Here is a 230,686-nt window from a genome sequence, read left to right on the forward strand (position 1 = left end):
CTCATGAAGAATTAAGTGAACTAAAGTTGAATGCGGAGTATGATTTAATTGCCTTGTATAAAACACTAGTTTCTGCTAAATCAATCTTTAGCAGAATGCATGATTATCTTTTAAGTATAGCTTCAGAGCATGTAAATACTAGTTTAGATAATACATGAAAATGTTTTTTTATTGAAAGGTGGGATTTAGTCACTTGTGGTCACGATGACCACAAGTGACTTTTTTCGATTATCACTCTGTTTTCTTTAATAGCTGTGATATGTTATTCAATTCTTCGGAGATAACAAAAAATAGATTTTGTTGTTCCTCTTCAAATTGTTCTGAAGTTTGTAGGGCGGAGCAAATCGTTCGTAAACCATCAAGCTTCCAATTAGCTAAAGTTAAATTATCATTGTTATTATTGGCTGCATTCATTGTGAGTATCCTCCTTTCAAATTTAGAATATCACACGATTTAATAAGTGTTAGTGATAATACAATGGGGTCATAGGGATCTCCCTTACGCAGATGCCCTGGGCAGATGGTATGCCGATGCAAGTCACTTGTGGTCACGATGACCACAGGTGACTTTCTTTGTTTTCGAAGAAAATAAAGTGTGCATGAAGGCGAATCCTGCTAATACCAAAATCGTTGTAGTGTAAAAATATAAAAAATGGTACGAAGTGGTCATGTATATAGTGAAGAATGGCATAAACCCCAGTAAAATCAATGGTTTGGGGTGTGTACGATGCATTCGTACTTAATGTTTAAGTCAGGTGAAAGCCTGGCTTATTTTTTTGAATAAATTTCTGCAGATTTGAGACTAAGTTTTTCTATATGACTTTTGAAAGCAATCAATAAAGTTCTTGTGGTCACTGTGACCACAAGTCTAGAAAGGAGGAAAAATGGATAGCAAGTTACTAAAGCATATTGGTGATTATGAAGAAATCTATCGGTTTGTGGTGAAGGAAAGTCATACGCCAGAAGAGATAAGAAATCATCTAGCATCACTAGGCGTTAAAAAGCAAACGATTACATCACAGATTGGAGCTGTAACAAACACCAATCCGGGCATGTTTCGAATGAATGGAGAATTCTTAACTGTGGATTCTGCAAAGGCTAGAGAAATAGTATCAGAGATGAATGACCTTTTTTCACCGCTAACACATATCAAAGCTGAAGAATACACAGAGCTTGAAAAACTTAGAAGTGAAAACGAAGAGCTTAAAAAGGCGTTAGTGGATGCTAAGAAAAAGGCGGCAGCTAAAAACAAATCTAGTAAGAAAGTAAAGCCTCAGGTTTTATTAATAGACACTGTTCAGGCAGAAAAGGTAGAAGAAATCAGAGATGGTATTTTTATGAAATCTGTTCCTGCAAAGGTGGATCAGGATTCCTACCTGAATAAGTATGGTGTTTTAAGAGAAGCTTTTTATAAGGAACTCCCAGATGAAAAGGAGTTAAATCAAAGAAACTATCAGCGTAAGACTTTAAAAACAGTGTTTTCACCCAAATGGTTTGTTAGGCGGTTTCAGGAGCTGAAGAATCTGAAAAATGTAAATCCAAAGAAAGAGCTTTCCGTGAAAGACAAGATTAGTTCAAGTCTTCATGTTTCAGAGGAAGAAGCAAGTAAGCAGATAAGTTATTTAGAGGGCAGAGCAATTTCGGTACAGGAAATTCTGAATGATAATAGCTTAACTAATCAGGAAAAGCTTGCTTTATATGCATTCAATTCACCATATAGAAATACAGATTTGGAACGATTGCTTAATTATGTAGGCGATGAGTGTCCAGATGCTAATTGGCTGATTGCATTGTTAGAATCCCCAGACATTGGAAATAATTATGAGAATGTAAAGAACCTCATAAGACAGTGCGCAAAGGCAAGTGAATGGAAAATGAAACAGCGTTTAGCAGAGGAGTTGATATCTGGGGATTGGTATATCACAGCTGTATATAATGGGGAACCCACAAAGTTCCAGTTAGTTCCTATTGATGATATTCGTTTAATTCAGTCAGATCTCGGTATTGAGAGAAGTAATACGAGTTTCGTGATAACGGGTAAACAGAAAAAAGAGTGTGGCGCCAAAGCTGACAAGAAGGAATTGGAACCTCTTAAAAAAGGAAGTTTTGTACCTACATATGAAATGAACCCAGATGGTAATGAAGAAGAGGAGTCGTAATGGGAAATAGTAAAAGGTTAACGCTGTCATTATCCCCAGAAGACTACGAGGCTTTTGAATCTACAAGAGGAAAGTTAGGGCTGGAACGTGCGCAGTATATCAAGCATTTAATGGCAGTGAACAAAGAATTCAAACCACCGGCAATACGAGACAGAGAAATCATAAAGTGAATGGCTGATGTTGAAAGAGATATCAAAATCATTGCAATGAAGCCGAGTGTCACAGATGAAGAAAAGTTGATTTTGTTGGCAAAGCTGGATGATTTGAAAAAGAAAATAGTAAGTTAGGTCACTTGTGGTCATCGTGACCACAAGTTGAAAAGGAGAAGTAAATGAACGAATTAGTAGCAGTTTATAGTAACCAGATTACATGTAAGCAGTGTTTGAAGGAATTAATCGAATTTGCGATTGAAGACGAGGAAACAGCTTGTGATGAAAAAGGAAAGCTGGTTGCTTTTATAGAAAACAATAAGGTAAAGAGATTACCAATGGCTCAGTTAGTTAAGGAAATGATGCCGGCTGATGGAATGGTTAAGGATGCAGATTATCTATATACCATTACAGCATATGAATGGGAGGATACTTGTCCAATTGCTGAATTTAACTTTGGAGTGCTAGATGCAATGCATCTGTATAAAGGGCATAAAGTGGTTTTATCTGTGCATAAAACAGAAGAAGCGATTTATGTTCATACATTTGTTAAAAGAGAGCAGGGGGCAGAGTGGAACATACCAAATGGTATGCCACGATTTAGAGCAGTATATCAGGCGGTTCCAAATGCTGTAATCGAATACTGCGAGGCTATGGATTATCTCATGTATTAGGAGGTTAATAAATGGATAGAAGCGAGAAGATGAAGGATATACAGGAAAAGCTTGAGAATGGAGTTAGAGATATTTTCTCTTCTGACAAGTATAAGGAGTATATCCAGACGATGTCGAAGTTTAAGTCCTATAGCATTAACAATTGCATCTTAATTGCAAGTCAGAGACCAGATGCGACTTATGTTTGCGGGTTTAAAAAATGAAATGAATTTGGGCGTGCAGTAAAAAAGGGTAGTCATGGGATCATGATTATTGCGCCAATGAGATTTAAGACAAATGTGAAGGAGCAGGTGTTTGATGAGCAGAATCATCCAGTAAAGGGCGAAGATGGAAAGCCACTTACAGAGGAGGTTGTTCGTGAATACCAGACATTCAGACCGGCATATGTATTTGATTATTCAGACACAGATGGAAAGCCACTTCCAACACTGGCAACAATGCTAGATGAGAATGTGGATTCATTTGAGACATTAAAAGAGGTGCTGATTAAAGTAAGTCCTGTTCCGATTACATTTGAAGAAATTCAGTCTGCAGCAAATGGATACTTTAGCCCAAGTGAAATGAGAATTGTTGTGAAGGAAGGCTTGCCGGAGCTCCAGACAATTAAAACTATGATCCATGAGATTGGACATGCATCTCTTGGACATGGTGGCAAAGAAGACAAATGGGATAGAGAAACAAAAGAGGTACAGGCTGAGTCAGTTGCATATTGGGTATCTCAGATGATTGGGTTAGATACTTCGGATTATTCCTTTGGTTATATCAGTGGATGGAGTAAGGACAAGAAGGTGTCAGAGCTGAAGGATAACTTAGAAATTATTAAGAAGACAGCTGATGAGATTTCAAGTGCGATAGAGGCAGAGTTAACAAAACGCCAGGAGAAGAAGCAGGAGCCAACTTTTGAGATTTATCAGCTGAATGAGAAGGCAAACAGAGAGTTATCCTTCAGTTCATATTCTGTGTTGGAAAAGCTTGGTGTGAGAGTCGATCCATCTAATTATGACTTAATTTATTCAGCCCCACTCAAAGAATCAGATACATTGGATTCCATTTATGAAACATTCAATATCAATCACCCTGATGATTTTAAGGGTCACTCATTAAGTGTAAGTGACATTGTAGTGCTTCATAAGGATGAGAAGGATGAAGCGTGGTATGTGGATTCATTTGGATTCCATGAGGCACCAGACTTTTTAAGTGAGGAACCTATCGTGACGAAGCTTAATCCGGAAGCAAAGATTTCATATTACTACGCAGAGAATATGGAGTTTGAAACATTGGGTTACAGCAAAGATGGTTTGACCTTGGAGGAAGCTTTCAAATTATTTGATAGTTATCAGCATGGTGGTATTGGGTTTGAATTACAGGATGGTTCTGACTATGAGGGTAAATATGAATTAATGTCGGGTGGTCATATGCATGAAGACTTGATCAACATGATTGAGTATTATCGACAGAATCCGCTAGTGCAGAAAGCAATTAAAGACTGTAGAGCAGAATTGAATAAACGCGTAGAAATAGATCAGCAGATAGCTGACAGACCGCACAGAGGAAAAAGTAGATAAAAAGTGAAATATTTCTGCAGATTACTTTTGGGATATGTCTATAGGAAAGATGTAGCAAGTAGTCCAGCACAAAACAAGGAGGAAAAGAATTATGGATTACATTTTAGAAAATGCTCTTGTTGTTACAGAGAAGAGCAAAGACAGTACAAACATTCTTAAGGTGTATGCGGATCGCATCGTCTTAGCAAAGAATGAAAACGAGAAGGAGGAAAAGAAAAATGCTTAGTTTTACTGAATTTCAGGAACAGGTTACTGAGGAAATTAAGAATCATTTGCCAGAGCAGTACGCAAACGCAGACGTAGTAATTAACACAGTAACAAAGAACAATGGTATGAAGCTTCAGGCTTTATCAGTAAGACCGGAAGGTAAGGTGGTAACACCAAACATTTATCTTGAAGGCTTCTATGAGAAGTACCAGGGAGGCGCTGACCTTGATGAAGTGGTTGGCAACATCGCAAAGGTAACTAGCGATCATATGGAAGGACCGGAGTTTGCTGAGAATATTGCAGCTGGCTTTATGAACTTTGAGTTCATTAAAGATCGTGTAATTATGACTGTAGTTAATACAGAGAAGAACCGTGAGATGCTTGAGCATACTCCACATACTGAAAAGGAAGACCTTTCCTTTATTTATAAGGTACTTGTTGGAGATCCTGAGGAAGACGGAATGGCTACCATCACAATTAAAGACGAGCATATGAAGTATTGGGATGCTACGGTGGAAGATCTTCACCAGTATGCAGTAAAGAACAGTCAGGAAAAGCTTCCTGCCAAGCTTCAGACAATGAACGAAATCATGAGAGATATGCTTGGTAGAGACGGTGTTCCAGAGGAGGTAATTGATTCTATGATGGATAGTATGCCGCCGGAAAATCAGATGTACGTCATTTCAAATTCTAATAGTGTAAATGGCGCAACAGCTATTTTCTATAGTGATGTATTAGATGAATTATCAAAGAAGCTTGGTGGAAAGGACTTATATATCTTACCATCGTCAGTGCATGAGGTAATCGCTATAAGTCAGGATATGGGAACTCCTGAGATGCTTGCCAATATGGTACAGGAAGTAAACGGAAATGAAGTGTCACCTGAAGAGCAGCTTTCAGATCATGTGTATAAGTATGATGCGAAGTCTAAGGACATCACATTAGCTGATACAACAATCGAGGAGCTTAAGAAGAATCAGAAGGACACTGAAGTTCAGGAAGCAAGTAGACCTAGACGTCATCGCTAAGGAGGGATTTAGTTATGGAAGTAACAGACATTAGACTCAGCTTATCTAATCGAGAAGGGGGAACCAAGGCATTTGGTAGTTTCTCGTTAGATGGAGCGTTTGCAGTCAGAGGAATTCGAGTGATGGAGGATAAAAACGGAAAGAACTTCGTTGCATTCCCGTCTAGAATGAAGAGTGATGGTTCCTATGAGGACATTGCTTTTCCTCTTAGTAAGGAGCTTTACCACAAGATTGATGATGCCATTGTTGCGGAATATCAGAAGGTAAAGGAAGAAAAGCAGGAGCAGTCAGAAGACCAGGCAGTTGAGCAGGAACAGGCTGCAGCACAGGAAGCTTCTAAGAAGAGAGGCAGAAGCAAGTAGGAAGGAGGTTGAGTAGCTGGCTAGGCGAAAGCCTAGCCGGTGAATAAATATGGAGATTACAGATGTTAGGCTGACAAAGAAGGCTGGAGAAGATAGATTAGAAGCCTACGGAAGCATCACACTTGATGGAGATTTTGTTATTAATGGAATCAAAGTGATGAGATCAAAAGAGGGCAATCTATATGTTAGCTATCCTTCTAGAAGAAATCAGCAGGGAGATTATAAGGATATTTGTTATCCTATGACACAGACTCTTCGAGAAGATATTCACATGAAAGTGATTTCTAAATTTGAGGAGTTATAGAAACTAGTAAATAGAGTTACGGATTGTTACAAATTGTTACCCATGTAAAGGCTGCCTGAGGGCAGCTTTTCTTGGTATGGAGGGAATATGGGAAGTGGAATTATCGCAAAGATTAAACATATAAAAGATGGAAGTATGAATCGTAGTGGTGTGAAGAACATGTCTACATCCCTTGCATACATTATGAATAAAGAAAAATGTGATATGAAACTGAGTAATATTACTGAGGGACAGGTGGTTAGAGAGGTCAATTACGTTTTGAATGATATAAAAACTGTCGAAGGCTTATACATAGGTTGTCGGCAGATCTCTGATATCAAGTTTGCTGTTGAAGAAATGATGCAGGTGAAGGAATTTTATGGAAAGACCGGAGGGCGTGTGGCGCTTCATTTAATTATTTCTCTGAATGAAGAAGAATCTGGTATAGAGAATGCAGGCAATTTAATGAACTTAGCAGATGATCTTATGAATGAATTGCTTCCAGAGAATCAGGCTGTATATGCAGTTCACACGAATACAGATAATCTGCATATTCATGTGTTGGTTAATACAGTTGGATTAGATGGAAGAAAAATACATATGGATAATGACTACCTTACATTGAAATTACATCCCGCAGTTAACAAGTTGGCAAGGCGGTATGGATTTACTCCTAATATAGAGTGGGAAAGGGAGTTAGAAGCTGAAAAGCTATCAATCGTAGAGAGGAAAATTAAGCTCAGGAACTTAATTGATCATGCAATAGAAAATAGTACAGATTTGGATATGTGTGTTCATTATTTAAGGGAAAGCGGATGTGTTGTAAATATAGGTCAGTATATGTCGCTTAGAACAGCTGAAATGTCAAAGGCAATGAGGTCATATAATTTGGGAAATAATTATACCCTAGATGCAATAAAAGAACGTATCTCTAACAGACTTGAGCCATTTGAATTGGCTGAAGTTAAAAATCATGTATCAACAATTACTGGAAGAGATGTAGTGAGCTATACTCCGAATGTCATAAAAAAATATAAAGATATGACTGAAAAGGAGAAGAGAGAAGCTATACATATGTTGAAGCTAGGGAGAAATCCTTGGTTAACTAAGATTCATGGAAATTTTGCAATGAGGCAGGCTTCAGAGGAGATGGCAAGACTGTCTTTGGTGCATGAGATTGTAACTACCTATTCAACAACAAATAACCCAGAAGCTGCAAAAAGAGAAATCGTAGAACGAAAGAAGGAACTTGGAACAGAGATTAAATCCGTAAAGAAATTACTTTCGAAGTATAAGCCACAGATTGCAATTTATAAAGAAATGCAGTTGATTACGAAAAAAGCGTATCTATATGAATTTGCAGATTTGAAGGAATATCAGTTGGAATATGAGCGTTATCAGGAATTAGAAAAACGCTTAGAGGACGGATATGGTAAAACGATAGCGGAAGTTGCCGAGTATGCAGAAGACTTAAATAACCAGCTTATTTACGCTCAGGCTCAGGTAAAGGAATTATCAAATCAGTATAAAGCGATTCTCTCATTTCAGGGTAGAGGAAATGAAGTAGAGCGAAATGATGAAATAAATTTATTTACAGCAATCGGACATTCAGAAGCAAAGAATGAAGCTTTTTTGTATAACCTTCTTAAGACACGACAGGTATATCTTACATCAAAAGATAATAAGGAGTGTTATATCAGGGTTTTAACCTTGCCGGCAGTAATCAATGGACGAAATTCTGTATCAACAACAGTAACCGTGATGAGTAAAGAGGGAGTTGAGATTGAGGAATTTTCGTCAGAAGAGATGACTGCAAAGGAATTTAACCAGAGAATAAAAGACATTCGTAGAGACTACGGAGTGAGAAGCTGTATTGTGAATGATAATGAAAATGCAGCTAAAAATGAATTGAATAAAGAAAGTAAGAAGAAAGTTAGATAATTTCTGCAGATATGCCCATAGCGATTCCTATATGCATTGTAAAGGAGGTCGTTATGGGCAATTTATTTTATACAAAAGAATCCAAAGTCCCATTGAAACTTGAGTCAGATATTTATCATACAGAGTCTTTGTATCAGGATGAAGAGCTAAATAAAAGATTCTTGCAGTTAAAAGCGAATGTATGTGATCTGAATCAGGCACTCGTTAAAAAGTGTATCACTGGAACAGAACAGGATTTCATCATGCTTATGGATAGAGCGAAAGACTATGTTGTTTGTAACTTTGGAGATATCACTGATGAGGATGTTCAAAAGCTGTTAGAGATGTTCAGACAGTGTGTCTTTGGATATTACATTCTTACTCCGTTGATAGAGGCTAAGGATGTATCAGATATTAAGGTGCTGAATTATAACCACATAGTCGTAAAAGCAAATGGAGAACGATATCTTACGGATATCAGTTTCTTTGATGAGAATGACTATAAGAATTGGTTTGAAAGAATCCTTAGAATCCATCGATTAGGCAGGGCTGAAGAATTTGCACTTGGTCATTGTACTGATCGAAAAGGCGTAGAGAAGTTCTATTTGAGAATTGATGTGCAGCTTTCTTATGTGACATCAACAGAAAAGAACAATATCCATATTCGAAAGATGCCTAAGACAAAGCTGTCTTGGGATTACTTAAAGGAAAACAACATGCTTGATGACGAGATGATTGAGTACTTAAAGGACAGGATATCTGCTGGATATGGATTCTTAATTTCGGGTCGTGGTGGTTCGGGTAAATCTACATTGCTTAATAACATGATAGATTTAATCCCATTTAATCAGTCTGTTTTAGTCTCACAGGAGTCAGATGAGCTGTATTCCAATGTTCATCCTCAGATCCAGTTTGAGCACACAATGACAGTAAGAAAGCATGATGTGGTAACGGATTTTTCATTGGAAGATGAGCTTAGACTTGGTCTTTTGCAGGATATTGATAATTTCATCATCGGTGAAATCAAGGGTGGTGAGGCATTATATGTATTCACCACAGCGATGAGTACCGGAGCAAGGTTCTTTGGAACGATTCATTCAAACGATGCAGCTAGTTCGGTAACAAGACTAGCTCAGTGCGCAAGATATGTATCTGATTATTCAATGGAGACATTGGAAGAGATGCTTACATGTATGCCCTTTGTATTAATCCATATGAGCCACTTCTCAATCGATGAAATTTTAGAAGTAGATGGCTGGGATGAGAAGAGATCCAGACTGAACTTTCGGTCTGTATTTAAGAAGGAGGACGAAGCGTAATGAATTGGTTAATGCTTGTTATGGCAGTTGTTACAGCAATATTTTTGATAGTTTCCTTTGTCCAGGATATCAAGGAAAGAACAGTCTTTTCCTTTCCCTGTTTAGTCCTAATTGATGCTTGGGCAATAGTTTTGTGGAATGTTGTTAGTTACAGGAAAGCAGAGGTTATCTGCTTTCTTGTAGTACATTCCGTTTTATTCATTTTAATGAAGGTATTTAAGGTATGGGGAGATGGAGATAGTGATATGTTCCTTCTTTTTGCAAATATATGTCTAGTATGTGTTCCAGCCTCAAATATCATAGCACTTGCTATTACAGAGTGCTTATTACTGATAGCTTCAATAGCAATATCAATCGGTATCGGTGCTATTGAGTATCGATGTAGGAAAAGGAAGTTTGCATTGTCAGGAGATATGGCAGTGATACCAGGATTTTCAATAGTTTTGATAGTTGTCATGGCAATTTATGTCATTGGGAGGTTTATGTAATGAACGATGAATTAGTTTTGATTAGAAGAATGATGAACTCGATGGAGGACATCATAAATGCAACACCAGGAGAGAGATTCACTATCACAGATGGGGATACTCTAGTTATTTTACAGAGACGCATGGAGGCTTCGGATCTGAAGAATGCGCTTGGTGAATATAATCAGGTCTTTATGAAAAATGAAGGTGCTGAGATTGATGATATTGCAAAGAGTGCAGTTGCGATGGTTAAGGTAAGAACGCTCGTAGAAGCTGAGACAGAGAACTTTAATGCTAGATTAACTAGACAGTTAATAAAAGAGTATAAAGCTCAGATTTCTAGGGTTATTAATATCATTAAGCTTTCAAAAATCAACGCAATGAGTGCAGCCGATTATGAGAAAGAGGCAATCGAGATCACAGCAGCTAAGAATGAAGCATTTCTTGATCGCTTTGAAAAGGAAATTGTTGACTTGGAAAAGCAGATCGAGAGAATGCCACAGGTTGAGGAAGAAGAAAAGCCAGAGAAAAAAGAAGTAAAGAACGTAGCAAAACCGGAAGTGAAAAGAACATCTCTTGTAGATCACATGAAGTCGGTGGTGGAGAAGAAAAAGAATCAGAAGGATATTGGCGAAGAGCTTCGAATGGTTGAGGCAAAGAGTTCAAAGACAAAGTGTGTTGAGATTCCGTTCTATGACAAGACTTTATATTTTAATGAGTGTCACCCATGCAAGGATATGCCGGAATACTCTTTGATGAAGAGAAAGAATGATATCTTTTTTGGCTTAACGAGAAATATTTCAGCAAAATCATATAACAACAGTGATCACAGTCTTTTGGAGCTTACAAAAGCTACAGAAGATTTTTGCCAGTATATGACAGAAGACCTCCTGTCTGGGGAATATTGTCTCTTACCTTATAGAGAAATTGATAAGGCTTCATTGGCTATGTACTTTGATTTTGTGTCAGTTTGCTTTGGTGAATACATTGGGAAAACACTTAGCATTCAGGAGTATTTGAAGTTTAAGGAGTACTACAATCGAATTCTAATGGAGATGTTTCACCTTGAAGCTGGATTTAAAGCAAAGTACTATCAGGCATTAATGTTGGCGGATCGCTATATGGATTATATGTCTGGATATGATTTGGAAATTCCGGACGATCGAGAACAGATTGTAGAGAATCTTATTGATAAGAATGGTCATAGATATATTAGAGACTTGGATCTAATTCGTGAGAATCATGTAATATCAATGGATTCGATTGATGATATTCATAACCTTATTATTGAGATTAATGGATTCATTAAGGAAGAAGAACCTCAGGTGGGTACAGAAGATACTTGGAATGAGACGATTGATGTTCCTATTAAGATTCAGATTGTAGGTGAGGATGGAGCCATTGAAGACGAGGCAACTTTCACTGGTACGAATCTGTTATCAGCGGTGTCAGGATATATGAAACAGTCGGCATATATTAAGAAGTTAGGGGTAATCATTGATGGTAAAGAAGAATACTTATTCATAGCAAGGAATGGTTTGGTGCCTGTAGCATTGCTTAATCCTGAGGATGAAGGAGAAGTGTTACGAGGTTATGAGAAGAGTATTTTGAGAACGATGATTCATTTAACAGGGGAGGATAAGTAATGAGGAGAAAATGTTTAATTGTAGCATTGGCTGCAATCACGCTTCTTGGGACCATTTCTGGTTGCGGAAAGAAGGAGAGTAAAGAAGCAATCAAAGTCAGTGAAGACAATCCAATCACTACAGAGTGTGAAAACTACTTTGCAAAAGCTAATCATATCTCAGTGAGCGTTGTGAAAAGAACCGAGACAAATGATTTAGATGGTAATAGCAGTATGACCTACGAGAAGTATGTTACTTCGGATATTAACCTGAAAGATAAGACAGATTCTACCTTTGATTCAACAGAAGCTTTAGCAAGTGGTGAATTAATAGAAGATAAGATTAAGGAGTTAAGTTTTAAGGAAGTCTTTGGATTTGATTATAAGGGGAGGTCTGCAGATGGGATATTCAATGAACTAATGGAATCTAATGGGATGGATACAAACCTTAAGGATGTAACTTTTGATGATGAAACGTATGATGCAAATGGAAGAAAACTATATGTATTAAATGGTGAATCGAGTGTTCTTAAGTCGTTGCTTAAAGACACGAAGTACGATGAACTTAAGTCATCTAAAGTCTACTATCAGACTATGAAGACAGAAGCTGGCGTGGAGATCCCAGAGAATGTAACCGCAGTAGTAGAGTATCGAATAGGGGACGTTACTTACAAAAAGACGGTGTATATTGAGATAACAATTTATAGTGGAGAGGAGGAGTAGTATGAATATTAAGCAGAAGCTAGTTGGCGTCGTGATGTTAATGTTTTGTCTTTTTATTGCAAGTCCTATTACAGCATATGCAGATAATATCGGAGATACAGGAGGTACTGGACAGGGAAACATAGGTGGAAGCAATACTTATACATTTTATTATTATTACAGTGCCACAGATAATGCAATTGAATTGACTGTTGTAACAAAGAATCCGATTAAGAGTTTTGGAAATACAACTAGTCATACATATAGTAGCCCTGATGATGGAATAGTATTAAATACACAGAATCCAGTTTTAGGAAGATCTTTAGATGATGCATTAGCCGATTTAATTAGCCATGGAAATTATAATATGACGGTAGCTGAAGCAAAACAGCAGCTTGCAGCTATGGGTTATTATGATAAGGGAAATGGTGTTTGGAAATATAGTGGTGGCTATTTAACATATGTATCAGCTGTGAAGATAAGAAAAATTGAGCATACTGTAGAATATAATGCAAATGGAGGAACAGGTGCTCCGGCAAGTCAGACAAAGAAAGAGGGGCAGACATTAACACTAAGAAGTGGGAAGCCTACACGAAGGGGCTGGACCTTTAAGTATTGGGTGGCATCAATTGGTGGTCATTACTATCCTAGTGGTTCATATACGCATGACCAGGATGGTGGAAAGGTTACAATGAAGGCACATTGGGAAGATGAGACAAAGCCTACAGGTTGGATTGTTGCAAGACCTAATTCGTGGAGTGCAGGGAATGGAACTGTAACTGTAACTGCACAGGATGAGGGCTCTGGTCTTAGTAGTATTGTATTAGAGCGTTATTCAAGGGTGACGGGAACATGAACTACAGTTAAGACTTGGACATATAATGGAACAACTAATCTACAGACCAAGACATACACAGAAACAAATGAAGGTGTTTTTAAATACCGAATGACGGTAACAGACAAAAAGGGGAATTCTTGGTCGGCAACATCTGCATATATATACTTGGATCATAGTAATCCCGCGATTCATGGACTTGAAACAACGAATACGGATTGGACAAATAGAGCTCCGGTCATTAGTGTAAGCGGAACAGATTATCTTACAGGGACCAGTTATACTGGTTCTGGAATGTCGTCTATGGTTATTTATGATGATGTAGGACGAGAAGTCGCAAGAGGAAGTGGTAGCGTATCCTATACGCTCACATCTAGGTATGAAGGGATTCACACCTGGAAGATTGTTGCAACGGATAATGTTGATCATGCATCGACAGCTTATGTTACAACAAAGTATGATATTACGAAGCCTGGTATTGATGGAACTGAGATTACAAAAGTAATTCAGGGAATGACGGTGTCTGGATATTGTCAGGATAATGTTATAAATCAGCACACGGATGATGAAGCAAGAAGAAGCATAAATAATCCTAATGTGACATCTGGTCTTAGAAGTGTAATGCTTTATAAGGTTGTAGACGGTCATAGATATCCTATTTATTCAAGTACAACGAATGGAAGTTGGGCAAGTTCAGACACGCACTCATACTTTAATATCTATTATGATGATAATGTAGCTAGTGATTTACCAGAGTATTATGTGATTGCGGTTTCAGATCATGCTGGAAATATAACAGAAAAGAAGTTGACAACACAGCGATACTTGCTTACCACATTCCATACAAGTATTGATAGAAGCACTTATAATAAATAGAGCTTAAAGGGCGTTGCATTAGCAATGTCCTTTTTTCTGTATTGTGATAATATTTCTATATGGGGTAATGTAATAATGGAGGGTGAATATGGAGGAGAAGAAAAAGACAGTCCCAAGGTATCGTCAGATTATTGAAGACGAAGGACTAATGAAATATATGAGCAAAGTGGGCGTGACATCTCGTCAGAAGTATGTGCTGCGTTCATATATGAAAGGCATAAGTGAAGGACAACTAGCGAAGAAATATAATGTTGCAGTTAATACGATTCATGAAGATATCAGGAGCTATGTTGGTTCTGCAAGAAAGTATGTTGGAGATTCACCAGCACTAAGAAAAATCAAATGGTATGAGAGCGTAAAACCCGATGAGGACTTGATGAAGAATGTAATTTCGAACAAGAACACAAAACGGTATGCAACCTATGAAGCATTGATTGAGTCTACTCGTGTAGCAGCAAAGAAAGCAGATATGCTACTTGATGCAAAAAGGAAAAATCCAAAGAAAATCAAAGAGCTTGAGGGTTATATTAGAACAGCGCTTGAAACATCAGAAAAAATATTAGAAATGGTAGAAGAGGAAGATAAGGATCTCGAATGAGGTCCTTATTTTCATGCATGGGGTTGCACAAACACCGGCAAGGTGTTATTATATCAGTGCAGAGGGTTGAACAAACCTCTGCAAATAATGATATATAACAGGAGGATACACTATGAGAGTACAATTTTCAGTTAATGATGAAGAGTTAAAGAGACTAGAGAGTTATGCGAAAGAAGCTGGTTATCCTGATATCAGTTCATATTGTAAAGATGAGGTACTTAGACTTCGTACATATGCAGAACTTTGGGAAAAAGTAAAGAAACAAATTGCAACAAAAGAAAAGGATGCTGTGTTTACACTAGGGCAATTGGTAGATAATCCACCGGCAAATTTAGGTGTTAAACTTTATAATAATCAGGTGGAATTGGGCATAGAAGTTCTTGATAAGGACCGTAAAGGAGCGAATAGATATAAAAAGTTGTAGTCTAAAGCTTATTAGTCCCCTTAGGAGTCGGACAGGGAGCACGGGGATCGGAATGGTACACAAAACAAATATAAATAATGATGAAGGTCTGCGGATATTTTCCGTAGATCTTTTTTTGTTGTATTTTTGCAGATTGGCTGGAAGCGTTGCCTATATGAGATTTGTAACAAGCAAATAGATTAATGATGAAAAATAAATCTTCAGAAAAACTGCAGATGTAATTCGTCTGAGGTCTATATGCATTTTGTAAGGCGAGGTCCACTTACAAACTACAAATTTTTAATATCACAAGGAGGATAGGTTAATGAATAAGTTGGTAAGAAAGATGGATGGAGCAATTATCAGAGCAAAGAATTTTATGGCACAGAAGGTGGAAGGTTCTGACCAGATCATCATTATGTTCATCATTATTGCTGTTGCTGCTGGTATTGCAGGTCTTCTGTACATTTTCGGTACAAAGACATTACTTCCAAACTTCCAGAACAAGATTACAACACTCATTAATGGTTGGTTCGATCACAACTAATTAGGAGGTGTAGCCATGAGAAGAGGAGCTGGCAGTAAAGCCATTAGTCGTGAAGAGAAGCGACTAAAGAAAGAAAAAGAAAAGCGTATCCGTGAAGCAAATAGGATGCTCATTCCAGTTCCAAAGATAACAGTAGCATCGATGAAATTACTAAGCTTTGATCCGGCAGGAACCTTCAGATTTGAGAGGGACTGTTGGAAAAGAGTTTATAAGGTCAGAAATGCAAGTGGGATTGGAGCTGGATCTTTTGCCAAAGAGCTAAAGGCCAGTGTGAGGATAACTACCGTAATTGGTAGTGAAGGAGAAGAAAACACCTATATGACGCTCACTGAAAACGGAGAAACCTATGACGAGGTAAGGACCTACTTCTCAGAAGATGAAGAGAAGGTTGCCAAGCATATGGAAATCTCGCTGTGCAGTATTGATGAAACGATGAAGGCAGTAAATAGGAATAAGGAAAACTTCTCATATGCTTCTATGGTGCGTGGAAAGAAAGATTGGAAGAAGGAATGCATTGCAGAGGTGGTTGAGGATGTAAGCAGTTTCCGAATGGAAGCCGACTTTGGTGAAACACTATTTGTGATGCAGTATCCAGAAACGCTTAAGGGCGATGTCGTTGAGAAATTAAGAAAGATGGGATGTGAAATTGAGATCGCTTATGACTTAGATAGCATCTCTACAGCAGATCAGATTGATTTTGGCAGAACCCTTGAGCAGAAGTTTAATAGGCGAGGAAAGAGTGACTTGGAATTTCTGAATAGCTCATTTCAGATTATGTTTCTTTGTGATTCAGATGATGCGAGAGCCATTGTAGAAAAAACAATCATATCAATCCTATCAGCCGAAGGCTTCGTTATCGCTCAAAGTATTGGAGCCCAAAAGATTGCTGCTGAATCGATTAGTAGCTTAGGTCTATTGCAGTTAACTTACATGAGAAATGTAACAGTAGATGTTTTAGATCAGATAAATGTATTAGGAGGTCGGGAAGATGGAAGCAATTAAAACCAAATATGAGCAGACAAAGACATGCGATGTTCCGCTTGTAAAGGAGATGACCTCTGTACAGGATATCTTATCAGTGAAGAGTATCGATGAAGGTGGAATCTTTGAGTTGAACAACAAGATGTTTTCGAAACTGTATGTTTTAAGTGACATCAACTTTGCGGGTGTAACAGATGTAGAGCAGAAAGAAATCATTATCAATTTTGGCAAAGTCCTGAAGACAATTCCATGCAGATTTTCATACACGGTCGCAAACGAATATGTAGATGAGAAGCTGTTTCATGAAAAGATACTGTATGCGTTAAGGGGCGATAAATACGATTTTTTAAGAAGAAGTTATAACCAGGTTATTAGAGATAAGGTTTCTGATGCTAGGCAGGGATTGTATCAGACAATCTATCTGACACTTACTATCAAGGCAGAAGATATGCATGATGCGAAGCAGATGTTTATGTCTACGGATACAGCAATTAGAAGTGCATTTATTGGAATTGGTGCGAATGGAATGCAGGGATCGGTAATGAGACCAGTCGGCATCAATGAGAGAATGCAGAAGATTTATAACGTGACACATGTTGGAATCGAGAACAATTATAAGTTCGACTTTGAGAAGGAGTATGAATCTTGTCATGATTGGTTAAATACCTTGGCTCCGGCATCTGTAAGATTTGAAAATGAGATGTTCATGTTGAATAGCAGATTTGGAAAAGTGATGTATATCGAGGAATATCCGAAGTCATTGGAGTCAGACATCATCTCAAGTTTAAGCAAGTTGAACTGTACAAGCTATGTGACGGTTAATAGTGAACTTCTTGATATCGCTGGATTCAAGCAGGAAGTCGGTCGTAAGTATATGGCTGTCGGAATGAAGATTGAAAATGAGAAACAGCGTAACAGAAATAATAATGATTACTTGGCTGATGCAAGTCAGAAGCTTCTGAATGAGAAAGAGAAGTTAGATGAGTTTTCCAAGGAGATTGACACCTTGGATGAGCATTACTTTAACACCACAATGCTGGTTATGGTATTGGCAAGTAGCGAAGAGGAATTGACACAGATTGAAGAGAAGTTAAAGAACATTGCTTCTTTGAAATCTATTAAGCTGCACAGTTGTTTTGGCAAGCAGAGAGAAGGCTTTAATTCTTGCCTTCCACTTGGAATACAGGAGTTTAAGAGAGTATGTAATTTAAGTTCAACATGTCTTGCAATGTTCATGCCATATAAGACACAGGAGCTTAATGATGAGGGTGGAACCTATTATGGAGTAAACCAGCTGAGTCAGAATGCAATCTTTGCAAATAAGAAGTTGTTGAAGAACCATAATGGACTGATTCTTGGTCAGTCAGGTTCCGGTAAATCGGTGTTTGCGAAGTCTGAGATCATAAGCACATTTGTAAATAACCCTACAGATCAGATTCTTATAATCGATCCACAGTCAGAGTATGGAAATCTGTCAGGGATTACAGATGGTACGATTATCAGCTTTGATTCATCGAAGGAATTCTATCTTAATCCGATGGATGTAGATTATACGGATGTGGATTACGTGAAGCTTAGAGAGATTATCTCAGACAAGGCAGACTTTATTCTGTCATTGTTATCAAGCTGTATGAAACGAGATATCTTGCCAGAGGAGCAGGGAATCATAGATAGCGTCATTGAAAAGGTTTACTCAGAGAATTATTCACTGAGAAAGAAGTTAAATGGCGAAGCTGAGAAAGCAAGTGATTATGAGGTGCCAAGCTACATGCGAACGGAATCAGTGATGTTTGATGTAGAGCAGAATCTAAGTGTTGAAGAGCAGATAAGGGCTTATTCACCAACACTTCAGGATATTTATCAGGGGCTTTTAGATGAAGGAAGCAGCCTGGCAGCTCATTTGGCTGCAGCAATGGAGATCTTTGTTAACGGATCTTTGAACCTCTTTAATCACAGAACCAATGTCATGCTAGATAACAGATTCATTGTTTTTGATATCAGTGGTCTTAAGGATAATATCCGACTTACAGCAATGCTTGTAATGATGGAGACAGTCCGAAACAAGGTGAAGGATAACGCGAAAGAAGGCAGGTGGACACATCTTTACGTAGATGAATTCCACGAACTATTGGGAGTTCCCCAGGTAGCGGAATTTATCCTGAAGCTTTGGAAGGAAATCCGTAAGATGAGCGGTATCTTAAATGGCATCACTCAGAATATGACTGACCTTCTTAACAATGATAATGGAGGAAAGTTATCCGCTATTCTTTCTAATACGGAGTATTTTGCACTACTATCACAGTCAACTCTTGATAAAGAGAAACTTATGAAGTTCTTGCCACAGATCAGTCCAGCGATGTTTAACTTCGTTGATAATGCTGATTCAGGAACCGGACTTTTAAAGATGGGAAATGTTACTGTTCCGTTTGACATGAGAATGAGTAAGGAGTCGGAGATTTACAAGATTGTAAATACAGACGGAGGTGGATATGGCGTTTAAGAATGAAGGGGCTGACTTTAGAAGTCAGTCCCATTTTACAAATGAGATGTCTCGTTTTGTGGGAGACGAAGTAGCTAGCTTTTCTAATAATGAGACAGCTGCTGGTACTGTTGATGATATGGCAGAGAAGGCAGTAAGAGTTTCTTATGAGAAGACAAAGTCAAAGCATAAGGATATCAAAGCTCAGAGAAAAGACATAGCTAGTCAGATTAAAACTCAGGAAAAGTCTCTGAAGGAGGAAAAAGCTGAGTATGTGAAAGCGAAGCAGGAGCTTCAGGATAAGAAGGATATGCTTGAAGCCAAGATGAAGAGCCAGGGCGCCGCCAAGGAATTCAAGGAGGAGAAGGCGAAGATTAAGGAGCAGGAGCGATTCTTAAACGATAAAGCAAGCAGTATAGAGACCAAAGAACTGAAGCTAAATGAGAAAAGGGCTGAGAAGAAGGACATCAAGAAAAAAGAGAATAAGGAACGAAAAAAGCAGTCAGCTAAATTGAATGTAGCCAATATGCTTAAGGCAAAGAAGGGGATTTCCAATGAAGTTGGTGGTATCGGTGGAGTGACCGGGGATGCTTTTGAAGATGGTAAGAGTGGGCTTGTTGGAACATTCCTTCAGTACATCAATCCTTTTTATTACTTGAAGAAGTTGTTGGCTTATCTTGGAAGCTTGTTAGCACCATACGTGCTGATTTTTGCAACGATTGCGATTGTGCTTGTCATGATTATAGCTTTGCTGTTTGATGCATTATCACCGGCAATTGCAGTGCATGATGCTATCGAGAAGTTCATATCTAACTTTACGGATGATAATACCTTCGTAAATACATCGCTAAGTGTGGATAAGATCAATGAAATTATCGAGAAAGCAAATTGTGATGAAACGCAGGAAAAGGTGTTGCGGTTTGCACTGTCTAAGGTTGGCTATCCATATAGTCAGGATTACAGAACGAGTGGAAATTATTATGACTGTAGTTCCCTTGCATATTATGCATGAAAAGCAGCTGGGGTAGATATCAGTTACGGAGCGAATTATCCGCCAACTGCAGCAAGTGGAGCAAAGACACTAGAATCGGATGGAAAGTCTTTAAGTGGTACTGAATTGGAGAACCTTAAGCCGGGAGATCTTATCTATTATGGTGGATCAAATAATAATCGGTATTTAGGAATTCACCACGTAGCAATATATGTGGGGGATGGAAAGACTGCAGAAGCATATAGCACAAAGTATGGTGTTATTTATCAGTCAATGGACACAGATGACATAGTAATGGTTTGTAGACCAAATAAGAAGTAGGAGGAATAAACTATGGCAGATGAAGTAGCACAGGTAGTAGAGATGGAATACAAAGGTGTCTATTACCTATTAAAGGGTAGCCATGAGGCTATCACAACTATAATTCGAGCAATTCGAGCATTATCAAATTGGGCTCATGAAAAGAATTTGAAAAGCCCAGGAAGTAGCACTTGGCAGAAGATACAGGAAGTATCAGAGGGGACAGCACCAGTAATTGAACTCCCTAAGGAAATGTTTGAAAAGACGGTTAAGAATCCAAAGAGGTTTGGAGATGAATATATCTCTCCGTTTGAATATTACTGTCAGGAGAATAACTTGAGATATTGCATCATGCCAGATCTAAATCCTGATGATGATTACATTCCAATAGGAGTACCTTCACAGGATCTTGCAATTCATCAGAAGCAGATGAAGTCTTGGATGAGCATTCGTCAGGAAACTGAAGAAAATAAGGATAAGGATTATGATGCAAAAATTCAGGCTAAGCGAGAAGAAATTGCAAATGCAAAAACACCTGAAGAGAAAGAAAGACTAGAAGGGGAACTTGAGGAACTTGTTCAGGCGAAGGAAGAAAACAAGGATAAACTTGAAGAGACTAAGGATAAGATGAGTCGAGACAACACCCTTACTTTTGAAGAGTATCTCCGTCAGGGCAAGGGAACAAACTTTGAAAAGGACCCGGAAAAGGCGCTTGCAATAGAGCCTGATGTCGGAATTGTAAGGGAGTTTTTGCCTATCGAGTGTATGGTTCCAATTCGAGATGAAGGCTTGGTGCCAGATAGTAAAGAGTTGTTTTACAGCCAGAAAACACAGGATAATGAGCTTTTCACTATTAAGAGAACTTTTGAGCCTGATGAAAATGGTGTATTCTTCTCTGTTTATTCGGTAACGGATGCTAAAGACCCTTCTAATGTGAAGACGTTTTCTGATAGAGGAATGACAAGAGAAGCGTGGATGAAGAAGCTCCCGGAGATGCTTAAGTACGCAGGAATGCTCGCTGATCAGCCGACGACAGCCCTTGTTACGGAGGATAGGTTAAAAGCTTATATCAAAGGACTCGATTCAAATTTTTCTAAAACCCAGGATGAGGGGTCTGAAGAAAAACAGTATAGCTCAAAAGAAGCCAAGGAATTTGTTGAAGGTATTAGGCGAGATAAGGAACAGGCAGATCGATATGATGAATCGCTTTATACCACTATTACTGTGCCTGCAGCGGCAGTAATGTCAGATGGAGAAGGAAAAATGTCTCTTGAACTTGCAGGAGGTCTTGTAAGTGGTGCGCCAGTTACAAGCGCAAATAAAAAAATGGCAACACTAAAAATTAATTCAGATGACATCTTTGAAATGAAGAAGCCAGATGGAGAAGTATCTAGTATTAAGGGAAAAGACATTATTGCTGAGCTTACAAGTACAAAGAGTAAGAATGAGTCAAAGGCTATGCATCACACAGCCAGAAAGTAGGAGAGTATGGAATTTATTAAGGAGTTTTTTAAAAGCTTTCAGTATCAGGGCTCCTCAATAAAGAAACATACCAGGACAGTAGAACAGACTGTATTAATCTACGGCATAGGCACGATTCTATGTGTCTATGCCGGTTTTTTATGTGGAGCAGTTTGGATGCCTGGTAATGATTTCAATGAATTTATGAATAATTTTCAGAAGTTCATTATTGAGCAGCATCATTATATTGTAGGCGTAACACCAGCAACAATTAAGTTTGTTGGAACATTTTGGGCGGCGTTTTCAATGGCATTCATTATGATTATGACACGCTTTGAACATCCATTTGCCGGTCAGGAATATGGTGTTGCAAAGTGGGGTAATGCCAAGGAATTTACAAAGATGTTTGCAAACCATGATGAAAAGAATGAAGTCATTGTAAATACCGGAGATGAGCATATAGGTGAGTCGATTAAGGTAAATACAGCGAATTATTGGTTGGCAGAAGATGTATATCTTTCCATCAATAATGAGAAGACATCAAATTTAAATATGCTAGTAGTAGGACCTCCTGGATCGGGTAAGTCATTTAGATTAGCACGTCCAATGCTAAGTCAGTTATGTGGGAACTTTCTCGTTACAGATCCGAAGGGAGAGCTGTACAAACAGACAGGTCAGTACTTCGAGGACAATGGGTATGAAGTGATGGTTATGAATGTGGAGTCAGAAGAAGGAATGCCTATGAGTATTCACTTCAATCCCTTCGAATATATTAGAAACGAATCAGACATCATGAGCATTGCAGGAATTCTAATGAAGTCCACCACACCACAGGATGATGCAGGAGGAGGAAATGACCAGTTCTTCGAGCAGTCTGCAGAAGTACTTCTGACATCGCTGATTTACTTAATTCACTATTACTACAAGAAGGACATGCAGAATTGGAAGACTTTTGTAAAGCTTTTAGATGCTACAACAGTATTTACAAAAGCGGATGGATCTATTGATAACAGACCGGATGGAATTATGGACATCATGAAAAAAGCCCAGAAGGAATGGCATAAAGATCATGATACAGATTTCCCTGGCTATGTTGCAGTGGAGAAGTTTTATAACGGAGCAGCGGAAACAACAAGTTCTATTGTTGCTTCTTTGGATGCACATTGTAGATACATGAAGTTGAAATGTGTTGTGGATCTTTTATCGGAGGATGAGATTCATATTGGAAAGAGTTTTGGATATTCAAAACCTTCGCCAGAGAGTAAGTCAGGCAAGAGAATTCTATTTATTGTAACTAGTGAAGATAAGCGTTATTACGATTGGATTCCTAGTATGGTTTATTCATTGTTCTTTGACGAGCTCTATCATTTGACTGCAATTGATCCAAGCTTGCATGAAAGTCTTCCACAGCATCTAACATTTCTAATGGATGAATTTGCGAATGTTACACTTCCTGATTCATTTGTGGAGAAGCTTTCGACCATGAGATCAAGAAATATGTCAGCGGTCATTATCATTCAGAACCTTATTCAGCTTAAGAGAAAATTCCCTAAGTATGACATGGACAAGGATTTGATTGGTAACTGTGCCATTATAGATATTCTCGGTGCACCTGATATGGATTCCTGTGAGTACCTGAGTAAGCATTTTGGTACTCAGACCATCCATAAGGCATCCGATTCCGATGCGAAGGATTATAAGGGTTCTAGTTCAAGATCTGAGGATGTTATGGAGAAGAGCCTGCTATCTGCAGAGGATATATTCGCGATGAAGAAGGATGGGGAATGCGCCATTGTAATCAAGGGTGCAGATCCACTGTTTCAGAAGAAGTGTCAGATGGAGAATACACCATTTGTAAAGCTCTTGTGTCGAAAGCATAATCCGTATGATCCTGCAAAGCGCAATCGAGAGAGAAAGCTGGCAAGATTAGAGAATAAGGGATTTTTCTTGTCTGGCGATGATGCGAAGGAAGAGGCAAAGAAGATTCGAGAGAGTGGAGAGGTCATTGTTAGATTAACCATGGAGGATGCAGATGATTTAATAAAAGCATTTACCATTGGGGAGACAGTGTCATCACTGCCAATTATGGCAAAAGATAAAGCAATGCTAGAAGAAAACTATGAGAGGTATTTGAAGGCACATAGTCAGGATAATGGCTTTGACTACAGTGTCTTTGATGAGGATGAAGTTACAGATGAGTCTGTGAAACTCTATAAGGATAGGGTAATGTTGGCTCAGAAATTGAAGAATGCGGGTTATAGCGATGGGCAGATCATGAATCTGGTTCCTCTTATTAAGGATGGATATGGATTCGATGAGATAGAGGCATTCTTTAGTAATGACCACTCAGAAGATACGATTGAAAAATTTGTTGAAAAAATTTGCAAATAAAAATGCAGATTTAGGAACAGGCACTCCTATATGCCTTATGTAACAAGCAAGTAGAAGAGTTTATACAAGCTTGAATTTAAAGGATAAGGAGGAAGCGAATATGACTGGAACAGCAATTTTGGCAGCTGCTAGTTACACAAAGGCAATTACAAGCTTAAAGGGCGTACTGATCTCTATCGGTTCAGCAATTGGAGCAGTAATGCTTGTGTACGGTGGCATTAAGTTTGCGATGGCATTCCGCCAGATGGATCAGCAGGGAGAACATCAGGCTGTATATTCCGTTGTTGCTGGCGGCGTGCTTATCGGTCTCAGTGCATTGGTAAATGCATTGACATAAGTAACGTATTAACCGAAGTTCCGGCTGGCAACGGGAGCCGGTCGGAACTTATTTTTTGGAGGAGCAAAGAGAATGATTGATGTAGTAAAGGCACTTTATAATTGTTCTTTTACTATCTGGAATACGCTTATGAAAATAGCGATGACGCTTTTTACTACAAGTCCAAAGACTGCAGCTGGGGGCACTCCATATTCGACAGTGCATACTCTTTTTAATGCAATAAGTGATGCAACGGTTCCTATAGCGACTGTTTTCTTTTTAATAGCGCTATATAAGACAGTAGTAAGTGCACCACCAGAACAGCAGGCACAGAGATTTCTAATGGATGCACTTCGATACTGCATCATTCTATTTGTAGCTGCCAACATGTGGAAAATCATGGGCTATGTAATGGACTTTGCAGATGGAATCACAGCGAAGATGGGAACAACATCAGGATACAAGTTGACCATGAATAGTGACTTGGAATCAATTATAGATTCCACGCTAAAACTACCGGACTTTGAGCTTTCAGGAGAATGGTTCTCTGGGGTATGGACAACAATCGGATGTAGTTTGTTATTCCTGATTGCTGGAATCGTGATGGTGTTCATTATGGTGGCGTCTTGCATCTCAATTATTAGTGCAGGATTTCAGAGAATACTGAAGCCATTAGTTATCTTGCCTTTTGCAGGAATTGCTATTGCGATGGGTGCGGGGGGACACGAGATTTCAAGATCGCTTGTGCAGTATCTAAAGACGTTTTTTGGATTTTGCATATCGGGAGCGCTCATGGTTATTTGCGTAAAGACAGGTGTAACGCTGTGTACTTCGCTAGTTAACTTTGATCTCTCAGGAGCATCAAACATTTATAAGTGCGTGTTAATCACAGTGCAGTCAGCTATTACACCTATTGTAATCGCAGGACTTGTAAAGGGAACAGATAGTATGGTTCAGAGAATGATGTAGGAGGAAAAGGAACATGCCTCAGATGAATCGAAATGTAAATTTAGAGGAAATAGATTCAGATGCATTATTTGGAATCGATGCATTCAAGAATCAGACATTCATACAGAAGGTAGTATTCTTCGGATGTGTCCTTTTAGGAGTAGCAGCCAATGTGTGTATGCCTATCTTTCTAGAGACTCCAAGACTTGCTTGTATAGCAATATTTCTTGGACTTTTGATGGTAGGAATCGCATTTGGCTGTAACTATACCGAAGACATGACGTATGGAAAATATCTATATTACTTCTTCTTTAAGCCATCGAAACATCTATTGTATGAATCTACAGAGGATGTAGAGCGAATGAAGAAGAAGGCAGAAGAAATTAAGAAGGAAGAAGAGATGAAACTAGCAAGACAGAAAGCAGCAGATCCAAAGGCACAGAGAGCACTTCTGATTAAGGTTATTGCTTTTGTGCTTGTTATGGTAATCGTAGTAGCTTCAACCTTCATTTATTCCAATCATAAAAAAGGTATGATGGTACATCACACCATAGAGGAAACGGAGGAGTAGAGATTGAAAACAAAAGAATTAGAGCTTATTGAACTATCGAGGACACTCGTAGATGAGTTTTATAAGAAACAGAATGCAGGAGTCCTAAATAGCTTAAGTAAGCGTAATTATGATGAACTGTCAGTTTCAAGAGAGAAGATTTTAAGTCAGATTCGAGATGAAATGTCTCAGTATGAGGATGTCGATGGTAATGAAATGACAGAAGAGCAGAAAGATGAAGTTTTAGAGCTGGTAAGAAAAGAGCTTTGGGGTTATGGAATTATTGATGGATTAATCCATGATAAGGAGATTTCAGATATCAAAATCTATAACGACAAGCAGATTCGAGTAAAAAGATATGGCAAGCGTATGGATTCAGGAGTGAGGTTCGCTAATCGAGCAGACTATAAGAACTTTGTAACAAGATTGCTTGAAAGAAACAAAGTCAACCTTGGAACCGCAAATGCAATTCAGACTTTTACAGATGCGACCCAGGATGACTTCATTTTGCGTATAACAGCAATCAGTGGACTTCTCACAGATAGTGGGAACACTTGCATTGCAATTCGAAAGATTCCAAAGGAGAAATATACTCTTAGAGCTTTGGAACAGGCAGGAATGTTTAATCATCTTCAGCCGGATGAGGGAAGAACATGTATCGATGGAATTGTAGAGCTTAAGTTTTTGTCAGAAGTAAATGAGCAGTTTGATGCACTATTTCAGAAAATGATCGCTTCAAAGGGCATCTTGTTCACCGGTAAGGGAGCAAGTGGAAAGACAACGCTTATGAATGCAATGTTAAAAGAGATTCCTTGGGATGAATCAGTGATGATCTGTCAGGAGAATGCGGAGCTGTTTGATGAGGATCATCCGGATCTATTGGCTGCTCATGTAATGATTAGTGGTGGTGATTCAAAGGTGTCGTATAACCTTGGTGATTTAACTAGAGCAGCACTTCTTGTGGATCTAGACCGAGTGATTGTAGGTGAGGTTAAGGAAGGTAGTGAAGCAGCTGGATTATCAAAGGCTTCTATGACTGGACATAAGTGTTGGACATCCGTGCATGGTGAAAGCTGTGAGATGGCGGTAGACAAAATGGCTGACTACATTAGCCAGGCTACAGGATACAAGACGAAAGAATCTTTGAAGCAGTTATGTGGATTCGAATATGTAATTCATTTAAGAAATTTCCGTATTGACGAGATTAAGAAGATTGATGGATGGGATAAGAATACGGACTCTATTATTTTAAAGCCTGTATATCCATTCGAGGAGGTTGTGGATGAAAAGTAAGTGTGTAAAGAGAATAGCTGCAATTCTATTAGCGGGGTGTTCTGTAATCTCACTTACTGGATGCGGTATTTTTGAGACCTTAAGTGGTAACGCAAGTGGTAAGCCTACAAGCTTTTCAACAGTAGACGAATTGGAAAGCGGAAAAGCATATGTGTGGAAGAATGCAAATGAATCAGATGTGAATAAAGCATCTGGTTCTAATACCTTCCAAACTTGTATTACTGGAGATATCAACTTTACAGGGAAAGAGTTGGATGAGGTTACAGAGAATCCGAGAAGCATTTGGGTAAGTGATGAAGCAGATGAAAAAATTCCAACAGTAACAAGCAAAGATAAGTTGTTATATGTCTCGGATACAGAGGTGCCAGATTCCATTGTCTTTGAGCGCTTCGCAGATTATGGATATACCATTGGTGTATCAAATTTTATAGCAGATGGTGGTGATCATTATTACATTCCATTTGCGCAGAGTAGTGAAGATGATTACAAGTATTACATTGATTTGAAGTCAGATGCAGGTGCCTTATCAAAATTGCAGTCAATTACAAAACTGTATTTGGATAAGGTTGGTGATACAAAGCTTTCAAAGAAAACCGTATCGGATGGTGGTACTGTTTTGGGATTGCAGAAAGGTAAGTCATATGCTTGTGAATTCTATACAGGTACGTATTACCAGGATTTTAAACTTAAAGCTAATATCCACAGTTTTGGTTCATTAGAGAGGTTTGTAAGTTATGATTTCGATTTTTTACATAGCAATTGCATTGCTATTACCATTCCTGATTATTTTAAAACAGGTTATTACTTTGTAAACGGAGTCGGATTATTCAGATATGTAGCGGATGAAGATTTAGATACATACAACGGTGAAGCATACGATGAAAACGTGGATTGGAATGATCCAATTATTATCTATGATGAAAACGGTTCTGTTATATCTGATCCAAGTGATCCTGATTTTAAAGAAAAGCAGGAAGAGACAGAGATGGAACCTGAAGGCGATAGTGATGTAACAGAAGTAAAGGAGGGAGAAGCAAGTGAGTAGGTATGAGATTGTTGCTTGGGCTGTGTTAGGACTTTTGCTCGTGGCACTGTTTTACATGATTCATAAGAAGTTCAAAGAGCATAACGTCTGGGATAACTTAGTGAAACAGCATCAGGACAGCATAGGAAAGAAACTGAATTTGGAGGCAAGCTTTGTATCTAAATTTGGTTCTATCGAGAATAAGTCGCTCCTTTATAAGATGGATCGATTGATTCTAACAAGTGGATTAAAGAGATTTCTTCCATGACTCAATGGAGAGAAGTATCTAATGCTATTAATACTTTCATTTATGGGTGGAATCATAGAAGGGATTGCATTTACACATAATGTATTCATTGCCTTGTTTATCGGTGCTGTGCAGTTTGTTGCATTGTATGTAATTGTTATTGCATTAGCAGGAAAGACCTATAACGAGATTGAAGATACAACATCCTTGTTTGTGTCGATTCTTTCTAACCATTCAAAGGGAAGCTCAGATATTGTAACCATTATGCAGAATACATTGCCATCAATGAAAGGTCCAATTAAAGAGCTGATATCTAAGTTTTTATTAGATTGTGAGCAGACCGGTAATGTGGATTTAGCATTTGATTATATGAAGGAATCAACGGATAACAGACAGCTTCAGACGATTCTAGTAAACCTGAAGAACTGTATGCACTTTCAGGCAAATTATGAGGAAGTACTAGAGCAGATGATGGGGCAGATTGCAGCTAGTTTGTCAGCGAGAGAAGAGCGTAAGAACATTCTCTTTTCTATGAAACTGACACTGGTTGTTATATCAATCGCATCCGTTTTCATTGTTTTATTCATCGGAAATGGTATTGGCATTGATGTAAAGCACATATTAACAAGCAACATGGTGGGACAGGCGATACTTCTTATTACAGGAATCTTGTACCTGTTCGTAGTAGTGAAACTGTTTAGCACAGATAAGTAAGGAGGAAAAATGGTAGTAGGAATTTTAATGGTAGTATTCTTTGCTGCAGTGTTTATCTTCTTTCAGACAATTGCAATGCTTGCGCTTCATACTACTCCGCAGGAAGAAGCAAGAAAGCAGTTAAAGAAGGTAAAGGAAGCAAAAGGATTTCAGGAGTTTGTATACCAGAAGCAGATTGGGCTTAAGAAGATGGGAGCAGATGTCTTTTTGAGTGATGGAATCACAGTAGGACATTGGTATTTATATAAGACGGTATTTGCTGGCCTTGCTTCAATCATTACATTCCTTGTTTCAAAAGGAGTGATGCATAGCACAAATGCACCTATATTTACAGTACTTGCAGCTGTAATTGGTTGGAGCTTTTTGGATGTATATCTAAAGCTTATGAACAAGAGTAGCAATGAAGAAATGATGGCTGATATCTGTGAGATGAGTAGATCTGTTCTCTATGGCAAAAGAGGTGGTCAGTATATTGCGGATGCCTTAAGAGATGCAGTTATGGTAGTAGAGAATAAGAGACTAAAGATGTCGCTTATCCGTCTGAAGAATAACTTAGATGGTGGCATGTCACTAGATGAATGTCTGGATGAAATGGAGCTTAGTTTTGATAATGGTGAAATTTCAGCATTCTGTACAGTGATCAAGTCATTACAGTCAACAGGTCAGGTAGATGAGTCATTAAAAACGCTTGAGAATAACATCGAGCGTGAGCAGATTGGTGTAAATAAGAGACGATGTGTAATTCTAGAGAATAAAACAATGATGTATGTCATGATGATTGCCTTTGATATCTTAGGCGTAATTCTTTACTGCATCATTATGAAACTCTTGGAAATGCAGATCGCATTCTAGAAGGGAGGGTTTATGAAGAAGAAAAAAGAAGCAAGTGGCGTAGTTGAAAATATGTTGGTTGCACTTATCGGTATTGTAATGGGAACAGCGTTCTTAGTAATCATCTTTGGAGCCTTCTCTGGTATTAGCGATAAGTGGGCGATGAGACAGACTGCGAGAGAATACCTTTTGATTATGGAAACAGAAGGTTATCTGAAACCAGCGGATCAGAGTGCCTTGATTGCGGATTTAGAGAGCGAGGGCCTTTATAATATTTCGATTTCCGGTACGACTACAAGAGAAGTAAACTATGGAGATCGAATCTATTTAAAGATAACAGGAACCTATGATGATAATATTCTTGCCTTTGCGGGTGGAATATCAAAAGTAGCATCCCATCCGACAACCATCACTATCAATAGAACAAGTACTGCAAAGCAGTAGGAGGTGGCGATGGAAGGAATTGTATGTAAGAAAAAGGAAGCTACAGGAGCTGTTGGCTATTGCATCTTGTTTGGATTGGCACTCATCTTGGTAATTACAACGATGTACATTGCTATGGCGAGTAAGCTGATGTCAGAGCAGCATACCATAGATGATGCATTGTCAGACTCGGTTCTAGCATCGCTTGTTGCTGATGATGTTTATTATTTTGAAACAGCGGAAAGCTATGGCTATCCAGTTGTCAGATTTAGAAACAGAGATGAGTCATATAACAACTATATGGCTTGCATGAGAGATGCTATTTCTAACACGGAAGGGTTTTATTACAACTTTGAATACACGACATTCATTGAATATGAGGTGGAAGATTCACAGGTTCGGATTACAACATATTCAGGAAATGGTGGGGCTAGATCCACAAGCTATGGTCGAGTTGGAAGCGTGAAAACACCAGCAGGTGAGGTTGTAAGAAAGACATCAGCATATGCAAAGGTGACATTCGATCTAAAGAGTATTTTAGATGATAGCTATATCAGAAAAACCAGGGATATCTATTGTGCCCTGAAGATTAATTATTAGGAGGATTTAAGTTTATGTATAAGAAAAAGAATACAGAAGTAGATAAGAAGGCAAAGGACAAGGCTCCTGAGAAGGGTAAGCGAAACATTGGATTTACAGTGAAATCACTGATTATTCCATTTATCCTTGCTGCTATCGTAGCTTGCCTAATTTATCTTGTGATGACAAACATTACAAAGAATGAAGTGGTGAAAGCACATGTGGTATGTGCAACAAAGGATATCGAAGCAAATACCTTTATCGCTGAAGATAAGGTGGACGATTACTTTGAAATCAAGGATGTAGAAAAAGCAATCTTGCCTGACTGCATTTACTCAGACATCAAGGAATTACCTGATGGTGGTTTCTATGTTGAGTCTGATCTATCTGCAAGACAGATGGTCAATAAGGACGATATTGCTGAGAAGGATTCTGTTATGGATAAGTACACTGCAGAGACTCAGATGACTTCTATTAAGGTAAATGACTTTGATAACTCTGTAAGTGGAACTATCAGACATGGAGATATTGTAAATGTATATGCGAAAGATCCGTCCACAAATCAGCTTGTGCTTATGGTTGAAAACGTTTATGTAGAAGCTGCATATGATAATTCGGGTAATGAACTTACTAAGAGTTATGAAGCTGAAAATGGTACAGCAACAGCAGTTGTGTTCTCTGTAAAGGTAGCACCAGATGAGGTGGATCAGATGAATACAGCAATTAGCTATGAAGGTATTCAGTTGTATTTAGCAGGAAAGTAGGTGACACATGAATAAGGTAGAGTTGACCGGTAGACTTACGAGAGAACCGGATATCAAAATTTCATCAGGAGAGAATGGAACCAAGGTTGCGAGATATACCTTGGCGGTGGATCGCAGATGAAGAAAAGATGGGGAGGAGAGCACAGCCGATTTCATTAGTTGTGTAGCATTTGGAAAGAGTGCTGATTTTGTCGAGTCCTACCTACATAAGGGAATTAAAATTGCAGTCGTTGGAAGAATCCAGACTGGCAGTTATACAAACAAGGATGGTCAGAAGGTATATACAACGGATGTTGTTGTAGATGAGCATGAGTTCTGTGAGAGCAAGAATGCTAATACTTCTTATCCACCTTCAGCACCAGAGGATTTTGTGTCAATTCCAGATGATATTGATGAAGAACTTCCGTTTATGTAAGAGATGGAGTCTGTAAAGCGCGAGCTTTATGGGCTCTTTTCTTTTGCTTATCTCTTACGTTAATTTGGAAATCGTCGTGGGATTTGATAGCTGCCATAGCAGCTTTTAGATTTTTTTCGTTCCTGTGACGGTGATAGGAATCGGAGTAATGATGCTTATGTTCTATTATGCAGGAAGAGAAGTGAGAATATTCTTGATGAACGATGTGCCAATAATGCTTTGTGTTTTTGGACTGTATTGTAATAGCGTAACAGCCTTCCTGTAGAACATTGAAATACTTTCGATCAATGCTCCTAATATCTTTTTTTGTAAACAATAATAAACCTCCTTTTGAGTACAAAAATAAAACGGTTACAAATAAGCTTAAGTAATAAATGTTGGAATAATGGGAAGAGATTCCCTTGAATAATTAGAAAATGAATTTTATTTCGAGGAAATCTTAACATGGATAGCATGAAAAGTAAAGAAAGATAGAAAACTAATAAATTTCTTAAAGAGACATTGTAATATTTTGAGCAGTATGATATACTGGTAATGCCAGGGTTGTGCCAGGGTCAGACCCTGATAAAAACCAGGTTTGATAATGAAAAACACAATTTACAGAGGCGAGGTTTAAAACTTTTATGAATGAAAAAAATAGTGGAAGACCATCAGGCAGGGTAAAGACTGCAAAAATTGAAATATCCATTGAACCTGAAATTAAGGATGAATTTATGGAAATACTTCGGCAAGAAGGGAAAAAAGCGTCTATCGAAATAGGTGTTTGGATAAGAGAATATATAAAGAGCCGAAAGGAGCAATAGAATTTATGCCAAAATATACTTGTATTGACTTATTTGCCGGAGCAGGAGGCTTGTCAGAAGGTTTTTTGCAATCGGGATGCTTTGAGTTTTTAGCTCACGTTGAATGGGAAAAACCAATGGTTGATACATTAAGAAATAATTTAGTGAAGAGATGGGGGTATTCGGAAGAAGAAGCTAAAGAGAGAGTGATTCGTTTCGATATACAAAAAACTGATGAATTAATGAAGGGTTCATGGACAGATGAGACCATTTCATCATACGGTTCCGACAATGCAGAAAAAGTAATAAAAGAAGGTATTGATGGGTTATTAGGGAACAAAAAGGTTGACATAATTATTGGTGGACCGCCATGCCAAGCATATTCGATTGCAGGTAGGGCACAAGATCCAAATTCTATGAAGGATGATTATCGGAATTATTTATTTGAAAGTTTTGTAAAGGTTGTAGACCATTATCGTCCTAAAATGTTTGTTTTTGAAAATGTGCCTGGAATATTAAGTGCGGCACCAGGAGATCGACTTGTTATTGAAAGAATATATGAGGCTTTTGAAAAGGTTGGATATGAAATAAGAAAGCCTAATGATATGAAAAAATCAATATATTCAGCAGCAGATTTTATGGTTCCTCAAGAAAGACGTAGAGTGATTATTATTGGTGTAGAGAAAAAGAGTAATCATAGCGTAGAGGAATTTTATCAAAGTTTAGATTCTATGAAATCAAATGAACCTAAACGCACGGTCAGAGATGCAATTGGTAATATGCCAAAATTTAAACCGTTAGATAAACCCTATAAAGAAGGTAATAGAAATATTTCTCATAAACAAATAGGGAATGAGATTATTCCTCTTCATAAAGCTAGATATAATAATTTGAGGGACATAAACGTATTTAAGGTGTGGATTGAGAAATCTATGAATAACGCTTCCACACAAGAAAAACTTGAGTTTTATCATAAAGTTACTGGAAAGACATCGAATCATAATAAATATAGAAGCTTAGAATGGGATAAACCTTCTCCGACAATAGTGTCACATCTTTATAAAGATGGACTTATGTTTATTCATCCCGACGTTAAACAGTTACGTTCTATTACAATACGAGAAGCAGCTTTACTCCAATCTTTTCCTATGGATTTTGAATTTATAGGGTCAGATGCTTATTGTTTTAAAATGATAGGTAATGCAGTTCCAGTATTGTTTGCTAAAAATATAGCATTATCAATAAATAAGATATTGGAGAATGATAAGTAATGAAAAAATTAAATGTACTTGTTGCATGCGAAGAAAGTCAAAGAGTGTGCACAGAGTTTAGACGTTTGGGTCATAATGCATATAGTTGCGATATACTAGAGTGTTCAGGTGGTCATCCTGAATGGCATTTTAATCAGGATGTATTAGAAGTAATAAAAAATGGAGGTGGACGACTTCAAAACGGAAAAGACTATTATATTGAAGGGTCTTGGGATTTGATGATAGCACATCCACCTTGTACATACTTAGCAGTTAGCGGAGCAAAATGGTATTATCATCCTGATGATAAGGATTTGCCTATAGATCAAAGACGTCCTCATCCGAAGTTCCCACATAGAGCTCAGGATAGAGAAGATGGTGCAGCATTCTTTATGGCTCTTGCAAATGCAGATATTAAATATATAGCAATAGAAAACCCTGTGGGAATAATGAATACCAGATGGAGAAAGCCGGATCAAATAGTTCAACCATTTCATTTTGGTGATAGTGCATCTAAAAAAACATGCTTATGGTTAAAAAACTTACCACCATTAGAACATACAAACGTCGTTGATCCAGGAGAGTATATTGAGTTTGGAAGTGGAAAAAGACTACCCAAGTGGTATTCAGATGGATTGACTAAAACGAAGAATGCAGCAGAGAGAAGAACGTGGAGAAGTAAAACTTTTCCAGGATTTGCTAAAGCAATTGCTGAGCAATGGAGTAAATATGTTGTAGAACAGCTTGAAGAGGGGGATAAACAATAATGAATATTTATTTGAGAAAAATTCTTAAGCACGACATAACTCATCAGATTAGTGTTACGAATGAAGTGCTAAATGGGTTTTTTGGAATTTATAATGACAAAGAATCTGCGATTATGAAAGGAAAAAAGTCAGGATTTTCTGGCAATGTAGTATTTTTATTAGCTACCGATCCTAGGTTTGGTGGAGATATTAAGCAGATAATAAATGCAGAGGGAGGAATGCAGGAAGATGACATCTTACTTTTTGTAAAAGGGAAAAGTAATTATACTATCGAGGTTATTTCTGCTTCGGATTCTAGACATAGTACCTTTCTTTCTATGATGGATCTTGAACGTCATTTGGTTATTAATGTTGATGATGATCTTTATGAAGCAGATGATGATTTAGAAAGCGTAAGATTAACAAATGGTAGTAATGTACTTTTATATGGAGTTCCTGGTTCAGGAAAGAGTTGGACTATAGAGCATGAGTATTGTACAAAGGAAACTAAGGTTGATAGATTGGTTTTCCATCCGGATTATACCTATTCTGATTTTATTGGACAAATTCTGCCAAATGTATCAGAGGATGGCCAGGTAAGCTATGCGTTTACTGCGGGTCCTTTTACAAATATTCTAAAAGAAGCATATAACAATCCAAGGACAGAGTATGTTTTAGTAATCGAGGAAATTAATCGAGGAAACGCTCCAGCAATATTTGGCGAGGTTTTCCAATTGTTGGATAGAAAAGCGGAAATTTTAGATAAAGAAGATGATGGCTTTCCAATTGGAACTAGTGAATATGGAATAACAAATGCAAATATGGCTAAAATAATTTATGGAGATCCAGACCACAAGGTTAGAATACCATCAAATTTATCTATTATTGGAACAATGAATACTTCTGATCAAAATGTATTTACATTGGATACAGCATTTCAGCGTAGATGGGATATGCGTTTAATTGAAAATAGTTTTGATGAGATTGATGACAATTTTGCGAATGCAACAATTCTTGATACAGCGGTTAGATGGCAGGACTTCTGTGTTGAGATAAATAAAATTATTATTGGCAATAATGCAAGAATGACATCATCTGAAGATAAAAGATTGGGAGCGTATTTTATTCATCTTAGAGATTTACAGTATGACGATAGAGAAGAAGAAAAGTATGAAAGGGAATTTGAGGATTTAAAGAGAAGAGAACGTTATGAAAAACTGTCAGATGAAGATGCTGAAAGACTTAGACAAATAAGGGCAGCTAGAAAGCAAAATAGAAAATTTCCAGAAAAAGTACTTAAATATTTATGGGATGATGCGTTTAAATACAATCGCGAAGTAGTGTTTGAAACAGGGAAATATTCGTCATTGGAAAGCATCATTAAGTATTTTACAAATGCCAAAGGTATTGATAGGTATAATGTATTTAAAGAAAATGTTTCAGATTCTTTTAAGGCGAAGAATCAGTAAGGTGGTGTATCTATGACATTAGAAGATATACTAGGTCCAGAAAAGAAGGATGACGATATAAAAAAGCATTGTAAAGTCAATACGAATGAAGATGGAGACAGATTTGTTGGAATAAAGGCTGATTCTGATGAAGTTATGGTATATTTCCCTATAGGATATGATTTGCCGGATAACGATATCCAAATTAGGAAAGATATCAAGAATTTGATACAGATATTATCGGAATTTACATCCAAAGAAGATCGTTTACTTGCAGTTAATAAATTTGCAGCGCCACAAACAGTTGATTTTCCAATAAATGCATATCGAAATGTAATAGAGTATTTTTTGGATAATAATTCAAATTATTATGTGGAAACGGATCCTGTGTTTAAAACAAGTGCTAAAGGAACGCAGGATTGGACGAAAACTGTAAAAGAGCAAACCCCATTAGTACAGACTAAAAATGGAATCAGTTCATTTATTTTTACAGATTTTACAGTGCGTAGTTCTTTGCCAAACTATAATAAACAAATAACTCAAATTAATAGGTACTGTGTATATGAGGCATTTGAAAAATTAGGATGGTTATATGTGCCTTATATGCCAGAGGTCCCAGGAGAACATCCAGATATCAAAACATCTATTAGCATTGTGAATACGAAGTTACAATCTACGAATGACGATAAAAAGAAAACTTTGTTTAAATCAATGAAGAGCATGTTAGAATATGTTGATGAAAAGACTACAGAAAGGCAATTCTACTTTGGAACGGATGATTTTGATCATGTTTGGGAAAAGTTAATTGATGCAGCATTTGGAGTAGAAAACAAGGAACAATATTTTCCTAGAACAAGATGGTTGCTTGATTATGGCGAAAATAAAATAAAGAGACCGTTAATACCGGATTCAATAATGATTTATAACAATAAATATTATGTGCTAGATGCTAAATGTTATAAATATGGCAGAACTGCAGAGGCAGACGATTTACCCAATGGTTCAGATATAAATAAGCAGATTACATATGGAGAATATTTGGAGACAAGTAAAGGTATAAATAACGATTCTTTATTTAACGCATTTGTGATGCCTTTTAATAGCGCGAATAATCGTTTTGCAATTACTTCGCATATGGGCAATATAGGTGAAGCTGTAGGTGATTGGAAATATAAAGATCCAATGAAGAATTATGAAAGAATTCAAGGTATTGTTTTAGATACTAGATATTTGATGTACCATTATTTGGGCAATAATGTAAAGGATAAAGTGAATTTATCAGAGTGTATAGAGCTTGTTTTAAATAGGGATAAAGTTCCGGCACCGTAAAGAAAAAAGACATCGGTTAGATGTCTTTTTTTTGTTCTTTCTTAGTACGTTTTGTTCTACGATAAGTGTCTTGTGTTACACGGTTACAACAGGCAGAACTGCAGTATTTTGTTCGAGTGGATGTTGTCTTAACCAAAAAATATTTACCGCATCGTGGGTTTGCGCATTGTCTGTAAAGTTCCATATCTGGTTTTATATAAAACAGTGAGAAATATAAGGCGCTTAATAATGAATCAACTTTCCAAGAAGGGGACATTGTATCAGTATTATATACAGGATATATTCCTGACAGGTTCGCATTAATCTCGTTTCCTATAACATATTTTGCAACATCTATAATAGCGCTTTGAATCTCCGGACTAAATTGAACGGAATCATCTTGATATATAATCCCCTTTTCAGTGATGTCATTTATCTCTCCAAAATCATAAAGGAGATGGTATAACAACTCAATACATTTTCTAGAATTTAAATTAGTATCATTATAATAGTTGACATATAGATATAATAAATTCGCTTTGGTGGTGTCTGATTCATATCCGCCTATTGTGCTATTATAAAAACTAATATCAAAACTAACACTTTTTTCTAATATACTATCGTAAACATAATAATCAGTGTTACTAGGACGTATAATTTGTATGTCATTTCGAGTTGGGATTTCTGATGGGTCTTCAATAAGGCTTGCTTCTTTATGAGTACAAGTGTTATAAGGCTTGTTTATTAAGCTGGTTTTAATAGAGGTGCCTTCTGAAAAAAGCAGAAGAATAATTAACGCTGCAAATTTATTATAATTTTTTCTAATGCTGCTTATTCCAGACATTAACTCAACAGTATACTTTAACCGGTTGATAATAGTTTCTATGTCTTTAGGGTGTATTTCTTCAAAAGTTTCATTACTTATAGGAAAAATGAAACCATATTTCTTAAAAAACGCAGCATATTCGGAGTCGTTGTTTTTTAAAGCAATGAAACTACCAAGAATATTACTGTCTGATATTGTTCCATTAGAATTTAGTTTTACTAGACCTTTTTGGGCGGCATATGCAAAATGAAGCTGATTAGTAGTATTTGACATTAGTTTATAAACGCTTTTGGGTGGCTGATTGGGATTTTCATGAATAGTGTCTGTTACACAATCTACTGAATAAGAATCAAATGTAAATATATTATTTTCATAAAAATTTTCTATTATTTTTGGCATATATGGATTCCTTTCATGGTCATTATATAATTTCTGATATAACACTATATTAACTAACAAAACAAAATAGTAATGATAAAAGTAATGTAATGATTATATAATAACTCTAAATACATAACTTTACAAGTGAAAAGACATTACAAAACTAGAATAGTAATGCTAAAACTTGATATCTTCTATTACTAATTCGGATGAACGATAATAAAATCAACAAATGAATATCGTTTTTCCGACTTCGAATCTTAGTAGCTTGAATTTAGTTGTGTCTTATGATATATTATAAACATACGAACAAGTGTTTGTATGTTTGGTGGGTTTACCACTTTTCTGATCGATTCATCACGTTCAGAAGTAACGAGACCAATATAAAGGAGGTTATCGAGATGAGTAATAGTGATAAAGCTGTTATTGAAAAAATTTATGCCATTATTAAACGAGGTAATAACGTAGAAATAAAAGGCACAAAAGATGGCACAATTAAAGTGTTCGAAGTAAAAAAGAAAACAGTTGCAGTTTAAAAAGGTAAACTGTAAAGGCTAATTGGAGTCGGAACAAACGATGAAATTCGTTTGTCCTGGCTCCTTTTTTTTTGGGAACCGGAGAAAAACAACCATATTAGTAATATAAACAACAAAATACTGAACCCTGAAGTTAGCGCTATAAGGGGTAAGGGATATATCAAAGCAATTAGTAAGCACCGGAATTGGTGGGATTGCTTTGAGATAGCCTTGCTTCTTCATGCCAATTTTAGGGATCAGAGAAGCATAGGTCCCAGGTCATTAGCCAATCCTTTGCCCCTTTTCGTGAGTTCAGTGAGCTCAGTGGAAAGGGGCTTTTTTTATGCTCGCAACTTATCGGAGTCGTTCTCCTCCCACAGACGTTTCTGGAGACACAAGTAACTAGCAGAAACGCGGAGGAGAAATATGAAAACACAATTAAAAATTTTCTCCGCAAATTTCTGCAGATTCATTTGGACCGTTGTCCACATGAATTTTGAAAGCGAAAACAAGGAGGAAATTTAATATGATTAACAGCTTTTATTTTAATCCAGTAGAGGAGTGCAAGGCAGACTACCTCACAAGAATGGCAAAGGTGATTGATTCAATCCGTAATGGAGTTGAATTACCTGAATTTGGATTTAGCCTTAGAGAGCTCTTATCAGAAGAAGAGAAGAGAGAAGTAGCTGATTATGTCTTTGGTATTATGATGCCTACTATTAAAGAAGAGGGATGTTATTACATTCGCAAGAATGGCATGAAGGCAATTGCAGATGATTATCTCAATCAGCTTTATTTGGAAGTATGGAAGAACTTCCACAAATTCAACAACCCTTCTTATAAAGAGACCGAAGGTACCTGCTCATTTAGAACCTTTGTAAAGATTTATACTAAGGACCCAGCAAGAACTGTTACAAACAATGAAAATGGTGTTTCTAAGAGAGCGGGATACAAAAAAAGCATCATTAAGAAGACTCAGCGTTACATCACAAGTAATTTTGATATTGATGCTGATGATATTACAGCTGAGGACATCTTCGCAAACATGAAAGAAGTGTCCGCGACACAGCTTTCGGTCAAAGATATTGCAAAGACAATATCGTTAATGATGAGTAGAGCAGGAATGGAAGATATTGAGAACAACTGTGATTATGCAACAGAGATGGAAGAACTTTACATTGCATCACAGAATGTAACAGATACATTTCATGCTTTCGTTAATAAGCTACGTCCAATGCAGAGATTTATCTTCTGCCAGAATTTTGGATTTTGCTCAGAAAAGTATGATGATATCACATTAGCACAGTTAGCGTGTGACGCTGACTTCCTTAAGATTGTGAAGGAAGATGTCATTGGCAAGAAACATTTAGTTACTAGCGATGTTAAGATTGATGCTCCACGAAAGAATGGTTCAGTTATTCAGGGCGGTCCAATCGTATTATGCAATGTAGAACATATCGATGTGAACTTTATCACTCATCAGAGAGTTCGCTGCAGGGATTTAATTGTAGAATTTGTGAAGGAAAAGGGACTTGATGAGTATGATGTAATGTCGAGTCTTACACAGATTTTGGGTGAAACTTGGGATGAACTTTCGACACAGTTTGGATTGCGTTAATGGAGGATATAGATATGGCATATAAGAGAAAACCAGTAGAGAGTTTAGAATTTGATGTTCGAACAGGGCAAAAGAAATATGTTAGATACAACGAAGGTGCAGAACTTTACTCAATGGGGGTCCATGGTTTCATGGACCTTGCTAAAGAGGCTGGAGCGGTAAGAAAGATAAAAGGCGTGTGTCTCGTGAATCTAGAAGTATTAAATCAGTACATAGAAGATATGTATTCATAAAAAAGTACTAATATGGACTAATTTGGAGCAGCTACGTTTTTGCGAGATTTACATAGTCGATTTATAATGATTATGTAGGGTAAAAGCGTAGTTGTTCCTATTTTATAAGTGAATTGGAGGTAATAAAATGGCTTATAGAATGAGGAAAGATCCGCAAGGACATACGTTAAAAAATGGTGAATGTTATAGAAAGGATGGTAGATATAGCTATTCTTGGACAAATCCAAGAGGTGAGAGAAAAACAATTTATTCAACCAATCTGCAGGCTTTGCGTAAGCGTGAGAAGCAGCTTATCTATGACTTAGAAGATGGAATAGATCCTTTAGCAGCCAATGTTGTGACTGTAAATCAGCTGTGGGATAAGTATATAAAGCAGAAGTATGACCTAAAAGATACAACTAGGAATAATTACATTTACTGTTATGATCGCTGGGTTAGAAATGGTTTTGGTAAACTGAAGTTGTCGAGAGTGAAATACTCTGACGTAAAAGACTTTTACTATGACTTGATACTCAAAAAAGGACTTAAAGCGAATACAGTAGATAGTGTTCAGTGTTTGCTTCATCCTGTTTTTCAGATGGCAATTAGAGATCAGCTTATAAGAGTGAATCCGACAGAAGGTGTAATGGCTGAAATTAAGAAGAATAAATCTTGGGCTCCTAAAAAGAAGACAGCGCTAACTGTTCCGCAGCAAAAAGCTTTGCTAAACTATGTGGAGGAAAGTGATACATATAGCGGATGGTATCCAGTTATTACGGTGTTACTCGGAACAGGGATGCGTATTTCTGAATGCTTAGGGCTTAGATGGGATGATTTGAATTTTGATGAAAACTACATCAGTGTGAATCATAACCTTATTTATAGACCGAATGCAGAAGGAAAAGTAGTTCATTCTATTCAGACACCTAAAACAGAGGCTGGTATAAGAACTATACCAATGTTGCCGGAAGTAAGAGAGGCATTTTTGATGGAATATGAAATACAGAAGTGCACAGGTTTTTGCCAGTCAGTTGTAGATGATTATTCTGGATTTGTGTTTTCTTCTGCAAAAGGGAATGTCTATACGCCTGAATCTGTGAATAATGCAATTAAGAGAATTTGTGAAGCATATAATAAGGAAGAAACTCAGTTGGCAAGGAAAGAAAAAAGAAGTCCTATATTACTACCAGACTTTAGCTGCCATATATTGAGGCATACATTCTGCACAAGACTATGTGAGAGTGAAACTAATCTAAAAGTAATCCAGAGTATAATGGGGCACTCGGATATTTCTACAACTATGAATATCTATGCTGATTGTACTGCAGAGCAGAAGCAGGAAGTGTTGAATAATCTTGAAGGAAGAGTTATAATTAAATAGATAGATATGTCTTTAATGAGAAGTTATTTGGACATATTTGAACAGCGTTAGTGCATGGGAAAAGTACAGATTGACACATATTTGACCGTAAAGTTTTTTGATGATACGGACAAATACGGATTGATATGAAAAACCCATATATAGTAGTACGGATTGATTCGTACATTGCTTGGAACGATATGTAAGAGCAAAGAATTTTGTTCCCAACATTGAAACAGTTAGACAAATAAAATGCCGTAAAATCAAGGGTTTCAGAGGATGAGTTGTATACAACTACAACGCTTACTACAACAAATTCGTAAGTTGATATGAAGAAATATACGCTCAACTGACGGATTGCTGTAAATCATGCGAATGAAATCTAACGATATGGGTTACAATTAAATATGTGAATCGTAGACGAGCCCACTTATTCTTAAGTGGGCTTGACTATTACAAATCAAACCCTCCCGGGAATGTCAAAAGTAGTGAAAACAATCAGCATTTTGTCATGACCTGTGGAGGGTTTGTTATTCTTTTTGGAAGTATTTATGTTGAAACTAGGAATCGTAACAGATTATTTCTGGATCGGAAATAAGCCGATTGCAACATCCAGGTACTGGAATATGGTGCATGGGAATACGCCAGAGGAAGTAAAGCAGGATGAAGAAGGACTGCAGATCATGCGGTATCGTGATCGGCATGGCGGCTTATCGGAAATAGCAGAGGCGTTTATGGATCTGCAGAAAGGAGTGGAAGAATCATTTAATTATACTTTTGGAAAGAGAAAAAACGCTAGATGTATTTTTTTTGTTATACATGTAATAAAATAGTTGACAAGTTGATGAAAGCGTGTTAATATCCACTTGTAACACAAAGTATTACATGAACAACAAGGAGGATTTCAATATGAAGATTGCAGTAGTAGCAGCAAATGGCCGTGTAGCACAGAAAGTAGTCAAGGAAGCACAGGAGAGAGGATTTGATGTGACTGCCTTTGCGCGTGAGGATGAAAACAAATCTGGTGCAGCAACATACATCAAGAAGGATATCATGGATCTTACAAAGGAAGATTTGGCAGGCTTCGAAGCTGTAGTAGATGGATTCGGAGCATGGAAGGACGAGGAGCAACCTATGCACGTAAAGACTTCGCAGCACCTTTGCGATATTCTTTCGGGTACAGGTACACGCCTTCTTATTGTAGGTGGAGCAGGAAGTCTTTATGTTAATCCGGAGCATACAGTAGTTGTGTGTGATGGACCTGATTTCCCGAGCGAGTTCATGCCTCTTGCTAAGGCTCAGGGGGAGGAACTGGCGAAACTGCGTGACAGGAATGACGTTAATTGGACGTTTATCAGTCCGGCAGGAGATTTCCAGGCCGACGGCGAGCGAAGCGGAAAGTATATTCTTGCAGGAGAGGAACTGACACTTAATAGCAAGGGCGAGAGCATTATCAGCTATGCGGACTATGCCATTGCTATGGTTGACGAAATTGAAAAGGGTAACCACATCCAGCAGAGAATCAGTGTTGTGAGGGAATAATTAAAGACAGCTGGCAATATCTGTATTGACAGACGACATGTAATGACATATATTACATGCAGGAGGTTGGATTAATGCAGATTACAAGTAAATTTACGATAGCGGTTCATGTTATCACTGCTATTGACTACTTTAGTGAGACAGAGACGGTGACGAGTAATTTCCTTGCAGGTAGTGTCGGAGCCAATCCTGTCATTGTTCGGAATGTTATGGGAAGTCTCAAGGAGGCTGGTATTATTGATATCAGCCAGGGAAAGAGCGGAATCACACTTGCAAAAGAATTGTCCGAGACAACATTTTTTGATGTCTATAAGGCTGTTGATTGTGTAAATGACGAAGGACTGTTCCACTTTCATGAAAATCCGAACATAGAATGTCCTGTGGGCAGGAATATTCACAAGTCCATTGACGGTAAACTTTTGAAAGTTCAACAGGCTATGGAAGATGAATTGAAGCGGATTACCCTTGCAGATGTTGTAGAGGACACTCGCAAAGAAATTTTAAGCGAGGGGACTTAAAGGAACAATTGGGTGGAAAATGAGGTCTCCGTAGAACAATCTACGGAGATCTTTTTGGATGGTGGATCATTATGGAGCCAAAAGAGTACCTTTATACATTTCGAATATCATTCACACGACCATTGTTACTACGGTTGATGACGATGGGCGGCCTGTGACTGCCACCATTGATATGATGGACAGCGATGAAAATGGTCTGTATTTCCTTACGGCAAAGTGTAAAGGTTTTTATGGTCGTCTGAAAAAGAGAGGATTTCTTGCATTGGCAAAAGAAGCTTAAGGATGAGACTCTGAGGTGTTTACTTCAGAGTCTTTTTTTAGAAGGATGTGGAATATGGAAACTAAGGAATATCTGAAATACATAGTGGAAGAAATCCATACAACTATTGTGGCAACGGTAGATGATGAAGGTCTTCCTGTCACAGCTGCTATAGATATGATGGATTATGATAATGACAGTTTATATTTCCTTACAGCGAAAGGAAAAGGATTTTATGACAGGCTGATAAAAAGACAGTTTCTTTCGCTTACGGCAATGAAGGGTGAGGATACCATGTCAAGTGTTGCAGTATCCATCCGTGGTAAAGTAAGAGACCTTGGACATGACAAGATACCGGAGCTATTTAAGAAAAATCCATACATGCATCAGATATATCCGACGGAAGAATCCATGAAGGCACTAACAGTATTTCAGATATATGAGGGAACTGGTGAGTGGTTCGATCTCTCCAAGAAGCCTATAGAAAGGGCATCCTTTCACTTTGGAAAAGTAGAAATTAAGCGGGAAGGATATTTTGTCACAGATAATTGTACCGGATGCGGAAGCTGCTTATCTGTTTGTCCCCAGAGCTGTATCATTACTACCAGGATTCCGTATGTCATAGAGCAGGAACATTGTCTGCACTGTGGTAATTGTATGAGCGCCTGTCCCACAGGGGCGATAATTAGGAGCCAGATACCGTTCGAGGCGTATTTTGCCGAGTTACGGGATCGGGTCCGTGCGGACTGAGTCAGATAATAAACTGTCGTTATTAGAGGAGATGAAAGCTATGTCAAAGAATACAAAACAGGAAGAACGTCTTGATTATCTTGTAGAAGAGTTCAAGGCAGATTCTGCTGAATATAAGGAATTACAGACTCCAACTAGTACGGAAGATAAAAGACGAATCTTAAGGTCGCTTATGAACATCCGTATGCCAAAAGAATTGTCCTCTGAAGTAATGAAAGTACAGGATGAATATCTGACAGAAAGAGCGACTGAAAAGGGTGTGGTGAACCTATCAGACATCCCAGTTATCAGGGATGGACTTTCTATCTGGCAAGGAGATATCACAAGACTTTCGGTGGATGCTATTGTGAATGCGGCTAATTCGCAGATGCTCGGTTGTTTTGTCCCGATGCATACTTGCATAGATAACTGTATCCATACTTTTGCAGGAGTGCAATTAAGAGCTGAGTGCAACAGGCAGATGAATGAACTCCGGATCAGATATGGACGAGACTATGAACAGCCGACCGCCGTTCCAATGCTCACTGAAGCGTATAATCTTCCGGCAAAGAAAGTGATTCATATAGTAGGCCCAATCGTACAATACAAACTTACTCCGGAATTGGAAAAGGATTTGGAGAACTGCTATAGAAACACTTTGGATATGTGTGCTGAAAATGGCCTGAAGAGCGTTGCTTTTTGCTGTATTTCAACAGGGGTATTTCGTTTTCCAAATAAAAAAGCAGCTGAGATTGCGGTTAAGACTGTATCAGAATGGCTCCGTGATAATCCCGGTAAGGTAGAAAGGGTGATATTTAATGTTTTCAAAGATGAGGATAAGGCCATTTATGAAAAACTTATATGATGATATGCCTAATGGTTATCAGGAAACTATAGAGAAAGGAACATGAAGATTCTCATGTCTACGAATAAAATCAGAATATGCTGCAGATGATACGTATTTTGTTTTATTCTTTAAAATCGGCAGATTATTTAGTGGGATTATTACAAAAGAAGGAGTTTAATCTTGCAGAGTTGTCGGCTACAGTCTGGAAAGACCTTGACTGGAGATTGGTAAAAAATGTGTGGATCCGGATTGAAGGAGAGACAATTGGCCGGCAAGTATCTGAGCCGCTATCTTTTTATGATGCGGTTATAGGAATGTGCAGAGCACACAGTACTTATGAATCAAATGAAGGACGGCGGTTCTCTTCAAGGGAAGAGCTTTTTAGATTTCTTTATAAAAACGACAATGAATTGACGCTGTCTTATGAAATCGCTGATTTTGTGAGAAAAGGAAAAGCTGTCAATGAAAAATGGAAATGGGAGAAATATATAGAAAAAGCGAGGATCACTCCGGAGGCTGTATCGGCTTGCGAAAAATGCAAATATCTTTGGCCAGAATCACATTGTATTGATTACATGCTTTTGTATGGTATGATCGAAAAGTGTGAGAACATATGAGTTAAGTCTCAAAAAATGCGTAAGGTTGTGATGAAGAGAGTCAATGATTATGTTTGACAATATTGCGCCAATGTCTTGAATTGCGCATACAATTTGGACTATAATTATTATCGTGATTGTGGCTATAATAATGATAAAACTTATATACGAAAACATTTTGTAGAGAGTACCGTATACTATTAGAGGTAATAACGATTTATGTCTTAAAGATATGTGATTTTTTATACACATAGTATGTGTGGGAGGAAGATTCGTTGGAAGAAAACGGCGAGTATACTATTTGCGCGGAGGTGTTTGGGAAGGAAATTGAAATGTGGTTGCGAAGCCAGGGGGATTATATCGAATCTGTGTGCGTGGATTCGATATTATGAAAAAAACATATTAAATATAATCCTTATGAAATGATAACGGAAATTAAGGTGGATAATAAGTCTGCTACGGAAATGTCTTATAGAAATGCGTGGCTTGATATGTTTTTTATAAAGTGTTTATATGGAATCCTGTTTGATGGAGCATGGCTATGGGAAGAGTATATAAATACTCTTGTTGATGATTATTTTTATCATCCAATGAATAAAGCAGGGAAGGATAAGCAGTGGCTTTTTAGCGGTAAAACAGGTCTTATCTATCCTGATTTTATAGGAAAAGATGCAGATAATCGAATAATAGCGGATGCAAAGTACAAGCCTATAAGCAATATTGCTAATCATGATTACCTGCAGCTTTTAGCGTATATGTTTAGGTTTGATGCTAAGAAAGCCTTTTATTTTTATCCTGAAGCTGCAGATCAGGAAGATAAAGAGCTGAGGTTGAATAGAGGTTCTACTTTTGAAGATAATGTTGTAGCCAGAGATGATGTTAGCCTTATAAAGCATGGCTTGAAAATACCACGAAACACAATCAATTACCAGGATTTTGAAATTAAGATAAAAGATAGTGAAATTGAGTTTATGAAGCTATTTAATATGGTTGGAGGGAAGAGAGTATGACAATGGAAGAATTGGTGGAGAATTTTAATACAACCCCCTTTTTATTTGTGGGTTCCGGAATGTCTAGAAGATATCTAAATCTTCCAGATTGGAAAGGACTTTTAAAGCATTTTGTTAATCAGCTAGGAAAGGATGAATTTGCATATAATGCTTTTGAAAATAAAGCAAAATCTGATGAATGCAAGGCTGGAATTATGCCAAAGATTGCTGAGTTAATTCAAAAGGATTACGATGCAAAATGGTTTGCAGAACCAGCTATTAGAACAGCTGATGAACACGCATTAGAAGCAATACATAGAGGGGTATCTCCATTTAAGGTCGAAATCGCAGAGTATATAAGAAACAATTGTCTGAGACAAGATAGTTATAAAGAGGAGTTAGATGAACTCAGGCAACTGTCTGAAAGGAGTATATCAGGGGTTATTACTACAAATTATGATAAACTTCTTGAACAAATTTTTGGTGGATATTCGACTTATGTAGGACAAAATGAGCTTATTTTTTCTGCATTACAAGGTGTGGCTGAAATATATAAAATACATGGGGACATAGATAAGCCTGACAGTATAGTGATCAATGAGGATGACTATGTTGAGTTTGAATCTAAAAGCGCATATCTTGCAGCAAAGCTTCTTACGATTTTTATGGAATATCCAATAATATTTATGGGCTATTCTATAAGTGATTCTAATATCATCAACATCATAAAAGCTATAGTTGAATGCTTAAATGATGAGCAGCTTAAAATGTTGGAAGACAGATTTATATTTGTAGAGTATAGGGAAAATTTTGTTGGAACTGAAATCACGCCTTATGTGATTATGGAAGGAGATAAACCTCTTTCAATGAAAAGAGTGATATTGTCAGATTTTATGCTATTATATAAGGCTTTAGAGAACAAAAGAGCTAAATTGCCTGTTAAGATTTTGCGAAGATTTAAACAGGAGATTTATGACTATACTATCACAAGTGTACCAACGGGACATTTGAGAGTGGCAGCATTGGACGATAAAAGGGTAGGAGATGAGGAATTAGTTTTATCAATTGGAAGAATGTCGGATTACGGACTCAAGGGACTTAGAGGAATAAGACCAAATGAGTGGTATAGAAATATCATATTAAACGATCTTGATTTTACAGCTGATGATCTTTTGGAATATGCATTTCCTTCGTTGATAAAGCAGAACTCAGGCCGATTACCAATAAATAAATACTTAAATGAGGCTACTAAGAAATTCGAGGAATGTGAAAAAGTTGCTGCGGCATTGGACTTTGAACACATCATATCTAATACAATAAAGCGAAATAGGAGATGTTTAGGTCAATATACATCAGTGACACAAATATGGAATCAAGAGAAATTATCGTTAGAAAGAGCGACAAGATTGATTTCACATCTGCCTGAAGACAAGATAGATGTATCTGAATTAGAAAAAATATTACAAGAAATTTTTTCTAATGATGCTAATGTATTAGAAACTGCTCCAGATGGAACAAGAAGCCATATTAGAAGATTGATATTGGTATATGACTATTTAAAGTGGCGGAAATAAAAAGAACTTCACGACTAAAGCATTTGTAAACAAACACCGCTCGTGAAGCCCTTGTAATTCCGTCATCAACGCTTTTGAATTAAGCATCTATAAATAGACACCGAAAGCAAAAACGTTATGTAATCTAGTTCCTGTTAATTATACAATTAGGATATGATTATGTAAATATGTTTTTGATATTTGATGAGAACTAATCTTAAAGTGATAGAAAATGCCTATTTAAATTCGTAAAAATTATTGATTTTTCATGTTGGCATGTGGTAGCTTAACGTAAGCGAAAGAGGTGTACGTTTTCGGACTGCACTGGGGAAGTCACTCGGTGGCTTCCTTTTTTGTTGTATAGAACACAAAAAAGACTTGATTTGTACTACTATGCGCCTATATTTCACTTTATACGCACAGGAGAACGTGTTAGAATAACATTGTAGTTCAAATGGGGCTACGAGGATGTTTTTGACGGCATCTGTAAAAAGACTCTTATCTTTGCTCTGCATACGGATGCATTGTGCGAAAGAAATTTACGTCAGTGATATTTTTTTGACTACGAATTTTTGACGCAATATGCATTGATATGACAGGGAATCGGAAAGTTCCATATTAGTACGACACGCATTATTACAAATATGCAAAACATAAGGGACACATGTGAAGCAATATGCAAAACAGTTTGTTGTCCTTTGTGTCAAATAATTTCAATTTAATAACTATCTCAAACAAGGAACAACTTGTATGAGAATCATTAAAGACATTTCAATTAGTAGAAATACTAATCGGGATGTCTTTTATGTTTTCTCGAACCTTACAAATTTTATGAAAGGAGAAAAGCCGTGGGAAAGAAAAAGATAAAAGCTCCTGAGATTGATTATCTCAAAGAATATTCGGTACCAAGATTTGTGACTGAAGAAACAATGTGTGAGAAATATGATCTCTCAGAAACACAGTGTAGAAAGATGGCTAGAGCTGCTAATGCATTTTTTGAAATTAGAAAAGCACAATTGATTGACAGAATTGTTTTCGAAGAAGTTTATAAGGAACAGCTTAGAGAACTTTGATATCATCTGCCTGATCTTTTTTCTGCAAAACTTGAGCAGAAATTGTCTCTCCACCACTGTTCTTTTGCAATTCCGTTATGGTTTCGTAATTCCCCTCTGTGTTTCCGGCGCCGTTATTATTATCTCCGGATTCATTTGACGAATGGGAACCACGATTTGTGACAAGAATTTTCAACAAAATAAATTTATTTTTTTTTGCACTTCTTTCTTATCCACATTAGAATCTTCCAATCGCAGGACAAACAAAACGCTGCCGTTTTTTCCGGCAGCGTTTTGGGTTTTTAAGAAACTTTTACTTTTATCTTGTAGGTTACACCGTTTACCTTAATGGTAATCACGGATTTTCCTTTTTTCAGACCTATTATTTTTACGGTGGTGGCATTCTTTCTTGACTTAACCTTTGCAATCTTGGTTTTCGAGCTTTTATATACATTCTTTACGGAATCCGCTTTTCCCGTAATCTTCACCTTCAGGTATTTGCCTTTTTTGATTTTGTAAGTTTTGCTTTTTACGTATTTCTTTCCATTCACTTTTAGTGTTGGGCTGCTTTTCACATTAACCTTACAGGTAATCTTTGTTCCGCTTTTTAAGGTTGCCGTTATGATTGCAGTTCCCTTTTTCAGACCGGTCACAACTCCGCTGTTCGATACTTTTGCCACTTTCTTATTGGAAGAGGACCACTTCTTTACGGTTCCGTTCATTACGGTAAGATATTCGGTACCTCCGGCTTTTAAAGAAACCGAACTTCCGTTGTAAAAATAAGGCGTTGCAAAACTCACCTGGACAAGCGTATAGCCGGACCCAATGTCTGACAAAGCCTCAGGAATCGCATCTCCTGTCGGTGTGGACACGCTCCACACACCTTTGCTTTTGTTTGTGCCGCTGCTATAATCAAAAGTTTTATAGCCGGCGGGTTTAAGTGTTTTAATAAGATTTACAACAGATGTCGCTCCATTTGCATCGTATCCGTTATACTCCGCCAAAGTCATGGTAAAGGTGTTTTTATCACCTTCCATATATACGCAGTATTTTCCCATATTATAGAGGGAAGAGATGCTTTCATTGGTTAATTTTGTAATCCCCAAATTGGAAATTACAGTGCCGTTAAAATACGCAGCATCCAGTACCTCATTTATGGTATCTTCATTCCAGGCTTCGCCGGCATACAATGACAACCGGGGTGTGGCCGTCTCTGTATTCGGTACTCTGGTGTAATAGGTACCGCTTGCATTATCGGTATCTTCAGAAGTGGAATCCACTGCCGTAATATATCCCGTTACTAAATTTGAATCCATTTTATAATAATCAGCAAGGGCTTCCGCAATATAACCGAAAATTATATAGGTCCAGATGTCATTATCACTTGCGACATCCGTATAAATCCAGGAATTGTCATCTAAATAAAAGGCTGCTGTCCCGCTGTCAATCTCATCTTCATAACCGCTTGCCGGAGTAATCGTTATTGCAATACACCCATCACTCTCCGAATAAGCAGTCTTAATCGTGGCATATCCTTCGTAACTGCTAATCAAATTCTGATAATCCGAATTGGCGGTTAGGCTGGTATAAATTCCGCTTAATATATTCGTTTCATCGGCGGAAAGTGACACCAGGGATGTGGCAAACGTAAGAGATAAAGCCATGATTCCCGTTAAAGCCATAGAAGCAAGTTTCATCATCTTGTTTTTTTTCATATTCTCTCCTTTCAATCCAGTTGATAGTACCTTCGTTCTATTTGATTCTATCAGCCGGAAAAATTTTCGTCAATGGTACTTACCCCACTTTTACATCCGCCAAAATTATTTTACAAATATCACACCGCCCGCATCCGTCGGATGATCTATATATACAACCTCTTTTTCTTTACCGTTGTACCCTTGTTTTTTTCAAAAATGTATCATCTTTTCTTACACTAATAATCCAAACTATTTTCATTTAATAAAAAGTCAAATAATCCCATAACAGTTATGCCTTGATCGTTTCTCCACACCGGCGTATTTCCTCCTGTTATTATTATTTTTTTAAAAGAATCCGGTATTTTAGTAAGCGAGGCTTGTTCCTGGTCTATTTTTTCTTGATTTGGTAATCGGGAGGTGGAATTTAAAATTTCAATTTTGGCGAATTATTGAGTTATTCGCTTGTGGGTGATATAATTTTAAATTATTTAGATTATGGGGGGAAAGATGAAGTCACCGCAAACAATAAATGGATTAATGCGACATTTAAGAAATGAGTGTAATGTAAATATTTCTGGTAGTAGGCAAAAACAACAATTGATTAGCTATGGCTACTATCATGGATATAAGGGTTACAGATTCTATAAGAATAACAGTAATCAGTTGCCATATACGGATTTTTCAGAGGTGGTGGCAGTTATTGAATATGATAACAACATGAAGGAAGCACTCTATTCAAATTTGATGTTTATAGAAACTGCCATAAAGAATATAGTATGTAATGAATCTGTGCAAGGCCTTAGATTTGGGACTTTTGATCATGTTTTTAAAGAGCGTATGAATGATTACTCATCGAATGCAAAATTGCAATCAAAACGTTTAAAACTTAGGAATGCGGTGTATTCCAAGTTGTCAGCTCGTTATCATGATGAAGAGAAAAAAGACAACCAGATGATTCGGCACTTTTATAATAGGGGTGAAGATATTCCTCTTTGGGTTGTTTTTGAGATACTATATTTAAGCGACTTAGCGTCTTTTTTTGAGTGCTTGAACTTGTCATCTCGAGAATCAATCCTTAAGCAGCTTGGTATGTTAGATGTTGCTATTGACACAAATCGAAATTTACTTTCAAATATGCTTTATACAATTAAAGCATTGAGAAATGCGGTGGCTCATAATAACGTGATTTTTGATACCAGATTTAAAGATAGAAATATTGGTTCCGTATTAAAAAAGTGGACTGAAAAGGAGACTGGTATACAGAATATTACATTGTATTCTTTGATAGATTATATTATTGTTTTATGTTGCTTGTTAAAGAGAATAGATTTTGGCGGAACAAGGACAAAACAATTAGTAAAAACATTCAAAAATGAGAATGCAAAGTTAAAGGGTTCAGTTAGTCCAAATATTTATAGTATGATTATTCCTAACAACGTTTCAGTAAAAATAACTGCGTTAGAAACCTATTTAAATTCGTAAAAATTATTGATTTTTCATGTTGGCATGTGGTAGAATATCGTAAGCGAAAGAGGTGTACGTTTTTGGACTGCACTGGGGAAGTCACTCGGTGGCTTCCTTTTTTGTTATATAGAACACAAAAAAGAATTGCTGGCAAATGCAATTGTCCATAATAATTATGAAAATGGTAAGCCTATCCAAATATATATATCAGAAAAACAAATAAATATTGTGAATTATAATAAACCGTTACCGCCCATCCGTATTAGTGATTTGAATGAGAGAACATTCTTTAATGAGCGCGATACAGAAAATCCTGAAATCCGGGATATGTTTAAAGCATTAGGTATTATAGAGTCCTTCGGAACAGGTATCGGGGAAGCAAAAAGATCAATGCGAGAAAATGGTTCTCCGGATCTTTTTTATAAGACTTTTGACATAAATGACAATGTAACCTCTGTAGTCATTCCTGTAAATGAAGAATATTTCGAAATTAAAAATGGAACCAAACCAAAGAAAAAAGTTTGGATTGAGAACGAAACCAAAGATTTTAAGCAAAAAATCTTGGATTCGGGATATACAAAAAAAATAAAACAAAACATTTTGAAGCTGTATGAGGAAATTGGAACAGAGGTTTTTGGAATTCTCGTGTAGTAGAAGTCCTTGGTTGTTCGGAGGTAACAGCTACCGCATATTTGAAAAGAATGGAGGATGAACTGAAGATTATTGTTCCTGTAGAAGGAATGGGTAAAGGAAAATATAGATTTTTATTGTAAGTAAAGCTAGCAATAATAAACAGAACTACTAAAACTATGGGTGCATATACATGTCTATCAATCGAAAGGTATGAGTGCACCCTTTTTTGAAATTTAAAGATAATCGTTAGTATTTAAACTAAGTGCACGGTTTTAAATCAAAAACAATAGTTCCAAGGGTTACTGCACGGCGGTAGCTCTTTTTTATGCACCAGATCGAGGATTTTTCACACTGCAAACCCAAAGAATTGTATCAAAAATAAACCTTATGCTGGGCATATTGAGCATCATAGATATACCGGAAATAGTGATATCATAGAGGACGAGGAAGATGATGATCTGATTGTAAAAGCTGAGGCGTATGAAAGCGGTGTTTCAGGATGTCCGATAGAGGGGCATAATGGAAGCTGGGATGGATCTAGAGGTAACTCTATGTGGAGACCGAATAGAGAAGCAATCCCTACGAGATATAACCCCGATGGTCTCACTTGGGGAGAAATTCTTGATAAATATGGAATAGAAGGGATCGAATATAAAGATGGCGATCCGGATTTCTCGCCTGTTTCAAAGGGAGAAGTTGAAATAGATGATTTCACCGATGATCGAACATCCAACTTTGCGCAAGCTGATGAAGCACTGGCAAAACAGAAAGGTTGTTCACCGGAGGATGTTAAGAAATGGCGAGAGGAAAATGGATATACCTGGCATGAGTGCAGGGATTGCAAAACAATGCAGAAGATTCCGAGAGAAGTAAAAATATAAGGAGCTCACCTTCATTGGTGAGCTCTAGGCGTTTACCATTGCCGGTAAAACGGCTTTATCATCAATGTAATAATCGCAGGTAATCTTCCGGGAGTTGTTGCTGAGATTGCCAGGGCTCTTTACACGACGCCGGATTATCTGCTTGGCTTTGAAGAAGAAAAGGATCCGTTTGAAAAGGAAGCACTGTGTATATTACAGGGAATAAAGGATGATACTGTAAGAGAGATGCTTCTGAAGCAGATGAAGGTTCTTGTATAACCGCACAATCTTTCGATTTGGGCGTTTATCGTAAAGATGACTTTGTTCGGAAATATATTCGGAAGGATATCAAATGCAAATTGACATCCTTCCGAATAATGTTTATACTGTAGGAGATGATAAAAGGGGGTATGTCCATATGAAATCCTGCAAGCAAATGGCTATGGTATGGGGAATATCGGAGCGTAGAGTGACGGGATTCTGCAAGGAAGGTATGATTCCCGGAGCTGTTAAGGTAGGTAAGAGATGGCAGATACCGGATGATGCAAAGCGACCGGCTGATAAGCGTATCGTTACAGGACGATATATCAAGTCGGGAGTAGAGAATGAAAAAAAACCACTTCCGGTAGGAATATCGGATTATATCCGTGCACAGTTAGAATACTATTATGTGGACAAAACTCTTCTGATCAAAGAGTTTCTTGATCGTAAAGCTTTTGTCTCATTATTTACAAGACCAAGACGTTTTGGAAAGACCCTGAATATGGATATGCTTCGGGTTTTCTTTGAAATATCCGATGAAGATACAAGCAGGTATTTTACGGACAAAGCAATCTGGAAGTGCGGGGATGAATACAGAAAGCATCAGGGGAAGTATCCTGTGATATTTCTGACATTTAAAGATGTAAAATATGATTCCTGGGAAGCAACCTTTGCAAAGATCTCCGGGTTGCTACAGGAAGAATTCGGAAGACATTCTGAACTACAAAACAGTGATAAACTCGAAAAGTATGAGAAAAACTATTTTGAGAAAGTATTAAACGGACAGGCGAATGAAGTAGAGCTTTCGGCTTCTCTTCAAAAGCTTTCCAAAATGCTTGCAATTCATTACAAAAAAGCTCCGATCATCATCATTGATGAGTACGATACTCCGATCCAGGAAGGGTATTCGAAAGAGTTCTATGATGAGATCATCGGATTCATGAGGAACTTTTTTTCCGGGGCGTTCAAGGATAACAGCAACCTGTCATATGGATTCCTGACCGGAATACTTCGGATAGCGCAGGAGAGCATTTTCAGCGGTTTAAATAATCTTACTGTTAATTCAGTGATGGACGAGGAGTACGATGGTTTCTTTGGCTTCACTGAATCCGAAGTGGCTGAAATGCTTGCTTATTACGGAGCATCTGATAAGGAGGAGGAACTTCGGAGCTGGTATGATGGATATTTCTTCGGGAACAAGGAAATTTATAACCCGTGGTCAGTGATCAATTACTTGTCAAGAGGATGCTTGCCGCAGGCATACTGGGTGAACACCGGAAAAAACGAGGTACTGGAAGATGTACTGAATACAGCAACGGATGATATCACTGAGAAACTGTATTCTCTTCTTCAAGGAGATCGTGTCATTGCGAGGATCGATCAGAACGTGGTGTACAGATCACTTGCGGAAGATCCTGCAAATATCTACAGTCTGCTTCTGGTGGCCGGATATCTGAAAACTCCGAAGAAAGAATTGCAAGGTGATGGAGCGTGGCTCTGCGAGGTTTCGATACCGAACCGTGAGATAGCGGCAGTATATAAGAGTGAGATCCTGTCGCATCTGATGCAGATCGGTGCAATGGGAAGAGCTACAGCCAATAAGATCGCTGAGAGTCTTTATGCACAGGATACAAAGAAACTGCAGGACGGAATCGGAGAATACTTAAAGAAGAGTATCAGCTTCTATGATGCCGGAGCGGAGGGGTTTTATCATGGGCTGGTTCTTGGGCTTATCGCTTTGATGGATAATCAGTATCGGATCAGGTCAAACAGAGAGTCCGGCGACGGACGATATGATATCAGCCTGTTCCCCAGGGAAAATAAATATCCGGGAATGATCATGGAATTAAAATGGGATAAAGATCTGAACGATGAGGAACTGGATGCCTTATCTGCAGAAGCTCTTGATCAGATCAATAAAAAAGGGTATGACACAGAAATGCGTGAGGAGGGTGTAGCGGATATCATTAAATTTGGGATAGCATTCTCAGGAAAAAAAGTAAAGATAAGAACTGAATAAAAACATATGTTTTAAGGATCTCTTCGGAGGTCCTTTTTTAATACATTTATATCGATAGTTGTCTCTCGGTTAACTTTCGGTTATCTGTTTGGGGAACGACTTTTTACATAGAGTTCCGTAGAATTGCATGTGTAAGCAAGAGGTGACAGGGGCCGGCAAGCCTGACCTCCAAGAAAGAAAATGGAGGTGCGAACATGTGCATTACAGAAGACAAGTTGGTGGAAAGCTACGGGAAAGCAACTCCCCGTAAACGCTTCCGACTGAGCTACAAGAACTATAGTATCTTTCCACAGTTAGTGGACTGCTACGAAACCGGACTGTTCAACCGGATCCTCTTCGAGGTTGAATACAACAGACGGAAGAAAAATGATGACGACCTAGGCGTGAGGATCCAGACCAGTCATCGCAGCGGTCCGACAGCTGCAAAAGCGATTGAGCATATCATGATCCGCGATGCCATCGAGGAGTGCAATTTCTCCGGGAACATCTTGAAGGAGTCCGATGATTCCGAGAAGCATAAGCGGGACATCCTGACGATCCATATGATGCGCAGGGAATACGAGGTCTTTGATACAAGCCTCAAAGCACTTCCCTTGGCGGAATTCAAGATCACCTACAGTCATCTGCACGACGGGAGAAAGCTCGTAGAGATCGCGGATTTTTTAAAGCAATTGTAGTTTACCAAATATCCGCAAATAATAATATATTGCGGATGTATAGTCAGAAAGTGGACGGCATTCGCCTGACCACACAGATTCACGATGACCTGTTTTTGAATGAAAATCGACCTGAGTGGTCGGAAATTGCGACCATTATTTATAAACTTAGAGAATACACTCAGTTAAAAAAGAATATAAAGTAGCGAAAGCACGCTTATGCTTAAGTGTGCTTGGCTATTATAAAACAAACCCTCCTGGGAATGTCAAAGGTAGTGAAAACAATCAGCATTTTGACATGACTTGTGGAGGGTTTGTTATTTTTTGAGTTTTTCTTGCTATTATTCCTTTGAGAAAATAAAAAATAATTGTTATATTATGCAAGTTTAACGGAGGATTATGCATGGAATATTTAACCATATCTGAAGTAGCAGAGAAATCGGGAATAATCGCTAGAAGAGTAGTTGTTCTTTGTAAAGAAGGAAGAATAGAAGGAGCTATAAAGAAAAGCCGAATGTGGCTGATACCGGATACTGCAAATAAGCCAGAAGATGCAAAAACTTTTGCGCGTTCTTTAAAAATTCATAAGATTTTAACTACCCTGCATTTTTTTGGAATAAAGTCTTGATAAATAAAAAATTTTTACATATAATACCTATTAACCCGATAGGAAAAACAGGAAAACAGGAGAAGTGAGGTCATGATGGTTTTTACAAAAAATGTTAACAGAATGTGTGAATACATGCATTATGCTATGAGCATTTGTTGTTTCATGGCTGTTTGCCATTATCGCAAATTTCATAAAGAGCTTCTCAGATATAGGTTAATTATGTATGCCAATAATAAATGATTAAACTTTAAGAAAATAAGTATTAGGTATGAGAGAAGTGTCAATATTGATGCTTCTTTTTTTCACCTTAGAGAAACAATTCAAGCTCCAAAAATTACTTGAATTGAAATAAATATTTATTGGGAGAAAAAGAATTGAAAATGACTCAAAAGAATAAAATAAACGAGTATTTATTTCTAGGGCGTTTTGGAATTGAAAAAGAAAGTCTAAGAGTTAATGAGAAGGGCTTTCTTTCTCATACAGAGCACCCATTTACTGATATTTTGAATATTGATAGAGATTTTTGTGAAAATCAGATTGAGATTATTACAGATGCCTTTGGCAGTGTTGATGAAGCATATGAGCAGCTTTCTCAATTTCACAATATTGCAGTTAAGCGTTTGTATAGTCTTAAATCAGGCAAGGAGTATATATGGAATTTTTCAAATCCTCCATATGTAAGAGGAGAGCAGGATGTCCCAATTGCAAAGTTTGACGGAAAACTTAAAGGTAAAGAATTATATAGAGAATATCTTGCATCTAAATATGGAAAAATGAAAATGCTGTTTTCCGGGATTCATTTTAATTTTTCTTTTGCGGACGAATATTTAGAACTGTTATATAAAGAAAGTGACGATGAATCTTACCGGACATTTAAGGATAAATTTTACCTGAATCTGGCAAAAAATGCGGTGAGATACAGCTGGCTTATTGTACATCTTACAGCTGCAAGTCCGCTATTTGACGGCTCATTTATCAAAGAAGAAGATTTGGGAAAGGATATATATAGTAAATATGCTTCTGCAAGATGCAGTGAAATAGGATATTGGAATGATTTTGTTCCGATTTTAAATTACGAAAATCTTCATGAATATGTTAATAGCATTAAGGAATATATAGAATCAGGTCAATTAAAAACGTCTGCGGAATTGTATTATCCGGTGAGACTTAAGCCTAAAGGAAAAAATACACTTGAAGCTCTTGAAGAAAATGGTATCAATCATATTGAACTTAGAACCATTGATCTAAATCCGCTATCTGACATTGGTTTCAAAAAAGAAGATGCATTATTCTTGCATTATCTGCTTGTATATCTATCGATATTGGAGGATATGAAATTTGAGGACTCTGAGCAGGTGAAGGCAATAAAAAATGTACAAAAGGCAGCGTTATATGATGATAGCAAAATTTTAATTGAAACAGGATGGAACAAATCAGAAAATGTTAGGGACATATCATTAAAGATCCTAAATGAAATTGAAAAGTTTTATTTGGAAGTTGGGAATGAAAAGGCAGTAGAAATTATCAGATATCAAAAGAATAAAGTTATTAATGTTCAAGAAAGATATGCTGTCAAAGTTAGAGATTTATTTAAAAATGAGTATGTGAAAAATGGATGTGATTTGGCAGAAAAATATGCTAAAACGAGGTAGGAAGTATGTGTGAATTATTTGCTTATAGCTCAGAAAACAGCAGTACAGTTATAAATAATTATTTAAAAGAATTTTATGGTCGTAGTAATACAAATCCGCATGGTTGGGGATTTGCTGTATTGAATGGTAATGAGGCAGTAATTGAAAAAGAACCAATGCAGGCAACAAAGAGCAATTACTTAAAAGAGAGATTGTCTCAGCCTATTGCGGAAAAGAATGTTTTTGCTCATATAAGATATGCAACAATCGGTAATATTGAGTTTCGTAATTGTCATCCTTTTAGTAAGAAGGACAACAGAGGAAGAAGATGGACTTTAATTCATAATGGAACAATTTTTGACTATCCTCCCCTGCATAAGTATGTTAAGTTGCAAAAGGGTGATACGGATAGTGAAAGAATTTTATTATATCTTATAGACAAAATAAATCAGACAGAAACAGGAGATAAAACACTTAATTCAAAAGAACGTTTTACTATTATTGATTGTCTTATTGGAAACATGGCAAAAGGAAATAAATTAAATTTAGTTTTATATGATGGTGAGTATACGTATATCCATACGAATTACAGAGATTCTCTTTATTATCTGCAAAAGCAGGGAGAAATCTTTTTTGCAACTTATCCGTTTACTAATGAGGAATGGCAACCGGTTCCATTTACAAGACTATTGATTTATAAAGATGGAAAGTTGGTTTATGAAGGACAAAATCATAATAATGAATATTTGGACAGCGAAGAAAACATGAAATTCATTTATCAGATATTCTCAGAACTTTAGAAACAAAGGATGCATATTAGCGCAGGATGGAGTAATTATGATACAAAAGGAATTGGTAAAACAGAAATTATATGAAAAGTATATCGAACCGACTAAAAGAAAAAGAGAAGATTATATTGGAGTTGAAATAGAGATGCCAATAATTAATCTTAAGAAACAAGCAGTTGATTTTGATATAATTCATAAATTTACAAAAGAGTTCATTGACGACTTTGGATTTGAGATTGAAGAACTGGATGATGAAGGAAATATTATTTCTGCAATCAGTCCAATTACAAAAGACATTTTATCTTATGATTGTTCTTACAATAATTTGGAATTGTCTTTTGGAAGAGAAAAAGATAAAGACACAATTTATGCAAGATTTGAAAAATACTATAAATACATTCAGGATGAATTCTCAAAATTTAATTATACATTAAGCGGTATGGGAGTAAATCCGTATCGCATTTATAATCAAAATAAGCCTATCCCTAATGGAAGATATAGGATGCTATTTAATCACCTAAATTCGTTTAAAAAATATTTGGATTTGCCAATGCATTTTCATGATTATCCCAATTATGGTCTCTTTTCAAGTGCATCTCAAGTGCAGCTTGATGTAGATTATGATAATCTGATAACAACAATCAATGCGTTTTCAAAATTAGAGCCTATCAATGCATTACTTTTTTCAAATTCTGTATTCTTGGGTGAAAATGAGGATTTGCTGTGTTGCAGAGATTACTTTTGGGAAAATAGTATGCATGGTATTAATCCGCATAATATAGGAATGTTTGACTGTGAATTAAAAGGTATTGAAGATTTGCAGGCTTATATTGAATCTACAAGTATTTATTGTGTAGAAAGAGATAAAAAATATATTAATTTCAAGCCAATTAATATTATTGAATATTTCGCTCAGGAATATGTAATCGGTGAGTATTTTGACGGAGAAAAATATAAAGAAATTAAAATTATACCAAGACTGGAAGATATCAATTATCTGAGAACTTTTAAGTTTGAGGATTTAACCTTTAGGGGCACGATTGAGTTTCGAAGTGTTTGTTGTCAACCAATTCATGATAGTATGCTAGTTGCGGCTTTTCATTTGGGACTAATGAAGCAGGCGGATAAATTAAATGAATTATTGGATAATGATAATTCTATTTATCACCATGGATATAACGCTTCGGAATTAAGAAAGCTGCTTGTTAAAAAGGAGTTGCCATATTTTGTAGATGAGGATAAGGTCTATGAATTGGCAGAAGAAATTGTTGATTTATCCAAGAAGGGACTGATTGAGAGAGGGTTTGGAGAAGAAAAGTATTTGGAACCTTTGTATGAGAGAATTAGAAACAGATCAAATCCCGGAAGAAAAATGCTTAAGTTACTTGAAAACGGAAGCAAAATAGAGGATGTAATTAATGAATATTCAAAAATTTAAGAAAGATGAATTGACAAAAAGAAAATGAAAGCCTATAATACCTATAAGTTTAATAGGTTTAGTCATACTTATTAATAGATTGAAATATTTTAGATAGGAGCAATAAATTCATGAAAACTTATGACAGAATTACTGATTTAATCGGTGGAACCCCGTTATTAAAGCTTACTAATTACAACAAGCTGAATGAGTTAGGGGCAACCGTTTATGGTAAGCTGGAATATTTTAATCCGGCAGGAAGTGTTAAAGACAGAATAGCAAAGGCAATGATTGATGATGCTGAGGCGAAGGGGGTATTAAAACCTGATTCTGTTATAATTGAGCCAACTAGTGGTAACACAGGTATTGGTCTTGCAGCGGTGGCTGCTGCTCGTGGATATAAAATTATCATTACCATGCCTGAAACAATGAGCGTTGAGCGTCGTAACTTGTTAAAGGCTTACGGAGCAGAGCTTGTTTTAACTGAGGGTGCCAAAGGAATGAAAGGTGCAATTGCAAAGGCACAGGAACTTGCTGCAGAAACACCGGATAGTTTTATTCCAAGTCAGTTTACAAATGCTGCTAATCCTGCGATACATCGTGACACAACAGGACCTGAGATTTGGGAAGACACTGATGGTAAAGTAGATATATTTGTTGCCGGAGTTGGTACAGGTGGTACTGTTTCAGGTGTCGGGGAATATTTAAAGAGTAAGAATCCAAATATTAAGATTGTAGCAGTAGAACCTGCAGGGTCCCCTGTACTTTCACAAGGAACACCGGGACCTCATAAGATTCAGGGAATCGGCGCGGGATTTGTACCTGATACATTGGATACAGAGATATATGATGAAGTAATTGCAGTAGAAAATGAAGATGCATTTGAAACAGGAAGAGCTTTAGCGAGAAATGAGGGATTGCTTGTAGGAATTTCTTCAGGAGCTGCAGTATATGCTGCGACAGAGCTTGCTAAGCGTAATGAGAACAAAGGTAAAGTGATTGTAGCGCTTTTGCCTGATACAGGAGAGCGTTATCTTTCAACACCGATGTTTTCCGCATAATATAATAAAGAAAAATGAAAGAAAAATGAGAAGGAACAGTGAAGGCAATTAATACATTTAACGTAAAAATGAATAATGTAAACAAATGCTGTTGCTGTCTGTGTTGTTGTAACGATACAGGTGGCTAATTGTTCTGCGCATAAAACAGAAGTAAAAGAGAGTTAAGACTCCACCTGATATCGGATTTTTAAAGAAAATTTCGAGATGCAGGTGGGGTCTTTTTGTTTACACGACGAGGAAAATGCGGAAAGCTTGCTTTCGTGCATTTGACGACCGTGATACAATTCCGAAACAAGCGTAGTGGTTTCGGTGATGTGCATTAGAGAGGTGGTTAATATGATAGAAACACAGGAAAGTATAACTGCAAAGCTTTGTTCCTTTGCACGTGCTTACCATTCCAATTACGGAAGACAAAAAATATTTGATGACTATTTAGCTTATGACATGATGGGTAGGGAAGAGTACGAAGAAATAGGGCAACTTATTGAACATGATTATGAAGTGAAGAAAATAGACCCTAGGGAGAATTTTACAAGAAAAATGGTTTATCCTGAATTAAACAAATATATATCTCCAATTCCAATTTCACGTATAGCTTTTGCGGAACAGGAACTAATAAGATTTTCCAAGCAATATGGAAAATGTCAGTATGTAATTTGCGGTGCAGGTATGGACACATTTGCATTTAGAAATGAGAATTCAGATATTCATGTTTTTGAATTGGATCATCCGGATACGCGAAGATACAAGCTAGAACGCATCAGACAGCTGGAATGGAATATCCCTAAAAATGTGAAGTATGTTCCAATTGATTTTTCAAAGGACGACATGATAGAGGTTCTTAAAAAGTCAGGGTTTAATCCTGAGGTTCCGTCTTTCTTTTCAATACTCGGTGTTACATATTATTTATCACTTCCTGTGTTCGAGCAGACTATTGAAAAAATCAGCCGGATGTCATGCGAGGGAAGCAAAATAGTTTTTGATTTTCCGGATGATACGACTTTTAGTGAGGATGGTGTGGAACGTGTTCGAAGGCTCTCTGAGATAACGGCAAAGCTTGGAGAACCGATGCAGCATGGATACTCTGTACAGGAAGTTATTCAGGCGCTTAGAAGACAGGGATTTGTGACAGACTCACATCAAACACCACGAAAAATACAACAACACTTTTTTGAAGACAGAGCCGATGAACAAAAGGCTTTTGAAAATATTCATTTTATATTAGCAGTTAAAAAGGAGAAAGAAAAAATGAAACCAGTTATTTTTACATCAGAATCAGTAACAAAAGGGCATCCTGATAAAGTAAGCGATATTATTTCAGATTCAATTTTAGACGCGTATCTTTCAAAGGATCCAACATCACGTGTGGCAGTTGAGACAGTCACAAAAAACAACACAGTAATTCTTGTAGGAGAAGTATCATCCTCTGCAGAGATTGACACAGAAAAAGTAGTAAGAGATGCAATAAGGAAAATAGGATATGACCGAAGTGAGCTTGGATTTGATGCGGATACTGCTGAAATCATACTCCGACTTGACCGCCAATCGCCTGATATTGCACAGGGTGTTAATAGTGCATTGGAAACAAGAGATACAGAGGAAGAAAACCAGTTGGGAGCAGGAGATCAGGGAATGATGTTTGGTTATGCTACCGATGAAACAGAGGAATATATGCCACTTGCAGCATCACTTTCACACAGACTTGCAAAAAGGCTTACTGATGTTCGTGAACAGGGAATTCTTTCATATCTTCGTCCGGATGGAAAAACACAGGTATCTGTAAAATATGAAAAAGAAATTCCTGTAGGAATTGAAACAATTGTTGTTTCAACGCAGCATGATCCGGATGTTTCTCAGGAACAAATCAGAGAAGATATTATCAGAGAGGTAATAAATCCTGTAATACCTAAAGAATGGATTAACGATGATATTAATATTCTTGTTAACCCTACAGGAAGATTTGTTATAGGAGGTCCGGTTGGAGATAGTGGACTTACCGGAAGAAAGATTATTGTAGATACGTATGGAGGAACTGCACGTCACGGAGGAGGTGCTTTTTCAGGAAAAGATCCTACAAAAGTTGATAGAAGTGCTGCTTACGCAGCCAGATACGTTGCAAAAAATATTGTGTCTGCAGGTCTTGCGAGAAAAGTTGAAATCCAGCTTGCCTATGCTATTGGAGTTGCTTCGCCGGTTTCTGTTAATGTTAATTCATTTGGGACGGGAATTGTTTCTGATGAAATATTACAGGATGCGGTTATTAAAAATGTTGATCTAAGACCGGGTGCTATAATACGAAACCTCAAACTTAGAAACCCTATTTATGCGCAGACTGCTTCTTATGGACATTTTGGTAGATTAGATGTTGATCTTCCTTGGGAAAAGACAGATATAGGAGGCAAATTGAAATCGTATGTAAAGGAGAATTACAGTTGAAAACAATATCTTGAACATGATCTTGAAGGCGCAAAAAAAACAGCAAAAGATATGCTGGATATTCTTAAAGTTTGGACAAAAAACAAACTGTCATATGAATAAATTAATAGTTTAGGAGGAATTTAAAATGTCAAAATATAAAAAAATAGAATCAGCACTTATTCATGGAGGAATTTACGGAGACAAACAAACAGGTGCAGTAAATGTACCAATATATCAGACTTCAACTTATGAGCAGAGAGGACTTGGCGAAAATACAGGATGGGAATATTCACGTACAGGCAATCCTACAAGAGCAGCACTTGAGGCACTTATTGCAGAACTTGAAAGTGGAAAAGCAGGATTTGCTTTTGGTTCAGGGATGGCCGCAATTACTGCAGTATTGAGTTTGTTCAAAGCGGGCGACAAGATAATCATTTCAAGCAATGTCTACGGAGGAACCTTCCGTGTGTTAGATAAGATATTCAATAATTTTAACATTAGTTATTCAATTGAAGATACAACTAATCCTGAAGCCTTAGAGAGCAAAATAACATCGGATGTAAAAGCAATTCTTATAGAAAGCCCTGCAAATCCTCTTCTTACAGTTACTGATATAGCTGCAATTGCAGATATAGCAAAGAAAAAAGGCATTCTTTCAATTGTGGATAATACTTTTATGACACCATATTTGCAGCGCCCGATTGAACTGGGTGTGGATATTGTTATTCACAGTGCAACAAAATATCTTGGAGGACATAGTGATGTAGTATCAGGTTTAGTGGTAGTTAATGATGATGAACTTGCTGACAGATTGGCATTTATTCAAAATTCTACAGGTGGTGTGCTTGGTCCTTTTGATTCGTTCCTTTTAATTCGAGGTATTAAAACATTAGGTGTTCGTCTTGATCGTCATGTAGAAAATGCAGAAAAAGTTGCAGCATATTTGAAGAATCATAAGGCAGTAAAAAATGTGTATTATCCGGGACTTCCTGATGCACAGGGATATGAGATTAATAAAAAGCAGGCAAAAAACGGTGGAGCAATGATTTCTTTTGAACTTTATGAGAATTACGACATTGCAAAGTTTTTCTCAGCACTGAATCTTATAGCACTTGCAGAAAGTCTTGGTGGTGTTGAGAGTCTTGCATGTCATCCTGCAAGCATGACACATGCTTCAATTCCATATGAGGTAAGACAAAAGGTTGGAATAACAGATGGACTGATTCGTTTATCAATAGGTATTGAAAATATAGATGATCTTATTGAAGATCTCGAACAGGCAATAGGAGAAAGCGAGGAAAGATAATGGGTTATTATGAATCAATGCAGGAGCTGATTGGAGAAACCCCTCTTGTAAAACTTAATCATGTAGGTATACCTGATGGAACGGCAATTTATGCCAAACTTGAATTGTATAATCCGGCAGGAAGTGTAAAGGATCGTATTGGAAAATATATGATAGCCGATGCAGAAAAAAAGGGAACTTTAAAGCAGGGTGGCACTATTGTGGAAGGTACTGCAGGAAACACAGGACTTGGAATTGCGTTTGCTGCACTCAATAAAGGATATAGAGTAATATTTGTTGTCCCAACTAAATTTTCGGAAGAAAAGCAGACTCTTATGCGTGCGTTAGGGGCAGAAATCATAAATACACCATGTGAAGAAGGAATGCTTGGAGCAACGAAAAAGGCTGAGGAACTAAGAGAATCAATTCCGGGTGCGGTTAGTTTAGAACAATTTAAAAATCAATCAAATCCTCTTGCACACTATGAGACAACAGGTCCTGAAATTTATAGAGATTTAGAAGGCAAAATTGATTACTTTGTAGCAGGTGCCGGTAGCGGTGGTACATACACGGGAGTTGCTCGTTATCTTAAGGAACAAAATCCGAATATTAAAGGCATTCTTGCCGATCCGATTGGCTCTACAATGGGTGGCGGCGAACATGGTGATTATAATATTGAAGGAATTGGAAATGACTTTATTGCTGATACAATGGATATGTCACTTGTGGATGATGTGGTAAAAATTAATGATGATGATGCATTTTCGGGTGCCAGAGAGTTGGCTGTAAAAGAAGGTATTTTTGCCGGTTCATCGTCAGGTGCAGCATTTGCTGCAGCAAAAAAATTAATTGATTCAGGAGTAAGAGGCAATATTGTAATTATTCTTCCTGATCGCGGAGAGCGTTATTTCAGTAAAAATTTATATCAATGATAAAGTGTCCGTAACATGCAAAAAAAGCAGGAACGCTAAGCCTGCTTTTTAAAAGTCAAGACTCGCTCGCGAGTCTTGCGCGCCGGATTCGGGTCTGCTTCAGCAGACAAATTCCTGTCCGAATCCGTGTGCATCCTCGCGGAGCGTTTAACTCAGTCGGGGTACAAGCTCCGACTGAGTTAAATTATATAATTATATATATTTTGTTCGTTCTGGCGATCAAGAATATCCTGTAATGTAATTCCGTCAAGATATTCGTTAATAACGTCGTTAAGTCCTTGCCAGATTGGAAGTGTTGCACATTCAGCGCTCAGCTCACATCCATTTGGTTCGTGGTTGAGACAATCAACCGGAACAAGGGCTCCTTCCGTAAGGCGAAGAATATCACCGACAGTGTATTGGCTAGGGGATTTTGCAAGCATATATCCGCCTTGTGAACCACGGGTTGTTTTGAGCATATTAGATTTATTGAAAACAGGAATTATCTGCTCTAAATATTTTTTTGAAATATTTTGACGCTTTGCAATATCCTTTAATGCAACAAAACCGCAGTTTTGATGTTCGGCCAAATCAATCAGCATACGTAGAGCATAACGTCCTTTAGTGGAAATCAGCAATTTAATCACCTCATTTTAGTATCGCTATAATAACACATAGAGAGCAGGTTTTCAAGAATGAGCAATAATGAAGCACATGAACAAGGCAAAAGTCTAATCGTGGTAACGCATGATAAGACTTTTTTTAATATAATCCACAAATATTGGATATTAGATAAGTGTAATAGGCTTAACTTATTACCCAGTATACATATAGGATATTAGGCAAAAACGAAATTATAATGTAAAATGCATTTAGAAAATACAGAAAGGGGGGTGCTTACCATGACAAATATCAATATCAATATCAGAAAAGAAAATATGTGTACGTGTATGTGTATGATGCGTCCCAAGAACTGTTGTACCATACGATGTTGCATTATGTCCCGAATGTGATTTTTAAAATCATGACTAGCAATAAGTTTAATGAACAACAGTCTTCGGGAGCCTGTATGTATGGCTTCTGTTTTTTTGTCTAAAATTAAGAAAGGAATTGTGATAATACATCACAAGGTAAAATAAAATGAGAAAAAAAATAATTGCCGGCATTCTTGCCGTAACTTTATTACTTACATTTACAGCATGCTCTAATGATGAGCAGAATAATTCAAACAATGAAGCCCAAGAAGCAAATTCAAATCTTGAAAAAACTGAATTTAATCTTGGATATCTTAACTCAACAGCACATCTTTTGGCGTTTGTAGCTAAAGAGGAAGGTTACTTTGAGGAAGAAGGAATTAACGTAACACTTACACAGTTCTCAAATGCTACAGAGCTTTCATCCGGTTTGGAATCAGGAAAATTGGATGTGGCATTCATCGGATCAGTTCCGGCGCTTACATTCCAGAGTCAGGGACATGATCTTACCATATTTGGTGGTGCGATGACAAATGGACACGGATATGTAATTAAATCTGAATATACAGAAGGTTTATCGGATTGGGATATTACAATTCTTAAAGGAAGAAATGTTGCATCTGTTAAAAATAGCGTTCAGGATGCAGAACTTCAGATTTTACTTAAAGATGCAAACATAGAAATCGGTGAAGGAGATGACAAAGTAAATATAATTTATTTTGAGAGTCAAAAAGATGCTTATGCAGCTTTACAGAATGATACTATTGATGCTGCTTCAGTATATTCACCATATGCTTCTCTTGCAAAAGGACAGGGATATGAGGTTGTATATTACTGCTCAGAGGAAGAAGCACTTAAGAACCAGCCTTGCTGCCGTCAGGTTGCTACAACTTCAGCTTTAAGCGAAAATCCAAACTCATATAATGCATTTGAAAGAGCGCTTATTAAGGCATACAAATTCTCTCAGGAAAATCAGGAAGGAACTATTGCTGACGTTAAAAAGTATATTGACATTGAAGAAGATTATATAAAGACAGAGGTTTATGGTGGTTATTCAGTTTCAAGTCCGGATCCTGACAAACAGGCAACAGTTACGTTAAAGGATACTATCGTAGAGCTTGGATATACAGAAGATTATGATATAGATAAGCTTTACAACACAGATATTTACAAAAATGCATTAGATAGCTTGATTTCTGAAAATCCGGATGATGCAGTATATAAGGAATTACAGGATCATTTTAATCAGTACGAATAATTTACTTATTATTATTTGATAGAGGTGAACTATTGTGAGCAAGATAGAGATACAAAACTTAACAGTGGATTACAAGGAAAAGAATAGTCACTTTACAGCACTTAAAGATGTGTCTTTCTCAGTAGATTCAGGTGAATTTGTCAGTTTGATTGGTTCAAGCGGTTGTGGAAAAAGTACTCTTCTTAGTATGTTAGAAGGTATCAAATTCCCAACATCCGGAACTATTTCGATTGATGGTGAACAAGTTCGCGGAACAGGCACTGATCGTGGAGTTGTATTTCAACATTATTCTCTCTTTCCATGGATGACAGCGAGAAAAAACGTTGCATTCGGAGTTAAACAGGTAAAAAAGAACTCAACCAAAGAGGAAAGATTAAAAATCGCTGACGAGTTTCTTAATAAGGTAGGTCTTGAAAATTTTAAAAACAAATATCCGGGACAACTCTCAGGAGGTATGCAGCAACGAGTTGCGATTGCCAGAGCGCTTGCAATGAATACGGAGATTCTTCTTATGGATGAACCGTTTGGCGCAATTGATGCAAAAAACCGCACTATTCTGCAAGAGTTATTACTTAAGCTTTGGGAGGGTGATGGAAAGCAGGAGAAAAAGACAGTTGTATTTGTTACCCACGATATTGATGAGGCTATACTTTTATCTGATCGTATTGTTATGATGTCTACCAACCCGGGACGTGTATATAAGGAAATAAAGGTTCCGTTCGAACGTCCGAGAAATCGCGCAAAGCTAGTGCAGACAAAGGAATACGGTGCATTCAGAAATGAGCTGCTCGCAATGTTCTACAGTGATATTGTAAATAAAATTGGTGGAAACGAGGTGGTATTGTAATGACACTTAAAACGAGATATTTGAGAGTTGCAAATCTCTTGTTCCTAATATTAATTGCGATTCAGTTTCTTCCGGACAAAATCGAAAAAGATTCTCAGATTTCATATGTGATTACATTTGCAATTGTTGTGGAAGCAATAGTACTCATAGTATCAGCACTTATAAAAAAACAGGAAGGTCTTAATTTATTTTTAGATATTATCGGTTTTCTGTTTGTCTTCCTGATATTATGGACACTTGCAACGGCAAAATTGGATTTACTGAAACAGTCTTTGTTTCCACCTCCGGGGAGTGTGTTTGCGCAGTTTATAGAAGATATTGACAAAATAGTTATTAACATAAAAAGTTCGGTGGGGATTGTTATCCAGGGTTATATATTTGCAGCAGTAATTGCAATCATACTCGGATTATTTCTTGGATGGAGCACCAGACTTGGAAATGCCGCAACATATATTTCCAAATTTTTAGGCTCAATCCCACCAATAGTTTACATACCTTATGGAATTGCTTTATTACCAACATTCCGTTCGGTATCAGTATTTGTAATATTTCTTGCAACCTTTTGGCCGGTTTTTGCTGGAACTATGAGTGGAGTTTTGAATGTTGAACAGAAAGTTATTGATTCAGCCAAAGTACTGAATGTAAATAAATTCACAATGCTCTTTTCGGTAATTTTACCGGCCTCTCTTCCACAGATATTTATAGGATGCAATCAGGGCCTGAGTGTTTCGTTTATATTGCTGACTTCAGCAGAAATGATAGGTGCACAAGATGGACTTGGTTACTATGTTAAGCAGTATTCGGATTTCGGAGACTATACGCGTACGATTGTCGGACTTTTGGTAATCGGTGTTGTGGTTGTAGTAATTTCGTTCCTGTTTAATAGGTTACAAAGATATTTATTACGTTGGAAGCGATAGGAGGAAAGTATGACAGAAATATTATGGCATGGCAGAGGTGGCCAGGGTGCATTTACAGCAGCAAAGCTACTTGGTGCCGCATATGCGTTAAAAGAGGGAGAAAACTATGCGCTTGCATTTCCATCCTTCGGTCCTGAGAGACGAGGTGCTCCGATTAGAGCTTTTACTAAGCTTGAAAATAAACCGATTGGAAATCGGAGCGAAGTTACAAAAGCAGATTATAGTATTTTTCTTGATGACACGTTATTTTCTGATGAGGCTTTTGAAGAAATTAAAGATGGTGGCAAAATATTGTTAAATACAAAAAGTAGTATAGATGATGAACGTGTAATTACAATAGATGGCGATGCAATAGCCACAGAAATATTAAAATTACCAATTACCAACACAATTATGTTGGGGGCTTTTGCGGCTGTATTTGAAGGAATATCGCTTGAGAATATAGCAGAGTCAATCAGGCAGTATATGCCTGCTAAGCTTAGAGAAAAGAATATTGCGGCAGCAGAGGCTGCAGCTGATTCAGTAGCTGAGGAGGTGGGCGAATGAAACCATATCTAAGAGAAAAAGTACCAAGTACTCTGAAAGATATTCCGGATTCAACCGCCTATGAAGCAGGATATCTGGTAACAAAAAATGCCGGTTGGCGTAATGTTTGTCCGGTTATAGATTCGGAAAAATGTGTCGGATGTTTACAATGCTATTTGCATTGTCCCGACGGAGTTATTTATAAAAAAGACGGAAAAGTTGACATTGACTACGATTTCTGCAAGGGATGTGGAATTTGTAAAAAGATATGTAAGTTTGGAGCAATTGAAATGGAGGTAGAAAAGTAATGGCAAAGCAGTTTTTATCAGGCAATGAAGCTTTTGCATACGGTATCCGCTTAGCAAAACCTCAGGTCATTTCAGCATATCCTATTACTCCACAGACAATTGTGGTTGAAAAACTATCTGAAATGGTAGAAGATGGAAGCTTAAATGCGGAATTTATACATGTGGAGTCTGAACATTCAGCGTTGTCATGTGCAATGGGTGCTTCATCGGTTGGAGCAAGAGCTTTTACCGCAACATCATCGCAGGGACTGCTTTATATGGCTGAGTGTCTTCTGTATACATCAGGAGGACGTTTCCCAATCGTTATGATGAATGCCTGTCGTTCAACGGCGTTGCCTTGGAATATATACGGCGATCAAAGAGATTCTATTTCACAGTTGGATTCAGGATGGATTCAGGCCTATGCAGAAAATGCGCAGGAGGCATTGGATATGGCTCTTATGAGTTACTACATTGCTGAACATAAGGATGTGGCTACACCGTTTATGGCAAATCTCGATGGGTTTGTGCTAACCCATACTTACGAAGTGGTTGATGTGCCAACAAATGAACAGGCAGATGCTTTTCTTCCAAAATATGAGACAGATAATAAATTAGATTTTGATGCTCCAAAAAATCTCGCATTTACTGCCGGACCTGCTCTGAATACAGAATTCAAGTATAAAGAGCATATCGGAATGCTAAATGCGAAAAAAGTAATAGATGAGGCAGAACAGAAATTTGCTGAAATATTTGGCAGACAGTACACAGGACTTGTGGAGGAATATCGAACAGAGGATGCAGATTATATTTTGATAACTCTTGGTAGTATCGCAGGACTTGTAAAAGAGACAGTAGATAAGTTAAGGGATCAAGGAAAAAAGGTAGGTTTATTAAAACTTAGATATATTCGTCCGTTCCCTAACGAAGAAATTGCAAATGCAGTAAAAAATGCAAGGGCAGTTGCAGTACTTGAGAAGGATATTTCCTTTGGTAATGAGGGTACGGTATATACAAATGTTAATTCAGCACTGCATAAGGCAAATATTTCCATTCCGGCTTCAAATTATATTGGAGGACTAGGTGGCAGAGACATTCCAGCCGATGAGATAGAGACAATATTTGAGGAACTTGAAAAAGAGCAGACAAAAGTACAGTTTATCGGAATCGGAGGTGATGCAGATGAGCATTAATGCAAGAACGTTGAATGAAGATGAATTTTTCTATGGTCATAAGGCATGTGCCGGTTGTGGTGGAAGTCTTGCTGTAAGAATAGCATTAAAGGTTCTTGGTGAACGCTCAGTTGCAGTTCTTCCGGCAGGTTGTATGTCAGCAGTAGGATTTAATTTTCCACAACTGTGTTTTGGCAACAATGCAATTATTTCTACATTTGCTGGTACAGCTTCAATGCTTACCGGAATAGAAGCCGGACTTAGAGCGCAGGGTATTGACAACTTTCAGGCTGTTGGGTTTGCAGGTGACGGAGGTACAGCAGATATAGGAATACAGTCTTTGTCAGGAGCGATAGATAGAAATGATGATATTCTTTACATTTGCTACGACAATGAGGCGTATATGAATACAGGCATACAGAAGAGTTCGCTCACACCATTTGGTGCAAAAACGACTACAACTCCGGCAGGAAAGAATATTCGTGGTAATTTAAGACCTAAAAAAAATATGTTTGAGATTGTTGCTGCACATGGAATACCATATGCTGCAACCGCGAGCATAGGATATTTGGATGACTTTATGAAAAAGGTTGAGAAAGCTTCAAAAATTAAGGGAACCAAATATATTCATATTATAGCACCATGTCCTACAGGATGGGGCACGGCCACAGATGAAACAGTAAGTATAGCCAAAGAAGGCGTAGATTGTGGATTATGGTATCTCGCTGAATATGAAAACGGAGAGTTTAAATTAAACCATAAGCCAAAGGAATTTACTGATGTGGCAGAGTATTTAAAAAAGCAAAGCAGATTTCGTCATCTTAATGATGATGACGTAGAAACAATAATACAATCCCGCGATTCAAAATGGGATTTCATTAATAAAAATTTTAATATTTAGGAGGCTTTAAAATGAGCAGAGATGTAAACAACAAGTATTGGGATGAAGAACTTGAAACACTCCCTCGTGAGGAGTTGGAAAAAAGACAGCTTGAAGATCTTAAGGAAATTGTAAAATTCGCATATGAAAACGCACCATATTATAAGCGTTCATTTGATGAAGCAGATGTGAAACCGGAAGATATTCAGACATTGGAAGATATTCAGAAATTTCCATTTATCGATAAGAAGACACAGAGAGATACACAGGGTGTAGGCTCATTCCTTGGAGAACTTGCAGCTGTACCGGAAGAAGATGTTGTATTTATATCTACTTCTTCAGGATCAACCGGAGTACCAACTATGAGTCCGTTTACTAAGAAGGATTTTGATGAGTTCCAGGATACAGAGAGTCGTTGGTTCTGGCAGGTAGGTATGCGTCCTAATGATCGTTATGTTCATGCGCTTAACTTCTCATTGTATGTTGGTGGACCTGACGTAATCGGTGCACAAAATCTTGGAGCACTTAGTATTTGGGGTGGAACACTTCCAAGTGAAAGATTGCTCTTTGTATTGAAAACATACCAGCCAACAGTAATCTGGACTAGTCCATCATACGCTTGGCAGCTCGGTGAAAAGGCTCTTAAGAGCGGAATTGATCCTAAGAAGGATCTTAATATTAAGAAGATTATTGTTGCCGGTGAACTTGGTGGTTCAATTGATGCAACAAGAAAATCTATTGAAGATCTTTGGGGAGCAGAAGTATACGATTTCTATGGACTTTCAGACATTTTTGGTGCTTGTGCTGCTATGTGTGAAGCAAAAGATGGTCTTCACATTGCGGAAAATCATATTCTCGTTGAGACAGTTGATCTTCATACAGGAGAAGTATTAAAGCCGGGTGAAGTTGGTGAACTTGTATTTACTACACTTAGAAAGCATGCCCGTCCATTAATTCGTTTCCGTACAGGTGATATCGGATGGATTGATAATACTCCTTGCTCATGCGGAAGAACTCACGGAAGAATTCATATCAACGGTCGTAAGGATGATATGTTTATTGTTTCTGCAGTTAATGTTTTCCCTAGTGATATTGAAGCGGTTATCCGTGAAATTTCAGGTATTACAGGTGAATATTTAATTCGTGTATTTGAAAAAGATTTCACATGCAAGTATTCAGTTGAAATTGAGAAGAATGCTGATAACCCTGCAAGTGATAAGGAAGTTTCAGAACTTGTTTCTGCAGCTCTTAAGGGACGTATTGGTGTTAAACCATACAAGGTAGTAGTTCATCCTGATGGAGGACTTGATACACGTAGTGAACATAAATCAAAACGTATCATTGATGAACGTAAGTTAGATTATATTATTTAGTAGGAGGCAAACTGTATGCCTGAACTTTCAAAAAGAACAGAAACATTTACAGATTCGGTGATACGTCGTATGACTCGAGTGTCGAAAAAGTATGGTGCGGTAAATTTGTCTCAGGGTTTTCCTGATTTTGAACCACCAAAAGAGATTCTTGACCGACTTGCACAAGTTTCAAAAGAAGATTTCCATCAGTATTCAATTACATGGGGAGCACAAAATTTTAGGGAAGCATTGGCACAAAAGCAATCGCGCCTTATGGGGAGAACAGTCGACCCAAACTGTGAAATCGTGGTAACATGTGGAAGCACTGAAGCAATGATGGCGGCGATGATGACAGTTGCAAATCCCGGAGATAAAGTGATTGTGTTCTCACCATTTTATGAAAACTATGGTGCAGATACGATTCTTACAGGTGCAGAGCCAATATATGTTCCTCTTTATCCACCTGAATTTAATTTTGATGCTGATGAGCTGGAGGCTGCTTTTAAGCAGAATCCAAAAGCATTGATTCTTTGTAATCCATCTAATCCATGTGGAAAGGTGTTTACATATGATGAATTAAAAATAATAGCTGATTTAGCTCAAAAATATGATACATTTGTAATTACAGATGAGGTTTATGAACATATTGTATATGAGCCAAACAAGCATATATATTTTGCATCATTACCGGGTATGTGGGAAAGAACAATAACATGTTCTTCACTATCAAAAACATATTCAATAACAGGTTGGAGACTTGGATATATTATTGCACCACCAAATATAATAGATGTTGCCAAAAAAGTACATGATTTCCTTACAGTAGGTGCCGCTGCGCCATTACAGGAAGCAGCAATTACAGGTCTGAAATTTGGAGATGATTACTATAAGTGGTTGCTGGATAAGTACACTCATAAAAGAGAACTTTTCTTAAAGGGGCTTGATGATATCGGCATTGCACACACAACACCTCAAGGTGCATATTATATTTTGTTGGATATATCTGAATTTGGATTTGAATCTGATTTGGAATTCTGTGAAACACTTGCCCGTGATGTTGGGGTTGGTGCTGTTCCGGGTTCAAGCTTTTTCAGGGAACCGGTTAATCATTTGATCAGACTTCATTTTGCGAAAAAGGATGAAACATTATTTGAAGCACTAAATCGTTTAGAGGACATTCGAAAAAAAATACCTGCTCGAAAAAGTTTCATAAAATAATTTTTATAATAAAAAATCATCGGACTCCTTTGTTTATATAGAGGATTATCCGATGATTTTGATTATAAAGTAAATTGTTTATTTTAATTCCTATAGTAGGGCATACCTACAGACGAAGAGGTAGGAGAACTTTTAGGAGCAATCAGCATGACTTTATAAAATTTTCCAGATTATAGCTGGCTATAGATTTAATCTATAGCCAGCTATAATTTTATTCAGCAACCAAACATATTGAACTCCTCCAATATATTTGTTATTATCCTATCAGCCTAGTAGGAAAATAGTGAATAGAGGGAAGTATATTTATGCAAAAAAAGTTTTTTTACGGAGTCGAATACGTTGCTCTGTTATTAGCCATTATCGTGTTCTGGCAGCTGATGAACGTTAGTGGGAGACTTAATCCGGTTGTGCTTCCAGCCCCGGCAAAGGTGCTTGGTACCTTTGAATCGTTAGTTAAACAGGGAACCTTATTATCGAATTTATTGATAAGTATAGTAAGAGTTCTAAAAGGATATTTCCTTGCAATGGGACTAGGGCTTATACTTGGTATTTTTATTGGACTTTTTGAACACGTACGTCGAATTACAGATTTACTGGTACAGATTATAAAGCCTATTCCACCGATCGCATGGATTCCACTTGTTATATTGTGGTTTGGAATTGGAGAATCAGGAAAGATTTTTTTAATTTTTCTAGGTGGATTTTTCACAATGCTGGTGAATGTTGTAGATGGAATAAGACAAGCGGATGTAAAGCTTCTTGAGGTATCAGAGGTTGCAGAGACGCCATTTGCCAAGCATGTAGTTAAAGTGATTATTCCAGGAGCGGCACCTAATATATTTACAGGCTTTCGAGTAGGCCTTAGCTCGTGTTGGATGTGTGTTGTTGCAGCAGAATTGGTTTCTAGTAACACTGGTCTTGGTTATATGATTATGAATGCCAGACAGTTTGGACAGACGGATGTGGTAATAGTTGGAATGTTAATCATCGGTCTTATTGGCAAGCTAATGGATTCATTACTAAAACTTATTGAGAGCAGGGTGATTAAATGGGTATAAATAATGAGTATCTTAAGATAACTGGAGTAAACAAGTTTTTTGAAAAAGATGGTGAGAAATTTCAAGTTCTAAGGGATATAAATCTAACAGTAAAAGAGGGAGAATTTATTTGTATTGTAGGAGCCAGTGGATGTGGCAAAAGTACATTACTTAGATCAATCGCTGGATTAGATGTAGAACATGAAGGGGAGATAATAGTAGATGGAGAAAGAGTTACGAGACCAGAGAAAACTAGAGGAATGGTTTTTCAGGAGCATCGCTTATTTCCTTGGTTAAATATAGAAGACAATATTAGCTATGTTTTGAACGAAGGAACCAAGGAAGAAAAGAAGAAAAAGGTGGCAGAACACATCGAGCTGGTAGGATTGAAAGGCTTTGAGAAGTCCTATCCAAAGCAGCTTTCAGGAGGTATGGCTCAAAGGGCTGGTATAGCCAGAGCATTAGTTAATCAGCCGGAGATACTGCTATTAGATGAACCATTTGGAGCCTTGGATGCATTCACAAAAATACAGATGCAGCAGGAGGTAAAAAGGATTCATAAAACACAAAAAACAACGATGATTCTGGTCACCCATGATATAGATGAAGCCGTATATTTGGCAGATAGAATCGTTGTAATGTCATCGAGACCGGGGACGATAAAACGAATTGTTAATGTAGAGTTAGCTGAGCCAAGAAACAGAAATAATACTGAATTTTTAGCAATTAGAAAATTGATATTTAATGAATTCTTTGCTGAGCAACAAATAGATTTAGATTATATAATTTAGGAGGATAAAAAGATGAAAAAGAAACTGCTTAGTTTATTATTAGTGACAGGAATGCTTACAGGACTTGTTGTTGGATGCGGTAGCACAACAGCTTCAAACGATGGTGAGACGTCTACGGCTTCTACGGAAGAAGCTGAGTCAGATGAGGATGCAACTGCAGAGGGTGCCTCTACGGTGAATATCGCCATTCAACCATCAGGAGCCTTTATTCCACTTATTATTGCAAGGGAAGAGGGCTGGCTAGAGGAAGCTCTTGCAGATTATGGTGTAGAAGTAGTATGGAATGATTTCGAGTCTGGCCCACCTATCAATGAATCAATGGCTGCTGACTTGTCAGATATCGGAACATTAGGAGATGTACCTACAGTTTCAGCTATTGCAGCAGGACAGGACAATCAGGTTATTTCAATTGCTGCTGAAGGAGAGAAAGCCTATGCAATATTGACAGCTGCTGATTCAGATATAGCTTCAATAGCAGATTTAGAAGGAAAAACAATAGCTACTACTCTTGGTTCTACAGGACATAATCTGTTTGAAAAGGCGTTGGAAACAGAGGGACTTACCTTTGATAATGTGAACCTTATAAACATTTCCGCCGGTGATGCCGGCACTGTGTTATCAACAGGTGAGGCAGATGCTGTTGCAATTTGGGAGCCAAATGTGACAAGACTTGTGGAAAACGGTACTGCTAAGGTGCTTACATATGGTGGCGATGTGGGACTTTTAGGAGTTAATCCACTTGTAGCAGATAGTAAATTTGTGGAGGAAAATCCTGAGGTTATCAAGGTTATCATCGAGCAGTATGCAAGAGGGGTCGCTGAGATTGAAAATATTTCCGATGAAACACTTTCAGCTGTAGCAGAGTATTTATCGCTTGATGAAGACCAGGTTCTTACTGTGGCTTCTAACTGGGATTATACAGTTGATATTACTCAGGATGATATCGACAGTTTACAGGATACAATTAGCTTCCTTGTAACAATAGGTACGCTTACAGAGGAATACTCAATAGAGGACTACGTAAATACGGATTTAATTTCACAGGTAGATTACAGTCAGTATAAAAAATAGGAAAAAGGGATGTATAAATGGCTAGTGTTTTACTGTCTCCGCAGGAAGAGAGAATAGAGAAAAATAAGGGTAGAGTTGAGCTAAAGGGAAGAGAACAAAAAATCTACGACAGCTTTCAGAATTCAAAATCTGTCGTGGATGTTCAAAGGGCTAAGTATTTTACAGAGTCTTTTAAAGAAACTGAAGGTCAGGCCTTGTCACTAAGATGGGCGAAGGCGTTGTATAACATTGCGAAAAAAATTGATGTTGTCATTGACGATTCCCAGCTTATAGTTGGAAGAGGTGGCAAGCAAGGAAAATACGGAATAATTTATCCGGAATTGGATGGATGTTTTCTGCATCAGTTTGTAAAGCAGGCTAGCAGCAGAATTGAGTCACCATTCGAAATAGCTCCAGAGGACATAAAGATTATTGAAGAAGAAATTGCGCCATATTGGCAGGGAAAAACCTATTATGAGGATTTTGCTCATGCAATGCCAAAGGATGTGCTAAAAATTACCTATGACCCAAAGGATTTGTTTTCATCGAGATTTATTTTAAATGAGTCCTCATCTATGCGCTCTGCATTGCAATGGGTTCATGATTATAAAAAGGGAATTGATTTTGGATTTGAGGCAATTAAAGCAGAAGCTCAGAAAGCACTTGATTCCTTGGATGAGTTTGACCCTCATGATACAGTTGATAAGGCTGAATTTTACGAGAGCATAATTATTGTTAGTGATGCAATTATTCTTTGGGCTAAACGTCATGGTGATGAGGCAAAAAGGCTTGCTGAGATTGAAACAGACAGCAACAGAAGGGATGAATTGCTTGAAATCGCAAGAATCTGCTACAAGGTTCCAGCAAAGCCGGCAGAGACATTCCACGAAGCGTTGCAGGCTCAGTGGTTTATACAGATGTTCTCCAGACTTGAACAAAAGACAGGAGCAACTATTTCAAACGGACGTATGGATCAGTATCTTTATCCATATTATGAAAAGGATTTAAAAGAGGGCAGGATTACTCCTGAAAAGGCCAAGGAATTGTTTAGATGTGTGTGGCTTGCAATGGCGCAGTATCAGGATTTGTTTGTAAGCCCTGCTGGTGTCAAGTTCCATGAGGGCTATGCCCACTGGGAGGCTGTTACCATTGGCGGAGTGGACGAAGATGGATATGACGCAACAAATGATTTGTCATATTTGTTGTTGGAGGACAAAAGGGAGTTTCCACTTAATTATCCTGACCTGGCAGCCAGAGTACATGCAGGTTCTCCAGAGAGATTTTTGAGGGAGATTGCAATTACAATCAAAGATGGTTCCGGATTTCCTAAGCTTATTAATGATGAAGAAATCATACCAATTCTTGTTTCAAAGGGGGCGGATTTTGCATCGGCAAATGATTATGCAGTTTCAGGCTGTACAGAGGTTAGAATGCCTAATTTAGATACTTTTACAACACCATGTCCATTTATAAATCTTGCAGCTATTTTAGAGCTGACTCTTTATAATGGTAGAATGCTTAAATATGGTGATGAGCTTCTTACTATTGAAACCGGTGATGCAACAGTCTTTGAAACCTATCAGGATTTAGAAAACGCCTTCGTGGCACAGGAGCAGTATCTTCTCAAGCAGGCTTTAAGACAACAGTTTGTTGCAAATAGAACAAGGCCAAAGCATTTTGCTTCTCCGCTGGGTTCATCACTTCACGCTCTTTGCATGAAAGAAGGAAAGGATTTACATAGTGAAAAAATTCCAGGAGGATTTGATGCAGGATTTTTTGATTTCATAGGTTTTGGAACTGTTGCTGATTCGCTAGCTGCAATTAAAAAGTGCGTTTATGAAGATAAGACAATCACATGGGATGAGCTGATAGAGTCTCTTAAAAATAATTTTGAAGGAGCGGAGACTATCAGACAACGACTTGTCAATGCACCTAAATATGGTAACGATGATGAGTATGTTGATGCCATAGCAAAGCGTATTGATAGGGAGGCTGTAAAGTTTGTTAGTCAGTATGCTAAAAATATTGGTATTTATATGGATCTAAGATATGTTTCTCAGTCAGTTAATGTTCCGTTTGGCACAGTGGTTGGTGCTACGCCAAATGGTAGGTTTGCAGAAACTGCTCTTTCAGATGGTTCATCTGCTTCTCAGGGAGCTGATGAGCATGGTCCTACAGCAGTGCTTTTATCTAATTACAAAACAAAAAATACTAACTATAACAACCGAGCTGCCAGACTTTTAAACATAAAGCTGACACCATCAAGCGTAGCAGGAGATATAGGAACAAAAAAACTGGTGCAGTTTATTAAAAGCTGGAGAGATTTAAAGCTTTGGCATCTACAATTTAACATCATCAATAGAGAAACGCTTCTTGATGCAAAAGCTCATCCTGAGAAATATAGAAGTTTACTTGTTAGAGTGGCAGGCTATAGTGCATATTTTGTGGAACTTTCGCCAAATCTTCAGGATGATGTGCTAAATCGAACAGCTCATGATGAGATTGCATAATTATGGATAATACAAAGGGAATTATTTTCAATATACAAAGATTTTCTGTACACGACGGTCCTGGTATCAGGACTGTCGTTTTTGAAAAGGGATGTCCTCTCAGATGTAAATGGTGCGCTAACCCTGAATCACAAATACAATCACCTCAGGTAGCTTGGACAAAAAGTAAATGTATTGGCTGCAGCAGCTGTGTAAATTCCAATCTTAAATTAAAGCCTTATTTTTCCTATGATGAACTATTCTGGGAAAATTATGATGACGCTGAAAGAGATGCAATTGACCGTGCCTGTCCTTCAAAGGCTTTGCATGTAATAGGTTACGAGACAACTGTGGACCAAGTTTTAAAGCAGATTGACAGGGATGAAATTTTCTATGGAGATGAAGAGGGTGGCCTTACCATTAGTGGAGGAGAGCCGTTAATGCAGCCTCAATTTACTTATCAGCTGCTTAATGCAGCAAAGGACAACGGGATTAATACGGCAATCGAAACAACAGGATTCGCTGACGCTGCCGACTTTATTAAAATAGCAGGTAAGTTGGATTATTTATTGATGGATATAAAGACTTTAGATGATGATGTACACAAAAGTGTGACAGGTGTTAGCAATGAAGTGATTCTTAATAATTTCAAGCTAATAAAAGAGGCTTATCCTGAGCTTCCTATCCACGTACGGACACCGGTAATACCAGGTGTAAACGATAGTGAAAAGGCAATATCAGACATAGCAGATTTTATCAGAGGATATAGCAACGTAAGGTATGAATTGCTTAAATATCATCGACTTGGAGAAGGCAAATATACCTCTTTACATAGAAGCTATATGATGGGAGAGGTAGAACTGAACCAAACACTATTTGAAGGCCTGAGGAAGTTCGAATTTAATAATATCAGTTCTCAGCTTGAGGATGAAGGGTGGCAGGGGATTTAGCAGGAATCTTTGGCAATACGAAGATGGGCTATTGTTACACTAGAGTGGCAAATCCAACAATTAGTGCCTTTGAGAATCGCATTACAAAGCTGGAAAATGGGTTGGCTTCAGTTGCCTGTTCATCAGGAATGGCAGCTTTATCCATGGTAATCAAATTCTTTTCTGTATCTAAATGAAACTTTTAACATCAAAAAAATAGCTATCTACGTCTAGAGTCTGTCTTCGTAGATAGCTTATTTTTGCTTTGACATGTAGTCAATGACTACAATATAATATAGGCAGAAGTATATGCATTGACTACACCAAGGAGGTGCTTATGAAGAAAGAGATATATAACCTCGAAGGTATCGAGATTGAAGTTGAAAAGTATGATAAGGCTGATAAGGAGGCTAATCGCCGCCGTATTGCTTATTGTTTCAAGATGATCAGGGAAAAGTCCGGTATGAGTAGGACGGATTTTTCTTTGTGGTTGGGGGTGCCTTATCGTACTATGCAGGAATGGGAACTTGGCCGGAGAGCGATGCCGGAGTATGTTTTACGTTTGATTGCCTATAAGGTGATGAACGAGCTGCGTGAAGGGAGGATCGGTTAATATGTTCATATTACGAAAACTCCTGAAGCTTTTGTTGTTACCGGTTGCTTTTGTTCTGTTCTTTACGAGGTGGGCATTGGAAACTTCGATGAGGGTATAGAAATGGTATATTTTACAGCTGATATGCATTTTGGCCATAGAGCCATAATCAATATGCAGAAGCGTCCGTTTGAATCAGTAGAAGAGATGGATCGTGTACTGCTACAAAATTTTAATTCCGTAGTTCATAAGAATGATACGGTTTATGTTCTGGGAGATATCTGCCATCATATGAAAGTTGAGGACGCGGATGATCTCATCAGAAAGATGAATGGAAAAAAATATCTGATAATCGGAAACCATGATAAGAAATACGATCCGAGGCTTTTTGTGGATATACAGGATTTTATGAAAGTTTCTGTAGACGGTCGTAACTTTGCATTGATGCATTATCCGATGTTGTCATGGCCAAAGAAAAGTAGCGGAGGATACCAATTGCACGGTCATATACATGCTCGTATGGAATATAATGAAGCAAATCGTGCAGAGGGGATCAGGCGATATGATGTCGGAGTAGATGCTAATAACTTCTTTCCGGTTTCGGTAAAGCAGATAATAGATTTCTTTGGAGAGCAGGTGAATGTAGATGATCACAACATTATATGAACCATTCCGTCATTGGTCTGAAGGCGGTAGTGTATATATTCTTTCGGATCTGCATTTCTCAGACAGTGATTGCAAATTGATGGATCCAAATTGGATCACGCCGGAGGAACAACTTGATATAATCAATGGAATGGTAGGCAAAGGAGATACCTTTGTTTGCCTAGGCGATGTTGGTGATCCGAAGTATGTACCTATGATTAAAGCGCGTAAAAAGATTTTGCTCTTGGGAAATCATGATGCGCGTGGAGCATATAAAGATCTGTTCAGCGAAGTATATGCTGGACCGTTGTTTATTTCGGACAAGATCCTTCTTTCACATGAGCCTGTGTACGGGCTTTCCTGGTGTTTGAACATCCATGGGCACGATCATAATAATATGGAAGCGTACAAAGATGGTTGCAAGCATATCAACCTTGCTGCCAATGTATGTGGTTATACGCCCACCAATCTTGGAAAGATCATAAAGGATGGTATCCTGTCAGATATTGAAAGTATTCATCGCGTGACAATAGATCGTGCGGTGGAAAGGAAGATGAAGCGTAATGAGTAAGGTCTTTGTAATTCCGGATGTTCATCTGAAGCCTTGGATATTTGATAAGGCAGAGGAACTTCTTTCTCAAAATGAATATAACAAAATAGTTTGTCTTGGAGATCTTGTTGATGACTGGGATCAGGAAAAGAATTTGGGATTGTATGGTGAGACCTTTGATGCAGTTGAAGAATTTATAGAGCGTCATCCGAACTTTCTACTATGCTATGGAAATCATAGATCATTATCCCGGCAGTTGAGCGTCAATTGATGTTATGAGCGGAGATACTTTGTATAAGCATTTATCGTTGACAGATATTCTCGAGCATGATTATGAATAAAATGATTTTAGTTTGGTATTTTTGTACTGCAGCATAACAGACGTTGTGATATATTTAAGCGATTTAGCAGGACAATGCTATTTTGACGGGTAGGGAATCGAAAGGAGAAACTATGTACCATTGGGTTGAAGACAAAGATTACACCCCGTTTACACCTTTTAAGGTGAACAACTCGATTGATATTTAATAAGCAAGACTCTGATAATCCTATGCAAAACAAACAAAAATGCAGATGTTTGTATAAAGGCGGTGATTTTGATGAAGACACGGACTGAATGTCTAAAAGAATACGGATCGGATTATTTTATCAATCAGATGGTTGCGGAAGGAAAGCTTTTCCGGGTGGATAAGGGTATTTTTTCAGAAAAAGAATATGTCCCTGAACTGGCGCTGCTTTCATACAAGTATCCAAATGCAATTATCACGATGGATACGGCTTTTTATCTGTATGGATTTACGGATGAAGTCCCGGACGTGTGTACTATGGAGACAAAAAGAGAAGCCGCACCCATATCGGATAAGCGAGTGAAACAGATATTCATGCCGAAGGAACTCCTTGGTCAGGGAAGGACAACAATGGAGTATAAGGGTTATGATCTGCAGATTTTTGACAGAGAACGTATGCTTATCGAATTGGTCAGATATAAGAGCAAATTACCATTTAATTATTATAAAGAGATTCTGGGAAACTACCGCAGAATCTTACCGCAGTTAAATACAGAAAAGATACGAAATTACGCAGAAGCTGTACCGAAAAGTGATAAAGTGATTAGAACTCTGCGAACGGAGGTATACTGATGATTGCTTTTGAAATAATGGTATCCGAGTATTTGAAAGACGGATACAGCGAATTGTTTGCAGAGGCAAGAGTGTGCCAGGATATTGTGCTGAAGGCTATAATTATTATCGTGATTGTGGCTATAATAATGATAAAACTTATATACGAAAACATTTTGTAGAGAGTCCCGTATACTATTAGGGGTAATAACGATTTATCGTATTGATCGGATAAAAGGATTGTTGGTAACTGAGGATAGATTTCATATTCCATATAGTAGTCGTTTTGAAGAAGGAGAATTTCGGAAACGTATTCAATTTATGTATGGAGGAAAACTTCAACGGATTAAGTTCAAGTACTCGGGATTAGATGTGGATGCTGTATTGGATCGAATTCCAACTGCAAAAATACTTCACGAAGAAAACGGCGTGTATACTATTTGCGCGGAGGTGTTTGGGAAGGGAATTGAAATGTGGTTGCGAAGCCAGGGGGGATTATATCGAATCTGTGTGCGTGGATTCATATCATGAAAAAACATATTACATATAATCCTTATGAAATGATAACGGAAATTAAGGTAGATAATAAGTCTGCTACGGAAATGTTTTATAGAAATGAGTGGCTTGATATGTTTTTTATAAAGTGTTTATTATAATGAAAAAAGGCAGGAGGGTGAAATAATGGAGAAGATTATTGTATATCATGGTAGTAATGTAGAAGTAGCAGAACCTCGTCTTCTCCAAAATGGTTTTTACAAGGATTTCGGATATGGATTCTATTGCTCCCAATATGACAAACAGACAAAACGATGGGCATTAACCCGAAAAGGTGAATCTGTTGTTAACAGATATAGTTATACTGAAAATACAGGATTAAAGATTAAAACATTTTCTAAGATGACGGATGAATGGCTTGATTTTGTAGCTGAGTGCAGGCGGGGAACACTCCATGACTATGATATTGTGGAAGGGCCTATGGCAGACGATCAGATTTGGAACTTCGTAGAAGAATATATTGAAGGTCGTATTACCAGAGAAGCATTTTGGGAGATTGTTAAATTTAATCATCCGACACATCAGATTGTTTATTGTACAGAAGCCGCATTAAAGACACTTACATTCGAAGGGAGTGATACGTTATGAAAAATAAATATTTCCCGGAAGAAGATATAGAAAAGAATGATCTTTATTTTGTTTGCTACATGATAGAACGCGTGGCTCGACATCTTCATCAAAGAAATCGCTATGTGGTAAATGCAATTGGGAAGGAAGGCTTATCCCATTTATTGAGTGTTGCTAACGTATTGCACGCCGAAAATCCTTTGAAAGTAGAAGATGATTGGATTAAAGAATACAACCTTGAAACTAGTGATTTTGATATTACAAATGTTGATAAGGAGTTAGCAGAAAAAATACCTACTGCTCTTGAGATGGGGAACGTATATCAGAGGTTGATTGTAGATACGATGAATTCCAAGGAAGATTATGCTGATGGAATTCTTCGCGTATACAATAATGAGATTTGTGATGTGATTGATAATTACAATTGCAGCGCATTTTATGAGCCATCATACGTTATTGCAAGAGCTTATCAGACTGGAGGGTTCTAAAGGATTGGAGGGGCATTATATGCCAACAAATATAAAGGAAAATGGATTCTTCGACTAAAGGAGTTGTCAGGATTACGCTCTGATGCAGATGCGGATGAGATTAAGGCAGCTCTAGTGGATTATGATTTCGACAAAGAATTAAAGAAATACAAAGATCAGCTTACGAAGAACGTTCCATACTATGCGTGTTCACAGATTATTTGAATCTTGTTATAGAGATAATCTTCATTCGATATGGGGAAGCGATTTATACCATAAAGGAAAGTCGAAGGAAGAGTTTTATAATATGCTGAGAAAAAATATGGAACCCGTTTATGACAGTGCTCGTAGACAGGGATATCAGTTGTGGCCTAATTAAACTGTTTTTCTTATAAAAATGGGGTGTAATATGTCTAGAAAAAGCAAAGCTCAAGGATGGACTTTATCCATATAGATTCTAATAGAATAGATGATTTAGTGGCATACTTACATTATATAGGTCGTTTTTTCAAAGGGGGTACGCTATGAAACAATATCGGTATATCTTAAATGAAGATCTGACTTTAGATGAGATGATTGCAGAAATTCAGGGCCTTTCGGAGTATCATGATGGCTTGAAGGGATTTCTGCAGATCGTCGAACAGGACTGCGTGGTCGGACCGATACAGGAAGATTTAGATAAGCTGGTGAGTGAGCTTGGTAAGCTACAGATCATCGGCATGACGAGTCACGGCGCGCTGAGTAAGGAGACGCACTCGATTCCTTATACAGTGTGTACGGTGCTGTTTTTTGAGCGAAGCTCATTCGAAATCGACGTGTTTGATTGTCATTTGCAGACGCCGCGAGAGGCCGGCAAAGAATACAAATGCGTGCTTCGCGGATATGAGTCGACGAAGGCGATTCTCATGATGTCTTCGGATTTCAGCCTTTGTCCAGAACCTTTTATCGATTGTATAAACGAGCTGGATTGCGAGCTCGTGGTGTTCGGTGCGCTTGCCGGAACGAAGCGTATGGGGGACGACAGACCTCTCATCTTTGTCGGAAATTGCATATATGACAGAGCGATTGTGGCGGTTGCTTTTTGCGGAACGGAATTGCATTTTGCGTACGATTACAATCTCGGCTTTAAGTCCCTCGGTAAAGAGCTCGTCGTAACGAAGTCTGATGACAAGGGCGTCGTATACGAAATCGACAACAAACCGGCATTTGATGTTTATAAAGAGCATCTCGGTGTGGAAATGAATGAGTATTTCTTTGAAAATACGAGTTCATTCCCGTTTATGCTGCGACAGCATGGACATTATCTCGCCAGAGTTGCGTTGGATTATCGGAAAAAAGACGGTGCGCTCGAGTTTGCAGTTCAAATTCCAGAAGGTAGCACGGTTAGTTTGGGATATGCGACGGAGCAGTATTTGCTGGATGAATCATACCTTAATGCAAAGAGAATGTTTGGATTCCATCCGGAAGCATTGTTGATATATGTTTGCATGAGCAGACGTATGCTGGTCGGAGATGATTCGGCTGAGCTTGAATTGGATTTCTACGAAAATGTAAATCCGTGCGCGACCTGGGCTCATGGATACGGCGAGATCCTGCACGCAAATGGACTTCGTGGTTTTTTGAACGCGTCGCTCGTTGCAGTGGGAATTCGTGAAGGCGAAATTACGGCAGAGGAGCAGGCTCGCAAGTTCAAAGATATCGACATACCAAAGGATTATTTCATCGGATTCAAACCTCTGTCGAGCAGGTTGGTACGCTTCCTGGAAGCTACGACTTCGGATCTGCGTTTTGCGGTAGATCAGCTGTTTAAGGTGGCTAGCCTCGATGAGCTGACCCAGATTTACAATCGTCGAGCATTGAATCATTTCATGCAGAAGTACATCGACGATTTCGGTTCTGAGGGTGAAATCATGTTGCTCCTGGTTGATATAGATCATTTTAAGCATGTAAACGACACGTATGGACATGACGTCGGAGATATGATTCTAAAGGAAGGCGTGGACCGGCTGAAATCCTTTGTCACACAGAAGGACATCATCGGTCGCTGGGGCGGCGAGGAGTTCCTAATACTTTCGCCGTACAGCAATCGCGAAAAAGCTCTCATGGTCGCAGAATCCATCCGTTCCTATGTTGAAAAAACAGAGTTCGATGTGGTCGGCCATATCACCATCAGCGGTGGCGTAACGCTCCTCCGCCCAGATGATACCATTGACACTGCTTTCAAGCGTGTCGATGATGCGCTCTACGAGGCAAAAGAGGCTGGTAGAAATAAGATGGTGTATAGGTAGGAGCTTTAGAATAGAAAAATTAATGGCAGATATTAACGTCTATTGAAGACGAGCTTTCTTCATGTGATAGTTTCCAGATATTTCTGCATTGAAGAACGGATCTTTAAAGAAAGCCGATATTTATGAAGCGGTAAAACATGCATTTCCTGATGTTCTAACGGAAGAAAAACAGTATAAGAAGCTTTCTAATCTTCTTCAGAAAATGAAAAAAGAAGAAATCGTCGATGTTCGCGGAAGTGCAGTTCACGCAGAATGGTTTCTTGTAGAGTAGATTTAGTCAAAACGTAGTTGGTGCGATATAAATCGGTATAACTATTGATAACTTCTGGTCCACCGGACCTTTTTCAAAAATCCGCTTCATTCGATTTTTCGTATGCTTTGTATTACAGGCTTAAAATTTCTCAGGGCAAACCCTTTTGTCAAGTCATTGTTTTTGAAGGTTTTGGATCGGATTTTGAAAAAATGTAGCGTTTTGCAACAAATGGGAAATATGAGAAAACAATAGTATTATAGAAGGAAACCTCCTCGGATTGTTTGTAAATTAACGAAAGTTGTAGCACTAATGCTACAACTTTTTTCTGTGTATTTCGTTTGAGTTGTGATAGGCTAATTCAAGTAAGGCTGCGGCCTGTTTTGTGAAACAAAGATATTAATTGGGAAGAGGAGACTATAATGAAAAAGAAGTGTATTGCCATTTTTATGGCTGCATTGGTGATTGGTTCGGGAAATTTGGAGACTGTCAAGGCTTCTGAAGCGGGAACTTCCGATACAGAAACATCGGAAGCGGAGGCGTCGGAAGAAGAAACCAGTACTTCTGACGAGGGCCTGACCGTGCAGGATGTGACAGAAGAAGGAGAGGCCCGGGCTTCTACCAATATTGCCGAAATATTGGAAGGGAATGCGGATCTTCTTACGGCAGATCTTGTAGATGAGGAGGATGGCTATGAGCCAACGGATCAGGTTACCGTAATTGTTGAACTTAACGGGGATGCTGTGGAAAGTACAGACATGACGTTTTTCCAATCTCTTGTTAAGAACTATGAACATAAACGGGTGAAAAACAAGATCGAGAAACTGGTATCAGAAGATACGGAAGAATCGGATGCGGAATTATATGATGATTCCCAGGAAGAATCCGACGAAGTTGTTTTTGACGTGAGATATGATTATTTCCATGTTATGAACGGTTTTGCCGTAGAAGTGGAATATCAGTATGTAGATGATATTCGGGCTTTAAGCGGAGTGAAAAATGCATTTGTTGAAGATGTGCATTATCTGGAAGATACCACATCTTCCGATACTACCTATCAAAATGAAAGTTCTCTGGAAATGGTGGGAGCCGATAGTACGGATCTTACCGGAGAAGGACAGGTGATTGCCATTATTGACAGCGGCGTGGATATTAATCACGAAGCTTTTTCCGGAGAAATATCCAATGCGTCCATGACAGAGGAAGATGTCTCCGAGGTATTGGATAATCTGAATGCAAAGGAAAGTTTGGATAGCATCAAGGCAGATGATGTTTATCATAATGAGAAATTTCCTTACACCTTTGATTATGCAGACAATGATGCCGATGCCATACCAGGCACTACGGTAGATTTAAGTCACGGAACCCATGTTGCCGGAATTGCGGCAGCCAATGGAGGAGATGAAATCGTCGGCGTTGCGCCGGATGCCCAGATTGTGGTTATGAAGGCTTTTACGGATTCTACCGGTGCGGGATATGATTCCGTGATTATTGCTGCGGTGGAAGATGCCTATGTTTTAGGAGTGGATTCCATAAATATGTCTTTGGGGGCTGATGTGGGATTTTCTACGTACAGCGAAGAGACCTATGAAAGAATCTATGAGAATGTGGGAAATGCAGGAATTTCCTTAAATGTTGCAGCCGGAAATGCTTACAGCCAAAGTTATTACGGAGCCCAGGACGGCACCGGTCTTGCAAGCGTAAACAATCCGGATAACGGTATGGTGGCTACGCCTTCTACGGAAAGCACAGCGCTTTCTGTGGCAAGTTCCAACAATGTGGGATGCGGTTATTATTTCCTTGCGGCAGGAGATCAGCAGATTAAATATCGGGAAGCAACCATCAGTGATGGGACAAAAACATATTTGAAAACGGTGAATGACACCCAGGAATATGTGGATTGCGGACAAGGCTCCGAAAGTGATATTGAGAAGGCCGGCGATTTAACCGGGAAATATGCGTTAATCCAAAGAGGAGGAACCGATGAAGACGGGAACAATCTGACCTTTGAGGCAAAAGCGAATAACGCAGCGGCTGCGGGAGCCGAAGGAATTATTGTTTACAATAATGTAGAATCCGACAGTTTGGTGGATATGGGTGGAATTACCCAGACCTTTGTCAGCGTATTTATTTCAAAAGAAGATGGCGAGGCATTATTAAAGGCAGAGGATAAGACCTTTACGGCAAGTGCGGATTATACGTATCAGCAAAATATTACGATGTCAGATTTCTCGTCTTGGGGTGTGACTCCGGATTTGAAACTGAAGCCGGAAATTACGGCGCCGGGCGGATCTATTTATTCATCGGTACCGGGAGATTCCTACTCTACTATGAGCGGTACATCCATGGCGACCCCTCAGGTTACCGGATTAACGGCACTGGTAAGACAGTATGTGGAAACGTCGGATACTTTTGAAGGGTATTCGGATACGGAAAAAAATAATCTTATCAGTAACCTTTTGATGTGTACTGCCACACCGCTTACGCAAAGTTCCGGCGGAACTTATTATTCCCCAAGACAACAAGGAGCGGGAAAAGCCAACATTCAAAATGTGGAAAACGCAAAAGCGTATATTACCGTGGATGGAGCAGATGATGCTAAGCCGAAGGCAGAACTTGGGGATGATGAAAACGGAGAATATACCATCCGTTTTACGGTACATAACCTGACTGATGAGAATCTGTCCTATACATTAGACACATCGGCATTATCTGAGGCCATTGAAAATGAGCACTTCACCCAGTCGGATATTGATTATGCAGGAAACGGAATTGATATCTCCTACAGCGGACTGGAAGAAGACGGCACGACCCTGAAAGTGGCAGGAGGCAAGAGCGCAGAGGTACAAGTTACCATTAAAGCGGAAGATTCCTTTAAAGAAGCAGTTAAGGAAGCCGTTAACGGAACTTTTATTGAAGGTTTTGTTCAGTTAAAGGCACAAGACGAGAGTGGCTCGGATTTGTCCTTCCCGTATCTTGGCTTTTACGGAGACTGGTCTTCGGAAGATATTATTGAAAATTCTCTCGGAGATGAGGATACTACTTATTATTACAAACAGTCTGCGGTATACAGCGGATCTAATTCCTACTATTATTTAGGACAAAATATCTTTACCGGATCTTATAATGCGGATCGTTATGCGATTTCCAAAGATTCTTTGGCACAGATTTTTACCAGTCTGACTACCGTAACGGGACTTTTAAGAAGTGCGGCAAAAATGACTTATGAAGTTACGGATGCTGACGGAAATGTGGTATGGAATAAAGAATATGAAGATATCAGAAAGTCTTATTATTCTACGACCTATGCAACCATGCTTTATGCAGAGGCCTTTATGGATGAGACCCCGGTATTTGAAGGAAAAGACAACGACGGAAATAAAGTTGCCGATGGCACTTATACTATGACCATTACGGCAACGGGATGCGGCGACGATGATGATGAAGATCCAAAAACCGATACCTGGACCTTTGACTTTGAATATGACACGCAGGATCCTGTTGTAAAAAATGTGGAGATCACAGAAACGGACAGTGGGAAAAAGCAGCTGCATATTACTTTTTCCGATAATCACTATTTGACGGCAGCACAGTTAACCACATCCAACGGAAGCTTATTGAAAACGATTTATTTTGAAAGTCCTTCCAATGAAACAGCGGATGCTAATGAATATGATTATTATTTTGACTACGATGAGCTGTTAGAAGATTTGGAGGGCGTTGACGGAGCCCGCACGGATGTTATTTACGTAGATGTATATGATTATGCCGTGAATTATTCGGAAAGCAAAGTTGTAATCCAGGATACTTATCCGGAATCGGTGGAGCTAAACGAAACAGATCTTACCTTGACCAAAGGTCAGGAAAAACAGCTTACTGCCACTCTTTCTCCGGAAGAAGTGACAAAGGACGGTATCACATGGACCAGCAGTGATGAAAGTGTTGCCACTGTATCGGAAGACGGACTGGTTACGGCAGTGTCCAGCGGAACAGCCACCATTACGGCGCAAACGGAGGCAGATGGCGTAGTAGCTACCTGCGAAGTTACGGTAACGGAAGTGTCAGAAAGCCAAGGCCTTTTACTTAGCCGGGACAGCGTAGAAGTACTGATGGGAGAAACCGTGGAACTTCACGCAATCTTATCGCCCTCTTTGGAAGGCTCAACCATCAGCTGGGAAAGCAGCGATGAAACCTTAGCCACCGTGGATGAAAATGGAGTGGTAACGGCAGTTTCCACCGGAGAAGTGACGGTGACGGCTTCGGTAACGAAAAGCGGAAAAACCTATTCCGATTCCTGCGCAGTAATTGTTCGGCCGGAAAATTATGATGACTTTACCATTGATGAGAATGGCGTGCTTACTAGTTATGACGGATGGGAAACGGATGTAGAGATTCCGGAAGGTGTAACGGAAATCGGAGAATATGCTTTTTATGCAAGGCCGGTTATTTCCGTGAACATTCCTTCCAGTGTTGTTACAATCGGATATCATGCTTTTGATAATTGTCAGAAGCTGACCAGCGTAACATTTTCGGAAAACAGTAAACTGTACACCATTGGGGAAGGAGCTTTTAACTATTGCATTTGTCTTAGCAGTATTGACATTCCCTCCTCGGTTCGGGAATTGAGTTCTTTAATGTTTTATTATGACCCGATTACTTCCATTACCATTCCGGAAGGGGTAACGTCCATACCGGATTATGCGTTTTACAATACGGGGGCACTGAAAGATATTCAGCTGCCGGATTCCTTAAAGACCATTGGAAGTTACGCATTTGCAGCCTGCGGGGTGGAGGAAATTACCATTCCGGAAAATGTAAAAAGCATTGGAGACCATGGATTCGGGGGAAGCTCACTACGGAGCTTTACCTGCCCGGATTCCCTTAGGACAATTGGAGCCGGGGCCTTTATGGAGGACACTTCTTTGGAGACAATCCGGTTAAATGAAGGACTGACGTCCATTGGAGAGGCAGCCTTTAGCTCTACCGGCCTGGTGAGTCTTACCATTCCTGACAGCGTAACTTACGTAGGACCAAGCCTTGTTGTATCCTCTTCTTCTCTGGAGAGTGTACACATCGGGGCGAATTTGGAGGATCTGGAAACTCCCTTTGCAGCGGATTATTCCTTGAAGACCATTACGGTATCTGAGGACAATCAGAATCTTACGGTGGGAGAAGACGGTGTTTTGTACAGCGCAGATTATACTCGCTTGATTGGTGTTCCTTATTTGCAGGCGGAGATAGTAGAAAACAACTCCTTTACCCTGTTAAGTTCGGTAACCACTATAGAAGCACAGGCTTTCTACAATATGACAAATCTGCAGCATGTATTGTATGAGAACGACTGCAGTTTGACGACCATTAAATCTCAGGCATTTTATTTGTCCGGCCTTGTGGAAGTGGTACTTCCGGATTCTGTTAAGAAAATAGGAAATCACACCTTTGCCAACTGCTTCTCGGTAACAAAGGTTGATTTAAATCATACCGAAACTCTTGGCAAATATGCGTTTTCAAATATTCTGGTGCAGCCGGACTTTGGGGATTTCTTAAAAGAAATCGGCGAGTATGCCTTTGCATCGGACACGTCTTATTATCAAAAAGCCATGACGGACGTAACATTGCCGGATACGGTAGAAACCATAGGAGATGCAGCATTTATTAATCTCCAGAGCATTACCAATGTTTCTTTGGGATCTAAGGTAAAAGAAATCGGAGTAAATGTATTTACGGGAAATAATTATATTTCCACCATTACCGTGGATGAAGATAACAAATATTTTAGAGCGGCAGATAATGTGCTTTACAGTGCAGACAATTCCAGACTGCTTTTGTATGCACCGGCAAAAACAACCGCAACCTATACGGCACCGGAAGGAGTTACAACCATTGATCCGTTTGCTTTTAGAAATGCAACCAAGATGAAAAAAGCAATATTCGGGGAAGGACTGACAACAATTAATATCAGTGCCTTTAACGGATGCAGCAGCCTGGCAGAAGTAGAGTTCCCGAAGGAATTGACTACCATCGGAGCCTTTGCCTTTATGAGTACCGCCATCACGTCCCTTACGCTGGAAGGAGACATCGCAACCATTGAGGATAATGCACTCAGCTTTATGACGAGTTTAGAGCATCTTGTGATTAAGAGCGGTAATGATACGGTTGTGGGCAACACTTATTATAACAGCGCCAAAACCATGTACTTTGGGGACGGAGTAAAATCCATTACCGGCTCCATTGCAACCAGCTCCTTAAAGAAGGTTGTGTTAAGCGATACGGTGAAAAATATCGATGACAGTGCATTTACGAATGCAACCAGCGTGACCTTCTATGCTCAGGAAGATTCCGATGCCTATGCTCTGGCAGAGGAACAGGTATCTGCCATCAAAACCAAAAAGGGTTCGGCAGAAATTAAGACGTATACGCCTATGAGCCTTACGGTTAAGATTTCTCAGCCTACGGCTTCTAGTACCACAAAGGTGACGGCAAAAGCCGTCGGAGGAATCGGAACAAAAGAATACCGGTTTGTATCTGTGGATGAAGATGGAAATGAGACGCTGCTACAGGATTATTCCGGAGAAAATACTTATACCGCTTCTGTTGATGAAGCAGGAACCACCATTCGCGCCTATGCAAGGGATACTACTTACTGTGATCTTTATGAAGATCTTCGCATTTCCCTTGGGGATGTAATGGAAACAGGAGACTATGTGGCATCCGCATCCTTAACGGATTCGGAAGATGCACAGACAAATGTGCTCACAGATTCTTATGATGGTGCGGTAGCATTTACCGTAGGAGAAAAAGAGAGCAAAATTTATCTGCCTCTGGAAAATGTTTCCAAGGTAGTTGTTGACGGAAAGAGGGTCGCAACCGACAAAAACGGTTACTTCATTATTCCGGCTACGTCCCTGACGGAAGGAATTTTGATTACGGTTACCACCGAGGACAATGATACGGTGAAAGCAATGCTTACCGTTGATACCACTACCATTGCAATTGCAGCGGACAAATCCGAATTGGAAGAACTTCTTGATACGGCAAATGATTGTGTTTCCGATGATTATACAACGGCAACCTATCGACCGTTCTACACTGCGCGAAAGGCTGCACAGAAAGTTTATAATGACATTCTGGCTAACCAGACGGAAGTAAACGAAGCTTACGATGATTTGTTGGAAGCTTATGAAGCTTTGGAAATCGAGCTGGTAGAGGGTAGGACGTATTCTACCAACGTAACGTTGGTGACGGATGCGGCCGGCAGCAATACCAGTATGGCAAACTCCATGCTTCGGGAAAAAGCACTGGTAACCTACAATGAAGATCACACCTGGACTTTGGATATTTATTTTGCCCCGGGTGAGATTTACGGATATTCCGTAAACGGTCAAAACGTGGATGGTGTGGAATATATTGACACAACAAACACCCAGGTATATGCCGATATGGTAAAAGATGCAAGTGCCAGAGGAATTCGGGTATTTGAGATGAATATTTCCTCTTTGGAAACCTTTATTATGAACCTGCATTATCACTATACCAATTCCACCTCGACTTACAGTCTGGACAATACGGTTTATCTCTCCTTTGATGATACTTCCGCCATGAAAGTGGTGCGTTATGAAGGGGAAGAGGCTGTCGACACCGATGAACTAGATGCGCTGTTAAATGAGGCAGTAGAATATGCGGAGGATGATTATACTCAGGAATCCTATGATGCATTGCAGGAAGAAATTGATGCAGTAGAGGCGGCGCTGGATGACGATAAGATTACGGAAACCGAAGTGAAGACGGCATTAAGCAAACTGCAAAAAGCCATTGAACAGTTGGTTTCCTGCGCAAACACACCAAAAATTTCCAGCTTGGACGGAGCGTCCAATAAGGTGTTTGACGGATCAAAAGAAATCCGAATCACTACCGCAACAAAGAATGCAACCATTTATTATACGTTGGACGGAACGGAGCCTACAACCGATAGCCAGATATACACCAAGGCCTTTACCTTGAAAGAATCGGCAATCGTAAGAGCCATTGCCGTGGCAGACGGAATGGAAAGCAGCCGTGAGATTTCGGCAGAATATATTTGCCTCAGTGATACATCACTGCTGTCTAAGACTGTTAGCGTTGATTATTACGGATATGAAATTTGCGTAACCCTGAAAGTATTTAACGGAGAAATTGCCGACATTGACTTAGAGTATACCGGAACTACAACCAGTGAAAATAAGGGCTATATGTCAACGGCTTTTTCCAAGCTGAAGAGCACCTATGTGGGAATGGATGTATCGGAAGCAGCACAGGCTGATGTGGATACCGTAAGTGGGGCAACCTATTCTTCCAACGCCTTCACACAAGCCGTAAAGGCAGCCGCTGCCGACTATGTAGCGGTGGAAGGACTTCAGATGAAAGAATCTGAGCTCGCTTTAAGCAAGGGCAGTGAAGGCACAGTAGTGCCGGTAACAACGCCTGCAAATGCAACGGAGCAAAAATTCACTTATGCCAGTGATAATGAAGAAGTAGCCACGGTAACATCCCAGGGTGTTGTAACGGCTCTTTCCAAAGGCACGGCAAATATTACTGTAATCACGAAAGACGGCAAATATCAGGCGGTTACCAAAGTTACGGTTACAGAGGACTCAGAATCTTCCGAATCGGAAGAAAATGGAAGTGACGAGAATAAAACGCCAGAGGATAAGGACAAGCCTGCATCCGAGGAAAACAGTGGCAGCACTACTTCCGGTGAGGCAAAGACCAATACCTCCTCCGGAACGTCAAAAATTGCAAAAGGTTACAAGAAAACCATAAACGGTATTAAATACCAGGTGATTTCTTCCAATCGGGTACAGGTTCTTGGAGCATCCTCGAAAAAAGTTAAGAGCGTCTCCATACCGGCAACCGTTAAAATCGGAAGTAAAAGCTATAAAGTTACCGGAATTGCTTCTAAAGCATTTATGAATTACAAAAATCTTACCCGGGTAAAATTGTCCGGAAAGTATTTAACAACCATTGGAGAAAAGGCATTCTACAAAGATAAAAAGCTTAAATCCCTGACCATAGCTTCTGCAAGCTTAACAAGCAAGAGTATCGGGAAAAAAGCATTTGCCAAAACATCCAAGAAGATGAAGGTAAAAGTGCCTTCTTCAAAAGTAAAGGCGTACAGAAAATATTTAAGAAAAGCCGGTCTTAGTAAAAAAGCAAAAGTACATTCTTAGGGAAGCAGTAAAGAACATTGCGTGATCTTATGTACACCATTTTGTGAGAGGAGAAATGTATGAAAAGAAAAAGAGTAGTGGGAAGAGTACTGTGTGCGATTATGGCAGCATCCATGGCATTATCCGGCGGGGGGATGGCTGCATTTGCGGACACTGCTTCAGAGCAGGTAGAGATAATGGAGGAGGAGACCGGCGAAGAGCTGGCCTCGCCCCCCACCATAACAAAAGCGTGTTATTATGATTCCGGTTCGGCTTGGGCTGTCAGCGGGGTTCAGTTTGAAGAACTGAAAGATTATTGGCAGGCTTATGTGCTGAAAATCACAAAAGTTGTGATTAACGGAGTGTCATACACCCAATTTCAGTGCAACCGGTCTGCGGCAGCTGGCTTTGCGGTTCCGGTAGACTCCATGGAGGATGGGAACAATGTAATTGTAATCAGCGCCGACGGCTATGAGGATACTACGATTATCGTAAATCGTGCCAACGGAGAATATTCTTTTGTATCCCAGCAGGAGGGCGCTTATGAGGAGGTGGTTGCCCGACCAACCATTTCCCCGGAAAGCCAAAAATTTGATTCCACGCAGGAAGTTACGATTGAAACCAAAACCGAGGGTGCGGAAATTTATTACACAACGGATGGAAGCACGCCTACGGTTGACAGCAAAAAATACACCGGATCCTTTACGGTTTCGGATATCACAACGGTAAAGGCCATTGCGGTTGTGGGAGAGGATATCAGTTTTGTTCAGACAGCGACCTATACGTTACGGCCTTTGAGTGAGCGAGAAGGCAATTATACAGCGACGGCTATTTTGTCTGACGGTATTTTTGCTACAGCAGATGATTCCGTTTTGTCGGATTTAGTGAAAGACACGGCGGATGTCACCGTAGTGGATAATGGAGACGGAACTTATAATTATGAAGTGATTCTCACGGTAGGAAAAGGAACGGTGTCAGATGGCTCTTTTACCAATTGGTCGGAATATGGAGAAAACGGCCAATGGTGCGGACAGGATATCTCAGAGTGGAAATACCGCTATAAATCTGACGTGTATGTGGAAAAAACAGCGGAGATTGTTTACGATAATAAGCTTGCGGGAATTCGAAAATTCAAGTTTGTATTTGAAGGATCCCTGCCGGATGGGCTGATGATGGAAATCGTTACGGGATTTTCCGATATTTTTGAACATCCTACGCCGCGGATTGCCATTGATGCAGATACTCTTGTGGTAAAGAGTGATGATCCGGATGCTTCCGAATTGGAAGCGACCATTCAGGGCGCAGAAGAGATTGATACTACAAAATATACCCAGAGTACGGTTGATGCATTTACCAAAGCTTTAAAAGAAGCAAAGACGACGGACCGGAATTATGAAGCAACCCAGGAAGAAATTGATGAAGCTACGGAGAATCTGGTTTCAGCCTATGAAGACTTGAACGAATTAGACGCACCGGAGTTTACCTATGGCGTCGGAAAATTTTCCGGAAGTAAAGAAGTAGAAATCACCTGCCGGGATGAAGAAGCAGATATTTATTACACTACGGATGGGAGCATTCCTACAAAAGAGAGCAATTTATATACCGGAGCTTTTGAAATTACAGAAACATCTACGGTAAAAGCAATTGCCATTTCAGGAGATTCCTCCAGTGAAGTATCTCAGGTAACCTATACTAAGAGAACCAGTGTACAAGAACTTGGCACCTATCTTATGAAGGTTTCCGTAAACAGCGGGGCAGATACTACAGGAGATGATTCTAAGGCGGCTTCCATCCTTCGGGATACGGCAAAAGTTGTGGTAAGAGAAGACGAAGTGGGAAACACCTATTACGACGTAACCTATTATGTTGTTTCAGGAACCATTGCTTTAACCATGGAAGAACTGAATGAAGCTGCCGCAAACGGATTTTCTGTCAGCAAAGTTACCTACGATAACGGAGTAGATGAAGAAATGAAGACCGCTGAGATTTCTTATGAAAATGAATTGGCAAAAGTTCGGGGATTTACCGTAACTTACCCCTACGAACTTCCGACAGAGCAGGGGCTTGTTGTTTCCATGAATACAACCGTGAATGGAGAGGCCTATAATCTTGACGGCTATGCATTATTCGATACATCCAGTATGGCAGTTGCTTTTGCAGTGACCCCGGCGGATACCACGGAGCTGGAAGAGACCATATCAGCGGCCCAGACCTACTATGACAATAATCGTTGGGGAGATCTTTGGTTTCTTGATTATTATCATATGGCCTATAAAGAATCCCAGGATACGACTTACAGCCAGGATTTGGCAAATGCCATATCGGCGGCCGACGAGGTTTTGGAAAAAGAATCCCTCAGTCAGGAGGAAGCAGATGAAGCTGCGGCAGAGCTTTTGGATGCATACCGCAAGACGGTTGCTTTGATCTTTGATTATGATGTATATCGAATTACACATGCCTACAACGGTAATGCGTGTGACATTAACACCTATTACATGAATAAAGCCGCCGCAGAATATGCTTCTTTGACAGATGGGGAAAAAACCTATATTACGGGCTACTACCTGCTTTTGGTTCAGCAGGCAACCTATAATCTTTCGGAAGCAACAGCCGATGCCGAGGCGAAAGAGGAAACTTTGAGTCAGGCACAAAGTGCCCTGGAGAAAGCCCAGACAGCTTATGATGCTCTGGAAGAAGATGCAACGGAAGAAGCAATTGCTACCGCCAAGGAATCAGTGGATGACGCAACGAAAGCTGTAGAGACAGCAACTACGGAAAAAGAGATTGCAGATGCGGTAGTGGCTCAAAGAACAGCGGAGTTAAATGAGGCAAATGCAAAGCAGGCGCTGTATGAAGCGAAGACGACCAAGAAAGCAGCCGAAGCGGCACAAGAAGAAGCTGAGGCAGCGAAGGAAACGGCTGAAGAACTGGCCAAAGCGGCCCAGAAAAAAGCTGAGGCAGCAGAGCTTGCGCAAAAAGAAGCACAAGAACAGGCGGAAATGGCCCGGGAGGCACAAGAAGAAGCAGAGAAGGTAGCAAAAGAAGCTGAAGAAAAAGCTGAGGCGGCACAAGAGGAGCTAAAAGAGGCTGAGGAAAAACTAAAAGAAGCACAAGAAGCTTTGAAGGAACTGCAGGAATCCCAAAATACTAAAGAAGACCAGACAACCACAACTACGCCGAATGTTGGAACGGATACTAAGACAAAAAAGGAAACATCCAAGGTTGTAAAGGGAGTCACCTATAAGATTTCCGGTTCGTCGGCTGTTGTAACGAAAGTTTCCAGCTCTCAGTCTTCCGTGACAATTGCAGATACGGTAACCATTGGAGGCAAGACGTATAAAGTAACAAAAATTTCCGACAAGGTATTTGTGGGGAATAAGAAAATAAAGAGCATTACCATTGGAAAGAATATTTCATCCATCGGTAAGCAGACGTTTAAAGGCGCTTCAAAATTAAAGAGTGTAACCATTAAGGGAAATTCTCTTACCTCTATTGGGAAAAAGGCCTTCAAGGGCGTAAACAAAAAGGTGATATTTAAAGTGCCGTCCAAATCTTTGAAAAAATATAAAAAGATGATAAAAAAAGCAGGAGCGCCTGCCAAAGCTTCCTATAAAAACCTATAAGGAAAGCATACAGTACTAACTTCCGTCTTGACAAACTAACTCTATGCGTGCTAACCTTTCGGTTGAGGAGAATATAAAGAGAATTATGTCAGCGGAATATGATGTATTGCAACTTAGAATTTTATTATGGTTTTTGAATTCGCCTCCGGAAGAGTGCAATGTAACAGCCTTATCCAAAGGGTTGAACCGGGAGAAGTATCAGATTTCCCGTATGATGCAGCAACTGGAGAAGGAGGGGCTGGTGAACCGTGAGGATCCAAGGCACCCATATCTGACCCCGGAGGGGAAGGCGAAGGGTGAATATTACAAAGAGCGCATGGATCTTACGGTTTCTCATCTGGTTTATGAGGGTGTGGATTTAGAGCATGCCAGAACCGATGCCTATTATTGGGCTTTGTACAATTCGGACGAGACCATGCAGGTCATTCGTGCCATGGATGAGAAATGCCGGGTGAAGACGTATTTTCGTGACCGGGAGAAATTCAGCGGTGCGGAATTGGCAAAAGAGATTCAATCAGGAATCTGGCAGTTGCAGTTTATTATTAACCGGGAGTACGGCAAGGCCGGAAGGACGGTTTCCATGAGCAATAAAGCCTTTGAGCATCCTTGCGTTATGGCAGTGGTAGATGGGGTAGGAACCGTGCAGCTTCATTCGGTTCCCATCCGCGCCTTTTCGCCATTGTCCAATTCCTTGCTGGAAGGAAAGGCAAAGAACGTAAAGTATTTTCAGGATGGCATGTTCCATCAGGCGGAGTTTGGATCGGATGTTGTAGTGATCCCTTTGGAGGCATTTTCCTTCTATTCTAACGGGAAAGGGAACAATCAGGTGATTTACGGAAGTTTGATGCTGAAATTTCAGGCTTCCGTTGGAAAAGTTCATATGCCGGAGTCGAAAGCAATTTTGACTCTGGTTCTATAGAAAAAGCTCCGGAGGGAAACCGGGGCTTTTTTCATAAAAAAGCAAATATTAGTTGCATGTGTGCAACTATGGGAAAAAGGGAAAGTCATGAGTAAAAAAGCGGAATTATAGGCTGAAAACAAGATGTCGGCAAGGAATTGTTGCGAGATTGCAACAATATAATCCTATGTAAGTTCTTTAAATTATGTTACTCTCAATCTCGGTAGATAAGACTACTTGTTATTAACTTCATGAAACAGGAAAGAGAGTGTGGAAAAAATGAGGAGATTAAAATATTTAGCCTTAATGGCACTTATGTCAGTTACAGTTGTTGGAACCGGAGGACAGGCGGTTACTGTTTTAGGCGGAGAAACTGCAGCAGTAGTGGACTCCCAAGAGACGGCCGAAACCTATTCCTTCGGAACGGAGAATACGCAGCTTGCACCGGGAAGCTATCAGGTTTCTACGCGGTTTTTAAATGCAAGTAAAACAGATGGAACAGAAGCAGATTATTTTACCAATGATGACTATCTGTCCGGAATTTCTGACAGCATATTAGATACGGCAACCGTTGTTGTTGATGAAGACGGAACGGCAAAGGTTTATGTATTTTTAAACCAAAGTTATACTTACACCAATACGGCATATAACGTTAGCATATCCGGGCTTTTTACAGATTCCATGTCTGTAAATAAAGATTTTACAAATGTTTCTGCCACTGAAGCCACAAACGTGGAAGAGTGTACAGTAGAAGAAACGAAGGAATATACCAGTCAGTCAACCGACGAGGATGGGAATGAGACAGAAACGGTAACGGAATATCCGACGGTTGTCAGCTTCACCTTAACAGAGGATATGGCATCTCATAATGGTGTTTATGCTTATTCGGTTTCCAGCGGCAGAGCGAGCACGGTATTGCTTGCATTTGATTGGGCAAATGCCCAGAGCGTTACCTACGGAACAAATGCCACGCAGCTCAATCCGGGAAATTATACGGTGCCGGTATCCCTGATGAAAGCAGATGATACAAGCGCAACGTCCATGTCGAATGGAGTAATCGGCGGAGATGCAAGTCTGACGATCGGTTACGACAACAGCGCAACGCTGACCATTCCGATTCAGGGATTGACTTATATGGGAATTACCGCATATTCTTCCGATTGGAAAATTTACGCCGGAGATACCTCAACAGAGACGACAGATGCGCAGTACACCGTAGATGAAGACGGAAATGTAAATTCCATCACATTTTCTGTGCCGGATATTACTGCGGATGGGGTTTATGTCAGTATGACCGCCATGAGCCGTACGAATAATGTTTATCTTGCGATTGATTGGGAAAATGCCGCTATAGCAACTTCGTCAACCGAAGATTTGGATGCGACAAATCTTGGTACTTCTTCTTTATCGGCTGCGATCACGGCGGCTTCGGCCTTAAAAGAAACAGATTATACGGTGGCCAGTTATAAGAAATTAACTGCGGCTATTGCTACGGCAAAGAGCGCTCTTTCGACGGTTTCTACCGAAGATGAAGTTACGGCAGCAGTGGATGCCTTAAATGCAGCAGTAAAGGCGTTGGTAAAAGCAGGGGATGCAAGTTCTTTAAAGTCCCTTGTAAAAACAGCAAACGCTCTTAGTTCTTCGACCTTTACCTCATCCAGCTGGAAGAAGGTAAAAAGTGCAGTATCAAAAGCGCAAACAAATATTGATAACAGAGCTTCCGCAACAGATCTTGCTTCCTCCAAGACGACATTGAACAACGCGCTGAAGGCCCTTGAGACGAAGAAGGTTACCAAAGTGACGGCTAAGAATACCGCAGCAAAAAAAGCAACGGTTCGGTGGAAAAAGGTAAGTGGAGCAACGGGATATTATGTATATCGTTCTACGAAGAAGAGCAGCGGATATAAGAAAGTGGCAACGGTAACTTCCGCTGTAAAATATACAGACAAAAAGCTTTCAAAGAAAACGTATTATTACAAGATTGTTGCTTACAAAACCGTAAACAAAATCAAGGTAAAGGGAAGCAAATCGGCAAGCGCAAAAGTTAAGATCAAAAAATAGTGACACTAAAATAAAAGAGGGAAGGGAGCGTTGTATAAGGTGAAGGGTATGAAAAACCTTAAAAAATGGATTCTGGGAATTATTTGTCTTAACCTGTGCCTTTTTTTGTCAGGGCAGGCGAATGTAACAGGTTTTAGCGCAGCGACGGAAGAGACCTCCGTTTATTATGCAGTATCCGGCACATTGTATCAGGCATCTTCTAATGCAGAATCCATGGCAAACAGTGCCATAAAACAACTTTATATCGAAGAAGCTTCGGATGGCGCCATGTATCTTCGAATCACCTTACAGCCGGTGGAGGCCATGGGGATGAGCGGATATTTGGGATGGCTGAAATATTATGAAGATTATGATACCGATACCGCCCCCTCTGCATCGGCTGCCTTAACTGCAGCCGATGTCCTTTCTAAGTACAGCGTTTTTGACAGTTATAACAATGCCTCTTCGGGAAGCGATTCTCAGATGAAAGGCAAGAGTTATCCCAAGGTGGTCAAAATACCTGTTGATAAGAATCAAAGCAGGTATTGGATGCAGGTCTATGTTCCTTTAATGGAAGGAATCAGCGCCGGATCCGGCACCCAGACAGTACGCCTGGTATTGGATTATTCCACCATGGAAGAGGTAAGCCTGCAGGAAGTAAAAGCAGCGGAAGGAACGAATGAGACATCTTCGGAAGAAACTTCCGATAAGGCCGGCTCGACCTTAGGCAGCAATGCATCTTCTTCAAAAACGGACAGCAGCGGAAAAACCGGAAAAAGCAAAACTTCCGATCTGGATATTGCCACATTGGAGGATGGAACCTATTACCTGTCCGGAGAAATGCTGAAGGTGGATAAAAGCACTACGTCCATGGCGAATTCCGCCATTAATCCGATTATCAAGCTTACGGTAAAAAAAGGAAAATACACCGTAACCGTAAATTTTAAGGGCATGAGCGTAGGAAGTGGCAGCGGATATCTGGGAAAGATCAAATATTATACCAATGCTTATAAGGCCTCGTCCACTCAAATTACAGGAACGACCCATGAGGCAACGGTAAAATCCTACCAGAAGAATTCCGATGGAACCAAGGTTTCCGACAGTTATGGAACCGATTATCCCAAACAGGTAACCTTCCCCCTGATAAAAAAAGCAATCAAAAATGGCGGGTATGTGCCTTTACAGGTTTATGTGCCGGTGATGGAAGCAATTTCCGCCGGAAGCGGAACCCAAAATGTTTATTTAAAACTGGATTATTCTACATTAGCCAAGAAAAAATCTTCGGTAGATACCACTTCATCTTCCGCAAGTGAAAACAGTGAGGCTGCGGACACAACTACCGGTTCCGGATCGTCCCAGGGAAGCTCCCTTGCCGAGGCAGGGACTTTGACGGTGGAGGAAGACGGTGATGAGGAGGAAGGCAAAGAAGAAATTCTTTCCGTAACAGAATTTTCTAAGAGCCGGGAAGACAGCGGGGAAAGTGCAGTAAGTACAACAGCCGTATCCGCCGAGACCAAAGAGTTAGAGCCACCTCTTAGAAAATACGGAATTCCGGGGATTATAGTGATTGCGTTTTTGGCAGGGCATGGTATTTTCCGGTATCGTGCACGTATGAGGCGCTTACAATAAAGAAAAAGAGTAGGAGAAAACTATTGTTTGGCAAGATAAATCAAAAGACAATTCTTATATGGGCCGTCGGTCTTTGTATGGTGGGAATGTTTTTGCTGCGTCCGCTGCCGGCTTTGGCAGCTGCAGGAACGGTTTATACCGTAGATGTGGTAAGAAGCTATTCTCATCCCGTAACCGGTGAAATCGAAGATGCCGGAGGAGAATCCGGCGCAGCCACCGGTCAGGGCATGGTTGAGGGCGTTGTAAAATCCACCGGTATTATGGAAATTACAGATTCCGGATCTTATTACATTACAGTGGAACTTAGTCTGATTGATGAAACCTCAGACCAGAAATTTCAGGTGCAGAAACAAGGAGACACTTCCTGGAGTAATCCGGAACTGGGAATTACCGGAACCGGAAGCGACTCCAATGGGACGACGGATTATGTATGCATTAAACTTCCTTCCAAAGATGGAATCGTCCGTTGTTCCATGTACGTAGAGCAAATGGGCCGGGAAGTTGTTTTTTATTTTTATGCCGAAAATTTAACGGAAGGAAATTCTACCGGTTTGCCTGCAACCTTGGTGACAACAGCTTCCAAAAGTGATGCTGAGGACGAGGAGAAAGAGGATACCTCAGAGGAAGAACTTACAGAAACTGCCGGAGATACCTCAGAGGAAGAACTTACGGAATCTGCCGGAGATACCTCCGAAAATCAGGGCTTAACCCTTTCAACGGAGAGGGAAGTTTCCGATACCGAAGAGGACGATGCAGGGGGAGGAAACAGAAGTTTTGCAGAGCAATTGGCGCTGAATATTATTTCCGGTGTAGTTGTGGGGCTCATTTTGCTTTTTGCAGCCGCCGGCATTGTTTATTTGTTTTTGAAAAAAAGGAAAGAATGGTTTTATGATGCCTTTGACGATCCGGATTGGGAAGATGAGGACAAAGACCATGAGTAAAGGAAACATAAAAGTGGCAGGACTTGTGCTGGGAATGGTTTTCCTTACGGCTTGCTCCGGAAAGTCCGGGCAAAAGGTTTCCACCGCAGAAGAAATTTCGATAACAACGGCAGAGGAATCCGGAGACTACTCCGAAGGGGTTAAGCTGGCCAAAGAAAAAGTGGAGGAAAAAGACGGCGAGGTAAATATCATTTCCACTTCTCCGGCGGTTACGGAAATTTGCGAGAAATTAAATCTTTCTCTTGTGGGAGTGGCGGAGTCCTCTCTCTATGAAATCCCGGAAGTTTATGAGGATGTAACAACCGTGGGAACTTCCATGAGTCCGGATATGGAAATAATTGGTTCTTTGAACCCGGATTGGATTTTAAGTCCCCTTTCTTTGCAAAGCGATTTGGAGCCAAAGTATGAGGAACTGGATACGGATTGGGCTTTTGTTAACGTAAACAGTCTTCAGGGCATGTATACCTCAATTTTGGAGCTGGGATATATTTTCGACCGGGAAAAAGAAGCAGAGGCTCTGGTAAAAGATTATGAGGATTTTCTGGAATCCTATCAGGCGAAAAACGATGACGAGGAAAGTCCAAAAGTGTTGATTTTAATGGGGCTTCCAGGCTCTTATGTAATTGCAACCCCGGAGTCTTATGTAGGAAATCTGGTAGAGATCGCCGGGGGCGAGAATGTTTATGAAGGGGAAGAAGATGCCTTTATCAGCGTAAATACCGAAGATATGAAAACAAAAGAGCCGGATGTGATTTTGCTGGCGGCTCATGCTCTTCCCGATGAGGTGAGCGAAATGTTTGAAGAGGAATTTGCCACCAATGATATATGGCAGCATTTTGAGGCGGTGCAAAATAATCAGGTTTATGAATTGACCTATGATTATTTTGGCATGAGTGCGAATTTTGAATATCAAAATGCGTTAGAAGAACTGCAAGGATATCTGTACTCTAATGAGGAATAAAGGAAGGAAAAGGCAAATGGAAGGAAATTCCGTAAGGATTGAGAGAAAGGACTATGAAACACAAAGGAAAAAAGCTGCAAGATCCGCTCTTGCTTTTGCGCTGTTGGCACTGATGCTGGTAGCTCTTGTTTTTGCGTCGGCAAATATCGGAAGCCTTAGGGTCGGGGTCGGCCAAATGTTTCGAGGCCTTTTTTTAGAATATGACGCAGATGTCTATACCATATTTGACCTTCGTTTTCCACGCATTGCGATTTCATTGCTGGCAGGTGCGGCATTTTCCGTGGCCGGCGTTTTGTTTCAGGCGGTTTTGAAAAATCCTCTGGCAGATCCGGGAATTATTGGGATTTCCGGAGGAGCCGGCTGTTTTTCCATATTGCTTTTATGTGTGGCGCCGGGAATGTATGCCTTTTCTCCTTTGTTTGCCTGCCTGGGAGGCGTGGTTGCTTTTGCGCTGGTTTATGCCTTGTCCTGGAAGGGCGGCTTAAGCCCTTTGCGGATTATTCTGGTGGGAATTGCAATTGACGCATTTTTTACCGGACTGGTAAATGCAGTAGATGATATCAGCGGTTCTTCTTCTTCCGTAGCATCCATTGTGGAAGGGAATATTACTCAAATGAGCTGGGATGATGCAAAGACCTTGGCACCTTATGTTATTATCGGGCTGATTTCGGCAAGTATTGTATCGGGGCGCTGTAACTTACTGGCTCTGGAAGATAAAACGGCTAGAGGATTGGGGATGAATGTTTATCGCCAGCGGCTGATTATTTCCTTTATTGCAGTAATCCTGGCAAGTATTTCTACGGCAGTGGTGGGATCCATCAGCTTTTTGGGACTGATCGTGCCTCACCTTGGAAGGCTTTTGGTAGGGTCCGAACACGGCAAACTGATTCCTTTTTCCATGATGCTGGGCGCTTTTATTTTTTTGGGAGCGGATACCATTGGGCGAAGCATTGCCTATCCCTATGAAATCAGTGCATCCGTTATTATGTGCATTGTGGGCGGCCCCTTCTTTGTATTTATGTTAAGGAGGTCAAACAGTTATGGAAAATAAAAGAATTCACCGGCCGGAAATGGAAGTTCGGGATTTGTGTTTTGCTTACGGAAAAAACCGTGTTTTAAAAGGGATTAACCTTCAAGTTGAAAAAGGAAAGATTACAACCATTATGGGGGCTAACGGTTGCGGCAAATCCACCCTTTTTAATGTGATGACAAAAAATCTTGTGCCTATGGGAGGACAGGTTTTTCTCCGGGGGAAAAACATATGGAATCTGGGACAAAAAGAATATGCAAGGCAGGTAGCTATTGTGCACCAGCACAACACCGCGCCCGGGGATATGACAGTGCGGGAGCTGATTCGTTTGGGGCGAACCCCTTATAAAGAGATTTTCCACGGACATAAGCATTGCAAAATGCCGGAGGAAAACATGGACGAAGATTATGTGGACTGGGCCATGAAGGTTACCGGAGTGGATGAACTTAAGGATCGGGAAATGGCAAGACTTTCCGGGGGACAGCGCCAAAGAGTATGGATTGCCATGGCGCTGGCTCAGGATACCAAAATTTTATTTTTGGATGAGCCAACCACCTATCTGGATATTCGTTATCAGATTGAAATTCTGGAATTGGTGCAAAAACTGAATCGGAATTACGGCATTACCATTATTATGGTGCTTCATGATATTAACCAGGCCATTGCATTTTCCCATTGCATCATTGGGTTAAAGAACGGAAAAGTTCAGGTCTGCGGTTTGCCAAAGGACGTTATTACAAAAGAAAACTTAAAATCTTTATATGGAATTTCCCTTTCGGTAACGGAAGAGGGAGGAGAAAAGGTTGTAGTGGTTTCTCGGCGGGACGGGGAGACTCCTAGGAACAAAGAAGTGATTGCAAGGCCCCGGGCTTTCGGACAGAAAAAAGAAGCAGAGGAAGAAAAGAAAAAAAGTCCAAAGAACAAAAGAAAGAAATCCCGAAGTAAAGTTGTCAGAGCTCTTTGGGCAGCTTTGGGATGTGTGTGTCTGACTTTGGGAACGGTTGGCGTGGTTCTTCCCATACTTCCTACTGTACCTTTTTACCTGGTGACTATTTTTTGCTTTGCCAAAAGTTCCGACCGCTTATACCAATGGTTCACCGATACAAAGCTGTATCATAAGCATCTGGAAAATTTTGTAAAGCATCGGGCAATGACAGTGAAAACCAAGGCTGCGATTATGATCAGTGTAACTGCGGTTATGGCTTTTGGTTTTATTATGATGCATTCCGTTCCCATAGGCCGGATTATTCTGGCCTGCGTCTGGGTAATGCATTTGATCATATTTTTGTTTGTGATCAAAACGATTTCCCGGGAAGAGGAAGAGCGGCTTAAGAAAATTGACGGGAAAAACGACATAGGAGAATCTGTGAATTATGATTAAAAAACGACTGATCAAACTCTTATCCCATGCAAAAAAATATATTGTGTACCAGGTTCTTTTTCAGTGGCTGGCTTTGCTTTGCCAGGTGCTTATTGTTGCAAAAATTGCGGGAATCATAAAAGATCTTTTTGAAAAAAATTTAGATATCCCGGGGACTCGGGGAGCGGCAATTATTATTCTGGCTGCTGTGGCGGCAAGGTTTGTCTGTGACTATTTGTCCGGGAAGGCTTCCTTTGGAGCCTCTGCAGATGTGAAGCAGATTTTGCGGGTGAAGATCCACGAAAAGCTTCTTCGCCTGGGAGCATCCTACCGGGAGAAGATTTCTTCGGCAGAATTGGTACAAATGTCAGTGGAAGGCGTAGAGCAGCTGGAAATTTATTTCGGGAAATATTTATCCCAGTTTATTTACTCCATGATTGCCCCCATAACCTTGTTTGTGATTTTGTTTCCGGTTAATGCTCCTGCTTCCCTTGTGCTTTTGGTTTGCGTTCCTTTGATTCCGGCGGCGATTGTTGCGGTGCAAAAGATTGCTAAACGGCTTTTAAGTAAATATTGGGGGATTTATACGCAGCTGGGGGATTCTTTTTTGGAGAATCTTCAGGGACTTACTACCCTTAAAATTTATGAGGCAGACGGAGAAAAATCCAGGGCGATGGATGAAGAGTCCGAGAGGTTTCGCCGAATTACCATGAAAGTTTTGACCATGCAGCTTAATTCCATCAGTGTTATGGATATTGTAGCTTATGGCGGTGCGGCTTTGGGGATGATCGTTGCACTGTTTCAGTTCGCCGGAGGCGGAGTGGATTTGAAAGGAGTGATTATGATTATCCTGCTGGCGTCGGAGTTTTTTATTCCACTTCGCCTGCTGGGCTCCTTTTTTCATATTGCCATGAACGGAATGGCGGCTTCCGACAAAATTTTTGATTTTTTGGATCTTCCGGAGCCAAAACAGGGAGGCAAAAGACTTCCCAAAAGAGCCTTTGATATTTCTTTGGAGCAGGTCTCCTTTGGCTATCAGGAGGAACGCCTTATTTTGCAGGATGTGTCCATGGAGATTCCTTCCGGCTCTTTTGTATCGGTGGTAGGACTTTCCGGTTCCGGTAAAAGTACTATTGCCGGGATATTAATGGGAAGAAACAGAGGCTTTAAGGGAAAGATTCATTTTGGAGATATTTCCCTTAAAGAAATTGAAGAAGAAAGTCTGATGGAGCAGGTGACTTTGGTAAAACACGACAGTTATTTGTTTGGCGGCACGATTCGGGAGAATCTATTGCTGGGGAATCCAAAGGCTACGGAAAAAGAGATGGAAAGGGTGCTGTGGCAGGTAAATCTTTTGGGATTTGTCCAGGAACAAAAGGGGCTGGATACCATTCTTTTGGAAAGCGGGTCCAATCTTTCCGGCGGACAGCGCCAGCGTCTGTCTTTGGCCCGGGCTTTGCTTCATGATTCGCCGGTATACATTTTTGATGAGGCTACTTCTAATATCGATATGGAAAGTGAAGCTTTAATTATGAAAGTGATTTATTCTCTGGCAAAGACAAAAACCGTATTCATGATTTCTCACCGGCTGGCAAATGTTACCGGCTCCGACTGCATTTATATGCTAAAAGACGGCAGGGTATCAGAATGTGGAACCCATGAGGAATTAATGGGGCAGGGAAAAGCGTATGCAAAATTATTCATGGAACAAAAAGCTCTGGAGGAATATGGGCTCCGGGAGGGAGGAAATTTGCGTGAATCAAAATAAAAAAAGGCAAAATGGTTTTTTCATTATGCTGCAGCTGATTGGTCTGGTAAAACCGTTAATCGGAATTATGATTTTGGCGGTTGTACTGGGAGTTTTGGGGTATTTGTGCGCAATCTTCCTGACGGTAATCTCTTCCGGAGAGGTTATTTTGCTGTTGGCAAAAGCAGGCGTTATCGCAACCGGAGGCTTTTGGTTTTCCTTAAAAAGCGGAGCAGTCCTTTTGATTATTATGGCAATTGCAAGGGGGATTTTTCATTATGGAGAACAGTATTGCAATCATTTCATTGCCTTTAAACTGCTGGCAAAAATCCGGCACCAGGTCTTTGAAACTTTGCGAAAACTGTGCCCTGCAAAGTTGGAGGGCAGGGAAAAAGGGAACCTGATTTCCCTGATAACTTCTGATGTGGAATTGCTGGAGGTGTTTTATGCTCATACCATCTCCCCCATTGCCATTGCAATTATCGTAAGCCTGGTTATGGTGGTGTTTTTGGGACACATCTGTCTTGCGGCCGGATGGGTGGCTCTTGTTTCCTATCTGCTCATCGGCCTGGTTCTTCCCATTGCTTTGGGAAAGACAGGGGCTTCCCCTGGGGTGGAGTACCGGAAAGAATTCGGCAGCCTGAACAGTTTTGTTTTGGATTGTTTGTATGGCCTGGATGAAACCATTCAATATGAAGGAGGCGTCAAAAGAACCCGGGAAATTATAAGCAGATCCCAATCCCTTGGAGAAAAGCAAAAACATTTAAATCACATGGAAAGTTTGCAAAAAGGTCTGACCAATCTTTTGGTTTTAGTCTGTTCCGTGGCAATGCTTTTGCTTATGACCGGACAATATCGGGCAGGGACAGCAGAGGCTTCCATGGTGTTTATGGCGACCATAGCCCTTATGGGCTCCTTTGGTCCGGTGATTGCTCTGTCCAATCTTTCCAATAATTTGAATCAGACGCTGGCATGTGGACAGCGGATTTTGGATCTTTTGAAGGAAGAACCTCTGGTAGAAGAAGTGCCCGGGGAAAAGAAGGTGCAATTTTCCGATGCAAAAGTTGAGAATGTTACATTTTCCTACGAAGAGGAGGAGATCTTAAAGAATTTTTCCATGCAGATCAATGGGGGAAGCATTGTAGGAATTCACGGTCCCAGCGGCTGTGGAAAGTCTACGATTCTGAAACTTTTAATGCGGTTTTGGGATGTGGATCGGGGACGGATTTTTATGGGAAAAGATTCGATTCGTCATCTTCCGTCTAAGAGCCTTCGGGGAATGGAAAGTTATGTTACCCAGGAAACTTTTTTGTTTCACGATACCATTGCCAATAATATCGGAATTGGTAAATTGGGGGCAACCCGTGAGGAAATTATTGAGGCTGCCAGGGCGGCTTCCCTTCATGATGCCATTGTGTCTTTCCCGGAGGGATACGATACCATGGTGGGAGAAAATGGCGACACCCTTTCCGGTGGAGAACGTCAGCGAATCGGAATTGCCAGGGCTTTTTTAAGTGATCGGGACTTTTTGCTTCTGGATGAGCCAACTTCCAATCTGGATGCTTTAAATGAGGGAATTATATTAAAAAGTCTGAAGGAACACTGTCTGGATAAAACCATTCTTTTGGTATCCCACAGACGCTCTACCCTGCAAATCGCTGATGAAGTGGTAGAGATGAACCGGGGAAGAGGAACTTGAAAGTAAAGACCACCGGGTGTAGCAATAAAGTAATGAAGAAAATTACAGTTTATTGGAAATGTATGAAATTGACAATCATAGATTTTTAGCATATTCTATTACTAGAAAATGCGGCGCAGCGCAAAAAGAGGTAATTGAATGATAGTAAAAAGAGATATATATTTAAATCGGATAATCGAACGTCAAAATAATGGAATGGTTAAGGTTATAACCGGAATAAGACGTTGTGGGAAGTCCTTTCTTTTGTTCAGGTTATATAAGGAATATCTAATAACCAGCGGGATTAATTCGGATCACATAATAGAAATTGCGTTGGATGGAATAGAATCAGAGGATTTACGAGATCCTAAGACTTGTTATAACTACATAAAGGAAAGAATAGTAGACAATAAAAAATACTATGTTTTATTAGATGAAGTGCAGTTTCTTGAGAGGTTTGAAGAAGTACTGAACTCGCTTCTAAGAATTGAGAATGTGGATGTGTATGTAACCGGTAGTAATTCTAAATTTCTGTCAAAAGATATAATTACTGAATTTAGAGGCAGAGGAGATGAAGTGCATATTTATCCATTAACTTTTGCTGAGTTTTATTCAGCTTTTGGTGAAGAATATGACGATGCGTGGGATGAATATTTAAATTATGGCGGCTTGCCCGCCCTTCTTGATATGAATAATTCCAAGCAGAAAATGGATTATCTAAAGAATATATTTGATAATGTATATATGAAGGATGTCATTGACCGAAATAAAATAAAAAACAGAGACGAAATCAATACATTGGTAGATATCCTTGCATCGGCGATTGGCTCGCCTACGAATCCAACCAAAATAGCTAATACATTTGCAACAGAAAGGCATAGCAGTTATACAAATAAAACAATCTCTGCCCATATAGATTGTTTGGAAGAAGCTTATCTTATATCAAAGGTTAACAGGTATGATATAAAGGGGAGAAAGTATATAGCTGCTAATCGGAAATACTATTTTACTGACGTAGGATTAAGAAATGCCAGGCTTAATTTCAGACAACAAGAGCCAACAGATCTAATGGAAAATATTGTTTACAATGAGCTGTTGGCAAGGGGGTACCTGGTGGATGTGGGAATAGTAGAGGTCAACCAGAAAAATGCCGAAGGGAAAAGCATAAGAAAGCAACTTGAGGTCGATTTTGTTACCAATATGGGAAACCAACGGTATTACATTCAGGTGGCCTATGATCTTTCAACTGAGGAAAAGCAAAAACAGGAGTTTAACGTACTCCGAAAAATACCTGATTCCTTTAAGAAAATTATTCTGGTTAACGGATCATCCAAGCCATGGCGAAATGAAGATGGTTATGTAATTATGGGCATGAAGTTTTTTTTGCTGAATGAAAACAGCTTGGAGTATTAAAGTATAAGGAACGGTTTATAAAGAATATGAAAAGTACGGTTTTACAGAAGTAAAACTCGCTGACTATGAATATGAGCGCGGGGACATTGCTTTTGAGAAAATACTATAGAGAACAGGGGGTAATAATGATGGAAGAATTAAGAGTAGATATGAGAGAACTCACACCTGAGGAACAGGCAATATATGACAGGCAGGCACAGCTGATGTTTAAGCTGAATCGTACTATGCCACGTACAGAGGAATATATGGGTGTGCTTAAAGAGTTATTTGAAGACAGGATTGGAGAAGGCTCATATGTTGCAGCACCTCTTGGTGGAGCTGCCATGGAGAAGCTTGTTATAGGTAAGCATTGTTTTATCAACAGTAATCTTCTGGCAATGTCAAGAGGAGGCATTACGATCGGAGATAATGTGCAGATTGCAGGAAATGTGCAGCTCTTATCCAACAATCATGATCCTTATGACAGACAGATCCTGACCTGTAAGCCTATCGTTATCAAGGATGGAGCTTGGATTGGCGCAGGGGCAACCATACTATCGGGAGTAACAATTGGTAAGTTTGCAATTGTCGGAGCTGCATCTGTAGTAACACATGATGTTGGAGACTATGAAGTTGTAGTAGGCAGTCCGGCAAGAGTGATCAAGACATTGGATGCTGAGAAGTTTAAAGAGGCTGTGAATGAGTAAACATAAGGTGGTAAATGGTCAGCTTCTTCAGATGAACAAGTCTTACAAAGGATACAGAAGTGATCCTTTTTTAGTATGTAGTTAGCTATGTCTAAAAAAAGATTTATAATGCTGATAAAGGGTATCGGGGTAGATGATTTCAGAAAGTGATATTGAAGGAATGAAAAAGACTGCTGCTCTAAAAGCTGGTGACAGAAATCCCTATTCGTGGAACATGGAATATCTTCCCTATGATGACAGTGGATATAAGAAGAAAAGGATAAATGGATAGGCTAAAGGAGTGAGATTATTATGCTACTAACGATATTTTTGGCAATTGTATTATGTGTAGCGATAACGATTATGATGTTTGCTGCAGTTGCATTTATTCAGGACAAGAAGTTGTTTTCATCAGCTCCAAAGGAGTTTCAGGAAGTAATAGTGACACGGGATAAGGAAATATTTTATGGAGCAAAAGTGATAGGCTGGACATTCATTGTATTCAGCTTCCTTCTAATCCTAGGTGTGGGAGTAATCTCTATCTGGGACGGACTCAGGAGTGAGTATTCCTTTTGGCAGTTCTTTACACGATTCATACTGATACTCACGTTTTATAAACTTTACGATATGATCTGCTTTGATTATTTCCTGCTTATGAAGTATCACTTCTTCCAATTCTATTTTCCGGAAATAGAGAGCGTGACACAAGGTAGGAAGTACGGATACAACATAAAGAGTCAGCTGATAAAACTGTTGATTATATTCCCTGCGGCTTCTGCTTTGGCAGCATGGATATGTTCATTGTTTTGAAACAAGGAAAAAAAGTAAAAAGAAAACAGAAAGCTAAGAGCAGGGATTCTGATTTCAGGTATACCATAGATGTAGGCGATGGGTGGGAACGTACAAAAAGTATTTAAAATAGAAAGAGTGAAATAGTTTGTTTTGGGATAATGTTGCAGGAATTTATGACTTGTATCAGATTATAAATCGGAAGGCTAATGATCATGCGGCTTCTATATGCGCTGAATATATTACAAATGAAGATAATGTACTTGAATGCGCGTGTGGAACCGGGATTATGACAAGAATAATTGCTCCGAAATGTAAAACACAGACAGCTACAGATTTTTCAGAAAAGATGATTCATAAGGCACAAGGGAAATTAAAGAAATATAAAAAGGTCGAGCCAAAGGAACCATGTGCGTGGCATTAGGAACGTCCCCCGTTAGTTTTTTCCGAAAAATTGGACTTAATTGGTGGTAAAACATAGATATCAATATCAAGAACATATGAAGGGGGAACTAAACTATGAAGAAAATGTTTGTCACTTTATCACTGATTATCGCGCTCTTAGGAACAACCTGTCTGCCGTTGATGACGGCGCAGGCGCAGACTTGTACACACGATTGGAGCGACTGGGTAGTGGAAGAAGAAGCAACTTGCACTACGACGGGAACGCAGACTCGCACCTGTAGCCAATGCGGCGCAGAGCAGACGCAGACCATTGCGGCAACCGGTCATACCTGGGGCGAATGGGACGTCGACGAAGATCCAACCTGTACGGAGGCCGGCTCGGAATATCGCTGGTGTGAAAATTGCGATGCAGAGCAAACGCGAACCGTAGCGGTAACCGGTCATAACTGGGGTAAATGGAAGACGAAGAAAAAGGCAACGACTATGCAAGCTGGCAAGAAGGTTCGAGAATGTAAGTATTGTGATGCAACTCAGAAAAAGAAAATTGCCAAAAAGAAGATGACTGCATCCATGAAGAAGGCAAAGAAAGTTGCAAATGATTACATGAAAGCGGCTAAGGCTTATGATGTAAATAAGATGAATTCGCTATTCGCCAATAAGAAATGTTCTACCGGATATCCGACATCAGTAGTCGATGGATATTTAAAAAAATACAATAAAAAATACTTGAAATGGAAATTTGTGGATGTCAAAAAAGACGGTAAAATTTATAAGGTGAAAATGAAAGTCACAAGACCGGATATGTATAACAATTTTTACAAAGCAGTAGATGACACACTGACCTGGTATCTGGGAATGTCCTTATTCTATAGTGAGCCAAGTAAAAGCGCACTTTTTCAAAAGTACAATGCGAATCTGGTTAAGTATCTAAAGAAATTTGCCAAAAAATCCAAGAAGACAGATACCACAACGATAACTTTGAAAATCAAGAAAACCAAAAAGGGATGGAAGATTGTAAAGAAAACTAAAGCCATAGTGGACATTGCATGTGGCTATGCGAATGCCGGAATGGATGCTGCATATGATGAGTGGGATTAAAGATGAAGGAGGAGATGATGGTTTCTGATTCTGTTCAAGAAAATGAAGACACAACGTGGCAGGAAGCTTACTCTGCCTATTTGGAAAGGGGGACGGATGGCATATCATTTTCCGAAGATGGCGAAAGTACATTTGAATTGATTTATTTGGATGATAATGATGTTCCGGAGCTGTATATCAGTTCCGGATTTGAAGCCAAAGGAACCATGTGCGTGGCATTAGGAACGTCCCCCGTAGTTTATGAAATCCATTCATAGACAATTCCATACCATTCTCTTGTAAAATACGTAGCAAACATCCACCAATGAGTGTGCGCAGAAACCGCGGTTGTGTTAATACCCAGTTTATCCGCAATGACAGATGCGCGATATTCGTGAAATTCATTTGTGACAATCGCAAGATTGGTATTCAGCCCTTTTTCCTGAATAATATCAAGCGAGAAACGAAGATTCTCACGCGTGGAAGTGGACTTATCTTCCATGATTAACCGGCCAGGATCAACGCCGTGCTCGGTCAGATAAGTGTACATACACTGCGCCTCACTGATGTCTTCATCGGAGCCTTGCCCGCCGGACAAGATACACACCGCGTCTTCGTGCTCGTCCAGATAAGTTTGCGCAGCAGTAAGTCGCTCACGTAGCATCAGGCTTGGGCTCGAACCGCGCACCTGACAGCCTAGCACAACCAGCGTTTCATCGCCGCCACCGGAACCGGTTGCCTCGTGGATAATGAGCGCCGACAAGATTACGGCAGCAACGATGCAAAGAATAATGATGACTGCAATGACGCTTACAATCACGCGTCCAACTGTGACTTTCCAAATTCTTTTTACAAGCGGATTAATTGCAAATGCAAATATCCCATACAAAATCAAGATTACTCCAATCGCAATTCCGGTAGCGTTACCAATATTGAGAATTCCGTATAAAAATAACGGCGGTGTATATAAAACTTCGCAAATAAATCCTAGTAAAATTACTATAATTCTAATGACCAAATCTCTCACCTCATAGTGTAGTATAAAGCAAGAGTTATGCTTTTGCATCAAAATTTCCAGTGGTTTGTTTTACGGCGCCGGTATATTCTTTTCTGGCTTCACGATATGCCTGATAATAAATGGCTTTCATCGTATCATACACTTGCATTTCTTCCCTATATGGTAATCCCATAAGAAGACAGATCCATCTGTTACCTGCTTCGCGTACAACCTGGGCATTGTGAGCGCGCTCAGCGGCTGATTGACTCATTAGCCTGGTAGCCTGGGCCATGGCAGCAGCCCTGTTCGGTGCAACCATGGAAATTTCGCCGCGTACCAGATAAGAGCGCTTATAGATATGTAACAAAAAAGTGACGTGAGAAAAACATATGAAATGAATTTTGGGATGATTTATAATGTTTTTAGAACGATGTCAACTACCTATAGGAAAGGATAAAGATATGGAAGAAATTTTTAAAAGAATTAGTGTAAGAAAATATGAAGACAGGCCTGTTGAAAAAGATAAGATTGAAATGATACTAAGAGCAGCAATGGCAGCTCCATCGGCAGGTAATCAGCAACCATGGGAGTTTTATGTTGTTACTGACAAAGAGACTATTAAAAAGCTTTCTGAATGTAGTCCATATTCTGGATGTGCAGCTGGAGCGCCTTCTGTTCTTGTACCTTGCTACAGGACAGAAGGGCTTATGTTCCCTGAATTTGATAAGATAGATCTTTCTATTGCAACAGAGAATGCGCTTTTGGAGATTACCTCTCTTGGTCTGGGGGGTGTTTGGCTTGCAGTAGCTCCAATACAAGACAGGGTTGAGAATGTTACAAAGGTCTTGAATATACCATCCACACTTGTTCCATTTGCACTTGTTCCTTTTGGCTACCCTGCAGAAAGTAGAGAGCAACAGAATAGATACGATGAGGCAAGAGTTCATTATGTTGGTTGAAAAAGAATAATATGAAAATATAAATAAAATGCCAAAACTATGGAAGTGTAAAGAACACTTAATTTAAAGATTCAAAGAGACCGCGAAGGGAATGGTTGCAAGATTTGAGCCAACTGCAGACATGGCAAAGGTAGAAGCATGCATTCAGTCATTGTTATAAAGATCCATTTTGAAATAACGCTTGACGATTATTGTAAACGAGTGTTAGCATATGCAACAAGAGCGTAGCAAAAACGAGTAAGTTCATCTTACCGGAGCGGGCTATGCTCTTTTGTTTTTTAGGAAGTAAGAAACAAAAAAGAAATGGAGAGATTCGTAATGAAGGAAATCACGATTCATCAATTAAAGCAGTTGCCTAAAGGGGACTATCAGCTAATCGATATACGAGATGAGGGAAGCATTCTATATGGGATGATACCGGATGCGGTTTGTATTCCGGCAGCGTCATTTGACAGTGAAATAGATCAATGTATAGAGAAATTGGATAAGAATCGAAAAATCGTATTATATTGTCAGCGTGGAGAGCAATCGAGAGAGATTGCGGAGCAATTAGAGGAGCGAAATCTGGATGCTTATAATCTGTCGGGAGGATACAATGCTTTTCTGATGGATACGATGTTAAATGAAAGCAGTGAAGAGGCTCAGATAAAAGCGGAAAAGAGTATCAGGGATCGTTTTCATAAACAGATATTTACCCCGTTTGCAAAGGCATGCAAAACCTATGATTTGATACAGGAGGGAGACCACATTGCTGTTTGTATTTCAGGGGGAAAAGATTCTATGCTCATGGCAAAACTCTTTCAGGAGTTGCAAAAGCATAGAAAGGTCAATTTCGAACTGACCTTTCTAGTGATGGATCCGGGCTACAACAAAGAGAATCGAGCCTTAATCGAGCACAATGCAAAAAAATTAGGCATCCCGATTACGATATTTGACAGTACAATATTCGATGTGGTAGATACAGCAAAAAAGAATCCGTGTTATCTGTGTGCGAGAATGCGTCGAGGTCATTTATATAGCAAAGCAAAAGAACTCGGTTGCAATAAAATTGCGCTTGGACATCATTATGATGATGTCATCGAGACAATCCTTATGGGAATGCTCTACGGAGCGCAGGTACAGACAATGATGCCGAAGCTTCACAGTACAAACTTTGAAGGCATGGAATTAATACGTCCCCTTTATCTGGTAAGAGAAGAGCAGATTTGTAAATGGAGAGATTACAACGAATTGCGTTTCCTGCAATGCGCATGTCATTTTACAGAGACCTGTAGCACCTGTCATGTGGATGGAACGACTTCTTCGAAGAGACTGGAAACGAAAAGATTGATTGCAAAGTTGAAGGAAAGCAATCCATATGTAGAGGGCAATATTTTTAAGAGCGTTGAAAATGTGAATCTCAGCACAGTGATTGCCTATAAAAAAGATGGAAAACGACATCATTTTCTGGATGAATATTAGAAGCAAAATAAACAGCAGCTATAAGAGATTGTTATCGCGAGAAATTAGACAATATGTAATGACCTCCATTTTGTAGCAACGTGGATTTACCTGTATACTATAGTTGCTAAAACAAATGGTAACAGGGATAACCGAATACAAAAGGAGGATATGGTCATGAATATCAAGGTATTAGGCGGAGGATGCAAAAGCTGTGAGGCTCTCCTTGCATCTGTAAAAGAAGCAGTTGCGAAAAAAGGGATCGATGCGGAGATAGAGTATATCACGGATATGGAAAATCGGCAAAGAATTCAGAAATGGATTTGATGCCGATCTTTTTTTGCAGAATTATATAGTTTGTGATTCGGAAGCTTTTCATTTCGCAAATTTTAAAATTGATTAAAATTGCGAAATGAAATACAATTAAATAAAGGCGGTGAAATTACGATGAAACTTATAAAAAGAGACTATTATCTAAATAAACTTTTATCGGTAAAGGATGTTCCGGACATAAAAGTAATAACCGGGGTAAGAAGAAGCGGTAAATCTAAATTGATGGATGCTTTCATAGATATGATATCTGCTGATGATAAGGCTAATATCGTCCGGATCAAGCTGAACTTAAAGAAGTTCGAGAAACTGTTGGATGCGGACAAGCTTTATGACTACATAGAGCAACAGTATGCAAACGACAAAACGAATTATCTTTTCATTGATGAAATACAGCTATGTGAAGGTTTTGAACGTGTGATCAATAGCATTTACGAAGAAGAAATCTATGATATTTACCTTACCGGGTCAAATGCATTCCTTTTATCAAGTGATTTGGCTACGTTGTTTGGGGGAAGAGTTTATGAGATAAGTTTATATCCATTTTCATTTAAAGAGTATCTTATGTATTATCCATCAAATGATATAGAGGAAGCCTTTGATTCTTATGTAAAGAAAGGTGGAATGGCTGGTTCATATCTTTATAAAACGGAGGAAGATGCCAGACAATATGTTAATGGTATCTATAGAACCACTATTACAAAGGATATCGTTAGAAAATTCAAGATAGAAAACGAAGATCTTTTGATAATGATTGGGAACTACCTTATGGATAACGTTGGTAACCAGACTTCGATAAGAAATGTGGCATCCAAACTAACATCTGGCACCTACAGAACTAATGATAAGACAGTAGGGGCATATATGAATTACTTTTGCCGATCATTCCTTTTTTATCCAATCCAGCGTTATGACATAAAGGGGAAAAGATATTTAGAATCAGATAAGAAGTACTACCTGTCTGATTTGGCTTTCCGCTTTTCTGAGATAGGAACAAAAAATACTGATTATGGACATCTCTATGAAAATATAGTGGCAATAGAACTTCTCAGACGCGGATACGAAGTATACGTGGGAAAATTATATAAAAAAGAAGTGGATTTTGTCGCAATCAAAGAAGGCGAAAAGGTCTACATTCAGGTATCTGATGATATATCCAGAGAGGATACTTTTAAGCGAGAAGTTTCATCGCTTTTAGGGATTAAGGATGCTTATCCAAAGTTACTGATAGCCAGGACAAAACATGATGAAAGCCAACATGAAGGAATAAGGATTATCGATATCGCCAGATGGCTTTCTGATTCGCAAAAATAATAAAAGTTCAAATTTGCGAAATAGATGGGCATACGCAAAAGTGTAATAAAAGAAAAGGTTAATGAAAATGGGTGAAATAAAAAAACAGATGGACGATGCGAAGCAGCGTGAATACAAAGATTTGTATGAGGCATATTACAGACATGCTTATGCTGCAGCGCGTCAGATTATCAATCAACATGAAGAGTGTGAGGACATTGTACAGGAGAGCTTCTTGCGATGCAATTCTGATTTCATGGCCGGATGTGACCAATGCCGATGGTTTTGAATTGACCACTGTCTGGGCAAATGAAGAGGGCGCGTAGAATCCGCATGTTTATGAAATTGAAAAGACAGGAAATGGGACATATAAAGCTGCAGATGGCGTGTACAAAGATGCTTACGATCTGATTACCTATCAGATTTCGATGGAAGTGCCATATACTGACCGCTTACAGTTTGTGGATCCTTGCTATGGATGGAAGCTGCTTTCTGTTTCGATAAAATCCTATCGCATGAATGGAGAACAAAAAATCTGGTCGGAAGAAGTCACTAGATAAATTTTTTAACTCAGTCGGGGTACAAGCTCCGACTGAGTTAAACGCTCCGCGAGGATGCGCACGGATTCGGACAGGAATTTGTCTGCTGAAGCAGACCCGAATCCGGCGCGCAAGACTCGCGAGCGAGTCTTGACAAAAAGTTAGATTTTGTTAAACCCTCTTTAGGGATTTTTATCGTCTTATAAGTATGAGGCATAAAAATGAAACCATTTGCGTCTTAACAAAATATAATCAAAGTAAAAAGAGGTGTGGAAAATGGAGAAAAAAATTAGGGTAACAACATTATTTTTGGTAATACTACTTGCGATTATCGCACTGTATCATCCAAATACTGTAAAAGCAGCCGAGGTAATAGACGGCTTTCATGGAGGAAGTGGAACGAAAGATAATCCTTACCAGATAGCAACAGTAGAGGAATTCGAGATTTTAAGGGGAAATTTAAATGTAGATGATGGATACGATCATACGGATTTTTATGATACATATTTTGTCTTAACAAAGGATATCGCGTATGACAGTTCCAAACAGATTAGTGCGCCGCAACTAGGATTGACCAAATGTAAGATTGATGGAAAAGGTCACACAGTCAGTGGTATAACATCCAACGGAAAATCTTTGTTCAACCGTGTAAATGAAACTGAGATTACAAATATTAAATTTAAAAATTGCAATCTTAAGAATACACCGCTCCTGGCGAAAGATATTTTTGATGGTAAATTATCAAATATTACTTTTTCAAACAGTAAGGTAAGTTTTAATAACCAGAATAAAAAAGATTTTAGCGATGAGTCCAATTTTGGAAGCAAGTTACACTACGGTGGGCTTGTAAACTGGGTTTATGGTACGAAAACAGAAAAAGTAAATGTAAATATTAACATGACGATCAAGGGTACCGGTGTCTATGGCATGCTTTATGGAAATTTCAGAGGAAATGCAACAGGCATCAAGACGGCAGGAACACTCAAGGCAGCAATACTTTATGTGAAAAAGAATCAAGCGGTAAGCTGCATCGGAGGTATGTTCGGTAATATCGAAGGAACGGTTAAGAATTCTGTTAATAATGCAAAAATTACTGTTTCATTACCAAATAAAAAAGTAGGTTGCAGTATTGCTGGTATCTCCGGAAGCGGAAGCTATCCATTAGAAGGTAAAAAAACCGGCTGCAGATATTATAAATGTAAAAACCAGGGAGCGATTAAGGTAACCACCAAATGGAAAAATAAAGAAAGATTATTTGTAAATGTTGCAGGAATTACCGCAGGTTTTACGGATGGAGATATTCAAAGTTGTTCTAACTCCGGAAACATTACCGCTCCTTTCTCAGAAGGCATAGCAGGAATCACGAATACCGCAAACGGAACAATTACGAAATGCAGTAATTCCGGAAAGATTACAGGTGTGGATACAAAACGAGTGTCAGGAATCGTTAATTGGGCTTATAAGAATGTGAAAAGCTGCACGAATTCCAGAGCAATTAAAAATTCTGCCAGCGTGATTCACTATGATGGTGATAGCAATGCAGCAGGTATCGTGAACTATGTTGATTCTAAATATAGAAATGTAACAATCCGCGATTGCAAAAATAAAGCCAAAGTGACGGCTGTCAATAAACGTTATCACGCCTCTAGTGCTGCAGGTATCGTAAATCACATTGGTCAGACGAACAAATATCATAGTACTGTCTCCAAATGCAGCAATTCCGGAACAATTTCTGGCGACGGCAAATCTTCAGGAATTGTAGATTCTTCCGGAAATTGGCAGGTGAAAAAAGGAAAGAATGTCATTAAATCCTGCACAAACACTGGGAAAATTTATATCAGAGGTGGCGAAGAGAAACCTGGAATCTGTAGTTATGCAGTCAATACTACGATTAAGGGATGCAAAAATAGAGGAAAGATAATAGAAAAATAATCGCAAGGTGTTGATAAAAGCCCACTTATTCGTAAGTGGGCTTGGAATCAGACTTTACGTTTGCGATTGAAAGGCTTTCCTGATTTGCTGCAGAAATTTTTCTGCAATAGGAGTAAAGGTCTGATACTTATTCCATATCAGGTATAATTCCGATCTGAGCGCAGGTGAAAGTGGCCGAAACACCATATCGGTTCCTTCGGTGTTTATCAGGTCCTTAAATGTAAGGAGGATTCCGAGTTTTTCTCTTGCAAACACAGAGCCGTTATAGGATAGTCTGAAAGACCCTTCAAGCTTAAGCTCTGAAAATCGGTTTTTTGCCCATGCTTTAATCTCGTTGTTCCAACTCTGCTCGGAGACAAATAGAGGCTCGCCCACAAGGTCGGATACACGGATGGATTTTTTCTTTGCAAGGGGATGAGATACTGACATAATGGAACCCCATACATCCGCCTCGGGAAACTTTACATATTCATATTTATTGCTGTCAGGTGTTTCGCAAAGCACAGCAAAGTCTAGAATACCCTTATCAAGCTTTTCTGTAACCTGTTCGGTATCACCGCTGGTTATGTGATAAGAAAGTCCTGGATATTTTTCTTTTAACTTATAGATCTCCCTGGCAAGGTATCTTATCTGATAGCTTTCTGCCAGTCCAAAATGTATATCGCCACCGGTTATATCATCCAGAGAATTAAATTCCTGTTCGATCTTATCTGACATTGCTACTAAATCCTGGGCGCGGTCACGCAGTAGCATACCCTCATCTGTAAGTGAAATACTGAAGCTGTGCCTTACAAACAGCTTTTTTCCAAGCTCTTCCTCTAATGCTTTTAATGTCTTTGAAAGAGTTGGCTGAGAGACATGAAGCTGCTCAGCGGCTTTCGACATATTTTCTTCCCTCGCAACTGCAAGAAAGTATTTGAGATTTTTTATTTCCATGAAAACCTCCTAAAGTTAAATGATTTGGATGATATTCCAAAAAGTAATATCATGATATTTATTTTATTCATTAGCGAAAAACCGGTCAAGGCTTTAGTATGGAAATTGAAAGGAGTCAGAGATGGATACAGAAAAAATACTTGAAAACCTTTCAGGCATGGGCTGTGATGAGAAAGAAATAAGCTTTATGAAAAAGATGTATGAAGAAGGGGATACAGATACGCTTCTTCGAGATCTTAGAAAATGCCGGTGCCATCTGATGGACGAACTTCATGACAGTCAGAAAAAAGTAGATAACATGGATTTTTTGATAAGACAGATCCAAAAAGAAAAGTAATTAAAACGGAGGAATGTAAAATGAACAGAAAAGAAGAACTGAACCTTGTAACGGAATGGGATAAAACCTTTAAGAAAAGTGATAAAGTAGACCACAGCAAAGTCACATTTGTAAACAGATATGGAATCACGCTTGCAGCGGATATGTATGTTCCAAAGAATGCAGATGGTAAGCTCCCTGCAATTGCTGTATGCGGGCCATTCGGTGCAGTTAAAGAGCAGTGCTCAGGTCTTTATGCTCAGACAATGGCAGAGAGAGGATTCTTAACAATAGCATTTGACCCATCATTTACAGGAGAGTCCGGTGGGAACGTAAGATATATGGCATCTCCTGATATCAACACAGAAGATTTCATGGCTGCAGTTGATTTCCTTTCACTTAATGAAAAAGTAGATTCTGACAGGATTGGAATCATCGGTATCTGTGGATGGGGCGGCATGGCTGTAAATACAGCAGCTCTTGATACAAGGATCAAAGCTACAGCTGCAATGACAATGTATGACATGACAAGAGTAAATGCCAAGGGATATTTTGACTCCGAGGACAGCGAGGAAGCAAGGTATCAGAAGAGGGCTGCCATGTGCGCTCAGAGACTTGAAGACCTTAAGGCAGGTGAGTATAAGCTTGGCGGCGGTGTAGTAGATCCACTTCCGGAGGATGCACCTTTCTTTGTAAAAGACTACTATGACTATTACAAGACAGACAGAGGCTATCATAAGAGAAGCCTTAATTCCAATGGAGGCTGGAATGTAATTGGCTGTGAGTCCTTCGTTAATCAGCCAATACTTAAGTACAGCAATGAAATTAGAAGTGCAGTTTTGCTGGTTCACGGAGAAAAAGCACATTCATGTTATTTTTCAAAGGATGCATATGCAGATATGGTAGGAGACAGCAAGTATGCTGATAATAAAGAACTTATGATAATTCCTGATGCGGTGCATACAGATCTATATGATGGCGGAGATAAGGATTATATTCCTTATGACAAGCTGGAGAGCTTCTTTAAGGAGAGTTTAAAGTAATGATAACGGTTGAAGAAATACTGGAATATCTTAATTTGGACAGAGTAGAAGATATGACAGAAGAGATGCATGAATGTTTCATGAGGCAGAGCCAGGCTGCCATAAAGCAGACCATGGAATTAAATACCAAGTACCATACGCCAGAGGAAATCGTCAGTATCATGACTGAACTGACCGGTGAGGAAGTGGATGAAAGCTTGAGATTGTTCCCACCTTTTTATACGGATTTTGGAAGAAACATTCACATCGGGAAAAATGTATTCATCAATTCCGGATGCAGCTTCCAGGATCAGGGCGGCATATACATTGGTGATAACACCCTGATTGGGCACAGGGTCGTCCTTGCTACTCTGGATCATGATTTGAATCCTTATGACAGGCACCTTCTGTGTGCTCCTATACATATTGGAAACAGGGTTTGGATTGGAGCAGGAGCAATTATAACCAGAGGAGTTACAATCGGTGACGGTGCTGTAATTGCAGCTGGAGCTGTTGTAACTAAAGATGTAGAGGAAAACACAATTGTGGGAGGCGTTCCCGCAAAACTGATTAAGAAGATAGAAAATGTCGTGCCAATAGAAAAGAAATAAAGGATGTTTAAGATGAAAACGAAAATGATTTTGATAACATTCTGTATGACGATCATGTTTTGTATGAGCGCCTGTTCTGGAAATACAATAAACTCTGGTGATAATCAGAATGCAGTAACTGAAATATCAACATCAGAAAATGTTGAAACAGAAAGCTCAGAAGAGAATGTCATGTCGGAGGGAACTGCTATGTATCAGCCGGCAGAAAAAGATGAATCAGCAGATGATGAAGCTATTGGGGATAATACTATGATAATGATGATTGATGATACAAAAGTTAATGTGGAGTGGGAAGACAACCAGGCTGTAGAAAGACTGCGGGATATGGCTAAAGATGGTGATATTACCATTCAGATGTCAATGTATGGCGGTTTTGAACAGGTGGGTTCCATAGGACAGAGCTTGCCACGAGATGATAAACATTCAACAACGAGTTCAGGTGACATTGTACTTTATTCGGGCAATCAGATGGTAGTGTTCTATGGCTCCAACAGCTGGTCATACACAAGACTTGGTCATATATCTGATAAGGATGAGGCAGAGATGGCAGATCTTCTTTCGCAAGGAGATGTTACGATAACCATCAGCACGGAATAGGTACCTCTTACGAAGATGTCGTGGACAAGGCTGTTGTTTACAGATTTGTTCTTAATTCTGATGACGAGGGAAGAGCTTCTATCCTTGTATAGAATATAAACTCAAGAAGCGCGGTGCAAGAGTAACTTCTACTTGTACTGGATATGGACCCCAAAAAGTAGAATTTTGAAATTCACATTACGAAGGCGTGTACGGAAAGGCGTGTAGATCGGATGGTCTATGCGTCTTTTTGAGTACGATTTTTGGGATGAAAAATTTGTTAGGATTGGTATGTAACAATCAAGCAATGGATTCAAGAAATGTTTGGAGGAAATACCGCATGAAGCATATTGTTGTTGATTTAGAAATGAATACGATCCGTAAGAAGGATGATGCACGTAGAATATGTGGTTTAGAGACAATAGAGATTGGTGCAGTTATGCTCAATGATAACCTGCAGGAAATTTCTTCTTTTCGTACCTATGTAAAGCCTGAGCATTGCGATGGTATCGCAAGAAATATCAGTAGACTTACAGGTATCACAGATGACATGGTGGCAAATGCTCCAAAGTTCAATGAAGCACTTCACATGTTTGCAAATTGGTGCCTTGCGACCGGTGATGAAGTCATAGTATATGCCTGGAGCGAATCTGATTATAGCCAAATTGCAAAGGAAATGGTTTTGAAAAGCTATGAGATTTCTGGTGCAGAAACTGAACTATTAGGAAATGACTGGTTTGACTTTCAGCAGGAATTTGATTCATACCTTGGATTTGAACGTCAGGTGTCTTTGAAGATGGCTCTTGAAATGGCCGGTGTAGATTTCTTGGGTAGAGAGCATGATGCATTGGACGATGCAAGAAATACGGCAGAGCTTCTTCAGATTATCAGGGATGAAGAGCGGTTCAATAAGACCCTACGGAAGATTAAAGAGTATATGGAACCGACTGAAATTGGCACTACCATAGGTAGCTTGATTGATTTTTCAGCATTTGTATGTGCATAGGGCGGAACGACAGATGTTACGTTAAGTGTAGAGAATTCTTTGAAGCAGATTCTAGAAGATTAAGACCCTATTGGAAAAGAATAACAAAGCACTCATTTTTTTGAAAAGTGGGTGCTTAATAATTGAAGGGAGCGTATAAGAAATGAAGCACCATAAACTGCTGGTTTATGGTGCTGACAGAAAAAAGATGTTACAGTGATTGCACAATTGAAATATCGGGTAAATAAAACCGGGATAACGAAGGATATTAGGAAGAACCATAGGAGTACTCTGCTTTTTTTCAAAAAGTTTGGTTCTTTCAATCTAAGTTACCCGGTTTTTGTGCGTTAAAGTATATTTTTTTAAAAGGAGAAACACGATATGGAAAAGATGAATTTCACGAACAAACAAACAGCATTTGAGTATGCATTTTACATGATAGCAGCAAGCTATTTCAACAAGGCCATTTGCCGGTCTAAAATGACAGAGCAAAATATGCTCATACAATACAAAGAACAAAAAGTCAAGACTCGCTCGCGAGTCTTGCGCGCCGGATTCGGGTCTGCTTCAGCAGACAAATTCCTGTCCGAATCCGTGCGCATCCTCGCGGAGCGTTTAACTCAGTCGGAGCTTGTACCCCGACTGAGTTAAATAGCCAATATCTTATGGAAGAGTTGTGCATAGGCTTTATGGATGACCTTGCCGATAAGTTACCGTCTAACTTCTTTGAAAAGGAAGTGGAGGTTAACTTAAAAAGAATAACACCTAAATTAGTAGAAATCATAATTTCGAACCGCGACTACGCGATGGTATTTAGACCAATATATAAGGGGAAGAAATCAGAGATTCGACATCAAATATGGAGAAAGATTCTCCATTGATTCAGTCGGAGTACAAACTCCGACTGAAAGATATTACATAGGCATCAGATTTTTGCCGAATTCTTCATCGACAACACTGGCAACAGCAGTATAGATGGCAGATGCACCGCTGATGATTCCAATCACACCGGCAACGATTCCGAGTGTGTGACTTCCGGCAAAATTCTCCAAAGCCAGGAATAAAAACAAGAGCATAAGTGTTCCAAAAACAATGCGTGTTGCGTTATTTCCTTTGATGGTACCAATAAACATAAAGAAGGTATAAATGCACCAAAGCAGGAAATAAAAACCAAGAGAAAGCGAATCGGCAGCTTCGATGCCAAGCTTTTCATATGGTAATAACCAGATTAAGATAAGTGACCACCAAAACAATCCATAGGATGTGAAAGCCGTAGCGCCAAAGGTGTTTCCGGCACGAAATTCCATGATTCCGGCGATAAATTGCGCCAGGCCTCCAAGCATAATGCCCATTGCGATAATCACAATGGAAAGCTCAAAGACACCTACATTATGAAGATTTAAAAGTAGAGTGGTCATTCCAAAACCGAGAAGACCCAAAGGGCCTGCGTTCGCATGTTTTACATAATTTGTTTCTGACATTTTTTCATTACCTCCATTAAACTGTACATACGTGTAAAAGAATACTAGAATAAGAAAAAAAGTTCAAGGCGAATGTGCGGGGAATGAAATCAGAAGCTGAAAAATCGCACACCGTCTGGTGAAAACATTCACAGCAATCAAAAACGGTATAGGAGGATATGGAAGATGAAAGTGTTATTATTGAATGGAAGTCCAAGAAAAGACGGAAATACATCTATTGCCCTAAATGAAATGGTAAAGGTATTTGAAGCAGAAGGAGTAGACGCTACGGTAGTTCAGATTGGGAACAAGGATATTCGAGGATGCATTGCTTGTGGTGCCTGTTTTGAAAAAGGTAAATGTGTCATAGATGATCTGGTAAATGAGTTGGCTTTGAAATTCGAAGAGGCAGATGGCCTTGTGGTTGCTTCGCCGGTATATTATGCTTCTGCAAATGCAACACTTATAGCCTGTCTTGACAGATTATTCTACAGTACACATTTTGATAAGACGATGAAAGTGGGTGCAAGTGTAGTATGTGCAAGGCGAGGAGGACTATCGGCAACCTTTGATGAACTTAATAAGTATTTCACAATTAGCGGCATGCCAGTGGCAGCAAGCCAGTATTGGAATAGCATTCATGGACGAGAAAAGGGAGAGGCAAAGCAGGATGCAGAGGGATTGCAGACAATGCGTGTTCTTGCAAGAAATATGACATTTCTTATGAAGAGTATTTCTTTGGGAAAAGAACAATTTGGCTTGCCTCAAAAAGAAGAGTGGCAACCGACACATTTTATAAGACATTAAGTAAAATTTTAGTGGGCAAAAAATATGGGAAGAGGATTTCTCCTCTTCCCAATCATACAGAAAAACTTTAGTATTTAATTGCGACAAAAATACAAAGGAATACTATGTTAGTCGAAGAAGGAATTACTTTCAAGGAGTTTGAGCTTAAAAAAATTTCAAATGATTTGCGAATGGGGACAAAACTTTACAAGAAAATTCTTGGAAAAATATGATGCGTATCTTATGGAGAAGTGAGATAAGAAGGCGTATCGACATAAGGGATTTAAGAAAACTTCAATACAGAGTCAGTTATGGTGCATGATGTTGACGAGGGGGACGGATTAATGATAATATTCAAATATATAAAATATTTAATTTCGAGGAGGAAGAAAATATGAGAAAGATAAGGCGGGGAACAGGGGTAATTGCTATTGTTTTAGCGATTTTCATAGGATGTGTAGCGTTTGGAATGACGACTTATGGATATTATAATATTGAGAATACTTTTACCCATGGAATTCGCGCATGGGCTTCAGCAAGTTCTAAGTATTCATCAGCAAGTATAAAAATCGTAGAAGGTTCATATAATTCCGGCTGGAAGACTGGTAGGGATGTTACATTGACAAAAATAAAAAATCCTATTTATACACTTAAGAGATATCACAGATACAATAAATAGGAGCGAAAAATGATTCGAATATTTACAAAATCAAAATTATTGTTATTTTTTGATGTGTTTATTACCTTTGCAGTGATAGAGTTGATTTCTTTTTCCTATTCAAGGCTTGCAGGAGACACAGGGCTGATGGAAGATGGGGCACAAGTCAGTGATGGATTGGGCTTTTTAAAGGGAATTTTTGTAATCATTCTTCTTTTGGTGATGGCTAATCTTTTTTATCTGATGGAATATTGGCTAAACAAACAGAAAAATGAATTAAGAGTTAGGAAACTTTGCGGCGCAAATCAGATGACATTGCGCCGTTATCTTATGTTATCCTTGCTTTTGGTTTGGGGAGCGGCATCTGTAATAGCTGTTTTCGCATCAAGACTATTTTCCCTTTATATAATAAAAGATATTCCCTGGGTTTTTACGATTGCTGTTTTGGTAAGCTTTTGTTTTGGAATTATTCAGGTCTTTTTTGGCATTATTATGGATAATATCTGTAATAAAAGGGCAATGCGAAGAAGGCTTGTTTTGGTTTTGCGATATTGTCTGTTTGCCGGACAAATGTTTTTTGCAGTATGGGTGTTGCTTCTTGCGATTTATACCTTTGAAGGTTATGCGGATTTTATAAAATCATATGAAAGCGTATATGATTCCTTGCAAGATGCAGGTTTTCTTACAGCGACTGTTGACGCAGAATATCCGGATTCGGATGAAGAGACGGCTCTGGAATTTGAAGACTATGTAGATGAACTAACGGATGGAAACTATTTTTCCTTTTTGGAATCTTCTGTAGAAATCCAAGATGGTGCGCCTTATGATGTAGTGGAAAATTATGACAAACAATATATTGCCTTCTATGTAACGGACTTGGTTCCGGAGATTTATGAATGGACATGTACACAAGGAAGTTTATTCACAGCAGATCAGATGAGCGGAGCGGAAAATGATTATATACCGGTGCTGCTTGGCGCAGACTTTGAAGGCGTTTATAGTGCCGGAGATGTGATTGATGGGATCTATTATGTACAGGGAATTTTAGATGAGGCTTCCTTTTATTTGAATCCCAGATGGGATGGAACGGCTTATGATGTAAAAGAGATGGTCGTGATTCCCATGAAATACGGATATCAAACTTGGGGCGGAATGTTAATCAATCAGCTTAATCTGCTAAATGCCACAAACGAACAGATAGCGGCAATTCAAGAAAAAGCAACCATCTTTGGTCTTACAGAAATGTCGTACACAAAGACAAGCACTCAGGTTGCTACAATAAAAAGTGATATTCATCAGGCGTTGTACGAAAATGCAGAGATGGTCATCATACTTATGGTGCTTTGCATCGTAAGTCAAATCTGTGTACTACTTAATTTGATACAGACAAGAAGAAAAGAGTTTGGAATCATGATGCTTTGCGGCGCTACCAAATTCAGGATAATGAAAGGAATGATAGCTCCGATTTTCGTGATTCTTGTTGCCGAAACGGGGATTTGTCTTGCTTTTTATCCGAAGAATCTTCCTATAATTGTCGGAGCAATTTTATTCGTTTTGGTAAGTGGGATACTAGTGGCAGGTATCCCGATATATAAATGGGTGAAAATACCCGCAGCAGAACTTGTGCGGAGGAAAGAATAGATGAATACGGTAATAGAATTAAATAATATCAGTAAGACCTTTGGGAAGAAGAATGCGCAGGTAAAGGCACTGCGGGAGGTTTCCCTTAAAGTGCAGGAAAATGAAGTGGTTGCAATTGTCGGGAAATCCGGATCCGGTAAGTCTACGCTTTTGAATATTATCGGATGTATGGATCGTTTGGACAGTGGCCAATATATGCTAGGTGAAACCAATATAGAAACACTAAAGGATCGTGAACTTGCTAAAATCAGAAACGAATTTTTCGGATATGTTATGCAAGACTACGCACTGATAGGTGATATGAGCGTGCAAAAGAATATTGAAATGCCACTTAAGTATGCCAAAAAGTCTAAACGAAGCAAAGAAAAGATTAGCCGTTATGCAAAAGAGTTGGGAATAGAAGATAAACTTCAGTCAAAAGTAGAAAATCTTTCCGGAGGACAAAAGCAACGAGTGGCAATTGCCCGTGCTTTAATTAATGATGCGAAAGTGATTTTGGCGGATGAACCAACCGGAGCTCTGGATGCGCAGACAGGAGAAGATGTTTTTCAGCTTCTTTTATCATATAAGAAAGAAGGGAAAAGTGTAGTTATTGTTACGCACAATGAGGAACTGGCTAAACGATGCGATCGGATTATAAAACTTGGAGATGGTAAAATAATCGAAGAATAAATACGATAAAATATGGCGAAAGCTCACTTTATCTTAAGTGAGCTTGGCTACCTATAAACGAACCCATCGGGACGTGTCAAAAGCAGTGAAGTTTTGCTAGGGTTTGACACGATCTGGTGGGTTTGTTATTTGTTTGAACGTATAAATTTTTATTGTAAAGAGCTATAATTGATGAAATGATAGTGAATATATGGTATGTTGTTCTGGAATTCTAGATACACCTTAGCAAAATGGTAGAAGGTGAAGTCAAAGGCGAATGACAGACAGAAAATCACAGTGAGAAACAGATAGGAGGACAAGCGAACATGAGTGTATTAGTAGCATTTTTTAGTGCAGAGGGAAAAACAGCAAAAGTGGCAAAGGAATTTGCCTCGAAGATTGGAGCGGATATCTTCGAGATTATTCCGGAGAAGCCATATACATCGGCAGAAATCAAATGGATGAATCCGATGGCTCGATGTAACCGGGAGCAAATTGGAAAAAAAGAGGTTCCGGTTGCAGGAAAGATAGATAATTTTGAGCAATACGATACTATATATATAGGATTTCCGATATGGTATGGTGCCCAGCCAAGAGTGATTAATACGTTTTGTAAAGGATATGATTGGGCTGGTAAGAAGGTGTATGCATTTGCAACATCCGCAGCTAGTGGAATTGGAAAGACAGCTGCGAAGTTGACGCCTTATGTGGAAGGTGCATTAGCCGTGGATGCTAAGCTTGTGAAGAGCGCATCCGAACTTGAGAATTGGGCGAAGAGCCTATAACTCAGTCGGAGAAATCCCCCACCTCTAAGCGTTAGCGTAGGTGGGGGTTATGACAAACTATACTCAGTCGGGGTACAAGCTCCGACTGAGTTAAACGCTCCGCGAGGATGCACACGGATTCGGACAGGAATTTGTCTGCTGAAGCAGACCCGAATCCGGCGCGCAAGACTCGCGAGCGAGTCTTGACGTATTATATTGTTAAAAACACCCGTTCTAAGACGAGTATCGCTATGCGATATTACCCACGACTCTTTTTTTCATTGCGTAGGCGAAGCGGAGCTATCGTGCGGTAGCGGGTGTTTTTTTTTATGATAAAGGGTGGTAAAAAGTACGGTACTATGGTACTATACAAATGCACTTGTGATTTCGGATTCGCTGTAAAGGAAAATATTAGGATGGTAGATGTTTCATTTGATATAGCTTATAAGATATGTTTTGAAGTAGCTGCTGCTTTATTTGATATAGTGTTATATACCTATCTTTCGATACGTTTTGTCAATCGAGGGGAAAGCAGTAGAAGGTTTCGCGGAATTGTTATTTATATTCTAATCGGAATTTTTTATGATATTTTCTATGTTCTGTTAAGAGGAAATATTAGTACGATTTCGTCCGGAGTAACTGTTTTTTTGTTTGCATTAAAGATAAGTCTGGTGCTGGTTGTGTATCACATTGTTTCCATGTATGTAGAAAGTAGTATCCACGAACGCGCACAGGACGCCAAGCTGCATATATTTAACAAAGTGCTCATTTATATTGTGCTTACGTTTTTACTGCTGCAGATGATTTGGTGCTGGGTCCACAACGGGGAAGACATGCATAGGAACTATTCGTGGATTCGTCTGATCTGTGGATTTTTGATACCGGCATATCTGACCATTTATGTAGGCGGTGAGTTGCTTGCGAGTCGCAGCAATATTAATCGTCGGTATGTAGTCGTAGTGATCTTTTGCTTTTTCTTTTTGGTTTCGAGTTTTATCAGTCAAAGTATTTTGGATGAAAAGCTGGAAATTACATATTTTGGATTATCAATTGCGTTACATATCCTGTTCTTTACCCTAGAATCACCGGATTATCAAAATCTTCTTGAGACCTTGGAAAAATTGGAGGTGGCAAAAGAAGAGGCAAAGGCTGCCAGCAATGCTAAGAGTAAGTTCCTATCGCAGATGTCTCACGAAATTCGAACCCCTATCAATTCGGTATTGGGTTTGGATGAAATCATTATTCGAGAGACCAAGGAACCTTCGGTGGCAGAATATGCAAGGCAGATTCAATCCAGTGGAAGAACGCTTTTGGGAATTATAAATGACATATTGGATTTTGCGAAGATTGAGGCCGGGAAAAGAGAGATTCTTGAGGAAAACTATGAATTGAATTCCTTGGTGGATGATTGCTACAATATAGCAAATAAATCGGCAAGAGAAAAAGGTCTGTCATTTGTCCTTGATGTTGATCCGCAGATGCCAAGCCTATTGTATGGCGATTACATTTCGATGGAGCAAATCATAAATAATTTGCTTAGCAATGCGATTAAATATACGGAAACAGGAAGTGTTATATTGCGGTTTGGATATGAGGAATTAGAACCACCGCATATGTTGCTGTGTGTTTCCGTGGAAGATACCGGAAGAGGGATTGCACCGGAAGATATAAAGCGATTACTGTCACCGTTTGACAGAATCGAAGAGAAGAAGAGCCGGACAATTACCGGAACGGGGCTTGGACTTAGTATCGTAGATGAGTTATTGCATCTTATGGACTCGAAACTAGAAGTGGAAAGCACGTATGGAAAAGGAAGTACGTTCTCTTTTAAGGTGCGTCAGACGAAGCGCGGTGATGAGGTGATTGGAAATCTTCTAAGCCGTTTTTCCGTGGAAAATTTTGGTGAGTACGAGGCTTTGTTTTGGGCACCTGAGGCGGCAATTCTTGCAGTAGATGATACGGAACCGAATTTATTGGTATTTAAGGGCTTATTAAAAGAAACCGGAATGCAGATTGATACGGCTACATCGGGAGAAGAGATGCTAGCAATGGTTACGAATAAGTCATATGATCTTATCTTTCTAGATCATATGATGCCCGGTATGGATGGTATTGAGACGCTCCATCGGATGAGAGAGTTGCCATCTTGTATCAATGCCGACACACCGGTTGTGGCACTTACAGCAAATGCCATAAGTGGGGCGAAGGAATATTATATGCAGGAAGGATTTTATGATTACCTTGCCAAGCCAATCAATAGTAAATTGCTCGAAACCATGGTAATGCATCATCTTCCGAAAGAGAAGATTCAAAATCGCAGTCAGGCGCAAGGACATCATACGCAAACGAGCTTTGCCAATTTATATCCGCAGGTTAAAGGGATTGACTTTGAGATGGCAAAAGCATATTGCCGGACAGCTGAAATCTGGGAGGAAACGGCGAAGAATTTCTATGCACAGATTCCGGAGCTGATCGAACATATAGGCAAATTTTTGGAGCAGGAAAATATTGAGCAGTACACAATTAAAGTGCATGCCTTAAAAAGTTCTGCCCGTTTGATTGGAGCTGCGAAACTATCTGCAAATGCTGCAGAACTGGAAAATGCAGGAAATCAAAACGCGATTGATTTTATCAAAGAAAAGACACCAACACTGTTAGCGCAACTTTTAAGCTATCGAGAGCGACTCGGTTCTCTTGACGGAAAGGATAAGGGAAAAGCCGAAAAACCGGTGATGGAATTGCAGATGTTAAAAGAGGCATATACGGATTTGAAAGAGATGGTAGAAGCGTTTGATTTTCGTAGTGCGGAAGAAATCTTGAGTATGATCGAAGGATACCAATTACCACAAGAGGAAGTGGAAAGATTTGAGAAGATTCAAACTTTGGTTAGAAAGGTTGACCGCACAGGGCTGATTGGGCTATTATAGCACTGTCATATAGAGATGAAAGGAAACTATTATGGAAATAACAAGGAACCGTCAGATGCTCTTTGTCGGAGATAATAATAGCTTCATGGCAAAGGCTATATTAACAGGATTAGAAGACGCGGCTTATGATATTACAACTTGCAGTTTTTTACCGGGCGAAGTTGAGAAGGTTAAGGAATATCCACATTTATGCATCGTATGTATCAAGGAATTGAATGACAATATCATTCGAGTTCTGAATCATCTATTGCAGGAAAAGCAAAGATGGGTCTTTGAACTGTATTTGATTGGTAGTAGTCATGATTTAGAACAATTGTATCTTACGATACCGAAGGAGAGTTTTTCGCATGTATTGGTAAGACCCATTAATGTAGATGAACTGGTTGCCATGCTTGAACAAGAGTCTGAGCAGGAGCGTCTTAGAAAGATATTAATTGTAGACGATGATACGACTATGCTGCGAGCTATGCGTTCTTTGCTGGCGGATGATTATTTGCCGCATATTGTCAACAATGGTGAAGATGCGTTGACCTTTCTGCAAAATATCAAGGTGGATTTGGTATTGCTTGATTTCGCAATGCCGGAAATGTCCGGACCGGAAGTGCTTGAGAGAATGAAGCGCGATCCAAAGTTGATGCATATTCCGGTGATGTTTTTGACAGCAAAGGGCGATAAGGAAAGTGTTCTTACCGCAGCAATGTTAAAGCCGGAGAAATATATTTTAAAAACGATGCCGGCAGAAGAAATCTTGCAGACTATAAAAAACTACTTTAAAGAAAAAGAAATGAAGTAAGAGGCAAAATCGCTCATAGGAAATGAAGGGATAGAGTTATGAAGATAAGAAAACTGATTATAGGAATGATAATCAGTATATTATTACTATCGTCTGTGCAGCCAGGCAGTGCAAGTGTTGTGCAGCAGACGGCAACAGAGGGGTTGCTTTGTGGTATTACATTGGATGTCAGTAATCGTTATTATTCGGTAAACCAGATAAAAAAGTATATCAATCTGGCATCAAAAAGTGAGAATGGGTATCTACAGCTTCATTTGACCGGAGATCAAAATGTCGGAATTGAATGTAGCTATCTTGGGCAAGTCGCAAAAGAAAAGTATAGACGAGAGAATGGAGCGTATTATAATCCGTCAACCGGGCAGTCTTTTTTGAGTAAGAAGCAGGTAAAGTCAATTCTGGCATATGCGAAGAAAAAGGATGTACAGATTGTGCCGGAGATTGATATGCCGGGGCATGTAGGCGGATTCGAGAAGCTATATATCAATCAAAATAAAAAAACCAATTACAAAATCTTTAACAAAGAGTATGAAGGAGAATTGGCAATTAATCACAAGGCGGCGATTACATTTGCCAAGAAGATTTATAAAGAATACGCGAAATTGTTTAAGGGATGTACCTATTTTCACATAGGTTGCGATGAATTCTGGTCACAAAGCGCAAAGGTCAATGCATCCTATATCAATAAGATCAGTCATTATCTGGAGAAAAAAGGATTTTGTGTGTGGGCCTGGAATGATTTATTCACAAAATCGAATATTAGTAAGATTAATAAGAAGACTGTCGTGACCTATTGGAGCTACGATGGAGACGCGTCTTCGAAGGCGGAGAGAAAAAAACGTCGTAAGATACGTGCGACGTTCCCGGCTTTGCAAAAGGCGGGATTTACGGTAATGAATTATAATTCCTATTACCTGTATCTTACTCCGAGTAAGACAACGGTTTCGAAGGAAGATACAAGCTATGCGGTAAAGGATGCCAAAAACAATTGGAGTCTTCTTGTCTGGGATTCGGATACCGGTCATAAAAGCGTAATGACAGATCATATTGCCGGCGCCTGTGTGAGCGTATGGAGCGAGGATTCGAAAGGCGTAAAGGCTTCTAAAATCTATTCGTAGGTATCGAAGTTGTATCGGGTTGTCAGAAACAAGATATCATCATAATCCAAGATAAGAAAAAAGAATGTCGCAGTGCGGCATTCTTTTTTTGGTGTGCATTGCGGTGCGAGTCTTGACATGGGGAAAGCATCGAATTCGCCGGATATGATGAGGATTGAGATTAGCGAAGACCGGCTTGTTCCATAACCGTCTCGACAGCTTCGATGGAATCGGAGTCCTTAATCATGGACTGATATTGCTGATCCACAAGCTCTAGGCGCTCTTTAAAGTTGTTAGCGTCGTCAGCAGAAAGTGTGCTCATAAAAGTGACGATGGTATTTTCGATTTCGGCACTGTCGGAACCAGTTTCATACCCCCAGTCCATAAGTTCTTGTGCACAGGCCTGGGCATTTATAGTGCTACCGGCCGTTTCCGGTTGAACCTGTGAGTTAATGGCAGCTAATATTCCGCTTAGAGCATTGTTGATATCGGCTGTTGTATTTTCAGAAACATCCGAGGAAGTATCCGTATCTGTATCGGATGGTGCGGTTAGGCTGTCATCGCTTGAAAGCCCGGCAGAGTTTTCGCTGGATATAGCAGTGAAAGAAGCTTCCGTGGAGCTATCAGAATTGCGACTATCTGTTGCATTGCCGCAGGCAGTTAAGCCAAATACGAAAGCGGCGCTTATCGTGAAAACAATGAAACGGGATAAATAATGATTTTTCATAAAAGCCCTCCTTTTAAATTAAGTATAACAAAAACCATGAAATAGTGATACGGATAAATGGAATATGGATGGAAGGATAGGAATCTGGCTGTGTTTTGGGTTGTAGAAATAAAAGCCTTTTGTTACAATAGTACTATATATTGGATAGAGATGGTGAAGATGGGATGAATACAGATTATACGGAAGAAAAATTATATAAGGGTGCAAATTTGATCATACTGATCGCATCTACCGTAGCAGCTTTAATCTTATTTGTTGAGGTTTTGTTACTTGATTGGGAGCGGGGGAATATTCCAATTATTGTCTGTATGTTGATTTATTCTTGGTATATAAGTTTTGCACAAAAATATAATGATATACAAAGGATACATTTGTATGTCGCTTTTTTGATGTATTATTTTTTCATTTACGGCATTCATCAGACTACACTTAGCAATTTGGCACTTTCCATTGTCTGTATAATGGTGGTGCTTTTTATTGCCCGGCTTCGTACACTTATATGGATGTCCGCATTTTCTTATTTTTTCACCGTATTATATAATTTGGCAAGAGAAGAGCTGCATTGGCAAAAAGTTTACGATATCTCCATCTGGCAACTGCTGTTTCAGTTCTTTTTGGTGATATTGGTAGCCATCGTGGCACATCTTTTTATAACCGAGCGAATTCGGCAATATCGTTATCATCTTGAAGAAAAGAAAAAGTGGGAACGACAGGAAGAACAGGCGAAAGAACAGATTCGAATTGTAGCGAAAGAACTAGGCTTAATGGCACACAACAATAATGGGGAACGTTTGCTGCTTAGGGATGCACTTCAAAATGGTGATAATTATGATGAACAGATGAATAATCTTGCATTATTCGGAACTGTTTTAGAAAAAAAATTAGATGATCTTAATGACTTTTCGCATCTTTTAAGAGGCAGGATGACGCTGCTTCAGGAGGCTTACAATGCGGTATCAATCTTATCGCTTTGTAAGATGCAGCGGCAGAATCATAATGTAAACCATTATCCGGATCTTATTGTTCAGATAGATCCTATGATCCCAAAAGTTATGTATGGAGATCCCCAAAAAATCTTAAAGATTATTCAAAATCTGGTAGAAAATGGTTTCCTTTATACGAAAAGGGGCGGGGTTCAACTTAAGATATATACACATCAATATGACAATGAGTATAACCTGTGTATAGAAGTAAATGATACCGGAATTGGAATTGCACAAGTTGAGATGGAGCGATTGCTAGAGGCAATTAATGATGAAAAGACTCCGGGATATAGACCGGGAGGTCTTGGACTGGGGCTGTATTTGGTTAGTGGCTATGTGAAAAGCATGGGCGGCTTTTTCCGTATGGAAAGTAAATTAGGAGAAGGAACACAGGTATGTGTCAGTATCCCGCAACGCGTAATAGATGCAGCACCAAGTATGTCATACGATAAAAAATGCGGGGTTTGCCTCGTATATGAGCAACTCGATTATGAGCACGACAGATTAAATGAATTCTATGAGGAATTTTTTTTTGATTTATCACAAAAACTTGGGATTCCGGCTTATGCGATTGCAAACGATGGAGAACTTAAGGAACTGATTGCCGGTTATCGGAAGGTCTGCCTGATCGTGGATTATGATCAATATATAGTAAGACGCGAGTATTATGATGAGCTAAAAGATGTCTATCTTACGGTATTGACGGATGTATGCAATCAAGATCAACTAGGAAGCAATGTCCATATCCTGAAAAAACCGGTTGGAACATCGGAGATACTTTATACGATTGAAGAAGCAAATAAGACTGCTGATCGACGAAGAAACGAGGCAAGCTCAAGCCAGATAGATATTTCACAGTTATCGATAGAGACGCTGACGAAAAGAGCATTTCGAAAGAAAGGAATTCGAAGTGTTATGATTGTGACAGATTCGATGTCGGATCTTCCGCCGGAGATTTCGAAACGCAGAGGAATACCGGTGATACCATTTCGAATCTTTACGGAGAATGCAAGTTTTTTGGATGGCTTAGAGGTCTCTCAGGAATGTGCGATTAATTATCTCAAAGAGCATAAAGGAATCTATACGATGGCGCCGGAAGAAGATGAGCTGCGGGAATTTTTTGAATATAACCTGCAGTTTGCAAAGCACATTATTTATGTGAGTACAGCAAAGAAGGTCTCAGTTTCCTATGATAGGGCGGTTAGGGTTGCAGAAAATATGCCCCGGGTAAGTGTCGTCAATTCCGGTCAGGTATCGGGAGGCGTTGCACTTATGGCAATGATGGCTGATTCTTATGCCAGAGGCGGAAAAAGTCCTGAGGAAGTTGAAAGATATTTGTATGAACTGCGTTCTAAGGTAAAGACTACCTTTTTGATTGAGAATCTAGATCACCTTGCGTATCTTGGCAAAGTAAGTAAATATATAAGCGTATTGGTGCGTACATTCATGGTGCATCCGATTATAAAGATGAAGCATGATGCAATGGAGATAGGTGGGATTCGAGTTGGAAGTATGACAAGAGCAAAGGAAAATTATATTCGGCGTATTATTAAGAAAAAACGTCGAATTGATCATCGAAATGTGTTTATTGGTTCTGTGGGAATCAGCTGGAGAGAATTAGGTGGATTAAGGGAACAACTGATTACAGAAGGAGATTTTGATAATGTGATTTCAAGACGCGCTTCTGCGGCAATTGCGATTAACTGCGGAGTGGGAACGTTTGGCATTATCTATGTGGAAAAGTAACGGAGAGATGATATGAGAAAAAATCCATTTAAGAGGCTGGCCATAGTAGTCGTGTTGGTGGCTGGCGGATTGTCGATGCTGGCGTATTTATTATGGGGTATTGATAATGATAACGTACAAAATGAGCGTACACTAATTGCACAGATGGTAGACAAGTCCATATCTAATGAGTTAGAGAGTGCGATAACAACTGTGAAAATTATGAATCAAGATGAGGTTCTTAAGACTCTTTTTGTAGAAGAATCAGAGGATTCAAAAAAGGAAATCACGGAGAAGATGAAGAACTATCTTGATTCGATTCAAAGGGAGTTTGAGTTCGATTCAGTGTATGCGGTTTCGGAAAATACCAAAAGATATTATACCTATGAAGGCCTTCATAAGGTAATCGATACCGATGGTGACAATTCGGATGCCTGGTATGTGAATTTTATTTCCAGTGGGAAGAATTATGAATTTGAATCTTCCGTCGACGAGGCCAACAATGAAAAAAATACGATATTTATTGATGGAAGAGTAGAAGACGATGAAGGGAATCTACTTGGTGTAGTCGGAGTCGGAATTGAGATGGATAAGATCGGGGAGATTTTGACAGAGTATGAGTCACAATATGGAGTAAGATTTGACTATATTACGCAGGATGGCTTGGTACAGATGAGTAGCCAGTCGAAATCAGTGAAAGTATCGTATGTGTCGGATGTTACGATGCCAGGTCTGGCAGATACGGATTATCATTATCAATCCTATGGTATCGGAGGGTTTGCGGTTATACGATATGTACCGGAGATTGGATGGTATCTGGTAGCAAGAAGTGATACGGCATTTGGTCTAAACGGATATAATTATCGTTTCTTTTTTGCGGAATGGGTTATCTTAATTCTTGCGGTGATTGTTTTGATTGTCGTATCAAAGCATACGAGGGTTTCGTCTACCGTGATTAGAGGGAACGATTGGAATGTGGATGATCTTACCGGTCTTCCAAACCGTGATTATTTTATGCGAATCTATGGAGAGAGAGGAACGCTTAATACGCGCCAATATCAAACACTGGTCGAATTTAGTATTGATGATTTTGAAAGTGTCGAAAAAGAGTATGAACAAGAGAGAATCATTTTATCCGTGGTTCATATGGCCAGGGAAATATTTGGGCAGGATGGGAATATCACCAGATGGAACCGGAGTTCATTTGTGGTACTTTTGAAAAATCCGGTAGATGAGGCAGAAATCATGTGCAGACAGTACTGCAAGCTCATAGAGGATATTGGAGAAGTAACGGTATCTGTGGGACTTACACAGATAAAGCTGAACGAAACATTAAAGAAGAATTATTATCGTGCAGCCAAGAATCTGTATCTGGTCAAGGAATTTGGCGGAAACAACGTAAAGAGGGGATAGGATAATGAAGTCTATTCGAACAAAGTTAATAGTCTCCTTTATGGGACTGGTCATAGTCATGTTTTTTGTTCTTGCTATTATTGGTGTTTATTATCTGGTTTCGGCAATTGAACTTCATTCTGCAAAGTCGACGGACTTGCTGATTGAGGAAAATACAATCGAGTTAAATATGTATTTTTCCGAGGTTGAGCGCTCGGTAACACTTTTAGAGGATTATCTGATTAATATAATAGATTATGAGAAGTTTCAAGCGGGTGAAGAGTATCGTGAAGAAATCTATAGCCAGATTGAAGAAAGAGCATTTGCAACGGTTAATATCATGGAAAATGTGCAGGATGTTTATTTTCGACCTGAGCCTTATAAATATGGCTCTACATCCGGATTTTTCCTTAATGAAACAAAAGATGGTACCTATAAAAGCATAACGCCTACCGATATTTTGCAGTATGAAGAAGATGACACGGAGCATGTTGGCTGGTATTATCAGGCAATCAATAATGGAGAAGCATTATGGATGGAACCGTATTCCAATGAAAATATTAATTCCTATCTGATTTCTTATGTGGTTCCTGTGTATGAGGGAAGCGACCTGCTTGGAGTTATAGGAATGGATATAGAGATGACCACGATTCATCAGGTGATTAATCTTATTGATTATCAAAACAGCGAGGGAATGCTGGTTAGTCAGGAGGGGAATCTGCTCTATCACAAAGATTATTCTAAAGGATTAACCAAAGAAAACTTTCCGGAAGAGTTACAAGGGGCAAGTACTTATTTTAGTGAGGAATATTGTGATACGGGGGAGAGTTATTCTTATCGGGTCGGATCAAAGACATACCGTCTTAAAATCAGCAAATTAAGAAACAATATGATGCTGGCGATTACGACTCCGGATTCTAGTTTGTATGCGCTCAGGAAAAAGATGATGGCACAATTGGGGTTAATCTTTATACTGGTACTTATCTGCGGATTGCTTGCGTTTATGCATGTAACAAGAAAAATTGTGGCACCGATCCGGGAGCTCATTTCGATTTCCTCACGAATTGCACGAGGGGAGTTAGATCAGGAGATTTCCTATCAATCCGATGATGAGATTGGCTCGCTAGCGGAAAGTATTCGAAAGATTAGCGTAGAGCAAAAAGAATACGTGGATTATATGCATAAGCAATCGTATATTGATGTGATGACCGGAGTCTTCAATAAAGCAGCATATCTTGCGCAGGAAGCAAGGCTGGATCGTCTGATTCAAGAGAAGATGGCACAGTTTACGGTATTTTTATTTGATATCAACGGCTTAAAGAAGATGAATGATACAAAAGGTCATGAATACGGAGATATGCTGATAAAAGATGCGGCAATCAATATAAGAGCTGTATTTGGCGGGGAGCAAATCTATCGAATCGGTGGAGATGAGTTTGTTGCTATTATAAAGAATTGTTCGAGAGAAGATGTAATGCGAGCTCTTGCACGTTTTGATGAACATCTTAGAGCCTTTAATGCTGAAAATGACAGATATGAAGAGGAATTGGCAATATCAAAAGGGGTAGCAACTTATCAGCCGGATACGGATATGGAATTTGCATCGGTATTTGCAAGGGCTGACGAGGATATGTATCGTTGTAAAGCAAAATATTATCAGGAACATCATGATCGCAGAAGAGATTAGAGAATGATAGTTAGAGGAATTGATATGAAAAAGAAGCCATCTACTACTAGAAGAACGATTTATTATTACACAAAGGCAACTTTTCGTCATTGGCCGTTTTTTTTACTGGATATATTGTCCGGTGTTGGATATGCTTATTTTTTGACATTTGGAAATCCACTCATAATCGGCAAAATTGTAGATATTATAAGCGTACGAAAGATTGCATCAAATGAAGTATTTGAGGTGTTTGGTCCTTATATTATCCTACTTGTGTTGTGCAATGTATTGGGACAGGTATCGAGTAAGCTGCAAGATTACAGTTTGTGGAAACTTCAAATCAAGGTTTATTATGATTTATCTACAATGTGTTTTGATACATTGTCCAATCAGTCTATGACGTTTCACAATAATCGATTTGGAGGATCTTTGGTCAGTCAGACCAGTAAATTTGCAAGTGCATATAACCAGCTGATGAATACGATAACATATTCAATCATACCGGCAGTTGCAACGGTGGTATTTATCATCTGGATTTTGCTTCCGTTGGTGCCTTTATATACCTTGGCGGTTGTCATATTTCTTGCGGTATATATCCTGATTGTGTATCTCATGTTCAGAAGATTGCTCAAGTTAAATGCCAAGACGGCAGGTGCGCAAAATCGTCTGTCCGGGGAATTGTCCGACAGTATCACGAATATACTGGCGGTAAAGACATCCGGAAGAGAGCAGTATGAGAGGGATTTGTTTAAAAAAGTGAACAAAGAAGTCTATGATACGGATTCTAAGAGAATGCGAGGTTCGATGTGGTCCGGTTCGGTAGCTTCTGCCATGATTGTCGTGATTATGGTGGTCATGACCATCTTTATTACCGGTGGACAGCCTTGGTTTGGCATCAGTGCAGGAACACTGATTATGATGTTCACGTATACGAATACCTTAACTCTTCGCTTCAATATGCTAACGTCTGTGATGCAAAATATAAATCGTGCATTTGGAGATGCGCATGATATGACAGCTATATTGGATGAGCCACGTCTGGTTTCTGATGTGGATCATGCAAAGGATCTTCAGGTTGATGGTGGACAGATATCATTTTCAGATCTTAGCTTTCGCTATATAGACGGGAAAGTGCCAACTACGGTATTTGAGCATTTTAATTTGCAGATACCGGCAGGGCAACGGGTTGGACTGGTTGGAAAGTCAGGCTCCGGAAAAACGACGATTACGAGGCTTTTGCTTAGGCTGGCGGATATTCAAGAAGGTGCAATCTATGTTGATGGGCAAGACATTTCTAAGGTGACGCAGACAAGTCTTCGAAGACAGATTGCTTATGTACCGCAAGAGCCATTGCTGTTTCATCGTACGATTGCGGAAAATATCGCATACGGAAGGCCGGCGGCGACGATGGAGGAGATTCGACAGGCTGCGCATGATGCCAATGCGCTTGAATTTATTGAGCAGCTGCCGGACGGATTTGATACCATTACGGGAGAAAGAGGTGTGAAACTATCCGGAGGTCAAAGGCAGAGAATTGCCATAGCAAGAGCGATACTTACGGATGCACCGATTTTGGTTTTGGATGAAGCAACAAGTGCACTCGATTCGGAAAGTGAGCAGCTTATTCAAGAAGCTCTTGAAAATCTGATGAGAAACAGAACATCCATTGTTGTTGCCCATAGATTATCGACGGTTGCAAAACTGGATCGTATTGTGGTTTTGAAAGATGGAGTGATAGCAGAAGACGGGACGCATGAAAAGCTCCTTGAGGAAAATGGCGAGTATGCCGGTCTTTGGAAACGACAGACAACATAAAAAAATGGAGTTGTACAGATTCGAGTACAACTCCATTTTCTTTACTTATAACTCAAATTTTTCTACGATTTCATTAATCTGGTTAGAGTTTTTACTGTTGGTGTCTGTAATGTCACCCATCTGTTCGGAAATGGATTGCATAACTTCATTCTTTTCTACAATTTCGGTAACCGCGTGTTCGTTTTGATCGGCAGCTTCTGCAACCGCGTCAGCAGAATCGACGATTTCTTGCATATAAGCTTTGAGCTGATGCATAGAGTCTGTAATCGCCTCAATCGCTTCGCTGATTTGGTTTGATTGTTCTCCGTATTCGTCAGAAGCCTCTGCAAATTTTTCAAAGTTTACTAAGATATCTTTTTCCATATAATTGATGATTTCCTGGAAGCAACTGCGGACATTTTCAACAGATTGGTTAGAGTCTTGTACAATCGCCTGAATATGTTCTGCAGTTTCTTTGGATTGATCCGCTAAGGAGCTGATTTCTTCCGCAACAACAGCAAAACCACGTCCGGCTTCTCCGGCACGTGCGGCTTCAATGCTGGCGTTAAGCGCAAGCAGATTGGTCTGACCGGCAATGCCCAAGATATCATCAACCATGGAATTGATGTTCTCGATTGCGTGAAGTCCATCCACAGCAATATCAATTTTTTCTTTTTGTTCTTCAATCTTGACACGACCAACGTTAAGCGCGTTTTTGGCACCGTTTTTAATCTCCTCGGATTTGGCTAACAGTTTGTCGGTGATTTCATCGGATTTGTCAACCTTTTCCGTTATCTCATCTACCGAGTTAAAGACATTGGATACAGCGTCATTTACATTGGATACGGAACTGTTCGTATTTGCAATGCTTGCGTAGAGTTCTTCTGTAACCGTAGCATTATTTGTGACGGAATCTGACAGGTTTTGCATGGCATCTCCCATGGTATGTGCAGTTCCGCTGATATCATTACGACAATCTTCAAGCTGGTGAACCGCATGTCGTATTCCGTGAGCCATTTCGCGGAGTGCATTTGCCATATTGCCGATTTCATCCTTGCGTTTGGAAAGTGGTTTAATATCATCTGTCAGACGGAGGTTTAACGTTCCAAATCGGGCAATGGATTCGGCAATGAGAGGCAGCGGCTTCATCATGATGCGCGTTACGATTGCTGTTATGACGGCAATGGCAACCGCTACTATGATGCAAAGTAGAATCAGGATATGTGAGATATTCGTTGATTCACTAAATACTTCTGCCTGAGAGTCTTTCATAATAAACAACCAGCCTTGTTCCGGCATATAAAGTTCAGCGCTGATATAACCGACTCCGTTATGTTCAAATAGTGCAGTTACCACTTCTTCAGATTGGAGTTCCTTGGCAGTTTCAATGGCATTTTTCATATCACTTTCTACTTCGGTTCCTTGCAAGGAATTATCTTCGCTGTTAAAAAGGTATGTGCCGTTATTAACATCTAGTAGGTAGTATGTGCTGTTTTCAAAGCCATCTACAGGCTGTTCATTTAAAATATCGATCAATGGCTGCGTGTAAGCACCACCTCCAACGACACCTATAAGTTCGCCGGTTTTTGGATTTTTAACCGGATAATAATTTACAAGTACCATAGTGCCGTCTCCATTGGCAGTTGCTTTCATTCCTGCAAAGTAAGTGGAATTGGATGAGACGTTTTCAAGGTTTTCCATTAAAGCTTCTCGTTCGTCTTCATCTTCACGAAGATAGTTGCCGATATTCTCAGGATTTGAATGGCAGATCTGTTTCGTGTCACCATCCGCAACAAATAATCCTTCAAAACGATCCGGATAGACGTTTTCTTTATATTCTTGTACATACTTTTCCGCAAGTACATATAATTCGTCAGCAGTATTTCCGGATTCTTGATTTCCTTTTAAAGCTTCAATATATTGCCAGTAGATGCCGGATTGACCGTATGCAACAACCGATTCTCGAAGAGAATTGTTATATTCATTAATTAATTCCACTCGGGATTTTACGGCCTCTGATAAAGATTCTTCTGCGTTTTTCTGTGCTAGATTAGTAACTTTGCTATTGGTTAAAAAGCATAAAACGGCCATACCAATAACAACGACAATTACAATCATAGCTGTAATTTTGGTTGATAATTTTTTCATATGCTCTCCTTCTTTGTGTATTATGTTATAGCACATAACTTTTTAATATCTATATTATAACACTAAAATCAAAAAATGAAATACTAAAGGACTACGCAGATAGGAGCAGAGGACTGGCTGCAAAAAAGAACTGACGGGAGGAAATATCTAAACTTGCGGTTCATTTTGCAATTGTTATAGGGGTGTTATGATTGATCTAACTTAGCAAAACACGATTCGTTAGGGAGGTTATGACGAATGAAAAAAATGACATCCGCATATGCGAACAAGTTATTAAGACAGTTAAGAGAAGACAAAGAATATTTCCTCAACAAGGAGGAAGTATCCGCAACGTATGTTGCGGCCGTTGGCGAGGAGCCGATTATTCCCGAGTTCGATTATCGTAAGAACGCAGTTCAAAAATATTTGATGGTGAAATAAAGTCGCGGTTAGTGTAAAGCGTGATGGATGACATTGTTATTGATGATTCCGTTATTTCTTAAGGTTTAACTCAGTCGGAGTACAAGCTCCGACTGAGTTAAACGCTCCGCGAGGATGCGCACGGATTCGGACAGGAATTTGTCTGCTGAAGCAGACCCGAATCCGGCGCGCAAGACTCGCGAGCGAGTCTTGACAGTTTTCATTGGATGATTTGGAATGGAAGGCTGTAAAAAACTTGAATCGCAAGATTCATAGAGCGCCAAAGTTTGGTTACAGGCGCTCTTTAAAATGGGGAGAGAAAGAGCCTATAAGTTCTTCTCTCCCCATTTTTTTAGTTCCAGTAAGATTGGAATCAGGGATTTGGCTTTGTCTGTCAAAGAATATTCGACTCGGACTGGCATTTCGTCATATTGGGTACGAATGACAAATTCATCGGCCTCAAGTTCTTTTAACGATTGTGCCAGCATCGTGTTGGTAATGCCATAGACAGAGCGGCGAAGATCACCATATCGGACAATGTCGTTGTTGTCGATGACACATAAAATCATAATTTTCCATTTGCCGCCAAGGATATTCATGACCTTCTTTAGGGCACATCCTTCGCCGGCGATTTCATCACATAAAGGTTCTTTTTTCTTATTCATACTCAGTTTTTCCTTACCAGGTTAATAATTATTGCGTACTTGATATATTTTTCTTACCACATATAATAAACGTATCGGCTGATAAATGCAAATAAAACTTAAGAAAAGGAATTAGAAGATGGCAAGAAAAAAGGCGAGAGCGAATAAGCAAATCTGTGTGGCTTGTGGTGTGTGTGCATTACAATGCCCGCGGGAAGCGATTCGGATTGAACAAGGATGCTATGCAGTTGTAGATGAAGGAACTTGTGTGGGGTGTGGGATTTGTGCAAAGGCCTGTCCGGCGGATGCCCTTTTGATTCATGAGGAGGTGGCATATGGCGTCGGTTAAAAAAACACATCATTGGTATGAATATCTATGGATTTGGTCGATTGTATTTTTTGCACTTGGATTTTACAATATCTTATTTGCATGGCTTGGGATGATTGATTTTATCCTGCCACTGATCTTTGCGGTATTTGGAGGAAACAAGTGGTTCTGCAATCATATGTGTGGCAGAGGTCAGCTGTTTTGGCTGCTTGGTCATAAACTGAAATGTTCTAGAAAAAAGAGTGCGCCAAGATGGATGGTGACGAAATGGTTTCGCTATGGATTTTTGATATTTTTTATGACGATGTTCGCAACTATGTTGTTTCAGACGTATCTTGTCTTTGCAGGACAAGGTTCACTTAGAAAAGTAATCAAATTATTTTGGACATTTAAGATTCCGTGGAAATGGACTTATGAGGGAAGCATCTTTCCGGACTGGGTCGCTCAGTTTGGTTATGGCTTCTATGGGCTAATGGTAACTTCAACCCTGATTGGTCTGATTGTCATGGTATTATTTAAAGAAAGAACCTGGTGCACATTCTGCCCGATGGGGACGATGACACAGGGAATCTGTCAGGTCCAAAACAGGCTTAAAAAACAGGAGGTACAAAATGGGTAAGACGGTGATAATCGGAGGCGTGGCAGCAGGCGCAAGTTGTGCAGCGAGACTTCGAAGATTAAAAGAAGAGGAAGAAATTGTATTGCTTGAGCGTGGGGAATATATTTCATATGCCAATTGCGGACTACCGTATCATGTAGGAGAGGTCATTGAAGAGCGCGACAATCTGCTGGTTATGAAAAAGCAGGTGATGGTGAATCGGTTTAAGATTGATGTTCGGGACAAAAGCGAAGCAATCGGAATCGATACAGCTAAAAAACAAGTGACGATTCGCGAAGCATCCGGTAATGAGTACCAAGAATCTTATGATAACTTGCTGATTGCGACCGGTTCGTCGCCGTATCGTCCGAATGTGGAAGGAATCGATTCCGACAAGGTTAAGAGTTTGTGGACGGTATCGGATACCGACGAGATTAAGGGGTACATCAAAAATCACGGCGCCAAAAGTGTTGTGGTAATCGGCGGTGGATTTATCGGGCTTGAGATGGCAGAAAATCTCCATCAGCTTGGACTTGAAGTGACGATTGTGCAGTCGCCGAAGCAGGTGATGAAGCAGCTTGACTTTGAGATGGCAAAGATTCTACACCGTAATATTGAAAAGCACGGTGTGAAGCTGATTTTAGAAGACGGCGTTGCAGGATTCAGCGATTGTGGTGACCATCTTACCATTACGCTTCGAAGCAAAACAGAGCTTAATGCAGACTTTGCGGTGCTTTCCATTGGGGTGCGAGCGAACAGTGATATTGCCAAAGAGGCTAAAATTGCGGTGAATGAAGATGGCGGCATTGTCGTTGATGACAGAATGCGTACAAGTGCACCTTGTGTCTATGCAGCAGGAGACGTAGTAGAAGTAAAAGACTATGTCTTAGGAGGCAGAACGATGGTGCCGTTAGCAGGGCCGGCGAATAAACAGGGAAGAATTGTGGCGGATAATATCGCAGGGATTGCTTCATCGTACAAAGGAACGCAGGGATCGTTTGTGATTCAGGTCTTTGATTTTACGGCATCTTCCACAGGAGTAAATGAAAAGACCCTTATTGCGAAAGGCTATGTAAAAGGCAAGGATTATGAGACAGTTTTCATCACGCAAAACTCGCATGCGGGCTATTATCCGGGTGCGAAGCCACTTTATGTAAAACTCATTTTCTCGATGGACGGTAAGAAGATTTACGGCGCACAGGTAGTGGGACAGGAAGGCGCAGATAAGCGTATCGACACTATCGCAGCGGCAATGCAGTTTGGCGCATCTGTGAAGGATCTTGCCAATTTAGAGCTTGCATATGCACCTCCATATTCATCCGCAAAAGATCCGGTAAACATGGCCGGTTATGTAGCAGAAAATGTAATCAATGGTTATGTAAGATTGGCTGAATGGAATGAACTAGAGACGAATCAGGATGCTGTAGTATTAGATGTCAGGGAAAAACCGGAACTACAAACGTTCGCATTTGATGGTGCCATTCATATTCCGCTTGGACAATTAAGAGACAGAATTGGAGAATTAGACCGGGGAAAAGAATATATCGTGATGTGCGGAATCGGTGTACGCGCTTACAATGCATCAAGGATATTGGCGCAACATGGAATCACAAAAACCAAGGTCTATCCGGGCGGCGTAAAATATTATCGTGCAATTCATTAAAATAATGAAAAGAACTCGCGACCTGCGGGTTCTTTTTTGTTGTCAAAAATTGAGGATTCTTGTAGTATAGAAAAAAATGGCAGGAGAAGAGATACGTGATAAGATGTGACAATGTTTCCTTCGGATATCCGACGAAGGAGTTATATGAAGAGATTAATTTTGAAATCAATACAGGAGAGCATATTGCACTCATTGGAAGCAATGGATCGGGAAAAAGCACGCTAATCGATCTAATTATGCATGAGGAAAAGTATACCTACGAGGGATTGATTCGAAGAGATGGCGAGTATCGAATCGGCTATATCAGTCAGTTTGTGGAGCATGAGACAAAGGATGCGGATGTGTTTGAGTTTTTGGCGGCGCCATTTGTGCAATTGCTAAAGCAAAGCGATGAGCTTGGGATTCAGATGGCAAAAGCCGAGGACATGGATGCGGCCTATGAGGCCTTCCAGAAGGTGCAAGATGAGATTGAAGCAGTGGACGGCTATAACTATGAAGCTAATATAAGAAGACAACTTGGAGTAGCTGGATTGTGTGAACTTGCACAGCAAAAGGTCAGTGAACTTAGCGGCGGAGAATATAAGTTATTGTTTGTGATGCGGGAGATGCTTTTAAGACCACAGCTCCTTATTATGGATGAGCCGGATGTCTTTTTGGATTTTGAAAATCTGCTAGCGCTGATCAAACTGATTAACAGTTATGAGCAAACGCTTCTGATTATTACGCATAATCGCCTCTTGCTTACGCAGTGTTTTGATAAAATTTTGGATATTGAAAATAAATCGATTCGGGAATTTCCCGGAACATTTGCAGAATATAACAGCTGGATGCTAGAGACGAAGATTGAGATGTTCATGCATGCGAAAAGCTTTGATGAGTTCTTAGAGCGGCAGGAAGAAGTGGTGAAACGAATTCAGACAGCGGCGGAGCAGACCGCGATGCCAAAGGCCGGTAGGCAATTAAAAGCAAGAGCCAGTTACATCGCGCGTCTTAAGAAGATGCGAGGAGAAGACCCGTATATCGAGCGTCCGGAGCACGAATTTCATTTGGCATTTGACAAGGATAAGGAGCCGATTGCCATCACAATGACGGATTATGGTTTATCCTATGGCAAGAAACAGATTCTAAAAGATGTTTCTTTTACAATCGAGCCGGGAGAGAAAGTGGCACTGGTTGGGGTAAATGGAACCGGAAAGTCTTCTCTTCTTCGCGATGTATATGAGAAGATGGAGAAAGAATATCCCACGGCGATTGGCTATTTCAAACAGATTGTCGAGTCGGATCATACGCTTGGTTTGTCGGGCGGGGAGCGGAATCTAAAACAGATTGATACCCTTATAGAGCATCCGCATGAGGCGCTGCTTTTGGATGAACCAACCAGCCATCTTGATATCTATGCACAGATTGCGCTTGAAAAGGCGATTCGCGAATATCCGGGAACAGTGCTGATGGTATCGCATGATTTGTTTGCTGTTACAGGATGCGCGGATCGAATCTTTTTGATTGAGGATAATACGATTAGAGAAATGAGTGGTCGTGCATATCGAAAATCGATTTACAAAAAATATTTCGCAAGTGATATATTTGAGACAGAACGACTTCGCATTGACAAGGAGATGAAGGTCAAGGGACTTATTCGCGCCGGGAAATATGAAGAAGCAAAAAATGCGTTGTTGACAAACCAGAAAGATGAAGTAAAATAGGAAGTTGTTGATCATTTAAGAATACATTTCAGGAAGGAAAGAATCATGGTACAAAACAATAATATTCGCATTGGTTTTAGCAATGAAAAGTACACCGAGCTTCAGTCCAAAAAGATTCGAGATCGAATCGATCAGTTTGGCGGAAAGCTTTATATGGAATTTGGCGGAAAGCTGTTTGATGACTTTCACGCATCCAGAGTCCTTCCGGGATTTAAGCCGGATTCTAAGATTTCGATGCTAAAATCTCTTGCAGATAAGACAGAGATTGTCATCGCAATTAAAGCCGGTGATATTGAAAAAAATAAAGTCCGCGGAGATCTTGGAATTACTTACGATGCAGATTTGCTTCGTTTGATTGATGCATTTACCAATTACGGGTTGTTTGTTGGAAGCGTTGTTCTTACACAATTTGCCGAGCAACCGGCTGCCATTGCTTATGAAAAGAAATTACATGCACTTGGCCTGAAAGTATATAGACATTATATTATCGAAGGATATCCACACAATGTTCCTTACATTGTTAGTGATGAGGGATTTGGAAAGAATGATTATATCGAAACAACACGTCCACTGGTTGTTGTAACTGCACCGGGACCTGGAAGCGGTAAGATGGCAGTGTGTTTATCACAGCTTTATCATGAAGGAAAGCGCGGCGTTCAGGCCGGATATGCAAAGTATGAGACGTTCCCAATTTGGAATCTTCCTTTAAAACATCCGGTTAATATTGCATATGAGGCTGCGACGGCAGATCTTGACGATGTGAATATGATAGATCCGTTCCACTTAGAAGCTTATCATGAAACAACGGTTAATTATAATCGTGATGTGGAAGTATTCCCTGTCTTAAAGGCGATGTTTGAAAAGATTCAGGGAGAATCACCATATAAATCACCGACCGATATGGGTGTTAATATGGCAGGATACGGAATTATCGATGATGAGGCATGCTGCATGGCTTCGAAGCAGGAGATTATCCGTCGTTATTATGAGGCACTTGTGGCTAAGCGCAAGGGAGAAGGTGCAGATTCTGCCGTTGAGAAATTGGAACTTTTGATGGAAACAGCCGGGATTTCCGTGACGGATAGACCGGTTATCGGAGCGGCGAATGTAAAGGGTGAACAGACCGGCGGACCGGCAGCAGCGATTGAACTTGTTGATGGAACGATTATTACCGGCAAGACATCTTCTATCTTAGGTGCCTCATCTGCTATGCTGTTAAATGCACTTAAGCATATCGCGGGCGTGCCGGATGAAATTGATCTTGTTTCGCCGCAGGTATTGACACCAATCATGAACCTTAAGGTGAACACGCTTGGGGATAACAATCCGCTTCTTCATCTGAATGAACTTTTGATTGTGCTTTCCTTAGAGGCGATGCATAATGATAATGCGAAGAAGGCATATGCCGCGCTCCCGATGTTAAATGGATTAGAGGCGCATTCTTCCGTGATTCTTTCCTCTGTAGACGTGGCAGTCTTTAAGCAGCTCGGTATTCATCTGACCTGCGAGCCGAAGTATGAAAGAAATAAATTGTATCATAATTAAGATATTTCAAAAGAATCTTCTCTTATGGAGAAGGTTCTTTTTTGCGTGATAAACGGACTCTATAAATTCGAAAAAAAATAGGTTATACTATAGGGTGCGAAAGATTTGAACAATGAAGGAGGATATGAAAATCATGGGAAAGATTTTTCGATTTGATAAAGATGTCGATACCGATCAGATTATCGCATCGCAGTACCTTTTATTTCCTACTATAGATGAGATGAAGACGCATACATTTGAGTCGCTTAATGGTAAATTTGCATCGAAGGTGCAGCCGGGGGACTTTGTTGTTGCGGATGAGAACTTTGGCTGTGGTTCTTCTAGAGAGCAGGCAGCGAGTGTGTTAAAGGCACTTGGGGTGAAGGCAGTGGTTGCGAAATCATTTGCCCGCATCTTCTATCGAAATGCCATCAATATCGGAATGCCGGTTATCGTCAGCAAAGAGTTGCATGATGAGGTAAAAGAAGGCGACGAGATGGAACTTCATCTTGAACAAGGCATAATTCATGCAAATGGCAAGGAGTATTCTTGTACAAAGCTTCCGGCCAAGATGCAGGAAATCTTAGATCAGGGCGGTCTGATTGCATCGCTGAATAAGGAGGATTAAATAATCATGGGAATGACAATGGCAGAAAAGATTATCGCATTGGCAGCCGGTGTTGAATCCACCAAAGCAGGCGATATTGAAACCGTTACACTCGACCGTCTTATGAGTAATGACGGAACGACGCATCTGACAATTGATATGTACAACAATCTAAAGCATCCTAAGATTGCAGATGTTGATAAATTAGTCTGGATTATTGACCACAATATTCCGGCTGACAGCACAAAGACAGCTGCATCTCATCAGAAGATGCGCAGTTTTGCCAAGGAGCACGGTATTACGTTCTATGAAGGAGAGGGAGTCTGTCATCAGGTGATGATGGAGAATCACGTGCGCCCGGGTGAATTAATCTTTGGTGCGGATTCGCATACCTGCGCGTATGGCGCACTTGGGGCATTTGGTACCGGTGTTGGTTGTACCGATTACTTATATGCGATGGTGACCGGAACATCCTGGCTGCTTGTGCCGGAAAGTATGAAATTCAATCTGACCGGCAAGCTTAAGGAAGGCGTTACGGCGCGTGATTTGATTCTTACGATTATCGGGAAGATTAGTGCAAATGGCGCGAACTACAGGGCGATGGAATTTTGCGGTGAAGGTCTTCACACACTGAGCATTGCGGACCGTATCTCCATCTGCAACTTATGCGTGGAAGCCGGAGCCAAGACGGCGCTCATGGAAGTGGACGATGTGGCAATGGACTATCTTAAGGAGCATGGCCGTGAGCCGAAGGCAATCGTTAAGGCGGATGAAGATGCCGTATACTGTGAAACGTATGACATTGATTTGGCATCGATTGAGCCGATTGTGGCAAAGCCGCATTTTGTGGACAATGTTGTGCCGGCATCAGAGTGCTACGGCATTAAGATCAACGAAGCATTTCTTGGTTCCTGCAACAACGGACGTATCGAAGACCTTCGCGCTGGTGCCAAGGTTATTAAGGGTAAGAAGGTAGCGGACAAGGTACGATTCTTAGTCGTGCCGGCAAGCCGCGCGGTCTATAACCAGGCACTTAAGGAAGGATTGCTTGATATTTTTGTAGAGGCCGGGGCAATGGTGATGAACCCGAACTGTTCGGTCTGCTGGGGAGCCTGTCAGGGTGTCATCGGCGAAGGCGAAGTGCTGATTTCGACCGGAACGAGAAACTTCAAGGGTCGCTGTGGACATAAGGAATCGTTTGTTTATCTGGGATCGGCTGAGACGGTTACGGCTTCTGCGATTGCAGGAGAGATTACGACGGCAGATCGCGTGTAAGGAGTAGAAATTATGAGTGATACATTTAACGCTAAGATTTGGGTGCTAGGAGACGATATTGACACGGATATTATCCTGCCGACGGAGTATCTTGCATTTGAAACTGTAGAAGAGATGAAACCCTATGCATTTTCTCCGCTTCGTCCGGAACTTGCCGGACTTATTAAGCCGGGAGACATGATTGTTGCAGGTAAGAATTTTGGCTGCGGCTCTTCGAGAGAGCAGGCGCCGGAAGTGGTAAAGGCACTGGGCGTATCCTGCATCGTGGCGAAATCATTTGCCCGTATTTTCTTTCGAAATGCCATTAACAATGGGCTGCTTTTGATTGAAAATAACGATTTGTATGATGCGGTAACGGAAGGCGACGAGGCAAAAGTAACACCGGGTAAGCAGATTGTTTATAACGGTAAGTCTTATGAGATTGCTTCCCTGCCGGACAATCTGATGGAGATTTTAAATGCGGGTGGTCTTGTGAAGGCAATGCGCAAACGAAACGGACTCGACTAAGAAGCAGGAGATAGAACATGAAACATACATTAATTGAAAAAGTATTTGGAAATAAAGTCGGCAAAGAGGTAAAGCCGGGAGATATCATCACTGTGGATGTAGACTGGTGTATGATTGATGATATCATGGCACCGTTTTGTATTCAAAAGTTTGAGGAAATGGGATTTACGAAAGTCTGGGATCCGGACAAGGTGGTCTTGATTTATGACCATTTTCTTCCGGCTACACAGGTGGATGATACAAGACATTTTCATTTGGCAGATGAATTCGCAGAGCGCTTTGGATTGAAGAATGTGCATCGTACAGAGGGAATCTGTCATCAGCTGATGACGGAAGCCGGCTATGTAAAGCCTGGTGATATTGCATTTGGAACGGATTCGCATACGGTTACTTATGGCTGTGTGGGCGCTTTTTCAACCGGAATTGGTTATACGGAGATGGCCGGAATTCTTGGAACCGGTAAGCTGTGGGTGAAGGTGCCGGAATCCGTAAAGGTCGTGATTGATGGAACACTTCCTAAGGGTGTGACTTCAAAAGATGTGATTTTGCGCATTATCGGGGACTTGACGGCATCCGGAGCAACCTATCAGTCACTGGAATTTTCCGGTAGCACAATTGATGAGATGAGCGTTGCGGCTCGTATGACAATGTCAAATATGGCGGTGGAAGCCGGTGCAAAATGTGGAATCTTCGCCCCGGATGAAAAGACGGCTGCGTACTGCAACGTGCCTTATGATGAGAGGTTAAAAGCACTTCGCGCAGATGAGGGTGCGACCTATGCGAAGGAGCTTCATTATAATGCGGAGGATTTTGTGCCGGTAATGGCCTGTCCGTCACTTGTGGATAACATTAAGCCGGTTCGAGATATTAAGGGGACAAAGGTTGATCAGGTCTTTATCGGCTCTTGTACCAATGGTCGATTAGAAGATCTGCATGCTGCGGCTGAGGTACTAAAGGGTAAGAAAAAGGCGCCGTATCTGCGACTGATTATTACACCGGCCAGTCGAAAGATTTACAAGGAGGCGCTTGATGACGGAACCTTGGAGATTCTGTCAAATGCAGGCGCTGTAATTACAACGCCGGGCTGCGGTTTATGCTGTGGTCGCGGAGGTGGAATCCTTGCGGATGATGAGGTTGTGGTTGCGACAAATAATCGTAATTTCCTAGGTCGTATGGGATCGAGCAAAGTGAAGATTTATCTGGCGTCTCCGGTGATGGCGGCTAAGGCTGCGATTGCAGGAGAGATTGTAGAATAAAATAGAAGGAGGGAGCACCTCCTTCTTTTATTTGCAAATGGTTAAGCTTCTTCTTTTGGCAATGCATGCAGGCCGATATAATCGTAGATATCTTCCTTTGATGCGTCTCGTGGCTGGCCCATAAAGGCAGATGGATTTTGGTTAATCCATTCTTTGAAGGCTTCCATGCGCGAATCCGGAATGGTCATCTCGTAGGTCTCCATCATTCCCATGCTGGCAATCATGTAAGGACATACATAAAATGTGTGATCCTTAATCTGTTCGTAAGTTTGTGCAATATAGTTTTCTTTCCAGGCTTCATACTGCGAATCATCAATAAGCGGTAGAATTGCAGTCAGCTGTGTCTGGTCTTTTTCGATATCTTGTGTATTTGGCTCTTCTGCAGCAGATAAAACTTTAATATCTGTTTCAAGAAATAATCTGGTGCGGAATAATTTTTCTTCTGTACTGAAATTAGAACTCATAGAAATGTCCTCCATATCATATATAAACTTACTTGATTATAACAGACATCTGATATTTTCCAAAGAAATTTATAAAAGAATGTAAACAGTGGGTGTTCGCATACCGATATATATGATGAAGTGTCGAATGCTTCAAGGAGTGATGACCACGGAGGGCCAAATATCATAAATGGAACACTCAGAAAGGGTTAGCAGCATGAAGATTAATGCAACCAGTTATGACCCGTATCTTGCGGCCATAACACAATCGCAACTTGAAACTCCGAAGCAGCAGGTTAATGCGGATGTGGATGTACCGGACATGGACAGCTATATCCCGACCCAAAGACCGGATGATATGCCAATTCCTACGGGCACTTATAATGCCACTGGAATGATGGTAGGAGAATTGCCGGATTTGCCGCCGATAGAAGCGACAAATACAGATTCTAAGACGAATACATCCAGTGAATTTATGGATGCTTTGTCACAGGCATTTCGAGCAAATGAGGATAGCATCCAAATGACGATGGATAGCCTCGGTCTTACGGTGGAAGATCTTGCGAAAGAGGAGAACATGTCAGCACTTGCAGCAGCCATGAATGAAGGCGCTGTCAATCTTGGTCTGCCTCAGATTGAAGATCTAGAAGGAACGGTGGATTCCCTAATGGAAGTCATTTCCGGTGTGGATTTAGCAGCATCCGGAGCCGGTAAGACGGCATCGGAAGGTCAGTCTGCTACGTCAGATAGTTCAAGTTCTGAAGCAGAGGTGGAAACACAGATTGTAACGATTGACGGAGTTACTTATCTGGAAACTACAACTACTGAAAATGGAATCACGACGGTGGAAAGAACGGAGATTAGCTCTGTTGAAAGCGTGTAGTTCCAATGGGATGAGATAATGAAGAGATATAAGTAAGGAGCAGTGAAGGCGGTATCACTTTCATTGCTCCTTTTTGGTGTGGCTGGGGACGCTTCCTCCAAGATATACGATTTTCGCCTACACCGACCCGCCGCTATTCGGTTCTTTTCTACGCATCTTTGTTTCGCTCGCCGTCGACCGTGTTCTGCTAGGATGGATAAAGAGAGCGTACATATGCGAGGAATGCGTCTTCGACACATCCTGCGGTTCTAAAAAAGTAGAAGATTATGCAAGCAAGCCTGCAATCTTCTGTTTTTTATTCCCTAGCATCCACCGGGGACGTTCCTTTTGCCACGGTGATGGAGGTTTTGGCTTGGAATTGTAACTTTTTGAAGGAGAAATGCATGAACAGTTACAAAACTAAAGCTCCGACATATCTATCTGTGCCGGCTAATCAACCAGCTTTCGGCGACAACCCATTAATTTTCACCAGCGGCGCTTTGCCGCACAGCCTCCTGCTCGGCAATCACACGATCTAAGGTCTCATCCAAAAGATCGGCATAACGGTTAGCACCTTTCAAATTAGGATGCACATGATCCGAATATAGCCAATTCTTATGACCCGAAACCTCACTGTTCCAATCCACAACTGTCAGATTCGAATGCTGTTTGGTAAGCTTTTGGAGCATTTTGTTGTTTTGCTTGGTCCAGGTGAGTTTATTGCCATGGATGTTAATCCAAAAAACACTGATATCATCGCCAACAGCATCAAATAATTCTTCGGCTTTTGCCTGTGAAATAATGCCGTTAGTACCAAAACCTATGACAAGCGTATGTGTAATCTTTCCGTTTTTCATCATCTTCTTAACTTTTGTGACGCCATCCGGGACAGAACGTGATTCCTCAGCATTGATGTTCGCATCCGGGAAATAATCCTGAAGAGATAAAACGCAGGCAAGCATAACGGAATCGCCAACCATAACCATGTTCTCTTTCGAGACATACGCAGAATTCGATGTTGCGCTGTAGTCGACAGAAAGAGGGTCAATCTCCGTGAGCGTTTGTGCATTTGCGATATCTTTGCGATCGGAACTATCAGTAGAATCATCGATAACTTTTGCATTTGCATCAAGTGCAGCTTTTAGCTCTGCCTCATCAGAAAGTTTGAGCGCAGGAGCTTTTGCAAGCCCGCCGATACCGACAATTAAAAAGATGACGATACATACGCAGGCTACGCGATGAACGTGTATGCTGATTTTCTTGTTCTTAAGAGAGATAAATTCTCTAAAACGATAAGGTTGTTTTTCATTAAATAAAAAAGAAGTAAAACTGTGAAGCCAGACGGATAAGACAAGGATGATGCCGATTATGATTAGTTGATATCCGGGAATTTCATTCCAACCCATCTCTATAAATAAAAATAAAACCGGATACTGCCACAGGTAGAGTTCGTAGCTTCTGTCGCCCAGCCATTTGAGTGGTTTGGCTTCCATTTTAACAGTAAATGGAAGTGATTTTTCCGCAGTTAGTCGAACGATAATAGCGAAAATGATAGCCATTCCAGGAAGTCCGGCAATATAAGTGAATTTATATTGGCCGTCCATGAAGATGGCAGCAAGCACAAAGGCAATCATACATAAGATGTAAATTGGCTTTGCAAATCTAAACTTTGGTTTTTTCTTGTGAATAGATGGGTGGACGTATTCAAATCCAATTAAGGAACCAAGTAAAAGTGCGTGAATTCGAGTGTCGGTTCCATAGTAAAGCGGTGTGATGTCAGTGCCCATAAAATAGCGAATCGGCATCCAGGCAAAGGCAATGATTGTTAAGGTGCTTAAAAATGCCAGGCTGGCTTTTTCGCTTTTTTTAATACGAAGAAACAAGTAGATAAAGTATAAAATAGGCCAAATTAAGTAGTATTGAAGTTCAATGGCCAAAGACCAGATATGTGTAAATGGCGAAATGCCGGATATTCTGGTGAAATAATCGGAATTTTGCGCAATCTGCCACCAGTTGTTGTAACCGCCAATCATACTAAGAACTTCTCGGCGCATACCGCCAAGACTATCCGGTGCAAGAAGATACAAAACACCGATTGTAACAAGAGTAACGATGATTAGGGATGGATAGATTCGCTTGATTCGTTTGAGATAGAACTTTCGGGCAGACATGTCCACAAAGTAACATTTGCGTTCCGAACTATAGGTCATCAAAAACCCGGAAAGCATAAAAAATAAGGAGACCCCAAGGTATCCTCCTTTTATCTGATTAGGAAACAAATGGAACAGCGTAACTGCAACAATGGCTATTGCACGAAGTCCATCTAAACCGGTAATATGTGCTAATAATGTTGGATGTTTCTTTTCACTCACTTTCTTAAATCCCCTATAACTATAGTATGGAATAATTATAGTACATATGTAATAAAAAAGAAATGAAATATCAAAAAAAATAATCAACAAATTGCTGCGAAATGTTGAATAAGCAACATTTTGAACATGAGTTAATGATTGCGGCAAGATATTTGACAAGATATGATGAAAATAACAGGAGATGAATGATTTTAGAGTAAGAGAAAGGATATTATTATGGCAGAGGCAAATAAGTATTTTCCACATTTATTTAGTCCAATCAAGGTTGGAACGAAAACAATCAAAAACAGAATTGAAGCAGCTCCGGCGTTGTTTGCATTTCTTCATTTTATCGAGGGGGATGCGTTTCATTATGTCGGTCCAGGACCGGAACGGGCTTTTCGCATGTTAAAAGCAAAGGCACAAGGTGGAGCCGGCTCGGTTGTACTTGGGGAGCTTAGTCCTAATCACACTTATGATAAGAGGTTTCCATTTGAACCGGATATTGATTACACATCTCGAGATGATGAAATCTTTGAGATTATGAAAAAGACGGCACAGATGATTAAGAGTTATGGGGCACTTCCACTTGGAGAACTCATTTCCACAGGTGAAATAAAGACAAATTATGGAAATGGCATCAATCCCAAAGGACCTTCGCCGAAGGATCTAGAAGATGGAGTGACTCATGTAGAGCCATTTACAAAGGAAGAAATCCAAGAATTAATTCAGGATTATATAACCGCCTGTAAATGGTTTCGCGACGCAGGCTGGGAAGGGGTCATGGTTCATTGTGGTCATGGCTGGTTGCCGGCGCAGTTCCTGTCGCCTTATTATAACAAGCGGGAAGATGAGTATGGTGGATCGTTTGAAAATAGAGCAAGATTCACAACAGAGCTTTTGTCTGGAATTCGAAAAGCGATGGGTGATGATTTCTTGATCGAGATACGTGTCAGCAGTGATGAGCATTTGGCGAAGGGGCTTACGCTTGAGGATGCTGTGGCATATTGCAAGTTATGTGAGCCTTATATTGATTTGATTCATGTTTCATGTGGTCATTATTTAAGTTCATCGAGAAGCTGGGAATTTACGACAACTTATGCACCGCATGGAGCAAATATTGAAAATGCAGCAATCATTAAGCAAAATGTATCCGTTCCGGTTGTGGTAATCGGCGGTATCAATTCACCGGAGCAGGCAGAAGAAGCCATTGCGTCCGGCAAGGTGGATATGATTTCAATGGGACGGCAGTTCTTCTCCGATCCGGCATTTCCGAATAAGGCTAAAGAAGGAAGAGCCGACGAGATTCGACGCTGCTTAAGGTGCGGGCGCTGTTATCCGGGACCATCCGGAGAACATGAGACGGAGAAGTGGACGATTAAGTTCCCGCCGCTTGACTCTTGCACGATTAATCCGGACACCGTTTGGCCGGCGTCTCATCACAAGATTATGCCGGAGCTGATGCCAAAGCCTGAGGCATCTCGCAAGGTGCTGATTATTGGTGGTGGCTGCGGTGGTATGCAAGGCGCAATCACGGCGGCAGACAGAGGGCATCAGGTGATTTTATGTGAAAAGGGCGAGAAACTGGGCGGTCTGATTAATTTTACCGACCATACCGACCACAAGATTGATATTCGAAACTTCAAGGATTTGCTTGTTCGCGAGGTGAATAAGCGCCCTGTGGAAGTAAGACTTAACTGTGAAGTGACGCCGCAGATGATTAAGGAGATAGGGCCGGATGCCGTTATTGTAGCGGCAGGTTCCGATGATTTGATTCTGCCGATTGAAGGCATTGATAAGGCAATGACGGCTATGGAGGTCTACGAGCAGGACTTTGCCGGACTTGGAACTTCGACAATTGTTCTGGGCGGAGGCCTTGTTGGATGCGAAGCAGCCTGTGATTATATCGATCACGGGGTGAAGACAACGATTGTGGAGATGCAGGAGTGCCTGATGCCGGAGATTACGGGACTGTATCGTACGGCGGTTCATGATACTCTGGATAAAACCGGGGCGAAGTACGAAGTGAATGCCAAGGTTGTGAAGGTTGGAAAAGACTTTGTGGTTGCAGAGCAAAATGGACAGGAAATTACGCTGAAAGCTGATACGGTTGTCAATGCCATGGGACGACGCGCGCATGACGTGACAGAACTTGTGGAGGCTGTGAAGAAGATGGATATTCCATGCTGGAACATCGGAGACAGCGTGAAGGCAAGACAGATTGGAGATGCCGTGCGTGAAGCCTGGACGGCAGCCATGGAAATTATATAGGAAAAATAGGAAATTTGTGCTATGATAGAAAAAGAACTTATGAATATGACAAATCTTAGGAGGTAATTATTTATGAAGACTTTTTCTATTAGAGACTGTAATAAACCATTGCAATTCTTTACAGGTTGTACAGGCTGTATTCTAACACCTAAGAAAATGGATCAAATTGATGTTGTAACAGCCAGTGGAGAGGTTCGGACAATTGGGATTCAGCTTCCACATGATTTATCCTTGCATATTTATAATCGTATCCTCGAAGCGGCGCAATGTGGCGGAACAATTATTATTCCGGATATGCAGGAAATGGATGATGATGAGATTCGAACAGCTGTCGAAAATATTACAATTGAATAAAAGATGTAAGGCGTTTTCCAAAAAAAGGACGGAAGACGTCTTTTTTTATTGCAATTTGATAAGGAGGTTACTATAATAGACAGAAAAAAATATGAGGAGACATATAAGGAGGGAAACATGAAAACAAAGTATATGAGTCAGGCAGCAATATTAATTGCTTTTACATTTATTATAACGAGATTTTTCCAGATTCCGATTCCGATGGGATACTTCAATGTGGGAAATGTTATCATACTAATCAGTTGTGTGATGTTGCCGAACCCTTATGGAATTGCGGTAGGCGCAATTGGAGCAGGCCTTGCAGACCTGACTTCGTATCCAATCTATACACTTCCGACACTTGTAATTAAAGCACTTATGGCGCTTGTGTTTTACAAGATGATGGGAAAACATCTGCATGATCATAAGAAGATGCGAATTGTGGCGATGGCGGTATCGACACTGATTCCGTTATTTGGATATACATTGACAGGATGCGTGATTAGCGGTTCGTTCTTTACGGGGCTTGCGCAGTTCCCGGGACTGCTGGTAGAATATCTGGTGAATATAGGATTATTCGTGGTTGCAAGTAAGATCGCAGACCGTGTAATCCGCTATAGCAGATAGGAGACAGATATGGCAAGTGATAAACTGATTAAGCTGGTAGATGCAGCGTCGCTTGGAGATCTTGATGCGGCAGCAGCCATTGCAAAAGGATATGTAGAAGGCGATTTTGGCAAGAAGAACTATGAAAAAGCCCTCAAGTGGGGCAGATATGCCGCCAAGAGAGGGCATGAAGAAGCTGCAAAGACAGTTGCATTGGCAGAAGAGTTGATGTCAAAAGATATCTGATGCAGATTTAATAAAGGAAGAGATGATGGAAGCCGTATCTTTTACGGTCTGAGTGGTAAGCGTGTAAGCTTACCACTATTTTAATTTTGAGCAGGAATTTCGAACGAGCAGGCGGCCTTCTAATTCCATTCGGATAATGCTTTCATGTCCGCCTTGAATGCGGTCAAGTAAGAGTTGGATGGCAAACTTGCCCATCTCTTCTTTCGGAAGCGCAATGGTGGTAAGCATAGGATGGATGTTTTGTGCCTGATCGATATTATCGCTGGCAATGATGGCAGGGCGATAAGGCAGAGCGCGATATCGGTTCATACACTTTAACAACCCAATCGCCGTAATATCATTGGCGCAATATATAGCACTTGGTCGCTCTTGCATCTTGAGAAAATGTTCCATGGCCTGATAGCCTTCTCGTTCTGTTTGATGGGTTTCACAGACGAAGGCAGGGTCTAGATATAACTGGTGCTTGGCCATGGTCTTTTGGAAACCACGATAACGAGCTTCGCCATAGCAGGCGCCAACGTAGCCGATGCTGGAATGGCCGAGACTAATCAGATATTCGGTGGCGATACAGGCAACCTTTTCGCCGTCACAAAGCACCTCGTCAATTGCGTAATTAGTAGAATTACGATTGATCGAGATGAGATTTTTAAATTTTTTTTGTAGTAATTTTATAACGGTCTGGTTACATCTTCCGATGATAATCAGGCCGTTATTATGTTGGTCGGTTTCAGCATACAGTTCATCAACCAGCTGAGCCAGATTAAGGCGGTTACATTTACGGTCATCGGAAAAGTCCGGCATATGCCAGATATTGGTAAGAATATGACCATGGTTATGAATCTGGCTTTCAATAATACGGAGTAATTCCGTAAAGAAAGGATCCGGCTGTTTGGCTTCAGAACGAGTCATAAGAACATTAAGGTAAAAGGTTTTATGCGTATCTTGGGAGCTGCTCTTTCTAAGGTTGCGCGCTGCCTGATTCGGCGCATAATGCAATTCAATGGCAGCTTCCCATATGCGATCGCGTGCGGTATGATCGCGGCATTGATAGTCTGGTTGGTTTAAAACTCTTGAGACGGTAGAAGGTGAAACACCGGCTTTTTTTGCAATTTCTTTAATGGATGCCATACGAAATCCCCTTTCTTTTTGAAAACTATATCATAAACGGTCATAAAAAAGCAAATAAATCTAGTGTTTTCAGTGCTGACAACGTTTTCAAAAAAACAAGAAAAAAGGAAAAAAATAGCGATGAATAGAACAAATCCGAATCAAAAATGCTTATATAATGAAAACGATTTCAAAATGATTTCTTTTCGAAGAGATTCAATACTTCTATAATGGCACCATGTGAGGGACATAAGGCCGGCAGTTCCTATAGATCTTAAGAAAATAAGAAAAGAGGAGTTCATTTATGAAATTAAGAAATATAAAGAAAATTACGGCAATAGCAGTTGCAGGTGCGATGGTAGTAGGATTGGGTGCTTGTGGAAGTTCTTCTTCTGAAAGTACATCAGATAACACAGATAACACATCAGAAGATACCGTGACATTAACAAATGTTTCATATGATCCGACGAGAGAATTGTATGCGGCTTACAACGAACTGTTTGAATCATATTATAAAGAAAAGACAGGCACAACGGTAGATGTTGTACAATCGCATGGTGGTTCTGGAAGTCAGGCAAGATCCGTAGTAGAAGGTGCAGATGCAGATGTTGTAACGCTTGCATTAGAACATGATATTACCTTAATCGAAGAAGCTGGTTTAATTGATTCAGGATGGCTTGATGAATTTGATGAGTCGTCTTCACCATATACCTCAACGATTGTATTTTTGGTAAGAAAGGGAAATGAAAAGGACATTCAAGATTGGGATGATCTTGTAAAAGACGGCGTTGAAGTAATCACACCGGATCCTAAGAGTTCCGGAGGAGCTTGCTGGAATTTCCTTGCAGCATGGGAGTATGCTAGTAACCAATACAATGATGATGAAACCCAGGTGAAAAATTTCATGCATGATTTGTATGCGAATGTAACGGTAATGGATTCTGGCGCAAGAGGTGCAACTACAACATTTGTTGAAAATGGACAGGGCGATGTGCTGATTGCATGGGAAAATGAAGCAATTGCAACCGTTGCGGAGTATCCGGATGAATATGAAATTGTATCTCCAAGTATTTCAATTCTTGCGCAGCCAAGCGTGGCTGTTGTGGATGCCAATGCAGAAGATGATGGTGTTACAGAAGTAGCACAAGAATATCTGTCCTATCTGTATTCTGACGAGGCACAAAAAATCATCGGAGAGAACGGATATCGTCCATCGAACGAAGAGATTCTGGCTGAGTACTCAGACAAATTTGATTTAGATATGCAGTTATGCACCATCGAAGACTTTGGTGGATGGGATGCAGCATATGAAACGTTCTTTAATGACGGTGCAATCTTTGATGAGATTTACGAGCAGTAAAAAAAGATAATCAGGAGAGCATAATGGATGCAGTAATCAGAAATGAACAACTAGAAAAAACAAAAACCAAGAAAGCAAAAAAAGTAAGAGTAATCCCAGGGTTTCATTTAACCCTGGGCATCTCTATTGCAATGCTTTCTCTTCTTATATTGATTCCGCTAGCTTCCGTGCTGGTTTATGCATTGCGTCTTACGCCGGCTGAATTTTGGGAAGTCATTCTAAGTGAAAATGTATTATATGCATTTCGAACAAGTATCGGATGTGCATTTTTGGCGGCAATCATAAATGTTGTATTTGGAACCATCATTGCATGGGTATTGGTGCGATATGATTTCCCATTCAAGCGATTGTTGGATGGAATTATTGAGCTTCCTTTTGCATTGCCGACAGCAGTGGCCGGTATTACATTGTCAAAAATGTATTCGACAAGCGGTCTTATGGGAAAGTTCTTTGGAAATTTTGGAATTGAAGTTTCTTATACACATCTTGGATTAACACTTGCGCTGGTATTTATCGGAATACCGTTTGTGGTAAGAGCGGTGCAGCCGGTTCTTGAAAAACTTGATCCACAATATGAAGAAGCTTCCTATATGCTGGGCGCATCAAGGACACAGACGTTTCGAAAGGTGGTATTGCCGGAACTTAGACCGGCAATTCTGACAGGATTTGGACTTGCATTTGCAAGGGGAATCGGAGAATACGGAAGCGTCATTTATATTTCAGGAAACAGTGCAAAGGATCATACACAGGTGGTTTCCTATGTTATTATGCAGAAACTGAATTATCTTGATTATAGCAGTGCAACGGCGATTGCGTTGATTATGCTGATTATTTCATTTGCATTGTTGTTCTTTATCAATATCATTCAAATCAGACAATCAAGGAGGGTTAATAATGTCTAAAGAACAATCATCAAAGACAAAGTATATCCTGATTGCGATTGCGGTGATATTTGTTGTTATAATGCTGATTTTTCCGCTGATTGCAGTTGTGATTAACTCTTTAAGTAAAGGAGTAGCTTTTTATCTTGAAAGCATTCAAACCGAGACGGTGGTTTCCGCGCTTGGCAATACGATAGCAGCAACGATTATAGCGGTTATTGTGAATACATTTTTTGGTGTGATGGCAGCACTTGCTTTGACTAAATTTACGTTTCGAGGAAAACAGGTACTGGCAACCTTAATCGATATTCCATTTTCCATCTCTCCGGTTATTGCAGGACTTGCATTTGTTATGACATTTGGAAGACTTGGATGGGGGTACGGAATTGTAGAGAGGATAAATGATGCGCTAGGAACAGATATTCAGATTGTTTTTGCAATGCCGGGAGTATTCCTTGCAACGATTTTTGTTACATTTCCGTTTGTGTCAAGAGAGCTGATTCCGGTATTGAATGCACAGGGGAAAGATGAAGAAGAAGCTGCGGCACTTATGGGAGCAAAGGGATTTAAAATCTTTCGAAAAATCACATTTCCACATATGAAATGGGCACTTTTGTATGGCGTGATTTTATGCGCGGCAAGAGCACTTGGAGAATTCGGAGCAGTGAATGCATTATCAAAGACCAGAGGAGAGACTTTTACATTGCCTCTTGAGATTGATGCTTTGTATATGTCCGGATCGGCAGATTCGATTACGGCAGCATTTGCAGTTTCTTCTATCTTGGTGATCATTGCGGTAGTGATCTTGATTTTTAGAAATATATTGGAATATCGAGCCAAAAAAAAGGCAGCTCTTGCATAGGAGGTTCATAAATGTTTGTTGAGTTAAAAAATATAAATAAAAGTTTTGGAGACTTTCAGGCTTCTAAGGATGTAAGCTTTGGTATTGAAAAAGGATCTTTGGTGGCACTTCTTGGACCGAGTGGGTCGGGAAAAACAACGATCTTAAGGATGCTTGCCGGACTTGAACATCCTGACAGTGGAGAGATTTATATTGATGGGAAGCTGGTAAATAATGTTCCAGCAGCAAAGCGCGGTATTGGATTTGTATTTCAAAATTATGCATTGTTTCGTTATATGACCGTATATGAAAATATTGCGTTTGGATTGGAACTTCGCAAAGTACCAAAAAAACAAATCAAAGAACGTGTGAAAGAGCTTCTTGAGCTGACCGGTCTTTCCGGAATGGAAAAAAGATATCCAAATCAATTGTCCGGAGGTCAAAGGCAAAGGGTTGCATTTGCAAGAGCACTTGCTCCGCAACCGGATGTGCTTCTTTTAGATGAGCCATTTGCAGCAATTGATGCAAAGGTCAGACAAGAACTAAGAAGCTGGCTGAAAGATATGATTAAAAAAGTGGGGATTACTTCTATCTTTGTCACGCATGATCAAGAGGAAGCGCTTGAAGTATCTGATCAAATTATTGTGACGAATTGTGGACAAGTAGAGCAGATCGGTTCGCCGGTAGAAATCTGCAGGCAGCCACAGACACAATTTGTTACGGAATTTGTGGGAGATACACAGCCGGTTGAGGAGTTTTCGATGTTAAACGGATTTGTCGCACAAGGATATGATGGAGCAGCGATTCGTCCGGAATTTGTAGAAGCCTTTAAGAAGGACAATTTGCAATTTAAAAATGTGATTGATTATGCAGAAGACGGAACGGTAAGCAATGTTCAGTTTAGAGGGGATTATCTGGAAGTGACGCTTGATGTTAAGGGAATGGAGCTAAAGACGCACAGGTCTTTGGAAAGACGTTCCATTGCAATAGGAGAAGCAATGAAAGTGATTATTTATAAGATTTATGCATATCAAAATGGGCAGGTTGTTTTATTAGAGAATGAAAATCTGATAGGAGAGCATGTAGTGAATTTCTAATGCAGATAAGAAAAGAAGTGTCAGGCGTTAAAGCCGGGCACTTCTTTTGATTAAAGAGATGGTAGAGCGGTAATCTTAACCCCAACATCAATAGGGGCGGCCGAATAAAGGCTGGTGGTTACGATACCGTCAATATCCAAAGTAGCATATTGGGAAATGTTATCAGGGCGGATTCCGCCGGCAGCAAGTAATATGGCATTCGGGAATTGTTCACGAATGACAGAAGAAATCTTATTTATTTCATCTGGACTTAATTTTTCGAGCTGAATTCCATCCGCGCCGGCGCGAAGGGCAGCGAGCGCTTTGGCAGAATCGGAAGCTTCTATGAGAATCTTTTTCTCGCAGCAATTATTTTTTAACTGTGGAAGCTTTTGGAGCAGGTTATCAAAACCGCCAAGAAGATGGATATGCTGATCAAAAATCAAGATGGTTTCTGACAATCCCAGGCGATGAGGTAAAGCGCCTCCTGCCATAATTGCTTTGACAGCAAGAGCCTTGGTGCCGGAGAACATCTTTCGTGTGGTCAATACCGGTATATTTGGATTAACAGCGTGCACGGCGTCTACAAAATGTCTTGTTTTTGTTGCAATCCCGCTGGTATGATCAATCAGATTTTGGATGACTTTCCAGGCGGTAAGAACCTGCGTAGCTTCCCCTTTTCCAACAATCAATTCTTCGCCGGCAAGAGCCTTGGTGCCGGAATATTTATAATCTAATGTTTCAATGCCAAGCCGGCGAAAGATTTCGCGGGCCTCTTCTGTTCCACAGACGATGCAGTCTTCACGAGTGAAAGCTGCAATGCGAGCCGGTTCGTGGTCTAAGCCAAGTTCATATCCGGTCAGATCAAAATAAGGAACATCTTCTCGAATAAGAGCATCAAAATCTATATGCGCTAAATACATAAGGACCTCCTGATAGTAATGTTATGTTGCTTTTTTTGTTATTTAATAGTGTATCACTTCGTTAGGCGTAAGTCTATTTGTAGATTGACCTTGCCGAAAATAGGAAATAAAATAAAAGAAAATAAGAGGGAAAGGAATAGATAGATGTACCTGATTTCCGTTTATTTCGATTCTGCAACAGAAAAGACTTTGCAGCGATATATAGAGAGAATAGCACGAATGAGTGGTAACAATTTTATGATAGAGCATCAAATCAGGCCTCATATGACAATATCAGCGATAGAATCTAGAAGCATAGAAGCAATCCGGCCGTCATTTGAAGCTTTGCAAGATACACTTAAATGGGGCACAATTCAGATTGTTTGTCTAGGACAGCTCTTGCCATATGTATTTTACGCAGCCCCAGTACTTAATGAGTATCTGATGGATCTTTCGAACCGGGTATATGATGCCGTAAAGGAGATGGAAGATATAAAGGTGAGTCGATATTATCAACCATACAGCTGGATGCCTCACATAACATTGGCAAAGAAACTGGACACGGTGCAGATGCTAAAGGCGTTTGAGGCGATGCAGAATTATTTTGCACCGATGGAAGGATGTATCACACAGATTGGACTATCAAGAGTTCGTCCATATGAAGATATCGTTCGATTTGATCTAGAAAGGGAATGATTATGAAGGAATTACTAGAAAGATACCATTGTATGAAAGAGTACATAAAGCAGATGAAGAACGTAGCTGTTGCATATTCTGCAGGGGTGGATTCGACATTTTTACTTTATGCGGCTAAGGAAGCTTTACAAGATGATGTGACGGCTTATACCGCTTCTTTATATTCGGTTCCGCAAAAAGAAATGGATGAAGCGGTCTGGTTTTGCGACGAGCAGTCCATAAAGCATATAATTGTGAAGATGAATGAATTGGAGATTGCCGGATTTTCTAAGAATCCTAAGAACCGGTGTTATCTATGCAAACGGGAAATCTTTCGTAAGATGAAAGCACTTGCAGATGAGCAGGGAGCTTATGAATTACTAGAGGGGTCTAATGCAGATGACAGGTGTGATGAGCGACCCGGGATGATTGCAATACGGGAGCTGAAGATTAAAAGTCCGCTTTTGGAATATGGATTTACTAAGGAAGAGATTCGAAAGTTGTCTAAGCATTTAGGCTTGGCAACTTGGGATAAACCGGCCTATGCTTGTTTGTCGAGTCGAATTCCATATGGTGAAACGATTACGATTACGAAACTGCAAATGATAGAAAAAGCAGAAAGCTGCCTACATAAGCTGGGCTTTCGACAAGTTCGAGTGAGGATGCATACGAACATAGCCAGGATTGAATTGGAACCGGGACAGATGGAGAAATTCTGGGAAAAGGAGATACGCGAGCGCGTAAAAGAAGAACTAAAAGATATTGGATTTAAGTATGTAACGGTTGATCTTACAGGGTTTGAGTCTGGTAATTTAAACAGGGTTTAACTTTCCGCTAGCACAATTGTTTGCGAAGATGGGAAGAAAGTGCTATAATAAGAGAACTATAGTACGAAGGTGAGATGAGATATGATCGACAATATAAACCTTAAAAGTGTCCCTTTTGAAGGGTTAGAAGATGAAAAGCGGTATGTCTATGTATGTGATATGAATAAAGATCTATCAAGATGGTCAAAAGCTGCAGTTGAGTATTTTGATTTGCCGGGAGAATATGTCGAGAATATGGCAACTGTTTGGTTGGGAAGGATACATCCTGAGGATCGAAATAAATACGAAAAAGATATCCAGGCCGTATTTAGTGGAAAGAAAGCGCGGCACAATGTTGATTATCGCGTAAAAAATAAAGATGGTGTTTATGTAACGGTAACCTGTAGAGGGATTATTACGACGGGGGCAGACGGGAAAAGCAAGGTCTTTGCAGGATCCATTGAAAATCATCAAACATCGGAAGTTATCGATCCGATAACCGGTCTTTATAATATTTATGGTTTTATGAAGGATGCGCAGATGTTTCCGGAGCGACATAAGGAAAAAGTGTATCTCATTTTCGGAATCAATTATTTTAGTGATATTAATAAAAATTATGGATTCGAATTTGGCAACCAGGTGCTGAAACGGTTTACGGAGGAACTTCGGAGTCTGGAGTGTGAAGGTGCACTTTTGTACAGAATGGATGGAATTAAGTTCTGTCTGGTTATGGAAGGACATCAATGTTCAGCGCCGGAAGTGATGTATGAACTTATCAGTAATTTTGCATATCGAGGCTATGATATTGATGGAATTCATGTATCGTTTTCCATATCGGGAGGCGTTGTCTATGTGGAAAAGGACAGTGAGGTGACGATCGAAGCAATTCAGGCATCGCTAAGCTATGTCTGGGAGGTGTCAAAGGAGAAACATCTTGGAGAGCTTGTTTATTTTAATAATGAGCTGTTTGGTAATACCAAGAAGAATCTGGAGATTTTATCGGAAATTCGAAACTGTGTATTTCACGATATGAGAGGATTTTATCTGTGTTATCAACCGATTATAGAGTCTGCAAGCGGAGCGGTGTGCGGTATGGAGGCTTTGCTTCGATGGGAGCATCCAAAATACGGAATGGTTTCACCGGGAGTTTTCATTCCATGGCTAGAGAGTGACCCTTGTTTTTATCAGCTGGGAGCGTGGGTGCTTAGACAGGCTTTGATGGATGCGAAGAAAATCATTGAACACATTCCGTTCTTTAGAGTCAATGTCAATGTATCGTCGCAGCAGATTTCAAGATCGGGATTTCGAGATACGGTGTGTGAAATTCTAAAGGAAGTACAATTTCCGGCGGAGAATTTATGCATGGAGCTCACGGAACGGGTTTTGTCCTTGAACATAGACTATTTAAGACAGGAATTGGAATTCTTTAAGAACATGGGAATCAAGGTGGCATTAGACGATTTTGGAACCGGAATCAGTTCTTTGAATCTTCTTTTGGAACTTTCCGTGGATGAACTTAAGATTGATCGAAGTTTTATCAAGGATATAATATCTAATGTCAGTCAGCAAACGATTGTGGAAACCATTGCATTTTGTGCGCAGAAGATGCATTTAAGTATTTGTGCAGAAGGGGTGGAAACAACGGAGATAAAAAAATATCTAGATCATTATGGTATTCCAAAACAGCAAGGGTATCTCTACGAGAAGCCGGTTGTGATAGAGGAATTTACGAAGTATTTGAAGAAAAGTGCCTAAGAAATGGCTGTTACTCATGAAAATGTGTAACAGCCATTTTGGGATATTAGAATCATGCTTCTTCGCGCGTAAGCTTTCGAATCCAGTGATACCGTCGGAATTTAATAAAAGTAGGAAGTCCTTTAAAGATCTGATCCGATTGAATACAGATGACGACCCATTCAACCGGAAGTTTCCACCAAAAAGCTGCCAGGATAGAAAGCGGCATAACAATACACCAGGTACTGATAAGATTCATTTTCATGGTGAACTTGGCATCTCCGGCGCCCTGTATAATACCAAAACTGACCGGCATTTGATAACTCATACCAACCATCACAAAGGCCATAATGATAATGAGATGAAGCGCCATGTTAGTCGCAGAATTATCCAGGTTGTATAAGGACATCAGCGGATTGCGAAGGAGAACTAAGACAATAGCCAAAAGGATACCGATGGATACATCAATAACCGATAAGGTACGTGCATCGGATTTGACACGTTGCAGATGGCCTCGTCCAATGGAATTGCCAATCATTACCGCTGAGGTAGAAGACATGGCAATTACAATCACCTTCAGGTATTGGTAGAACGTTGTGGCAACTGAATTGGCGGCTATTGCATCGGCAGATAAATGTCCAAGTATGGCAGTTTGCATAGGAACCGATACGCCCCAGAGAACCTGTGAGAACATCATAGGGATAAAAGTCTTAGTAAAATCATGCTTTAATTCTTTATCGACAGTAAAGAATTCCTTGGAAATAACGGATATTTTCTTGTCGATCTTTAGAACATAAAAAAACACAATGGCCAGTTCCACGATTCTCGCAATCAAAGTAGAGATGGCCGCTCCACGAATTCCCATTGGAGAAAAACCAAAATGTCCATAGATTAAGGCATAGTTTAGGACGATGTTAATACCTAGTGAAACGAGGGAGACGTAAAAGGATATTTTTACGGTTCCAACACTGCGAAGTACTGCCATCAAGATATTGGAAATAATAAACAGGACAAAAGTCCATTGGATAATGGACAGATATTCGCTTGCCTGGTTTATGATATCCGGAGAATCGGTAAAAATATGAAGCAGCGGGATTGGCATAAACATACAAAGCAGCAGAATAATGATACTGATTATGATACCAAGGCGCATTGCAATACCGGAAAGGAAACGAATTGGTCTTGTACGATTCTGCCCCCAGTATTGTGCGCTGATGGCAACTAAAGTATTACTAATTGCTAAAGCAAACTGTTCAACCATAAAAAACAGCTGATTCACAGTAGCAGCACCGGATAATGCTTCCTGTGAATAACGCCCAAGCATCACGTTGTCTACCATATTGACGCTGTACATAACCAGATTTTGCAAGGCAACAACAATCAACATGGAAAATAATGTTTTATAAAAGGAGCAATCTTTTGTAAAAAAAGTATCTTTCATAACAATTCCTCACGATTTATATAGTCTATTACTATTATATTTAAAATGTAAAAATGATAAAGAGAAAGTTTAAAGTGGTACTAAAGTTGGTATAACGAATTGACAAATAGTACTTTAGGCGTGTATGATAAGAATAAGCGAAAAAAACGCGAAAATTCGTAAATGGTCACGATTTTAGCAGAGGATGAGAGCATATGGAAAAGGAATATAAATCAATAAAAGAAATCGCACAGGAATGGGATCTTACGGTACGTCGTGTGCAGATGCTTTGTACATCGGGAAAGCTACCGGGAGCAAAGAAAGTAGGGAATCTTTGGGCAATTCCTGCGGATGTAAAGCGACCGATTGATAAGAGAATGGCGCAGGGAGATCAGCGAAAGCCGCTAAAAAAGATTGGAAAATACCGTACGCTTCAGGAGTTACCGTTTATATCAAGGATTTCTCATGATATTCGAACGGATCTTAATGCCATCTGCGGATATACCGATATGATTATTGCACATCAAGGAGAAGAAGAACGAATTGCAGAGTATCGACAAAATATCAAGAATTCAGAAAAGAGTATTTTGAGAGTACTTAAAAATACTGTGGAACTGACACGCCTTTACAATGGGGCTTTACATGAATCTGAGGAGCTTTTTAGCGTAGAAGCGATGCTTCAAAATCTGATGGAACAAGAGTCGTTTGAAGCTTCCCAAAAAGGTGTCAAAATCATCAAGGTTATCAATGTACGACATGAATTTTTGCGAAGTGATTTAGATAAAATCGAATGTATTTTGGGGAACCTCCTTAACAATGCAGTCAAATATTCAGAAAAAGGCGGCGTTGTTAAGATTACCGCAACAGAGCAAAAAAGAACGCGCAATGGACGATGCAGAGTGGAGTATTCCATAAGTGATCAAGGACAAGGTATGACAGAAGAGTTTTTGGATAAGATTTACCATTACGTGTCCAGTGATAGTGATGAAGTTCAGATTCAGGGAAGTAATAGCGGAATCGGTCTTGTGCTGGCAAAAGGATTGACCGATTACCTTGGCGGGAACTTTGAAATCGAAAGTTATATTGATTTTGGAACAAATGTAAAGGTTATGCTAAGCCATAGGGTGGCAGACTTGTCGGAATTTGCAAAAGAGGATTTGCAAGAAAAGGTGGAATTCGGTCTAAATGGCAAGCGGATATTGCTTGCGGAAGATAATGAATTGAACCGGTTATATGCTGTGGAGATACTAAAAGAAGCGGGCTGCGAGGTGGATTGCGTTCAGGACGGGATTGTATGTGTGGCGAAATTAGAGACGGAAAAAGCCGGGTATTATGATTGTATTTTGATGGACCTGATGATGCCGAATCTAGATGGTATATCCGCAACGAAAATCATTCGAAATCTGGAAGATCAAGATAGAAGCAAGATACCAATTATTGCAATGACAGCAAGCGTTATGAACGAAGATCGTGAAAAAGCGTTACTAGCCGGAATGAACGGATTTGTAGAAAAACCACTGGATGTAAAAAGGCTGTTCGAGATCATGAAAAATGTAATTATGACGGCAAAATAGCTTGGGGGGAAGAGAGTATGATAGAAAAAACCGATTTCAAGCAGTTTTCCCTGGAAGATAGCGGGGAGTTAATACCGGGTGGATTTTTTATATTCAGCATGTCGGAAGATGAAAAGCTTATCTATTGTAATAAAAGGATGGCGCAGATCTTTGGCTGTGACAATCCACAAGATTTTATGGAATATATAGAATATTCTTTTCAAAATATTGTGCATCCGCAGGACTATAAGACAATCAAAGGGCAGATTGAAAAGCAAGTAGATGCGGATGAGGAGTTTCGAGAGAATCTAGAATATCGAATTGTACGAAAAGACGGTCAGATTCGAAGTGTTATGGCTAATAATAGGCTGATGCTAGATGAGAAACATGGCAAAGTTTTGGCGGTGGTGATTCATGATGTTACAGAATGTCAAATGGCATGTAAGAAGGAAGTCAAGCTGCAAAGTGATGTGATTAGGACTCTTACGAAACTTTTTTATGTATCCTATTATGTGAATTTACAGGAAGATACCTTTATTGAATTAGCTGCTCATAATAATCCGGTTGGAGAAGTGATAAGCAAGTGTGATAAGGCCAGTGCAGCGCTGCGTCTTTCCTGTGAGACAAATATATTGTCAAAATATCGGGAGGAAATGCTGGAATTTACGAATCTTGACACACTTGAGGAACGAATGAAAAATCATGTATTTATAACACATGATTTTGAAGGCATATGTGCAGGATGGCTCAGAGGATATTTTATTGAAGGCAAACGTGATGAAAATCAGAATCTGACACATGTGATCTGGACGATGAAAACGATTAATGAAGAAAAGGAAAAAGACTTCGAAACATCTAAGCAGTTAAAACTTGCATATAGTAAGGCGGAGGCCGCAAGTAACGCAAAGACTACGTTTTTGCTAAATATGTCACATGATATTCGCACACCGATTAATGCAATTATCGGATATGCGAATCTTCTAGAGAGCCATAAGGCTGATGCGGCGCTCCAAAAAAGGTATATTGATAATATTCAGGAATCGGGCAATACCCTGCTTAAGCTGATTGATAATGTGCTTCAGATGGCGAAGATTGAAACCGGTCATATCCATCTTTATGAGGAACCGGCCAATATTCTTGAGGTTGGAAAACGAATTGGCATTATATTTGCCCAGGAATATAAAAAGAAAAATCTGAGAATCGTACGCGATATCAAACCGGTACATCCAAATGTATATATGGATGTAAGTAAGATTGAGCAAATTATATTAAATATCCTAAGTAATGCAATCAAATACACGCAAAATGGTGGAACCATCATGCTTAGCGTGAATGAGTGGAACTGCGAAAAACCGGGATACAGCTACTACAAGACGGTGTTTCGGGACAATGGGATTGGAATGTCTAAAGATTTCCAGTCTAGATTGTTTGATACATTTACGAGAGAATGCAGCGTTCACGATAATGGAATTCCGGGGACGGGACTTGGAATTGGAATTACAAAGAAGCTGGTGGAACTGATGAACGGAACTGTTTATGTGGAAAGTGACGAAGGTAAAGGCACAAGAGTAGAGGTAATTCTACCGCTTCGAAGAGTTGAGCCGGAAGAGATTATAAAGATGCAGGAAACCAAAAAAGAGGCGATTAATCCGACCATCTTGCAGGGCAAACAGATTCTGGTGGCAGAAGATAATGAACTGAATCGAGAGATTGTAGCAGAAATCTTAAAAGATGCGGGCATGAAAGTTGATGCTGTGGAAGATGGCGTAGAATGTCTAGCACGCCTCGAAAAACAACCGCCGGGTTATTATGATATGATTTTGATGGATATTCAGATGCCGAATATGGATGGATACAAGACAACGCAGCGAATTCGTATGTTGCGTAATAAAGTTCGTGCTCAGATTCCGATTGTGGCAGTTACGGCCAATGTATTTGGCGAAGAAAATCTGACCGCTCAGAAAATGGGGATGAATGGATTCGCAATTAAACCAATTGATAAGCAGGCCTTGTTTACAAGTATGATTAATGCCTTGCCAAAGGCTTGACATTAAAAGGTCAGATGCTATAATACCAATGTGCCAAGTGGCATCGACAGTTCGTTTGTACCATCCTGTCGTTAAATAAAACCAGGACTATCAATGAATCAGGATATTCATAATAGGTCTTGTGGTACTATGCCACAAGACTTTTTTTGTTATTACGAATCGCGTAAGCTGTATGAGGAAGGATAACGATGTACTTTTTAAAAACAGAGCAAAGCTTTGATGCGGCACATTTTTTAAGTGGATATGATGGAAAGTGCAAGAATCTGCACGGTCATCGATGGAGAGTAGTAGCGCAAATCTCAGGAGAATGTCTTAATGATGACACGCAGACACGCGGAATGCTGGTGGATTTTGGAGAACTTAAATCAGAACTTAAAAAACTGTGTGATGATTTTGATCATAGTTTTATTTATGAAAAGGGTTCTTTGAAGGAAAAAACGGTAGTAGCACTTCGAGAAGAAGATTTTCGAATGGTGGAAGTTGATTTTCGTCCGACGGCAGAATGTTTTGCGAAATACTTTTTTGACAAGATGAAAGAAAGAGGATATGCGCCGCATCGCATAGAAGTATATGAGACGGTCAACAATTGTGCGGCCTATGAAGAATCATGAAGGTTGTAGAGAGATTTACCAGTATTAATGGAGAAGGACAACGAGCCGGTGAATTGGCGATGTTTGTCCGATTTAAAGGGTGCAATTTGAGCTGTAGTTATTGTGATACGATGTGGGCAAACGAAGATGGGTGCCCGTATACAGACAAGTCGCCTGCAGAGCTATATAAAGAAATTATAGATTCTGGGGTGAGGAATGTCACTTTAACAGGTGGAGAACCGCTGCTTCAAAAGGAAATGCCGCAGTTGTTGGCACTTTTGTCTGAAAATGAGAATATCCGTGTGGAGGTTGAGACGAATGGTTCGATTGATTTGTCCGCTTTTAGCGGTGCGAATCGACCATCCTTTACTATGGATTACAAATTACCATCAAGCGGTTGTGAAAGTAAGATGCTGTTATCGAACTTTCAGATGTTGCAGCTAGAAGATACGGTAAAATTTGTTGTCGGCAGCCGGGAAGATTTGGACAAGGCGCGCAGAATAATTGAGCAATACCACTTAACAACAAAGTGTAAAGTCTATTTAAGTCCGGTCTTTGGAAAGATAGAGCCGGCTTTGATTGTTCAATTTATGATTGCGCATCATATGAATGATGTAAGAATGCAGATTCAGATGCATAAAGTGATTTGGGATCCGAATGAAAGAGGTGTGTAACGTGATTGATACGAAGGCAATCGAAGAACATATTAAAGGAATATTAATTGCACTAGGAGAAGATCCGAATCGCGAGGGTCTTAGGGAGACACCACAGCGTGTTGCAAAGATGTATGAGGAAGTCTTTGCGGGAATGAATTATACCAATCATGAGATTGCTAAGATGTTTGATAAGACATTTGAAGACGATTTTGAGACAGAGGATAGTCGCGTTGTGGTCATGAAGGATATTGATCTTTTCTCATACTGTGAACATCATATGGCGCTTATGTATGACATGAAAGCGACCGTTGCTTATATTCCAAAGGGTAAGGTGATTGGTTTGTCCAAGATTGCAAGAATCTGTGACATGGTAGGACGAAGACTGCAGTTGCAGGAAAGAATCGGTCGAGATATTGCGGATATTATGACAGAAGCGACCGGCAGCGAAGATGTTGCGGTATGTATTGAAGGGTGTCACAGTTGTGTTTCGGCTCGTGGAATTAAGAAAAATAATGCGAAGACATTTACAGCAGAACTTCGCGGAGCATTCAAAAACGATTCTTCTTTGCAACTATATTTAAAGTAGTAGAAAGGCAAGCTGTATGAAAGCAATGGTATTATTCAGTGGCGGAGTGGATTCGACCACGGCACTTGGAATGGCAGTAGACAAATATGGCGCAGACAACGTAATTGCGCTGTCAATGTCTTATGGGCAAAAACATGATAAAGAGATTCAAAGTTCTATTGCGGTAGCGAATCACTATGGAGTCGAACATTTATTTTTAGATTTATCTAAGATTTTTCAGTATTCAGATTGCTCGCTTCTTAAGCATTCCACGCAGGAGGTTCCAAAGGAAAGTTATGACGAGCAGATAGAAGAAACGAATGGAAATCAACCGGTAAGTACATATGTTCCGTTTCGAAATGGCTTGTTTTTATCAACTGCCGCAAGTATAGCCTTAAGCAAAGAGTGCGGTGTGATTTATTATGGTGTACATGCAGATGATGCAGCGGGATTTGCATATCCGGATTGTTCCGACGTATTTAACAATGCAATGAAAGAAGCAATCTGGGAGGGAAGCGGGCATCAGGTTAAGATTGAGGCGCCGTTTGTAAATGCGTCGAAAGCGCAGGTCGTGAAGAAAGGATTAGAACTTAAGGTTCCGTATGAACTGACCTGGTCTTGCTATGAAGGCGGTGATGTGCCTTGCGGAAAATGCGGGACATGCATTGATAGAGCGGCCGCATTTGCAGCCAATCATGTAAAAGACCCAGCGTTGAAAGGATAAATTATGAGAGAAAATGAACATTTAACCAAACTTGGAAGTAAGACAAAATATTCTATGGACTATGATCCGGACGTGCTTGAATGCTTTGAGAATAAACATCCGGGAAATGATTATTTTGTAAAATTTAATTGTCCGGAATTTACCTCGTTATGCCCGATCACGGGACAGCCGGATTTTGGAACGGTCTATATTTCTTATGTGCCGTCAGAGAAAATGGTGGAGAGTAAATCTTTAAAATTGTATCTTTTTTCCTTTCGAAATCATGGAGATTTTCATGAAGATTGCATGAATATCATTATGAAAGATTTGATTAAATTGATGGATCCTAAATACATTGAGGTATGGGGAAAGTTTCTGCCAAGGGGAGGTCTTTCGATTGATCCTTATTGCAACTATGGAAAACCGGGAACAAAATGGGAGCAGGTTGCATGGGAAAGACTGACCCATCATGATATGAATCCGGAGAGAGTGGACAATCGATAAGATGATGAGAGTAAGACCGGGCTATATGTCTTCGTTTCGATGCCTTGCAGATCGGTGCACAGACAGCTGCTGCATTGGTTGGGAAATCGATATTGATGAGGAGACATTGGCATATTACGAATCAATGTCCGGAGCAATCGGGAATAAGCTTCGGGAAAATATTGAAAAACAAAAGGACAGCGCATATTTTAAATTGACCAAAAAGGAGCGTTGTCCTTTTTTGAATGCGCAAAATTTATGTGAAATCATCTTAGAATTGGGCGAAGATCACATTTGCCAAATCTGCACAGATCATCCGCGTTATTATGATTGGATGGCAAGCCGCATGGAAGAGGGAATAGGACTCGCATGCGAGGAAGCTGCGCGACTGATCTTGGATTCGCCGATGGCGCTTGAGAGCGAAGGGGAGGAAGAGAAAGAAGGAAGCAAACAAGAGCTGCTTCGTGAGCGGTATCTGCTTGCTGTGCGTGATGAGATTCTAGAGAGGATTTCTAAAGCAACGGATTATAAAGAACTTGAGCAAAAGTTGGTGCAGGAAGTTTCGAAGATGCAGATTGCGTATAAAAGCTGGTGTGAAAAGCATGAACTTGCATATGAAGGACCGGCTAAAGCAAGCATCCTATTACGTTCCTATAAGGAATTAATAAAAAGATATAAAGAACTAGAAATTAATCAGCCAAAATGGAGGAAGTTATTAGAGGAAATGGAGGAAGACCCAAAACTTTTCCGCGATATCCTATACGAGAAAAACGAAAACGTGCAAAGCGGGTACAGGCATTTGCTCTATTACTTCGTCTATCGATATTTTATGCAGGCAAGATATGATGATGATTTGGTAGGGAAGCTTCGCTTGGCGCTTTACAGTATCAGGATGATGGAAGCGCAAGATGCGTATATAGTATCCCAAAAAGGACGCCTTACGAAATGGGAGCGCATCTGTAATTACAAGCTCTATTCGCAGGAAATCGAATACTGTGAGGACAATGTTATAGCCATTGCAGATATGCTATAATGTGCGTAATAAACGGTGAGGAGAAATTCAGATGAAAAAATACGCATTTGGGGTGGATATTGGAGGAACCACAGTGAAGATGGGATTGTTCTATACAGATGGCAAGATTCTGGAAAAATGGGAGATTCCATCCAAAAAAAATGATGCAAATCTTACATTGCTCGATGATATTGCAGATGAAATCAGGCGTATGATGCAACATTATAGGATTTTGGCAGAGGATATTGCGGGGATTGGAATGGGTATTCCAGGACCGGTTGGCTGGGATGGAACAGTCTATAAATGCATTAATCTCGGCTGGGATGTAATCAATGTTGAAAGGGAAATGAAAAACCGCTGCGGCCTTGATGTGAAGGTTGGTAACGATGCCAATGTTGCCGCTCTTGGTGAAATGTGGATGGGAGGCGCACAAGGATTTAGCAGTCTCGTCATGGTGACAGTGGGAACCGGTGTTGGCGCGGGTGTCATCATAGATGGCCACATAGTATCGGGGGCAAATGGCGCGGCCGGAGAGATTGGGCATATTACGGTATGTGAGGATGAGACGCGTGAGTGTGCGTGCGGAAAGTACGGGTGCTTAGAGCAGTATGCTTCAGCAAATGGGATTGTTAGTGTTTGCCAGGCGTATTTGCAGAAAAGTAAAGAGCCATCCGTTCTTAGAGCATATAAGCAGCTTACGGCTAAGAATATATTGGATGCGGCTAAAGAGGGCGATGCGCTGGCTCTTAAGATGGTAGAGCAATTTGCAAGGACACTTGGCAAGGTGCTTGCAGAGGTGGCAACAGTAATTAACCCACAAGTATTTGTCATAGGAGGCGGCGTTGCAAAGGCCGGGGAGATTGTGACAAACATGCTAAAAAAGCAGTTTATGGAATATTCTTTTCATGCGGCGAGAGATACAAAGTTTGCATTGGCGAAACTTGGAAATGATGCCGGAATCTATGGCGGTGTGAAACTGGTATTGGATTTGATGAGTTAAAAAAGGTGGAGACCATTTAAGGGGGCTCCACCTTTGACTTTTAACAAGGGAATATTGTAAGAATCAAAGCAACCACAATTGCGGTTATGGTGGTATTTAAAACAGTTGTAATAAATACATATTTGTAGGAATCTTTGATTTCTACCTCGGCAATGCCGGTTGCAATGATATAACCCGGATTGGTAGGTAAGGTATCTAAGGTCTGCGACGCAAATACAGAAACACGATGTATAGCATTTAAGCTGACACCCATGTTTGTAAAGGTTTCGGACAAATAAGGCAGGGTTGCAGATAACCCGGCAGGGCCCGATCCGGAAGCACCGGTTAAAAGGGCGATTGCAAGCAAGACTTTGAAAAGAGCTGGTCCATGCATAGATAGTAAGGCATTGGTAAGAACCGGAAATGCCGGAGATGCAGCAACAACACCACCAATTGCACCAAGAAGACCAACTTGCAGTACCAGCATGGTTGTCTGACTTCCAACCGGTACCAATAATTCTTTCAGTCCCGCAAATTTTCCATAATACGGGAAAAAGAAGATCAAAGATAAAATGATGTTGAGCATCATAGATGGTAAAATATCCAGGCCAAGGCCGTTAAAGCAAATCAAGGTAACGGCAATTGGAATAACTGCCAAAATCCAATGCGGTGTTTTCACATCGGTTGGACGACCTTCAAGCTGCTTTGGCGGAGTATATACAATACCGGCGGCGATTTGTTTTTTGGAAATGATATTCATCATAACGATATTTAATGCAAGAACAACACCGCCACCAATGAATCCCGGAATGGCAGCTGCCATAGGTGAAGTTCCAAGCATCTGTACAGCGATTACGTTCTGATCCGATGTGGTTCCAGGCATGGAACAAGCTGCGGTCGCAAGAGCACCGAGGACAACACCAGGTCCCATAGCTCTTGGAATCAGGGATTTCTCGAATAAGTCCATGGCAATTGGGAACAAAATGAACATTAATACAACCGGATTCATACCACTATATGCAAGTGTAGTTCCGATTACATAAATGGTAATAATCGCGAGAATCGGTCGCATAATTACCGGCTCACCATCCGATGACTTTTTACGGGCACGAATGGTAAAGAGACTATACAGTGCATTGGCGATGGAAAGTGCTGCTCCACTCTTGTTATAAAGAGCGGCAATTACACAGCCGCACATAACAGGGCCAAGCATTGCTGTTACATAATTACATGTACTTGGAAGCATGGTATCTGTAAAGGTTTCAAGCAGATTCATGCCATTAAATAATGCGATTAAAAGTCCGCATAGTGGTGCAAGAATAATTGTGGATATTCCTTTGTATGCACCATAGATTAGGATTGCTACACCGACAATAATGCCGATAATACCTAAAGCTGTCATAGTTTTTCTCCTCCTTAAAGAAATTGTATGAATTCCCTACGAGAAAACTATAAAGCATAGGAATGAAACACGAGTGGAAAGAATGTGGAAAGAATGTGGAATGTGAAATTATGGGATGGTAGTAGGAGTAGCACCGTCAAAAATGAAGTAATGGTAATCCGCAATTTTTTCCCCTTGAGACCAATAAAAGTCCCCCTGAATTCCGTGAATGACATCGGAATTATAAAACCATTCCTTTACCGCTTTTCGTGTAGAAGCATCCGCTAAAGTGCCATCAATTTGCAGGTCGCGATAGCAGGTTGCAATTGCTAAAACAGAGTCATAGACATCGCTGATGACATTACGAAGAGGCAATTCGCCGTTATGTTCTTGTTGATAGGTGGCTACAAGCTTTTGCCAGTTCTCGCCGCTATAGGAGTAATCGTATTTGCTCCAAATATAAGTGCCATCCAAAGACGTACCGGCATCTTCTAGCAATGCTGCGGAAAAAGAAGAAAATGATGCACAAATGGTGCCGCCATCCGTAACGCCGCGAAGGCGAAGTTCTTTTAATATATTGCTATAATCGTAATCGCTAAGTAACGAGATATAGCCGTCAACCCCTGCATTTAATGCACGAATAGCCGTTTTTTGGTACAGGCGATTTGTTCGTTCTCCGGAAATGTCAATGACATCTACAGCTGAGACGTCAAGCTCCGGAAGGAGTTTTTGGAGTTTTGTGACGGTTTCTGATTTTGAATCATCTCCTTTGTTTGAAAAGATGACAACGCGTTTTATGTCGGGATGATCCTCAATCCAATTTGTGACAGAAGCAAGCTCGCCGTTTTCGGAATCACTCATAAAGGAGATTCCGTAAGAACTTGTGAGACTGCGAATCTCTGAGTAGGAATAGGAGGCTATGGAGGTGGTTTTTACGGTGCCAAGATAGTCTGCGATAATCGCGCTTTCCGGGGCATCAACCGGACCTAGGACAACCGGTGTTACAGAGGACGCGCCTTGAAAATAGCGAAGAACCAAGGTTGGATCGGATTCGGTATCTTTGATAATCAGTCGAATTTGGTTGCCGTTTATGCCGCCTTGTTCATTCAGTTTATCGACCGCATACTGTGCAGCCCAGGCAGCGTCATTTCCAACATAGGAATAATAACCGCTTTGTGGGCATAAAAATACAATGGGAACATAGCCATTTGCATCTTCAAGGATTTCATTTGCAAAGTTTGTAGAAAGTCGACTTGAATGAAGCGCCGCGATTCCTAAAAGGAATAAAAGACAAACGATGATCATGCTTTGTGTCAATCGTTTTTTTCTAGAGTAAACCAAAATGTACTTCCCTCCCCTAATGTACTCACAGCGCCATACTCGCAGTGGTGAGCCTCAAAGATTTCTTTTACAATATTAAGACCAATGCCGTTTCCGCGTATTTCATTTCCATGATTCGGGGAACGATAAAAACGGTTCCAAATCTGCGTAAGGTCTTCTTGTGAGATTCCAATACCGTGATCGATGACGCTAAGACGTGTTTGTCCGGTAACCGTGGAGTCAATTCTTACCACTACATCCTTACTGTCTGCAGAATATTTTAAGGCATTTGAAACCAGATTGTAGACAGCGCGATGCAATAATGTCAGATCGGCGCGGACGCTATAATCCCGGTCGGCTTCTAGGTGCAAGGTGGCATGTTCGGCAAAACTCATGATTTTAATCCGGTCAAAAACCATACGCACCATGTTATTTAAGGAAAATACAGACAGATGAAGCGAGAAACTATGGGATTGTAGCCGAGATAGTTCTAGTAGTTCGTTAATCAGTTCGGTCATGTTATCTGTTTCTGAAATGATCCGGGCCAGATGTTCTGCACGCTTTTGGGGGATATCTGCGGAAAATGCATCCAGCATTTCAGCGTAGGCTTTAATCACCGTTAATGGTGTTTTCATATCGTGACTGATATTGGCAACAAAGTCACGGCGCATCTGTTCCGTTGCATTAAATTCAGCGCTGACTTTATTGAGTGTCTGCGCCAGGGATACCGCCTCATAAGGGCCGGAATCTTCAGAGAAATGTGCAGAGTAATCGCCTTTTTCCATCGTGGCTGCAGTCTGAATGATATGCCGAAATGGACGGGTAAAGTAACTGGCAAGGATAAGGCCAATCAGAAAAGCAAGCGCAATGGTGAGTCCGAAAACGATTCCGACGCGGTGGATTAAGATACGATTTAGACTTTCCATTTCCAGCATAGACTGGCTGACAACCAGTACTTGCCGGTAGCCATTTTCGACCGATAAGACAATCGCTTGGGCGCTCCGGTTGCTTTGGTAGGAAGGGTCTTCAATGGTATAAAAGCAGTAACCATGACTGTCATCCATGCGGGTGAACAGGTCTTTGATCTCGATAGACACCTGTGGCTGGGAGATCTTGCCGTTACGGTTATAGCTTAGAACCGGCAGTCCGGTTTCTTCCGAAATAATTTGGATTAAATAGCCGTTGTTACGGGCCAGGATGGCAATGGTTTCTTCAAAGTCATCATTGCCATATTCGGATACAATATCCCAGGCAGCATCTTGCATAGCATTGTTACTTTGCTGAACAAAATGTACCTGAATATAAGTAAAGAGCATCAAAAAGAAAATAATGGTAATTAATACCCCGAACAAAATAAAGCCAATCCAAAGGCTCATACGCATTTTTAATCGGTGTTTGTGAAGTTTAAAAGAATTGTTATTGAACATGCTGATACCCGCCTAAACGAATTTATATCCAACGCCCCGGATGGTTATGATATGCGAACGGTAATCACCAAGCGCACGGCGTAGCATTTTAACCTGCGAATCTACCGTTCGATCATCGCCGCCGTAGTCATAGCCCCAGACTTTGTTAAGAAGCTCATCGCGTGAGAATACGATATTTTTATTTTGCAGGAAAAAAAGTAACAAATCATATTCCTTCGGACGTAAAAACAGCGGCTCGCCATTAAGACAGACTTCTCTTGACGCAAGGTGCATGGTTAGCCCATCTTCTTCGATGCAACCTAAGGAATCGCAAGATAATTCGCAAGGTGCGTTCCGGCGAATGATGACGGCAACGCGGGCCATGAGCTCCTTTAAGGAAAATGGTTTTGTGACATAGTCATCCACACCCAGTTCAAATCCGTATAATTTGTCATATTCTTCCCCTTTTGCTGAAAGCATAAGGACGGGAATATCTTTCATTTTTTTTATTTCTTTGTAAGTGAGATAACCATCAATCGTCGGCATCATAATATCCATGATAATCACATCGAAATCTTGATTTTTGCAGATGTTAATGGCGTCCATTCCATTGGCTGCTTCTTGTACTTCGTAGCCGGAGAACTCAGCAAATTCTCGAATGGATTCTCGAATATATTTTTCATCATCGACAACTAAAATCTTATGCATAAAAACCCCTTATGTATAATACACAATACACTTATTATTTAGAATGATACAGCATTCGTGCGTGTCAGGCAAGATGGGCTACGAGTGACGATAGCGTTGAGTTATGCCTAACTCTTTGGTAAAATAGAAAAAAGTCCGTAAGGAGGGTCGCTATGAACAGCAAACAGATGGTTTCACATGGATTTGGTCCTGTCTTTGATGAAGATTCGAAGGTGTTGATATTGGGGAGTTTCCCATCTGTGAAATCCCGGGAACAAAGCTTTTACTATGGTCATCCGCAGAACCGATTTTGGAAAGTGATGGCAGCTGTCTTGAAGGCGCCTCTTCCGGTAAGCATAGAAGAGAAAAAGGCGTTTTTGATTGTGAATCATATTGCAGTTTATGATGTGATAGAAAGTTGTTCAATCATAGGATCCAGTGATAGTTCGATTCGGGATGTGACCGTGACGGATTTATCCGGCATTCTAAAGCATAGTAAAGTGGGAAGTCATATTTATGCGAATGGAGCAAAGGCATATGACTTATATCGAAAATACACATTGCCGGTAACCGGCATAGAGGCAGTGAAACTGCCGTCAACAAGCCCTGCAAACGCAGCCTGGTCTTTGGAGAGGCTGATTGGCACATGGGAAAAGGAGCTAAGGATAGCAATTAAGAAAGATAGGTAGGAGGGTCAACATGGAAGAAAATAATCAGCTTATTACACCGGAAAATGGCAACCCCGGAAAGCCGGAAGGAGAGAACGGTCAAAAGATGCTAAAACGCATGAATGAATCGCATGCACCGCTTCGAGATTGGGGATTTGAACCGATTGTCTGGAAGGACAAGATGCATATACTAGATGAAGGCTGCGGCGGAGGTGCAACGATTGCCGATATGCTGCACTATTCGGATGAAAGTATTGTAGAAGGTATCGATTATATGGAGACAAGCGTAAAAGAAAGTGAATTTTTTAATCAACAATACATTGGTACGCGTTGTAAGATCTGCCAGGGAGATGTGGCAAATCTTCCATATGAGGGAGAAACTTTTGATCTTGTTACAGCCGTGGAGACGATTTATTTCTGGCCGGATATAGAAAGGGCATTTGCCGAAACTTATCGTGTTATGAAGACGGGAGCAACCTTTGCAGTATTTTGTGAGGCCTCAGATCCGGAGAATCATGGATGGAGCAGACCGGCGGATGTACATTTTCGCGTCTACCGTCCGGAGGAATTAAAGACATATATGGAGAATGCAGGAATGCGTAAAGTAACAGTAAGACGTGGACCAAAGCAGTATATTGCAGTATATGGGGTGAAGTAAGATGAGAGACCTTGAAACTGCAATTTATAACCTGATTGACTGTGACGCATTAGAAATATATGCAAGCGGAACAAAGTTACTGATTCCATATATGATGAATGATGCAGTGGAGTGTTATTTTTCCTTTGAGGATGTGATGACGCAGGGGGAATGGGATAATGATAATAATGAAGTAAACAGCATTTCTCTTGTGGAAGGGAAGAAAAGAAAAGGGATTATCTTCCGCTGTCCCGGCAACGTTTACACCATCTGGTATGGCGCATGCACCGAGCATAAGCACTTATATCAATATCATCGGATTGGGCATTTTTGGGTAGAAGGTTACGAAAGATGGAGACGCCTGGTTTATTTAATAGGAACGCTTCATGATAAGTACAACTTTATGGGGGAAGAGGCGTGTAACGAGCAGGAAATGGCTCTGATTCCATTGATGGGATATGCGCCGTTTCGTTTCTTTAGTCCGATTCGGGAAAGTCTTTCCGAGTTTTATGACAATACGATGGAAGGCATTGAACAAATGCATAAAATTGCTTTGCACATAGGCGCGGATGATTATATAAAGCAGCTGAAAGCCTATGAGGGACAATTCAGACAAGAAAAATTAAGTCCAAGATTAATAAAAAGGCATGCCATGAATCTCGTAAAAAGAAGGGATATCTTAACGTACCTTGAGAAAGCTATAGTGTTAGCGTCCTCCCCTTATGAGCAGCGCGTTTATGAGAAACAAGAGCAAGAACAGATGGAGCAGATGCGCCAGGACTGCCTGTATCGTTATAGGACACTAGGATACCGGGGGGATTATCCGCTACTGGAAAAAGATGGTCGCAAGATTATGTTTTATGAAGAGCATCCCTACGTGATGCAGGAACTTGAATATGAGGACTTTACATTTCAGATTCATGCGATTGAGTTATAGAAAGGCATAAAATATGCGTAATACGACATTAGTATATATTGAACAAGAGGATTGTTATCTGATGTTATATCGGAACAAAAAGGAGCATGATCAAAGTCATGGCAAGTGGCTTGGCGTTGGGGGAAAGTTTGAGGAAAATGAGAGCCCGGTAGAATGTATGATGCGTGAAGTTCTAGAAGAGACGGGACTTACAGTAAAGAAATATCGGTTTCGCGGATTGGTCACTTTTGTTTCCGATCTTTATGAGACGGAATATATGCACCTGTTTACGGTCAGTGAATACTCCGGCCAGTTAAAAGAATGTAATGAGGGCGAACTTAGGTGGATTCCGAAATCACAAATCATGGATCTCAATCTGTGGGATGGAGACCGGGAATTTTTTAAGCTTTTATTTGCAAATGAAGACTTTTTTACCTTAAAATTGACTTATCAAGCGGACAAGCTCATTGCAGTTAAGCACGAAAATTGCGAATCGATATTGGAGGGAGTAAATGGGACACGAGATAGTATTTGATTATGAAATGGTAGAGGCCATTATCCGGATCTTATTATCTGCCGGAGCCGGAGCATTAATTGGAGCAGAGCGTATGATGCGCGGCCGCGCCGCAGGTCTTCGGACACATATTATAGTCTGTGTAGGCAGTGCTTTGACGGTACTGATTGGAATCTATGCCTATGAGATGATGGGAGGGGCAATCGATCCACTTCGAATCGGGGCACAGGTTGTGTCAGGTATCGGTTTTCTGGGAGTGGGTACCATCTTAATTCGCGGACGAAGTGAGGTGAAAGGCCTGACAACCGCTGCCGGTTTGTGGACAACGGCAGCAATTGGTTTGGGCTTTGGAGCAGGCTGTTATATTTTATCTGCGCTCGTTACCATTATTACCTTTGTTACCATCTTTTTAGTTGCCCGAATTGAGCGTCAGCTTGAAATGCGGCGAAAGGAATTTCAGATGTATTTGGAAATCGATGATGTTATCTATGTAAATGAGGTATTTGATTGGTTACAAGATCACTATGAGATTGATGAATTGGATGTGACAGCACCTCGTACGGCAATCCATGGGAATGTTGGTGTGGAACTGGTGCTTTCAACGAAAGAAGGAGCCAATGCAATTGATGTTAAAGAAGCCGTGCAAAGTCATGAGCATATATTGCTGGCTTTAGAGTCTATCTAGAGAGTAAAAGGAAGTAAGGAATCACCCCTTTATTATGGGCGTGATTCTTTCTTTTTGCGCCTGCTGATTAAGAATCCAATGCAAGAGAGCCATTTGAAACGACCAAGAATATTCCATTTTATAATGGTGTTGTGTATAATGTACCTTAAATGAGAGTGAGGGAAAAGATGAACGAGACCTATTCTAGAATCAACGAATTACCATGCGCGCAGGCAACCGGTCCGCTGACCGAAGGGTGCATCGTTTTAGAAGGCGGCTCCTTTCGAGGACTGTATACCGGCGGCGTATTAGATACTTTGATGCAGCATGAAATTAACCTTTCTTGCACCATCGGCGTTTCGGCCGGATCAATGAACGGCTTTAATTATACTTCCGGCCAGATTGGAAGAGCGAGTCGGTTTAATCTGCGATATCGCTTTAACAAAGCATATGTCGGACGTGGAGCTAAGAAGAACAATAAGGGTGTCATAGGATTTGACATTGTTTTTGATGATGATAAAAATGACATGGAACCATTTAATAAAGAAGTATTTGACGATCCAAACAGGCGCTTTGTGGCAGTTGTGACAAATTGTGATACCGGCAATGCGGAATATATGGAAAAGGGATCATGCAGCGATATTTTCCAGGCAATCCGGGCATCTGCATCTATGCCAATCTTATCGAAACCGGTAGAAATCGACAAAAAGCCATATCTAGATGGTGGCTGTGCTGTGGCAATGGGACTTGAGTGGGCGCTCAAGGAAGGCTATGACAAGATTGTTGTAGTCAGGACCAGAGACCGTTCGTATCGAAAGAGCCCGGTCAAAGGATTTGAGGCATTCTTACAGAAATTGTTTTATAAGCGTCGTTATCCGGACTTTTACAGAGTGTGGAGCAGAGCGCCATACCGCTATAACATCTTGTGCGATAAGATCGATCAGCTAGAACAAGAAGGTCGTATCTTCGTGATTGCGCCGTCTGAGGAAGTGACGGTATCGAGACTTGAGAAAGATATTGAGAAACTTGGTGACCTATATATGCTGGGAAAACGCGACACAGAAGATAATATGGATAAATTAAAAGAGTACTTAACAAAGGAAGAAGCATAACATGGCAAAGAAAAAGAAAAAGGGACCTAAGGTGTCCGGGCCGCGAGGCTGGTACTTTATGAATGAACAGAAACTGACCGTGCAGGAGATTAAAGATGTCCTCGATGAGGAACGCTATGATATTGAAATCTGGCATGAAGCCTGTGTGCTCGAAGTTGGTGTGGCAGATAAGCTTTCCATTGATATTGAAGAGTTGGAAACAGATCTTCGGGATGAATACAGCAACCGGTATCTGGAAGAACATAAGATTCATTCGGTCTTTTATATTTCTTTCAGACCGGAAGAATACGACAGATGCGAGCCGGTTATGAAAGAAATTTTACAAGGACTTGGCGGAAGAATCTGTGGAGATACCGACGATTTTACGCCGGTATTGCAGTAAGGAGTAAGGAATGATACAGGATATCTATCCACATAGACTGAAAAATGAATACGAGCCGCCTGAGGTAATTCCTGAGGATGCCATCATCTATCATTTTCACGGGATGAATGTGCTGGTGGGTGATCGGGAAGGACTGCATTTTCCGGTAAAAACCGATTTGGTTGGGGATGAAACGCTTCAGTTTTTGTTCCACATCGACGAGACTCCCTGCTATTTGTTAGAGAGTACAAAGCCGGTTGAAATTGCCGGATTTTCATACAGCGATTTAAGACATCTTAGAAGAAAAGATTTGGAAAAAAAGCATTTGGTTTATGGAGCTTTTACGGCAAAGCATCTGGCTAAATGGTATGAGGGGAATCATTTTTGCGGAAGATGCGGACATAAGATGGAGCACTCGAAGACAGAGCGTGCAATGGTCTGTCCTAGCTGTGCGCATGTGTTTTATCCACAGATTATGCCGGCCGTGATTGTGGGCGTCATCAATCAGGATAGCCTGCTTTTAACCAGATACCGGGAAGGCTATAAATACAACGCACTGGTTGCCGGATTTACGGAAATTGGAGAGACGGCAGAAGAGTGCGTCAGACGTGAAGTGATGGAAGAGACCGGAATCAAGGTCAAGAACATCCGCTATTATAAGTCGCAGCCTTGGGGCTTTGCACAAAATCTTTTGCTTGGATATTACTGCGAAGTGGATGGCGACGATACGATTCAGATGGACACCTCGGAGCTGCGCTATGCGCAATGGGTCAAGCGCGAGGAGATTGAACTACAGCCGGACAATTTTAGTCTGACAAATGAAATGATGTGCCGTTTTCAAAACGGACAAGAGTAACAAATGAGGATTAGAGGGATTATATAATGGATGATGTAATGAGAAATCCGTTAGCATCGGAGAAAATTAGCAAGCTGGTTACAAGGTTTACGATACCGGCCATTATTAGTATGGTGGTCAGTTCGCTGTACAACATTGTGGATCAGATTTTTATCGGACAGGGCGTCGGCCTTCTTGGAAATGAAGCGACGAACATTGCCTTTCCGATTACGACTATCGGCGCTGCTTTTTTCTTAACACTTGGAATTGGTGGTGCGTCTAATTACAACTTGCGCGCCGGCGAGGGACGCTCGGAGGAAGCAAAGTATTTTGCGGGAAATTCGATGGCGGCACTGGTGCTTGTCGGAGCAATATTACTGGTCGTAATTGAACTTTTTTTAGATCCGCTCTTACATCTATTTGGCTCTACACAAGAAGCCATGGAATTATCCAGACAATATGCGGGAATTACGGCAATCGGACTTCCGTTTTGGTCGCTGCAGATTGGTGGTAATCACATGGTGCGTGCGGACAGAAGCCCGAAGTATTCCATGCTTTGTATGTTGGTTGGTGCAATTATTAACATCATATTGGACCCAATCTTCATTTTCAAATGCGGCTGGGGAATTAAGGGGGCTGCATGGGCAACGGTAATCGGTCAAATGGCGGCCTGCTTTATGGTTGTTGTCTATTTTGCCGGATTTTCCAGAATGAAATTAAAAAAGAAGCATTTTAGGATTGCGGCTAAGAACATAAAAATGATCATCGGATTGGGTATGGCATCCGGAATCAACCAGATTGCGCTGGCATTGGTTCAGATTGTTATGAACAATGTGCTTCGAAAATATGGTGCAGAGTCTGTCTATGGTGCGGATATTCCGCTTGCCGTTGTGGGAATTGTAGCGAAGGTCAACATGGTCTTTTTCGCAATTGCCATTGGGCTTACGCAAGGCTGCCAGCCAATCTTTGGATTTAACTATGGCGCGAAACTATACAGCCGTGTGCGCGAGACTTATCGGACGGCTGCCAAAGCTGCCATTATTGTCGGTATTATCTTCTTTGCATGTTTCCAGATCTTCCCGAGGGTGATTATCTCCTGGTTTGGAGGAGGAAGTGAAGAGTATTATCATTTTGCAGAACTGTATTTTCGGATTTTTATGCTGCTTACGTTTATTAACGGTATTCAACCGATGTCATCCGGATTTTTCTCGTCGATTGGTAAGGCAAAACTTGGTATGATTGTGTCGCTTACCAGACAGGTAATCTTCCTGATTCCGCTTGCGATTATCTTTCCAATCTATTTGGGGATTGAAGGAGTTGTTTATTCCGGACCGATTTCGGATGCGGCGGCAGCAGTGCTTACAATTGTGTTTGTGGTGAGAGAGTGCAGGATTATGAAGGAGGCGGAGCGCGTTTCAGCCGGGACGTAGTTGGTCGGAGTTTGTAACTTTAGGTGGCTGATAATGGGGATTTTGTTATAAATTTTTTGTGCCAATACTATAAAAAGAGTCATTTTGTAACTTTTATCACATATAATGCTTAATTAGTTACAAAATCATGATGGTGAAGTGATAGGGACAAGCCATTTTGTAACTTTCAGGTGTCGATTCTGTAGTTTTGGTTACAATTTCTCTGTGCCCGTGTTGTAAAGTGATTTGTTTTGTAACTTTTAGTATCCTATAGGGTACTAAAAGTTACAAATTTGTCCGTCGGCCACCGTGCTTAGCAGCCTAGCCTCATCTACTGCTCATCAATCAGTTCAAATCCATCTAATTCATAAGTATACAAAGACTGCAGAGTACTGATATAGAACTTGTCATCTGCATACAATCCTCGATAATTATCAGAATCGATATCGATAGAATCATCTGAGCCCATTACTTTCTCAAGTTTCTTTGTAAATTTCTTATTCTTAAACGAATAGACACTGTATAAATAAGTTGAATTGTAAGATTCTTTATCTTGAATTTCATAGGCAAATCCAATCAGATTTTTATCATAATCAGCCAGAACGCATTTATATTGTTCGCATGCCGGAGAGTAGTAGGCATTCTTTAACACAATACTATCGAGCGTCTTAACTTTGGCCGGATTGGAGATATCGAACATGGTCAGTTTCACCCCAATCATATCGCCGGTATCCGGGTCAGTCTCATAGCCGATACCAAGGAGTTTGTCATCGCCCCACAGGTGCAGATAATCAGAAAAACCTGTAATGTCCAAAGAACCGATGAGGGTAGGATTTTCCATGTCAGAAAAATCAACGCTCCAAAGGGGGTCCGTATTTTCATAAGTCACAAAATATCCAAGGTCACCGATAAAACGGGCACTGTAGATTTGTTCGCCCGGGGCAATGCCGGTTACAGAGCCGACCATCTCAAGGTTATCATCGAGGACATAGATGCAGTTATTGGTATCGGTTGTGGTTAACACTTGTAGATACTCATCTTGCTGGTGGATAGCAAAGCTGTCGTTGATTTCGCCGTTTAGATTGCCACAAGCACACGCGCTTATTTTGCCCTCTTGATAAGTGAACTTGGCAAGCGTTGTGAAGGTATCGCCGCCGGAATAGTCACTGCTGTATATATATATGGCGTCGGTAGATACATACACCTGTGAGTAATTGGTAATAATCCCCGTGCTGTCAATGGTCGAAGACGGATCGGAGAATTTCACTGAGCCAATAACACTGGCTCTTGAGCCCGCGTCCGGAAGGTAGAAGTGATCCGAAGAGATCACAGAGCCATTAACCGATGGAATCCAAGAGGAAAGCTGGTCATCTGTAACAACGCTGTCAATATTACCGCTCGGCAGGGTCATATCCACGGTTGTGAACAGATACAGGATGTCATCCACCTTACGAGAAGTGGAAAAGTTGCCACTTTGGGAACCGGTGGAAACAAGCGCAGGATTCTTGCGGTCTGAGATATCATACGTTTCGGCATAGACCATAGAGTCATTGGAAAAGGCGTAGATATCTGAAGTTGACTGCGTAGAATACTCATCATAGAGAATCATATTTTGCTCATAATTTTGGCTGATGATGCAGAGTTTATCGTCATCCACATACATTTCCTTAAGATTAGAAGCCGAGGTCATATGTTTTGGCGTAATCTGGCTGACAAGTTCAGGCTGATCGCCGGAGATATCGTAGATTAAGATTTTGGATTCCTCAACTTTGTATATGTAATTGCCATCGGTCTTTACGATATCACCTTCGTCAACACCGTCCGTCATGACATTGGTCTCAGAATAGGAGCTATCGGCGGAAGATTCTTCTGCCGAATCTTTCGCAACATCTTCGGTGCTATCGGTCGTACTTTCAAATATTTGGGCAGAATTGCCATTTTCCTGCGATTCTTGTAGCAGATTGTAGATATCTTCATAGCCGGAAGCAACCGTGAACATGGAGCTAATCGGGTTAACTTCACTGTTCGTATCATCATCAGAAGGAGTAACAGCCTCCGTGGAGGTGACCGGTGTAAGCTGCGAATGGTGGTAGGCACCAAGGCCGATTGCAAAGCAGGCACAGGCAGCGACGAGACCGCCAATCGAGCGCTTAACGCGAGGAGAAAAAGATTTTTTCCTGCTCGTGTGATTTAACATCTCTTCTATCCGGCCTGGTTTAATTCGCTCCGGAATCGGTTCTTCAGTCAAATTTTTTTTCAGTTCATCTAATAATTTATCATCTTTCATAACACCACTCCTCTACATATTGAGCTGCGCCCTAAGTTTTTTTAGAGCCCTGCTTTCACGGCTGCGAACAGTATTCTCATTCATGCCGTATAACTGTGCAATCTCTCGGGCTGTATAACCGGCGAAGATGTGAAGTCCAATAATTTCACGATCGAGAGCAGGCAGAGAATCAAAGAGTTCACGCACATATAACTGATCAAGCTGATCGATTGGAGTTTCAACAAGAGTGGTTCGCTCGAGGCCCTCATCGGTGAGTTCGACAGGCTCTGACACATAGTCGCGCATTTTTTGTTTGCATTTATGATTCAGAATCTTAAAAATCCAGCTCTTAAATGCATCCGGGTTTTTTAGTTGCTTCATTTGTGCAAATGCATCCGTTACTGCATCCGAGACAGCATCCGCCGCATCTTCCGGTCGTTTGAGTAAGTAAAGAGCGTAGCGGTACATATCCTCGTATACAGTTTCGTATAAAGTAGCAAATGCATGCGTATCACCCCGCCGGGCAGCTTTTACAAGCCATTTCATATCTTTCATAATGCGATTCCCCTCTACTGATCAATAAAAGGTTGCCCCTTCTGATTAAGTAGTGTCAGATTCCCTCGATTTTGTTGCATTGATTTTTAACTCAGTCGGAGTACAAGCTCCGACTGAGTTAAACGCTCCGCGAGGATGAGCACGGATTCGGACAGGAATTTGTCTGCTGAAGCAGACCCGAATCCGGCGCGCAAGACTCGCGAGCGAGTCTTGACAAAATAAAATCAGAAATGTATTCGGCCGTCAGATTCATCTGTTCTTCATTGGATATCGAAGCCGCGCCATCGCCCTTTTGCTCCCCATAACAGCCAAAGTAAGCGTGATTTGCGCCGCTTATGATGATTTCTTTTGATGCGGCCGGAAGGAGTGATTTATTTTCCTTATATTTTTTCAAGTTTAAGACGCCATCCTCACTACCATAGATAGATAAAGTGGTTAGCGAGGTAGAAGATAAGTCCTTGCCAGAGTAAGCGGCAAGCATAATTAGCCCGCTGAGACGATCATCATGGTCCGCAGCGTAAGAGGCGGCTGCATAACCACCGAGAGAATGACCGGCAATATACCAGTTTTGAATATCTGGATATTGCTCGAAGATATCGTCTGCAGCATCCACATCTAAGATGGCAAGATTTCCGGGCATATGAACAAGTACACATAAGATTCCTTTGGAAGCAAGTTTCTCCATAAGCGGGGCATAGGATTCATATTCCACCTTGCCGCCGGGATAGAAGATCATGCCGGTTGTGGTAGGTTTATTAGGAGTGAATGTAATCGACGTTTTCTCATCTTCGGTTACCGAAACCGTCTGAACAGGAGATGAGATTGCGTCAAATGCAGCATCCTCAGCATGATAATAGTTTCCCATGTAGATGGCACATGCCAATAAAAAAACGATGATAATGCCAAAGGCAATCATCATAATCAGATATCGTCTGATAACTTTATCTTTCATAAATATAAACCTTCTTTCCATACATAATAGTAGCAAAACGAAAATCACATTACAAATTGAAAATGCGAAGTATTATTTATATAATAAGGCTAGTAGCGTGAAAGCATCGCGGTTTGGGACGGAGAGGATGATAAGATGTCAGATTCACTTAACATGTCTGTATCACAGGCATTTAAGAAGAATGGAAAAAAGTACGCATTTGTTACATTTCGGGATGGCGAAAGGGAAGCCGAAGGACGTATCCCCAATTGTAAGATCACTAGAAATAACGGATTCGATGAAGGTGAAGTAAAGCTTTTAGAAGAATACATGAAGCGAGAGCTGGCAAATCTAAAGAAGATGGCAACCGATGTCGATCCGATGAAAGAATTCTTCCATAAGAAATAAAGAGGTAAAAATATGAGCGACTATTTAGACTACACGAGGAAACTTCGAGGGGAGAAGGCAGACCGGCACTATAACTGTGCGCAGGCGACAGTTCTTCCATTTGCAAAAGAAAAAGGGCTGGATATAGATGCCGTGATTGCACTGTGTGAGAATTATGGCGCAGGCATGAAACGCGGTGGTATATGCGGAGCGATTGCAGGCGGCCTGATGGCACTTGGTCTTAACGAAATCACGGATGGAAAGAGTATAAAAAAGTATTATGATGCATTTTTGGAAAACCATCAGGGATATTTAGACTGTAAAGATTTGCTTCGGCTGAACAAAGAGGCCGGAGGAGATAAGAAAGCACATTGTGACGGCATGATCGAGGAAGCTGTATTATTGGTAGAACAGATCATAACTGAAAAGAAAGACTCCGAGCGGTAAAGCTCGGAGTTTTTTTAGAAAAGACCGTTATCATGAACCGGTTTATACTGATCGACGTTGTGCTCAACCACGTCCCAGTGCTCGGCGAGCATCCCGTCTTCTAAACGGTAGATGTCGACAACCTTGTTAACGGAGCCATTTTCCAGTGTACACTTGAAAAAGACATAGACCGTGTCGCCGTCTTCGGCAATCTTTACAATCTCCATATGCGGTTTTAGCGCCAAAAAGTGAGAACAAAATTCTTTAAAGCCTTCGCGTCCCGTTGGGGCGTTCGGGTTGTGCTGAATGTAATCTTCCTTAATGAATTTGTCAATGAGGGAAGTATCCCAGCCATTAAATACCTTGTCGTAAAATTCCAATACAATTTCTTTGTTTGTCATATACCTTCCTCCAACCGTTTTTTTGAAATAATTATATCATGAGTCATGTCAGAAACTAATAAAAATCATGCATAGTATTTATAAAAGAAAAAAATGAAAAAATTACAAGATATGGTGTTGAAAATGAAATAACATGCCGATATATAGTATGAAGTAGAAGCCGCATTACTATTTTCACACATCTATGGAAGGAGTGTGATGGTATGATGGATATGACACCAATGTCACTTTCATTTGCAACCTACTATATTCAACCTACCGAGCGACCTCAAGGAAGAAAGGGCGAGGAAGGTGCATCGCAGTGGAAGAGTCCAAAGAAAGAAACGGAAGGATTTGGAAAAATTTTTCAAGAAGAATGTACAAGTTTACAAGATAACGAACAAAGGAAATAAAAAAATAGTCATTTATGGGGGAAGTTTGCGCTTAAACAGAACAGCAAGAGGATTCTTTTTTGAGGAAAGAGTCCTCTTTTTTATTGACATTTTGTATGCGTGTATTATAATGTATACCAAGTGGTATACCACTGGAAAACAATGATAAGAAGAAGGTAAATTCTTTGAAAGGGGAAAATATATGAGCGACAATACGACATTTTCCAATATGGATTTTCTGGCTGCAACAACGGTAATCGGACTTGATGAGGCAGTTGGTGATCTGAAATATCTTAAGAAATCCGATCGTGTAGTTCGTGAGGAAAAGAAGGATGAAGTTGTAAAGGTTAAGACTTGTTGTAGAGCTTGCATTGCTAATTGCGGTGTGATTGCGACAGTAAAAAATGGCCGTGTAGTAAAGCTCGAAGGCAATCCGGAAGATCGAATGAGTAAGGGACGCATGTGCGCAAAAGGGTTATCCGGGATACAGGCGCTTTATCATCCGAACAGAAACAAGTATCCTATGATGAGAGTCGGCAAAAGGGGCGCCAATAAGTGGCGCCGAATATCCTGGGAAAAGGCAATTGATATCATTGCGCATAAGTTGGTAGAAACAAAGCAAAAATATGGAGCAGAGACGGTATTTTGCTCTACCGGCGGAGGCGGTAATCCGGAGATTTGGAGTATCGCAAGATTTTGCAATATCTTTGGGACACCGAACTGGTTTGAACCGGGATGCGCGCAGTGCTATCTTCCACGAGTGCTTGCCTATACGATGATGTATGGCGGAGTGGATTGCAGCATCGCAGATTCAAATGCACTAGAGTTATATGATACGGAAAATACGGAAATTAAAACGCTGGTGTTGTGGGGAACTGCACCTTCTTACTCCTGTCCGGCAAGTGGCGGCGGAGCTGTAGCAGATCTTCGCGCGAAAGGGGTTCAGACAGTGGTGATAGACCCTCGTATGACACCGGATGCGGCGAAGGCTCAAGTATGGCTCCCAATCAGACCGGGAACAGACGTGGCACTGATGCTGTCGTGGATTCGCTATATCTTAGCAGAGCAGTTATATGATAAAGAATTTATCTTGAAATGGACCAATCTTCCATATCTTGTGGATGTGAAAACCAAGATGCTGATAAGAGCTGAGGTGTCAAATGACGAGAATGAACCGGACACCTTTATGGTATGGGATGAAAAACAAAACAAGCCGGTCGCAATGGAATATCCATATGACGAAAGTTTATCACCGGCACTTGAAGGTACTTTTACATATGAAGGAAAAACCTACAAGACCGGATTTGAGATGCTGAAAGAACAGTGTGAAGAATATACCCTAGAGCATGCGGGTAAGATCTGCGCGCTTGAGCCAAAGATGATAGAAAAAGCAATTCGGCTATTTGCAGAGAATACGCCATCCGGTTTGTGTCTTGGCGTTGCAACGGATCAAAGTCCGAATTCGACACAGGCGGCAATGGCTGCTTGCACGCTGGATTTGTTACTGGGAAATGTGGAAAGACCGGGAGCATTGATGCAAAGATTCCGTACCAGCGGTGTCTTTGATATGCCAAATTACCCGGTACCGATTGCGGCAGATAAATTGCCGGATGAACAACTGAAGAAGCGACTTGGTGGAATTGAACATAAGGGGTTGCACATCTGGTATGCAGGACATATTACAAGTGTTTTAGATGCAGTGCTAACCGGAAAACCATATAAACCAAGAGTCTGGATTGACCGCTCCGGTAATAAGCTGGCTGCACTTGCGGACGCGCAGAAGGTAAAGAAGGTAATCGACGAATTAGATTTCATCGTTCATATGTATATGTATCCAACTTCATTTTCTGCATATGCAGATATTCTGCTTCCGACACAAGAGTGGCTAGAGACAGATATGATTGTCGAGACCTGTAACACATTATGTGCCCGCCAGCAGGTGACACATGTATGGGAGACCATGGATGAAACACTGATTTGGGCGAAGATTGCAAAGCGCTGTGCACAGCTTGGTGACGAGGACTGCCAGAAGGCATTCGATGCTGAGTACATGGGCAAGGATCTCCCTTATTGGGAGAAAGTGACGGATCTGTGGGATCACTTCCTTGGCAGAATTGGGCTGAATTTTGAACAGCTCAAGAAAAACACCCCGTATACCTACATGTCCAAGGAAGAGTGGAAATCGTATTATGTCTATCTAGAAGAAGATGAAAAGACACATAAACCAAAAGGGTTTGCGACGCCTTCAAAGAAGTGTGAAATCTATCTGGAAAGCATGATTACGCTAGGTCGTACCGGAAAGCCATTTGCAAAATGCGAATTGCCGCCGGCATCTGTAGAGTATCAGCCGCTTCCATATTATATGGAACCTGCCGAGAGCCCGAACGATAAGGAACTGGCTAAGGAATTCCCGCTCGTAATGACGGGAGGACGAGTGCCATACTTCCACCACAACACACTTAGAAATGTTCCTTGGCTTCGTGAAATCTACCCGATTCCGGAACTTTGGATGTATCCAAATGATGCGAAGAAGTATGGACTTGAGGACGGCCAGTGGGCATGGGTAGAATCTAAGCGCGGTAAGATTCGAACCGTGGTATCTTACACGCAGGGAATCAAACCGGGCGTTGTCTACATGGAGCGGTTCTGGAATCCGGAGACGCTTGAGACCAAGACGCACGGCTGGACAGAGATGAACGTTAACATGCTGACGAAGGCAGACGCACCGTTTAATGACGTAGTCGGAACCTATACACTTCGTGGATTCCAGGTAAAAGTATATCCGGCAGAGCAGCCGCCGGAAGGAATCTGGATGAATCCGCAGGACTTTTCACAATGGCTTGCGCGGCCAACGGATCCATCTAAGAATGTTCAGGTATTGGAAAATGATGCCAAACCACAAGAAAAAATAAAAGAGGAGGTGACGGCATGAGCCAATTAGCATTTGTAATTGAGCTAGACCGGTGTATCGGTTGTAAAGGATGTCAGGTAGCATGTAAAATGGAAAATGGAACAGCACTTGGTTCTGACCGTATCAAGGTACGACAGATAGGACCGACCGGTATTTACCCGAATCTTCAGATGTATTTCCTGCCGACGATGTGTCAGCAGTGTGCAGATCCGGCCTGTGTACGTGTCTGTCCATCCGGAGCGGTATATAAGAATTTTTCAGATGGAATTGTGCGAATTGAAACCGCCAAATGTATTGGCTGCAAGAGTTGTAACCAGGAATGTCCGTATCATGTCAATACCTTTAGTGAAATGAGACGCACCATGGATAAATGTACCATTTGCCTAGAAGCCAGAGAGGTCGGAGAAAAGCCGGCATGCGTAAGAAACTGTTCAGGGAAAGCCCTTCATTTTGGGGATATTGAAGACCCAAACAGTGAAGTGTCCAAATTAATCAAAGAAGCAGGAGAGGAACATGTCTATTCGCTTCGTGATTTTGGAAATGGACCATCCACGCGTTATATATTAAAGAATGCACAGTGGCTGGATATATTGCCACAAGAACTTGATGTTGTATCATTTGGAAAGGAAGGAAAGGTCTATTATGAGTATGAGCAATAAAAGAGATACATACAGACAGCTTATGATGAATCGAAGCAACCTCTATCATTTATTCTCAAGATTTTTCCAAAAAGAAATGGATGCAGCGTTTCTTGAGAAACTTCGTCATATTCAGTTCCCGGTGAATCGAAAGGAAACTGCGCTGACAGAATTTCAGGATGCACTTCTTCGTCTGAATGAATATTTTGAATATGACGCAGGCGAGTCGATTGAAGATCTTGCGGTAGATTATGCGAAGACATTTTTGGGAGCAGGTAGTGCACAGGGAAATGCAGCTTTCCCATATGAATCGGTATACACCAGCCCGAAGCGTGTGATGATGCAGGATGCATGGAACAAGATGTGCGAACTGTATGAGGTAAAGGGGCTTGCCAAACGTGATGAATGCAAGGATTTGCAGGAAGATCATATCGCGATGGAACTGGATTTTATGGCATTTTTATGCGATGAAACCAGTCAGCTTACCGAGACACTTGCCGGTCTTGAGGAGCAAAGGGAGTTTTTAAACCGTCATCTGCTAAATTGGATACCGGAATTTTGTCTGGATATTAAAGAGCACGCCGATACGGAATTTTATCGTATGATCGGTCAGCTGACTACCGGATTTTTACAACTTGACAGCTTTATTTTGGATCAGATGATTGCGGAGCGAAAAGCACGAAAAGTGATTTCTAAATCGGTCAAAGTAACGCGCAGTTATTTGGATGAGGTACTGCATAAACTAAGCAAGGAGTATCATATTTATGGACCTAAGCATCTTCCGGAGCGAGGCATGCGAGAGAATAATGGTATGATTCGATATCAGGAAATCTTCTCATTGGAAGAGCTGATGCTAGATGGACAGTCAGACTTTTCGTTAAAGGAGGTTATCTATCCGGTGTCACAGACCATCTTTTCCTTTGATGAAAATAGTGCAACAGAGACGATATCTACGGATCCAAAAGGAATCATCATATTTGCCAGACCATGTGATATCAATGGGCTTCGCCGTCTTGACAATATGTTTTTGGCAAATGGCGGAATGAGCGATGTTTATTACAAGCGAATGCGAGATAAAGTGAAAATCTTTATGATTGAATGTAAAGAAAGCTGGGATACTTGTTTTTGCGTTTCCATGGGAACGAACAAAACCGACAACTATTCGGTGGCGCTTCGATTTGACGAGGATATGATTCAGCTCAAGATTAAAGACGCGGAATTCTTAGATGAATTTGAATGGGCCGGCGCATGTGACTATGAACCTTCATTTATAGAGGAAAATACAAGAAAAGTCAGGATTCCCAATATCAAAAAAGGTGAGAAGCTGCGTCCGATTTATGAATTGGAATTTTGGAAGGAGTACAATGAAACCTGTATTTCTTGCGGTGGTTGTAATACGGTATGCCCTTCCTGCAGCTGCTTTGATACGATTGACGATCTTAACCAGGAAAACTCCAGAAAAGGTTCAAGACGTCGCGTTTGGTCTTCTTGCATGCTTCCGGATTATTCTAAGACTGCAGGTGGTAATATTGCCCGCAAGTTCCCGGAGCAGATGATGCGCTTTAAAACCCTACATAAGATTTATGATTATAATGCCAGATTTGGCGGAAATGAGCATATGTGCGTGGGCTGTGGCCGATGCATAATGCGATGTCCGGAGGATATTGATTTTTCGGAAACAATCAACAAACTTGCCGATGAAGTGGACAAGTTAAAGGCAAAGGAAGGAGGAAAGTAAGATGCAACAAAATGTATTAGTTCCATATCCACACAGAATTTTAAGTATGTTAAAGCATACCAATACAGAGTGTACATTTCGGGTTGCTTGTGATAACGAACCGGACTACGGACAGTTTTTCATGCTTTCTCTTCCGAAAGTTGGAGAAGCGCCGATCTCCGCAAGTGGAAAGGGTCCGGGATACGTAGAGTTTACGATTCGTAATGTGGGACTCTTAACGCAGGCCATTTTCGAATTAGAACCGGGGAATTCTATTTTCCTTCGTGGCCCGTATGGCAATTCATTTCCGGTAAAGGAATTTGAAAACAAAGATCTCTTGATTATCTGCGGCGGTACGGGAATGGCGCCGGTAATGACGATGATTAACCATTTTTACGATCATCCTGAGGTCTGTAAGTCTGTGAATATCATTTCCGGATTCAAAAATGCAAAAGCAGTGCTGTTTCGAGAAGAAATAAGAAAGTTCAAGGAGCGATTTAATATGATTGCGACACTTGACAGTGGCGAGGAGGACGGATTTGAAGGGGGCATGGTAACGGCCCACATTAATAAGATTCCGTTTGATACCTTTGACGATTATCGTATCGTTATCGTAGGACCGCCGGTTATGATGCACTTTGCCGCACAAGAATGTGTCAAATGTGGCGCCGAAGAATCCAAAATCTGGGTTTCTTTTGAACGTAAAATGTGCTGCGGTGTTGGGAAATGCGGTCATTGCAAGATCAATGATACCTACGTCTGCTTAGATGGACCGGTCTTCAATTATGAATATGCCAAGGATCGGTTGATGGATTAATCCTTATGCTACATTAAGAAATTCCACATGCTACTTGGAAAAGCGGGGGTTGAATTTAACGCTTTAAAGTGTTATAGTGATTAAGTGTTTAGTTTATGTGGGGGATTCACATAAAAACAAAAAGAGGAGGACATTACGAAGATGAAAAAGAAAATTTTGGCAGCTCTCGTAGTAGGAGCAATGGCAGCAAGTCTTGCAGCATGTGGAAGCTCAGCTTCAAATGATGCAGCAACTTCCGGTGCGGAAGGTTCATCATCAGAAGCCGCAAACGGCGAGACTTATAAGATTGGTATCTGTCAGTTGGTACAGCATGATGCATTGGATGCCGCAACACAAGGATTCCAGGATGCATTAACAGAAAAGCTTGGAGATAGCGTGACATTTGACGTACAGAACGCTTCCGGAGATTCTGCAACATGTGCAACAATTACGAATCAGTTCGTTGCAGATGGTGATGATTTGATTATGGCAAATGCAACAGCTTCACTGCAGGCAGCAGCATCTGCAACAGATTCTATTCCGATTCTCGGAACTTCTGTAACAGACTATGCAACAGCACTTGAGATTTCAGATTGGACAGGAACGGTTGGCGGAAATATTTCCGGAACAAGCGACCTTGCACCACTCGATCAGCAGGCTGATCTTGTAAAAGAGTTATTCCCGGATGCAACTACAGTTGGTATCCTTTACTGCTCAGCTGAACCGAATTCGGTATATCAGGCAGAACATATGACGGAATACTTAGAAGAACTTGGATATACAGTGGCTTCTTACACATTTGCAGATACGAATGATGTTTCATCTGTTACAACTACAGCATGTGCACAAAGTGATGTGATCTACATTCCAACAGATAACACAGCAGCATCTTGTACAGAAGCAATTGCAAATGTAGCACTTCCGGCAAAGACACCAATCGTAGCAGGTGAAGAAGGAATTGTAGCAGGTTGTGGTGTGGCAGCACTTTCCATTGATTATTATGATCTTGGATACCAGACAGGACTTCAGGCATATGAAATTCTTGTAAATGGTGCAGACATTTCAACAATGGCTGTCGAAACAGCAGCAGATGTAACCAAGAAATACAATCCAACTATTTGCGAAGAACTTGGCATTACAATTCCGGATGGATATGAGGCAATTGAAACAGAAGAATAATACTAATCTTCAAGATTCGTCCTGCGAGTCTTGACCATTGGATAAAGATGATGTAGGTGACCGCTTTTTTAGTCAGAATTCTTGACAAAAGGGCGGTCACCTTTTACGATAGAAATGTCGCATTTTTACTTGAAAGCGATAAAATAAGAAAGAATGACCTTATAAGTAGGTTCAGGAGGAATTCATTATGTTTAGTGGCCTGACGGCAGCAGCATTGTTTTCCGCATTGCCGGGAGATGTTGCGCAGGGGATTATCTGGGGCATCATGGCACTTGGTGTCTATATTACGTTTCGTCTGCTTGACTTTGCAGATTTGAGTGTGGATGGAACATTGGCAACAGGAGGAGCGGTAACGGTTATGATGGTAATCAACGGTCATAATATTATCGTCGCACTGATTGTTGCAACGATTATTGGAGTGATTGCGGGAATTGTAACCGGATTTTTACATACGTTACTTGGTATTCCGCCGATTTTGGCAGGAATCTTAACACAGATTGCACTGTATTCTATAAACTTGAATATAATGGGAGGCGCTAATCAGGCACTCTCTGTAGATAAATATGATTTGATTATTTCGCTTCGCTATATACCACAGGCGATTAGCATAGCAGCAATCTTTGCGGTCGTAATTATTATTTTGTTATATTGGTATTTTGGAACCGAACAAGGAAGCGCAATTCGAGCAACCGGATGTAATGCGCAGATGGCAAGTGCCCAGGGAATCAATATTAAGTCAATGAAAGTCATTGCACTTGCACTGTCAAATGGAATCGTTGCGCTTGCAGGTGGATTGCTTGCACAGTATCAGGGATTTTCCGATATCAATATGGGACGTGGAGCAATTGTAATCGGACTTGCAGCGGTAATTATCGGAGAAGTATTGGGCGAAGCATTTGTAGGAAAAAGATTGAACTTTGTACTTCGATTGGTATTTGTAGTAATTGGTGGAATTATTTATTACATCGTAGTTGGTATTGTACTGTGGCTGAAGATGCCGACAAATGATTTGAAGTTATTTACAGCCATTATTGTAGCTGTCTTCCTGGCAGTTCCTTATCTTAGAGGACAGGCAAGAAGTTCCTACAAAAAAGCATTAAAGGCTATTTCACGGAAGGGAGGCAACTAGCATGTTACAGATTGAGAATGTATATAAGACCTTCAATCCGGGTACGATTAACGAAAAGCATGCGCTTAACGGCGTGGCACTTCACTTAGAACTGGGAGATTTTTGTACGATTATCGGCGGTAATGGAGCAGGTAAGTCAACCATGCTCAACGCTGTTGCAGGCGTATGGCCAATCGATGCCGGATCTATTTCGATTGATGGAATTAATGTGACAGGAATGAAAGAACACCAAAGAGCAGCATTTCTTGGAAGGGTTTTCCAAGATCCGATGACAGGAACAGCTGCGACAATGGAGATTCAGGAAAATATGGCACTTGCAGCAAGACGCGGCAAGGGAAGAGGACTTCGTTGGGGCATAACGAAGAAAGAAAAGGATAGTTATCGGGAGCGCTTAAAGATTCTGGATCTTGGGCTGGAAGATCGACTGACAGCGAAGGTTGGATTGCTCTCCGGCGGACAACGTCAGGCTTTGACTCTACTTATGGCAACGCTGCAGCAGCCGAAATTACTTTTACTAGATGAACATACGGCAGCGCTTGATCCGAAGACAGCATCAAAGGTACTTGAGATTTCCGATCGTATTATTCAGGAAAATAAGCTTACGGCGCTGATGGTAACACATAATATGCGTGATGCTATCGAACATGGTAATCGCTTGATTATGATGAATGAAGGTCAGGTGATTTTGGATATCAAAGGAGAAGAGAAAAAGAAACTGACGATTGAGCAGTTGCTTCATAAATTTGAAGAAGTATCCGGAAGCGAATTTGTATCCGATAAGGCACTGTTATCGAAATAAATAGAATCTGCTGCCCGTAAGATGAGACTTAGAGGTGATTTCAATTAAAATCGCCTCTATTTTTTTGCTAAATAATTTTCAAAAAATGAATAAGAGGGGTAAATTAAAGCGAAATAATTCCGAAATAAATTACATTGAGACTGTTTATTAAAGCCAGAAAAGTTCTACTTCTCTAAGCAAAGAGTAGGACGAGTCTTTTAGGCAAAAAGGCTTAATTTGAGCCATTTTTGTGTCTCTTTGGGACATATAATAGAAATAATTTATGGGAAATGATTCCTGCTTTGGGAGAACGATTAGGGCAGGGTAGAGGACAAAATAAAAAGAAGGGCAGAAAGAATGAAGAAAGTTTTTGCAAGAAGAAGTTTGAGTAGCATATTGGCAATTCTTGTCGTGGTGACTACGGTTTTTGGAGGATTTCCGGGAAGCCTGGTGACGACAAAAGCAGATGCCGCGACAACTCAATTTGCACTGATGTGGGATGGTGAGGTTGTCGAAGATCATGCAATTACGATTTATTATGGCGATGCCGTGTCATGGGAATTACAAGATTACACAGGAAATGACGAACCGGGATTTGCATACATATCGACGGACGTAGGAAATGACAATCTTGAAAATGAAGATTGGGAAAATTGGGGTAATTATGTCACATTAAATCCGGGAACCTATTATCTGGGGTATGAATCAGAAGGGGAAACCATTCTTGATGATACATATACGGTAACGGTTGAAAAGGGAACGATTGGACAGCCACTTAATGTTGCCTGGGACAGCGCTACGCCAACGCTTGCAACCTGGTCGAAACCGGTAACAACTTCATCCGGAGGAGAACTTGCACAAAATGCTATTTCCGGATATATGTTAACGCTTTACTGCGATGGCGAACAGGTTGGAAATACCATCAGTTGTGGAAATAATACATTTGATTATGAATTTACCAATACCATTGATGATAACGGATATGGGGAGTATACCTTTACGGTATATGCACAGGTAAATAGTATCTATGCAGATTATTATCAAAATTCTGAGGTGGCTTCATCACAAGAAGCATACGATTATCATGATACAACCGATCCGATTGTACAGGGAATAGCGGTTTCGGATGATGGAACGAAGATGATCGGAACAGCGCTTGATGAGCATACCGGAATATATGCATATGCATTTACAACAAAGAGCGATGCATCGAATCTTACACAAGAAGATTGGACACAGGTTACAGATGCAGTGGAAGCAAATGTGACAGAAGAAATAGAATATATGCCGGAAGAAGAAGGGCAATACTATTTTTATGTAAAAGATCAGGCTGGTAATATCGCGCGCAGTGATGAAAGCATGGCTGTAACGAAGCTGGTGTATCATAATGCGATTTATACGAACGGAGAAGCAGCGGATGAGACACAGCTAGTTATTACTAATAGCGCAATCACACAGTTGCAGGGAGGTGTGCGAAAAGGTTATGTCCTTAGTGGATGGAAAGACAATGAGCAGCTAACCGGTGATGATGTGACAACGGTTGAAGTAGAGGATCTTGGTAGCTGTGTCAATCTATATGCAGAATGGACAGAGCAAACGATCGATGTGACGGTGGAATCCGATGCGCAGGAAACAGAAAAAACGTATGATGGAGAGCCTATCACATTATCTGCAAATATTGCACAGTTAGAAGCCGGTACATTAGAAGCAGACAGCATTTCGTATCAGTGGTATCGTAAAACTACGGGAGAATATGAGGCGATTGAAGGTGCAACGGAATCTGAATATGCAGTAACAGACGTATCACAGTCCGGTTCGTATATTGTGCAGGTAAGCATTTCCATCGCAGGCGAAGAAGAACAAAGCGGGACAAGTCAATCGCCGGTAATGGTAACCATAAATAAGGCTCCGCTTACGATAACAGCAGATGCAAAGAGCATCACTTATGGGGAAGAAACACCGGAATTTACGTATTCGTATGAAGGATTTGTGCAGGATGAAACAGCACAAGAGGTGCTTACTGTCGGAGAAGCATCTTGTGATTATGAAAAAGGATTTGATGCAGGAAGCTATGACATCACAATTGATGATAATAGCGGATTTGTAGCAGATAATTATGCGTTGACTTATGTAGGAAGCACCCTGACTGTCAATCCAAAGCAGGTGGAAGATGACGGTGCGGGTGTTATTGCAGCGCTTACAATTCCGGAAGATGGCTATACCTATGCGTTAGATGGTGGCGTGCCGGTATCCTATGAGCCGGAGGTGACCGTAACGGATAATTCGATTTCAGATGACGAGGTGACTTTGGATGCCGGCGCTGATTATGAGGTTTCTTATAGCAACAACAACAAGGCCGGAGAAGCAACGGTAACGATTACCTTTCAAAACAATTATGCCGGAACGATTACAAAGACTTTTGAGATTGCAAAAAATACATTTACGACACAGGTATCTATCCAGAATTGGAAGTACGGAGATTATACAGAGGAATGCGGGCCGACGGTTAATCAGCTTGGGGAAAATACATTGACGGATGTTACCTATCAGTATCGTATGGCAGCGCAGGCAGATGATGACACAGCATGGACGACAAAAAGACCAACCGATGCCGGAGATTATCAGGTAAGAGCCATTGTGCCGGCAACAGCGAATTACGAAACCGTAATATCCGAGGCGGTAGATTTTACAATCGAAAAAAGACTGCTGGTATTGTCATCTCAGTCAGGAAGCTGGATCTATACAGGGGCAACAAGAACGCTTCCGGAGGTAACCATAGAGGACTCTTATACGAATGACAATCAGGAAGAAGTATTAGCAGATGGACTTGCTACGGAAGATGATTTTAAGACTTATAGCGCAACCGGTTCGATTCAATCAGTAGGTGTAGTGGAAAATACGATTTCCTATGAATTTACATCCACAACAAATCCGGATAATTATGAAGTTGTCTTGCTTCCGGGAACATTAGAAGTGACGCAGGCGGTATTAAGTGCGCCGGATTATGCGGGCTGGAGTACGACAAGTCCGGCGATGGCATCCTGGAATGCGGTTACCAGAACAGGACTTCAGGTTCAATACAATTTAAGACTGTATCGTGAAGGTGGAGATGTGGATGTACAGATTGGAGATGTATATTCTACCACCAGCACGTATTATGACTTCGCAGACGTAATCCATGAGGATGCACAGGCAGCAGGATATTATTATACGGTGGAAGTAGAGCCAATCGGTGGAGAGAATGTAGCGAACTATTTGACTGGATTAAGTGGTGTTTCCACTTATATCTATACGGCGAAAGTTACAGTAACCGGAGATGGCGGTGTGGATACGGTTTCGATTCGAGAGGCAACCGGACATACGGCATATGCATACCTGATCGAGGGAGAAAAGGCCGAGCTGGATGTGACATACGCAAGAGGCTATACGGCTGTGGATACAATTTGGTCAGTGGCAGCAGGAAGTGAAGATGCTTTGACAATCGCGGATGCGACTGCACAGACAACAACGGTTACGCTTGGAGACCTTGATGCTGCAAATGACGATCTGCAAATCACAGCCGGATCTGATTCAACCGGAGCACAGGGAACGATTGCATTTTCTTCCTACGGGGAGAATGGACAAAGCGTTGAATATACGTTAACCATTACGGACGAAAAAGGTATTGGTGGTTATTATCTTGCTACGGAAATGGACGAGAACTTAACCGTAGATGCACAAGGATGGATAACGCCGCAAAGCGGAGAAGCTGTAGATAATGGAAGCTTTGTTACCTATACAAAGACGATAACATTTGACGAAGCAGGCACCTATTATATAGCGGTCAAAGATGATGATGATAATCTTACCTGGATGACCGATACGATTAAGATTTACAGCATTGCATTTGATGCAAATGGTGGTAGCGGCGAGCAGATGGAATCTGTCTTAAAAGCGCAAGATCAAGATATCACGCTTCCGGCAAATACTTATACTTATGAAGGAAAAGGTTTTGCCAAATGGTTAGGAACGAATGGAACGTATACCAATCAGGGAACCTATGATGATAATACGAATGATACCTTGTATGCGCAGTGGTCAGATGAAACCTATGAGCTCAATGTGAATTATTATTATATGGATACGCAGGGCGAATATGCGCAAAGTCCTGATGAGACGACGACTATAAGCGCAACCTACGCAAGCACAATCCGTGCGACAGATGTGCAGCTTGCAAAGAATATGACAGGTATGTCCCTGGATACGGATGCAACGCTTAGTTGCGTAACGATAAATGGTAATGGTCAGACCTATAATATTTATTATAAGCGTGCACAATATACATTAAGCTATAGTTATGTACAGGCAGGAACGAGTGATACGACAATTGCACTTGGCGAATATCAGTATTATTATGGACAGACCATAGATACAGAGGAAACAAAACCTACTGCAGATGGATATGATTTTGTGGGTTGGGTATATGGATCAACGGGAGATAAGCCGGAGACCATGCCGAATCAGAATCTGGCTGCAACAGGTTCTTTTGTAGCGCAATCCGCTTATTATAAGGTCAACTATTATGTTATGAATCTTGAGGGAACGGCATATACCCTGCTTACAGAAGCGACCGATACGAATGTCAGCAGTCATGATGAGGTTTTGGATTTTACCGTAGAAGAAGCGAAGGCAATCGCAGGATATACAGCGCAGAAGGTAAAAGTGACTTATGGCGCAGCCGGAACAGCGGATGATACCGGTGCGTCTAGCGACGGCGTAAGCGGAACAGTCAGCGCAATTCAGCCACAAGAGGGTAATGAAGAAGCGTTTACAGGAACAGATGGTACACTTCAAGTAAATTACTATTATTCAAGGAATAGTTATACACTGACCTTGAACATATGGCGCGGAGATCATAATACAGCTTCGAATCGGATTTATAAGGCATATTGGACATTCCAATATGGAGAAGATCTTGTAGGAGAAGATGCGGATCATCCAAATACGACAGCCATGGCGGATTATTTTACAAATCATGTATATGGATCTTCACAGGCAACCATTACGTCGCCAACGGTAGTAACCGAATTTGATGCAGAGAATATTAATCTTGAATCTTATACGTTGGCAGATTATACCGATTGGAGTACCGGTACTGCACCTACGACAATGCCGGCTGGTAATGTAAGTGTTACAAGAGATTATATTCAGGCGAATAAAGTAGCTTATCAGGTATATGTATACCAGGCAAATAAAGATAATACATACAATGCAGATCCTACGAAAATCACATACTATGGAAATGTAGGCGAGCAAATTACCATAGGCCAAGAGGATGCAGATGTTCTCTATTCGAGTCTGGCTACGATTATCGATAGCAATTTGCTGGACAATTATGAATATGATGCAGATACGACGAATGGGCAGGATGCCTTTGTTTTGACGAGCACAGCTACGGACAATATTTTAAAGATCTATTTTAAGCGTAAGACGGTTACGGCGACTATTAACTATTATGTAAAAGATGAGTCCGGAGATCATTTGCTAAAAACAGAAACGAAATCCGGTATCTGGGGGAATTATTATGATCCGGAACCGATGATGTATTTTACGGATTATTATATAGATGAGAATTACAATCTGATAGCAGCAGATGGGAATCAAAACTTTAGAGATCAGGAATATGTTGTGTCCTATTCAGGTTATGCACTAAGAAATGGAAATCATTATTATCCAAATTATAAGTTTACATCTTCATCGCAGTGGGTGGATCCAACGTCATCTGATTATTATTTGACCAGTGCTACGAAAGAATCACGCGCCGGTTATTATAGTGTGTACAAATATGGTTCTACAGAAAGATCACGCTACATCAACGTTTATTATACAAAGGCAGGAGAACCATTAAGTCTGGATGTAAAGTATAAAGATCCGATTACGAATTCAACGGATGCGCTTACGGTTACCTATGAGGGGAATGACTATCCGGTGCGTCTTATTAATAAACGACTGGCCGTACCATATACAATCGATGAGGGAAGCTCGGATGTATTGTATCCGGGTGGAAGTATCTATCAAAATGAATATATATATGACGACACTTCTGTAAATGAAAATTATACGAATGTAACGTCTGAGATTCGCGCATTAGAAGCAGAAAATGGTACAGCTTCCTCCTGTGAATATTATTTATGGGATAGTGATGGAGATGGAACAGATGATTATCTGTGCATGGTACCATCACAAGACGCTGGTGAGAACTTTATTAAAGGTTCGAGAATTGGTTATAGCATGTCATCAGATGCGAATTCCATTGCCCATGTAAAGGCTAATAGCCTGAAAGCTGCGCTGAATGAAGAGTATAATGGCATGTATGAGTGGAATAATTATTCGCAAAGCGGCGTATTTTATGCAGATACGACACTTACGTACACGCTTAAGGTAAAAGATGCGCATTATATGTATTACTATCTGGATGGTCAATATATAGGAGCCAGCAGCAGTTATTATACAGGAACGCGCACAAAGGATGCGGTTGTAACAGAAGGTACATCATTTGCCGAAGCAAAAGGACTTGTTAAAGATGGATATACGATTGAGTGGTATGAGGATGCAGGATTTACAAAAGCTTTATCCGACTCCTATAATATGAGCACCAATCACTCATTATATGGTAAGAGCGTGAAGGATAAGAAACTTTACCATAAATATATTCATTATGAGCTTTCGGATAATCTTACCTATGATTCACAGAGTCTTAATTATATTACCGCTACGCAGCTAGAAGAGATGACGCAAGCGTCAGAAAATGAATTTGTATTAGAAGATACGAGTGGAAATTCTTATACATTTACCAGAGAACAAACGGCCGGAGATGAAGTAACGATTTCGGATGGCCTTGGTGGCTCGTATACCTATACACCGGTAGTTTATAAGTATTATTACAAAGACGAACTGGTGCTGATTGACGAAAATCATTATTCGTACACCTATAGTGCGATCAGCCTTTCCTATGCGGATTATGGTAAGTCAAATTATCATTTTGAAGATACCAATACCAGCAATGTGTTAAATGGATATTGTGAGACTTCCATCTTTGATTTGAGCGCATATTATGCAAGAGATACTTACAATGTGCTTGTAAATACCAATAATACAAGTTCGTCCGTATGGAAGCAGTATACCTATAAGGTTGGAGAGACGGTAACTTTAACGCAGCCGACAAAAGACGGATACAACTTTAATGGATGGACATGGAGAACTTATACAACAGCCAGCAATGGTACCATTACGCTTGGGGATGATTTGTCTGAAGACATGAATGCGTTAGCAACGCAAGTGGAAGATGGAATTGCAATTCAGATGCCGACGCAGAATATTTCTGTGCAGGCGAACTGGGTACCAGGGCCGTATGACCAGACCATTACACACTATTATCAGACAACAGACTTTTCTTATGAATCTGCGAGACTTGCAAGCATTCAGGAGATTATGAGTGCTTCGACGCAAGAAGAACTAGAAGCTATGAGCAAGTGGATCAATATCGACGGAGAGCTTGTAAGCGGATATGTGGTAACGAGTGAAGAGACGGTACTTGGACTGGTTGTGACAGAGGAAAATGTGACACAATATTACCTGTCAAAGTCTGTAAATGATGCTGGAACCATATATAATACAACGCAATCAAGATTGTTTGCCGTTGTATCGGTGCAGGAATTAGAATCCGAAACCAGCTATGAATATGGCGCATATAGCAGAGCGGTAGAGGATAAGTATGCATTTGCCAATGCTGTGTATCGTTATGGAAAAGAAATCGTTAGCACAACGGATGAGACGCAGACATTTACAGCTGCGATTGATACAAAACTGGATTATTACTATACCAGGGATACTGCGTATTCGTTAAATCTTGCAGTTAAGTCCTTAGACGCAGGAGAGGCATCGGCAACTCTTGCAGGTGCAGGGAATGGTTATACCTACGGACAGGATGTAAGTGTTGGAGCAATTGTAGCAACCGGATATACCTTTGTCGGTTGGTATGAAGCGGAAGATGTTCTGGCAGATTACACTGTCGGAGATGATATTACACAAAAGAGTCTGATAGAGGACTTATCAGGTGTAGAACCGGTAACAACGGAAAGCACGCTTAGCTATCCGATTGAAGAAAAGAGCAGTAATCTGGTTGCGGTAGTATCCGCAGATGGAGTTGCACAAGCAACCATTACGATTACAAGTGATGTGACATCCTATGATTATGGATATACATCACAGGATGTAAAGAATCTGAAGGCCAATGTTGCAATGACAGATGCATCCGCGACCACATATATTAAGGCTTATCAGTGGTATCAGGTAGATGGCGAAGAAAGGACACCGATTGAAGGGGCAACATCTGCTGCTTATCCATTTGAAACAGGAAAGGATGCGGGAACGTATACCTATAATTGTGATGTCACGATTGCGAGAAGTGATAATGGAAGAGAAGTAACCTATACAGCAACTGCGCCGCTAACAATAACGGTCAATAAGATTGATTTAGAGGTTGAAGCCACCGCTTATCAGGGATTGTATGACGCTTCGGCACATGGAATAACAGTAGATGTAACACTTCCGGAGCAGTATGAGAACCTAACAAATGAAAATGGTGGATATGCAATCTATTATTCAGATGCTACCGAACTTAACAGTACGAACTATGAGACGGCCGGCACAACGAATGTAGAGGAGATCAAAAAAACCAACGTGCGCGATGAAGCAGGCAGCGCATATACCATTTATTATTATGTGAAGCCATTAGATGAATCGCTGAGTAATAATTATAATGCCGTAGCAGGAAGTTCTACGATTGCGATTAATCCAAGAGAGCTTACCTTGACACCGACCGACGAAGTATTTGAGATGAGTTATACAGGAAGTACCGTAGTTGCCGGTGATGTATTAACAGAAGGTACAGATAAGTATCAGCTGTCACATGGCGGATATTACACTGTGTCCGGATGGTATCAGGATGAACAGGTGGATGAATCACAAGATTATGAAGTGGATTTTACCGCCCAGTACAATTCTGCGCATGTATCGAAAGCGGGAAGTATATCGATAACAGATATCATAGCAATATATAAGGACGGCGCTCATGCCGGCGAACGTAACTACAATTATGTCGTGCAAAGTGGTTCGATTCTCAATCTTACAGCAACGATTGCAAAAAGAACAATTGAAGTGACCTGGCAGATTGCTGATGATGACGCGAACGGAACTATGTCAAGCGATAGTGAAGGCGTACAAACTGCATCTTATGATTATACGGGTACCCGTCATATGCCGCAGGCAGTATTTACCAATCTAGACCAGGAATTGCAAGATCTGTTGACACTTACAGTAAATGGTGGTCAGATTGCAGCCGGTTCCTATACGGCAACGGCTTCTTTGTCAAGTACGGATGAAGATCTGGATATTGGCGATTTTGAGCTGAGCCAGGCGACTTGCGCATATACGATTTCTTTTGTGGAAGTATTCATAAAGCCGATGACGCAGACGGTAACCTATGATGGAGAAGAACATACCCTCACCACGTATGGTTTATATATGGCAAATGAAAGCAGTGAGCTGGATTACTTGATGAATGGAATCGATGAGGATGGAAATCCAACGCATGATGAAGCTGAGGCAGTCAGCTATTCCAATACGGTAACAATTGCAGGTAAGACTTATACATTTACGGCAGAAACAATTGGGACAGATGCAACAGACGGTCGCTATGTCGATGCCGGAACCTATGAGCTTAAGGCGACATTGGCGCAGTTTAAGGATAGCGAAGGAAAAGTAGTAACCGACAACTTTATCGTTTCTTATGGGCAAGACACTTTGACGATTGCTCCGGCTGAGATTATCGTAGAAGGAATTACAGCGAATGATAAAGTCTATGACAATACACAAGATGCGACGCTGGATTGTTCACAGGTGACCTTTAGTGGACAGGTGAGCACAGATGAGTTATCGATTAATACAGACCTGATAACCGGAACATTTGATAGTGCAAGTGTTGGAACGGACAAAGAAGTTACCATTGTCATTCAAAACGGAGCACTTACGGGAAGCGATAAGGATAATTATGTTCTGCATCTGACAGATGGTGATACGCAGGTTACAACCACGCAGGCAGATATTGCAAAAGCAATGCTGATAATTGCACCAACTGCGGTGGATACAACCTACGGCGAAAGCGTGCAGTTAGGTGCGCAGATTGCAGTTTCGTCCGGTCTTCTTGGAAATGATACTGAGCAGCAGGTTGGAGTATCCGGAAGTCTTAAGTTTATTGCGACATCAACAAGTGATGGCGCTGTTTACCAGTACAATTATGAATTAGATGAGAATGCTACATTGAGCACACTTGCCGAGCTAGATGCGGTATCCTATGCGAACCTTGCGCTGCCGGCAGGTGAATATAACATCACTTTGGATACCTCTAATCTTACCGTTTCAGATTATGATGTTGTCAGTTATGTGTTAAATGAAGAGGTGCAAGTGATGGCTTCGAAGCTGCTGACCATAGCGAAACGTCCGGTGGCAATAGAAGCGGTGAATGCGGTACAACTTGAGAAAGATTATGATGGCACAACCGACATTACAAGTGAACAAGAAATGCTACTTGCCAGGCAGTCAACGCTTACGGATAGTGTTTATGGAAATCAATATGTGAAGTTTACTAAGGTGGATGCGCAGGAAGCTTCCGGTGTTATCGCGCAAGATTACAATACATTTGGATTTGCACAGACAAGTCCGTTTACCGCGACATATAGCAGCAAAAATGTGAATACCGAAAAGAACGCTGTGGGTTCATCGGAAAATCCAATCACACTGACAAGTATCACACTTAATAATGCGAATTATGAGCTGACAACAGAATCGATAGAATTGACGGCTAAGATTAATCCAATAGCACTGACGTTAACGGCAGATGATAAGTCAACGACTTATGGTACAACCGTAACTTCAGGAGATGAGACCGTGCCGGGTTATGATACATCAAATTGTTCTGTGACACAGGAAGGTTTATTGTCCGGTGAGACATTAGAGACTGCCTTAAATAGTGAAGTGACCTATTCAACCACTTATGTCAATGGAACCGGAAGTGATGCATCGGCGCAGGGAACTTATCCAAACGTGGGTACGTACACGATTGCGATTGAGGAAAATTCTGCGCAGTATAACAATTATGAGATTACTTATCATACAGGAACACTGACAGTGGAGCAGGCGGTCATTACCGTCAAGATGCTGCAAGATGTAGACATGATTTATGGAGAGACAGTAGATCATGATTTCTTTGATGTCACATACAGTGGATTTGTGTTTGATGATACCGAAAGTGTAATCAGCTCAGCAGATACTATCAATTATAGTTTTACTTATACAGATACGAGTGGAAATCCTGTAAATGTAACATTGACACCATCCGGAGATACCAAGACACATACTTCACCGGATCATGCAGGAAGGTATTCGGTAACTCCAAGCAATGATAATTGGAGTGCGTTAAATTACAGCTTTCGTGTGAGCAGTGCATCAGCGGACAGAAAATATCTGATTGTTGGTAAAAAGAGTATTACAATTGGCGCAAATGGCAATCTGGTTGTAGACGATAAAGTATACGACGGAACGAAGGCGGTAAGCCTAGATCAGATTAAGTATTATACCAATGCGCAGCTTGCGAAAATCGAGAATGGAGAAGATCCGGGAGAGCCGTTAAGTTATGATGCTACCTATGGTTTCTTTACGGATAGCGCAGGGGATTCGGTGTTATTAGATGCAGACATCGATTACCTTAGGGACAATGAAATAACGGGTATCACGTTCGATCTTTCTACGGCCTCAACATTCTATGCGCAAAAGGATGTATTGGTAAATAATGGAGAGATTGCAGATATTCAAGTTACACTTTCCTATAGTCTGATTGATTATTTGGATCAAAAGTATGAGATCGTATTGAATGATTCTCAGCAGCTTGCATATTCAAAAATCACAAGAAAAGATCTAACCATCCGCGCAGTAGCTACGCCGGAAGAGATTTTCTACGGAGATGATATTCCGACATATAGCAATACTTATACAGGATTTGTATCCGGTGAAAGTATTGCAACAAATCATATATTAGAGACAGAGACAGATACGCTTGAGGCAAATAGCGTACAGGGTAGTTATGGTGAAATCTGGAACTGCGAATATACAGCAGATTCTGACAATTCCTTTGGTGGAGTTACGTCATATACGCTGACTCCATCCGGATTTGTAGAAGGAGCCAATCGAAATTACAATGTATCCTATGAATCAACAACCTTTGAGGTGTGTCAGGCAACATTTGCAGCACCACAGCCGAACTTTAGTGAGGCAGAGCCGGGTACGGTTACATTTGAAGCGCTAGAAGATATCGGGGATGTATCGGTAACGAGTTATTCTATGAATCTTTATTACAAAGCAAATGATGCACAGGACTATGAGACGATTGACATCTCCGGAAGCGACGAAGATGAGACGGATGCATATGTCATTACGGCAGATGAGAGTGAATCTTATACGAAGGACCTTAAGGAAATTATGAGACAGAATGGTCCGGGTGCATATTATGTTGACGTTACAGCAGAAGCCGGAACAGAGAATAATGTGAATTATATTAATGTAAAACAGTATTCACAGGTTGGCTTATCGGATGTGATTTACGTAGCAAATGTGACATTGACATTTGATTGTTCAGCAGAAAGTGAATCCAATACAAATGATACCTTAGCAGCAATTGCGCAGGCGCAAAAAGATTCGCCGGACGGTACGATGAGTCTTTCTTTAAATGGATCGGCACAGGAGGTAACGACTTCAGATACGGTTTCAACACTTTCTATGAATGTCATAGAAGGAGAGAGTGCTATACCGTTTACGATGAATCTGACGGATAAGATTGCATCCGGTTATGATGTTTTATCGGTAAGCTCTGAGGAAGCAGCAGTTGCGGTTGCAGACAATCCGACCAATGCGTATACAATGAAAACGACAGATGAGCAAGATCAGGTAATACCGGCTAATCGCGATTATGCAGGCTCATTTGGACTGACAACAGCTCTTACGTCAGGTGCAGATATCACGATTCATGTAAAGCTTAAAGCTGTAGTATACGATATTACAGCAGTGCATCTGGTTGGCAGACAAAGCAATCTTGGGGTAACACCTTATAGCACATCTGCGGAGATACAGTATGGTTATTCTTATGCAGACAGTCCGTACTTTACAACGCAGGTTGCAA

Annotated in this window: 215 protein-coding genes and 3 pseudogenes (2 of these 218 cut by a window edge); 193 read left to right on the forward strand and 25 right to left on the reverse strand. The window is 40.3% G+C overall.

All coding sequences use genetic code 11. From position 1 onward, the window contains the following. Positions 1-158, forward strand: partial view of a phospholipase D-like domain-containing protein gene (locus BLS20_RS00520; RefSeq protein WP_090170893.1) — the end only. It extends 949 nt beyond the left edge of the window; only the last 158 of its 1,107 coding nucleotides appear in the window; its start codon lies beyond the left edge, outside the window; the stop codon is at positions 156-158. 73 nt (positions 159-231) lie between these two features. On the opposite strand, the gene BLS20_RS00525 is transcribed toward BLS20_RS00520, so the two are convergent. Continuing rightward, a complete protein-coding gene (locus BLS20_RS00525; protein ID WP_090170896.1) occupies positions 232-414 on the reverse strand; it encodes a hypothetical protein in 183 nt (60 codons plus the stop codon). 469 nt (positions 415-883) lie between these two features. Between BLS20_RS00525 and BLS20_RS00530 the strand changes: the two genes are divergently transcribed. The 42 genes and pseudogenes from BLS20_RS00530 (at position 884) to BLS20_RS00730 (ending at position 37,979) form a co-directional block, all read left to right on the forward strand. Continuing rightward, on the forward strand, positions 884-2,158 hold the full coding sequence (locus BLS20_RS00530; protein WP_031558032.1) for a hypothetical protein: 1,275 nt from the start codon (positions 884-886) through the stop codon (positions 2,156-2,158). Continuing rightward, entirely contained in the window at positions 2,158-2,328 is a 171-nt protein-coding gene (locus BLS20_RS13600) for a hypothetical protein (protein WP_159429341.1), read from the forward strand. Before BLS20_RS00530 ends, BLS20_RS13600 begins: the two co-directional genes overlap by 1 nt. Before the next feature lie 161 nt (positions 2,329-2,489). After that, positions 2,490-2,981, forward strand: coding sequence for a hypothetical protein (locus tag BLS20_RS00535; RefSeq protein WP_090170899.1), 492 nt, complete (start codon positions 2,490-2,492; stop codon positions 2,979-2,981). Between the two features lie 11 nt (positions 2,982-2,992). Further along, positions 2,993-3,184 carry a hypothetical protein gene (locus BLS20_RS00540; RefSeq protein WP_051637233.1) on the forward strand — a complete coding sequence of 64 codons (192 nt, stop codon included), beginning with the start codon at positions 2,993-2,995 and terminating at the stop codon, positions 3,182-3,184. A 57-nt stretch (positions 3,185-3,241) separates the two neighbouring features. After that, the gene (locus BLS20_RS00545; RefSeq protein WP_176762217.1) at positions 3,242-4,546 is read left to right on the forward strand and encodes a YodL domain-containing protein; all 1,305 of its coding nucleotides are present in this window, start codon (positions 3,242-3,244) and stop codon (positions 4,544-4,546) included. Positions 4,547-4,637: 91 nt separating this feature from the next. Next, on the forward strand, positions 4,638-4,772 hold the full coding sequence (locus BLS20_RS13985; protein WP_278244483.1) for a hypothetical protein: 135 nt from the start codon (positions 4,638-4,640) through the stop codon (positions 4,770-4,772). Continuing rightward, positions 4,765-5,781: a DUF5688 family protein gene (locus BLS20_RS00550; protein WP_090170905.1), complete on the forward strand. Its 1,017-nt coding sequence runs from the start codon at positions 4,765-4,767 to the stop codon at positions 5,779-5,781. Before BLS20_RS13985 ends, BLS20_RS00550 begins: the two co-directional genes overlap by 8 nt. Before the next feature lie 14 nt (positions 5,782-5,795). Then, entirely contained in the window at positions 5,796-6,143 is a 348-nt protein-coding gene (locus BLS20_RS00555; protein WP_051637231.1) for a SpoVG family protein, read from the forward strand. A gap of 49 nt (positions 6,144-6,192) precedes the next feature. After that, a complete protein-coding gene (locus BLS20_RS00560) occupies positions 6,193-6,447 on the forward strand; it encodes a SpoVG family protein (RefSeq protein ID WP_074717863.1) in 255 nt (84 codons plus the stop codon). An 87-nt stretch (positions 6,448-6,534) separates the two neighbouring features. After that, the gene (locus BLS20_RS00565; RefSeq protein ID WP_090170909.1) at positions 6,535-8,367 is read left to right on the forward strand and encodes a relaxase/mobilization nuclease domain-containing protein; all 1,833 of its coding nucleotides are present in this window, start codon (positions 6,535-6,537) and stop codon (positions 8,365-8,367) included. Positions 8,368-8,420: 53 nt separating this feature from the next. After that, a complete protein-coding gene (locus BLS20_RS00570) occupies positions 8,421-9,665 on the forward strand; it encodes an ATPase, T2SS/T4P/T4SS family (RefSeq protein ID WP_176762218.1) in 1,245 nt (414 codons plus the stop codon). Beyond that, positions 9,665-10,153, forward strand: coding sequence for a hypothetical protein (locus BLS20_RS00575; protein ID WP_090170916.1), 489 nt, complete (start codon positions 9,665-9,667; stop codon positions 10,151-10,153). Before BLS20_RS00570 ends, BLS20_RS00575 begins: the two co-directional genes overlap by 1 nt. Continuing rightward, positions 10,153-11,778 (forward strand): hypothetical protein, encoded by a 1,626-nt coding sequence (locus BLS20_RS00580; protein ID WP_090170921.1) that lies wholly within the window; start codon positions 10,153-10,155, stop codon positions 11,776-11,778. Before BLS20_RS00575 ends, BLS20_RS00580 begins: the two co-directional genes overlap by 1 nt. Beyond that, positions 11,778-12,479 carry a hypothetical protein gene (locus tag BLS20_RS00585; RefSeq protein ID WP_090170924.1) on the forward strand — a complete coding sequence of 234 codons (702 nt, stop codon included), beginning with the start codon at positions 11,778-11,780 and terminating at the stop codon, positions 12,477-12,479. Before BLS20_RS00580 ends, BLS20_RS00585 begins: the two co-directional genes overlap by 1 nt. Position 12,480: 1 nt before the next feature. Further along, positions 12,481-13,314: an InlB B-repeat-containing protein gene (locus tag BLS20_RS00590; RefSeq protein WP_090170928.1), complete on the forward strand. Its 834-nt coding sequence runs from the start codon at positions 12,481-12,483 to the stop codon at positions 13,312-13,314. 90 nt (positions 13,315-13,404) lie between these two features. Further along, positions 13,405-14,169, forward strand: a complete 765-nt coding sequence (locus tag BLS20_RS00595; RefSeq protein WP_090170931.1) for a hypothetical protein — start codon at positions 13,405-13,407, stop codon at positions 14,167-14,169. An 88-nt stretch (positions 14,170-14,257) separates the two neighbouring features. After that, on the forward strand, positions 14,258-14,767 hold the full coding sequence (locus BLS20_RS00600; protein WP_090170933.1) for a hypothetical protein: 510 nt from the start codon (positions 14,258-14,260) through the stop codon (positions 14,765-14,767). Positions 14,768-14,879: 112 nt separating this feature from the next. After that, positions 14,880-15,191, forward strand: coding sequence for a hypothetical protein (locus tag BLS20_RS00605; protein ID WP_090170936.1), 312 nt, complete (start codon positions 14,880-14,882; stop codon positions 15,189-15,191). Between the two features lie 304 nt (positions 15,192-15,495). Further along, on the forward strand, positions 15,496-15,717 hold the full coding sequence (locus BLS20_RS00610) for a hypothetical protein (protein ID WP_031558000.1): 222 nt from the start codon (positions 15,496-15,498) through the stop codon (positions 15,715-15,717). Positions 15,718-15,732: 15 nt separating this feature from the next. Further along, positions 15,733-16,719: a hypothetical protein gene (locus BLS20_RS00615; protein WP_090170939.1), complete on the forward strand. Its 987-nt coding sequence runs from the start codon at positions 15,733-15,735 to the stop codon at positions 16,717-16,719. Next, the gene (locus BLS20_RS00620) at positions 16,706-19,198 is read left to right on the forward strand and encodes a VirB4-like conjugal transfer ATPase, CD1110 family (RefSeq protein ID WP_090170942.1); all 2,493 of its coding nucleotides are present in this window, start codon (positions 16,706-16,708) and stop codon (positions 19,196-19,198) included. The genes BLS20_RS00615 and BLS20_RS00620 overlap by 14 nt, the downstream gene beginning before the upstream one ends. Further along, positions 19,188-20,189: a hypothetical protein gene (locus BLS20_RS00625; RefSeq protein ID WP_090170945.1), complete on the forward strand. Its 1,002-nt coding sequence runs from the start codon at positions 19,188-19,190 to the stop codon at positions 20,187-20,189. The genes BLS20_RS00620 and BLS20_RS00625 overlap by 11 nt, the downstream gene beginning before the upstream one ends. 105 nt (positions 20,190-20,294) lie before the next feature. Further along, on the forward strand, positions 20,295-20,489 hold the full coding sequence (locus tag BLS20_RS00630; RefSeq protein WP_031557992.1) for an NlpC/P60 family protein: 195 nt from the start codon (positions 20,295-20,297) through the stop codon (positions 20,487-20,489). Positions 20,490-20,501: 12 nt separating this feature from the next. Further along, a complete protein-coding gene (locus BLS20_RS00635) occupies positions 20,502-21,950 on the forward strand; it encodes a hypothetical protein (protein WP_090170948.1) in 1,449 nt (482 codons plus the stop codon). A gap of 6 nt (positions 21,951-21,956) precedes the next feature. Continuing rightward, positions 21,957-24,320 (forward strand): VirD4-like conjugal transfer protein, CD1115 family, encoded by a 2,364-nt coding sequence (locus BLS20_RS00640; RefSeq protein WP_090170951.1) that lies wholly within the window; start codon positions 21,957-21,959, stop codon positions 24,318-24,320. Between the two features lie 100 nt (positions 24,321-24,420). Beyond that, positions 24,421-24,657, forward strand: a complete 237-nt coding sequence (locus BLS20_RS00645; RefSeq protein WP_074717822.1) for a hypothetical protein — start codon at positions 24,421-24,423, stop codon at positions 24,655-24,657. Between the two features lie 72 nt (positions 24,658-24,729). Then, positions 24,730-25,605: a hypothetical protein gene (locus BLS20_RS00650; protein WP_090170955.1), complete on the forward strand. Its 876-nt coding sequence runs from the start codon at positions 24,730-24,732 to the stop codon at positions 25,603-25,605. Between the two features lie 13 nt (positions 25,606-25,618). Further along, positions 25,619-26,155, forward strand: a complete 537-nt coding sequence (locus tag BLS20_RS00655; protein ID WP_031557979.1) for a hypothetical protein — start codon at positions 25,619-25,621, stop codon at positions 26,153-26,155. A 3-nt stretch (positions 26,156-26,158) separates the two neighbouring features. Further along, positions 26,159-27,427, forward strand: coding sequence for an ATPase, T2SS/T4P/T4SS family (locus tag BLS20_RS00660; protein ID WP_031557978.1), 1,269 nt, complete (start codon positions 26,159-26,161; stop codon positions 27,425-27,427). Continuing rightward, on the forward strand, positions 27,417-28,472 hold the full coding sequence (locus tag BLS20_RS00665; protein WP_090170958.1) for a hypothetical protein: 1,056 nt from the start codon (positions 27,417-27,419) through the stop codon (positions 28,470-28,472). Before BLS20_RS00660 ends, BLS20_RS00665 begins: the two co-directional genes overlap by 11 nt. After that, positions 28,465-28,719, forward strand: coding sequence for a hypothetical protein (locus BLS20_RS00670; protein ID WP_090170962.1), 255 nt, complete (start codon positions 28,465-28,467; stop codon positions 28,717-28,719). The genes BLS20_RS00665 and BLS20_RS00670 overlap by 8 nt, the downstream gene beginning before the upstream one ends. A gap of 21 nt (positions 28,720-28,740) precedes the next feature. Then, positions 28,741-29,412: a type II secretion system F family protein gene (locus BLS20_RS00675; RefSeq protein ID WP_090170965.1), complete on the forward strand. Its 672-nt coding sequence runs from the start codon at positions 28,741-28,743 to the stop codon at positions 29,410-29,412. 9 nt (positions 29,413-29,421) lie between these two features. Next, the gene (locus BLS20_RS00680) at positions 29,422-30,264 is read left to right on the forward strand and encodes a type II secretion system F family protein (protein ID WP_090009165.1); all 843 of its coding nucleotides are present in this window, start codon (positions 29,422-29,424) and stop codon (positions 30,262-30,264) included. A gap of 12 nt (positions 30,265-30,276) precedes the next feature. Beyond that, on the forward strand, positions 30,277-30,687 hold the full coding sequence (locus tag BLS20_RS00685) for a hypothetical protein (protein ID WP_031557973.1): 411 nt from the start codon (positions 30,277-30,279) through the stop codon (positions 30,685-30,687). A gap of 9 nt (positions 30,688-30,696) precedes the next feature. Further along, a complete protein-coding gene (locus BLS20_RS00690) occupies positions 30,697-31,266 on the forward strand; it encodes a hypothetical protein (RefSeq protein ID WP_090170968.1) in 570 nt (189 codons plus the stop codon). 14 nt (positions 31,267-31,280) lie between these two features. Beyond that, entirely contained in the window at positions 31,281-32,009 is a 729-nt protein-coding gene (locus BLS20_RS00695; protein ID WP_090170971.1) for a CpaB family protein, read from the forward strand. 7 nt (positions 32,010-32,016) lie between these two features. Next, positions 32,017-32,424, forward strand: a pseudogene (locus BLS20_RS00700) (single-stranded DNA-binding protein). Between the two features lie 623 nt (positions 32,425-33,047). Next, entirely contained in the window at positions 33,048-33,227 is a 180-nt protein-coding gene (locus BLS20_RS00710; RefSeq protein ID WP_074717795.1) for an antitoxin, read from the forward strand. Between the two features lie 5 nt (positions 33,228-33,232). Continuing rightward, positions 33,233-34,477: a DNA cytosine methyltransferase gene (locus BLS20_RS00715; protein ID WP_090170977.1), complete on the forward strand. Its 1,245-nt coding sequence runs from the start codon at positions 33,233-33,235 to the stop codon at positions 34,475-34,477. Then, entirely contained in the window at positions 34,477-35,223 is a 747-nt protein-coding gene (locus tag BLS20_RS00720; RefSeq protein ID WP_090170980.1) for a hypothetical protein, read from the forward strand. The genes BLS20_RS00715 and BLS20_RS00720 overlap by 1 nt, the downstream gene beginning before the upstream one ends. Further along, positions 35,223-36,671 (forward strand): McrB family protein, encoded by a 1,449-nt coding sequence (locus BLS20_RS00725; protein ID WP_090170983.1) that lies wholly within the window; start codon positions 35,223-35,225, stop codon positions 36,669-36,671. The genes BLS20_RS00720 and BLS20_RS00725 overlap by 1 nt, the downstream gene beginning before the upstream one ends. A gap of 12 nt (positions 36,672-36,683) precedes the next feature. After that, a complete protein-coding gene (locus BLS20_RS00730) occupies positions 36,684-37,979 on the forward strand; it encodes an LlaJI family restriction endonuclease (RefSeq protein ID WP_090170986.1) in 1,296 nt (431 codons plus the stop codon). Between the two features lie 16 nt (positions 37,980-37,995). On the opposite strand, the gene BLS20_RS00735 is transcribed toward BLS20_RS00730, so the two are convergent. Continuing rightward, positions 37,996-39,183: a CGNR zinc finger domain-containing protein gene (locus BLS20_RS00735; RefSeq protein WP_090170990.1), complete on the reverse strand. Its 1,188-nt coding sequence runs from the start codon at positions 39,181-39,183 to the stop codon at positions 37,996-37,998. Between the two features lie 383 nt (positions 39,184-39,566). Here BLS20_RS00735 and BLS20_RS13990 point away from each other — a divergent pair, with 383 nt between their 5' ends. The 14 genes and pseudogenes from BLS20_RS13990 to BLS20_RS00800 all read left to right on the forward strand — a co-directional run bounded on the left by BLS20_RS13990 (position 39,567) and on the right by BLS20_RS00800 (position 50,976). Further along, a complete protein-coding gene (locus BLS20_RS13990; RefSeq protein ID WP_278286148.1) occupies positions 39,567-39,701 on the forward strand; it encodes a hypothetical protein in 135 nt (44 codons plus the stop codon). A 505-nt stretch (positions 39,702-40,206) separates the two neighbouring features. Continuing rightward, complete coding sequence (locus tag BLS20_RS00740) at positions 40,207-41,298, forward strand: hypothetical protein (protein ID WP_090170993.1); 1,092 nt, start codon at positions 40,207-40,209, stop codon at positions 41,296-41,298. Positions 41,299-41,312: 14 nt separating this feature from the next. Beyond that, a complete protein-coding gene (locus tag BLS20_RS00745; RefSeq protein WP_031557962.1) occupies positions 41,313-41,531 on the forward strand; it encodes a DUF6462 family protein in 219 nt (72 codons plus the stop codon). Positions 41,532-41,658: 127 nt separating this feature from the next. Then, positions 41,659-42,891 carry a tyrosine-type recombinase/integrase gene (locus BLS20_RS00750; protein WP_090009187.1) on the forward strand — a complete coding sequence of 411 codons (1,233 nt, stop codon included), beginning with the start codon at positions 41,659-41,661 and terminating at the stop codon, positions 42,889-42,891. Positions 42,892-43,448: 557 nt separating this feature from the next. Beyond that, positions 43,449-43,559 (forward strand): annotated as a pseudogene (locus BLS20_RS00755) (flavodoxin family protein); the annotation flags it as partial. 220 nt (positions 43,560-43,779) lie between these two features. After that, the gene (locus tag BLS20_RS00760) at positions 43,780-44,412 is read left to right on the forward strand and encodes an NAD(P)-dependent oxidoreductase (protein ID WP_090170996.1); all 633 of its coding nucleotides are present in this window, start codon (positions 43,780-43,782) and stop codon (positions 44,410-44,412) included. A 74-nt stretch (positions 44,413-44,486) separates the two neighbouring features. Continuing rightward, entirely contained in the window at positions 44,487-44,930 is a 444-nt protein-coding gene (locus tag BLS20_RS00765) for an Rrf2 family transcriptional regulator (protein ID WP_090171000.1), read from the forward strand. A gap of 58 nt (positions 44,931-44,988) precedes the next feature. Beyond that, positions 44,989-45,210 (forward strand): hypothetical protein, encoded by a 222-nt coding sequence (locus BLS20_RS00770; protein WP_341443167.1) that lies wholly within the window; start codon positions 44,989-44,991, stop codon positions 45,208-45,210. 54 nt (positions 45,211-45,264) lie between these two features. After that, positions 45,265-45,939 (forward strand): 4Fe-4S binding protein, encoded by a 675-nt coding sequence (locus BLS20_RS00775; RefSeq protein ID WP_090171006.1) that lies wholly within the window; start codon positions 45,265-45,267, stop codon positions 45,937-45,939. A 40-nt stretch (positions 45,940-45,979) separates the two neighbouring features. Beyond that, on the forward strand, positions 45,980-46,783 hold the full coding sequence (locus BLS20_RS00780; RefSeq protein ID WP_090171009.1) for a protein-ADP-ribose hydrolase: 804 nt from the start codon (positions 45,980-45,982) through the stop codon (positions 46,781-46,783). Positions 46,784-46,869: 86 nt separating this feature from the next. After that, the gene (locus BLS20_RS00785) at positions 46,870-47,382 is read left to right on the forward strand and encodes a hypothetical protein (protein ID WP_143010203.1); all 513 of its coding nucleotides are present in this window, start codon (positions 46,870-46,872) and stop codon (positions 47,380-47,382) included. A 401-nt stretch (positions 47,383-47,783) separates the two neighbouring features. After that, a complete protein-coding gene (locus BLS20_RS00790; protein ID WP_090171015.1) occupies positions 47,784-48,371 on the forward strand; it encodes a 5-methylcytosine restriction system specificity protein McrC in 588 nt (195 codons plus the stop codon). Then, on the forward strand, positions 48,368-49,924 hold the full coding sequence (locus tag BLS20_RS00795) for an SIR2 family protein (RefSeq protein ID WP_090171018.1): 1,557 nt from the start codon (positions 48,368-48,370) through the stop codon (positions 49,922-49,924). Before BLS20_RS00790 ends, BLS20_RS00795 begins: the two co-directional genes overlap by 4 nt. Positions 49,925-50,751: 827 nt before the next feature. Then, positions 50,752-50,976, forward strand: coding sequence for a DUF6462 family protein (locus BLS20_RS00800; protein ID WP_090171021.1), 225 nt, complete (start codon positions 50,752-50,754; stop codon positions 50,974-50,976). Here BLS20_RS00800 and BLS20_RS00805 read toward each other — a convergent pair. After that, the gene (locus BLS20_RS00805; RefSeq protein WP_090171024.1) at positions 50,963-51,154 is read right to left on the reverse strand and encodes a hypothetical protein; all 192 of its coding nucleotides are present in this window, start codon (positions 51,152-51,154) and stop codon (positions 50,963-50,965) included. The genes BLS20_RS00800 and BLS20_RS00805 overlap by 14 nt on opposite strands. A gap of 103 nt (positions 51,155-51,257) precedes the next feature. Then, a complete protein-coding gene (locus tag BLS20_RS00810) occupies positions 51,258-52,670 on the reverse strand; it encodes an Ig-like domain-containing protein (protein WP_090171026.1) in 1,413 nt (470 codons plus the stop codon). Between the two features lie 489 nt (positions 52,671-53,159). On the opposite strand from BLS20_RS00810, the gene BLS20_RS00815 reads away from it, so the two are divergent. The 15 genes and pseudogenes from BLS20_RS00815 (at position 53,160) to BLS20_RS00875 (ending at position 68,688) form a co-directional block, all read left to right on the forward strand. Beyond that, entirely contained in the window at positions 53,160-54,134 is a 975-nt protein-coding gene (locus BLS20_RS00815; RefSeq protein ID WP_090171029.1) for an Abi family protein, read from the forward strand. 126 nt (positions 54,135-54,260) lie between these two features. Next, on the forward strand, positions 54,261-54,767 hold the full coding sequence (locus BLS20_RS00820; protein ID WP_176762219.1) for an ATP-binding protein: 507 nt from the start codon (positions 54,261-54,263) through the stop codon (positions 54,765-54,767). A 533-nt stretch (positions 54,768-55,300) separates the two neighbouring features. Next, positions 55,301-55,630 (forward strand): HNH endonuclease, encoded by a 330-nt coding sequence (locus BLS20_RS00825; protein WP_090171035.1) that lies wholly within the window; start codon positions 55,301-55,303, stop codon positions 55,628-55,630. Between the two features lie 397 nt (positions 55,631-56,027). Next, positions 56,028-57,890: an AAA family ATPase gene (locus BLS20_RS00830; RefSeq protein WP_090171037.1), complete on the forward strand. Its 1,863-nt coding sequence runs from the start codon at positions 56,028-56,030 to the stop codon at positions 57,888-57,890. Positions 57,891-58,084: 194 nt separating this feature from the next. Then, positions 58,085-58,567, forward strand: a complete 483-nt coding sequence (locus BLS20_RS00835; protein WP_090171040.1) for a hypothetical protein — start codon at positions 58,085-58,087, stop codon at positions 58,565-58,567. A gap of 35 nt (positions 58,568-58,602) precedes the next feature. Further along, the gene (locus tag BLS20_RS13605; RefSeq protein WP_176762220.1) at positions 58,603-58,752 is read left to right on the forward strand and encodes a hypothetical protein; all 150 of its coding nucleotides are present in this window, start codon (positions 58,603-58,605) and stop codon (positions 58,750-58,752) included. A 197-nt stretch (positions 58,753-58,949) separates the two neighbouring features. Next, a complete protein-coding gene (locus BLS20_RS00840; protein WP_090171043.1) occupies positions 58,950-59,174 on the forward strand; it encodes a MerR family transcriptional regulator in 225 nt (74 codons plus the stop codon). A gap of 362 nt (positions 59,175-59,536) precedes the next feature. Further along, positions 59,537-60,808 carry a hypothetical protein gene (locus tag BLS20_RS00845; RefSeq protein ID WP_090171045.1) on the forward strand — a complete coding sequence of 424 codons (1,272 nt, stop codon included), beginning with the start codon at positions 59,537-59,539 and terminating at the stop codon, positions 60,806-60,808. A gap of 5 nt (positions 60,809-60,813) precedes the next feature. Then, the gene (locus BLS20_RS00850) at positions 60,814-61,587 is read left to right on the forward strand and encodes a class II glutamine amidotransferase (protein ID WP_090171048.1); all 774 of its coding nucleotides are present in this window, start codon (positions 60,814-60,816) and stop codon (positions 61,585-61,587) included. 37 nt (positions 61,588-61,624) lie between these two features. After that, positions 61,625-63,013, forward strand: a complete 1,389-nt coding sequence (locus BLS20_RS00855; protein WP_090171051.1) for a glutamate--cysteine ligase family protein — start codon at positions 61,625-61,627, stop codon at positions 63,011-63,013. Positions 63,014-63,123: 110 nt separating this feature from the next. Next, entirely contained in the window at positions 63,124-64,053 is a 930-nt protein-coding gene (cysK, locus tag BLS20_RS00860; RefSeq protein WP_090171054.1) for a cysteine synthase A, read from the forward strand. A 336-nt stretch (positions 64,054-64,389) separates the two neighbouring features. Beyond that, positions 64,390-65,214: pseudogene (locus tag BLS20_RS13855) on the forward strand (class I SAM-dependent methyltransferase); the annotation flags it as partial. Positions 65,215-65,301: 87 nt separating this feature from the next. Then, the gene (gene metK / locus BLS20_RS13860) at positions 65,302-66,489 is read left to right on the forward strand and encodes a methionine adenosyltransferase (RefSeq protein ID WP_242870505.1); all 1,188 of its coding nucleotides are present in this window, start codon (positions 65,302-65,304) and stop codon (positions 66,487-66,489) included. A 127-nt stretch (positions 66,490-66,616) separates the two neighbouring features. Next, positions 66,617-67,777 (forward strand): trans-sulfuration enzyme family protein, encoded by a 1,161-nt coding sequence (locus BLS20_RS00870; protein WP_090171060.1) that lies wholly within the window; start codon positions 66,617-66,619, stop codon positions 67,775-67,777. Further along, positions 67,777-68,688, forward strand: a complete 912-nt coding sequence (locus BLS20_RS00875) for a PLP-dependent cysteine synthase family protein (protein WP_090171063.1) — start codon at positions 67,777-67,779, stop codon at positions 68,686-68,688. Before BLS20_RS00870 ends, BLS20_RS00875 begins: the two co-directional genes overlap by 1 nt. Positions 68,689-68,867: 179 nt before the next feature. Here the strand turns inward: BLS20_RS00875 and BLS20_RS00880 are convergent, their stop codons facing one another. After that, a complete protein-coding gene (locus BLS20_RS00880; protein WP_090171065.1) occupies positions 68,868-69,305 on the reverse strand; it encodes an RrF2 family transcriptional regulator in 438 nt (145 codons plus the stop codon). A gap of 502 nt (positions 69,306-69,807) precedes the next feature. Here BLS20_RS00880 and BLS20_RS00885 point away from each other — a divergent pair. From BLS20_RS00885 to BLS20_RS01095, 45 genes are all read left to right on the forward strand, one after another. Further along, positions 69,808-70,899 carry an ABC transporter substrate-binding protein gene (locus tag BLS20_RS00885; RefSeq protein WP_090171068.1) on the forward strand — a complete coding sequence of 364 codons (1,092 nt, stop codon included), beginning with the start codon at positions 69,808-69,810 and terminating at the stop codon, positions 70,897-70,899. 34 nt (positions 70,900-70,933) lie between these two features. After that, complete coding sequence (locus BLS20_RS00890; RefSeq protein ID WP_090171071.1) at positions 70,934-71,746, forward strand: ABC transporter ATP-binding protein; 813 nt, start codon at positions 70,934-70,936, stop codon at positions 71,744-71,746. Beyond that, positions 71,746-72,666, forward strand: a complete 921-nt coding sequence (locus tag BLS20_RS00895; RefSeq protein WP_090171074.1) for an ABC transporter permease — start codon at positions 71,746-71,748, stop codon at positions 72,664-72,666. The genes BLS20_RS00890 and BLS20_RS00895 overlap by 1 nt, the downstream gene beginning before the upstream one ends. 9 nt (positions 72,667-72,675) lie before the next feature. Next, positions 72,676-73,212, forward strand: a complete 537-nt coding sequence (locus BLS20_RS00900; RefSeq protein ID WP_090171076.1) for a 2-oxoacid:acceptor oxidoreductase family protein — start codon at positions 72,676-72,678, stop codon at positions 73,210-73,212. After that, positions 73,209-73,499 carry a 4Fe-4S binding protein gene (locus BLS20_RS00905; protein WP_090171096.1) on the forward strand — a complete coding sequence of 97 codons (291 nt, stop codon included), beginning with the start codon at positions 73,209-73,211 and terminating at the stop codon, positions 73,497-73,499. The genes BLS20_RS00900 and BLS20_RS00905 overlap by 4 nt, the downstream gene beginning before the upstream one ends. After that, positions 73,499-74,671 (forward strand): transketolase C-terminal domain-containing protein, encoded by a 1,173-nt coding sequence (locus BLS20_RS00910; protein ID WP_090171099.1) that lies wholly within the window; start codon positions 73,499-73,501, stop codon positions 74,669-74,671. Before BLS20_RS00905 ends, BLS20_RS00910 begins: the two co-directional genes overlap by 1 nt. Beyond that, on the forward strand, positions 74,661-75,551 hold the full coding sequence (locus BLS20_RS00915; RefSeq protein WP_090171102.1) for a thiamine pyrophosphate-dependent enzyme: 891 nt from the start codon (positions 74,661-74,663) through the stop codon (positions 75,549-75,551). Before BLS20_RS00910 ends, BLS20_RS00915 begins: the two co-directional genes overlap by 11 nt. Before the next feature lie 11 nt (positions 75,552-75,562). Continuing rightward, entirely contained in the window at positions 75,563-76,903 is a 1,341-nt protein-coding gene (locus tag BLS20_RS00920) for a phenylacetate--CoA ligase family protein (RefSeq protein ID WP_090171105.1), read from the forward strand. Positions 76,904-76,918: 15 nt separating this feature from the next. Beyond that, positions 76,919-78,100, forward strand: a complete 1,182-nt coding sequence (locus BLS20_RS00925; protein ID WP_090171108.1) for a pyridoxal phosphate-dependent aminotransferase — start codon at positions 76,919-76,921, stop codon at positions 78,098-78,100. A 305-nt stretch (positions 78,101-78,405) separates the two neighbouring features. Further along, entirely contained in the window at positions 78,406-79,158 is a 753-nt protein-coding gene (locus BLS20_RS00930) for an ABC transporter permease (RefSeq protein WP_090171111.1), read from the forward strand. Beyond that, positions 79,149-79,928, forward strand: a complete 780-nt coding sequence (locus BLS20_RS00935) for an ABC transporter ATP-binding protein (RefSeq protein WP_090171114.1) — start codon at positions 79,149-79,151, stop codon at positions 79,926-79,928. Before BLS20_RS00930 ends, BLS20_RS00935 begins: the two co-directional genes overlap by 10 nt. 12 nt (positions 79,929-79,940) lie before the next feature. After that, complete coding sequence (locus tag BLS20_RS00940) at positions 79,941-80,999, forward strand: aliphatic sulfonate ABC transporter substrate-binding protein (protein WP_090171117.1); 1,059 nt, start codon at positions 79,941-79,943, stop codon at positions 80,997-80,999. 17 nt (positions 81,000-81,016) lie between these two features. Next, positions 81,017-83,488, forward strand: coding sequence for a (2S)-3-sulfopropanediol dehydratase (hpsG, locus tag BLS20_RS00945; RefSeq protein WP_090171121.1), 2,472 nt, complete (start codon positions 81,017-81,019; stop codon positions 83,486-83,488). Positions 83,489-83,490: 2 nt separating this feature from the next. Beyond that, entirely contained in the window at positions 83,491-84,417 is a 927-nt protein-coding gene (locus BLS20_RS00950; RefSeq protein ID WP_090171124.1) for a glycyl-radical enzyme activating protein, read from the forward strand. After that, positions 84,402-84,593 (forward strand): PLP-dependent transferase, encoded by a 192-nt coding sequence (locus BLS20_RS00955; protein ID WP_341443168.1) that lies wholly within the window; start codon positions 84,402-84,404, stop codon positions 84,591-84,593. Before BLS20_RS00950 ends, BLS20_RS00955 begins: the two co-directional genes overlap by 16 nt. Positions 84,594-84,733: 140 nt before the next feature. Beyond that, positions 84,734-85,009, forward strand: a complete 276-nt coding sequence (locus tag BLS20_RS00960) for a helix-turn-helix domain-containing protein (RefSeq protein WP_090171127.1) — start codon at positions 84,734-84,736, stop codon at positions 85,007-85,009. 102 nt (positions 85,010-85,111) lie between these two features. Then, positions 85,112-85,654: a metallophosphoesterase gene (locus BLS20_RS00965; RefSeq protein ID WP_090171130.1), complete on the forward strand. Its 543-nt coding sequence runs from the start codon at positions 85,112-85,114 to the stop codon at positions 85,652-85,654. Continuing rightward, positions 85,635-86,204, forward strand: coding sequence for a metallophosphoesterase (locus tag BLS20_RS00970; RefSeq protein ID WP_090171133.1), 570 nt, complete (start codon positions 85,635-85,637; stop codon positions 86,202-86,204). The genes BLS20_RS00965 and BLS20_RS00970 overlap by 20 nt, the downstream gene beginning before the upstream one ends. Beyond that, the gene (locus BLS20_RS00975; protein WP_090171135.1) at positions 86,197-86,454 is read left to right on the forward strand and encodes a metallophosphoesterase; all 258 of its coding nucleotides are present in this window, start codon (positions 86,197-86,199) and stop codon (positions 86,452-86,454) included. Before BLS20_RS00970 ends, BLS20_RS00975 begins: the two co-directional genes overlap by 8 nt. 328 nt (positions 86,455-86,782) lie before the next feature. Then, complete coding sequence (locus BLS20_RS00980; RefSeq protein ID WP_090171138.1) at positions 86,783-87,322, forward strand: type IV toxin-antitoxin system AbiEi family antitoxin domain-containing protein; 540 nt, start codon at positions 86,783-86,785, stop codon at positions 87,320-87,322. Beyond that, positions 87,322-87,483, forward strand: coding sequence for a hypothetical protein (locus BLS20_RS13610; protein WP_176762222.1), 162 nt, complete (start codon positions 87,322-87,324; stop codon positions 87,481-87,483). The genes BLS20_RS00980 and BLS20_RS13610 overlap by 1 nt, the downstream gene beginning before the upstream one ends. 139 nt (positions 87,484-87,622) lie before the next feature. Next, positions 87,623-87,832, forward strand: a complete 210-nt coding sequence (locus tag BLS20_RS00985; RefSeq protein ID WP_341443169.1) for a hypothetical protein — start codon at positions 87,623-87,625, stop codon at positions 87,830-87,832. Between the two features lie 150 nt (positions 87,833-87,982). Then, a complete protein-coding gene (locus tag BLS20_RS00990) occupies positions 87,983-88,444 on the forward strand; it encodes a DUF3990 domain-containing protein (RefSeq protein WP_090171140.1) in 462 nt (153 codons plus the stop codon). Continuing rightward, positions 88,441-88,911, forward strand: a complete 471-nt coding sequence (locus BLS20_RS00995; RefSeq protein ID WP_090171143.1) for a hypothetical protein — start codon at positions 88,441-88,443, stop codon at positions 88,909-88,911. Before BLS20_RS00990 ends, BLS20_RS00995 begins: the two co-directional genes overlap by 4 nt. A gap of 63 nt (positions 88,912-88,974) precedes the next feature. After that, positions 88,975-89,115: a hypothetical protein gene (locus BLS20_RS13615; RefSeq protein WP_176762223.1), complete on the forward strand. Its 141-nt coding sequence runs from the start codon at positions 88,975-88,977 to the stop codon at positions 89,113-89,115. 299 nt (positions 89,116-89,414) lie between these two features. Next, positions 89,415-91,178 carry a sensor domain-containing diguanylate cyclase gene (locus BLS20_RS01005; RefSeq protein ID WP_090171146.1) on the forward strand — a complete coding sequence of 588 codons (1,764 nt, stop codon included), beginning with the start codon at positions 89,415-89,417 and terminating at the stop codon, positions 91,176-91,178. An 88-nt stretch (positions 91,179-91,266) separates the two neighbouring features. Next, positions 91,267-91,449, forward strand: a complete 183-nt coding sequence (locus tag BLS20_RS01010) for a hypothetical protein (protein ID WP_090171149.1) — start codon at positions 91,267-91,269, stop codon at positions 91,447-91,449. A gap of 401 nt (positions 91,450-91,850) precedes the next feature. Next, complete coding sequence (locus tag BLS20_RS01015) at positions 91,851-100,634, forward strand: leucine-rich repeat protein (RefSeq protein WP_090171153.1); 8,784 nt, start codon at positions 91,851-91,853, stop codon at positions 100,632-100,634. A gap of 59 nt (positions 100,635-100,693) precedes the next feature. Further along, positions 100,694-104,236: a chitobiase/beta-hexosaminidase C-terminal domain-containing protein gene (locus tag BLS20_RS01020; RefSeq protein ID WP_090171156.1), complete on the forward strand. Its 3,543-nt coding sequence runs from the start codon at positions 100,694-100,696 to the stop codon at positions 104,234-104,236. Positions 104,237-104,321: 85 nt separating this feature from the next. Continuing rightward, complete coding sequence (locus BLS20_RS01025; protein WP_090171159.1) at positions 104,322-105,155, forward strand: helix-turn-helix domain-containing protein; 834 nt, start codon at positions 104,322-104,324, stop codon at positions 105,153-105,155. A gap of 258 nt (positions 105,156-105,413) precedes the next feature. Further along, on the forward strand, positions 105,414-107,195 hold the full coding sequence (locus BLS20_RS01030; protein ID WP_143010206.1) for a hypothetical protein: 1,782 nt from the start codon (positions 105,414-105,416) through the stop codon (positions 107,193-107,195). A gap of 48 nt (positions 107,196-107,243) precedes the next feature. Next, positions 107,244-108,803, forward strand: coding sequence for an NEAT domain-containing protein (locus BLS20_RS01035; RefSeq protein ID WP_143010207.1), 1,560 nt, complete (start codon positions 107,244-107,246; stop codon positions 108,801-108,803). A 23-nt stretch (positions 108,804-108,826) separates the two neighbouring features. Beyond that, on the forward strand, positions 108,827-109,744 hold the full coding sequence (locus BLS20_RS01040) for a heme-binding Shp domain-containing protein (protein WP_242870499.1): 918 nt from the start codon (positions 108,827-108,829) through the stop codon (positions 109,742-109,744). After that, positions 109,737-110,705 (forward strand): heme ABC transporter substrate-binding protein IsdE, encoded by a 969-nt coding sequence (isdE, locus tag BLS20_RS01045; RefSeq protein WP_242870500.1) that lies wholly within the window; start codon positions 109,737-109,739, stop codon positions 110,703-110,705. Before BLS20_RS01040 ends, isdE begins: the two co-directional genes overlap by 8 nt. A 16-nt stretch (positions 110,706-110,721) precedes the next feature. Further along, a complete protein-coding gene (locus BLS20_RS01050; protein WP_090171171.1) occupies positions 110,722-111,756 on the forward strand; it encodes a FecCD family ABC transporter permease in 1,035 nt (344 codons plus the stop codon). After that, on the forward strand, positions 111,746-113,116 hold the full coding sequence (locus BLS20_RS14050; protein WP_176762224.1) for a DUF454 family protein: 1,371 nt from the start codon (positions 111,746-111,748) through the stop codon (positions 113,114-113,116). Before BLS20_RS01050 ends, BLS20_RS14050 begins: the two co-directional genes overlap by 11 nt. Then, positions 113,109-114,863 carry an ABC transporter ATP-binding protein/permease gene (locus BLS20_RS01060; protein ID WP_090171174.1) on the forward strand — a complete coding sequence of 585 codons (1,755 nt, stop codon included), beginning with the start codon at positions 113,109-113,111 and terminating at the stop codon, positions 114,861-114,863. Before BLS20_RS14050 ends, BLS20_RS01060 begins: the two co-directional genes overlap by 8 nt. Then, a complete protein-coding gene (locus BLS20_RS01065) occupies positions 114,850-116,541 on the forward strand; it encodes an amino acid ABC transporter ATP-binding/permease protein (protein WP_479723605.1) in 1,692 nt (563 codons plus the stop codon). Before BLS20_RS01060 ends, BLS20_RS01065 begins: the two co-directional genes overlap by 14 nt. Positions 116,542-116,679: 138 nt before the next feature. Further along, a complete protein-coding gene (locus tag BLS20_RS01070) occupies positions 116,680-117,933 on the forward strand; it encodes an ATP-binding protein (RefSeq protein WP_090171181.1) in 1,254 nt (417 codons plus the stop codon). 128 nt (positions 117,934-118,061) lie between these two features. Beyond that, positions 118,062-118,619, forward strand: coding sequence for a DapH/DapD/GlmU-related protein (locus BLS20_RS01075; RefSeq protein WP_090171183.1), 558 nt, complete (start codon positions 118,062-118,064; stop codon positions 118,617-118,619). A 133-nt stretch (positions 118,620-118,752) separates the two neighbouring features. Continuing rightward, the gene (locus BLS20_RS13625; RefSeq protein ID WP_176762225.1) at positions 118,753-118,890 is read left to right on the forward strand and encodes a hypothetical protein; all 138 of its coding nucleotides are present in this window, start codon (positions 118,753-118,755) and stop codon (positions 118,888-118,890) included. Between the two features lie 20 nt (positions 118,891-118,910). Continuing rightward, positions 118,911-119,408 carry a hypothetical protein gene (locus BLS20_RS01080; RefSeq protein ID WP_090171186.1) on the forward strand — a complete coding sequence of 166 codons (498 nt, stop codon included), beginning with the start codon at positions 118,911-118,913 and terminating at the stop codon, positions 119,406-119,408. A 127-nt stretch (positions 119,409-119,535) separates the two neighbouring features. Continuing rightward, positions 119,536-119,811, forward strand: coding sequence for a methyltransferase domain-containing protein (locus tag BLS20_RS01085; RefSeq protein ID WP_090171189.1), 276 nt, complete (start codon positions 119,536-119,538; stop codon positions 119,809-119,811). A gap of 95 nt (positions 119,812-119,906) precedes the next feature. After that, the gene (locus BLS20_RS01090) at positions 119,907-120,890 is read left to right on the forward strand and encodes a hypothetical protein (protein WP_090171192.1); all 984 of its coding nucleotides are present in this window, start codon (positions 119,907-119,909) and stop codon (positions 120,888-120,890) included. Beyond that, positions 120,881-121,147, forward strand: a complete 267-nt coding sequence (locus tag BLS20_RS01095) for a hypothetical protein (protein WP_176762226.1) — start codon at positions 120,881-120,883, stop codon at positions 121,145-121,147. Before BLS20_RS01090 ends, BLS20_RS01095 begins: the two co-directional genes overlap by 10 nt. Here BLS20_RS01095 and BLS20_RS01100 read toward each other — a convergent pair. Next, positions 121,129-121,887, reverse strand: a complete 759-nt coding sequence (locus BLS20_RS01100; protein ID WP_176762227.1) for a YdcF family protein — start codon at positions 121,885-121,887, stop codon at positions 121,129-121,131. The genes BLS20_RS01095 and BLS20_RS01100 overlap by 19 nt on opposite strands. A 34-nt stretch (positions 121,888-121,921) precedes the next feature. After that, entirely contained in the window at positions 121,922-122,233 is a 312-nt protein-coding gene (locus BLS20_RS01105; RefSeq protein ID WP_176762228.1) for a hypothetical protein, read from the reverse strand. A gap of 94 nt (positions 122,234-122,327) precedes the next feature. Between BLS20_RS01105 and BLS20_RS01110 the strand changes: the two genes are divergently transcribed. The 7 genes from BLS20_RS01110 to BLS20_RS01135 all read left to right on the forward strand — a co-directional run bounded on the left by BLS20_RS01110 (position 122,328) and on the right by BLS20_RS01135 (position 128,359). Next, entirely contained in the window at positions 122,328-122,825 is a 498-nt protein-coding gene (locus BLS20_RS01110; protein ID WP_090171204.1) for a nitroreductase family protein, read from the forward strand. 303 nt (positions 122,826-123,128) lie between these two features. Beyond that, positions 123,129-124,286: a PP-loop family protein gene (locus BLS20_RS01115; RefSeq protein ID WP_090171207.1), complete on the forward strand. Its 1,158-nt coding sequence runs from the start codon at positions 123,129-123,131 to the stop codon at positions 124,284-124,286. Positions 124,287-124,442: 156 nt separating this feature from the next. Beyond that, positions 124,443-124,592 carry a thioredoxin family protein gene (locus tag BLS20_RS01120; RefSeq protein WP_090171210.1) on the forward strand — a complete coding sequence of 50 codons (150 nt, stop codon included), beginning with the start codon at positions 124,443-124,445 and terminating at the stop codon, positions 124,590-124,592. Positions 124,593-124,712: 120 nt separating this feature from the next. Next, complete coding sequence (locus BLS20_RS01125; protein WP_090171214.1) at positions 124,713-125,909, forward strand: ATP-binding protein; 1,197 nt, start codon at positions 124,713-124,715, stop codon at positions 125,907-125,909. Between the two features lie 67 nt (positions 125,910-125,976). Continuing rightward, positions 125,977-126,177 (forward strand): sigma factor, encoded by a 201-nt coding sequence (locus BLS20_RS01130; RefSeq protein WP_176762229.1) that lies wholly within the window; start codon positions 125,977-125,979, stop codon positions 126,175-126,177. Between the two features lie 97 nt (positions 126,178-126,274). After that, complete coding sequence (locus BLS20_RS13630) at positions 126,275-126,448, forward strand: hypothetical protein (RefSeq protein ID WP_176762230.1); 174 nt, start codon at positions 126,275-126,277, stop codon at positions 126,446-126,448. Positions 126,449-126,703: 255 nt separating this feature from the next. Further along, a complete protein-coding gene (locus BLS20_RS01135; RefSeq protein WP_090171221.1) occupies positions 126,704-128,359 on the forward strand; it encodes a hypothetical protein in 1,656 nt (551 codons plus the stop codon). Positions 128,360-128,413: 54 nt separating this feature from the next. On the opposite strand, the gene BLS20_RS01140 is transcribed toward BLS20_RS01135, so the two are convergent. Then, the gene (locus BLS20_RS01140) at positions 128,414-129,295 is read right to left on the reverse strand and encodes a LysR family transcriptional regulator (RefSeq protein ID WP_090171224.1); all 882 of its coding nucleotides are present in this window, start codon (positions 129,293-129,295) and stop codon (positions 128,414-128,416) included. A gap of 121 nt (positions 129,296-129,416) precedes the next feature. Here BLS20_RS01140 and BLS20_RS01145 point away from each other — a divergent pair, with 121 nt between their 5' ends. From BLS20_RS01145 to BLS20_RS01170, 6 genes are all read left to right on the forward strand, one after another. Then, entirely contained in the window at positions 129,417-129,632 is a 216-nt protein-coding gene (locus tag BLS20_RS01145; protein ID WP_090171226.1) for a hypothetical protein, read from the forward strand. A 20-nt stretch (positions 129,633-129,652) separates the two neighbouring features. After that, positions 129,653-130,654, forward strand: coding sequence for an alpha/beta hydrolase (locus BLS20_RS01150; protein WP_090171229.1), 1,002 nt, complete (start codon positions 129,653-129,655; stop codon positions 130,652-130,654). A gap of 2 nt (positions 130,655-130,656) precedes the next feature. After that, positions 130,657-131,244, forward strand: a complete 588-nt coding sequence (locus BLS20_RS01155) for a sugar O-acetyltransferase (protein ID WP_423230166.1) — start codon at positions 130,657-130,659, stop codon at positions 131,242-131,244. A gap of 12 nt (positions 131,245-131,256) precedes the next feature. Continuing rightward, positions 131,257-131,841 carry a cyclophilin-like fold protein gene (locus BLS20_RS01160; RefSeq protein WP_090171236.1) on the forward strand — a complete coding sequence of 195 codons (585 nt, stop codon included), beginning with the start codon at positions 131,257-131,259 and terminating at the stop codon, positions 131,839-131,841. Positions 131,842-132,160: 319 nt separating this feature from the next. Continuing rightward, positions 132,161-132,826 (forward strand): 3'-5' exonuclease, encoded by a 666-nt coding sequence (locus BLS20_RS01165; protein WP_090171239.1) that lies wholly within the window; start codon positions 132,161-132,163, stop codon positions 132,824-132,826. Between the two features lie 360 nt (positions 132,827-133,186). Then, positions 133,187-133,456, forward strand: coding sequence for a hypothetical protein (locus BLS20_RS01170; protein ID WP_090171243.1), 270 nt, complete (start codon positions 133,187-133,189; stop codon positions 133,454-133,456). Between the two features lie 263 nt (positions 133,457-133,719). Here BLS20_RS01170 and BLS20_RS01180 read toward each other — a convergent pair whose 3' ends face one another. Then, positions 133,720-134,286 (reverse strand): acetate uptake transporter, encoded by a 567-nt coding sequence (locus BLS20_RS01180; RefSeq protein WP_090171250.1) that lies wholly within the window; start codon positions 134,284-134,286, stop codon positions 133,720-133,722. A gap of 165 nt (positions 134,287-134,451) precedes the next feature. Between BLS20_RS01180 and BLS20_RS01185 the strand changes: the two genes are divergently transcribed. The 8 genes from BLS20_RS01185 to BLS20_RS01220 all read left to right on the forward strand — a co-directional run bounded on the left by BLS20_RS01185 (position 134,452) and on the right by BLS20_RS01220 (position 143,600). Next, positions 134,452-135,072, forward strand: coding sequence for a flavodoxin family protein (locus BLS20_RS01185; protein ID WP_090171252.1), 621 nt, complete (start codon positions 134,452-134,454; stop codon positions 135,070-135,072). Between the two features lie 373 nt (positions 135,073-135,445). After that, entirely contained in the window at positions 135,446-135,730 is a 285-nt protein-coding gene (locus BLS20_RS01190) for a hypothetical protein (protein WP_090171255.1), read from the forward strand. A gap of 9 nt (positions 135,731-135,739) precedes the next feature. After that, positions 135,740-137,350 (forward strand): FtsX-like permease family protein, encoded by a 1,611-nt coding sequence (locus tag BLS20_RS01195; protein WP_090171258.1) that lies wholly within the window; start codon positions 135,740-135,742, stop codon positions 137,348-137,350. Then, positions 137,351-138,022, forward strand: coding sequence for an ABC transporter ATP-binding protein (locus BLS20_RS01200; RefSeq protein WP_090171261.1), 672 nt, complete (start codon positions 137,351-137,353; stop codon positions 138,020-138,022). A 305-nt stretch (positions 138,023-138,327) separates the two neighbouring features. Continuing rightward, positions 138,328-138,786 carry a flavodoxin gene (locus tag BLS20_RS01205; protein ID WP_090171263.1) on the forward strand — a complete coding sequence of 153 codons (459 nt, stop codon included), beginning with the start codon at positions 138,328-138,330 and terminating at the stop codon, positions 138,784-138,786. Positions 138,787-139,181: 395 nt separating this feature from the next. Beyond that, the gene (locus BLS20_RS01210; RefSeq protein WP_176762231.1) at positions 139,182-141,692 is read left to right on the forward strand and encodes an ATP-binding protein; all 2,511 of its coding nucleotides are present in this window, start codon (positions 139,182-139,184) and stop codon (positions 141,690-141,692) included. A 31-nt stretch (positions 141,693-141,723) separates the two neighbouring features. Next, entirely contained in the window at positions 141,724-142,485 is a 762-nt protein-coding gene (locus BLS20_RS01215; protein WP_090171270.1) for a response regulator, read from the forward strand. Positions 142,486-142,523: 38 nt separating this feature from the next. Next, a complete protein-coding gene (locus BLS20_RS01220; protein WP_090171273.1) occupies positions 142,524-143,600 on the forward strand; it encodes a family 20 glycosylhydrolase in 1,077 nt (358 codons plus the stop codon). 160 nt (positions 143,601-143,760) lie between these two features. Here the strand turns inward: BLS20_RS01220 and BLS20_RS01225 are convergent, their stop codons facing one another. Next, on the reverse strand, positions 143,761-144,306 hold the full coding sequence (locus BLS20_RS01225; protein WP_090171276.1) for a hypothetical protein: 546 nt from the start codon (positions 144,304-144,306) through the stop codon (positions 143,761-143,763). A gap of 140 nt (positions 144,307-144,446) precedes the next feature. On the opposite strand from BLS20_RS01225, the gene BLS20_RS01230 reads away from it, so the two are divergent. The 4 genes from BLS20_RS01230 to BLS20_RS01245 are packed head-to-tail and all read left to right on the forward strand — an operon-like array spanning position 144,447 to position 151,887. After that, positions 144,447-147,035, forward strand: coding sequence for a DegV family protein (locus BLS20_RS01230; protein ID WP_143010210.1), 2,589 nt, complete (start codon positions 144,447-144,449; stop codon positions 147,033-147,035). A gap of 12 nt (positions 147,036-147,047) precedes the next feature. Beyond that, on the forward strand, positions 147,048-148,427 hold the full coding sequence (locus BLS20_RS01235; protein WP_090171282.1) for a sensor domain-containing diguanylate cyclase: 1,380 nt from the start codon (positions 147,048-147,050) through the stop codon (positions 148,425-148,427). Between the two features lie 4 nt (positions 148,428-148,431). Continuing rightward, complete coding sequence (locus BLS20_RS01240) at positions 148,432-150,093, forward strand: sensor domain-containing diguanylate cyclase (RefSeq protein ID WP_090171285.1); 1,662 nt, start codon at positions 148,432-148,434, stop codon at positions 150,091-150,093. 3 nt (positions 150,094-150,096) lie between these two features. After that, complete coding sequence (locus BLS20_RS01245; RefSeq protein WP_242870501.1) at positions 150,097-151,887, forward strand: ABC transporter ATP-binding protein; 1,791 nt, start codon at positions 150,097-150,099, stop codon at positions 151,885-151,887. Positions 151,888-151,932: 45 nt separating this feature from the next. Here BLS20_RS01245 and BLS20_RS01250 read toward each other — a convergent pair whose 3' ends face one another. Continuing rightward, on the reverse strand, positions 151,933-154,014 hold the full coding sequence (locus tag BLS20_RS01250) for a methyl-accepting chemotaxis protein (RefSeq protein WP_176762232.1): 2,082 nt from the start codon (positions 154,012-154,014) through the stop codon (positions 151,933-151,935). A gap of 237 nt (positions 154,015-154,251) precedes the next feature. Here BLS20_RS01250 and BLS20_RS01255 point away from each other — a divergent pair, with 237 nt between their 5' ends. Beyond that, a complete protein-coding gene (locus tag BLS20_RS01255; protein ID WP_090171291.1) occupies positions 154,252-154,434 on the forward strand; it encodes a hypothetical protein in 183 nt (60 codons plus the stop codon). Between the two features lie 305 nt (positions 154,435-154,739). Here the strand turns inward: BLS20_RS01255 and BLS20_RS01260 are convergent, their stop codons facing one another. Beyond that, positions 154,740-155,078, reverse strand: coding sequence for a winged helix-turn-helix transcriptional regulator (locus BLS20_RS01260; protein ID WP_090171294.1), 339 nt, complete (start codon positions 155,076-155,078; stop codon positions 154,740-154,742). A gap of 118 nt (positions 155,079-155,196) precedes the next feature. On the opposite strand from BLS20_RS01260, the gene BLS20_RS01265 reads away from it, so the two are divergent. The 9 genes from BLS20_RS01265 to BLS20_RS01305 all read left to right on the forward strand — a co-directional run bounded on the left by BLS20_RS01265 (position 155,197) and on the right by BLS20_RS01305 (position 164,518). After that, positions 155,197-155,406, forward strand: coding sequence for a 4Fe-4S binding protein (locus BLS20_RS01265; RefSeq protein ID WP_090171297.1), 210 nt, complete (start codon positions 155,197-155,199; stop codon positions 155,404-155,406). Next, positions 155,393-156,004, forward strand: a complete 612-nt coding sequence (locus tag BLS20_RS01270) for a 4Fe-4S binding protein (RefSeq protein ID WP_090171300.1) — start codon at positions 155,393-155,395, stop codon at positions 156,002-156,004. Before BLS20_RS01265 ends, BLS20_RS01270 begins: the two co-directional genes overlap by 14 nt. Then, entirely contained in the window at positions 155,997-157,646 is a 1,650-nt protein-coding gene (locus BLS20_RS01275; protein WP_090171304.1) for an FAD-dependent oxidoreductase, read from the forward strand. The genes BLS20_RS01270 and BLS20_RS01275 overlap by 8 nt, the downstream gene beginning before the upstream one ends. 95 nt (positions 157,647-157,741) lie before the next feature. Next, a complete protein-coding gene (locus BLS20_RS01280) occupies positions 157,742-159,349 on the forward strand; it encodes an ATP-binding cassette domain-containing protein (protein WP_090171306.1) in 1,608 nt (535 codons plus the stop codon). Between the two features lie 45 nt (positions 159,350-159,394). Beyond that, positions 159,395-160,894 (forward strand): DUF1846 domain-containing protein, encoded by a 1,500-nt coding sequence (locus BLS20_RS01285; protein ID WP_090171309.1) that lies wholly within the window; start codon positions 159,395-159,397, stop codon positions 160,892-160,894. A gap of 133 nt (positions 160,895-161,027) precedes the next feature. Next, positions 161,028-161,501 (forward strand): LeuD/DmdB family oxidoreductase small subunit, encoded by a 474-nt coding sequence (locus BLS20_RS01290; RefSeq protein ID WP_090171312.1) that lies wholly within the window; start codon positions 161,028-161,030, stop codon positions 161,499-161,501. Positions 161,502-161,507: 6 nt separating this feature from the next. Next, entirely contained in the window at positions 161,508-162,755 is a 1,248-nt protein-coding gene (locus tag BLS20_RS01295) for a 3-isopropylmalate dehydratase large subunit (protein ID WP_090171316.1), read from the forward strand. 12 nt (positions 162,756-162,767) lie between these two features. Beyond that, complete coding sequence (locus BLS20_RS01300) at positions 162,768-163,262, forward strand: LeuD/DmdB family oxidoreductase small subunit (protein ID WP_090171319.1); 495 nt, start codon at positions 162,768-162,770, stop codon at positions 163,260-163,262. A gap of 17 nt (positions 163,263-163,279) precedes the next feature. Next, complete coding sequence (locus BLS20_RS01305) at positions 163,280-164,518, forward strand: 3-isopropylmalate dehydratase large subunit (RefSeq protein ID WP_090171322.1); 1,239 nt, start codon at positions 163,280-163,282, stop codon at positions 164,516-164,518. 41 nt (positions 164,519-164,559) lie between these two features. Here BLS20_RS01305 and BLS20_RS01310 read toward each other — a convergent pair whose 3' ends face one another. Further along, positions 164,560-164,982 (reverse strand): hypothetical protein, encoded by a 423-nt coding sequence (locus BLS20_RS01310; RefSeq protein WP_090171325.1) that lies wholly within the window; start codon positions 164,980-164,982, stop codon positions 164,560-164,562. Positions 164,983-165,151: 169 nt separating this feature from the next. Between BLS20_RS01310 and BLS20_RS01315 the strand changes: the two genes are divergently transcribed. Next, positions 165,152-165,844: a hypothetical protein gene (locus BLS20_RS01315; RefSeq protein ID WP_090171328.1), complete on the forward strand. Its 693-nt coding sequence runs from the start codon at positions 165,152-165,154 to the stop codon at positions 165,842-165,844. A gap of 458 nt (positions 165,845-166,302) precedes the next feature. On the opposite strand, the gene BLS20_RS01320 is transcribed toward BLS20_RS01315, so the two are convergent. Next, positions 166,303-168,195, reverse strand: coding sequence for an acyltransferase family protein (locus tag BLS20_RS01320; RefSeq protein WP_176762233.1), 1,893 nt, complete (start codon positions 168,193-168,195; stop codon positions 166,303-166,305). A gap of 216 nt (positions 168,196-168,411) precedes the next feature. Between BLS20_RS01320 and BLS20_RS01325 the strand changes: the two genes are divergently transcribed. The 4 genes from BLS20_RS01325 (at position 168,412) to BLS20_RS01340 (ending at position 171,630) form a co-directional block, all read left to right on the forward strand. Beyond that, the gene (locus tag BLS20_RS01325; protein ID WP_090171336.1) at positions 168,412-170,445 is read left to right on the forward strand and encodes an oxidoreductase; all 2,034 of its coding nucleotides are present in this window, start codon (positions 168,412-168,414) and stop codon (positions 170,443-170,445) included. A gap of 72 nt (positions 170,446-170,517) precedes the next feature. After that, a complete protein-coding gene (locus BLS20_RS01330; RefSeq protein WP_090171338.1) occupies positions 170,518-170,799 on the forward strand; it encodes a hypothetical protein in 282 nt (93 codons plus the stop codon). 117 nt (positions 170,800-170,916) lie between these two features. Beyond that, a complete protein-coding gene (locus BLS20_RS01335; RefSeq protein WP_090171341.1) occupies positions 170,917-171,405 on the forward strand; it encodes an ECF transporter S component in 489 nt (162 codons plus the stop codon). A gap of 9 nt (positions 171,406-171,414) precedes the next feature. Further along, positions 171,415-171,630: an SEL1-like repeat protein gene (locus BLS20_RS01340; protein ID WP_090171344.1), complete on the forward strand. Its 216-nt coding sequence runs from the start codon at positions 171,415-171,417 to the stop codon at positions 171,628-171,630. 75 nt (positions 171,631-171,705) lie between these two features. On the opposite strand, the gene BLS20_RS01345 is transcribed toward BLS20_RS01340, so the two are convergent. Then, positions 171,706-172,758, reverse strand: a complete 1,053-nt coding sequence (locus tag BLS20_RS01345; RefSeq protein WP_090171347.1) for a LacI family DNA-binding transcriptional regulator — start codon at positions 172,756-172,758, stop codon at positions 171,706-171,708. Between the two features lie 283 nt (positions 172,759-173,041). Between BLS20_RS01345 and BLS20_RS01350 the strand changes: the two genes are divergently transcribed. The 4 genes from BLS20_RS01350 to BLS20_RS01365 are packed head-to-tail and all read left to right on the forward strand — an operon-like array spanning position 173,042 to position 176,916. After that, entirely contained in the window at positions 173,042-174,097 is a 1,056-nt protein-coding gene (locus tag BLS20_RS01350) for a sulfate ABC transporter substrate-binding protein (RefSeq protein ID WP_090171350.1), read from the forward strand. Positions 174,098-174,120: 23 nt separating this feature from the next. Further along, entirely contained in the window at positions 174,121-174,999 is an 879-nt protein-coding gene (gene cysT / locus BLS20_RS01355; protein ID WP_090171353.1) for a sulfate ABC transporter permease subunit CysT, read from the forward strand. Continuing rightward, a complete protein-coding gene (locus BLS20_RS01360) occupies positions 174,992-175,840 on the forward strand; it encodes a sulfate ABC transporter permease (RefSeq protein WP_090171356.1) in 849 nt (282 codons plus the stop codon). Before cysT ends, BLS20_RS01360 begins: the two co-directional genes overlap by 8 nt. 11 nt (positions 175,841-175,851) lie before the next feature. Further along, positions 175,852-176,916, forward strand: a complete 1,065-nt coding sequence (locus tag BLS20_RS01365) for an ABC transporter ATP-binding protein (protein ID WP_090171359.1) — start codon at positions 175,852-175,854, stop codon at positions 176,914-176,916. A 50-nt stretch (positions 176,917-176,966) separates the two neighbouring features. On the opposite strand, the gene modD is transcribed toward BLS20_RS01365, so the two are convergent. Next, a complete protein-coding gene (gene modD, locus BLS20_RS01370; RefSeq protein ID WP_090171362.1) occupies positions 176,967-177,818 on the reverse strand; it encodes a ModD protein in 852 nt (283 codons plus the stop codon). Between the two features lie 144 nt (positions 177,819-177,962). Here modD and BLS20_RS01375 point away from each other — a divergent pair, with 144 nt between their 5' ends. From BLS20_RS01375 to BLS20_RS01385, 3 genes are all read left to right on the forward strand, one after another. Continuing rightward, on the forward strand, positions 177,963-178,493 hold the full coding sequence (locus tag BLS20_RS01375) for a 2'-5' RNA ligase family protein (RefSeq protein ID WP_090171366.1): 531 nt from the start codon (positions 177,963-177,965) through the stop codon (positions 178,491-178,493). After that, positions 178,490-179,299, forward strand: a complete 810-nt coding sequence (gene larE / locus BLS20_RS01380; RefSeq protein WP_341443170.1) for an ATP-dependent sacrificial sulfur transferase LarE — start codon at positions 178,490-178,492, stop codon at positions 179,297-179,299. Before BLS20_RS01375 ends, larE begins: the two co-directional genes overlap by 4 nt. Positions 179,300-179,380: 81 nt before the next feature. Then, complete coding sequence (locus tag BLS20_RS01385) at positions 179,381-181,033, forward strand: EAL domain-containing protein (RefSeq protein WP_090171372.1); 1,653 nt, start codon at positions 179,381-179,383, stop codon at positions 181,031-181,033. Between the two features lie 52 nt (positions 181,034-181,085). Here BLS20_RS01385 and BLS20_RS01390 read toward each other — a convergent pair whose 3' ends face one another. After that, a complete protein-coding gene (locus tag BLS20_RS01390; protein ID WP_090171375.1) occupies positions 181,086-182,453 on the reverse strand; it encodes an MATE family efflux transporter in 1,368 nt (455 codons plus the stop codon). A gap of 194 nt (positions 182,454-182,647) precedes the next feature. Here BLS20_RS01390 and BLS20_RS01395 point away from each other — a divergent pair, with 194 nt between their 5' ends. The 9 genes from BLS20_RS01395 (at position 182,648) to BLS20_RS01435 (ending at position 191,042) form a co-directional block, all read left to right on the forward strand. Next, a complete protein-coding gene (locus BLS20_RS01395) occupies positions 182,648-184,006 on the forward strand; it encodes a hybrid sensor histidine kinase/response regulator (protein WP_090171378.1) in 1,359 nt (452 codons plus the stop codon). 17 nt (positions 184,007-184,023) lie between these two features. Beyond that, positions 184,024-186,033 carry a PAS domain-containing hybrid sensor histidine kinase/response regulator gene (locus BLS20_RS01400; protein ID WP_090171383.1) on the forward strand — a complete coding sequence of 670 codons (2,010 nt, stop codon included), beginning with the start codon at positions 184,024-184,026 and terminating at the stop codon, positions 186,031-186,033. A 188-nt stretch (positions 186,034-186,221) separates the two neighbouring features. Next, positions 186,222-186,644 (forward strand): 6-carboxytetrahydropterin synthase QueD, encoded by a 423-nt coding sequence (queD, locus tag BLS20_RS01405; protein ID WP_090171386.1) that lies wholly within the window; start codon positions 186,222-186,224, stop codon positions 186,642-186,644. Beyond that, positions 186,641-187,297 carry a putative 7-carboxy-7-deazaguanine synthase QueE gene (gene queE, locus BLS20_RS01410; protein ID WP_090171389.1) on the forward strand — a complete coding sequence of 219 codons (657 nt, stop codon included), beginning with the start codon at positions 186,641-186,643 and terminating at the stop codon, positions 187,295-187,297. Before queD ends, queE begins: the two co-directional genes overlap by 4 nt. Then, a complete protein-coding gene (folE, locus tag BLS20_RS01415) occupies positions 187,281-187,865 on the forward strand; it encodes a GTP cyclohydrolase I FolE (protein WP_090171392.1) in 585 nt (194 codons plus the stop codon). The genes queE and folE overlap by 17 nt, the downstream gene beginning before the upstream one ends. A 16-nt stretch (positions 187,866-187,881) precedes the next feature. Next, positions 187,882-188,568: a 7-cyano-7-deazaguanine synthase QueC gene (gene queC / locus BLS20_RS01420; protein WP_090171395.1), complete on the forward strand. Its 687-nt coding sequence runs from the start codon at positions 187,882-187,884 to the stop codon at positions 188,566-188,568. A 3-nt stretch (positions 188,569-188,571) separates the two neighbouring features. Next, entirely contained in the window at positions 188,572-189,051 is a 480-nt protein-coding gene (queF, locus tag BLS20_RS01425; RefSeq protein ID WP_090171399.1) for a preQ(1) synthase, read from the forward strand. A gap of 1 nt (position 189,052) precedes the next feature. Next, positions 189,053-190,063, forward strand: a complete 1,011-nt coding sequence (fliB, locus tag BLS20_RS01430) for a flagellin lysine-N-methylase (protein WP_090171402.1) — start codon at positions 189,053-189,055, stop codon at positions 190,061-190,063. 31 nt (positions 190,064-190,094) lie between these two features. Next, on the forward strand, positions 190,095-191,042 hold the full coding sequence (locus BLS20_RS01435) for an ROK family glucokinase (RefSeq protein ID WP_090171405.1): 948 nt from the start codon (positions 190,095-190,097) through the stop codon (positions 191,040-191,042). A 40-nt stretch (positions 191,043-191,082) separates the two neighbouring features. Here the strand turns inward: BLS20_RS01435 and BLS20_RS01440 are convergent, their stop codons facing one another. From BLS20_RS01440 to BLS20_RS01455, 4 genes are all read right to left on the reverse strand, one after another. Continuing rightward, positions 191,083-192,423, reverse strand: coding sequence for a GntP family permease (locus tag BLS20_RS01440; protein WP_090171408.1), 1,341 nt, complete (start codon positions 192,421-192,423; stop codon positions 191,083-191,085). A gap of 108 nt (positions 192,424-192,531) precedes the next feature. Next, on the reverse strand, positions 192,532-193,743 hold the full coding sequence (locus tag BLS20_RS01445; RefSeq protein WP_090171412.1) for an ABC transporter substrate-binding protein: 1,212 nt from the start codon (positions 193,741-193,743) through the stop codon (positions 192,532-192,534). Further along, positions 193,716-195,149, reverse strand: a complete 1,434-nt coding sequence (locus BLS20_RS01450) for a sensor histidine kinase (protein ID WP_090171414.1) — start codon at positions 195,147-195,149, stop codon at positions 193,716-193,718. The genes BLS20_RS01445 and BLS20_RS01450 overlap by 28 nt, the downstream gene beginning before the upstream one ends. A gap of 12 nt (positions 195,150-195,161) precedes the next feature. Further along, positions 195,162-195,836, reverse strand: coding sequence for a response regulator transcription factor (locus BLS20_RS01455; RefSeq protein ID WP_090171417.1), 675 nt, complete (start codon positions 195,834-195,836; stop codon positions 195,162-195,164). Between the two features lie 152 nt (positions 195,837-195,988). Between BLS20_RS01455 and BLS20_RS01460 the strand changes: the two genes are divergently transcribed. The 9 genes from BLS20_RS01460 to BLS20_RS01500 all read left to right on the forward strand — a co-directional run bounded on the left by BLS20_RS01460 (position 195,989) and on the right by BLS20_RS01500 (position 202,952). After that, a complete protein-coding gene (locus tag BLS20_RS01460) occupies positions 195,989-196,504 on the forward strand; it encodes a DNA-deoxyinosine glycosylase (protein ID WP_090171420.1) in 516 nt (171 codons plus the stop codon). A gap of 10 nt (positions 196,505-196,514) precedes the next feature. After that, on the forward strand, positions 196,515-197,141 hold the full coding sequence (locus BLS20_RS01465) for a class I SAM-dependent methyltransferase (protein WP_090171423.1): 627 nt from the start codon (positions 196,515-196,517) through the stop codon (positions 197,139-197,141). Between the two features lies 1 nt (position 197,142). After that, positions 197,143-198,057: a DUF3878 family protein gene (locus BLS20_RS01470; RefSeq protein WP_090171427.1), complete on the forward strand. Its 915-nt coding sequence runs from the start codon at positions 197,143-197,145 to the stop codon at positions 198,055-198,057. Positions 198,058-198,070: 13 nt separating this feature from the next. Next, on the forward strand, positions 198,071-198,571 hold the full coding sequence (locus BLS20_RS01475) for an NUDIX hydrolase (RefSeq protein WP_090171432.1): 501 nt from the start codon (positions 198,071-198,073) through the stop codon (positions 198,569-198,571). Further along, positions 198,549-199,235 (forward strand): MgtC/SapB family protein, encoded by a 687-nt coding sequence (locus BLS20_RS01480; protein WP_090171436.1) that lies wholly within the window; start codon positions 198,549-198,551, stop codon positions 199,233-199,235. Before BLS20_RS01475 ends, BLS20_RS01480 begins: the two co-directional genes overlap by 23 nt. 167 nt (positions 199,236-199,402) lie before the next feature. Further along, on the forward strand, positions 199,403-200,326 hold the full coding sequence (locus tag BLS20_RS01485) for a patatin-like phospholipase family protein (RefSeq protein ID WP_090171439.1): 924 nt from the start codon (positions 199,403-199,405) through the stop codon (positions 200,324-200,326). Position 200,327: 1 nt separating this feature from the next. Continuing rightward, positions 200,328-200,708 carry a hypothetical protein gene (locus BLS20_RS01490; RefSeq protein WP_090171442.1) on the forward strand — a complete coding sequence of 127 codons (381 nt, stop codon included), beginning with the start codon at positions 200,328-200,330 and terminating at the stop codon, positions 200,706-200,708. Between the two features lie 10 nt (positions 200,709-200,718). Next, complete coding sequence (gene nudC, locus BLS20_RS01495; protein WP_090171446.1) at positions 200,719-201,543, forward strand: NAD(+) diphosphatase; 825 nt, start codon at positions 200,719-200,721, stop codon at positions 201,541-201,543. A gap of 26 nt (positions 201,544-201,569) precedes the next feature. Next, entirely contained in the window at positions 201,570-202,952 is a 1,383-nt protein-coding gene (locus BLS20_RS01500; protein WP_242870502.1) for an MATE family efflux transporter, read from the forward strand. A gap of 310 nt (positions 202,953-203,262) precedes the next feature. On the opposite strand, the gene BLS20_RS01505 is transcribed toward BLS20_RS01500, so the two are convergent. The 3 genes from BLS20_RS01505 to BLS20_RS01515 form a co-directional block, all read right to left on the reverse strand. Beyond that, complete coding sequence (locus BLS20_RS01505) at positions 203,263-205,218, reverse strand: beta-propeller domain-containing protein (RefSeq protein ID WP_090171449.1); 1,956 nt, start codon at positions 205,216-205,218, stop codon at positions 203,263-203,265. A 12-nt stretch (positions 205,219-205,230) separates the two neighbouring features. Continuing rightward, complete coding sequence (locus tag BLS20_RS01510) at positions 205,231-205,752, reverse strand: RNA polymerase sigma factor (RefSeq protein WP_090171454.1); 522 nt, start codon at positions 205,750-205,752, stop codon at positions 205,231-205,233. Positions 205,753-205,870: 118 nt separating this feature from the next. Then, positions 205,871-206,704: an alpha/beta hydrolase gene (locus BLS20_RS01515; protein WP_090171457.1), complete on the reverse strand. Its 834-nt coding sequence runs from the start codon at positions 206,702-206,704 to the stop codon at positions 205,871-205,873. A gap of 135 nt (positions 206,705-206,839) precedes the next feature. Between BLS20_RS01515 and BLS20_RS01520 the strand changes: the two genes are divergently transcribed. Both BLS20_RS01520 and BLS20_RS01525 read left to right on the forward strand, forming a co-directional pair. After that, positions 206,840-207,091 (forward strand): hypothetical protein, encoded by a 252-nt coding sequence (locus BLS20_RS01520; RefSeq protein WP_090171459.1) that lies wholly within the window; start codon positions 206,840-206,842, stop codon positions 207,089-207,091. A gap of 12 nt (positions 207,092-207,103) precedes the next feature. Then, positions 207,104-207,517: a C-GCAxxG-C-C family protein gene (locus BLS20_RS01525; protein WP_090171462.1), complete on the forward strand. Its 414-nt coding sequence runs from the start codon at positions 207,104-207,106 to the stop codon at positions 207,515-207,517. A 14-nt stretch (positions 207,518-207,531) separates the two neighbouring features. On the opposite strand, the gene BLS20_RS01530 is transcribed toward BLS20_RS01525, so the two are convergent. Continuing rightward, a complete protein-coding gene (locus BLS20_RS01530) occupies positions 207,532-207,897 on the reverse strand; it encodes a nuclear transport factor 2 family protein (RefSeq protein ID WP_090171465.1) in 366 nt (121 codons plus the stop codon). A gap of 203 nt (positions 207,898-208,100) precedes the next feature. Here BLS20_RS01530 and BLS20_RS01535 point away from each other — a divergent pair, with 203 nt between their 5' ends. The 9 genes from BLS20_RS01535 to BLS20_RS01575 form a co-directional block, all read left to right on the forward strand. Next, positions 208,101-208,289 (forward strand): hypothetical protein, encoded by a 189-nt coding sequence (locus tag BLS20_RS01535; protein ID WP_090171469.1) that lies wholly within the window; start codon positions 208,101-208,103, stop codon positions 208,287-208,289. A 181-nt stretch (positions 208,290-208,470) separates the two neighbouring features. Further along, on the forward strand, positions 208,471-211,200 hold the full coding sequence (locus tag BLS20_RS01540) for a molybdopterin-containing oxidoreductase family protein (RefSeq protein ID WP_176762234.1): 2,730 nt from the start codon (positions 208,471-208,473) through the stop codon (positions 211,198-211,200). Beyond that, complete coding sequence (locus tag BLS20_RS01545; RefSeq protein WP_090171472.1) at positions 211,197-211,838, forward strand: 4Fe-4S dicluster domain-containing protein; 642 nt, start codon at positions 211,197-211,199, stop codon at positions 211,836-211,838. Before BLS20_RS01540 ends, BLS20_RS01545 begins: the two co-directional genes overlap by 4 nt. Then, on the forward strand, positions 211,822-213,555 hold the full coding sequence (asrA, locus tag BLS20_RS01550; protein WP_176762235.1) for an anaerobic sulfite reductase subunit AsrA: 1,734 nt from the start codon (positions 211,822-211,824) through the stop codon (positions 213,553-213,555). Before BLS20_RS01545 ends, asrA begins: the two co-directional genes overlap by 17 nt. A 1-nt stretch (position 213,556) precedes the next feature. Next, on the forward strand, positions 213,557-214,351 hold the full coding sequence (gene asrB, locus BLS20_RS01555; RefSeq protein ID WP_090171478.1) for an anaerobic sulfite reductase subunit AsrB: 795 nt from the start codon (positions 213,557-213,559) through the stop codon (positions 214,349-214,351). A gap of 141 nt (positions 214,352-214,492) precedes the next feature. Further along, the gene (locus tag BLS20_RS01560) at positions 214,493-215,509 is read left to right on the forward strand and encodes an ABC transporter substrate-binding protein (protein ID WP_090171481.1); all 1,017 of its coding nucleotides are present in this window, start codon (positions 214,493-214,495) and stop codon (positions 215,507-215,509) included. Positions 215,510-215,696: 187 nt separating this feature from the next. Then, positions 215,697-216,638: an ABC transporter permease gene (locus BLS20_RS01565; protein WP_090171484.1), complete on the forward strand. Its 942-nt coding sequence runs from the start codon at positions 215,697-215,699 to the stop codon at positions 216,636-216,638. A 1-nt stretch (position 216,639) separates the two neighbouring features. After that, entirely contained in the window at positions 216,640-217,437 is a 798-nt protein-coding gene (locus tag BLS20_RS01570) for an ABC transporter ATP-binding protein (protein ID WP_090171487.1), read from the forward strand. Positions 217,438-217,773: 336 nt separating this feature from the next. Beyond that, positions 217,774-230,686, forward strand: the 5' portion of a protein-coding gene (locus BLS20_RS01575) for an MBG domain-containing protein (RefSeq protein WP_090171490.1). The gene runs 7,766 nt beyond the window's last position; 12,913 of the gene's 20,679 nt are visible here — the first part of the coding sequence; it begins with the start codon at positions 217,774-217,776; the stop codon falls past the right edge of the window.

This window comes from Eubacterium oxidoreducens (genome assembly GCF_900104415.1).
Taxonomy (GTDB): domain Bacteria; phylum Bacillota; class Clostridia; order Lachnospirales; family Lachnospiraceae; genus Eubacterium_C; species Eubacterium_C oxidoreducens.

Excerpts from the sequence above, each read along its gene's own strand:
- BLS20_RS00645 (WP_074717822.1), top strand. The coding sequence starts at position 24,421 with ATGACTGGAACAGCAATTTTGGCAGCTGCTAGTTACACAAAGGCAATT.
- BLS20_RS00545 (WP_176762217.1), top strand. The coding sequence starts at position 3,242 with ATGAGATTTAAGACAAATGTGAAGGAGCAGGTGTTTGATGAGCAGAAT.
- BLS20_RS00750 (WP_090009187.1), top strand. The coding sequence starts at position 41,659 with ATGGCTTATAGAATGAGGAAAGATCCGCAAGGACATACGTTAAAAAAT.
- BLS20_RS01335 (WP_090171341.1), top strand. The coding sequence starts at position 170,917 with ATGAAAACAAAGTATATGAGTCAGGCAGCAATATTAATTGCTTTTACA.
- BLS20_RS00550 (WP_090170905.1), top strand. The coding sequence starts at position 4,765 with ATGCTTAGTTTTACTGAATTTCAGGAACAGGTTACTGAGGAAATTAAG.
- BLS20_RS14050 (WP_176762224.1), top strand. The coding sequence starts at position 111,746 with ATGGAAAATAAAAGAATTCACCGGCCGGAAATGGAAGTTCGGGATTTG.
- BLS20_RS00635 (WP_090170948.1), top strand. The coding sequence starts at position 20,502 with ATGGCAGATGAAGTAGCACAGGTAGTAGAGATGGAATACAAAGGTGTC.
- BLS20_RS00985 (WP_341443169.1), top strand. The coding sequence starts at position 87,623 with ATGTATGGAGGAAAACTTCAACGGATTAAGTTCAAGTACTCGGGATTA.
- BLS20_RS01350 (WP_090171350.1), top strand. The coding sequence starts at position 173,042 with ATGAAATTAAGAAATATAAAGAAAATTACGGCAATAGCAGTTGCAGGT.
- BLS20_RS00575 (WP_090170916.1), top strand. The coding sequence starts at position 9,665 with ATGAATTGGTTAATGCTTGTTATGGCAGTTGTTACAGCAATATTTTTG.
- BLS20_RS01525 (WP_090171462.1), top strand. The coding sequence starts at position 207,104 with ATGAGCGACTATTTAGACTACACGAGGAAACTTCGAGGGGAGAAGGCA.
- BLS20_RS00675 (WP_090170965.1), top strand. The coding sequence starts at position 28,741 with ATGCTATTAATACTTTCATTTATGGGTGGAATCATAGAAGGGATTGCA.
- BLS20_RS01440 (WP_090171408.1), bottom strand. The coding sequence starts at position 192,423 with ATGACAGCTTTAGGTATTATCGGCATTATTGTCGGTGTAGCAATCCTA.
- BLS20_RS01260 (WP_090171294.1), bottom strand. The coding sequence starts at position 155,078 with ATGAATAAGAAAAAAGAACCTTTATGTGATGAAATCGCCGGCGAAGGA.
- BLS20_RS00650 (WP_090170955.1), top strand. The coding sequence starts at position 24,730 with ATGATTGATGTAGTAAAGGCACTTTATAATTGTTCTTTTACTATCTGG.
- larE (WP_341443170.1), top strand. The coding sequence starts at position 178,490 with ATGATTATGAAGGAATTACTAGAAAGATACCATTGTATGAAAGAGTAC.
- BLS20_RS00930 (WP_090171111.1), top strand. The coding sequence starts at position 78,406 with ATGCAAAAAAAGTTTTTTTACGGAGTCGAATACGTTGCTCTGTTATTA.
- BLS20_RS00900 (WP_090171076.1), top strand. The coding sequence starts at position 72,676 with ATGACAGAAATATTATGGCATGGCAGAGGTGGCCAGGGTGCATTTACA.
- BLS20_RS00795 (WP_090171018.1), top strand. The coding sequence starts at position 48,368 with ATGACAATGGAAGAATTGGTGGAGAATTTTAATACAACCCCCTTTTTA.
- BLS20_RS00655 (WP_031557979.1), top strand. The coding sequence starts at position 25,619 with ATGCCTCAGATGAATCGAAATGTAAATTTAGAGGAAATAGATTCAGAT.
- BLS20_RS00790 (WP_090171015.1), top strand. The coding sequence starts at position 47,784 with ATGATAACGGAAATTAAGGTGGATAATAAGTCTGCTACGGAAATGTCT.
- BLS20_RS01190 (WP_090171255.1), top strand. The coding sequence starts at position 135,446 with ATGAGAAAGATAAGGCGGGGAACAGGGGTAATTGCTATTGTTTTAGCG.
- BLS20_RS00715 (WP_090170977.1), top strand. The coding sequence starts at position 33,233 with ATGCCAAAATATACTTGTATTGACTTATTTGCCGGAGCAGGAGGCTTG.
- BLS20_RS00580 (WP_090170921.1), top strand. The coding sequence starts at position 10,153 with ATGAACGATGAATTAGTTTTGATTAGAAGAATGATGAACTCGATGGAG.
- BLS20_RS00940 (WP_090171117.1), top strand. The coding sequence starts at position 79,941 with ATGAAAAAGAAACTGCTTAGTTTATTATTAGTGACAGGAATGCTTACA.
- BLS20_RS00910 (WP_090171099.1), top strand. The coding sequence starts at position 73,499 with ATGGCAAAGCAGTTTTTATCAGGCAATGAAGCTTTTGCATACGGTATC.
- BLS20_RS00530 (WP_031558032.1), top strand. The coding sequence starts at position 884 with ATGGATAGCAAGTTACTAAAGCATATTGGTGATTATGAAGAAATCTAT.
- BLS20_RS00615 (WP_090170939.1), top strand. The coding sequence starts at position 15,733 with ATGAGAAGAGGAGCTGGCAGTAAAGCCATTAGTCGTGAAGAGAAGCGA.
- BLS20_RS00995 (WP_090171143.1), top strand. The coding sequence starts at position 88,441 with ATGAAAAATAAATATTTCCCGGAAGAAGATATAGAAAAGAATGATCTT.
- queE (WP_090171389.1), top strand. The coding sequence starts at position 186,641 with ATGAAGGTTGTAGAGAGATTTACCAGTATTAATGGAGAAGGACAACGA.
- BLS20_RS01465 (WP_090171423.1), top strand. The coding sequence starts at position 196,515 with ATGGAAGAAAATAATCAGCTTATTACACCGGAAAATGGCAACCCCGGA.
- BLS20_RS00720 (WP_090170980.1), top strand. The coding sequence starts at position 34,477 with ATGAAAAAATTAAATGTACTTGTTGCATGCGAAGAAAGTCAAAGAGTG.
- cysT (WP_090171353.1), top strand. The coding sequence starts at position 174,121 with ATGGATGCAGTAATCAGAAATGAACAACTAGAAAAAACAAAAACCAAG.
- modD (WP_090171362.1), bottom strand. The coding sequence starts at position 177,818 with ATGTATTTAGCGCATATAGATTTTGATGCTCTTATTCGAGAAGATGTT.
- BLS20_RS01035 (WP_143010207.1), top strand. The coding sequence starts at position 107,244 with ATGAAAAACCTTAAAAAATGGATTCTGGGAATTATTTGTCTTAACCTG.
- BLS20_RS01515 (WP_090171457.1), bottom strand. The coding sequence starts at position 206,704 with ATGAAAGATAAAGTTATCAGACGATATCTGATTATGATGATTGCCTTT.
- BLS20_RS01565 (WP_090171484.1), top strand. The coding sequence starts at position 215,697 with ATGTTTAGTGGCCTGACGGCAGCAGCATTGTTTTCCGCATTGCCGGGA.
- BLS20_RS01205 (WP_090171263.1), top strand. The coding sequence starts at position 138,328 with ATGAGTGTATTAGTAGCATTTTTTAGTGCAGAGGGAAAAACAGCAAAA.
- BLS20_RS13985 (WP_278244483.1), top strand. The coding sequence starts at position 4,638 with ATGGATTACATTTTAGAAAATGCTCTTGTTGTTACAGAGAAGAGCAAA.
- BLS20_RS01090 (WP_090171192.1), top strand. The coding sequence starts at position 119,907 with ATGAAGAAAATGTTTGTCACTTTATCACTGATTATCGCGCTCTTAGGA.
- BLS20_RS01360 (WP_090171356.1), top strand. The coding sequence starts at position 174,992 with ATGTCTAAAGAACAATCATCAAAGACAAAGTATATCCTGATTGCGATT.
- BLS20_RS01050 (WP_090171171.1), top strand. The coding sequence starts at position 110,722 with ATGGAAGGAAATTCCGTAAGGATTGAGAGAAAGGACTATGAAACACAA.
- BLS20_RS00665 (WP_090170958.1), top strand. The coding sequence starts at position 27,417 with ATGAAAAGTAAGTGTGTAAAGAGAATAGCTGCAATTCTATTAGCGGGG.
- BLS20_RS01220 (WP_090171273.1), top strand. The coding sequence starts at position 142,524 with ATGAAGATAAGAAAACTGATTATAGGAATGATAATCAGTATATTATTA.
- BLS20_RS00535 (WP_090170899.1), top strand. The coding sequence starts at position 2,490 with ATGAACGAATTAGTAGCAGTTTATAGTAACCAGATTACATGTAAGCAG.
- BLS20_RS01025 (WP_090171159.1), top strand. The coding sequence starts at position 104,322 with ATGTCAGCGGAATATGATGTATTGCAACTTAGAATTTTATTATGGTTT.
- BLS20_RS01560 (WP_090171481.1), top strand. The coding sequence starts at position 214,493 with ATGAAAAAGAAAATTTTGGCAGCTCTCGTAGTAGGAGCAATGGCAGCA.
- BLS20_RS00605 (WP_090170936.1), top strand. The coding sequence starts at position 14,880 with ATGAGAGTACAATTTTCAGTTAATGATGAAGAGTTAAAGAGACTAGAG.
- BLS20_RS00920 (WP_090171105.1), top strand. The coding sequence starts at position 75,563 with ATGAGCAGAGATGTAAACAACAAGTATTGGGATGAAGAACTTGAAACA.
- BLS20_RS00525 (WP_090170896.1), bottom strand. The coding sequence starts at position 414 with ATGAATGCAGCCAATAATAACAATGATAATTTAACTTTAGCTAATTGG.
- nudC (WP_090171446.1), top strand. The coding sequence starts at position 200,719 with ATGATACAGGATATCTATCCACATAGACTGAAAAATGAATACGAGCCG.
- BLS20_RS00855 (WP_090171051.1), top strand. The coding sequence starts at position 61,625 with ATGATACAAAAGGAATTGGTAAAACAGAAATTATATGAAAAGTATATC.
- BLS20_RS01510 (WP_090171454.1), bottom strand. The coding sequence starts at position 205,752 with ATGAAAGATATGAAATGGCTTGTAAAAGCTGCCCGGCGGGGTGATACG.
- BLS20_RS01520 (WP_090171459.1), top strand. The coding sequence starts at position 206,840 with ATGTCAGATTCACTTAACATGTCTGTATCACAGGCATTTAAGAAGAAT.
- BLS20_RS00625 (WP_090170945.1), top strand. The coding sequence starts at position 19,188 with ATGGCGTTTAAGAATGAAGGGGCTGACTTTAGAAGTCAGTCCCATTTT.
- BLS20_RS01400 (WP_090171383.1), top strand. The coding sequence starts at position 184,024 with ATGATAGAAAAAACCGATTTCAAGCAGTTTTCCCTGGAAGATAGCGGG.
- BLS20_RS01015 (WP_090171153.1), top strand. The coding sequence starts at position 91,851 with ATGAAAAAGAAGTGTATTGCCATTTTTATGGCTGCATTGGTGATTGGT.
- BLS20_RS00620 (WP_090170942.1), top strand. The coding sequence starts at position 16,706 with ATGGAAGCAATTAAAACCAAATATGAGCAGACAAAGACATGCGATGTT.
- BLS20_RS00540 (WP_051637233.1), top strand. The coding sequence starts at position 2,993 with ATGGATAGAAGCGAGAAGATGAAGGATATACAGGAAAAGCTTGAGAAT.
- BLS20_RS00685 (WP_031557973.1), top strand. The coding sequence starts at position 30,277 with ATGAAGAAGAAAAAAGAAGCAAGTGGCGTAGTTGAAAATATGTTGGTT.
- BLS20_RS01255 (WP_090171291.1), top strand. The coding sequence starts at position 154,252 with ATGAAAAAAATGACATCCGCATATGCGAACAAGTTATTAAGACAGTTA.
- BLS20_RS00895 (WP_090171074.1), top strand. The coding sequence starts at position 71,746 with ATGACACTTAAAACGAGATATTTGAGAGTTGCAAATCTCTTGTTCCTA.
- BLS20_RS00690 (WP_090170968.1), top strand. The coding sequence starts at position 30,697 with ATGGAAGGAATTGTATGTAAGAAAAAGGAAGCTACAGGAGCTGTTGGC.
- BLS20_RS00560 (WP_074717863.1), top strand. The coding sequence starts at position 6,193 with ATGGAGATTACAGATGTTAGGCTGACAAAGAAGGCTGGAGAAGATAGA.
- BLS20_RS01145 (WP_090171226.1), top strand. The coding sequence starts at position 129,417 with ATGGATACAGAAAAAATACTTGAAAACCTTTCAGGCATGGGCTGTGAT.
- BLS20_RS00845 (WP_090171045.1), top strand. The coding sequence starts at position 59,537 with ATGACTCAAAAGAATAAAATAAACGAGTATTTATTTCTAGGGCGTTTT.
- BLS20_RS01200 (WP_090171261.1), top strand. The coding sequence starts at position 137,351 with ATGAATACGGTAATAGAATTAAATAATATCAGTAAGACCTTTGGGAAG.
- BLS20_RS01120 (WP_090171210.1), top strand. The coding sequence starts at position 124,443 with ATGAATATCAAGGTATTAGGCGGAGGATGCAAAAGCTGTGAGGCTCTC.
- BLS20_RS00935 (WP_090171114.1), top strand. The coding sequence starts at position 79,149 with ATGGGTATAAATAATGAGTATCTTAAGATAACTGGAGTAAACAAGTTT.
- BLS20_RS00600 (WP_090170933.1), top strand. The coding sequence starts at position 14,258 with ATGGAGGAGAAGAAAAAGACAGTCCCAAGGTATCGTCAGATTATTGAA.
- BLS20_RS00725 (WP_090170983.1), top strand. The coding sequence starts at position 35,223 with ATGAATATTTATTTGAGAAAAATTCTTAAGCACGACATAACTCATCAG.
- folE (WP_090171392.1), top strand. The coding sequence starts at position 187,281 with ATGAAAGAGGTGTGTAACGTGATTGATACGAAGGCAATCGAAGAACAT.
- BLS20_RS01030 (WP_143010206.1), top strand. The coding sequence starts at position 105,414 with ATGAGGAGATTAAAATATTTAGCCTTAATGGCACTTATGTCAGTTACA.
- BLS20_RS00680 (WP_090009165.1), top strand. The coding sequence starts at position 29,422 with ATGGTAGTAGGAATTTTAATGGTAGTATTCTTTGCTGCAGTGTTTATC.
- BLS20_RS00810 (WP_090171026.1), bottom strand. The coding sequence starts at position 52,670 with ATGAAAAAAAACAAGATGATGAAACTTGCTTCTATGGCTTTAACGGGA.
- BLS20_RS00835 (WP_090171040.1), top strand. The coding sequence starts at position 58,085 with ATGTGCATTACAGAAGACAAGTTGGTGGAAAGCTACGGGAAAGCAACT.
- BLS20_RS01385 (WP_090171372.1), top strand. The coding sequence starts at position 179,381 with ATGATCGACAATATAAACCTTAAAAGTGTCCCTTTTGAAGGGTTAGAA.
- BLS20_RS13605 (WP_176762220.1), top strand. The coding sequence starts at position 58,603 with ATGTATAGTCAGAAAGTGGACGGCATTCGCCTGACCACACAGATTCAC.
- BLS20_RS00980 (WP_090171138.1), top strand. The coding sequence starts at position 86,783 with ATGAAGACACGGACTGAATGTCTAAAAGAATACGGATCGGATTATTTT.
- BLS20_RS00610 (WP_031558000.1), top strand. The coding sequence starts at position 15,496 with ATGAATAAGTTGGTAAGAAAGATGGATGGAGCAATTATCAGAGCAAAG.
- BLS20_RS00965 (WP_090171130.1), top strand. The coding sequence starts at position 85,112 with ATGGTATATTTTACAGCTGATATGCATTTTGGCCATAGAGCCATAATC.
- BLS20_RS00875 (WP_090171063.1), top strand. The coding sequence starts at position 67,777 with ATGGGTTATTATGAATCAATGCAGGAGCTGATTGGAGAAACCCCTCTT.
- BLS20_RS01115 (WP_090171207.1), top strand. The coding sequence starts at position 123,129 with ATGGAGAGATTCGTAATGAAGGAAATCACGATTCATCAATTAAAGCAG.
- BLS20_RS00960 (WP_090171127.1), top strand. The coding sequence starts at position 84,734 with ATGAAGAAAGAGATATATAACCTCGAAGGTATCGAGATTGAAGTTGAA.
- queF (WP_090171399.1), top strand. The coding sequence starts at position 188,572 with ATGAGAGAAAATGAACATTTAACCAAACTTGGAAGTAAGACAAAATAT.
- BLS20_RS00840 (WP_090171043.1), top strand. The coding sequence starts at position 58,950 with ATGGAATATTTAACCATATCTGAAGTAGCAGAGAAATCGGGAATAATC.
- BLS20_RS00925 (WP_090171108.1), top strand. The coding sequence starts at position 76,919 with ATGCCTGAACTTTCAAAAAGAACAGAAACATTTACAGATTCGGTGATA.
- BLS20_RS01245 (WP_242870501.1), top strand. The coding sequence starts at position 150,097 with ATGATAGTTAGAGGAATTGATATGAAAAAGAAGCCATCTACTACTAGA.
- BLS20_RS01225 (WP_090171276.1), bottom strand. The coding sequence starts at position 144,306 with ATGAAAAATCATTATTTATCCCGTTTCATTGTTTTCACGATAAGCGCC.
- BLS20_RS00815 (WP_090171029.1), top strand. The coding sequence starts at position 53,160 with ATGAAGTCACCGCAAACAATAAATGGATTAATGCGACATTTAAGAAAT.
- isdE (WP_242870500.1), top strand. The coding sequence starts at position 109,737 with ATGAGTAAAGGAAACATAAAAGTGGCAGGACTTGTGCTGGGAATGGTT.
- BLS20_RS01265 (WP_090171297.1), top strand. The coding sequence starts at position 155,197 with ATGGCAAGAAAAAAGGCGAGAGCGAATAAGCAAATCTGTGTGGCTTGT.
- BLS20_RS01395 (WP_090171378.1), top strand. The coding sequence starts at position 182,648 with ATGGAAAAGGAATATAAATCAATAAAAGAAATCGCACAGGAATGGGAT.
- asrB (WP_090171478.1), top strand. The coding sequence starts at position 213,557 with ATGCAACAAAATGTATTAGTTCCATATCCACACAGAATTTTAAGTATG.
- queD (WP_090171386.1), top strand. The coding sequence starts at position 186,222 with ATGTACTTTTTAAAAACAGAGCAAAGCTTTGATGCGGCACATTTTTTA.
- BLS20_RS01340 (WP_090171344.1), top strand. The coding sequence starts at position 171,415 with ATGGCAAGTGATAAACTGATTAAGCTGGTAGATGCAGCGTCGCTTGGA.
- BLS20_RS00990 (WP_090171140.1), top strand. The coding sequence starts at position 87,983 with ATGGAGAAGATTATTGTATATCATGGTAGTAATGTAGAAGTAGCAGAA.
- BLS20_RS01345 (WP_090171347.1), bottom strand. The coding sequence starts at position 172,758 with ATGGCATCCATTAAAGAAATTGCAAAAAAAGCCGGTGTTTCACCTTCT.
- BLS20_RS01130 (WP_176762229.1), top strand. The coding sequence starts at position 125,977 with ATGGGTGAAATAAAAAAACAGATGGACGATGCGAAGCAGCGTGAATAC.
- BLS20_RS01435 (WP_090171405.1), top strand. The coding sequence starts at position 190,095 with ATGAAAAAATACGCATTTGGGGTGGATATTGGAGGAACCACAGTGAAG.
- BLS20_RS01185 (WP_090171252.1), top strand. The coding sequence starts at position 134,452 with ATGAAAGTGTTATTATTGAATGGAAGTCCAAGAAAAGACGGAAATACA.
- cysK (WP_090171054.1), top strand. The coding sequence starts at position 63,124 with ATGAAAACTTATGACAGAATTACTGATTTAATCGGTGGAACCCCGTTA.
- BLS20_RS01170 (WP_090171243.1), top strand. The coding sequence starts at position 133,187 with ATGGAAAAGATGAATTTCACGAACAAACAAACAGCATTTGAGTATGCA.
- BLS20_RS01270 (WP_090171300.1), top strand. The coding sequence starts at position 155,393 with ATGGCGTCGGTTAAAAAAACACATCATTGGTATGAATATCTATGGATT.
- BLS20_RS01500 (WP_242870502.1), top strand. The coding sequence starts at position 201,570 with ATGGATGATGTAATGAGAAATCCGTTAGCATCGGAGAAAATTAGCAAG.
- BLS20_RS01150 (WP_090171229.1), top strand. The coding sequence starts at position 129,653 with ATGAACAGAAAAGAAGAACTGAACCTTGTAACGGAATGGGATAAAACC.
- BLS20_RS00740 (WP_090170993.1), top strand. The coding sequence starts at position 40,207 with ATGATTAACAGCTTTTATTTTAATCCAGTAGAGGAGTGCAAGGCAGAC.
- BLS20_RS01305 (WP_090171322.1), top strand. The coding sequence starts at position 163,280 with ATGAAACATACATTAATTGAAAAAGTATTTGGAAATAAAGTCGGCAAA.
- BLS20_RS01250 (WP_176762232.1), bottom strand. The coding sequence starts at position 154,014 with ATGAAAAAATTATCAACCAAAATTACAGCTATGATTGTAATTGTCGTT.
- BLS20_RS01315 (WP_090171328.1), top strand. The coding sequence starts at position 165,152 with ATGGAACACTCAGAAAGGGTTAGCAGCATGAAGATTAATGCAACCAGT.
- BLS20_RS01140 (WP_090171224.1), bottom strand. The coding sequence starts at position 129,295 with ATGGAAATAAAAAATCTCAAATACTTTCTTGCAGTTGCGAGGGAAGAA.
- BLS20_RS00735 (WP_090170990.1), bottom strand. The coding sequence starts at position 39,183 with ATGCCAAAAATAATAGAAAATTTTTATGAAAATAATATATTTACATTT.
- BLS20_RS01110 (WP_090171204.1), top strand. The coding sequence starts at position 122,328 with ATGGAAGAAATTTTTAAAAGAATTAGTGTAAGAAAATATGAAGACAGG.
- BLS20_RS01060 (WP_090171174.1), top strand. The coding sequence starts at position 113,109 with ATGATTAAAAAACGACTGATCAAACTCTTATCCCATGCAAAAAAATAT.
- BLS20_RS00885 (WP_090171068.1), top strand. The coding sequence starts at position 69,808 with ATGAGAAAAAAAATAATTGCCGGCATTCTTGCCGTAACTTTATTACTT.
- BLS20_RS00640 (WP_090170951.1), top strand. The coding sequence starts at position 21,957 with ATGGAATTTATTAAGGAGTTTTTTAAAAGCTTTCAGTATCAGGGCTCC.
- BLS20_RS00905 (WP_090171096.1), top strand. The coding sequence starts at position 73,209 with ATGAAACCATATCTAAGAGAAAAAGTACCAAGTACTCTGAAAGATATT.
- BLS20_RS00975 (WP_090171135.1), top strand. The coding sequence starts at position 86,197 with ATGAGTAAGGTCTTTGTAATTCCGGATGTTCATCTGAAGCCTTGGATA.
- BLS20_RS01545 (WP_090171472.1), top strand. The coding sequence starts at position 211,197 with ATGAGCCAATTAGCATTTGTAATTGAGCTAGACCGGTGTATCGGTTGT.
- BLS20_RS00570 (WP_176762218.1), top strand. The coding sequence starts at position 8,421 with ATGGGCAATTTATTTTATACAAAAGAATCCAAAGTCCCATTGAAACTT.
- BLS20_RS00780 (WP_090171009.1), top strand. The coding sequence starts at position 45,980 with ATGTCAAAGAATACAAAACAGGAAGAACGTCTTGATTATCTTGTAGAA.
- asrA (WP_176762235.1), top strand. The coding sequence starts at position 211,822 with ATGAGTATGAGCAATAAAAGAGATACATACAGACAGCTTATGATGAAT.
- BLS20_RS01470 (WP_090171427.1), top strand. The coding sequence starts at position 197,143 with ATGAGAGACCTTGAAACTGCAATTTATAACCTGATTGACTGTGACGCA.
- BLS20_RS00745 (WP_031557962.1), top strand. The coding sequence starts at position 41,313 with ATGGCATATAAGAGAAAACCAGTAGAGAGTTTAGAATTTGATGTTCGA.
- BLS20_RS01535 (WP_090171469.1), top strand. The coding sequence starts at position 208,101 with ATGATGGATATGACACCAATGTCACTTTCATTTGCAACCTACTATATT.
- metK (WP_242870505.1), top strand. The coding sequence starts at position 65,302 with ATGAAACCAGTTATTTTTACATCAGAATCAGTAACAAAAGGGCATCCT.
- BLS20_RS00830 (WP_090171037.1), top strand. The coding sequence starts at position 56,028 with ATGAAATCCTGCAAGCAAATGGCTATGGTATGGGGAATATCGGAGCGT.
- BLS20_RS00775 (WP_090171006.1), top strand. The coding sequence starts at position 45,265 with ATGGAAACTAAGGAATATCTGAAATACATAGTGGAAGAAATCCATACA.
- BLS20_RS01505 (WP_090171449.1), bottom strand. The coding sequence starts at position 205,218 with ATGAAAGATGATAAATTATTAGATGAACTGAAAAAAAATTTGACTGAA.
- BLS20_RS01460 (WP_090171420.1), top strand. The coding sequence starts at position 195,989 with ATGAACAGCAAACAGATGGTTTCACATGGATTTGGTCCTGTCTTTGAT.
- BLS20_RS01570 (WP_090171487.1), top strand. The coding sequence starts at position 216,640 with ATGTTACAGATTGAGAATGTATATAAGACCTTCAATCCGGGTACGATT.
- BLS20_RS00770 (WP_341443167.1), top strand. The coding sequence starts at position 44,989 with ATGGTGGATCATTATGGAGCCAAAAGAGTACCTTTATACATTTCGAAT.
- BLS20_RS01300 (WP_090171319.1), top strand. The coding sequence starts at position 162,768 with ATGAGTGATACATTTAACGCTAAGATTTGGGTGCTAGGAGACGATATT.
- BLS20_RS00595 (WP_090170931.1), top strand. The coding sequence starts at position 13,405 with ATGACGGTAACAGACAAAAAGGGGAATTCTTGGTCGGCAACATCTGCA.
- BLS20_RS00760 (WP_090170996.1), top strand. The coding sequence starts at position 43,780 with ATGAAGATTGCAGTAGTAGCAGCAAATGGCCGTGTAGCACAGAAAGTA.
- BLS20_RS00870 (WP_090171060.1), top strand. The coding sequence starts at position 66,617 with ATGTCAAAATATAAAAAAATAGAATCAGCACTTATTCATGGAGGAATT.
- BLS20_RS01290 (WP_090171312.1), top strand. The coding sequence starts at position 161,028 with ATGGGAAAGATTTTTCGATTTGATAAAGATGTCGATACCGATCAGATT.
- BLS20_RS00585 (WP_090170924.1), top strand. The coding sequence starts at position 11,778 with ATGAGGAGAAAATGTTTAATTGTAGCATTGGCTGCAATCACGCTTCTT.
- BLS20_RS01390 (WP_090171375.1), bottom strand. The coding sequence starts at position 182,453 with ATGAAAGATACTTTTTTTACAAAAGATTGCTCCTTTTATAAAACATTA.
- BLS20_RS01480 (WP_090171436.1), top strand. The coding sequence starts at position 198,549 with ATGGGACACGAGATAGTATTTGATTATGAAATGGTAGAGGCCATTATC.
- BLS20_RS00710 (WP_074717795.1), top strand. The coding sequence starts at position 33,048 with ATGAATGAAAAAAATAGTGGAAGACCATCAGGCAGGGTAAAGACTGCA.
- queC (WP_090171395.1), top strand. The coding sequence starts at position 187,882 with ATGAAAGCAATGGTATTATTCAGTGGCGGAGTGGATTCGACCACGGCA.
- hpsG (WP_090171121.1), top strand. The coding sequence starts at position 81,017 with ATGGCTAGTGTTTTACTGTCTCCGCAGGAAGAGAGAATAGAGAAAAAT.
- BLS20_RS01455 (WP_090171417.1), bottom strand. The coding sequence starts at position 195,836 with ATGCATAAGATTTTAGTTGTCGATGATGAAAAATATATTCGAGAATCC.
- BLS20_RS01365 (WP_090171359.1), top strand. The coding sequence starts at position 175,852 with ATGTTTGTTGAGTTAAAAAATATAAATAAAAGTTTTGGAGACTTTCAG.
- BLS20_RS01215 (WP_090171270.1), top strand. The coding sequence starts at position 141,724 with ATGGAAATAACAAGGAACCGTCAGATGCTCTTTGTCGGAGATAATAAT.
- BLS20_RS01075 (WP_090171183.1), top strand. The coding sequence starts at position 118,062 with ATGGAAGAATTAAGAGTAGATATGAGAGAACTCACACCTGAGGAACAG.
- BLS20_RS01285 (WP_090171309.1), top strand. The coding sequence starts at position 159,395 with ATGGTACAAAACAATAATATTCGCATTGGTTTTAGCAATGAAAAGTAC.
- BLS20_RS01540 (WP_176762234.1), top strand. The coding sequence starts at position 208,471 with ATGAGCGACAATACGACATTTTCCAATATGGATTTTCTGGCTGCAACA.
- BLS20_RS13990 (WP_278286148.1), top strand. The coding sequence starts at position 39,567 with ATGAGTAATAGTGATAAAGCTGTTATTGAAAAAATTTATGCCATTATT.
- BLS20_RS01275 (WP_090171304.1), top strand. The coding sequence starts at position 155,997 with ATGGGTAAGACGGTGATAATCGGAGGCGTGGCAGCAGGCGCAAGTTGT.
- BLS20_RS01070 (WP_090171181.1), top strand. The coding sequence starts at position 116,680 with ATGATAGTAAAAAGAGATATATATTTAAATCGGATAATCGAACGTCAA.
- BLS20_RS00950 (WP_090171124.1), top strand. The coding sequence starts at position 83,491 with ATGGATAATACAAAGGGAATTATTTTCAATATACAAAGATTTTCTGTA.
- BLS20_RS13625 (WP_176762225.1), top strand. The coding sequence starts at position 118,753 with ATGATTTCAGAAAGTGATATTGAAGGAATGAAAAAGACTGCTGCTCTA.
- BLS20_RS01195 (WP_090171258.1), top strand. The coding sequence starts at position 135,740 with ATGATTCGAATATTTACAAAATCAAAATTATTGTTATTTTTTGATGTG.
- BLS20_RS00825 (WP_090171035.1), top strand. The coding sequence starts at position 55,301 with ATGTGGAGACCGAATAGAGAAGCAATCCCTACGAGATATAACCCCGAT.
- BLS20_RS01235 (WP_090171282.1), top strand. The coding sequence starts at position 147,048 with ATGAGAAAAAATCCATTTAAGAGGCTGGCCATAGTAGTCGTGTTGGTG.
- BLS20_RS01295 (WP_090171316.1), top strand. The coding sequence starts at position 161,508 with ATGGGAATGACAATGGCAGAAAAGATTATCGCATTGGCAGCCGGTGTT.
- BLS20_RS00565 (WP_090170909.1), top strand. The coding sequence starts at position 6,535 with ATGGGAAGTGGAATTATCGCAAAGATTAAACATATAAAAGATGGAAGT.
- BLS20_RS00695 (WP_090170971.1), top strand. The coding sequence starts at position 31,281 with ATGTATAAGAAAAAGAATACAGAAGTAGATAAGAAGGCAAAGGACAAG.
- BLS20_RS00765 (WP_090171000.1), top strand. The coding sequence starts at position 44,487 with ATGCAGATTACAAGTAAATTTACGATAGCGGTTCATGTTATCACTGCT.
- BLS20_RS01210 (WP_176762231.1), top strand. The coding sequence starts at position 139,182 with ATGGTAGATGTTTCATTTGATATAGCTTATAAGATATGTTTTGAAGTA.
- BLS20_RS00915 (WP_090171102.1), top strand. The coding sequence starts at position 74,661 with ATGAGCATTAATGCAAGAACGTTGAATGAAGATGAATTTTTCTATGGT.
- BLS20_RS01450 (WP_090171414.1), bottom strand. The coding sequence starts at position 195,149 with ATGTTCAATAACAATTCTTTTAAACTTCACAAACACCGATTAAAAATG.
- BLS20_RS00970 (WP_090171133.1), top strand. The coding sequence starts at position 85,635 with ATGATCACAACATTATATGAACCATTCCGTCATTGGTCTGAAGGCGGT.
- BLS20_RS01160 (WP_090171236.1), top strand. The coding sequence starts at position 131,257 with ATGAAAACGAAAATGATTTTGATAACATTCTGTATGACGATCATGTTT.
- BLS20_RS01180 (WP_090171250.1), bottom strand. The coding sequence starts at position 134,286 with ATGTCAGAAACAAATTATGTAAAACATGCGAACGCAGGCCCTTTGGGT.
- BLS20_RS01125 (WP_090171214.1), top strand. The coding sequence starts at position 124,713 with ATGAAACTTATAAAAAGAGACTATTATCTAAATAAACTTTTATCGGTA.
- fliB (WP_090171402.1), top strand. The coding sequence starts at position 189,053 with ATGATGAGAGTAAGACCGGGCTATATGTCTTCGTTTCGATGCCTTGCA.
- BLS20_RS13600 (WP_159429341.1), top strand. The coding sequence starts at position 2,158 with ATGGGAAATAGTAAAAGGTTAACGCTGTCATTATCCCCAGAAGACTAC.
- BLS20_RS00785 (WP_143010203.1), top strand. The coding sequence starts at position 46,870 with ATGATACGTATTTTGTTTTATTCTTTAAAATCGGCAGATTATTTAGTG.
- BLS20_RS01005 (WP_090171146.1), top strand. The coding sequence starts at position 89,415 with ATGAAACAATATCGGTATATCTTAAATGAAGATCTGACTTTAGATGAG.
- BLS20_RS13610 (WP_176762222.1), top strand. The coding sequence starts at position 87,322 with ATGATTGCTTTTGAAATAATGGTATCCGAGTATTTGAAAGACGGATAC.
- BLS20_RS01530 (WP_090171465.1), bottom strand. The coding sequence starts at position 207,897 with ATGACAAACAAAGAAATTGTATTGGAATTTTACGACAAGGTATTTAAT.
- BLS20_RS00590 (WP_090170928.1), top strand. The coding sequence starts at position 12,481 with ATGAATATTAAGCAGAAGCTAGTTGGCGTCGTGATGTTAATGTTTTGT.
- BLS20_RS01020 (WP_090171156.1), top strand. The coding sequence starts at position 100,694 with ATGAAAAGAAAAAGAGTAGTGGGAAGAGTACTGTGTGCGATTATGGCA.
- BLS20_RS01330 (WP_090171338.1), top strand. The coding sequence starts at position 170,518 with ATGAAGACTTTTTCTATTAGAGACTGTAATAAACCATTGCAATTCTTT.
- BLS20_RS00850 (WP_090171048.1), top strand. The coding sequence starts at position 60,814 with ATGTGTGAATTATTTGCTTATAGCTCAGAAAACAGCAGTACAGTTATA.
- BLS20_RS01135 (WP_090171221.1), top strand. The coding sequence starts at position 126,704 with ATGGAGAAAAAAATTAGGGTAACAACATTATTTTTGGTAATACTACTT.
- BLS20_RS00555 (WP_051637231.1), top strand. The coding sequence starts at position 5,796 with ATGGAAGTAACAGACATTAGACTCAGCTTATCTAATCGAGAAGGGGGA.
- BLS20_RS01375 (WP_090171366.1), top strand. The coding sequence starts at position 177,963 with ATGTACCTGATTTCCGTTTATTTCGATTCTGCAACAGAAAAGACTTTG.
- BLS20_RS00730 (WP_090170986.1), top strand. The coding sequence starts at position 36,684 with ATGACATTAGAAGATATACTAGGTCCAGAAAAGAAGGATGACGATATA.
- BLS20_RS01485 (WP_090171439.1), top strand. The coding sequence starts at position 199,403 with ATGAACGAGACCTATTCTAGAATCAACGAATTACCATGCGCGCAGGCA.
- BLS20_RS01490 (WP_090171442.1), top strand. The coding sequence starts at position 200,328 with ATGGCAAAGAAAAAGAAAAAGGGACCTAAGGTGTCCGGGCCGCGAGGC.
- BLS20_RS01080 (WP_090171186.1), top strand. The coding sequence starts at position 118,911 with ATGCTACTAACGATATTTTTGGCAATTGTATTATGTGTAGCGATAACG.
- BLS20_RS01165 (WP_090171239.1), top strand. The coding sequence starts at position 132,161 with ATGAAGCATATTGTTGTTGATTTAGAAATGAATACGATCCGTAAGAAG.
- BLS20_RS01310 (WP_090171325.1), bottom strand. The coding sequence starts at position 164,982 with ATGAGTTCTAATTTCAGTACAGAAGAAAAATTATTCCGCACCAGATTA.
- BLS20_RS01240 (WP_090171285.1), top strand. The coding sequence starts at position 148,432 with ATGAAGTCTATTCGAACAAAGTTAATAGTCTCCTTTATGGGACTGGTC.
- BLS20_RS01325 (WP_090171336.1), top strand. The coding sequence starts at position 168,412 with ATGGCAGAGGCAAATAAGTATTTTCCACATTTATTTAGTCCAATCAAG.
- BLS20_RS01475 (WP_090171432.1), top strand. The coding sequence starts at position 198,071 with ATGCGTAATACGACATTAGTATATATTGAACAAGAGGATTGTTATCTG.